Consider the following 230686-nt stretch of genomic DNA (forward strand, 5'->3'; position numbering starts at 1 on the left):
TGCCGCGCACGAGCACGAGCTCGCCCGTCTCGCCCTCGAGGCTCGTCGAGTCGGCGAGCTGCTCGGCGGCGTCGACGCCGACGCCCGAGAAGTAGTCGGCGTACGCCTCCGCGACGCGGCGCGGGGTCTCGGCGAGCCCCTGCCGCGTCGGGTCGTCGCCGATCGCGGCGAGCAGCTCGCCCACCGCCGCGGCGACGCGTGCCCGATCCACCGTCATGGTCAGGCTCCGCTCGCGCCTTCCGCGCCCGGCTCGTCGGCATCCACCTCGACGGCGGCGTCGACCTGCTGCGAGACCGGCAGCGAGATCGGCGGCTGGTCGCTCACGGGGCGGCCGGTGCTCGAGAGCCACTGCTCGCGCGGCGTGAGCTTCTGCACGTCGGCGAAGATCTCGGCGAGCTGCAGGTGGTCGAGCGTCTCCTTCTCCATGAGGTCGGTCGCGAGGCGGTCGAGCACGACGCGGTTGGCGTTGAGCACCGTCCACGCCTCGTCGTGCGCCTGCTCGATGAGCGCGCGCACGGCCGAGTCGACCTCGCGGGCGACGTCCTCGGAGTAGTCGCGACCGTGTCCCATGTCGCGGCCCATGAAGACCTCGCCGCTGCCGCCGCCGAGCTTCACGGCGCCCAGCATCGACGTCATGCCGTACTCGGTCACCATCTTGCGCGCGATGCCCGTGGCCTTCTCGATGTCGTTCGACGCCCCCGTCGTGGGGTCGTGGAAGACGATCTCCTCGGCGACGCGGCCGCCCATGGCGTAGGTGAGCTGGTCGAGCAGCTCGTTGCGCGTGACGGAGTACTTGTCGTTGACGGGCATGACCATCGTGTAGCCCAGAGCGCGGCCACGCGGCAGGATCGTGACCTTCGTGACGGGGTCGGAGTGATTCATCGCCGCCGCCGCGAGCGCGTGTCCCCCCTCGTGGTACGCCGTGATGAGGCGCTCCTTGTCGTTCATGACGCGCGTGCGGCGCTGCGGGCCGGCCATGACGCGGTCGACGGCCTCGTCGAGCGACTCGTTCGTGAGGTGCTTCTGGTTCGTGCGCGCCGTGAGCAGCGCGGCCTCGTTGAGCACGTTCGCGAGGTCGGCGCCCGTGAAGCCGGGCGTCTTGCGCGCCAGCACGGCGAGGTCGACGTCGTCGGCCATCGGCTTGCCCTTGGCGTGCACGCGCAGGATCGTCTCGCGGCCCGCCATGTCGGGCGCATCGACGCCGATCTGCCGGTCGAAGCGGCCGGGGCGCAGCAGCGCGGGGTCGAGGATGTCGGGGCGGTTCGTCGCGGCGATGAGGATGACGTTCGTCTTCACGTCGAAGCCGTCCATCTCGACGAGCATCTGGTTGAGCGTCTGCTCGCGCTCGTCGTGGCCGCCGCCCATGCCGGCGCCGCGGTGACGACCGACGGCGTCGATCTCGTCGACGAAGATGATCGCCGGCGCGTTCTGCTTCGCCTGCTCGAACAGGTCGCGCACGCGGCTCGCGCCGACGCCCACGAACATCTCGACGAAGTCCGAGCCCGAGATGGAGTAGAACGGCACGCCCGCCTCGCCGGCGACCGCGCGCGCGAGCAGGGTCTTGCCGGTGCCGGGAGGGCCGTACAGCAGCACGCCCTTCGGGATGCGGGCGCCGACGGCCTGGAACTTCGCCGGGTCCTGCAGGAACTCCTTGATCTCCGCCAGCTCCTCGACGGCCTCGTCGGCGCCGGCCACGTCGGAGAACTTCACCTGCGGCATGTCCTTCGAGACCATCTGGGCCTTCGACTTGCCGAACTGCATGACGCCTCGGCCGCCGCCGGCCATGCGGGTCATGATGAAGTAGAAGAGCGCGCCCAGCAGCAGCACGGGCAGCAGGATGCTCAGCAGGCTCACGAGCCAGCTGGACTGCGGCACGCTGTCGTCGAAGCCGTCCGACGGGTCGGCGTCGGTGATCGCCTGCACGATCGCCTCGCCGCGCTGCGTCACGTAGTAGAACTGCACGCGGTCGGTGCCGAGGTCGTCGTCGACGTCGGACAGCACGAGCGTGACGCGCTGCTCGCCGTCGATGATCTCGGCCTGCTGCACGGCACCCGACTCGATGAGGTCGATGCCCTGGTCGGTGCGGATCTCGCGGAACGTCGGCGTCGTGATCAGCGTGAAGGCGAACACGCCGATGATGAGGGCGAGCACGACCCACGGGATGGGGCCGCGCAGCAGCTTCTTGATGTTCAACACACGTCCTTGCGTCGCGTCGGTGCTGCTCAGGCTACCCGGGCGGCGCTGGGCATCCTGCCGCTGTTCGCTGCGGGCGCGGGAGCCTGTGGAAGCGCCCAGGCCGCACGCCTATCCGACGATCTCGAACGACATGACGATGGCGCGGATGACGGCGTACTCGCTCGTGCCCACGTACGCCTGCGCGTCGCCGAGCGAGCCGACCACCCATGCGCTCCCGGCGTCGGCGCCCTGCACGGTCGCCTCGCTGCCGAAGCTCACCACGGCATCGCCCGCCTGGAAGCCGTGCACGATCGGGCAGCGCGGCGACTGCGCCGCCGCCGACGGCAGCAGGCCGACGCTCACGATCCATGCGCCGTCGAGCTGCAGCGCGGCCGCCCCGTACGCCACGTCGGCGGCGCCCGCGATCGTCACGGGCTGCACGTCGAGCTGGTTCGTGCTCCACGCGACCGCGGCGCCGCTCGCGTCGAGGCAGCGTCCGTCGCTCTGCGGCGCCGCGCCCGCCGGCACGACCGTGAGCTGCAGCTGCTGCTCGCCGTCGGGGCGCAGCACCGCGAGCCCGTTCGCGATCGGCTGCGTCGACCAGTCGGCGGGGATGCGGAAGCTCGCCGACGTGCCGTCGACCGGCGCGACCTGCTGCCACGCGCTCGTGTCGATGCCGGCGATCTCGGCGGGCAGGGCCGAGTCGACCTCGACGGCCTCCGGCTGGGGCTCGCCGACCGGCGTCGGAGGGGGCGCGGTGAACTCGGTCGGGTAGGTCTCGCTCGGCGACGGCTCCGGCGATGCGCCGGCGCAGCCGACGAGCGCGAGGGTCGTTCCCAGGGTCAGCGCCGCGAAGGCTCGTGCAGGTCGGAGCATGCCAGCATCCTCCCGCGCACCCGGCGTCCACGCCCAGCGCGCGGCCGGGGTTGACGCCGCCCGCGGCTCAGGCGTCGTCGGTCGATGCGTACACGTGCGGCGCGAGCACGGCGACGCCGCGCAGGTTGCGGTAGCGCTCCGCGTAGTCGAGGCCGTACCCGATGACGAAGTCGTTGGGGATGTCGAAGCCGCAGTAGCGCACGTCGACCTCGACCTTGAGCGCATCCGGCTTGCGCAGCATCGTGCAGATCTCGACGGATGCGGCGCCGCGCGAGCGCAGGTTCGCCTGCAGCCACGAGAGCGTGAGGCCCGAGTCGATGATGTCCTCGACGATGAGCACGTCGCGACCCGTGAGGTCGGTGTCGAGGTCCTTGAGGATGCGCACGACGCCGCTCGAGGTGGTGCCCGAGCCGTACGACGACACGGCCATCCAGTCCATCTCGACGTCGCGCCTCAGCGCGCGCGAGAGGTCGGCCATGACCATGACGGCGCCGCGCAGCACGCCGACGAGCAGGATCGAGCGACCCTCGTAGTCGCGCTCGATCTCGCGAGCGAGCTCCTCGAGGCGAGCGTGCAGCTCCTCCTCGGTGTGGAGGACGCCTGCGAGGTCCTGCTCGATGTCCTTGAGGTCCATGTGCTGCGCTCCTGGCGGTGGGCTGGCGGGCTCGGGGCTCCCAACCTACCGGCGGCGGGTGCGGCGCAGCGTCACGAGCAGCACGACGAGCCCGGCGAGCGCGATGAGCGGACCGAGCACCGTCCACGTGGTCGTGCCGGTCATGGAGGAGCCGGCCACGAGGCCGATCCCCTGCAGGAAGAACAGGCCGCCGGCCGCGATGAGGATCACGCCGAGCACGATGCCGAGGATGCGGGTCATGGGCTCACCGTAGGCGCCGCGACGACGTCGCCGCAGCGCCTTGCGCGGTCAGGACGCGAGCCGCAGCGACGCGACGACCTGCAGCATCGTCTGCCCCGCGGCGGAGGCGACGAAGCTCGAGGCCTCGTCGAAGGAGCCGAAGCGCGACCAGTCCTGCGAGGCGTCGGTCGGCAGTCCGAGCCCCGACGAGAACGCCGTCGCGAACAACACGGTGCGCAGGTCGGCGTCGTAGCCGATGTTGTAGAGCAGGCAGGTGGCCTCGGCCTCGAGCATCGCGTCGGGGATGACGCCGATCGTCAGCGCGACGCTGCCATCGGCCTGCTCGACCGCGTAGGCGGCGTCGAAGAACGCCTCGTCGGCCATGGGCTGGAAGCCGGCGGCCGAGGGCGTCTGCGCCAGCACGGACATCGCGGGCGTCTCGGTGCAGCCGCCGCCGATGCCGCCGAGCCCGCCGAGGTCGTGGAAGTACGCGAGCACCGGCGTGCCGTCGGCGTCGAGCACGCGCACGTCGACGACGCGGCCGCCCTCGTTCTCGCTGCTCTCGTCGAGCGTCGTCCAGTCGGCGGGCATGCTCCAGGTCGTGCCGTCCTCGACCGTCACGGTCTGCCACGGCTCCGCGCTCGGCTCGGGCGCGAGCGTGGGCGATGCGCTCTCGCTCGGGGTCGCGGACGGCGTCGCGGAGGAGCTGGCGGACGCGTCGGGGGCATCGCCCGCCGGTGCGCATCCGACGAGACCCGCGACGGCGAGGGCGAGGAGCGGGACGTGGCGGAGACGATGCATGGGTGGTCCTCTCGGTCGGTCGGGCATCCTGTCATGTCCGGCTGACGGGATCAGTGACGGCAGTGGATGCGGATGCCCCGCAGCAGGTCGGCGAGCGTCCGGCGCTCGGCGGTGTCGAGGTACGCGAGCGCGGCGTCGCGGGTGTCGAGCTCCAGCCACCTGCCGGATCCTCGACGACGAAGATGCCCGTCGAGATGGCATCGGCCGGCGGTGCGGTGCACGGTGCCGTCCTCGATGGGTGGTCTGCTGCGGGTCAGCTCGTACGCACGGAGCGCAGGATCTCGAGGATCGTCGCGTACTCGTCGGTCTCCATGTACGCGGTCGCGTCGTCGAGCGAGTCGACGGTCCAGAGCGGGTCGTCCTCGATGGACGCCATCATGAAGTGCGTGCCGATGGACACGCCGCCATCGCTCGAGCCGTGCACGAAGTACCAGCTGCAACCGGTGGCGCCAGCCTCCGGCAGGCGATCGACCGACGTGATGCCGACGCCGAAGGTCCACCGTTCGTCGTCGGTGCCGAGGGCGACCGTCGTGATCTGCGGCGTCTCCTCGGCCCCGAGCGCCTGCACGTCCGCGGGCTCGCTCGCGAGCACCTCGACCGGGAACTGGTAGTCCTCGCCGCACGCCCCGCCGATGTCGACGTAGTCGCTCGACTGCAGCAGCTGCTGCCCGTTCGGCGCCGTCAGGATCGCGCTGTCGAACCAACGGCCGCCGGCGTCGGCGGGCGACTCCACGGACTCGCTCGTGAGCGTCCAGTCCGCCGGGTAGCGGTAGGTCATGTCGCCGTCGTGGGTCGAGTACTCGAGCCAGTCGCTCGTGTCGATGCCCTCGGCGGCGGTGGGCGTCGGCTCGGCCGACGAGCTCGGCGACGGCTGCGACGAGTCGCCGACGACCTCGTCGTCCGCCGCGGGCGCGCAGGCCGCGAGCACCAGCGGCACGGCGAGCGCCGCGACGGCGAGCGCCGTGCGCATCGGGTATGGACGATGGTCCATGCAGGCTCTCCTCACGTGCGCGGTCTGCGCATCCGACCCGTCATGTCCGGCATCGGCGTTCGGTCACGCGGATGCTGGGTCGAGCATGCGGGCGGTCTGCGACCAGCCTCGTGGCGTGCGCTCGAGGTGGGGCGCGACGCGAGGCGATCGTGATGCACCCGTGATCCTCCGAGCGCCCGCCCGCCGCGGGTCAGGCAGCGGTGAAGAGCAGCAGCGAGCCCTCGCGCGCCACGCGGATGCCCGGCAGGTGGATGGGGCCCTGGCCGTGCCAGTCGGTCACGAGGCGCGACGCCTCGAGCGTCTGCTGCCGCGTGAGCGACACGTGGAACTCGCTCTGCACCGCGAGGCGGATGATGCGCTGGCGCAGGGCGGGCGGGTTGGCGGCGAGCGCGCCGGCGTGCAGCGACAGGCCGCCCTCGGCGTGCTCGACGAGATCGCCGATCTGCTCCTGCGCGAAGTGCGCGAGCGCCTCCGCGTCCTCGCGCAGCTGGTCGGCCGTGCGCGTGAGCGCCTCGACCACGCCGCCGCCGAGCTCCTGGTCGAGGATCGGCAGCACGCGGTCACGGATGCGGGCGCGCAGGAACCGGTCGTCGTGGTTGTGCGGGTCGTTCCACGGCTGGAGGCCCTGGTCGCCGCACGCGGCCTTCGTGTCGGCGCGGCGCACCGTGAGGAACGGGCGTCGCAGGAAGCCGATCGCGGGGTGCATTCCCCACAGGCTCTCGGGGCCCGAGCCACGGGCGAGGCCGATGAGCACGGTCTCGGCCTGGTCGTCGAGCGTGTGGCCGAGCAGCACGGCGGCCGCATCGACCTCGGCGCGCGCCTTGAGCAGCGCCGCGTAGCGCGCCTGCCGAGCGGCGGCCTCGGGGCCGCCATGGCCGTCGACCGTCACGCGGCGCACGAGCACCGGCTCGAGTCCGAGGTCGCGTGCCTGCTGCGCGGCGGTCTCGGCGACCTCCGCCGATCCCTCCTGCAGGCCGTGGTCGACGACGACGCCACCGACGCGCATGCCGGCGCGAGGACCCTCGAACGCCGTCGCCGCCGCGAGGGCGAGCGAGTCGGGGCCTCCGGAGAGGGCCACGAGCACGAGCGAGCCCTCGTCGATGCCCGCGAGCGACTCCCGTACGGCGCGACGCGTGTCGGCGACCGCGGGGGTCAGCCTCGGGCGGCGGTCGTCGTGATCGGGCATGCCATGATCCTATTGCCGATCGCAACACCCGAGACAGGAGCGCCAGTGGCCGCCTACGACGTCGTCATCGAGATCCCCAAGGGGAGCCGCAACAAGTACGAGGTCGACCACGAGACCGGTCGGGTCTACCTCGACCGCGTGCTCTTCACGTCGTTCGTCTACCCCACCGACTACGGGTTCTTCGACGAGACCCTCGGCCTCGACGGCGACCCCGTCGACGCCCTCGTGCTGCTCGACTACTCCGTGCCGCCCGGCGTCTTCGTGAAGGTGCGCCCCGTCGGCCAGCTGAACATGGAGGACGACGGCGGCATCGACACGAAGGTCATCTGCGTGCTCGAGAAGGACCCGCGCTGGGCCCACATCCAGGACATCGACGACGTGCCGAAGCAGACGCGCGACGAGATCGAGCACTTCTTCGTGCACTACAAGGACCTCGAGCCCGGCAAGTGGGCGAAGGTCGGCGGCTGGGAGGGCGCGGCTGCGGCCGAGGCCACCGTGCAGGCGGGCTTCGAGGCCTTCCAGGCCTCGGACCACGACGGCGACGCGACCGTCGAGGCACCCGCGCCCGGCCGCGACTGAGCTTCGCCGAACCGACCGAGGGCGGCGCATCCGATGGATGCGCCGCCCTCGTCGTGTCCGCGGGTGCGGATCAGATGTTCGCGCCGCGTGCGCGGAGGAAGCCCAGCGGGTCCTGCGCGACGCCACCGACGCGCACCTCGAAGTGCAGGTGGCAGCCGGTCGACCAGCCGGTCGAGCCCTCATAGCCGACGACCTGGCCGGCGGCGACGGACTGGCCGTAGCCCAGCGGCGACGGCGCGGCCATGTGGTAGTACCGCGTCTGCACGCCGCCACCGTGGTCGATCCAGATCATGTTCGCGCCGTAGGAGTCCTGCCCGCGCACCGCCACGGTGCCCGCGGCTGCCGCGTAGATCGGCGTGCCGCAGCCCGCGACGATGTCGAGGCCGGCGTGGAGCTTCGAGAACGATCCCGTCACGGGGTCCGTGCGCCAGCCGAACGTCGACGAGATGCGGCCGTAGTGCGGCGACGTCCAGCCGCCGTTCGAGACGCCGGGGCCGGCGTAGCCACCGCCACCACCGCCGCCGCTGCTCGAGCCGCCGCCACCGGCTGCTGCCGCTGCCGCCGCGGCCGCCTGCTGCTGGCGGAGCAGCTCCGCCGCCGCCGCCTCGCGAGCGATGCGCTCCTGCTCCTGCCGGATGCGCTCCTGCTCGGCGAGGTAGGCGTACCACGCCTGACCGGCGTTGTAGTCGGCCTCGGTCGCTGCTCGGTTCTCCTCGAGCACGCTCAGCTGCGCCTCGAGCTCGGCCTTGTGCGCGTTCGTGCGGTCGACCGCGGCTGCCGCCTCGGCGGCTGCGGTCGTCGCGGCCTCGAGCGCGGCGTTGGCCTCGTCGCTGAGGCGCTGGCGCTCGTCGCGGGCGACGCCCGCCTGGTCCTGCAGGGACTGCGCGGTGTTCGCGTCCTGCTGCGCCTGCGTGTAGAGCGTGTCGGCCGTCGACGCCGCGCTGTCGAGCAGGCTCAGTCGGTAGAGCCACTCGTCGGCGCTGCCCGGGTTCGCGAACAGCTCGACGCTCAGGTCGCCTGCGCCGCCGGTGCGCGCGAGCTGCGCGGCGAGCTGCGACGCGGCCCGCTGCGAGTCCTCGGCGACGCGCTGCGCCGCTGCGGCCTGCTCCTCGAGCTGCGACGCCGTGAACGCGGCCTCGTCGAAGCGGTCCTGCGCCTCGGCGGCCTCGCCGGCGCGCTGGTTCGCGACCTGCTCCGCCGCGGCCTGCTCGGACTCGAGGCGCGAGATGAGGTCGCGGATCTCGGCGATCTGCGACTGCTGCGCCGCGACGTCCCCGCGAGCCGCCTCGACCTCGCTCCACGTCGGGAAGCCCCACGCGTCCTCTGCCTGCGCAGGCGCGCCCGGGGTCACGATCGTCACCGTGAGCGCCGTGACGGCGGCCGCTGCGATGAGGCCGAGACGCAGGCGCGACGGACGTCGCGACGACTGCGCGGTGCTCTGCATGTGGGATTCCTCGCCACGAGATGGGGGATGGAGCGGGCCTCGGCAGACTATCAACCTGCGGTAGAGAGTCAAGGATGCTCGCCGTGGCTCCGGTTCGGAGACGACGGCGACTGCGGATTGCGCGAGCCGGCGCGGCCATGCTCGCATGCACGGGGCGTCGACACGCAGAGGACCCTCGGGATCCGTCCAGACAGGCTCGATCCGACGCGCCGAGGAGACGCGCTCCCGGACGGATTTGGCAGGACGCGGGATGTGACGTAGAGTCTTCCCTCGGTAGCCATGAGTCCTCGACGCATGGCCCCATCGTCTAGCGGCCTAGGACATCGCCCTTTCACGGCGACAGCACGGGTTCGAATCCCGTTGGGGTCACTGGTCGATGATGCAAGGCCCTGTAGCGCAGTTTGGTTAGCGCGCCGCCCTGTCACGGCGGAGGTCGCGGGTTCAAGTCCCGTCAGGGTCGCGGTGCGACCCCTCGCGAAAGCGGGGGGTTCACGCTAGGTCCGGGAGGTTCGCCTCCCGGCCCTCAGGCTCTGTAGCTCAGTTGGTAGAGCGCACGACTGAAAATCGTGAGGTCACGGGATCGACGCCCGTCGGAGCCACGCAGCGGTCATTACGCCGCTGCTGAACCCCCGCGTAGCTTCTACATCGCGGGGGTTCGCTCATGTCCGGGGGCGCTCTCGGAGTTCGCCCGAGGTCGCACCCAGAGCGCCCAACGACCTCGCCTTGGTTCGGCCATCCCGAAGCGAGTTGTCGAGCGAGTGCAGACCGCTCATCTGCGTTTCGGCCCAGGCGACGGCCGACGCCGAGGCCTGTGCTGCGGAGAGATGCCCGACGCGGTTCCGAGTCTCCAATTGCGCCGATCATGATCGTCTGCTGTGTCCATACAGATCTCATGCGGCCCTACGCACCGCGACTGCCCCGCTCATACTCGACCGGCCAGCGCGGACGCATCGCTGCACCGCGCCTCCTGATCTGCTGCGGCTCGCACGACACTCGCCCACTGGCCAAACCTTGGTCAACCCTCGGGGCAACTAGACAGCAAGTGATGAGCAGACTTCGACTAGTTTGAATTCGCGTGCGCATTCGATGCCAGACTGCGCGGCCCGATAAACCACCGGGGGGAGCTGCTGCATTGGGTGAAGCAGACGCGCTGCTGCAAGTTGGCTCCACGGATGATGCCGGCGCTCGGACCGCAGACCTATTCTTCTGGCAAGCGGCTATGGCGGCCGCTGATGGAATCGCCGCCCTCTTGACCGAGCTAGGTGCCGACATGGACGTACCGCACGACTCTGTGTCTGCAATCGTCTGCGAGCATCACGAAGACTGGATCGTGCGCGCTGGCGATCAACTTGAGATCGTGTCCGCTAAGCATCGTGAAGCGAACGTCGGCGCATGGGCTTCGATCACAGTGCTGGTAGACGATGGCGGTCTTGGACACCTCTTTACGAGATGGATCCTGTTGGACCGCAAAGTGGCAACGCGTCTTGTGTCTTGCGCGGCACTACGAAATGGCGAAGCGTCGGAGCTCGCCGAAAGCACCGTTCTGCTCCGTCGCTCGGCTTCAGGTACGAGTCTGACAGACACCGAACTGGAACTCGTGAACAGGTGCATCGACAAGTTCAGCCGAGCGATCATGATGCACCGCAAGCGGCTTCCGCCTGACTGGCAAGCGCCGATGGACGAGCGTGCAAGGGACCTCGATCCGCCCCGCGACCTGCAAGAGGCGGTTCGCGATTTCCTCACCGTGCTGAGCTTCGACGTCGGCCGACCCAGTAGGGAGTTCGCTACCTACGCCGCGCCAGGCCTCTACGCGGAACCACTGGCGATCAGATTGAGTCAGACCGAGGCACTTGCACCTCTTATTTGGAGCGCCGTGCTTCGTTTGTTCGAGGTTCGAATGCGCGCCCGGGGCTCGCGCGAGCGCGGTGGGCTTCCGGACGTGGGAGCAACGCCCGCCCGAAAGCAGGTCGCGGAGGGCGCGATCGAGCTCGAATCACGGACCGTGACGGTTCAAGACATCCTGCTTGCTGCGCGAAGCGCGATTCAAAATCCTGGCGCGTACATGCCTCTTGCTCGACCTGCAAAGCTCACCCGACTTAGCGTGAAGATGGCTAACGGTGGGTGTTCGGACACAAGCATCGCGCGCGCCGAACGACTGAGGCTGGACTTTGCGCGCTACCGCAGGGCGAGAGAAGCCAGCGTGCCAGGGAGCTCCGCGGAACGCGCGGCCGTTGAGCGGCACCTGTTGCGGATCGCCGACGAGGAGACGGCCGGCTCGCGGAATGCTGGTGGCCGCTGGGGCGATGCCCTGTGGGGCGCGATGTCCGATCGCCTCTCCAACGCCCCGCCTCAGCATCTGTCATCCGGGCTCGACGGAGACCTTGCCCTCGGGGGCGTCGCCGATCTCGCATCGCGTTGCCAAGTGTGGTTCAGCCCGGGGTTCGACGTTGACGGTGCGATCGCCGATGAGAAGAAGCTCCGAGCCCAGCGGTGATGACGCCAAACCCAGTCGCGGAACATCTTGCCGCCTTGCAAGACGACCTTGCTTATCACCAGACGCGTGTACTACTCCTTGTCGCGGCTGTGTCCTCTAATAAAGGCCACGCCCGGAAACTCGACGGGCTCACAAAGCTCGCCAAGCTTGATTTTCTGACGCGCTACCCCGGGCTCGCCTCGGTTGTGCTTCCGAACCTGACGAACGAGAGCGCCCGTATGCATCTCACCGAAGCCGAATCGCTCAATCCCACCGACGTTGAAGATCCAATGATTCGTTACAAGTACGGCCCGTGGGATGACCGCTACTACCCCATCATCGGCTCACTGGTGGGACGAAGCCTTGTGAAGTACGTGCGGGGCCGGCAAGGCAGCGTGGCACTCACCCTGACACCGACCGGCAAGTCGCTCGCCGCCGAAGTAGCTGCCCTCCCACAATGGAGCACCGTCCACGCAAGATGCGAAGCGATCGCGGAGGCGTCTGCGGGACTGACTGGCAACGCGTTGAAGGAACAGATTTACAGGAAGCTCGCTGATCTAATGAACCGCCCGCACCGTGAGTTGATCAAGTGACCACCACGTTTCGCCTTGAATCGATCTCCGTCCGCACCGTAGCTGGGGATGTTGCTTACGCCTTTCCATCCTCGCTTACCGTCTTGGCTGGAAGCGTGGGAGTGGGCAAGAGCACGCTCTTCGAACTTGTGAAGCACGCGCTGGGTGGGGGCGCGCTGTTGGCGGAGGTTGCCCGCGCCAGCGTCCTCGAGGTATCAGTCGACATCAAGATCGGATCGGAGCGTCTCCTCCTCACAAGATCGATTGATTCCGAGACCTCAGCAGTGGTCCGCGTCAGGGATCTCAAGGAGCAGATCGATCTTGAAGACCACTACACAGATAAGCGTGAACCCAGCCTCAGTTCGCTATTGCTGGCCTCCATGGGCATCCCGGACGATATGCGTGCTGCTTCAAAGGCGTCGAACAGCACAAAGCAAGGCGCTCGCATCTCGTTCGCTGACATCTTCAGATACATGTACGTCTCTCAGGCTGATATCAACAAGGAGATAGCTGGCAGCGGAGATACTTGGTACACGCCGAAACGGAAGGCAGTATTTGAGTTGCTCTTCGGATTGACGAATCCGTCGATCCTGGACCTGCAATCCTCGATAGCTAAGCTTCGAGGTGAGCACGAGAACGCGCAGCGAGAACACGCCGTGGTACTCCAGTTTCTAGCCGATAGCGGCGCGCAGTCCCGGTTTGAAGCTGAGGCTAATCAAATCGACGCCCAAGCGAGTATTCGCGATTCGACGATCGAGCTCCACGGGCTTCGCGAAGCGATTCGACCAGTCATCGATCGGGAGACGCGCACCCTTCGGGACCTGCTCGGCGAGGCTGAGAAGAGCCTCGCACAGGCCGCCAACGTGAGGACCTTGCTGGAACAGCAGCGTGCCGACTTTGCCGATGAGCGCGCACACGTGATCCAGGACATCGCCCGACTAGAACGGATGCTGATCGCAGGGGAACGGCTGGCGCAGATCGAGTTCGCAGTGTGCCCGAGGTGCATGCAGAGCCTGAAGGCGCGTGAGGCGCCACCCGAACTGTGCCGGCTCTGCATGCAAGACGATCCACTCGTTTCCACGCAGCCGTCGGATCGAAGCTCCTACGAACTAACGCATTTGAAAGAGCAAGTAGTAGAACTGGAGACGCAGGTAAGCACTCTATCGCTTGAACTCGAATCAGCCGACGAGATGCTCCTTCACCGCTCCCGGCTAGTGGAGGATCTTTCGAAAGCGATCCAAGACCGAACCGAGAACCGGATTACCCCCCAGCTGCAGGCGTATACGGACGCTACGACCCGCCTGGCGAGTGCAGAAGGACGATCGCGTGAACTGGAGCAAGTTCTGAAGTTCTGGGATCGCGCCGGTGATCTTGAGGCACGAGCCGCAGATCTCGGCGCCGAACTGACAGACCTTCGAAAGGAACTCGACCTTCGAGGTGCCGCACTCGCGGAACGACGGCGCGAGGTGTTCGCGGAACTTGACGACGAGTTCGCAGAGAACGTTTGGTCCATTGGAGTTCCCGGTGTGCGGTCGGCAAGAATCGACCGCGAGCACTACCTACCCGTCTTGAACGACCAGGCCTTGAAAGACTTCAGCCCGGTTGGTGGTGTCCGAACGGCGACGCAGGTTGCGTACTGGGTGACCGTCCTAAACGTCGCCCTGCGAAGGCGAGACACTTTGTTCCCGGGGTTCCTTCTGATTGATAGTCCCCGCACCTCCCTCAACGACAATGACGAACTTTCGGCGGCGCTCTACCGCCGACTAGTCACGGCCGCAGACGCTGCTAATGGGCGCGTGCAACTGATCATTGGCGATAACGAGCTACCTGCGACGTACCGCCGCGACTACGCCCAGATAGACTTCGACTACCGTCATCCGACGATCGCAACGATCCCTCACCCAGGCAGGGAAGCGGTCAGGCCAATCACAGGTGAGTCTTTCGCCTGACCTCATGTAACAAAGGGGCGTGGAAGTCGTTGGAGTCGCCCGACGCCTGACAGAGTCAACAACGGAACCTCACCGCCAACGTGTGGGGCCGATGATCACCGACGGGGCCGGAGCTTGCTGCGAGGATGGCGGCATGACCGACGAGCCGACGCCCGGGCAGTACGCGCACTTCAAGGGCGCGCCCTACGAGGTGCTCGAGGTCGCGACGCACTCCGAGACCGGCGAGCGCGTCGTCGTCTACCGGCAGGGCTACGGCGACCGGGCGCTGTGGGTGCGCCCCGTGGCGATGTGGTCGGAGCGCGTGCAGCGCGACGGCTACGACGGCCCGCGCTTCCGCCGGGTCGAGCCCGACGCATCCTGATCCGCCGTCAGGCGCGGACGGGGTCCTCGCTCGCCAGGCGCGGCTCGGTGCGCAGCTCGGGACGCACGCCCGCCTTGTCGGCGTAGAACGCGCGGATGCGATCCATGTCCTTCGGCACGTCGCCCGTGAGCCGGATGGTGGGGCCGAGGCCCGCCGTCATCGTCGTCACGTCGGGGTAGCCGAGCGTGACGGGCAGGCCCGTCGCCACCGCGATGCGGTGGAAGCCCGATCGCCAGTGGGTACCGGAGCCGCGCGTGCCCTCGGGCGTGACGACGAGCACGATCTCCTCGCCGTGCTCGATGAGCGCCACGACCTCGTCGACGATGCGCGAAGGATCGCGGCGATCGACCGGGATGCCGCCGAGGCGACGCATGATCCAGCCGGCAGGACCGCGGAACAGCTGGTGCTTGCCGAGGAACCGCGGGCTGAGGCCGTGCTCCCACGCGATCGCCAGCATGAGCACGAAGTCCCAGTTCGACGTGTGCGGGGCGCCGATGACGATGCGCGAGCCGTGCACCTCGGGGTCCTCGCGCACGAGCGTCCATCGACTGAACCGCCAGTACGTCCTGGCGATCGCCCGCCGGACGGGCATGCGTCGTCGCGTCATCGTCTCCCCCGAGTCGTTCCGACCACGGTACGCGGCGGCGCATGCCGAGTCACGTCCGCGACCGGCATCCGCGCGCTCGACTCCCACTCGGGTCGCAGGCCGGCGGCGTAGCGTGCGCGCATGCGCTTCGCCTGGGTCGACGACGTGATGCTGGCCGACGGACGCGCCGCCGCGACGTTCGCGCAGGAGTGGTTCCGCGATAGCGCGACCGTCGAGGTCGGCGGCGAGACCTGGCTCTTCCGCAAGGACGGCTTCGGCGGCGACTGGGCCGCGTCGGTCGACGGGGTCGATCGCATCCACGCGCGCAGCACGTCGATGTGGCGGATGCGGTGGCAGGTGTCGGCGCCGAGCGGCACGTACGAGGTGCAGCGATCGGGCTCGTTCCCGATGGCGACGTTCTCGGTGCTCGCCGGCGGCGCGGTGGTGGGCGACATCCGGTCGACGGGGTTCTGGACGTACAAGCCCGAGATGCGGGCGCCCGACGCGATGCCCGCCGCCGAGGCCGCGTTCGTGCTGTGGGTCGTGCGCCGAGCGATCGGCCGGGCGTCGGCTGCTGCGGCGTCGGCGTCCACCTAGGGCCCTCGAGCGCTCCGACCCGTCGCGAGGTGCGGTTTGCCGTCGCGAGGTGCGGGTGTCCTGTCGAGGTGCGCGGAGAGCCGCACCTCGACGGGACGAGCGCACCTCGCAACGGATGCGCGCCGGCGTCAGCGGCGGTCGCGCTCCGCGCGCAGCACCGCGAGGCGCGAGCGGTACTCGGTCTCGTCGATGTCGCCGTTCGCGAAGCGGGTCGCGAGCGCCTGCTCCCCCGCCGCGGCGGCGTGCACGAACGGGCGTCGCCGCATCGAGCGGCGCAGCAGCAGCACGACCGTGACGACGAGCGCGACCCAGAGCAGCGGGATGAGGACGCCGAGGCCCCAGAGCGGACCGCCGCCGGGTCCCCAGCGCGTGACCTGCTCCGCGAGCATGGGTGCTGCCTGCGTGATGGTGGTGAACATGCGTGGCTCCTTCTGCCGAGCGGCCGTCCGACCGCACCCTCAGCGTTTCGCTGCGCGCCGCATCCGCGCGTCCGGCTGCGGGATGCACGTGCAGCCTCCCGCGGGAGGTGGAGCGCAGACCATCCGCTCCCCGAGGTGCGATCCTGGGAGCGGTCCCGCGGCCTCAGCCCCGCGACCACCCGGGGCGCACGAGGCCCGTCTCGTAGGCGAGCACCACGAGGCGCACGCGGTCGCGGGCGCCGAGCTTGCCCATCATGCGCGAGACGTGCGTCTTCGTCGTGAGCGGGCTGAGGAAGAGCCGGCCGGCGATCTCCTCGTTCGTGAGCCCCTCGCCCACGAGCGCCAGCACCTCGCGCTCGCGCTCCGTGAGCTCGGCGAGCGGGGCGGCGTCGACGGGACGGATGCCCTGCGCGACCCGCTCGAGCAGGCGGCGGGTGACGGATGGGCTGAGCAGCGCGTCCCCCTCGGCCGCGACGCGCACGGCGCGCAGCAGGTCGACCGGATCGGCGTCCTTCACGACGTAGCCGCTCGCGCCCGCGACGATCGCCTCGCCCACGAGCTCGTCGAGCTCGAACGTCGTGACGACGACGATGCGCGTCGCCGCCAGCGCATCGTCGGCGACGATCTGCCGCGTCGCCCACAGGCCGTCGCGGCCGGGCATGCGGATGTCCATGAGCACGACGTCGGGCCGCTCGGCGCGCACGAGCGCCACGGCGGTCTCGCCCGTCGCCGCCTCGCCCACGACGTGCATGTCGCCCTCGGACTCGACGAGCGCACGCAGGCCGGCGCGGATGAGCGCCTGGTCGTCGACGATCGCGACGCGGATCATGCGGCTCCCTCCGGGAACGTGGCGACGACCGCGAAGCCGTGGCCGCGAGGGCCGGCGTCGAGCGTGCCGCCGAGCAGGGCGGCGCGCTCGCGCATGCCGAGGATGCCCGTGCCGGCGCCCGGGCTCGGCGGGCTCGCGGTCGCGGGACCGTCGTCGACGACGGCCGCCCGCGCAGCATCCGACTCGCGGGCGAGCGACACCGTGACGTGCGTGCCGGGCGCGTGACGGGCGGCGTTCGTGAGGGCCTCGCGCACGATGCGCACGATCGCCGACTGGATCGCCGTCGACGGGCGAGGCTGCAGCGCATCCTCCAGCTCGACGCGGATGCCCATGGACGTCGCGCTCGCGACGATGGCGTCGAGCGCGTCGAGGCTCGCCTCGGGCACGAGCGGCCCGTCGGCCTCGCCGCGCAGCACGCCCAGCATGTGGCGCACGTCGTCGAGCGCCTGCCGACTCGTGTCGCGGATGGTCGCGAGGGCCTCGGTCGCGCGCGCCGGCTCGCGGTCGGCGAGGTGCAGGGCGACGCCCGCCTGCACCGAGATCGAGGAGAGCGAGTGCGCGAGCACGTCGTGCAGCTCGCGCGCCATCGCCTCGCGCTCGCGGGCGTGGCGCGTGCGCGCCTGCTCGTCGGCCTGCTCGCGGGCGATGCGCTCCTGCTCGCGGCGAGCACGACGGGCGGTCGAGATGACGAGCACGATCGTGAGCGCGACGCACGTCATGACGGTGCCGACGATCCAGCCTCGCGACAGCCCCGTGACCGCGATGGTCGCGACCGTGACGGTGAGGGAGCCGACGATGCCGGCGACCGCCCACGTCGCGGCGCCGCGGCGCACGGCGAGCACGATCGCGAAGGCGTACGGCAGCGCACCGAGCGGCGGCGGCCACGGCACGAGGATCCACGTCGCCGTCGCCGCGACCGCCACGACGACCGTCGCGGCGCGGGGCCAGCGGTCGATCGCGAGCAGGCCGAGGGATGCCACGGCCCCGGCGACGATGCTCGCGGCCGCGAGGCCGGGCACGAGGTGGGCGACGCCCGGCACGTGCCAGGTGGCGTCCGCGCGAGCGACGAGCGCGACGCGGCCGATGCCGGCGCCCGTCACGAGCACGAACGAGAGGATCGCGCCCAGGACCGCGAGTCTCGACGGGCGCGGATGCGGCATGGCGTCAGCGTAGCCAGCGCGGCGCGCAGCGGGCGTCCGCTCGCGGGAGGCGCTCGCCGCCTCCCCCGGGAGGCCCGTGGTCTCCGCCATGACGAGATGTGACGCCGGCAGCGCGTCACATGACGTCGCCTCCCTGCCATCCGTCGGGGGACGCCGCTACGGTTCCAGGCCATGGCGAACCTCCCCGTCCTCGACCTCTCCGACCTCGACCGCGGCGCGGCATCCGCCGCGTCGTTCCGCACCCGCCTGCGCGAGGCCACGCGCGACGTCGGCTTCCTCTACCTCGTCGGCCACGGCATCGACCCCGACCTGCAGAGCCGCGTGCACGGCCTCGCCCGGGCGTTCTTCGCGCTGCCCGAGGAGGAGAAGCTGAGCATCGAGAACACGTCGAGCCCGCACTTCCGCGGCTACACGCGCGTCGGCGGCGAGCGCACCGAGGGCAAGGTCGACTGGCGCGAGCAGATCGACATCGGGCCCGAGCGCGGCGCGGTCGACCGAGCGGATGCGGACTACTGGCGGCTCGAGGGCCCCAACCTGTGGCCGGAGGCGCTGCCCGAGCTCGAGGTCGTGCTGCACGAGTGGCACGACCGGCTCGCCGACGTGGGCCAGCGGCTGCTCGCCGCGTGGGCCGAGTCGCTCGGCGCGCCCGCCGACGCCTTCGACGCCGCGTTCGCCGAGCCCTTCACGCTCATCAAGGTCGTGCGCTACCCCGGCTCCGACGCCCGCCGCGCGGGCCAGGGCGTCGGCGCGCACAAGGACTCCGGCGTGCTCACGCTGCTGTGGGTCGAGCCCGGCAAGGACGGCCTGCAGGTGGAGATCGACGGCGAGTGGGTGGATGCGCCGCCCATCGAGGGCGCGTTCGTCGTGAACATCGGCGAGCTGCTCGAGCACGCCACCGGCGGCTACCTGCAGGCGACCCGGCACCGCGTGCTCTCGCCGCCCGCTGGCAGTGACCGCGTGTCGATCCCGTTCTTCTTCAACCCGGCGCTCGACGCGCAGATCCCGCTGCTCGACCTGCCGCCCGAGCTCGCCGCCGACGCTCGCGGCGTCTCGCAGGATCCCGCGAACCCCATCCACTCGACGTACGGCGAGAACGCGCTGAAGTCGCGGCTGCGCGCGCATCCCGACGTCGCGGCGATCCACCATGCCGACCTCGTCGCCAGGCGAGCGGCGGCCGTCGCCTAGGGACGCGTCGGGAGGGCGCGCAGGCCGCGCTCGATCGTCTCGGGGCGCGCGGCGAGGCAGATGCGGATCCACCCCTCGCCAGAGCGTCCGAACGCCGAGCCGGGGGCCACGGCGACGCGATCCTGCAGCAGCAGCCGCTCCGCCCACGCCGCGACGTCGCCGCCCGAGACGTGCGAGACGTCGATCCACAGGTACATGGCGCCGTCGGGGGTCAGGTGCGGGATGCCCGCCTCCGCGAGGATGCCGGCTGCGAGCTCGAGGTTCGCGCGATAGTGCTCGCGCGCGACCGCCACGGCATCCTGCGGCCCGGTGAGCGCGGCGAGCGCCGCCCGCTGGTCGGGCGACGCGACGCACGAGATGATCGCCTCCTGCAGCGTGCGCATCCGCTCCGCGAGCCCGGAGGGCACCGTGAGGAACCCGACGCGCGCGCCGGTCATGGCGTACGACTTGGACACGGAGTGCACGCCGAGCACGCGCCCGTCGCCGTCGAGCGCCTGCGGGCTCACGTGCGCGCCGGCCCACACGAGATGCTCGTACACCTCGTCGCTCACGACCCACAGATCGTGGTCGCGCGCGAGGTCGAGGATCGCCTGGATGGTCTCGCGCGGCAGCACGACGCCCAGCGGGTTCGAGGGTGTGTTGAGCACGATGGCCCGCGTGCGGTCGGTGACGAGCGCGCGGATGGCATCGACGTCGGGCAGGAACGTCGGCGGCTGCAACGCGTACGGCACGGCGCGCGCCGAGAGCATCGCGGGCGCCATCGAGAACGTCGTGTAGCCGGGGTCGGGCACGAGCACCTCGTCGCCCGGCTGCAGCACGAGCGTCATCGCGAGGTGGATCGCCTGCGTGCCGCCCACCGTGACCCACACGCGCTCGCGGTCGAGCTCGACGCCCTGCTCGCGGCGTTGCTGCTCGACGAACGCGTCGCGCAGCGCGGGCAGGCCGCCGTTGGGACCGTACGACGTGTCGTCGGCGAGCCAGGCGGCGGCGCCGGCGTCGAGGATGTGCTGGGCGACGGGCTGATCGGGCTCGCCGACGGCGAGCATGGCGACGTCGTCGAGCTGCAGCGCGATCTCGAAGATGCGACGGATGCCCGAGGCGGGCACGGCGTCGATGTGGTGGGCGATGCGGGGCACGTCGCCAGCCTAGGTTCGCGGCCTCCGCGCCGCGCAGGCGAGGTGCGCGCCTACCCTGGAGGGATGTTCACGCGACGCGAGGCCGCCATCCGGCTCGACATCCCGGTCGAGATGGCCCAGCGCCACGGCATCCCGGCGACGATGCGCGACGCCGAGCTCTCGGCGATCGAGGCCGACCCGCCCGCGTGGCTCGCGCAGTCGCGGGCCAACCGCCGCCCCGGTGCCCGGCCCGTGTGGATGCGCCTCGAGTGCGCCGTCTGCGGGCTCGAGGAGTGGGAGCGGCCGAAGAAGTGGTGGCCCGACTTCACGATGCTCGTGTGCGACCGGCACGACCCGTCGGAGGCGCCCCGCCGCGCTGCGGGCACCGTGCGCTCGGAGATCGAGGGCGTCGGCACGCGATTCGTGGGGATCGTCGACTCCCCCGCCTGATGCGCTGACCGCCGCGCTCCCATCAGCTCATCGAGGAGCGCGCGAGCCCCCACCAGCTGGTCGAGGAGCGCGCGAGCCCGAAGGGCGAGCACGCGTCACGAGACCACGCGAGCGCTGCTCCCGCCCAGCCACGCGCGAGGTCGCGTCGAGCGGGCACGTCGCGAGGTCTCGTGACGGCTGCAGCCTTCGGCTGCGGCCTCCTCGACCAGCTGCGGGGCGTCGACGGGCGGCAGCGGACGACGCGCAGGGTCGCGTCGAGCGGGCAGGTCGCGTGGTCTCGTGACGGCTCCTCGCTGCGCTCGGGGCCTCCTCGACCAGCTGGAAGGAGGGCGTCGCCGAGCGGCAGCGGACGAACCTGGCGCGTCAGCGGCCGAGCGTCTCCACGAGGCGCACGAGGTTGCGGGTCGCCATCGTCACCGTGAGCGGGCCGACGCGCGGCACGAACGCCGACGCGACCTCCATCGCGGAGTCGTCGAAGTTCCGGCGCTCGGCCACGTTGACGAGCAGCGCGCCGGGCTTCAGCTCGGCGCCCGTGATGGGCTCGAACGCCGCCGCGGGCACGGCCGACACGACGACGTCGGCCTCGGCGAGCGCCTCGGCGCGCGTCGCGGTGGAGTCGCGCACGTCGTGGGTGTGGCGTCCGATCGCGGGCTCGAGCACGAGCGAGCCATGCACGTCGAGCGAGTACACGCGCGCTCCGTCGTTCGCGAGCATCGCCGCGAGCGGGCGGCCGACGATGTCGGAGCGGTTGACGACGCACGCCGTGAGCCCCTCGAGCGGCGCCTCCGAGCCCTCGCCGCGCATCCCCGCGTGCTGCAGCAGCTTGAGGATCGCGAGCGGCGTGCATGGCAGGATCGCGCGGTGCGTGCCGGCGTCGTCGACGAAGCGGCGGTTCTCGTAGAGCAGGCGGCTCCAGAACGAGTGCATGCCCTCGATGTCCTTGCGGGGGTCGACGAGCTCGCGCAGCCACCGGTCGGCGATCGGATCGATGAGCGGGTAGTAGAGGAAGACGCCGTCGACCTCGCGGTCGCCGTTCGCGGCGGCGATCGCCGCCTCCACCTCGTCGAGGGCGACGTGCCGCACCTCCATGGCGATGCCCACGGCCTCGCATCCCTTGACCGCGTATCGCGCGTACGTCGCCGCGGGCCCGTCGTGCTGGCTGAGGATGCCGACGACGCGCAGGGTGCGGCCACGCTCGGCCAGCGCGGAGACGGAGGCGCGCACCTCGTCGCGGTAGGCGCGGGCGACCTCGGACGGGTCGACGACGATGGCGGTCATGCGGATTCCTCGCTCTGCAGGGCGGTGACGATGGCGTCCCACGCGCGCTGCCTGCGCTCGTGGAGCGCGGGCTCGCCATCGAGGCCCGCGAGGTTGACGTCGGCGGTGCGGATCGCCGCGCGTGCGGCGCCGAGCAGCAGGTCGCGGCCGGCGAGCACGTCGCTGCGCACGCCGGACCGCACGAGCGGCTCGACCGCGAGCGAGAAGGCGACGGCCTCGAGCGCCGCATCCGCGACGTCGAGCGGGGCGACGGTGGCGACGACCGTCTCGACGCGGATGGCGGCGGTGCGGTCGGCGCGCTCGGCGTCGTCGGCGCGCGGCATCCGGTACGCCTCCATGAGCGCCTCGAAGACCTCGACGTCGGCGTCGACCGCCGCATGCAGGGTCGTGAGGATGCCCTCGCCGCGCGTGCGCGCCTCGCGCAGCGTCGCGGCGGCATCCTCGTCGGTGCTCTTCGCGCCGAGCGTGACGTCGATGGCCATGAGCACGAGCCCGGCTCCGAGCGACGCGGCGTGCGCGGCGATCGAGCCGCCGCCGGGCGTCGGATCGGCGGATGCGGTGCGCCGCAGCAGCTCGTCGCCGGACGCGGCCCACAGACTCTCGCTCACGTGCTGCGACGATACCGGGCGGCGGCGGTGGTGGATGCGCGGGTCCGGTCCGGGCCGCGGGCCCGCTGCCCTCCCCAGCTGGTCGAGGAGGCCCCGAGCGCCAGCGAGGAGCCGTCACGAGACCGCCTGACGTGCCCGCTCGACGCGACCATGCGCGTGCCCGGGCGGGAGCGGCGGTCGCGTGGTCTCGTGACGCGTGCTCGGCCGTCGGCCTCGCGCGCTCCTCGACCAGCTCGGGGTCGGCAGCCGCACGGACGAGCGGGCGGGCGCATCCATCGGATGCGCCCGCCCGTCGAGCCCTGGAGCCTCAGCCCCGCTTCGCCTGCTTCTCGGGGGTGGGCAGCGTGCCGGCGGCGCGCTGCTCCTCGTAGTACGCCATCGCCTCGGCCTGGCGCAGCCCCTCGGCGCCCGACGCGATCGGCGCGCGCAGGTGCTCGTCCTCGAGGCCGAACGCGGCGACGAGGTCGAGCGCGTGCGGGCGGATCTTCACGAGCAGACGCTCGATCGTCGAGCCGACGACCTTCGCGCGGGAGCCGGACAGGCGACCGTTCGACAGGTACCACGCGAGGTGCCGCTCGAGCAGCGTGAGCGCGAACAGGTCGCGCACCCACGTCATGACGCGGGCGGTCTCGCCCGTCATGCGCTCGACGGCCTCCGTCAGCGCCTTCCACTGCTGCAGCTCGGCCCAGGCGCGCGCGGCCTCGATGAGCTCGTTCTGCACGTTGTTGAACGCCTTGGCGGTCTTGGCGGCGTCGCCGCGCGGCACGTGCCGCAGGCGGCCCGCGATCTCGGCGACCATCGTCTCGACGCGATCGGTGAGCAGCTCGCGCTGCACCGACGTCGTGCGCAGGGCGCGGGACGCCGTGGCGGGCAGGCCGAGGTCGCGCACGTCCTGCGCGACCTGGTGCAGGCCGACCTGCGCGGCCGCGCGGCCGGCGAACTCCTTCGCGGCGAACTGCGCGAGCTGCGCCGCCGAGGCGCCCTTGAACTGCTTGGCGAAGTCGCCGAGCAGGCGCTTGCCGACGAGCTGCAGCAGCACGGTGTTGTCGCCCTCGAACGTCGCGTAGATGTCCATGTCGGCGCGCAGCAGCGTGAGGCGGTTCTCTGCGAGGAAGCCGGCGCCGCCGCACGCCTCGCGGGCCTCCTGCAGCGTGTCGAGCGCCGCCCAGGTCGAGAGCGACTTGAGGCCGGCGGCGAGCGTCTCGAGGTCCTCGCGGGCCTCGGGGGTGTCGGTGCGGCCCGAGAAGACGCCGTCGAACTCCGTGAGCAGGCGCTCGTGCGCGTACGACATCGCGTACGTCTCGGCGAGGCGCGTGAACAGGCGCTTCTGGTGCCTGCGGTAGTCGAGCAGCACCTCCTCCTCGACGTCGCTCGCCGCGTTGAACTGGCGACGCTCCGAGCCGTAGCGGATCGCGATCGCGAGCGCGGCCTTCGATGCGACGGCCGAGGCGCCATCCAGCGAGACGCGGCCCTGCACGAGCGTGCCGAGCATCGTGAAGAAGCGGCGGCCGGGGCTCTCGATCGGCGACGAGTACGTGCCGTCGGCGGCGACGTCGCCGTAGCGGTTGAGGAGGTTGCGGCGGGGCACGCGCACGTGGTCGAAGTGCAGGCGGCCGTTGTCGATGCCGTTGAGCCCGCCCTTGAAGCCGTCGTCCTCGCCCCCGATGCCGGGCAGGAACTCGCCCGTCTCGGGGTCGCGGATGTCGACGTAGAAGGCGTGCACGCCGTGGTCGACGCCCTTCGTGACGAGCTTCGCGAACACGACGGCGGCGATGCCGTCGTTCGCCGCGTTGCCGAGGTAGTCCTTCCACGCGCCGCGGAACGGCGTATGGATGACGAACTCCTCGGTGGCCTCGTCGTACGTCGCCGTCGTGCCGATCGATGCGACGTCGGAGCCGTGGCCGGTCTCGGTCATCGCGAACGCGCCGGGCACGTCGAAGCGCATGATCGGGGGCAGCAGCGTCTCGTGGTGGTGCGTCGTGCCGAGGTGCAGCACCGCGGCGCCGAACAGGCCGTACTGCACGCCCGACTTGATCTGCAGCGACGGGTCGGCGAGCACGAGCTCCTCGAAGCCGGCGATGTTGCCGCCGTGGTCGTCGCCGCCACCGAGCTCCTTCGGGAACGCGACGAGCACGGCGCCGTCGTCGACGAGCAGGCGCAGCTGGCCGAACGCGCGAGCGCGGTGCTCGGCCATCGTCTGGTTCGGGATGCGCTGGTAGTCAGGGTTGGCGGCCTTCGCACGCGCGGCGAGGCGGCGCTCGGCCCATGTGCCGAGCAGGTCGCGACCGAGCCAGTCGACGTCGATCGCGGCGGTGCGCGGCTTCGGCTCGAGATCGAGGGGCGTGTGGGCCTCGTCGGCCTCGAGCGGCTCGGATGCGGACAGGGTGTCGACCACCGGTTCCTCCTGCAGAGCTTTCCATCGTCGGGCGCTGTTGGCAGCGACGGTACGCCTGGATGCTGCGGAGGTGGCGAGCGTTGCGGGGGCCGACAGTCCGACCCCGACACGCGTCGCAGCGAGTTGTGGGATGCCTACGACCAGACCGCGATTCCGTGGTACCGAACCGACAACTCGACGCGGCGCCGCGGGACGCACCCACGCGCCGTCGGGCTCGTGGTCGACGGGTCGTCGCCGCGTCGCGTGGGCGACGGTCCCGCCCGAGCCGGCCTAGAGCGTCGAGTGCAGCACGTCGCCGCCGACCATCGTGAGCGCGACGGGCATCGCGCGCAGCCGCTCGGCCTCGAGCGGGCCGTCGATCGCGACGAGGTCGGCCGGCTCCCCGACCGCGATCCTCGAGCGCACCGAGCATGCGAGCGCCGTCGCGAGGTCGATGCCCTCGTGCGGCTGCCACGGCGCGTCCCCACCTCGCGTGCGCGTCACGGCCGCCGCCATCGACACCCACGGGTCGAGCGGAGCGACCGGCGCATCCGAGCCCAGGATCACGGCGACGCCCGCATCCAGCAGCGAGCGGATGCGGTACGCCAGCCGCTCGCGCCCCGCCCAGTAGCGGGCGATGAGCTCGCGATCGTCGAGCATGTGCTCGGGCTGGATGGAAGCGGTGACGCCGAGCGCGCCCATGCGGGCGACGTCGGCATCGGTCGCGAGCTGCGCGTGCTCGATGCGGCCCGTGATGCCCGTGGCCTCGAACACGTCGAGCGCGTGCGTGAGGGCGGCGTCGCCGAGGGCGTGCACGGCAGGGCGCAGGCCCATGGCGGCGCCGCGAGCGAGCACGGCGGCGAGCTGCTCGGGCGGCACCTCGAGGAGGCCGCGCCCGCCGTCGGGATAGGGATCGTGGCAGTAGGCGGTGCGGGTGCCCAGCGAGCCGTCGGTGATGACCTTGAGCGGGCCCACGTGCACGCGGTCGTGGATGGCGCGGCCCGTGCGATCGCCGCGCGCCTCGGCGAGGTCGAGGTCGTGCGGGTAGACGCCCACCTCGACGCGCACCGGCGAGCCCGAGCGGCGCGACCAGGCGCCGACGGCGTCGTCGAGGTCGAGGTCGGTGATGCCGACGATGCCGCGCGCCGCCGCCGCGGCGAGCGCGTCGCCGATCCAGCGCTCGCGCGTCGCATCGTCGACGGTCGCCTCGAGCGTGCGCATCGCGGCGAAGCTCGGGGCCTCGCGCAGCATGCCGTCGTCCGGCAGCTCGACGCCGAGCATGCGGCCCATCGCGCTGCTCGACCACGACGCGTGCAGGTCGGCGCTGAGCGCCGTGACGGCGCGGTCGCCGGCGACGGCGTCGAGCAGGGCCCGGCTCGGCGCATCCGACCACAGCCCCTCGCGCATCCCCACGGCGACGAGCGGCTCGTCGACGGGCACGGTGCGCAGCGCGTCGCGGATGCGTGCGGCGGCCTCCGTGGCCGAGCCGACGTCGAGGATCGAGATGCGGCGACGGTGCGCCGCCCACTGACCGAGGTGCACGTGCTCGTCCCACAGGCCGGGCACGAGGATGCGGCCGTCGAGGTCGAGGTCGCCGTCGGCCGCGGTCGCACTGCCGCTCGGCACGACGGCGGCGATGCGCCCGTCGGCCACCTCCACGTCGACGAGGGAGCCGTCCTGCAGGCGTGCGCGCGTGATCCTCACCTCGTCACGCTAGCGCCGCGCCGCCGCTCCGCTCGCGCATGCCGATCGCGTTTCGCAGGCGATCGGCGGTGGCGGAGGGAAGATGCCCCCTGGCCCCGTGATCGCCTGCGAGACGCGAACGACAGGGCCGCTCAGGCGGTGCCGGGACGGGCGGCGGGGTCGACGTCGCGCTCGGCGGGCGGATCCTCGACGACCGACGCGATCGTGATGGGCGCCGTCTCCGGCTGCGGTCCGCGGCGACGGCCGCGCGCGAGGTCGCCGATGCGCGACGCGACGCCGTTCGCGACCGCGATGCCCACGAGCAGCACCCCGCCGCCGACGAGCTCGGCCACCGACGGCCGCTCGCCGCGCAGCGCCACGCTCGTGGCGATGCCGATGACGGGCACGAGCATCGCGAACGGCACGACGTCGGATGCGGGATGCCGTGCGAGCAGCGAGTTCCAGATGCCGTAGCCGACGAGGCTCGCGAGCACTGCCGTGTACACGACCGAGCCGATGCCGAGCGGGCTCACGTGCGTCAGCGCGTCCACGATCCGCTCGGGGCCGTCGACGACGAACGAGAGCGCCGCCATCGGCACGGGCACGACGAGCGCCGACCACACGGTGAGGCCGAGACCGCTCGCGGCGCCGGCCTTGCGCGTGATGACGTTGCCCGTCGCCCAGGTCGCGGCCGATGCGAGCACGAGCAGCAGGGCGACGAGGGGCACGTCGCCCGAGCGGCCGAGCGCCACGATCGCGACGCCCGCGACGGCGATGCCGATGCCGACGAGCTGCATGCGCCGCGGCCGCTCGCCGAGCACGAGCGCGGAGACGGCGATGGTCACGACCACCTGCACCTGCAGCACGAGGGATGCGAGGCCCGGCGGCATGCCGAGCGAGAGGCCGAGGTAGAGCAGCGCGAACTGGCCGAGCGACATCGTCGCGCCCACGCCGAGGATCGTGCACCACGGGAGGTCGGGCTTCGGCACCAGGAAGATCGCGGGCACGAGCACGAGCACGAAGCGCAGCGCGAGCAGCAGGAACGGCGGCAGCTCCTCGAGGCCGACGTCGATCACGACGAAGTTCGAGCCCCACAGCAGCACCACGAGCAGCGCGAGGGCGACGTGACGGGGAGGCATGCGTCCATCCTCACGCAGCAGTGGCCCGCTCGCGGCGGGCCACTGCTGTCGTCGTGGCGTCAGCGGGCGACGCGGTGGGCTCGGATGCGGGGGCGGTGGCTGGCGACGTGCGGTGCCTCGCGCCAGGCCGCGAGCTCGGGCGGCACCGCGGGGGTGTGCGCGGCCGCCGCGGCGTCACGGGCGTCGTCGAGGATGCGCTGCACCTCGTCGCGGTCGAGGAGCCGCTGGCGCAGCTCGGGGTCGACGGGGTGAGCGCGGTAGCCGTCGGTGCGCACGTCCCACACGACGGCGACCACGGCGGCGATGCCGAGGGCGATGATCAGGATCAGGAAGGCGTTCATGGCAGCAATTCGACACCTTGCAAGATCCCGCCACCAGTGGCATGATCGCCAGCATCCATCAAGATCCCGCCATCGGTCGCAGCGAGGAGCCAGCATGAAGGTCGCGTGCATCGTCGACGATCTCGTCAACCCGTTCGAGCTCGGCGTCGCCTGCGAGGTGTTCGGCGACGACCGCTCGGCGTACGGCGTGCCCCGCTTCGACTTCCGCGTCGTCGCGCCCGTGCCCGGCAGGGTCGCCGTCGACTATCAGGGCGGCTTCTCGCTCGACGTGCCCCACGACCTCGCGTTCGTCGACGAGGCAGACATCGTGGTCGTGCCCGCCTTCCGCGACTGCGCCCGCGACACGTGCGGCACCGAGGTGCTGGACGCCATCCGCCGCGCGCACGCCCGCGGGGCGTGGATCCTGTCCCTCTGCACCGGTGCCTTCGTGCTGGCGCGCGCCGGGCTGCTCGACGGCGGCCGCGCCACGACCCACTGGCGCCATGCCGACCGCATGCAGGACGAGTTCCCGGCCGTCGACGTCGCCTGCGACGCGCTGTACGTGCAGCACGGCCGCGTCATCACGAGCGCGGGCACCGCCGGCGCGATCGACGCGGCGCTGCACCTCGTGACCGTCGCGATCGGCGCGCAGTCGGCGTCGACGATCGCGCGCGGCATGGTCATGCCGCCGCAGCGCGACGGCGGGCAGAGCCAGTACGCCACCGGCCCCGTCGCCGAGCGGCACGCCGAGACGCTGGCACCGCTCGTCGCCTGGGTGTCGGCGAACCTCGAGCTCGACCACTCCATCGCCACGCTCGCCGCTCGCGCGCACATGAGCGAGCGCACCTTCGCGCGGCGCTTCAAGGACGAGCTCGGCACCACGCCGGCGGCCTGGCTCGCGAGCCACCGCGTGCGCCGCGCGCAGCAGCTGCTCGAGGCGACGGACCTGACCCTGGATGCCGTGGCCGCCGAGGCGGGGTTCGGCACGGCCGCCCTCATGCGGCATCACTTCCAGCAGCACCTGTCGACCACGCCGAGCGCCTACCGGCAGCGCTTCCAGGTGACCCGCGGGGAGCTCGCACCCGTCGCCTGACGCACCGCGCGCCGGAGCCCCGCGGCCCACCGACCGCGCACCGCACGTCCCGACTCCGGCCAGGCCCCGCGCACGCCACGTCCAGCGCGGCGTGCTGCACTCGAGGACATGCATCGCCGCTCGTCCGCCGCCGTCATCGTCGCGCTCGCCATGGTGCTCACCGGGTGCGTCATCCCGCCGCCCCAGCTCGCCTCCACCGTCGAGGTCTGGAGCGTCGACGATCGACTCGTGACGACGCCGGTCGAGGAGTCGGGCACGCTGCTGGCCTACACGACGGCGGGACCCGACTCCCTCGACGTCGTCGCCTGGGATGGCGCCGCCGGCACGGAGTCATGGCGCGTGCCGAGCGTGCCGACGTCCAACGGCGCCGTGGTCGACCTCGAACCGATGGACGACGGCTCGGGGCGCCTCGTCGTGCCGGTGCTCGTCGCCGACGGCGACGACGTGCGGTGGTCGGTGCGCGACGTCGCGACCGGCGAGGAGCAGGCGTGGTCGACGTCGTCCGCCGACGGCTCGGCGACCACGTGGGCCGGCGTCTACCACGCATGGTCCTGCGGTCCCGACGAGCCGTCGGCCAGCCTCTGCTTCTCGGTGCCGGATGGCTCCGAGACGACGGCGGAGTTCCTGCGGCTGCGGCCCGGCCACGGGGTCGACGTGCTGCCGATCCCCAACCAGGGCACGGTCTTCGCGACGGACCTCGGCCTCTACACCGACCAGTCGACGCAGACGATCGACCTCGTCGTCGACGGGCAGATCCGCTGGTCGAGGCCCTGGGCGGATGCGTTCGATCACGTGTACTCGAATGGCGCCCTCGAGGCGGTTCGCGCCGGCGCCAGCCTGCTCGTGACGTCCGGGCCCGCCTGGTGGTCGTCGACGCTGCAGCTCGAGTCGGTCGACACCGTCGCGCTCGACGTGGCATCGGGGGCCGTGCGCTGGAGGGTCGAGGGCGCATACCCGTGCGCGCTCGGCGGAGACGGCGGGGTGCTCATCCTCTGCGAGCTCGCCGGAGCCCGCACGGGCGCCGGGGCGACGTACACGGGCGTCGCGATCCTCGGCATCGACGCCGCGACCGGAGCGGAGACGTGGCGCGTGGACTACTCGGATGCGGCCGTCGCGATCGAGAACGGCGACGGCGCCTGGTCATGGTTCGGCGAGTCGAGCGCGCTCGTGCCCGACGCGTCGGGCGCGCCCGTCGTGCTCGACGCATCCACGGGTCTGCAGCGGACGGTCGCGGCCGATGCGCCGCTGCCCTGCTCGCAGGGCGTCGACGGCAGCGTCGCCTGGACCGACGGCGGACTCTCGATCCCGATGGACGAGATGGCCGAATGGTGCGGGCCGGGCGGGGCGCTGCTGACCGACCCCGAGCTCGATCCCGACGTGCTCGCGGTCGTCGGCATCCCCGTCGGCGACGTCTGGGCCGTCGCGACCACCTCGGGGCTCGCGGGCTACCGCCTCGGCTGACGCACGCCCTCGACACGAGCCCATCCGCGAGCGCATGCTCGACCCAGGACGAAGGAGACGCCATGCTGCGAGGACTCGCGAACCTCAACCTCGTCGCCGAGGACATGCCCGCCGCCGTCGCGTGGTACGCGGACGTGCTCGGCGCCGAGCCGTACTTCGTACGGCCGGAGGACGGCCCCGTCGAGTACGCCGAGTGGCGCTTCGGCGACGACGACGACGAGCTCGCCCTCATGTCGAGCGCCTACCGGCCGGCGCTCGCGAGCCCGGGCGGCGCCGTGGTGTCGCTGCACGTCGACGACGTCGCCGCCTCGCTCGCCGCGCTCGTCGAGCGCGGCGCTGCGGTCTTCGAGCCGCTCATCGACCGCGGCGGCGGCTTCGTGACGGCGTCGATCGTCGACCCGTTCGGCAACGTGCTCGGCCTCATGCGCAGCCCGCACTGGGCCGCGCAGCACGACGGCTGAGTCGGCGTCAGCCGATCGGCAGCGCCACGATCGCGCCGCTGCCCGGGGGCAGGTGCACGGCGGCATCGTCGAGCGCGACCGACGACGACGTGCCGAACAGCAGCGTCGCGCCGAGCGGCACCGGCGCCTCCCAGACGGCGTCGCCGACGTTCACGAGCACGTCGACCGGACCCGTGCCCGGTGCTGCCTCGGCATCCGACGATCCCGCGACGCGCAGCGAGCCGCCGCGCGTGAGGCGCAGCGTGCGCGCCTCCTCGTCGACGACGACGCGGTTCGCGTGGAGCGACGGATCCGTGAGCGCAGCCCAGTCGCGTCGCAGCGCCGCGAGTCGCCGATAGCCCTCGAGCACGACCGCATGGCGGCCCGAGCCGAGCTCCTCCCACCGCAGCACCGAGCGGCGGAACGTCTCGGGATCCTGCGGGTCGGGCACGACCTCGGCATCCCACCCCATCGCCGCGAACTCGGCGATGCGGCCCTCGGCGGTCAGGCGCCCGAGCTCCTCCTCGGGATGCGACGTGAAGAACTGGAACGGGCTCGACGCCGCCCACTCCTCGCCTTGGAACAGCATCGGCGTGAACGGGCCCGCGTACAGCAGCATCGCGGCGACGAGCAGCTGCGAGTCGTCGAGCACGTCGACGATGCGATCGCCGACGGCGCGGTTGCCGATCTGGTCGTGGTTCTGCGCGCTCACGACGAGCCGCCACGACGGCATCCGCTCGACGTCGATCGGATGACCGTGCTCGCGCCCGCGGAACGTCGACATGGTGCCGTCGTGGAAGAAGCCGCGCTCGAGCGCCTTGCCCAGCGCGCCGAGCGGCTCGAAGTCGCCGTAGTAGCCGCTGGTCTCGCGCGTGAGCGCGACGTGGATCGCGTGGTGGTAGTCGTCGCTCCACTGCGCGTCGAGGCCGTAGCCACCGCCCTCGCGCGGCGTGACGAGGCGCGGGTCGTTGAGATCGGACTCGGCGATGAGCGTCAGCGGGCGCCCCTGGTGCGCCGACTCCGACGCGACGGCGACCGTGAGCGCCTCGAGGATGTGGTCGTCCGGGTCGTCGACGAGCGCGTGCACCGCGTCGAGGCGCAGCGCATCCACGTGCATCTCGCGCAGCCAGTAGAGGGCGTTCTCGACGATGTAGCGCCGCACCTCGGGCTCGCGCACCTGCACGACCTCGCCCCACGTGTTGCGCTCGTCGCCGAGGTACGGCCCGTACAGCGGCAGGTAGTTGCCGCTGGGCCCGAGGTGGTTGTAGACGACGTCCTGGATGACGGCGAGGCCGGCCCGATGGCAGGCGTCGACGAAGCGCTGGTAGCCGGCAGGGCCGCCGTACTCCTCCTGCACGGCGTACCAGAGCACGCCGTCGTAGCCCCAGTTGCGCGTGCCGTTGAACGCGTTGACCGGCAGCAGCTCGACGTGCGTGACGCCGAGGGATGCGAGGTGCTCGAGCCTCGAGGCGGCGGCGTCGAACGTGCCCTCGGGCGTGAACGTGCCGACGTGCAGCTCGTAGACGACGCCGCCCGCCAGGCGACGGCCGGTCCAGTCGGCGTCCTGCCACTCGTGCTCGGTCGGGTCGAACGTCTGCGACCGGTCGTGCACGCCCCGCGGCTGCCTGCGTGATCGCGGATCGGGGCGCACGGCATCGTCGTCGCCGATCTGGAAGCCGTACTCCCCCGCCGGCCCCGACTGGCGCCACCAGCCGCCGCCGGCATCCTCCATCTCGACGGATGCGCCCTCGGTGACGAGGCGCATGCGGGTCGCGCGCGGTGCCCAGACTCGGTACTCGTGGTCGGCCATGCCTCCACCCTGTCGCACGCGCCGACGTGGCGACAGGGCGCAGGTCGACGTGCTAGGCGCCGAGCGTGGCGATCAGGCGCGGCCCTGCGCGTCGTACCACTCGTTCGACGCGGGCAGGAAGAGCAGCACGATGGCGACGATCGTGAGCACGGCGCCGACGTTGATGGAGCCGTTCGAGACGAGGCCGACGACGAGGCTCGCGACGCACACGACGGCGAGCGCCATCCGCGCCCAGCCGCGCCCCTTGCCCGCGAAGACCAGCAGGACGGCCTGCACCACGACGATCGCGAGACCGACGACGAGGAAGGTGACGGCGATGCCCATCACGGCGCCATCGCCCGCCGCGCCCGCGCCGGCGCTGGCGCCGGCGAGCAGCAGCATCGCGAGGAACGCGAGCACGACGGTGAGCACGACACCGACCCAGAGGATGCCGAGGCCCCACTGCACGGCGGCCGGCTTCGAGACGTATCGTCGTGCCGACGGCGGCCCGAGCTGCGCGGCGAGCCCGAACGGCTCCGACACGGCCTCGTCGCGGTGTACGGGCTCCTGCGGCATCGTCATGCCGCGACGCTACCTCCGGGGCGCCGGACGAGGCTGGACCCGCGGTGCGAGCCCCGTGCGACGTCCGGCGACCGGATCAGTCGGCGGGCGCCAGCAGCGCCACGGGCAGGTCGCGCAGCAGGTCGGCGAGCCGCACGGATCCGCCGTCGAACGCACGACCCGAGAGCAGCTCGACCCATCGCCCCTCGGGCACCGGCAGCAGGGTCTCGCCCCAGCCGCCGCGGCGCTCGAGGCCCAGCGGCAGTCGCGTGACGACGGCGATCGCGCCGCCGCGGTCGAACGCGAGCGCATGGTCGGACGCCTCGCCGCGTGCCATGACCTGCGCGTACGAGGCCCACAGCTCGCCCCGGTCGCGACGCAGTCGCAGCGTCTCGCGCACGAGGCGCACCTTCGCGTGCTCGAGGTCGTCGACGTGCGCAGGCTCCGTCGCGGCACGCGCACGCAGCGCATCGGCCTCGACCCAGTCGATCGCGCGACGGTTGTCGGGGTCGACGAGCGACAGCTCGCGCACCTCGGAGCCCTGGTAGACGTCGGGCACGCCCGGCATCGCGAGCGCGAGCAGCTTCGCCGAGAGCACGTTCGACCGCCAGCCGGCGTCGACCGAGTCGACGAACGCCTCGATCGCCGCCCGTCCCTCACCCTCGAGGCACGCGTCGACGAACGACGACAGCGCATCCTCGTACGACTCGTCGGGGTCGGTCCAGTGCGTGCGGGCGTCCGCCTCGCGCGCCGCCTTCTCGGCGTACGCGTGCAGGCGGTCGCGGCTCGCGGGCCACGCGCCGACGACGGCCTGCAGCAGCAGGTTCGAGAACGCGCGGTCGCGCAGCGGCGCGTGCGCGAGCATGCGCTCGAGCAGCGCATCCCACTCGTGCGGCACCTCGGCGATCGTCGAGATGCGGGCGCGCACGTCCTCGCCGCGCTTCGTGTCGTGCGTCGACAGCGTCGTCATGGCGTGCGGCCACTGCCCCTGGCGGCGCGCCATCGCGGCGTGGAAGTCGATGGGCGCCGTCGCGAACACCGACGGGTCGCCGCCGACCTCGTTGAGCGACGTCAGACGGCCGTAGCGGTAGAAGGCCGTGTCCTCGACGCCCTTCGCCATGACCATGCCGCTCGTCTGCTGGAAGCGGCGCGCGGCCTCCTCCGACGGGTCGAGCAGGATCGGCAGCAGCCACGCGACCGTCTCGGTGAGGTCGGGTCGCCAGTGCGCCGACTGGTCGGCGGCGTGCTGCAGGTGCTCGGCACCCTGCGGCAGGTACGAGCGGTACACGGGGAAGCACGCGAGCAGCTCGGCGATCGCATCCGCCGTGTCCTCGGGGGCGTCGTCGTGCGCAGCGCGCACCTCGCGCTCGAGGCGCAGCACCTCGGCGTGCAGGATCGTGTCGGCGATGCCGCGCTTCGTCTGATGGATGAGCGCATGCCAGTCGATCGGCAGTCCGCGCAGGCGGGCGTCGATCGCATCGAGCGCCTGCTCGGCCGTGGGGTCGGTGAGCACGCGGTCGACGAGCGCGAGCGCGTCGTAGCCCGTCGTGCCGGCGGTGGGCCAGGCGGGCAGCTCCTCGCCGGGCTCGAGGATCTTCTCGACGAGCACGTACGCGCCGTCCGTGAGGTCGGCGAGGTCGCGGAGGTAGCCCTCGGGATCGCGCAGGCCGTCGGGATGGTCGACGCGCAGGCCGTCGACGAGCCCCTCGTCGAACCAGCGGCGGATCTCGACGTGCGACGCGTCGAAGACCGCACGATCCTCGACGCGGATGGCGGCGAGGGTCGTGACGGCGAAGAAGCGGCGATAGGCGAGCTCGTCGTCGCCGCGCTGCCAGTGCCCGAGCAGGTAGTGCTGGCGGGCGAGCACGGCGTTGGCGTCGTCGGCCGTCGTGGCATCGTGCCGCGGCCCCGTGCCCGGCGCGATCGGCAGCGCCGTGTCCCAGTAGCGCAGCACGTCGCCGTCGATCGTGAGGTTCGCGATGCGGCCGTCGTCGCCGAGGTCGTCGTCGCCGACGATCGGCAGCAGGATGCGGCCGTCGTGCTGCGTCCAGTCGACGTCGAACGCATCCGCGTACGCCGACTCGCGTCCGTGCTGCAGCACGTCCCACCACCACGCGTTCTGCTCGGGCGTCGCGACGCCCACGTGGTTCGGCACGATGTCCACGAGCACGCCCATGCCGAGGCGTCGCGCTTCGGCCGACAGCGCCGCGAGCCCCTCGGGGCCGCCGCGCGACGCATCGACGCGGTCGTGAGCGACGACGTCGTAGCCGTGGCTCGACCCGGGCTCGGCGGCGAGGATCGGCGAGAGGTACACCCAGTCGACGCCGAGGTCGTGCAGCGCCTCGAGTCGCGCCGCCGCGTCGAACAGCGTCTGCTCGGCGGTGATCTGCAGTCGGTACGTGCTCGACGGCGCGCGCATCACTGCTCCTCGTCGTCGGACGACACGGGGCGGTGGCTCTGACCGATGGGGATGACGCCCGTCGTGACGTCGGGCTCGGGCGCCGGCACCGACTGCGACAGGCTCGCGATCGAGGCGGCGACCGACGAGTCCTCGCTCTCGGCCGGCGGGTGCGCCTCCTGCAGCAGCACGAGGCTGCGCGCCATGATCGTCGCGGCCGCGCCGGGCGCGAGCGGCTGCGCGCCGACCTCGCCACCCGTGTCGATCGCGACCGCCCAGCGGGCCGAGTACTCCTCGGACGGCAGGGTGACCTCGACGTCCTGGTCGGAGGCGTTGCAGTAGAGCAGGAAGTGGTCGTCCTCGATGCGCTCGCCGCGCATGCCGCGCCCGGCGATGCCGTGGCCGTTGAGGTACATGCCGATGGTCTTGTCGTCCGGCGACTGCCAGTCGTCCGACTCCATCGGCTGGCCGCCCGGCGAGAGCCAGACGATGTCGTTGAGGCGCTCCCCGTCGCCCGTGCGCACCGTCGAGCCCGTGAAGAAGCGCTTGCGGTGGAACGTCGGGTGCTCGTGGCGCAGTCGTGCGACGGCGGCCGTGAACTCGACGAGCGGGTGGTCGGCCGACTCCCAGTCGATCCACGACAGCTCGGAGTCCTGCGCGTACGTGTTGTTGTTGCCCTGCTGCGTGCGACCCAGCTCGTCGCCGTGCAGGATCATCGGCACGCCCTGGCTCAGCAGCAGGGTGGCGATGAGGTTGCGCTGCTGCCTGGCGCGCGTCGACAGGATGAAGGGGTCGTCGGTCGGGCCCTCGACGCCGTAGTTGTACGAGCGGTTGTGGCTCTCGCCGTCGTTCGAGTCCTCGCCGTTGGCCTCGTTGTGCTTCTCGTTGTACGAGACGAGGTCGCGCATCGTGAAGCCGTCGTGCGCCGTGACGAAGTTGATGGATGCGAACGGCCTGCGGCCCGAGTCCTCGTAGAGGTCCGCCGAGCCCGCGAGACGGCTCGCGAAGTCGCCGACCGCGCCGGGCTCGCCGCGCCAGAAGTCGCGCACGGTGTCGCGGTACTTGCCGTTCCACTCCGTCCACTGCGGCGGGAAGTTGCCCACCTGGTAGCCGCCGGGGCCGACGTCCCACGGCTCGGCGATGAGCTTGACCTGGCTGATCACCGGGTCCTGCTGCACGAGCTCGAAGAACGTCGACAGGCGGTCGACGTCGAAGAACTCGCGCGCGAGCGCCGAGGCGAGGTCGAAGCGGAAGCCGTCGACGTGCATCTCGGTGGCCCAGTACCGCAGCGAGTCCATGATGAGCTGCAGGGCGTGCGGCGTGCGCACGTTGAGCGTGTTGCCGGTGCCCGTGTAGTCCATGTAGTGCTGCAGGTCGCCCTCGACGAGGCGGTAGTAGGCCGCGTTGTCGATGCCGCGCATGCTGAGCGTCGGGCCCATGTGGTTGCCCTCGGCGGTGTGGTTGTAGACCACGTCGAGGATCACCTCGATGCCCTCGGCGTGCAGCGCCTTCACCATGCCCTTGAACTCCTGCACCTGCTGGCCGAGCGTGCCGGATGCGGCGTAGTCGGCATGCGGCGCGAAGAACGCGAGGGTGTTGTAGCCCCAGTAGTTGCGCAGGCCCTTCTCCTCGAGCGTGGAGTCGTGCACGAACTGGTGCACGGGCATGAGCTCGACGGCGGTGATGCCGAGCTTCTTGTAGTGCGCGATGAGGCTCGGATGCGCGACGGCGGCGTACGTGCCGCGCTGCGCCTCGGGCACGTCGGGGTGCAGCTGCGTGAGGCCCTTGACGTGCGCCTCGTAGATGACGGACTCGTTGTACGGCGTCTTCGGCGCGCGGTCGCCGGACCAGTCGAAGAACGGGCTGATGACGACGGACTTCGTCATGAACGCGGCGGAGTCGTCGTCGTTGCGCGTCTCGGGGTCGCCGAACTCGTACGAGAACAGCGGCTGGCCCCAGTCGATGTCGCCGCTCGTCGCCTTGGCGTACGGGTCGAGCAGCAGCTTCGACGGGTTCGCCCGCTGCCCCTGCGCGGGGTCGTACGCGCCGTGCACGCGGTAGCCGTACCGCTGACCGGGCTGCACGTTCGGCAGGTAGCCGTGCCAGACGTACGCGTCGACCTCGACGAGGTCGACCTTCGTCTCGGTGCCATCGTCGTCGAACAGGCACAGCTCCACGCGCTCCGCGACCTCGGTGAAGAGGGCGAAGTTGGTGCCGTTGCCGTCGTACGTGGCCCCCAGCGGATAGGCGGTGCCGGGCCAGACCTCGGGTGCTGTGCTCACCTCGTCGACACTACGTGTGCGCGGCGGTGCGATCGCTGGACTTGCGCGTCGGGGCGCAGCGCCCTAGCGCGCGACGGGTGACGCCTCCCGACGGTCGTCGCGGATCAGTCGCCGACGGGCATGACCGTGCCGCCCGTGATGTGCACGAGCTCGTCGAACGTCAGCAGGAAGACCGTGTCCGGGGTACCCGCCGCCGCCGAGATGCGGTCGTAGTCCGCCAGCGCCTCGTCGACGATCGTGCGCACGGGCGCCGGATGCCCGATCGGGGCGACGCCGCCGATCACCTGGCTCGTCGCCGCGCGCACCTGCTCGGGCGTCGCGCGCTGGATGGCGCCTTCGCCGAGCGCGGTCGCGAGCGCGTCGGTGTCGACGCGGTGACGACCGCTCGTCATCACGAGCAGCGGCGCATCGGCCATCCAGAAGATCAGCGAGTTCGCGATCTGCCCCACCTCGATGCCCAGCGCATCCGCCGCCGCCTTCGCCGTGTGCACGCCGCCGGGGAAGTGCACGATGTCGCGCTCGACGCCGAGGTCGCGGAGCTGCTGCTGGAGTGCGAGGGCCTTGGTGGGGATGGTCACGGCATCCATCCTGCCTCCCCACCAGGACGCGGGTGCGCCTCCCACCAGCTGGTCGAGGAGCGCCCCGACCCGAGCAGTCAGGCGGCCGCGACGCGGCGGCGCGAGCGACCCGACAGCGCGCCGTCGATGCCGAGGCGGCCACCGCCCACGACCGCGAGCGCGAGCGCGCCGGCGCCGAGCGCTGCGACGAGCTCCCAGCCGCCGTCGCCCGCGAAGACGCCGAACGGCGCGTGCACCAGCAGGGCGGCCACCAGCATGTCGACCGCCACGAGCACGCCCACGATCGGCAGCGCGGCGCCGAGCACGATGAGCACGCCGCCGAGCAGCTCGACGCCGATGACGAACGGCGCCAGCACCTCCGGCAGCGGCACGCCCATGCCCGCGAAGCCGCCGACGGTCGCCTCGAGCCCCTGGTCGAAGAGCTTCTGCGCGCCGTGCGCGACCATGACGCCGCCCACGACGAGGCGGAGCAGGAGCAGCGAGACGTCGGCGGCGAGCGGAGTGGATGCGGAGAGCGGACGCATGGGGGAGCCCTTCGGGTCGCGGGAGGGGACGGTCGGCAGTCTTCCGATCGCCCCTCTGTCGCGGCTATGCGCGGTCGGGCATCCGCCGATCCGTGCGTGCGACCCGGGGGGCCCTCCGAGGAGCGGTCCTTCGTCAGCCGACGACGCCGATGCCCAGGTGCGCCGCGAACGCTGGGGCGAGCAGCGACAGCTGCACGTCGTCGATCACGGCGCCCGCGAGCGACTCGACGGGCGTCACGACGCGCGGCTCGAGGCCGCGCAGGTCGACGTGCCGCAGCGTGGCGCGCGGCAGCTCGAGCGTGTGGACCGTGGAGCCGGGGAATGCGGCGCGGTCGAGCTCGGCGTCGCCGACGTCGAGCGTGTCGATCGTGCAGTCGCGGAAGGTGAGGTCGCGAGCGCGCGCCGCCCGCAGGTTCACGTGGCCGAGCTTGCAGCCGACGAACGCGACCGAGCGGATGCTCGCATCCGACAGGTCGATCGACCCGATGCGGCTCGCGACCACCTCGACGTCGCGCCAGACGCTGCGCCCGGCGTCGAGCTGGGCCGCGTCGAGCCGCTCGAGACGCGACTCGACGAGGTGCGCGTGCCGCAGCACCGCTCCGCTCGCCTGCCAGCGCTCGACGTGGCACTCCGACAGGGCGAGCTCGGCCAGGTCGGCACCGGCCGAGTCGACGTCGACGACGTGCACGCGGTCGAGCACCGCAGCATCGTGAAGGGCGTGGGGGCTCGCGTCGTCGAGCGGCGGCAGCACGACCCGCGGCTCGGTGGGCGCCTGCAGTCGATCGGTCGGCATCCGCATCCCCTCGTGCGCGTCGATCGCGCGCGGCCCATGGTGGCATGCGGGCGCGATGCCGCGGGTGGCATGCGCCGGGAGCACGGATCCGCGCCAGCAGCTGGTCGAGGAGGCCCCGAGCCGTAGGCGAGGAGCCGTCACGAGACCACGTGAGATGCCCGCCCGGCGCGACCAGGAGCGGCCGTCGCGTGGTCTCGTGACGCGTGCTCGCCCAGGGGCTCGCGCGCTCCTCGACCAGCTGATGGGGCGCTGGCAGCGGACGAGCAGAGGATGCGCATCGAGCGCGACCACGCCGCTCGTACGACGCACCCAGCCGCTCGACGGGTCGCGGGCCTACGCTGGCGCCGTCCGCCGGATGCACGATGCTCGGTGGCCTCGAGCTCCACGGGAGGTGTCGTGCGCGCTGCCGCGAGCTGGCTCCTCGGCCTCCCCGTCGAGCAGCCGGCGGCCTACCGCAGGCTCCTGGCGATCCGCGAGCGCATCTGGACGCGCATCGCGCCGCTCGAGGCGTCCATCCTCACGAGCGCCGAGCCCACGCCGTTCGGTGCGTGGCGTCCGCACGACTTCCGCCCCATCCGTCCCGGCACCGCGTGGGGCGACGTCTTCGAGTGCGGCTGGCTCCACCTCACGGGCCCCGCCGCGACCGACCCGCGCGCCGAGGTGCTGCTCGGCATCCGCGGCGAGAGCCTCGTGCACGACGCCGACGGCACCGTGCTCGACGCGACGACGACCGTCTACCTGCAGGGCGACCTGCCGCATCCCGGCGGCCGATTCCGCACGATCCGCGGCGTCGACACGAGCCGACCGATCGACCTCTACGCCGACGCGACCTACAACGGCCTGCTGCTCTACCCCGTCGGCAGGGCGCGGTTCCACGGCGCGCATCTCGCCGTGCGCGACGAGGAGGCCTACGGCCTCTACTTCGACGCGCTCACGCTCACGATGCTCGCGGGCCACACCGACGACGCCGCGCTGCGACGCTCGCTGCGCGCGGCGCTCGACGAGGCGTGGAGGACGTTCCGAGCCGGCGACCTCGCCGCCGCGCGCGCAGCCCTCGCCCCCGCGCTCGCGGAGCCCGCCACCGACCCGCTCGAGTACACGGCCATCGGCCACGGGCACCTCGACATGGCGTGGCTCTGGCCGCTGCGCGAGACGCACCGCAAGTCCGCCCGCACGTACGCGCGGCAGCTGCGCTCGGTCGAGCAGCATGCCGGGTACGTGTACGGCACGAGCCAGCCGCAGCAGCTGCAGTGGATGCGCGACCAGCACCCGGCGCTGTTCGACCGCCTCAGGCGCGCCGTGGCGGCGGGCGGCATCGAGGCGCAGGGCTCGTTCTGGATCGAGCCCGACACGAACCTGCCCAGCGGCGAGTCGCTCATCCGCCAGGCGATCGTCGGGCGCCGGTTCTGGCAGCGCGAGCTCGGCGTGTCCGACGAGCGGCTGCGACTGTGCTGGCTGCCCGACACGTTCGGCTACTCGGGCGCGCTGCCGCAGATCCTGCGGGGCACCGGCATGGAGTGGTTCCAGACGATCAAGCTCGCCTGGAACGAGGTCAACGACTTCCCCCACCGCACGTTCCGCTGGGCCGGCATCGACGGCTCCGAGGTGCTCGTGCACATGCCGCCCGAGGGCGACTACAACGCGCGGGCCGCCGCCGACGGCCTGCTGAAGGGCCTGCGCCAGCATCCCGAGCGCAGCATGGGCACCGCGCTGCTCGTGTACGGCGGCGGGGATGGCGGCGGCGGGCCGAGCGAGGTGCACCACGAGGTGCTCGACCGCGAGATCGGTGCCGACGGCGCCGGCATCGCAGGGCTGCCGCGCGTGCGGCGAGGCAGCGCATCCGACTTCTTCGCGCGCCTCGCCGAGCTCGAGGTGCCGCATCGCCACGAGGGCGAGCTGTACCTCGAGAAGCACCAGGGCACCTACACGACGCAGGCGGCGACGAAGCGATGGAACCGCACGCTCGAGCGGCTGCTGCACGACGTCGAGGCGCTCGCCGCCGCGCTCGGCCCCGAGGTGCGCGAGCGGGTGCGCGACGAGCTCGAGCCCGTGTGGCAGGAGGCGCTGCTGCAGCAGTTCCACGACATCCTGCCCGGGTCGTCGATCGCGCGCGTGCATCGCGAGTCGGTCGCGGCGTTCGAACGGCTCGCCGGGGTCGTCGAGGCGCGGATCGCCGCCCTGACCGAGGAGCTGCCCGCCGCCGAGGGCGTCGCGGCGCTCAACCTCGCCCCTGTCGCGCGCGACGAGCCCATCCGCGTCGACGGCGCGTGGATGCGCGCGGTCGTGCCGCCGTACGCGACCGCGGCGCTCGTGCCCGAGGCCGAGCATCCGGAGCTCGTGGCGGACGCATCCGGGCTCGCGAACGGCGTGCTCGCCCTGCGGTTCGACGACGCGACGGGCGCGATCGTCTCGATGGTCGACGCCGACGGCGTCGAGCACGCGGGCGCGGGGCTCAATCGGCTCGTGCTGCACCGGGACCCGTTCCAGATCCCGTTCGACGCGTGGGACATCTCGGCGAAGGCCGCCGCGGCGCCCGGCAGGCCGCTGCGCGTCGTCGAGCGGTCGTGGCACGTCGACGGGCCGCGCGCCGTGCGGCGGCACGTGCTCGAGGGGCCCAGGGTGCGCATCGAGCAGGACGTCGTGCTCGAGGCCGGTGCGACGCTCGTGCGGTTCGAGACCCGCGTCGACTGGCGGCAGCGCCACCGCATGCTGCGCGCCGAGCACCGGCCGTCGCGGTACGGCGACGAGGCGCTGTGCGAGATCCAGATGGGCCACATCCGCCGCGCCACGACCGAGCGCGACAGCGTCGAGCGCGCGCAGTTCGAGGTGGTGGCGCATCGCTGGCTCGCCGTCGAGGACGAGGACGGGGCGGGCTTCGCGATGCTCAACGACGGCAAGTACGGGCACCGTGCGAAGCACGGCCTGCTGTCGCTCAACCTGCTGCGCTCCCCCACGTTCCCCGACCGCACCGCGGACCGCGGCGCGCACGCCTTCACGTATGCGATCCGCCCGTACGCGCCCGGCGCGCTGCACGAGGTCATCGCCGACGGGTACCGCCTGCAGGCGCCACCGCGCGTCATGCGCGGGCGCGCGCTCGCGCCGCTCGTGCGCGCCTCGACGCCGGGCGTCGTGGTCGAGACGGTCGCGCCGGCCTACGACTCCGACGGCGTCGTCGTGCGCATCTACGAGTCGCTGGGGCGGGCGACGACCACGGCGATCGAGACGTCAATCCCGCATCGCGCGGCCTGGCGCACCGACATGCTCGAGCGGCGCGTGGATGCGGCGGGTGCGCTCGCGCCGACCGCCGAGCCCGCCGACCTGTCAGACGTCGCGCTGCGACCCTTCGAGATCGCGACGTTCGTGCTGGAGTCGGCGGCGGAGCCCTCAGCGCCCCGCTGACGTCCCGTGGGTCGAGTCGGGCGCGGCGTCGACCGCGTCGCCGTGCGCGGCCGTGCGCGGTGCGTCGTCTGCGCGCCGACGGAGCAGGCGACCGACGAGCGCGATCACCCCGACGATCACGGCGCCCACCACCAGGCCGAGCACGAGCGACACCGCGGTGTCGACCAGCCACACCACGATGGGCCCGGCAGCCGCGACGACGTCGGTCATCGCATGCACGAGCTCGTACGGCCCGTCCCACAGGTGCGCCTCATGCAGGTTCGCGATCACGAGGTGCCCGCCGACCCACAGCATCGCCACCGTGCCGATGACGCTGATGACGCGGAACACGGCCGGCATGGATCGCACGATGCGGGCACCGGTGCGTCGCGTGCCGCGGGCGTCCGACTTCATCATCCTGAGCCCGATGTCATCGAGCTTCACGAGCAACGCCACCGCGCCGTAGACGAGCACGGTCATCGCGAGCGCGATCACCGCAAGCACGGCCAGCGTCGGCCAGAACCCCAGCGCAGGATCGATCTCCGACAGGGAGATGAGCATGATCTCGGTGCTGAGGATCAGGTCGGTTCGGATGGCTCCGAACACCAGCCTCTTCTCATCACGAGGCTCGTCGTCGGCAGCCTCGTGGTGGTGGAGGCCGAACCACTCCATCACCTTCTCGGCGCCCTCGTAGCAGAGGAAGGCGCCGCCGACGATGAGCAGGTACGGGAGCACCCACGGCGCGAACGCCGACAGCAGCAACGCCAGCGGGATGATGATGACGAACTTGTTGAAGATGCTGCCCAGCGAGATGCGCCACACCACGGGCAGCTCTCGCGCGGGCGACAGCCCCTGCACGTACTGCGGCGTCACCGCGGCGTCGTCGATGACGACGCCCGCGGTCTTCGCGCTCGCCTTGAGGGCAGCCGTGAGGATGTCGTCGACGACCGCGAGCAGACCAACCGACATGCGTGCGCTCCTCCTGCCGAGATGGTCCCGGACGCGACCAGCGTAGTGAGCGCGGCCGTGCACATCCCGCATCCCCTAGCGTCGAGGGGTGCGGATGGATCGGCGTGGCGGCTCGGGCATCGCCCTCGTGCTCGCGGGCATCTGCTCGGTGCAGGCGGGCGCATCCGTGGCGAAGCTGCTCTTCGAGCACCTCGACCCCACCGCCGTGACATGGCTGCGACTCGCGTTCGCGTCGCTCATCCTGCTCGCCATCGCGCGCCCGAAGGTGCGCGAGTGGGATCGTCGCACCTGGCGGGCCGTGCTGCTGCTGGGCGTCGCCCTGGCCGGCATGAACCTCATGTTCTACGTCGCGATGGAGCGCATCCCGCTCGCGCTCGCCGTGACGCTCGAGCTGCTGGGCCCGCTCGTGCTCGCGCTCGCGCTGTCGCGCCGCTGGGTGGATGCGGCGTGGGTGCTGCTCGCGGGCGGCGGCGTCGGCATCATCGGCGCGCAGTCGCTCACGGGTGCGCTCGACGCGATCGGCGTGCTGCTCGCGCTCGCCGCGGGCGCGTGCTGGGCCGGCTACATCCTCGCGTCGCATCGGGTGGGCGAGCTCGTGCCCGGCGTCGGCGGGCTCACGGCGGCGATGTGCGTCGCGGCCGTGCTCACGACGCCGTTCGGCGCGGTCGGCGCGATCACCGGCGTGACGGCACAGCCCTGGCTGCTGCTGCCGGCGCTGGGCGTCGCGATCCTGTCGAGCGCGATCGCCTACGCGTTCGAGCTCGCGGCGCTGCGCCGCATCCCGCCGCGCGTCTTCGGGGTGCTCATGGCCCTCGAGCCCGTCGCAGCCGGCCTCTTCGCCCTCGCGATCGTGGGCGAGGGCATCGGTCCCGTGCAGATGCTCGCCCTCGGCATCGTCGTCGTGGCGGCGGCCGGCGTCGCGCTCACCGCCGCGAAGGATCCGCCGGTCACGCCCGACACGGGCGCGATCGTGCAGCAGTAGCGCACCCCGCGCCGCCGCGATTCCCGCCTCACGAGGTGCGTCTCACGTTGCGAGGTGCGCTTCTCGTTCGCGAGGTGCGCTTCTCGTTGCGAGGTGCGCTCCTCGTTCGCGAGGTGCGCTTCTCCTGCTCAGGTGCGCGGAGAGCCGCACCCCGTCAGGAGCACCGCACCCCGCAACGGGGATCGGCGCTGACGACGACGCGGGATGATGGAGGCGTGAGCGACGACCGGTGGGGCGAGCGGGGCGAGGAGATCGAGCGCCTGCGCCGCGGCGACCTGCCGCCCGTCATCCGCGTGCCGCTGCCGCAGCGCATCGAGCTCGACGACAGGTCGCAGGCGGCCGCGGATGCCGACGCCGCCACCGCCGCCGCGCACGCCGAGCGCGCGCCGTGGCCCGCGATCGTCGGCGCGGTCGTGCTCGCGGTGCTCGCGTGCATCCCGCACCTCGTCGCGCCCTCGATCGCCGTACTCGTCGCGCTCATCGCGGCGCCGCTGTCGTGGAGCATGCAGCGCATCACCGCCGGGCGACGCCGCCGCGCCTACCTGGCGCTCGCCGGCACGTTCGTGCTCGTCGCCGCGCTGGCGATCGTGGCGCCGTTCATCTGGGTCGAGCTCGGCGTCATGCGATGGCCGACGCTGCCGACCGGCTGAGCCCGGCCACTCAGGCGCGCGCGAGCAAATCGAGCACGGCGTCGCGCGCGGCGGGCAGCGTCGTCCAGCCGTCGCGGTCGAGGAAGTGGCCGCCGCCGGCGACCGTCTGCACGGGCACGCCGAGCAGCGCCGCGGCGCGGGCCGAGAGCTCGGGCGGCACGATGGGGTCGTCGTCGCTCGCGATGATCGCGACCGGCAGGTCGCCGAGGTCGGGCATGGGCGGCAGGTCGAGGAACGCGTCGAGCTCGGGCAGCGGCGGCACGCGCTCCCAGAACGGGGCGACGAGCACGACGCCGCGGATGCGCGCACGATCGACGCCGTCGAGCGCGAGCAGCGCCGCCACCGAGCCGAGCGAGTGGCCCACGAGCACGAGCTCGTCGTCGCCCGCCATCGCCTGCTGCGCCGCCGCGACCCACGCATCCCTCGTCGGCGCATCGGAGTCGGGCAGCGCGGGGATGTCGACGTCGCCGCCGATCTCGTCGCCGAGCCACGTGAACCAGTGGGACGTGGGCATGGCGCCGTAGCCGTGGAGGATGACGAGTCGCATGCCGGATGCAACCGGGCCCGCGCCGCCGGATTCCCGATAGCGTGCGATCGGATCGACGAGCGAGGAGGCTCCATGCGAGATCGGCAGTCCGCAGACGGCGAGGCGTCGGACACGGCAGCGGCGGCCGGGACGGTGGAGGAGGCCGGCGTCGCGGCCGCGGAGCAGCGACCGGGCCGCGGGTGGCGGATCGCGCCGCGCCTGCATCACGTGCAGGTCTCGATGCCGGTGGACGGCGACGACGAGGCGCGGCGCTTCTGGCGCGACACCATCGGCCTCACAGAGGTGCCGAAGCCCGAGCCGATGGCGGCACGCGGCGGATGCTGGTTCCGCGCGCACGACGAGGCCGGCGAGGTCGTGGTCGAGATCCACATGAGCCGACAGGAGCCCTTCGTGCCGGCGAGCAAGGCGCATCCCGCCCTCGTGCTCGACGCGATCGCCGAGCTCGAGACGCTCGCAGCGGCCGTCGTCGACGGCGGGTACGAGGTCGTGTGGGACGACCGCCTCACGTTCCCCGGCTACGAGCGCTTCCACTGCTTCGACGGCTTCGGCAACCGCGTCGAGGTGCTCGCGCCGGCCTGAGCGGTGTCGTCCGGCGGGCTGGCCGCCCGCGAGGTGCGCGTCTCCTGTCGAGGTGCGCGGGGCACAGCACCTCAGTTGGAGAGGCGCACCTCGCAACGGGAAGCGCACCTCGGAACGGGAGGCGCCGGGCGGTCACTCGCGTCCGCGCAGGAGCCACGGGCGGAAGAGGCGCGTGACGGCGGGCAGCACGAAGCCGACCATGATCGGCGTGAGCACGAGGCTCGTGACGAGGAGGCGCAGCACGACGGGCACGCCCGAGAAGCCGGGGATGAGGCCGAGCAGCAGGGTCACGACCACGTTGACGGGGAAGAAGCCCAGCCACACGACGACGCCCTGCTTCCACCGCGGCGGCACGGGCTCGGCCGCGCGCACCTCGACGCGATCGCCGGGCACGCCCTCGCCGGCCGCGGAGTCGAACCAGCCCTCGATGCCGCTGCGACGCTCGACGCTCGCCTCGCGCGCGAAGTCCGCACCCGCATCGAGCCACAGCCGGCGCTCGTCGCTCGCCTCCCACGCGTGCAGGCTCGCCGCATCGTCGAACCGGTACAGCATGTGCCACGTGTCGCTGCCGGGGCGCACCTGCACCCAGCCCGAGCCGAGGAATCCCGGATACGTGTGCGCGAGGTCGATGCCCTGCCGCACCCAGCTGAGCGCGTAGCGCTGCTTCGTCGGATCGACCTGCCGCTCGATGGCGACGGTGATCGGCTCGGACATGGCATCCCCCTGCTCGTCGAAGGTCGTCGACGGCGGATGCGGATCCGCGAGGAGGGTGTGCCGCGCGGCCAGCGACCGCGTCGTCAGTCGGGGCCGGATCGGATCGCGATCGCGGGCTCCACTGGAGGGGATGACGGGAATCGAACCCGCGCTGGGTGCTTGGGAAGCACCAGTTCTGCCATTGAACTACATCCCCAGCGCTGCCTTGCGGCAGCGAGAGCCATCGTACGGCACGGCGGCCCGATGCGGACCGTACGCCGGTGGATGCGGTCACCGTGTGACGCTCCGCGGGCCGCCGAGGGAGGATCGCCCTCCGCGAGCCGCTGAGCGTCACGGTGTGACCGGCGCTGCCCAGCGGCTGGTCGAGGAGCGCGTCAGCGCAGCGCGCGCAGGTAGCGGCGGAGCGCCACCACCTGCACGACGCGCAGCACGGGGAACGCCACCCGCCACGGCCCCGACGGTGCCGCCCGCGCGAGCGACCGCACCGTCAGCACCACCGCATCCGCCTCGACGTGCACGACGAACGCCTCCTCGCCCGCGACGGGGTGGCCGGCGAGCGTCGCGTACGCGAAGCCCGCGCGCGCGGGCTCGTCGACGACCTCGACGACCTCGATCGGCTCCCGCACGATCAGAGGCCCGAGCCGCGCCGTGACGAGCAGTCGCTCCCCCGCCGTCGCCCGGCCCGGCGGGATCGCGAACCCCGCGCGCCGCTTCACGACCCAATGCAGCGCGGCGTCGCGCACGCGGGGCCAGTCGCGCGCCGCAGCGACGACCGCCGAGCGCTCGATCGCCCGCCACCCCTCCGGCGGCGCCCACACGGCCGAGGCCGGCTGCGTCGACGACGCGGCCGGCCCCGTGCGCGCGAGCGCGTCGAGCGACATCCGACTCACTGCCTCGGCGTCGGCTCCGCCGTCGTGGCCTTCGACGGCGTGAGCTCCAGGGAGAGGTCGAGCATGGGTCGATCCTGGCCGAACCTCGCCCGCGCTCGCTGGGAACACGCGGGTGCGCGTGCCACGATGACGCGATGAGCTCCACGCCGCCTCCGCAGGGCCCGTTCGGCGCGCCTCCGGGCCCGCCGCATCCCGCGCATCAGGCGTGGACGCGCAGGTTCGCGCCGCCGCAGCAGTTCCAGGCGGTGCCCGACGGCATGCTCGCGTCGCAGCGGTCGACGCGCGTCGCGACGCGCGCCCTCGTGTGGGGCATCGTCGCGATCGTCGTGTCGGCGCTCCCGCTGCTCAACTGGTTCACGCTCGCACCGGGCATCGTGGCGATCCAGTACGGCGCAGCCGCGCGCGCGCAGCGGCTCGCGGGCGGCGGGCGCGCCGTGTGGGCGATCGTGCTCGGAGCGCTCGCGATCCTCGGCTCGGTCGGCTGGATCGTCGTGCACTTCGTGACGTTCGTGGGCCTGCTCGGCGCCGGCGTCTCGAGCCAGTACTAGCCCCGACGACCTCTGCCCGATCCGACCTCGCGTCGGGCAGAGGACCTCGACGCCGGGTCAGGGGACGCGGTGCAGCCAGGTCTCCGTCGAGAACTTGGAGGCGACGAGCTCGTCGGCCGCCGCGAGCTCGGCGGCCGTCAGGTCGCCGTCGGTCGCCTTCGTGACCCTGCGGAACGTCGCCTTCAGCGCCTCCTGCACGGCTTCGCGCGTCATGCCCGTCTGCGAGCGCAGCGGGTCGACGCGCTTCTTCGCGCTCGTCGTGCCCTTGTCCGACAGCTTCTCGCGGCCGATGCGGAGCACCTGCACCATCTTGTCCGCATCCATGTCGTAGGACATCGTCGCGTGGTGCAGCACGCCGCCCGAGCCGAGGCGCTTCTGCGCCGCGCCGCCGATCTTGCCCTGCGGCGAGGTGATGTCGTTGAGCGGCGCGTACGACGCGTCGATGCCGAGGCCCTGCAGCGCCTCGATGACCCAGGCGTCGAGGAAGGCGTACGAGTCGGCGAAGCTCATGCCCTGCACGAGGTCGGCGGGCACGTACATCGAGTAGGTGATGGCGTTGCCCGGCTCCGAGAACATCGCGCCGCCGCCCGAGATGCGGCGGATGATGGGGATGCCGAAGCGCTCGGCGTTCTCGGGGTCGACCTCGTTGCGGTACGACTGGAACGAGCCGATGTAGACGGCGGGGCCTGACAGGTTCCAGAAGCGCAGCGTGGGGCCACGACGGCCCTCGCCCACCTCGTTGGCGAGCACCTCGTCGAGCGCAACGTGCTGGATGGGCAGGCGCGGCTCGTCGTCGATGAGCTGCCACTCGTAGTCGGCGAACGACGTCGCCTTCGCGAGCGCACGCCGCACGGCCACGCCGACGGCCTCGGGCGTGAGGCCCAGCATCGTCACGCCCTCGGGGAGCCCCTCGCGGATGGCGGTGCCGATCTCGGCAGCCGTCGCCGTCGCGGGCAGCCCCAGCACGGCGGCGTCGATCTGCTCGAGCACGTCGTCGGGCTCGAGGAAGAAGTCGCCCGAGAGGCGGAACGCCGTGATGCGCTCACCGTCCGCCTCGACGTCGACGACCACGAGCTTGCCGCCGGGGACCTTGTACTCGCCGTGCATCCGGCGCCTCCTCACCGTGGGACCGCATCCCAGCCTAGGGCGCGTGGCGCGCGCGGACGGGGCGGGTCAGCGGTCGGCGACCGACGGGTCGTCGGAGTCGTGCGGCGTCGGGTCGACGAGGTCGCGGATGGGGTCGGTGACGTACACGGGCGCGTCGCCAGGGGGCAGCTCGCGGTGCTGCGGCTGCTCCTCGCGCCAGTGCACCTCCGACGACCGGAAGGCGAGGCCGAGCATCACGACGCCGATCACGAGGCCCACGACGACCGCGAGCGGGCGCACGCCGTCGGGCAGGATCGGCACGAGCAGCGCCGCGACCGCCACGAGCACGCACACCGCGACGCCTGCGACGATGCCGCGCACGAGCGTGCGGGTCGTGGGCCTGCGTCCGCGCGCGAGCACGAGCGTGCCGCCACCGAGCAGACCGCCGATGCCACCGAGCATCGCGGCGACGAGCACGACGAGCAGCACGACCGACGTCGAGTCGGGCACGACGGCCGACGAGCCGCCGTCCGCGGCGAGGACGACGGGCAGCACGACCGCGATCCCGCCGATCGCACCGCCGAGCACGTTCCATCCCAGCAGGGCCGGCGCCGCAATGCGCCACGCCCGTGGGTGCTGGACCTCGTCCATGCACCCCATGGTGCTCCTGCCGCGGGCGGATGCGCTGCACATCCGCTCCGCGCGTGCCGCGCTACGGCGTCGGCGCCGAGCGACGTCCGGTGCGGTCGCGCTCGAGGGCGAGATGGTCGTCGAGCCACGAGGTGACGTCGTCGAGCACCTTCGACTTCGTGATCTCGTTGAAGATCTCGTGCCGGGCACCCGGGTAGACGCGCAGCGAGACGTCGGTGAGACCCGACCGCTCCTCGTACGCGCGCACGAGCCTGCGCGCCGACGCCTCGCCGCCGAGCGTGTCGTCGGAGCCGACTGCGACGAGCAGGGGGATGTCGATGCCGAGCGAGCGAGCCGGCACGCCGAGCAGCCGCGCAGCCTCGATGGGCCCGAACAGACGCACGACGTCGGCGGGGAACGTGAGGGGGTCGGCGGCGAACGCCTCCTGCACGGCCGGGTCGCGCGAGAGCCACTCGAAGCCGGTGTCGCCGAGGTGCTTGTGGCGCACGTTGAGGTCGCCGGCCGTCATCCATCCGGGCATGCGGTAGGCCGTGCCCGACAGCACGGCGGCGTCGATGAGGGCTGCGTGGCGGTTGAGGAAGCGCTGCATCGTGAGCGAGCCCCACGAGTGGCCGATGACCGCGAGCGGCAGCTGCGGGTGCTCGCCGCGCAGGCGCTTCACGAGCGAGACGACGTCGCCGACGACGGCCATGCCGCCGCCCGGGCCGAGCCGTCCGAGGCCCGACGCGTCGCCACCCGCCTGCTCGAGGCCCGTGGCGCCGTGGCCGCGCTGGTCGAGCGCCGCGACGGCGTAGCCGGCGTTCACGAGGTGCTGGGCGACGTGCTCGTAGCGCAGCGCGTGCTCGCCCACGCCGTGCACGATGAGCACGATCCCCTTGGGCTTGCCAGGCATCCACGTGTACCAGTGGATGGTGACGCCCTGCAGGTCCACGAACGTGTGGTCCTGCCGGATCACGGCGAACTTGGGCACTGTGCGACCTCCGGATGCTCCGGCGTGCAGCGTACTCCTCGCGCGCGACCCGAATCCATCCGGTGTCCGCACGACGCCCCTGCGGGTGTGCCCCGGGCTGCTGCTGCGATCGGTCGCTCATGGCGCTCGAACGGGCAGCAGCGGCTCCCCGAGCCGGGGTGCTACGAGCCGCTGCTGCCCGATCGACGCAGGCGCGCGGTCAGGCGCGCGTGAGCTCGCGGCCCTCGTCGCGGTCACCACGATCGGCGTCGGCGGCGACGTCGATGAGGTCGAGCGGCATCGACGACAGGTCGATGCTCGGGTCGGTGTCCTGGCGCTCGACCACGGCGACCGCCTCGGCTCGCGTCTCGACCGTCGGCACCGAGCCGACGAGCGGGCGGTTCGACGACTCCTGCATGGAGAGCAGCGCGATGCCACCCGCCGCGGCGAAGAACATGATGTAGAACGCCGGCATGAACGTGTTGCCGGTGAGCTCGATGAGCGCCTGCGAGAACAGCGGCGTCGTGCCGCCGAAGAGCGACACCGAGATGTTGAACGCGATCGCCATGGCGCCGAAGCGCGTCGCGGTCGGGAACATCGCGGGCAGCGCCGACGCCGACACGGCGATGAAGAGCGCGGCGGGCACGGCGACGATGCACAGCGCGACCATCACGGCCCAGATCTCGCCGATCTGCATGATCGCGAACGCGGGCACCATGACGGCGAGGGTCGAGATGACGGCGACGAGGTAGATGGGCTTGCGGCCGACGCGGTCGCTGATGCGTCCGATCACCGGCAGCAGCGCCGACAGCGCGATGAGCACGGGCACGGTCGCGATCGCCGCGAGCAGGTTCGAGACGCCGACCTCCGTCTCGAGGTACGTCGGCATGTAGCTCGTGAGCGCGTAGCCGACCGTGTTCGTCGCCGCGGCGAGCGCGACGACGACGAGCATCGCCTTCCAGTGGTGGCGGATGGTGCCGAGGATGCCGTGCCGGGCGAGCGGGTCGTTCGGGCGCTCGGCGCCCTCGGCGTGCACGGCCTCGAACGCGGGGGTCTCGGGGATGCGCAGACGGAACCAGATCGCGACGGCGCCGAGGGGGATGGCGACGAGGAAGGGGATGCGCCAGCCGAACTCGACCATGGCGTCGGGGCCGGCGAGCCACTGGGTGACGACGGTCGTGATCGCGACGACCGAGGCGCCGGCGGCGAAGCCGACGTACGAGCCGACGTCGAGCCACGAGGCCCAGAACCCGCGCGACTTGTCGGGCGAGAACTCGGTGACGTAGGTGGAGGCGCCGGCGTACTCGCCGCCGGTCGAGAAGCCCTGCACCATCTTCAGGAGGTAGAGCGGCACGATCGCCCACAGGCCGATCTGCGACGAGGTCGGCAGCATGCCGATGAGCGCGGTGGCGCCGGCCATCATCGCCATCGTGAGGAAGAGCACCTTCTGGCGCCCGATGCGGTCGCCGAGCGGGCCGAGCACGAGACCGCCGAACGGGCGCACGAGGAACGAGATCGCGAAGCCGAGCAGCGTCACGAGCAGACCCCACGGCTCGGGCAGGTCGGCGGTGAAGACGACGGCGAGCGTCACGGCGAGGTAGCCGTAGATGCCGAAGTCGAACCACTCCATGAAGTTGCCGACGACCGTGCCCGAGATGGCCTTCTTGACCCGCTTCGTCGGCACGACGATCACGTCGTCGACCTCGAGGCGACGCCCTCCTGGTCCGACCCCCGCCTGCGGTGCATCGGGGGTCGAGGGATGGTGCGCGTCGCCGTGGGGCATGGCTCTCCTGGAGGGCAAGGGATGGGCATGACGCCCCGGACGGTCACAGGACGCTACCGAGGTCGCGGTGGTCCGACCAATCGGCCATGCGGATCGGCGCATGCATCCCGGGCGTGTCGCGATTCGCCGACTGCCCAGTCGAGACAAGGCCAGTCGCGGGATCCGCATCGTCGCGACACGCCCGGGCCGACATGCGCGTCGCTCCCAGGGCTCACCGGCATGGCCCGGCGACGTGCGCGGCCGAGGGGCTCGAGCCTCGCCGCGCGTCAGCGGATGACGCGTGCGAGCACCGCCGGGTCGGTGCGATGGCGGGCACCGAAGCCCTCGTCGGGCGCGACGAGCGAGCGCGCCGACAGGTGCACGTCGGCGATGCCCGTGCGCGCGACGAGGTCGTCGACGAGCCGAGGGCGGATGCCGCCGCCGGCCATCACCGCGAGCCGGCCGTCGGCCGCCGCGACGGCGCGCGCGATGCGGTCGACGCCGTCGTGCGCCGACGCGGCGCCGCCGGAGGTGAGGATGCGGTCGACGCCGACCTCGACGAGATCGGCGACGGCATCCTCGACGTCGGAGCGCACGTCGAACCCGCGATGCGCCGTGAGCTGCGCGTCGCCGGCGAGGTCGCGCAGGCGCGCCATCGCCGTCAGGTCGAACCGGCCGTCGGACAGCAGCGGCCCCACGACGATGCCGGCCGCGCCGGCGGCGAGCACGAGCTCGGCATCGCGCAGCGTGACGTCGAGCTCGGCGGCGTCGACGACGAAGTCGCCGGGTCGCGGGCGCAGCAGCACGTGCACGGCCATGCCCTCCGCGGCGGCGACGGCGTGCTCGACGAGTCCGAGCGACGGCGTGAGCCCGCCGACCTCGAGCGCGACGCAGAGCTCGACGCGATGCGCGCCGGCCTCACGGGCGACGCGCACGCCATCCACGTCGGACACGCAGACCTCGACCCGCAGCATGCCTCCAGCCTCCCCCATCGCATCGCCCGCACGCGACGACGCCCCGGGCATCGCGGCCCGGGGCGTCGTCGAGGAGGTCAGCCGCGCGCCGTGACCACCGGCATCTGCGACGTGTCGATGAGCGGGTCGGTGTCCTGCCGCTCGACGATCGCCTCCGCCTCCTCGCGCGTCTCGACCGCAGGCACCGATCCGATGAGCGGACGGTTCGCCGACTCGCGCATCGTGAGCATCGCGACGCCGCCGAGCGCCGCGAAGAACATGATGTAGAAGGCCGGCATGAAGGTGTTGCCCGTGAGCTCGATGAGGCCCTGCGAGAACAGCGGCGTCGTGCCGCCGAACAGCGACACCGCCACGTTGTATGCGATGCCCATGGCGCCGAAGCGCGTCGCCGTCGGGAAGAGGGCGGGCAGCGCGGATGCCGAGATCGCGACGTAGAACGCCACGGGGATCGCGACCATCGCGAGCGCGATGAACACCGCCCACTCCTCGCCGATCTGCATGATGGCGAACGCCGGCACCATGAGCACGATGGTCGCGACGACGGCGATGCCGTAGACGGGCTTGCGGCCGATGCGATCGGACAGCCGCCCGATGAGCGGCAGGCAGGCCGACATGAGCACGAGCACCGGCACCGTCGCGACGGCGGCCATGAGGTTCGAGACGCCCACCTCGGTCTCGAGGTACGTGGGCATGTAGCTCGTGAGCGCGTAGCCCGCGGAGTTCGTCGCCGCGACGAGCGCGATGGCGATGAGGATCGCGCGCCAGTGGTGGCGCAGGATGCCGCCGATGCCGTGACGGGCGAGCGGGTCGTTCGCGGCCTTCGAGGTCGAGCCCGCCTGCTCGGCGACCTCGAACGACGGCGTCTCGGGGATGCGCAGGCGGAACCAGATCGCGACGGCGCCGAGCGGGATCGCGAGCAGGAACGGGATGCGCCAGCCGTACTCGACCATGGCGTCCGGGCCCGAGACGGCCTGAGTGGCGAGCGTCGTGAGCGCCACGACCGAGGCGCCCGCCGCGAAGCCGACGTACGAGCCGACGTCGAGCCACGACGCCCAGAACCCGCGCTTGCGGTCGGGCGAGAACTCGGTCACGTACGTCGTCGCGCCGGCGTACTCGCCGCCGGTCGAGAAGCCCTGGATCATCTTCAGCAGGTACAGCGGCACGATCGCCCACAGCCCGATCTGCGCCGACGTCGGCAGCAGGCCGATGAGCGCCGTCGCGGTCGCCATCATCGCCATCGTGAGGAACAGCACCTTCTGCCGTCCGATGCGGTCGCCGAGCGGCCCGAGCACGAGGCCGCCGATCGGACGCACCATGAACGAGATCGCGAAGCCCAGCAGCGTCACGAGGATGCCCCATGGGTCGGGCAGATCGGCGGTGAAGACCGTCGTGAGCGTGACGGTGAGGTAGCCGTAGATGCCGAAGTCGAACCACTCCATGAAGTTGCCGACGACGGTGCCCGAGATGGCGGTGCGCACCTTCTTCCGCTCGACGACGATGACGTCGTCGACCTCGAGTCGACCGGGATGCGATGCGGTGCCGTCGGGCCCCGCGCTCTGCTGCGTGCTCATGCTGCGTTCCTTCCACTGGTGCGGCGCGCGCCACGCGGATGGCATCTGCGGACGGGCGCACAGGGGTACGGGACTGGCACGGTACTCGTGTTCGGGCCGTCGGCGCAGTCGCTTGCCTCGGCGCACGACCCGTGCATGCCGCGCGTCAGGGCAGCGCGGCGAACTCCGGCGGCAGCACGACGTTGGCGGGGGCATCGGCGAAGAGCGGCGCGACGTCGGCGGCCGCATGGCCCGCGATGCCGGTGCCGATGGGCGTCACGAGGAATCGCAGCTCGGGATGCTCGGCCGCGAACCGCAGGAAGGCGGCGATGCGGGATGCCATGACGGCGGCGCCGCTCATCGTGTCGATCGCGTACGACTGACCGTGCAGGCCGTCGCCCTCGCCCCACACCGCGCCGAATCGCTCGTGCGCCGCCTTCGCGGCGCCGGCGGCGTGCACGCCGCGGGCGTTCGAGCCGAAGACGAACACCTCGTCGTCGGCCAGGTGGGTGATGGGCTGCATGCGGGCGACGATGCCACCTCGCCCCGCTCGCGTCGAGGTGCGCGTCGAATCCGCACGTGACGGCGGCATCACCTGCACCCTGCGCCCGAGACGTCGCTCTCGTGCAGATTCGCCGCGCCGCCACGCCCGGGATGCGCGGGCCGGCTCGCTCTCGGGAATGGATGCGCCGCATGGTGGTTCAATTACTTCAGATTCGAAATACTTGGATCGAAGGACCCAGCAGGAGGCGGCCATGAGCAGCATGCAGTTCGGCATCTTCACGGTGAGCGACATCACCCGCGACCCCACGACCGGCACGACGCCGTCGGAGGCGAAGCGCATCCAGGACGTCGTGCGCATCGCGAAGAAGGCCGAGGAGGTGGGCCTCGACGTCTTCGCGCTCGGCGAGCACCACAACCCGCCGTTCTTCTCGTCGAGCCCCACGACGACGCTCGCGTACATCGCCGCGCAGACGACGACGCTGCAGCTCTCCACCGCCACGACGCTCATCACCACGAACGACCCGGTGAAGATCGCCGAGGACTACGCGATGCTGCAGCACCTCGCCGACGGCCGCGTCGACCTCACCCTCGGCCGCGGCAACACCGGCCCCGTCTACCCGTGGTTCGGCTACGACATCCGTGACGGCCTGTCGCTCGCGATCGAGCACTACGACCTGCTGCGCCGCCTGTGGCGCGAGACGAACGTCAACTGGACGGGCAAGCACCGCACGCCGCTCACGGGCTACACCTCGACGCCCGCGCCGCTCGACGGCGTGGCCCCGTTCGTGTGGCACGGCTCGATCCGCACGCCGCAGATCGCCGAGCAGGCCGCGTACTACGGCGACGGCTTCTTCCACAACAACATCTTCTGGAACAAGGAGCACACCCAGCAGATGGTCGAGCTGTACCGCCGGCGCTTCGAGCACCACGGCCACGGCGCGAAGGAGGAGGCGATCGTCGGCCTCGGCGGCCAGGTCTTCATGGCCGAGACGGAGGCCGAGGCGAAGCGCCGCTTCCGCCCGTACTTCGACGAGGCACCCGTGTACGGCCACGGCCCGAGCCTCGAGGACTTCACGGCGCAGACGCCCCTCACGGTCGGCACGCCCGAGCAGGTCATCGAGAAGACGCTGTCGTTCCGCGACTACGCGGGCGACTACCAGCGGCAGCTGTTCCTCATCGACCACGCGGGCCTGCCCGTGGAGATGGTGCTCGACCAGCTCGAGATGCTCGGCCGCGAGGTCGTGCCGGTGCTGCGGGCCGAGTTCGACCGCCTGCGGGCGCCGGGCGTGCCCGACGCGCCGACGCACGCATCCCTCGTCGCCGCGCGCGACGCGGCAGAGGCTGCGCCGGCGGATCCCGCGGTGCGCGACGACGTCGACACCGCCGCAGCGATCGCGCCGAACCGCGCCTAGCGGTCGGGGGCTCGGCCCGATGCGAGAAGGGCATCGGGCCGAGACCCTCGACTCCCGCGCAGCGTCGCGCAGACCGGAGCGCCGTGCCCGTCGAGCCCACCCGAGCCGACGCGCCCGAGCCCGGCACCCCATCCGCTGCTCCCGCAGCACCATGCGGATGCGGCGGGGAAGATCCCGCGCCGCATCCCGGTTGGACATCCAGGAGGATCCGATGACCGACACCACCCCGACCCGCATCGCCATCGTGAGCGCGGGCCTCGGCGACCCCTCGACCACGACCATGCTCGCCACCCGGCTCGGCGAGGCGACGCAGCGCGCGCTCGCCGACCTCGGCCGCACCGCGACCGTCGACCCCATCGAGCTGCGCCCGCTCGCCCACGACGTCGCGACGCACCTCGTGACGCGCGTCGCGCCGCCCGCGCTCGACGACGCGCACCGACGCCTCACGACCGCCGACGCCATCGTCGCCGTGACCCCGGTCTTCACGATGTCGTACTCGGGCCTGTTCAAGTCGTTCATCGACGGCATCGCCGAGCGCGAGCTCGCCGGCATCCCGACCCTGCTCGGCGCGACCGGCGGCACCGTGCGCCACTCGATGGTCGTCGACACCGCGCTGCGCCCGCTGTTCGCCTACCTCGGCGCGGTCGTCGCCCCCACGGGCGTCTTCGCCGCCACCGAGGACTGGGGCCAGGATGCGGCGCTGCAGTCGCGCATCGATCGCGCGGGCCGCGAGCTCGCCCGCCTCGTGACGCAGATGCCGCGCGCGGCGAAGGTCGACCCGTTCGACGCGGAGAGCGACGACTTCGAGGACTTCGCGTCGCTGCTCGGGCGATGACGGTCGTCGACGCGGCCCCTGCGCCCCGCGAGACGCAGCCGGCGGACAGCGGCGAGCCGTACGCTCGACGCATGACCGCAGCGTCCGAGGCGTGGCGCACCTACTTCGAGGGCAGCGCGATGCTCGCCGCCGCCCTCGAGCGGCGCCTCAAGGATGCGTGCGGCCTCGACCTCGCCGACTTCAACATCCTGCTGCTGCTGTCGGAGGCCGACGACGCACGCATGCGCATGGGCACGCTCGCGCGGCAGCTCGCGTTCGCTCCCGGCCGCCTGACGTACCGCATGCAGCAGATGGAGGCGAAGGGCTGGGTGCAGCGCGAGGCCTCGGTCGCCGACCGCCGCGGCACGGATGCCGTGCTGACCGACGCCGGCCGCCGCACGCTGCGCAAGGCCAGGCCGCTGCACGCTCGGCACGTCGAGGAGCTCTTCCTCTCCCGCATCTCCGACGCCGACGCGGCGCAGCTCGAGGGCATCTTCGCCCCGGTGCGCTCGACGCTGCTGGGCGAGTGCGAGACCGTGCAGATCGCCGACGACGAGGCCTGACGCGCCGACGTCGTCGGCGGCGCGCGCTGGCGCGTCGCCCGGACATTCGTTAGGCTAACGAATGGCATGCCTCGATCTCTCGCACTCTCGAACGACCTCCGCATCGCCGTCGCGCGCCTCTCGCGCCGCCTGCGCCGCTCCGTCGCCGACGAGACGCTCGGCTTCCCGCACATGTCGGCCCTCGGCACGATGCAGAAGTGCGGCCCGATCACGCTGCAGGAGCTCTCGACGAAGGAGCGCGTGACGCCGCCGAGCATGCTGCGCACGGTGCAGGGCCTCGTCGACCACGGCTACGTGGATCGCACGCCGCACGAGACCGACGGCCGCAAGCAGCTGCTCGTCATCACCGACGACGGCCAGCAGATGATCGAGGAGACGCGCCGCCGCCGCAACGCGTGGCTCGCCGCCCGCCTCGACGCCCTCACCCCCGACGAGCGCGCGACGCTGCAGCGGGCGGCGCAGATCATGGAGCGCATCGCCGAGGCCGACGCATGACGTCGCCCGCGCACCCGCAGACCATCCCCATCCGACCGCTTCGCGACGACGTCCGCCGCCGCCCCGCCCCTCCGGAGGCCCGCGCATGATGTTCCGCTCGCTCAAGCTCTTCAACTACCGCACCTGGTTCGTCGGCGCCCTCATCTCGAACGTGGGCGCGTGGATGCAGGCGACCGCGCTCTCGTGGATCACGCTGACGCAGCTCACCCAGTACGACGCGACCGCCGTCGGCGTCACGATGGCGCTGCAGTTCGGCCCGCAGCTGCTGCTCGTGCCGCTCTCCGGCCTCGTCGCCGACCGCTTCCCGAAGCGCAACGTGCTGCTCGTGACGCAGTCGACGCTCGGCGCGCTGTCGCTCGTGCTCGGCCTGCTCGCCATCACGGGCGTGCTCGAGCTGTGGATGGTGTGGACGTTCGCGGCCCTGTTCGGCTCGACGCAGGCGTTCGACAACCCCGCCCGCCAGGCGTTCGTCTCCGAGATCGTCGGGCAGGACCAGATCTCGAACGCCGTCGCGCTCAACTCCGCGTCGTTCCACGGCGCGCGCCTCGTCGGCCCCGCCGTCGCCGGCCTGTCGATCGCGCTCCTCGGCGCCGGGCCCGTCTTCCTGCTCAACGCGCTCACGTTCGTCGCGATGATCGTCGCGCTCCTGCGGCTGCGCCGCGGCGAGCTGCAACCCGCGCCACGCGGCGCCCGGGGATTCGGCGACATCGTGCAGGGCATGCGGTACGTGGGCAGGCGGCACGACATCGTCATCGTGATGGTCATGGCATTCACGCTCGGCACGTTCGGCCTGAACTTCCCCATCTTCATCTCGACCATGACGGTCGAGTTCGGTGCCGACGCCGACACGTTCGGCCTGCTGTCGTCGGCGATGGCGATCGGATCGGTCTCGGGCGCGCTGCTCGCCGCGCGCTCCGAGCGACCACGGTGGACGCTCGTGATCGGCGGCCTCGGCGCCTTCGCCGTCGCGTGCACCATCCTCGCGTGGGTGCCCAACCTGTGGCTCTTCGCCGTCGGGCTCGCGCTCGCGGGCTTCACGGCGCAGCTGTTCATGACGAACGCGAACTCGACGGTGCAGCTGTCGACGGCGCCCGAGATGCGCGGCCGGGTCATGGCGCTCTACTCCGCCGTGTTCCTCGGCGGCACGCCCATCGGCGCCCCGATCGTCGGCTGGGTCGCGGATGCGTACGGCCCCCGCTGGGCGATCATGGTCGCCGTCGCCACGGCCCTCGTCGCGTTCGCGATCGGTGCCGTGTGGTGGTCGCGCCAGCGCCGCGCCGACCGCATGAGCCGCACGGGCACCCTCCGCCTGGCGGAGGTCACCGAGGAGCTGCAGACGACGAAGGCGTAGCCCCACCAGCCGGTCGAGGAGCGGGCGCCCTTCGAGACGGCTGCTCGCTGCGCTCGAGGCCTCCTCAGGATCCGCTGCGCGAGCACGCGTCACGATGCTTCACATTCGAACGAATCGGGAATGTCGACGCGTTCGCAGCGTTGCAGTCCTCTGGTCAGCGTCGACCACTCCATCCGCCCATCCGAAGGAGCCGACATGACCATCGTCGACCGCACCGCCCCCACCGACCACGCCATCCTCGACGTGCTGCAGGAGCGCTGGAGCCCCCGCGCCTACGAGCCCGTCGAGATCGACGAGTCCCTGCTGTCGAAGGCGCTCGAGGCCGCCCGCTGGAGCCCCTCCGCCTACAACGCGCAGCCCTGGCGCTTCGTGGTCGCCCGCCGCGGCACCGAGGCGTTCGACCGCGTCGTCGGCGCGCTCGCCGAGTTCAACCAGCTCTGGGCGCCCAACGCATCCGTGCTCATCCTCGCGATCGCCGAGGTGACGAACGAGGAGGGTCGCGCGAACCCGACCGCCGTCTACGACCTCGGCCAGGCGGTCGCGCACCTCACCATCCAGGCGCACGCCGACGGCCTCGTCGTGCACCAGATGTCGGGCTTCGACGCCGACGCCGCCGCGCAGGCGTTCGACCTCGACGAGCGCCTGCAGCCCGTCACGGTCGTCGCCCTCGGCTCGCTCGGCGACGCCGCCGCGCTCGACGCGATGCTGCGCGAGCGCGAGCACGCGCCCCGTGCCCGCAAGCCGCTGTCGGAGATCGTGCTGGGCTCCTGACCGATCGGTCACCGCTGACGCCTGATTGGGCAGCAGTGGTTCGCGACACGCCGTGCAGCGAGCCACTACTGCCCAATCGTCGTCTTCGCATCCCATCGCCGGCACAGAGGATGCGGCCGTAGCGTTGCAGGCATGCCCTCCGACTACGTCGCCCCAGGCCAGGAGTACACGCGCGACACCGCGTACATCGAGTCGCGCATCACCGCGGACGGCGCCGACGGCTGGCCCGTCGAGCCCGGCCGCTACCGGCTGATCGTCGCGCGGGCGTGCCCATGGGCGAACCGCATGCTCATCGTGCGACGCCTGCTCGGGCTCGAGGATGCGCTGTCGGTCGGCATGTGCGGGCCGACGCACGACGCCCGTTCGTGGACGTTCGACCTCGACCCCGGCGGCGTCGATCCCGTGCTCGGCATCGAGCGCATCCAGGACGCGTACCTCGCGCGCGTGCCCGACTACCCGAAGGGCATCACGGTGCCTGCGATCGTCGACGTCCCCTCGGGTGCCGTCGTCACGAATGACTTCGCGCAGATGAGCCTCGACCTCTCCACCGAGTGGCGGCCGTACCACCGCGAGGGCGCGCCCGACCTGCTGCCGGCCGCGCAGCGCGAGGAGATGGATGCGGTGATGCGCCGCGTCTACACCGAGGTGAACAACGGCGTCTACCGCTGCGGGTTCGCCGGATCGCAGGCCGCGTACGACGACGCCTACGACCGGCTCTGGACGGCGCTCGACTGGCTCGAGGATCGCCTCGCCACCCGGCGCTTCCTCATGGGCGACGCCATCACCGAGGCCGACGTGCGCCTCTTCACGACGCTCGCGCGCTTCGATCCCGTCTACCACGGGCACTTCAAGGCGAATCGGCAGAGGCTGATCGAGCTCCCGGCGCTGTGGGGCTACGCGCGGGATCTCTTCCAGACCCCCGGCTTCGGCGACACGATCGACTTCGCGCAGATCAAGGAGCACTACTACGTCGTGCACGAGGACGTGAACCCCTCGGGCATCGTGCCGAAGGGGCCGGCGCTCGACGGCTGGCTCGAGCCGCACGGCCGCGAGGCGCTGTCGACGGGAGGGTCGCCGTTCGGCGACGGCACGCCTCCCCCGCCGCCGCGCGACGAGGAGCTCGTGCCGCAGCACGCGACGCCGCTGCCCGGCGGGGTGGCCGCCTCGCGCTGACCCTGGGAGGATCGAGGCATGGGTCGGGTGCTCGCGCGCGTCGCCGCCGTCGCGGCGGGCGTCGCCGTGCTCGCGGGCCTCGCCTGGGGCGTCGCCTCGGTCACGATCCGCATGCAGGACTCGGCGGGAGCGCCGCTCGGCGTCGCGCCGATCCAGGCGCCCGGCTCGACGACCGCGCCGACGGACCCCGCGCCCACGGAGCCCACCCAGACGCAGGCGCCCGCCCCGGTCGAGCCCGCGCCCGTGCAGCCCGCCCCGGCGCAGCCGGCCCCGCCGTCGGACGACGACGACGATGACGATGACGACGTCGGCGAGCTCGACGACGACTGACACCGGCTGACGCCCCTGCGTCTCGGCGCAGCCGTCTGCGTCGCGCAGGCGATCCGGGTGGGCGGACGGAGGATGCGCCTCCGCGACCCCTGATCGCCCGCAGGACGCGACCGCGACCGCGGCGGATGCCGCGGGTCAGGCGCGCGCGAGCCCGCGGGACGCAGCGACCGTGCCGACGGCGCCGAGCAGTCGGGCGTCGCCGATCGGTGGGCCGCCGACCTCGTCGACGAGGCAGACGGCGACGCTCGTCGCGCCGACGTCGGCGAGCGCGCGGATCTGGCCGGCGATCGTCTCGGCCGACGAGTCCGCGGGCACCGACAGGAAGACGACCGCGGCGGGCGCGCCCTCGCGGCCCGCCGCATCCCACGCCTCGCGCACCACCGCGATGCGCTCGCGCGCCGCATCGACGTCTGCGCCCTCGGTGAGGATCACGCCGTCGCCGAGCTCGCCCGCGAGCGCCAGCGTGCGCTCGCGGATCGCACCGACGAGCAGCGGCGGCACCTCGGCGGGCGGCCAGCGCAGCTGCACGGCGTCGAGCTGCACGTACCGGCCGTCGCGCGACACCTCCTCGCCCGCGAGCAGCGGCCGCAGCGCCTCGACGTGCTCGCGCAGCAGCGTGAGCGGCGACTGCGCGCGCACGCCCGCCTGCCCCATCCAGTCGAGCACGCCGTGGCCGAAGCCCGGCAGCAGCCGACCGGGGAAGAGCCTCGCGAGCGTCGCGACCTCCATGGCCTCGAGCGCGACGGTGCGCAGCGGCACGGGCATGAGACCGATGCCCACGCGGATGCGGGGCGTCCAGGCGAGGGCGGCCGCCGCGGCGGCGACGCCCGACTCGGCGAAGCAGTCCTCCCACACCCACAGCTCGTCGAGCCCCGCGGCATCGGCGGCGACGGCCACCTCGCGGTAGGCCTCGGGCGGCTGATCGGGCGGGATGATGAGGGCGACGTCGACCATGCCGGCGACGCTACCGCGCCCCTCCGACGCGCGCGCATCCCTCGCCTCGTCTCGTGCGCTGCGCAGGCGATCACGGTGGGCGGAGGGAAGATGCCCCTCTGCCACCCCTGATCGCCCGCGAAGCGCAGCCGACCGACGGCGGTCAGCGGAAGCGGTAGCCCATGCCGCGCACGGTCTCGATGCGGTCGGCGCCGAGCTTCGCCCGCAGGTAGCGCACGTACACGTCGACGACGTTCGAGCCGGGGTCGAAGTCGTAGCCCCAGACCCGCGAGAGCAGCTGCTCGCGCGAGAGCACGTTGCCGCGGTTGCGCATGAGCTCCTCGGCGAGGGCGAACTCGCGCGCCGACAGGTCGACCTCGCGCCCGTCGAGCCGCGCGCGACGCGTGCGCACGTCGAGCACGACGCCGTCGGCCTCCACCTCGCTCGGCGCCGCAGCGCCCTCGCGGCGCATGCGCAGGCGGATGCGCGCGAGCAGCTCGTCGAAGCGGAAGGGCTTGGGCACGTAGTCGTCGGCGCCGCCCTCGAGCCCCGCGACCGTGTCGGCGGCGGAGGTGCGGGCCGTGAGCATGATGACGGGCACCGTCGCGCCCGAGCCGCGCAGCCGCTCGAGCACCTCGAAGCCGTCGAGCCCCGGCAGGCCGACGTCGAGCACGACGAGGTCGAACTCGTCGCTCAGCGCGAGGTCGAGCGCCTCGGGGCCGGTCGCGGCGACGGTCGTCGCGAAGCCCGCGGCGCGCAGCCCCTTCTCGACGAACGCGCTGATGCGCACCTCGTCCTCGGCGATCAGGATCGACGGCATCCGCTCCCCCTCGCGCTCGCGGTCACGCTCGACCATCCTCGCCGACGGCCGCTGCCGACGCGCCGGGCGCGGCCCCGGCGGCCGCGACCGCCTCGTCGTCGATCGGCAGCGCCACGACGAACGCGGCGCCGCCCTCGACGGCGTCGTCGACGCGTGCCGTGCCGCCGTGCGCCTCGGCGATCCGGCGCACGATCGACAGGCCCAGGCCGCTGCCCTCGCGCCCACGGCCGGTCTCGACGCGTCGGAATCGCTCGAACACGGCCTCCTTGTGCGCGTCGGGCACGCCGGGCCCCGCATCCTGCACGACGAGCTCGACGTGGTCGCCGGCGCGCCGCGACGCGACCGTGACGTCGCCGCCCGCGTGCGTCACGGCGTTCTGCACGAGCTGCAGCATCGCCTGCGTGATGCGCTCGACGTCGACCATCGCGACGACGCGCGCCGTCGAGCCGAGCCGCACCGTCGCGCCCTCGATGCCCGACGCCGTCGTCGCGACCTGCTCCGTGAGCTCGGCGACGTCGGTCGCGCGGAAGCGGAACGCCTCGACGCGGTCGACGCTCGACGCGCGTTGGATGTCGCCGACGAGCCCCGCCATGCGGTCGAGCTCGGAGATCGCCACGTCGCGCGCCTGCTCGACGTCGGCCGGGTCGCGCGCATCCATGAGCTCGAGGTGGCCGCGCACGATCGTGACGGGCGTCTTCAGCTCGTGCCCGACGTCGTCGAGCAGGCGCTGCTGCGCGGCGAGGGATCCGTCGAGCCGGTCGAGCATGGCGTTGACGGTGACGCCGAGCTGCGAGACGTCGTCGTTGCCCGTCACGGGCACGCGCTCGGAGACGCCGGATGCGGCGATGCGCTCGGCGAGCTGCCGCAGGTCGCGGATGGGGCGCAGCAGCCGGCCGGCGATCGCGAAGCCGATCACGAGCACGGCGAGCACGCCGATGGCGGCCGCGAGCAGGAAGACGCTCGCCGCGGCGTCGAGCTCGGCGAGCTCGGCGACGAGGTCGTAGCCGGTGACGAAGATCGCGGTCGTCGCCGCGTCGCCCTCGCCCACGACGATCGGCACGGCCACGTAGCGCAGCGTGACGTCGGCGCGCGCGTCGGCGTCGGCGTCGGCGATCGTGCCGATCACGACCTGCGCGCCCTCCGTCTCGGCGGTGACGCGCGCCGCGAGCCCGTCGACGCGTGCAAGGTTCACGTCCATCTGCACGCCCGGCACGAGCGCCGCCTGGCCCGCGATGACGCCGAGCGCGCCGGTGTTGTCGTCGGGGGCGATGCGGGTGAGCGCTGCCGTGAGCAGCGCCTCGGCGCTCGACCAGCCGCCGTCCGGCGACTCCGACGCGAGGAAGCGCACCGACTCGACCGACGACAGCAGCTGCGTGTCGACCTGGTCGAGGATGCGGTTGCGCTCGACGACGTAGGCCGTGACGCCGGCCGCGAGCACCGCGAGCGTCGCCACGAGCCCGAGGGCCGCCACGATCCGCGTGCGCACGCTGACGACCGGCAGTCGACTCCGCCGCTCGCCCATGCCCCCATCCTGCCCGCCCCGGCACCGTGCGGCCTGTCACATGAGAGCAGTCTCATGCAAGGCCAGCGATCGCCCAGCGGCGCCTGGAAGGATCGGGGGCATGGAGTCGCGGCCCGCCGAGCACGTGCTGCTCGAGGAGGCGTTGGGCCGCCCCGGGCGCCTCATCTCCCGCGACCCGTTCGGCGCGGGCGTCATCGCCGGATTCGAGGTCGACGACGACGGCACGACGCTCACCTACTTCGTCGACACCTCGGGCGAGGACGTGCCCGAGGAGACGGGGCTCGTGCTGCGCTCGGGCGACGCGCTGCAGGCGCGCGTCTGGCTGCATCCCGCCGATCCGCGCCTGCCGACGCTGCCCGTCGCCGCGTTCGGCGAGTCGGCGGCGCGACTGCTCGAGCGCTTCGGCATCGCAGGCACGTTCGAGTCGGAGATCGTCGCCTATCGACCGGGCAAGCGCGCGGTGCTGCGGCTGCGCGGCGAGGAGGCGGAGCACTTCCTGAAGATCGTGCCGCCCGGCGTCACCGAGCACATCGCGAGCCTGCACTCGGCGCTCGCGAAGGCTGGCGTGCCCGTGCCGCGCATCCCTCGCTGGGCGCCGCAGGGCTGCATGCTCATCGAGCAGGCGAAGGGGCTCGCGGGACCGAAGGCCGCTCTGTCGCTCGCGCCCGATGCGCTGCTGCAGGCGGTGGACGTCGTGCGGCTGGGGCTCGAGCGCGCCGAGATCACGGGTGCCGCCCGGCCGGCGCTCGGATCCCGCATCGACTGGTACGCCGCACGCCTCGCGCAGGTCTCGCCCGAGCGGGCGGGTCTCGCGATGGCGCTGCGCGACGCCGTGCACGCCCGCCGCCGCGACGTGACGCTGCCCGTCGTCGTGCACGGCGACCTGCACCTCGGCCAGCTCTTCTTCACCGACGACGTCGTGACGGGACTCATCGACGTCGACACCGCGGGCGTCGGCGACCGCGACGAGGACTCCGCCGCGTTCATCGGCCACGCCCGCACGAGCGCGCTGCTCACCGAGGCGGCAGGCCGGTCGGAGGCGGCGCTCGCCCTGCACGTGCTCGCCGACGTCGCATCCGAGCGCTGGCTCGACGGCCCGCACTCGCGCTCGCTCACGGCGGCGCACCTCATCGCGCACGCGCTGTCGGCGATCGAGCAGGGTGCGGGCGACCGCGCCGACCGGATGCTCGACGAGGCCTCGTCGCTCGTGCACGTGGCGCCGAAGGCGGCGAGCGCGGGCTGAGGCGCTGCGGCTCGGCTCGTGCCTGGCTACGCGGTCGGTCGGTCGGCGATTGGTCACGATCGGCTCATGACTGGTCACGATCGGCGCCTGACTGGTCACGATTGGCCCATGACTGGTCAGAGTTGGCAGCCAGCTGCGACCAGTCGACGACCAACCATGACCAGTGCTCGACCGAGCCATCGGCGAGTGGTCCACTCGTCGCGGTGACTGGTCACTCGATCCGGCGATCGGTCACTCGTTGTGGCGACTGGTCACTCGTCGGGATCGACTGGTCACCGATCGTTCCCACGAGCGACCATTCCCGACCACGAGCGACCAGTCAGCACCACGTGTGACCAGTCAGGCCCACGAGCGACCGATCGACCGCCCGCATCTGCGCATGAGAGGTCTCTCATGCGGTCGTCATACCCGCCTCACGGGGTCTCGCGAGAGTGGTGCTCGCACACAGGGAGCACCGAAGAAGGAGACCATCATGGAGCAGCGCACCTGGATCACCGTCGGCGCAGCCGGCACCCTCGGCCTCGGCCTCGTCGCAGCCGGAGCCCTCGCCACCGCCAACGCCATGGACGTCGACGACGCGACGCAGGTCGCGCAGGGCGGCGTCGTGGTCGGCGACGACCTCGTCGAGCGGCCGGGCGTCACCATCCGCGTCACCGACGGGCACGCATCCGTCGTCTCGGCGCCCACCGCGTCGAGCGCCCCCGCAGCGCCGGCCCCCACGAGCTCGGCTCCGTCGGCGCCCACGGCCCCGGCACCCGCACCCACCCAGTCGGCGATCTCGGCGCCGTCGCCCGTCGCCGCCCCGGCTCCCGCCCCGGCCCCCGCCCCCGCCCCGGCGCCCGCTCCCGCATGGGACAGCGCGCCGTCGGCGGCCAGCCCCGTCTCGCCCGTCTCCGCCCCCTCGGGCGACTGACGAGGGCTGGAGGGGTCGGCGTCCGACCGTCGGACGTCGACCCCTCCGCACTCCCCCGGCGCCGCCGACGCATCCTGCGTCGACGGCGCCGCTGCGTGCGTCCGGACGAGCTGACTGGTCACGCGTGGTTGGGAATGGTCGCTCGTTGCAACCACGAGTGACCAGTCGAAGGTGACGAGTGACCAGTCGGCGCAACGAGTGACCAGCCGGTGCCGCAGCGGTCAGCGGATGCGGCGCTGGTCGCTCGCCTCGCATGGAGGACGACTGGTCGCAGTTGCACCGGACTGGTCGCAGTTGCGGTGCACCTGCGACCAGTCGAGCGTGCATCTTCGACCAGCCTGGTGCAATCGTGACCAGTCATGCCGGCGTCGGCGCGCGCCTCGTCGTCGACTGGTCGCGAATGGCTGTCGACTGGTCGGACTTGGCAGCCAACTGCGACCAGTCACGAGTCGACTGCGACCCGTCACGAGCCACGTGCGACCGGTCGTGGAGACAGGCGGATGCGGGCGGCCCTGGCCGGCCGTCCGCATCCGCCCTCCCGAGCGTCAGCCCTCGAACGTGGCCTTCGCGTCGGCGACGATCGCCGGGTCGCGGAACGCCGACAGCGCGGTCGCCGCGAGCATCACGGCACCGTCGGCGATCGCCGGCGGCGCCAGCTCGGCCGAGCCGGCCGCCGCCGCGAACTCGCGCGTGTGCGGTGCGACGTCGCGCGCGAGGCAGATCATCGGGTGGATCGACGGCACCACGTGGCTCACGTTGCCCATGTCGGTCGAGCCCGCGAGCGTCGGGTCGGGCTCGAGCTCGCGGCCCAGCACGCCGTACGCCGCCTCGGCGACGTCGACGAGCGTGACGTTCGACCGCAGCGAGAAGTACGGCGGCGTGTTCTCGGCGATCTCGACCGTCGTGCCCGTCGCGAGCGCGGCGCCGTCGAAGCAGGCGCGCACGCGCGGCACGACGTCGGAGAGCAGGTGCTCGCGGTCGCCGGCGCGCACGAAGATCCGCAGCGCCGCATGCTCGGGGATGATGTTCGGCGCCTGGCCGCCGTTCGTGATGATGGCGTGGATGCGCACGTCGTCGGTCATCTGCTGGCGCAGGAGGCCGATCGCCGTGAGCGACAGCGTCGCGGCGTCGAGCGCGTTGCGGCCGATCTCGGGGGCGCCGGCTGCGTGGGCCGCCTTGCCGTGGAAGTCGACGTCGAGCGCGACGCGCGACAGCGACGAGCCGCGCACGGCGTCCGATCCCGACGGGTGCACCATGATCGCGAGGTCGACGCCGTCGAGCACGCCGCCGTCGATCATCGGCACCTTGCCGGCTGCGCCTTCCTCGCCCGGGCTGCCGATCACCACGAGGTGCGCGGGCACGGGCGACGCCACGAGCGCGTCCTTCACGAGCATCCCCGCGCCGAGACCGGCGGCGGCGATGACGTTGTGGCCGCACGCGTGGCCGATCTCCTCGAGCGCGTCGTACTCGCAGAAGATCGCGATCGTCGGGGCGTCGGCGCCCGCACCCGGCGTCGACCAGCGGCCGACGAAGGCGGTCTCGAGACCGGCGAAGCCGCGCTCGACGGCGAAGCCCGCGAGCTCGAGCTCGGCCGTGAGGCGCGCGGCGGCGTGCGTCTCGGTGAAGCGGATCTCGGGATGCGCGTGCAGGTCGGCGGCGACGTCGACGAGCGTCGTGAGGCGCGCGGAGAGCAGCGTCTGCAGCTCGGCGATCGTCGCGGGCATCGCGGCGATGCCGGCCTCGGTGGCGGGACGCACGGTGGTGGTGATGGTGGGCACTGCAAGGACCTCCTTGGGGTCGGTCGGGGTGAGCGGAGCGGTGGCGGCGGTCACAGGGTCAGCCCGTGCCCCGGCCCGACGGGCAGGCCGAGCAGACCCCACACGAGGAACTGCAGCAGCCACACGCCCCAGATGACGAGGGTGAACGGGATGACGAGGCTGAAGAGCGTGCCGAGGCCGGCCTTGGGCGACCAGCGCTGCAGCAGGCCGAGCACGACCGGCAGCATCGGGTTCATCGGCACGAGCGTGTTCGTGGCGGAGTCGGTGATGCGGAACGCGGCCTGCACGTAGGCCGGGTCGATGCCGGCGAGCATGAACATCGGCACGAAGATCGGTGCGAGCAGGGTCCACAGCGCGGATCCGGATGCGAGCAGCAGCGCGGGCAGCGTGCAGAAGAGGCTGAACAGCAGCAGGCCGCCGATGCCGCCGAGGCCCGTCGCCTCCATGCCCTGCGCGCCGGCGGTGGCGATGAGCAGGCCGAGCTGCGACCAGTTGAACCACGCGATCGCCTGCGCGGCCGTGAAGATGACGACGATGAACGGCACGAGGTCCTTCACCGCGGCCGCCATGTGCTCGGGCACGTCGGTCGCCTTCGTCAGCGTCTTCGCGCCGAGGCCGTAGGCGACGCCGGCGACGAGGAACAGGAAGAGGATGAAGATCGGCAGCGCCGTCATGAACGGCGAGCGCAGGATCTGACCGCCCTCGCCCTGCAGCGGCGAGCCGGGCACGAGCAGCGCGGTCGCGACGAGCGCGAGGTAGGCGACCACCGAGATCGCGGCGATGCGCAGCCCGCGGCGCTCGATCGGCTCGAGCGGCTTCGACGCATCCTCGTCGGCCAGCCCGCCCTCGTACGGCGTGAGGCGCGGCTCGACGTAGCGCTGGCACACGATGGTGATGACGATGGCGAGGATGAGGGTCGACGTGGCCATGAAGAAGTAGTTGGCGACGGGCGACACCGATGCCTCGGGGTCGACGATCTGCGCCGCGGACGTCGTGATGCCCGAGAGCAGCACGTCGGTGCCTGCGGGCACGATGTTGGCGGAGAACCCGGCGACGACGGCCGCGTAGGAGGCGGCGAAGCCCGCGAGCGGGTGACGGCCGGCGGCGAGGAACGCGGCGGCCGCGAGCGGCGGCAGGATGACCATGGCCGAGTCGGAGGCCAGGTTGCCCATGAGGCTCACGAGCACGACGACGAAGGTCACGGCCCAGGCGGGCGCGGCGAGCACGGCGCCGCGCATCGCGGCCTTCAGCAGCCCGAGGCGCTCGGCGACGCCGATGCCGAGCATGACCGTGACGATGAGCCCGAGCGGCGGGAACGTGACGAAGTTCGTGATGGCGTTCGTGAGCGCGTAGACGGCGCCCTCGCCGGAGAGGATGCTGCGGATCGGCACCGTCTCCCCCGTCGCCGGGTCGGTCGTCTCGGCGCCGAGCAGCGCCGCGATGCCCGAGGCGACGGCGACGAGGCCGGCGATGATGAGGAAGAGGTAGAAGGGGTGGGGCAGCTTGTTGCCCACCCGCTCGATGCCGCGCAGGATGCGCCCGCCGACGCCCTTGGCGTCGGCGAGCGTGAGCGTCGTGGTGGTGTCGGTGGACATGTGCGTGCTCCGGGGGGATCGGTGCCGCGCCGTTGCGGCGGACGGACGTTGCGTGGCATCTTGCCGATCCCATGTCACGAACCGTGTTGCATGATCGATCCGCACCTCGGTTGCTGCGATCATGTTCGACATGCACCCCACGGTCCCCTCGCATCCGCACGACCTGTCGGATTCGGACCTGGCGCTCGTGGCCGCCCTGCAGGACGCGCCGCGGGCGTCGTGGGCGGCGATCGGACGCGTCATCGGCACGAGCGCACCCACCGCCAGGCGCCGCTGGGAGGCGATCGCCGCGTCGGGTGCGGCATGGACCACGACGTATGCGGGCTTCTCGGCGGGGCTGCTGTTCGGCCTCGCCGAGGTGCGCTGCCGCCCCGGCACCGTCGACGCCGTCGCGGCTGCCCTGCGGCAGCATCCGAAGGTCATCTCCGTCACGGGCATGACGGGCGATCGCGACCTGTCGCTCACGATCCTCGCCGACGACATGGCGCAGTTCCGCAGGCTCATCCAGTCGTGGCTCGGCACCCACGAGGCGGTGACGGGCGTGCGCACGACGATCGTGACGCGCATGATCTCCGACGGCTCGCGGTGGCGCGCCGTCGGCCCGCCGCACGACCGCCCGCCGCAGTCGACGCTCGACGAGGGCCGCACCGACGGCGACGCCGCCACGGGTGAGCAGTGGCGCGCCGTGCTCACGGAGCTCGAGCGCGACGGCCGCGCGAGCGCGCGCGACATCGCCGCGCGCATCGGCACGTCGGAGGCGCACGCGCGCCGCGTCGTGCGGCGGCTGCTCGCGAGCGGATGGATCCAGCAGCGCATCGACGTGTCCCTCGAGCAGCGCATGTGGCCGCACGCGCTCGCGCTGTGGCTCGTCGTGCCCGCCGCCCGGCTCGAGGCGACGGCCATGCAGATCGCCGACCTGCCGATGACGCGCATGTGCGCGGCCCTCGCCGGCGGCGCGTCGAACCTCTACGTCATCGTGTGGCTGCGCGAGATCGCCGACGCCGCGACCATGGAGGCCGAGCTCGCCCGCAGCCTCGAGCTGCGCGTGCTCGACCGCGCCATCCTGCTGCACTACTACAAGCGCGTCGGCCATCTCTTCGACGACGCGAACCGCCGCGAGGGCCACGTGTCGTGGCTGGCGCCGTCGCCGTAGGGGCGACCGGCTGGCCGAGGAGCGGCCTTGGTGGGCACCTCTCGAGGCTCACTTCGTTCGCACCTCGAGGAGCGGTCATGGGAACCTCGTGGCGCGCTCCCCCTCCGACCCTCGAGGTGCGAGCGCAGCGAGCCTCGCAAGGGTCTCGCCGATCAGCAGTGGTGGCAGGATGCGAGCAGCGCATCCCCGAAGAAGGAGCCCGCATGTCGTTCCAGGCCTACCTCGACGCCGTCGAGGCGAAGACCGGCAAGACCCCGCGGGCGCTCGTCGCCGAGGCGACGGAGCTCGGGTTCGGCGCCGACACGAAGGCCGGCCCCATCCTCGAATGGCTCAAGGATGCGTACGGACTCGGCCGCGGCCATGGGATGGCGATGGTGCACGTGATCACGAAGGGCCCGGGCATCGGGTCGAAGCACGTCGGCTCGACGGGCTCGCACCGCGACGAGTCGGACACCCTCTGGCTCGACGGCAAGGACGCCAAGCCCGCCGACTGGGGCCAGCAGGGCTGACGCACGGCGCTGCGAGCGTCACCGAGGCGGTCGTCCGCTCCCCGGACCTCGGTGCTGCGAGCACGCGGACGCCCACGGGCCGGTCGACCCGAAGGTCGACCGGCCCGTCGCGCGTCGGGCGTCAGCCCTCGCCGCGTCGGCGGCGCACGCCGAGCACGAGGCCGGCGCCGATCGCGAGCATCGCGGCGAGCGCGAGCCAGCCGGCGACCGCGACGCCCGTGCGCGGCAGGTCGCTGCCCGCCTGGCCGCCCTCGGCGCCCGACTCCGGGCCGCCGTCGTCGGATCCCGGACCGCTCGGAGCGGGAGCGCTGGGCTCGGGCGTGCCCGGGTCGCTCGGTGCGGGCGTGCCGGGATCGCTGGGACCGGGCGTGCCCGGGTCGCTGGGTCCGGGCGTGCCGGGGTCCTGCGCGAACTCGATGACGATCTCGCCGGTCACGATCGTGCCGTCGGCCGCGATGCCCGTCCAGCGCACCGGCGTCGGGTTGCGGGTGAAGCCGACCTCGGGGGTGAACGTGACGAGGCCGGTGGCGACGTCGACCTCCCACACGCCCTCGCCGGGCACGACGAGTCGCTGCACCTGCGCGCCGAACGCGTCGAGCAGACGCACCGAGTCGCGCTGCAGGGTCGGCGACACGGATCCCGGGTCGACCGTCACGGGGCTGCCCTCGGGAGCGCTCGCCGCGATGTCGGCGACGACCTCGGTCGAGCCGGCCGTGACCTGCGGGCGGTACGTCGCCGCGGCGGCGGTGCCGTTGGCGTCGAGGACGCGGTAGGCGACGCCCGCGCCGATGCCGACGAATCCGGCCTCGGGCGTGAACACGATGCGACCGTCGACGAGCGCGTAGGAGCCCTCGCCGGCCACGACCACGACGGCCGCCGGGGCGCCGACCGCGTCCAGCAGCGTGAGCGACTCGCGCACGAGCGGCACCCCCGGGTCGCCGGCGGCGTCGTTCGCGAGCGGATCGACCGACTGCGGTGCGCGCTGCACGCCGCTCGACGAGTCGTCGGCGGCGACGGGCGTCACGGCCGAGACCGTCGCACGCGCCGTGCCGGTCGCGGGGATGCCGTTGGCGTCGCTCACGCGGTAGCCGACCGCGGGCGTCGTGCCCACGAAGCCGGGCTCCGGGGTGAAGACGAGCACGGGCGCGTCGCCGCTGCGGTCGATCGTCCAGACGCCCTGGCCGTCGACGACGACGCGGTCGATGGGCTGACCGGCGTCGTCGAGCAGCTGCAGCGTCTGCGGGCGCAGCGGCACGTCGGGGTCGCCGGCCTCGTCGTTCGCGAGCACGTCGACGACGACGGGTGCGCCCTGGCGGCCCGTGCCGAGGTCGGGGCTCGCGATCGGCGCGACGGCGCCGATCGTCGCGCCGACCGTCGCGGTCGCCACGGTGCCGTTGGCGTCGGCGACGCGGTACGGCACGGGCGTGGCGTCGCCCGAGAACGTCGCAGCGGGCGTGAAGACCACGACGGGCGCGGCAGGCGTCGAGCGGTCGATCGTCCACACGCCCTGGCCGTCGACGACGAGGCGGTCGACGCCTGCACCGTCGGCATCCACGAGCTCGAGGGTCGCGGGTCGCAGCGGCACGCTCGGGTGACCGGCGGCGTCGTTCGCGAGCACGTCGATCGTCGCGGCGGCACCCTGGCGGGCGGCGCCGACGTCGTCCGTCGCGACGGGCAGCACGGCCGTGATGGTCACGCCGAGGGACGCGGTCGCGCGCGTGCCGTTGACGTCGGCCACGACGTAGCCCACCGGCGTCGCGTCGCCCCGGAACGTCGGCAGCGGCGTGAACACCACGCGCGGAGCGGCGGGGTCGTCGCGGTCGATCGACCAGGTGCCCTCGTCCTCGACCTCGCGGGTCGCGACGGGCTCGCCCGCGGCGTCGAGCAGCATGAGCGACGCCGGGTCGAGCGCGACGGCGGGGTCGCCGGCACGGTCGTTCGCGAGCGGGTCGATCCGCACGGGCGAACCCTGCAGAGCAGCGCCGGCGTCGTCGGCCGCCACCGGCGTCACGGCCGTGACCTCGGCGATGACGATCGCGGCCGTCGTCCAGGTGCCGTTGGCGTCGGCGACGGCGTACTGCACCGAGGCGCTGCCCGTGAAGGTCGGGTCGGTCGCGAACACGATGCGCGGCGTCGCACCGGCGCGGTCGATCGACCACGTGCCGACGCCGGGCACCGACACCTCGTCGACGCGGGCGCCGTTGGCGTCGAGCAGCGTGAGCGACGACGCGACGAGCGGCACCCCGGGTGCACCGGCGCGGTCGTTGTCGAGCGGCGAGACGGCGACGACGGCGCCCTGGCGGGCCTCGCCCTCGTCGTCGACGGCGATGGGCGTCACGGGCGTGACGCGCACGGCGACCTCGGCCGTGGCCGTCGCACCGTTGGCGTCGGCGATCCGGTAGGACACGGGCGTCGCGTCGCCTGCGAACGTCGCGAGCGGCTCGAACACGAGCCTCGGGGCCGCCGCATCCGTGCGGTCGATGCGCCAGGTGCCCTGGTCGGCCACGTCGAGCGTCGTCACGGCGTCGCCGGCCGCGTCGAGCAGCGTGAGCGTCGACGGGCGCAGCGCGATCGACGGGTGGCCCGCCTGATCGTTCGCGAGCACGAGGATCGTCGCCGAGCGCCCCTGCGTCGTCGTGGCCTCGTCGTCGGTCGCGACGGGCGTCACGGCGGTCGAGGTCGGCGTGAAGGTCGCCTCCACGGCCGTGCCGTTGGCGTCGGCGACGCGGTAGGCGACGGGCGTCGCGGCGCCGGTGTGGTCGGCCTCGGGCGTGAAGACGATGCGGGGGCCGCCCATGGCGTCGCGGTCGATGGCGTAGCGGCCCTCGCCGGCGACGACGAGCACGTCGACGGGTGCGCCGGCGGCGGTCAGCAGCGTGAGCGTCGACGGCACGAGGGGCACCTCGGTGCGACCGGGCACGTCGTTCGCGAGCGGTGCGATCGAGACGGGCGCGCCCTGCAGGCCGGACGCGACGTCGTCGACCGCCACGGGGGCGACGGCGGCGACCGCGACGACGATCTCGGCGCGCGCGAGCGTGCCGTTCGCGTCGGCGACGCGGTACTCGACGGGGGCCGCGTCGCCGCGGAACCCCGCGGCGGGCGCGAACCGCACGACCGGCAGGTCGTCATCGCCGAGCTCGATCGTCCACGTGCCCTCGTCGAGCACGAAGATGCGGTCGGTCGGCTCGCCGTCGGCGTCGAGCAGCGTGAGCGTCGACGGCACGAGCGGCACGTCGGGGTGGCCGGCGGCGTCGTTCGCGAGCACGTCGACGGTCATCGGCGCGCCCTGGTAGGTCTGGCCGCGGTCGGCCTCGGCCGTGGGCGTGACGGCGACGATCGTCGCAGCGATCGACGAGCTCGTGCGCGTGCCGTTGGCGTCGCGCACCTCGTACTCGATCGTCGCGGTGCCGCTGTAGTCGGCCTCGGGGGCGAACGTGACGGTGGGGCCTCCGGCGCCGGCGCGGTCGATCGACCAGGTGCCGACACCCGGCACCACGACGCGTGCGATGGGCTCGCCGTCCGCGTCGAGCAGCAGGAGCGAGTCGGCGTCGAGCGGCACCTCGTCGAGGCCCGCGACGTCGTTGGCGAGCGGCGAGACCGTGACGGGCGCGCCCTGGCGGGCGGTGCCTGCGTCGGCGACGGCGACGGGTGCGACGCCCGTGATCGTCGCGGCGAAGCCGGCCTCGACGGTCGTGCCGTTCTCGTCGGCGACGCGGTAGCGCACGGCGTCCGCGGTGCCCGTGAAGCCGGGCAGCGGCGTGAACACGATGCGCGGACCGCCCTCGGCGTCCAGCTCGAGCGCGTACGTGCCCGCATCCGCGATCGTCACGCTCGGCGCGTCCGCGCCGTCCGCGTCGAGCAGCGTGAGCGTCGAGGGCACGAGCGGCACGTCGGGGTGGCCGGCCGCGTCGTTCGCGAGCGGTGCGACGGATGCGCGCGCACCCTGTCGCGCGGCGGCCTCGTCGTCGTTGGCGACGGGCACGACGGGAGCGACGCGCACGCCGACGGTCGAGGCCGCCGTCGTGCTGTTCGCGTCGGCGACGCGGTACGCGACGGTCGTCGCGGGACCCGCGAAGCCGAGCTCGGGTGCGAAGCGCACGACGGGGGCGGCCTCGACGGTGCGGTCGACGGTCCACGTGCCCTCGCCCGTCACGACGAGCTCGTCGACGGCGGTCTCGCCGTCGAGCAGCGTCAGGGTCGACGGCACGAGGGGCACGTCGGGGTCGCCCGCGGCGTCGTTCGCGACGACGTCGATCGTCACGGGAGCGCCCTGGCGGGTGCCGGCGGAGTTGGGGTTCGCGACGGGCAGCACGGCGCCGATCGTGGCCGTCGCGGTCGACGTCGCGGGGGTGCCGTTGGCGTCGGCGACGCGGTAGGCGACGGTCGACTGGCCGACGAAGCCGGGCAGCGGCGCGAAGACGAGCACGGGGGCGTCGACGTCGGCGCGGTCGACGGTCCAGGTGCCCTGCCCCTCGATCTCGAGCTCGTCGACGGCGGTCTCGCCATCGAGCAGCGAGAGCGATGCGGGCGCGAGCGGCACGTCGGGGTGGCCGGCGACGTCGTTCTCGATGGCGTCGATCGTCACCGAGGCGCCCTGGCGGGCAGCGCCGCCGTCGGGAGCGGCCGTCGGGGTCACGGCGTCGATCGTCACGTCGACGACGGCGGATGCGTGCGTGCCGTTGTCGTCGGAGACGCGGTACGCGATGGGGCTGGCATCGCCCGTGAAGCCGGGCAGCGGTGCGAAGACGAGGTACGGGCCGCCCGCGGTGGTGCGGTCGATCGTCCACGTGCCCTCGTCGGCGACCTCGATGCGGTCCACGGGGGCGCCGTCGACGAGCAGCGTGAGCGTGGCGGGGTCGAGCGGCACCTCGTCGAGCCCGGCGACGTCGTTCGCGAGCACCGCGATCGACACGGGCGCGCCCTGGCGGCCGGTGGCGGCGTCGGGGTCGGCGACGGGGGTCACGGCGAGCGACGTCGGCGTGAACGTCGCGCTCGTGCGGGTGCCGTTGGCGTCGGCGACGCGGTAGGTCACCGGCGTCGCGGCGCCGACCCACGCGTCGAGCGGCGTGAAGACGATGCGGGGGCCGCCCTCGGCGTCGGCATCGATCTCGTAGGTGCCCTGGCCGTCGATCGCGACGGTCGCGGCCGGCTGGCCGTCGGCGCCGAGCAGCTCGAGCGTCTCGGGGTCGAGCGGCACGTCGTCGCGGCCCGCCGCATCGTTCGCGAGGGGTGCGACCGAGACGGGAGCGCCCTGGCGGGCGGAGGCGACGTCGGCGGTCGCGACGGGCGTCACGGCCTCGACGACCGCGGTGACGGTCGCGATCGCGACGGTGCCGTTGGCGTCGGCGACGCCGTAGCGCGCGGGCGTCGCGGTGCCCCGGAAGGACGGCTCCGGGGTGAACGCGATGCGCGGCATCGTGGCGTCGGCGACCACGGCGTACGTGCCCTGGCCCGCGACGGTCACGGTCGCGACGGGGGTGCCGGCGTCGTCGACGAGCGTGAGCGTCGTCGGGTCGAGCGGCACGTCGTCGAGGCCGGCCGCGTCGTTCGCGAGCGGTGCGACGGATGCGGTGGCACCCTGGCGCGAGGTGGCGACGTCGGGCCGCGCGATCGGCGTGACCGCGTCGATGATCGCGGTCGCGGTCGAGGTCGCGACGGTGCCGTTGGCGTCGGAGACGCGGTACGACACGGTCGAGGTGCTCGCGAACGAGGGCAGCGGTGCGAAGACGAGCACGGGGGCGTCCTCGTCGTCGCGGTCGACGCGCCACGTGCCCTGGCCGGCGATCTCGACCTCGTCGGCGGCGGCGCCCTCGGCGTCGACGAGCGTGAGGGTCGAGGCGACGATCGGCACGGCGGGGTGGCCGGCGTCGTCGTTCGCGACCGCGTCGATCGTCACGGTGGCGCCCTGACGGGCCTCGCCCGCGTCGGCGACGGCGATGGGCGTGACGGCTGCGATCGTGGCGGTGACCTGCGCGGTCGCCGTCGTGCCGTTGGCGTCGGCGACGACGTACGTCACGGCGTCGGGCGTGCCGACGTAGGTCGCGACGGGCGTGAAGACGATGCGCGGCGCCACGAGGTTGGCGCGGTCGATCGTCCAGGTGCCGACGCCGTCGACCTCGATGCTCGTGACGGGGGCGCCGTCGACGAGCAGGCGCACGGATGCGGGGTCGAGCGCGACGTCGGGGTGGCCGGCGGCGTCGTTCGTGAGCACGGCGACCGAGGCTGCGGCGCCCTGGCGGGCGGTGGCGGCATCGTCGGTCGCGGTGGGCGTGACGGCGACGAGCGTGGCGGTCGCGGTCGACGTCGCGACGGTGCCGTTGGCGTCGGCGACGCGGTAGGCGACGGTCGACGAGCCCGCGTACGTGGGCAGCGGCGTGAAGACGAGCACGGGCGCGCTCTCGGTGCGGCGGTCGACGGTCCAGGCTCCCTGGCCGTCGATCACGAGCTCGTCGACCGCAGCCTCGCCGTCGAGCAGCATGAGCGTCGGGCGGGCGAGCGGCACGTCGGCGGCGCCGGCGCGGTCGTTCGCGAGCGCGTCGATCGTGACCGTCGTGCCCTGGTGGGCCTCGCCGACGTCCGGCGTCGCGACGGGCGTGACGGCACCGATCGTCGGGGTGACGGTCGCGGTCGTTGTCGTGCCGTTGGCGTCGGCGACGCGATAGGTCACGGGCGCGGCCGTGCCGACGAACGACGGTGCGGGGGTGAACTCGACGCGCGGAGCCGCGGCCGTCGAGGCGTCGATGGCGTACGTGCCACCGACGACGCGCACGGTCGTCGCCGGTGCGCCGGTGCCGTCGAGCAGCGTGAGCGTCGAGGGCACGAGACGCACGTCGGGGTGGCCGGCGCGGTCGTTGGCGAGCACGGCGACGGAGGCCGGGGCGCCCTGTCGTGCGGAGGCGACGTCGGGGTTGGCGGTGGGCGTCACGGCGTCGATCGTCGCGGCGACGGCTGCCGTGGCCCGGGTGCCGTTGGCGTCGGCGATCGAGTAGTCGACGGGCGTGGCCTCGCCGACGAAGCCGGGCAGCGGCGTGAACACGACCCGCGGGGCGGATGCGGTGGCGCGGTCGATCGTCCAGGTGCCCTGGCCGTCGACGACGAGCTCGGTGACGAGCGCGCTGCCCGCGCCGACGAGGCGCAGGGAGGCGGGGTCGAGGGGCACGGCCCGGTCGCCGGCGACGTCGTTGGCGAGCACGGGCAGCGACACGGGCGCGCCCTGGCGTGCCGAGCCCTCGTCGGCGTTGGCGACCGGCGTGACGGCCGTCAGCGTCGGCGTGAACGTCGCGGTCGTCGCCGTGCCGTTGGCGTCGGCGACGCGGTACGCGACGCCGGTCGCGGTGCCGACGAAGGCGGGCAGCGGCGTGAAGGCGATGCGGGGGCCGCCGGCGGCGGCGCGGTCGAGCGCGTACGTGCCCTGGTCCGCGACGACGAGCACGTCGACGGCGGTCGTGCCGTCGAGCAGCGTGATCGAGCCGGGCTCGAGCGCGACGGCGGCGTCGCCGGGCACGTCGTTCGCGAGCGGTGCGACGGCGACGGTCGAGCCCTGTCGGCCGGTCGCGGCGTCGTCGGCGGCGATGGGCGTCACGGCCGTGAGGGTCGCGGCGTACGTCGCGCTCGTCGTGGTGCCGTTGGCGTCGGCGACGCGGTAGGCCACGGCGTCGGCGGTGCCGACGTACGTCGTCTCGGGCGTGAAGACGATGCGGGGTCCGCCCTCCCCTCCGCGCTCGATGGCGTAGGTGCCCTGCCCGGGCACGCGCAGCGAGTCGACGGCAGCCGTGCCGTCGAGCAGCGTGAGCGTGTCGGCGTCGAGCTGCACGTCGGCGTGGCCGGGGATGTCGTTGCGCAGCGGCTCGACGGCGACGGCTGCGCCCTGGCGACCCGTGGCGGCGTCGTCGATCGCCACGGGCGTCACGGCCGTGAGGGTCGGCGTCGCGGTCGACGTCGTGCGCGTGCCGTTGGCGTCGGCGACCGAGTAGGTGACGGACGCGGCGGTGCCGACGAAGGTCGCGTCGGGCGTGAAGACGACGCGCGGCGCGGCGGCGTTCGTCGCGTCGATCGCGTAGGAGCCTCCGGTGACCGCGACGGTCGTCGCGGGGGCGCCCTGGGCGTCGAGCAGCTGGAGCGTGCCGGGTCGCAGCGCGACGGCGGGGTCGCCGGCGAGATCGTTGGCGAGCACCGCCATCGAGACCCGCGCACCCTGGCGCGCGGTGCCGGCGTCGGGGTTGGCGACGGGCCGCACGGCCGAGAGGGTCGGGCGGAAGGTCGCGGTCGTCGTCGTGCCGTTGGCGTCGGCGACGCGGTAGGTCACGACGGTGGCGTTGCCGGTGAAGGTCGACACGGGCGTGAACACGATGCGCGGGCCGCCCTGGGCGCCGCGGTCGAGCGCGTACGTGCCCTGGCCGGCGACGACGACCTCGTCGACGACGGTCGTGCCGTCGAGCAGCGAGAGGGTCGCGGGGTCGAGCGGCACGTCGGGGTGGCCGGCGTCGTCGTTGTCCAGCGGAGCGACCGATGCGACGGCGCCCTGGCGCGCGGTGGCGAAGTCGTCGTCGGCGCTCGGCGTGACGGGGGCGATGGTCGCGGTGATGGTCGTGGTGGCGACCGTGCCGTTCTGGTCGCGCACCTCGTAGTCGATCGAGGCGTCGCCCGTGAATCCGCGCTCGGGCGCGAAGGTCACGGTGGGCGCGGCGGGGTCGGTGCGATCGACGGTCCAGCGGCCGACGCCGGCGACGACGAGCTCGGCGACGGGCTGACCGTCGTCGTCGAGCAGCGTGAACGACTCGGGGTCGAGCGGCACGTCGTCGATGCCGGGCGCGTCGTTCTCGAGGGGCGCGACCGTGACCGATGCGCCCTGGCGCGCTGCGCCGCCGTCGCGGGCGGCGACGGGCTGCACGCCCGAGATCGTGGGCGTGAAGCGCGCGGTCGTCGTGGTGCCGTTGGCGTCGGCGACGCGGTAGCGCACGGGATCGGCGGGGCCGACGAACGATGCGAGCGGCGTGAAGACGATCGTGGGCACGCCGGCGACCTGCTCGATGCGGTACGAGCCTGCGGCGACGTCGACGATCGTCGCGGGCTGGTCGTTCGCGTCGAGCAGCTCGAGCGTCTCGGGGTCGAGCGGCACGTCCGGGTGTCCGGCGGCGTCGTTCGCGAGCGGCGCGACGGATGCCTCAGCACCCTGACGCGCGGCGGCCTGGTCGTCGGCGGCGACGGGCGTGACCGCCTCGAGCATCGCGGTGGCGCGCGCGGTCGTGACGGTGCCGTTGGCGTCGGCGACGGCGTAGGTCACGCGCGAGGTCGCACCGCCGAACGACGGCAGCGGGGTGAAGACGAGCACCGGCGCGGCGGCGACGGACCGGTCGACGCGCCACGTGCCGCGATCCTGGACCACGAGCTCGTCGACGTCGTTGCCGGCGCCGTCCCGCAGCGTGAGCGTGGACTGCACGAGCGGCACGTCGGGGTGGCCGGCCTGGTCGTTGGCGACGGCGTCGATGCGCACGGGAAGGCCCTGGCGCTCCGACTGGCGGTCGTTCGTCGCCACGGGCACGACGGACGTGATCGTCGGCGTGAACGTCGACGAGGTGCGCGTGCCGTTGGCGTCGGCGACCGAGTAGGTCACGGGTGCGGCCTCGCCGGTGAACGATGCGGCAGGCGAGAAGACGATGCGCGGCGCGGTCTCGGATGCCTCGATCGCGTAGCGGCCGCCGTCGACGTCGACGGTCGTCGCCGGCTGGCCCGCGGTGTCGAGCAGCACGAGCGTCGAGGGCACGAGCGGCACGTCGGCGAGGCCCGGGCGATCGTTCGCGAGCGGCGCGACGGATGCGGGCGCACCCTGGCGCGCGGCGGCGACGTCGGGCGTCGCGGTGGGCGTGACCGCCGTGATGGTCGCGGTCGCGACCGAGGTCGCAGCGGTGCCGTTGGCGTCGAGCACGCGGTAGGCGACCGGCTCGGTGGTGCCGACGAAGGAGGGCTGCGGCGTGAAGACGAGCACGGGCGCCTCGGCGGTGGTGCGGTCGACGCGCCATGCACCGACGACGGTGACGACCTCGTCGGTCGCCGCTCCGGCGCCGTCGAGCAGCGCGAGCGTCGCGGGTGCGAGCGGCACGTCGGCGTGGCCGGCGAGGTCGTTCGCGACGGCGTCGATGCGCACCGGGGCGCCCTGGCGCGCGGAGGCCCAGTCGGCCTGGGCCGTCGGGGTCACGGCGTCGATCGTCGGGGTGACGGTCGCGGTCGTCGTCGTGCCGTTGGCGTCGGCGACGCGGTACGTCACGGGGGTCGCCTGCCCCGTGAACGACGGGATGGGCGTGAACTCGACGCGGGGGGCAGCGGCGTCGGCGCGCGTGATGGCGTAGGTGCCCTGGCCGTCGATCGTCACCGTCGCCGCGGGCTGGCCGTCGGCGCCGAGCAGCTCGAGCGTCGTGGGGCGCAGCGGCACGTCGGGGTGGCCGCTCGCGTCGTTCGCGAGCACGGCGACGGATGCGGGAGCGCCCTGACGGCCGGCGGCGACGTCGTCGGCGGCGAGCGGCGTGACCGCCGTGATCGTCGCGACGGCGGTCGAGGCGGCCTGGGTGCCGTTGGCGTCGAGCACCCGGTACGGGGCCGCGGTCGTGAGACCCGAGAAGCCGGGCAGCGGCGCGAAGACGAGCTCGGGGCCGCCGTCGGCGTCGAGGTCGACCGTCCAGGTGCCCTCGTCGGCGACGACGAGCTCGGTGACGGGCGTCGCGCCCGAGAGCAGGCGCAGCGTGGCGGGCTGGAGCGGCACGTCGGGGTCGCCGGCCTCGTCGTTGGCGAGCGCGTCGATGCGCACGGTCTCGCCCTGGCGGCCGTCGCCGGCGTCGGGGGCCGCGGTGGGCGTGACGGCCGTGAGGATGGCGCGGGCGGTGGCGTCGGCGGGCGTGCCGTTGTCGTCGCGCACGCGGTAGTCGACGGCGGCGGTGCCGACGAAGCCGGCGAGCGGCGTGAAGACGAGGCTCGCGGTGGCGCGGTCGATGGTCCAGGTGCCCTGGCCGTCGACGACGATCTCCGACACCTCGGCGTCGCCGTCGAGCAGCACGAGCGACGCGTCGTCGAGCGGCACGTCGGCGTCGCCGGGCTCGTCGTTCGCGAGCGCGTCGATCACGACGGTGGCGCCCTGGCGGGCCGTGCCCTCGTCGTCGATGGCGACGGGCGTCACGGCGCCGATCGTGGCGATGGCGGTCGAGGTGGCCTGCGTGCCGTTCTCGTCGAGCACGCGGTAGGCGACGGCAGCCGTCGCGCCGGTGAAGGTCGCGAGGGGCGTGAAGACGAGCACGGGCTCGGCGCCGTCGCGGTCGACCGTCCAGGTGCCCTCGTTCGGCACGACGATCTCGTCGACGGGGGCGCCGTCGGCGAGCAGCGCGAGGGACGTGGGCCGCAGCGGCACGTCGGCGTCGCCGGCCTCGTCGTTGGCGAGGGCGTCGATCGTCGCGGGCGCGCCCTGTCGGGCGGAGCCGGCGTCGGGTCGCGCGATCGGCGTGACGGCGCCGATCGTCGGCGTGAATCGGGCGGTGGCGGTCGTGCCGTTGGCGTCGGCGACGCGGTAGGTCACGGGCGCGGCCTCGCCGGCGAAGGCGGCGTCGGGCGTGAAGACGATGCGCGGCTGCGCGCCGTCGACGATCGCGTACGAGCCGCCGGCGACCGTCACGGTCTCGGCGGGGGCGCCGTTCGCGTCGAGCAGCTCGAGCGTGTCGGCGACGAGGGGCACGTCGGCGTCGCCTGCGAGGTCGTTGGCGAGCGGTGCGACGGATGCGGGCGCGCCCTGGCGCGCGCTGGCGACGTCGTCGACGGCGACGGGCGTCACGGCGCCGATCGTCACGGTGACGACCGCGGTCGTCGTGGTGCCGTTCGCGTCGGCGACGCGGTAGGTCACGGCGGTCGGCGTGCCCACGTACGAGGCGAGGGGCGTGAACACGACGCGCGGCGCCGACGCCGTGCGGGTGTCGAGCGCGTATGTGCCCGCGCCGTCGACGCGCACGGAGGTCGCGGGCTGCCCTGCCGCGTCGAGCAGCGTCACGGAGCCGGGTGCGAGCGGCACGTCGGGGTGGCCGGCGACGTCGTTGGCGAGCACGGCGACGGATGCGGCAGCACCCTGGCGCGCGCTGGCGACGTCGTCGACGGCGTCGGGCACGACGGCCTCGATCGTGGGGGTGACGGTCGCGGTCGTGGTGGTGCCGTTGGCGTCGGCGACGCGGTAGGTCACGGCGGTCGCGGTGCCCGCGAAGCTCGGGATCGGCGTGAAGACCACGCGCGGAGCAGCTGCGTCGGCGCGGGTGATCGCGTACGTGCCCTGGCCGGCGACGACGACCTCGGTCGTCTCGGCGCCCGTGCCGTCGAGCAGGCGCAACGTGTCGGGGCGCAGCGGCACGGCGGCGTCGCCGGCGGCGTCGTTCGCGAGCACGGCGACGGATGCCGCGGCACCCTGGCGCGCCGACGCCGTGTCGTTCGCGGCGACGGGCGTCACGGCCGTGATGGTCGGCGTGAAGGTCGAGGTCGCCGTCGTGCCGTTGGCGTCGGCGACGCGGTAGGTCGCGGGCGTCGCGGTGCCGGTGAAGGCGGGCGCCGGTGCGAAGACGAGCACGGGGCTCGCGGCGACGCTGCGGTCGACGCGGTAGCTGCCCTGACCGGGCACGAGCAGCAGGTCGACGGCGGCGTCGTTCGCGCCGACGAGCGTGAGCGACGAGCGCACGAGGGCGACGTCGACGTGGCCGCGAGCGTCGTTGGCGACGGCGTCGACCCGGACCTCGGCGCCCTGGCGCGCGGAGCCCGCGTCGGGGTTGGCGACGGGGGTCACGGCGGCGACGGTGATGCGGATGCTCGCGGTCGCGGTGGTGCCGTTGGCGTCGGCGACGCGGTAGGGCACGGGGGTCGCGACGCCCGTGAAGCCGGGCAGCGGCGTGAAGGTCACGATGGCGCGGCCGTTGGCGGCGAACGAGAGCGCGTAGGTGCCCTGGCCCGAGATGGTGCGCTCGGCGGTCGCCTGGCCCGTGGGCGTGAGCAGCGTCACCGACGAGTCGACGAGCGGCACGGCGGGGTCGCCGGCGGCGTCGTTGCCGATGGGCACGACGGCGACCGCGCCTCCCTGGCGCGTGGTGGCCGAGTCGTCGGTCGCGGTCGGCGTGACGGGCGTGATCGTGGACGTCACGGTGGCGTCGGCGGTCGTGCCGTTGGCGTCGGCGATGCGGTAGCGCTGCGCCGTGGCCTCGCCCGTGAACGCAGGCAGGGGCGTGAAGACGATGCGCGGCGCGCTCGCCGTCGACCGGTCGATCGTCCAGGTCCCCTGGGTCGCGACCGTGATCGTCGTCGCGAGCTGCCCGTTGCCGTCGACGAGGCGCAGCGACGCGGGGTCGAGCGGCACGCCGGCGTCGCCGGCGGCGTCGTTGGCGAGCACGGCGACGGATGCGGGGGCACCCTGGCGCGCCGACGTCGTGTCGTTCGCCGCGGTCGGCGTCACGGGCGTGATCGTCGGCGTGATCGTGGAGGTCGCGACGGTGCCGTTCGCGTCGGCGACGCGGTAGGTCGCCGCGTTCGCCTGGCCGGTGAACGCGGGCAGCGGCGTGAAGCGCACGACGGGCATCGACGGCGTCGAGCGGTCGACGCGGTAGGTGCCCTGGCCCGCGACGACCACCTCGTCGACGGAGGCGCCGTTCGCGCCGACGAGCGCGAGCGTCGTGGGCTGGAGCGGGCGGCGCGCGTCGCCGGCGGCGTCGTTGCCGAGCGGTGCGACGGCCACGGCGGCCCCCTGGCGCGCGGTGCCGGCGTCGGGGTTGGCGACGGGCGTCACGGCCGTGAGCGTGGGCGTGTAGGCGGCGGTCGTCGTCGTGCCGTTCGCGTCGGCGACGCGGTACGAGACGGGCGTCGCGGAGCCGACGAACGTCGGCTCGGGCGTGAAGACGATGCGCGGGCTCGACGGCGTCGAGCGGTCGACCGTGTACGTGCCCTGGCCCGCGACGACGACCTGGTCGGTCGCCTGGCCGCCCGAGAGCAGCGTGAGCGTGCCCGGGGTGAGCGGCACGGCGGCGTTGCCGGCCTGGTCGTTGGCCAGCGGTGCGACCGACAGCGCGATGCCCTGCGCGCCGGTGGCGGCGTCGTTCGCGGCGACGGGCGTCACGCGCACGAACGTGGGCGTGAACGTGGTCGTCGCGGCGGTGCCGTTGGCGTCGGCGACGCGGTACGAGACGGATGCGGGCGTGCCGATGAAGGTGCGGTCGGGCGTGAACGTGATGGTCGTGCCGCTCAGCGCGTAGGTGCCGCCGGTGACGGCGAGCGAGGTGACGGCCTGGCCGGAGCCGTTCAGCAGCGTGAGGGTCGACGGCGCGAGCGGCACGTTCGGGTTGCCCGGTGCGTCGTTGGCGAGCGGCTGCGTCGACTGCGCGACGCCCTGCGGACCCGTGGTGGTGTCCGGCTGCAGCGCGGGGTTCACCGCCGTGACGGTCACGGCGAGCGTCGTGCGGCGGTGGTTGCCCTGTCCGTCCTCGACGTCGTAGGTGACGGGCGTCGCGGCGCCGCGGAAGGCGGCGAGGGGCGTGAAGACGACCTGGCCGTTCTGCACGGCGTACGTGCCCTGGCCCGAGACCGTGATGGAGCTGGCGAGCTGACCGGTCGAGGGGTCGACGAGGCGCAGCGTCGCGGGCACGACGTCGGTCGCGTCGTTCGCGAGCACGGCCACGGTCTGCGCGAGGCCCTGCGCGCCGGTCGACGCGTCGGGGCTCACGCCCGTCTGCACCGTCGCGGTCCACGTCGCGGTCGTCGTCGTGCCGTTGGCGTCGGCGACGCGGTACGGTGCCGCGGTGGCCACGCCCGTGAAGCCGGGCAGCGGCTGGAAGGTCAGCTGGCCGTCGACGACGCGCCAGGTGCCCTGGGATCCGACGGTGAGCGCGGTGACGGCGGTGGTGCCCGAGAGCAGCGTGAGCGTGGAGCGCACGAGCGGCACGGCGGCGTTGCCGGCCTGGTCGTTCGCGAGCGGGTCGATGCGCTGCAGCGCACCCTGCGCGCCCTGCGACACGTCGTTCGCGGCGGTGGGCGTCACGGCGGTCGTCGTCGCCGTGTAGGTCGAGGTCGCCGAGGTGCCATTCGCGTTCGTCACGCGGTAGGTGGCGCTCGGCGCCGTGCCCACGAAGGTGCTCGTGGGCGTGAAGACGAGGGTCGAGCCGCTCACCGAGTAGGTGCCACCCGTGACGGCGAGCGTCGAGACCGCCTGGCCGGAGCCGTTCAGCAGCGTGAGCGCCGACGCGTTCCAGCCGATGCTCGCGTTGCCCGTGGAGTCGTTCGCGTACGGGTTCACCGACTGGGCGACGCCCTGCGGACCCGTCGTGGCATCCGCGTTCGCCGCCGGGGTGACGGGCGTGACGGTCGCGGCGATCGTCGCCTGCACGACCGTGCCCGCGGTGGTGCCGACGCGGTAGTCGATCTGGGTCGCGGCGCCCGTGAAGCTCGCGACGGGCGTGAAGACCACGGTGGTGCCGTTGACCGACCAGGTGCCCTGGCCCGAGACGGCGTACGACGTGACGGAGGCGCCCGTGGTGGGGTGCACGAGGCGCAGCGTCGAGCCGTCGAGCGTGACGCCCTGCGCGCCGTCGTTGGCGAGCACGGCGATGGTCTGGGCGACGCCCTGCGGTCCCGTCGACGCGTCGTCGACGGCGACCTGCGTCACGGTGGGCGTGTACCGGGCGGTCGCGGTGACGCCGCGCGAGTCGGCCACCTGGTAGCGCACGCCGGAGGCCTGGCCGACGAAGTCGGCGACGGGTGCGAACGCGATCGCTCCCGTCGACGTGTCGACCGTGTACGTGCCCTGGCCGGCGACGGCGAGCGACGTGACGGCGGACGTGCCGTCGAGGATGCGCACGGTCGACGGCACGAGCGGCACGGAGGCGACGCCGGGGGCGTCGTTCGAGAGCACGGCGGCGGTCTGCGTCGCGCCCTGGGCGCCGGTCGTGGCGTCGTCGCTCGCCGTGGGCGCGGCGGGCGCCGAGACGGTGACGGTGAGGGTCGCGGTCGTCGAGCGGCCCGCCTCGTCGGTGACGCGGTACGTGAGGGCGGGGGCGGTGCCGACGTAGCCGGCGGCGGGCGTGAAGGTGATGGCGCCGTCGGAGGTGCGCACGGTGAAGGTGCCCTGCGCCGTCGTGAGGGTCTGGACCCAGCTCGAGCCGGACTGCAGGCGCACGCTCGAGGGCACGAAGGCGACGCCGCCCGTCGTGTCGTTGTCGAGCACGGCCACGGTCGTGGCCGTCTCGAACGCGGTCGTGCGCGCGTCGTTCGCGGCCGACGGCTGCGGCACGGTGAGCGTGACGGCGTGGTCCTCGACCTCGCCTCGCTGCACGACGCCCGCGGGGTTCGCGACCATGGCGGCGGTCGTGCCGATGCGCAGGCGCGCGTAGGTCGGCGATGCGCTCGTCGCGCTCACGGCGTCGTCGGGCACGGTCCACGTGAGCGACGCCGAGCCGCTGGTGCATGTGGCCGTGGCGCGCTCGTCGCCGTCGAACGAGCCGTTGCCGTCGAAGTCGATCCACGCTGCGACGCTGTTCGTGCTCGACGTCGCGGCGGCGCACGACACGGGCACCGTGACGCTCTGACGCGGTGCGACCGTGAGCGCGAAGCCCGCCGACAGCGCATCCTCGTCGTCGAGCCCGTTCTGGTCGTCGCCGACGGCGCCGGCGGTCGTGAAGGGCCCGGTCTCGGCATCGACGAGGCTGCCGAGGCGCGGCGTCGACTGCTGGCGCGTCGCGAGGGCGAAGGACGACGCGCTCACGTTCGTCGCGGTCGTCGAGACGGTGCCTCCCGAGAACGTGCTCACGAGCCCGTGCGTCGCCGTGCCGTAGGACGCAGGCGCATCGCTGTGGTCGAACGACGCCACGACGCCGAACGCAGCGGCCTGGATGCCGCCACCGAACAGGCGCACGCCCGTGATCGACGTGGCGCCCTCGGCCATCGCGACGACGACGTTCGTGCCCGAGCCGCACTCGCCGTTCGACGTCAGCGTGAGCTGGTTGGCCGTCGTGCTGCGCTGCGCGGTGACGTTGAAGCTCGGGCACACGCCGGCGGGCGTGCGGTCGAGGATGCGCCACGTGGCGCCCGAGGCGATGGTGCCGCGGATGCTCTCGCCCGACGCGAGGCTCTCGGCGTCCGCCATGACGAGGCCGTCGAGCGGGTAGGCGACGCCGCCGAGCGTCGCCGAGCAGGCGACGTCGAACTGCGAGGTGGCGCCGGTCTGCGTCGCGAGGCCGATCGACCCCGTGCCGGGGTAGAGGTTGTCGAGGTAGTCGCCGCTGTAGGAGCCGGGCGTGTACGGCGAGAGGATCTGGCCGGCGGTGTTGCGCTGCGTGTCACGAGCGAGGTTCGAGAGGGTGCACGTCGTGACGAATGGCTGACCGTTGACCTGCACGGTGTTCGTCTGCGTCGCGCCCGAGTTCGCGATGGTGCCCGACCACTGGAACCAGTTGATCTCCGCGGGCAGCGCTCCGGTGCCACCCGTGGCGTACGCCGCCTGCGCCGGCGCGGGCGCGGTGACGAGCGGTGCCGCGAGGGCTCCGAGCAGCACGGCCACGAGTCCGACGAGGAGCCCATGGCGGAGCTTGCTGGGGCGCTGGCGGCGTGAGAGCACGGCGAGGAGACCTCTCGGAGGGCATGACTGCAGGGATTGCGACGAGCGCAGAGATGCTCCGGCGGCACTGATTCCGTAGCGTCACGATCCTATGCGTCCGCACCGCACATTCGTGAGGAATTGTCAACGGCATTGACGCTTCCGCCCGAGGCTCATGCGGCGTGCCCTTGTACCCCGGTGAGTCGAGGACACTTCATGTATTTCGCTCGTCCACGGAACGGGGTACAGGATCGGCGTGTCGCACGCCGACGCGCGGCCAGGTCGTTCGATCGACGTACGAGACGCCTGACGCGGCACGACGCTTCGATGGCCTCCCGACGCGAGGGGGCCACCGACGCCCGCCCTCGGCGAGGGTCAGCGGCCCCTGCCGCGTCGCGATCGCGGCCGGCTCGTCGGCGGCGGTCGGGTCGAGCACGGCATCCCCGCGGCGGTCGTCGACGACGACCGCCGCTGCGGTCATCGCGCGTCGGAGGCCTCGTGGCCCGCCGGGGGCTGCTCGCCACCCAGGATCGACGACGCAGCGGCGGCGACTCCCGAGTCGCCGGCCGACCGGCGCTGCGCACCCGCGACGGCGGAGCCCGCGGCGTTGCCCTGAGCCGTGGCGTTGATGACCTGCTGCAGGTCGATGCCCGTGGCGTCCTTCATCATCGTCGTCATGGAGGCGATGTTGCCCACCATGTCCGCCGTGAGCTTGTTCGTGCCGTCGGCCGAGACGACCGTGATGTTCGACGAGGCGTAGGCCTTCGCGAACGCCTCGGCGACCTCGGGCAGGCGCTCGAGCAGCTCCTGCGCGAGCACGAACTGGCTGTTCTCGGCGAGGGCGGCGGCGCGAGCGGCGATGGCGTCGCCCTCTGCGCGACCGCGGGCCGAGATCGCCTCGGCCTCGGCGCGACCCTTGGCGGCGACGGCCACGGCCTCGGCCTCGCCCTCTGCCTTCTGCGCCTCGGCGGCAGCGATGCGCGACGTGCGCTGGGCGTTGCCTCGCGCCTCGGTCACGCTGGCCTCGGCGACACCCTCGGCCTTCTGCGCCTCGGCACGAGCCTCGCGGGCTGCACGGTCGGCGTTCGCCTCGGTCGACTTCGCGACGGCGTTCGCCTCGGCCGTGATGCGGATGCGGTAGGCCTCGGCGTCGGCGACCTTGCGCACCTCGGCGTTCAGCGTCTGCTCCTTGAGCTCGGCTTCGCGCTGGGCGGTGATCTCCTCCTGCTGCACGATCGCCTGACGCTGCACGGCATCCTCGAGCGGCTTCGCCGCGTTCGCCTGCGCGAGCGCCTTGTCGGTCTCGGCCTGCACGGCCGCCTCCTGCAGCTGCAGCACGCGGTTGGCCTCGAGGATCTGCTTCTTCGCCTCGATCGACGCCTGCTCGGCCGCCTTCTGCGCCTCGGTGTTCGCGATCGCGGCCGCACGCTGCACGGCCGCCGACTCGGGCACGCCGAGGTTCGCGATGTAGTTCTGGGTGTCGTTGATCTCCTGGATCTGCAGGGTGTCGACGTTGAGGCCCTGCTTCGTCAGCGCATCCTCGGCCGCCTGCAGCACCGCGTCGGCGAGCGCCTTGCGGTCGTGGATGATCTCGAGCACCGTGAGCGAGCCGATGATGCCGCGGAGCGAGCCCGAGAGCACCTCCTGCGTGGACGACTCGATCTCCTCCTGCTGCGAGAGGAATCGCTGGGCCGCGTGGCGGATCATCTCCTCGGAGCCACCGACCTTGATGACGGCGACGGCCTGCGCGTGGATCGTGATGCCGTTGCGGGTCTGCGCCGTCGTGTTGAACAGCAGTCGGCGCGAGCGCAGCGACATGCGGAAGTGCTTCTGCACGAACGGCATGACGAAGATGCCGCCACCCGTGACGACCTTCTGGCCCGAGAGGTCGGTGACCTCCTCGCCCTTGGCGTCGATGTACGTGCGGCCCTTGCGGCCCGTGACGATGATCGCCTCGTCGGGCTCCGCGATGCGGTAGCGGCGGATGGCGCCGAAGACGAGCAGCAGGAGGACGATGACGCCGAGTGCGATGAGCACGACGAGGCCGAGGTCGAGACCGAGCACGAGGGTCCTTCGTTTCGAGGGAGGGGATGCTCGCCCAACCTATGGAAGTCGTCTGGACGGCTCCTGGCCGGCGGCTCGACGATGCCTCGGCCGAGGACGGTCCCCCACCAGCGAGCGCCGTCCTCACGACCGTCGCGTGACGTGCGCCCTTCGAGCCCGGGCCGCTCAGTCCGAGTGCGTCGACGCCGGCAGCATGATGCCCTCGAACGGGGCGACGCCGGTCTCGTACGCCCGCTCGTCGTCCTGCGAGATCACGGTGCCGCCGATGAAGAGGCTGACGCCCGAGTCGGTCTCCGTCCACGCACCCTCGGGGGCCGTGTCGCGACGCACGTCCCAGATCGACACCCACACCCACATGGAGTCGCGCTCGGCCATCCCCGCCCACATCCACATCGCGTCGGGGTCGAGGGAGCCGAACTGCGCCACGACCTGCTCGTCGCGGTCGGCCTCGGTCTCGTAGTCGTAGGGCTCGCGCTCGTGATCCCAGACGATCGGTCCGTAGCCGAGGTCGGCGAGCTCGGCGCCGAGCGCAGCGGCCATCGCGGACCAGTCGGCATCGGCAGCGAGGCCGTCGCCGAGGTTCGTGGGCGAGTTGTAGACGCGGTGCAGCGTCGGCCCGCCGTAGCCGTTGCCGCCGCCGGTCGGCAGGACGTCGTCGGCGTTGCCCGTAGGCACCAGCGACCACTCGAGCTCGGGGACGACCGGCTCGACCGCGGCGGCGAGCGCGACGAGCTCCGCGTCGCCCACCGCCTCGACCTCCTCGGCGCGAGGCGCGGCGAGCACGGAGGCGGGGTCCTGGGAGGCGTCGGCCGGGTAGTCGGCCCAGTCGAGCACCACCTGGCTGCCGTCGTCGGCCGTGACCGTGGCCGTGGGGCTCGGAGGGTCGACGAGACGCTCGAGCATGACGGCACCGGTCGCGAGCCCGGCGACGACGATCGCGGCGACGCCGCCGATCGCGAGGGTGAGTCGGGTGGGAGCGCGCATCGCCTCGACGGTAGCCGCGCGCCCCTGGGAGGCGCGTCGTCCGCGCGGATGATCCCTCGGCGCCGCGTCGCGGTCGCGGACGACGCGCGACGAGCCAGGGCGACCGCGCCCTTGACCCCTCAGGCCCGCGTCACGTCGCGCTCGAGCGCCTCGAGCGTGCGCCCGCGCGACTCCGGCAGGCGCCAGAGCACGAAGGCGAGCGCGCACCCGCCGAGCACGGCGAAGCCGAAGAAGGTGCCCGAGATGCCGACGGAGGCGACGAGCGTCGGGAAGGCGAGCGCGAGCGCCGCGTTCGTGATCCAGTTCGCGAACGCGCCCACGCCGACGCCGAGCCCGCGCATCCGCATGGGGAAGATCTCCGACAGCGTGACCCAGAACGCCACGTTGAGGAACGTCTGCATGGCGCCGACGAACGCGACGACGAGCACGAGGATCACGATCGGCCGCGCGGGGTCGCCGGGCTGCAGCACGAGCGAGGCGACGCCGATGAGCACCTGGCAGATCGTGGTGAGCCCGAAGCCGAGCACGAACGTCGTGCGCCGGTTCACGCGGTCCATCATCCACAGCGCCACGATGCCGCCGAGCACGGCGATGACGCCGGGCGCGACGTTGGCGACGAGCGCCGCCTGACGCTCGAAGCCGGACTCCACGAGCACGGTCTGGCCGTAGTACATGATCGCGTTGATGCCCGTGACCTGCTGGCCGATGCCGAGGCCGATGCCCGTGAGCAGGATCGCCAGCAGGCGGCGGTCGCGCACGACGTCGGCCAGCGTGACCCGGTCCGCCTGGCGGAGGCGTGCGATGGCCTCGACGTCGGCGAGCTCGGCGGCGGCGCGCTCGGGCGTGCGGATGCGCTGCAGCACCGCGAGCGCCTCGTCGCGGCGGCCGTGGTCGACGAGCCAGCGGGGCGACTCCGGCATGCGCAGCATGCCGACGAACAGGGCGGCGGCGGGCAGGGCGCAGACGGCGAACATGATGCGCCACACGCCGTCGAGGTGACCGAGCTGCGCGCCGAGGATGGCGTTGACCACGAATGCCGCGAGCTGTCCCGAGACGATCGCGAGCTCGTTGCGGCCCGAGAGGGAGCCGCGGATCTCGTGCGGTGCGAGCTCGGCGAGGTAGACGGGCACGACCGTCGAGGCGCCGCCGACGGCGAGGCCCAGCGCCACGCGGCCGACCACGAGCACCTCGAGGCTCGGCGACGCCACGACCACGAGGGCGCCGACGAAGAAGAGCACCGCGAGCGCCACGATCGTCGTGCGGCGGCCGCGCGCATCCGACACGCGCCCGCCCACGAGCGCGCCGATCGCGGCGGCGAAGACGAGCGACGACGTGGCGATGCCCTGCGTCAGCGGCGTGAGGCCGAGCTCCTGCGTCATCGGCAGCAGCGCGCCGTTGATGACGCCCGTGTCGTAGCCGAACAGCAGCCCGCCGAGGCACGCGACGACCGCGACGAGGCCGAGCCTGCGTCGATGCGGTCCGTCGCCGAGCGGGGGCAGCGTGGCGGGGGCGCTCGGCGCGGTCATGGTCCTCCTCGATCCGACCCTCCATCCTGGCAGCGGATGGATGCGCCGGGCGCCCTGCGCTACGACGTGCGTCGCATCCTGCGCACGCGTCGCGACGCTCGGGCCGCGGCGTCGCGCATCCGACCGGACGGCCACGCGCGATGCAGGGCGACGCCGTCGAGCCCGGTCACGAGCGTCGTGCGACGACCGGCGAGCAGCGGCGAGCGTCCGGCGGCGGCGACGACGGAGGGGTCGACCCGCACGGCCGCGTCGACGTCGCCTCCGGCGCGCCGCGCCCGCACGAGCAGCGGGAGGTCGGTGCCGCCCGCATCCGCGCCGAACGCGCGGATCGGGTCGATGGAGACGGACGCGACGCCGTGCGCGTCGACGACGCACGATCCGATGCGGCGATCGTGCCCCCCGTCGACGCCGCGCACGAGGAGGTCGACGCGGTCGACGGGCGACTCGCCGAGCACCTCGGCGTACAGGTCGCCGAGCCACGGCGGACCGTGCCACGCCTCGGCGGCGTCGTCGGTCAGCCGCAGGCGCAGTCGCAGCCGCAGGCCGCCGCCGCGCGACCAGCGAGCGTCGACGAGCTGCGCAGTGCCCACGGACGCTCGCACCTCCTCGGCGGCGAGGGCGAGGAGGTCCGCGCGCCTGCCGGCGCGCAGCAGCGCGACGCGCAGCCGGTTCGGCCCGGAGAGCCCCGCGTCGACGCCGAGGCCGAACCTGCGCTCGACGAGCGGCGTCACGACGTCGAGCAGGCGCTCGCGGTACGCGTCGGGGTAGCGCAGCATCTGCCGCCCCGTCAGCCGCTTGAGGATCTTGCTGCGCAACCAGTGCCCCAGCAGCCGATCGCGCAGCTCGCCGGGCTCGGTGTGCTGCTCGACCACGTCGAGCACGGTCTCGAGGTGCGGGTAGTACGTCTCGGGCTCGATGCGCGACGAGCTCGCGCTGCCCGGCTGCTTGACCCAGGCGTAGCAGGGCGTGCTGGCGAGGATCGAGATGACGTCGGCCGCGAAGTACGCCTGCATGACGAAGAGGTGGTCCTCGAGCCGCACGCGGCCCTCGGGGAAGCGGATGCCGTGCTGCCGCAGGAACGCGGTGCGGAACATCTTGTGGGGCGTGAGCATCTGCAGCAGCGGGTCGACGCCGAGGCGGGCGTCGAACACGTCGCGACGGAAGATGGCCTCGGGGATCGCGCGCCCGACGCCGACCTCGCGACCGACGACGACGTCGGAGCCGTGCTCGTCGGCGACGTCGCACAGGCGCTCGAGCGCCTCGGGGAAGAGGTGGTCGTCCTGGTCGACGAGCTGCACGAAGGTGCCGCGCGCCTCGTCGATGCCGCGGTTGCGCGGCGTCCCCGGCCATCCCGAGTGCGGCAGGGAGAGCACGCGCACGTGGGGTCGTTCGCGCGCGATCGCCTCGAGCTGCGCGGCCGTCTCGTCGCCGGATCCGTCGTCGCACAGCAGCACCTCGAAGCGGTCCTGCGCGAGCGTCTGCGCGTCGAGCGATGCGATCAGCGGATCGATCGCGGCACCTGGACGGAACACCGGCACGACGACCGACACGCGGATCGGCCCCGCCTCGTGCGCGGCCATCGTGCGTCGGTCGATCCCATCCGTGGTCATCGAAGGATGGTGACAGAGCGACGGGGCGCGCGCTCGCCGATGCGAGCGGGATGCGATCCGTGCTACCCGTCGGCCGGGCGATGGCTGCGGAGGCCACGGAGGCCGCCGATCCCCACGTCGGCGAGCGGGATGCCGCGCACGAGGCGGCGCCACGGATGCTCGGCGAGCGTCCACAGCATGCCGCCCTCGACGTCGATCGCGAGGTCCTCGCAGCCGACCGGCAGCGCCACCTCGGTGCGGCGCAGGGCGTCGCCCGGCCCCGACCAGAGCGCGCCGGGCCGCATGCCGCGCGACTGCGAGACGAGCACGGTCTCCCCGACCCGCACGACGCCCTGCATGCGCGCCACGCCCGTCGGCACGGGCGCGAGCGGCGGCCACGCGTCTCCTCCCGCGGGCACGACCGACTCGACGATGCGGCCCGCGTCGTCGGTGCGGTACTCGCCGACGAGCACGCTCGGCTGCACGGTGCCGTCGGCGTCGAACGCGCGACCGAGGAAGGAGCAGCGGATCGGCACCTCGTGCACGTGCGCGCGCACGACGGCCCGGCCGCGAGCGCCGAACGAGGGGCTCCGCGACCCGCGCAGCCGCCGCGCCTCGGCCCCCCGCACGTCGCGCACGTCGGCGAGGTCGAACTCCCACACGCCCTCGCGCGTCGCCGCGACGAGCAGCCGGTCGCCGATCCAGGCGAGGCCGCCTGCGTGGATGCGCGCGGGCGCGAGCGCTTCGGCCCCGTCGGGGATCGCGAGCGCCAGGTCGATGCTCGTGCCGCGCGCGAGGTCGACGAGCGTGATGCGCGACGCGAGGTGCTGCGTGCCCGCCGCGTCCTTGCGGAACCAGCTCACGGCGAGCGTGCGCCGACCGCGCCACGTGCCCACGTCGATGCCCTGCGGATACCACCTGCGAGCCACGGCGCGATGGCTCAGCCAGCGCAGGTCGATCGTCGAGCGGCCGGTCCGCAGCAGCGGTCGCCACGAGCGCAGGCGGGAGAGGAGCACGGCCCCATCGTCGCGCATCCGCGCACCGCGGCCGGCCGCCGCGCTGGTGCGCTACCGGTCGACGGGGTCGCCGCCGCCGCGCACGAGCTCGGCGACGTCGGCGGGGGTGGGCATGGCCTCCCAGTCGCCCTCGGCGCGGCACGCGCATGCACCGGCGGCGGATGCCGTGCGCAGGCGGGTCGCGTGGTCGGCGCCGCGCACGAGCTCGGCGAGGTAGCCGCCCACGAACGCGTCGCCGGCGCCCACGGTGTCGGCGACGGGCACGCGGTACGCGTCGACGCGCAGCACCTCGTCGCCGTCGACGCCCACGGCGCCGCGGTCGCCGAGCTTCACGACGGCCCGCGCCGGGCCGAGCGCCTGCAGCGCGAGCGCGAGCGCGTCGTCCGACTCGCCCGACACGAGGATGCGCGCCTCGTCGTCGCCCGCGAACACGACGTCGGCGAGCGCGACGAGCTCGCGATACCGGGGCGCGGCGTCGGCGTGCGACCACAGCTTCGACCGGTGGTTCACGTCGAACGACACGAGCGTGCCGACCTCGCGCGCATGGCGCACGGCGTGCAGCACGGCCTCCGCCGACGTCGCCGAGAGCGCGAGGCCGATGCCGGTGACGTGCAGCACGTCGGCCGCCGCGATCGCGTCGAGGTCGACGTCGGCGGGCGACAGCCGCGAGCCGGCGTTGCCGTCGCGGTAGTAGGTGACGCGGCTGCGGCCGAGGTGCGGCCGGTCCTTGAGCATGATCGCGGTCGGCACCTCGGCGTCGACGGCGACGTGCGCCGTCACGTGCTCGGCGCGCAGCGTGCGCAGGATGCGGCGGCCGACGGCGTCGTCGCCCACGCGGCCGATCCACGACGTCGGGATGCCGAGGCGCGCCGTCGCGATCGCGACGTTCGTCTCGGCGCCGCCGAACGACAGCTCGGCGTCGCCCACGACGTCGAAGCCGCCCGTGCGACGCGCGAGCACGAGCCCGAGGGCCTCGCCGAGCGTCACGACGCTCATGCCGGCACCGCCTCGGCGATCGCGACGGCGCGTGCGGCGATGGCCGCGACCGCATCCGCGCCCTCGCGCATCGCGGGGCCTGCGGCGAGCCACGACCCAGAGACGGCGAACACCGCCGGATGCGCGAGGTGCGTGGCGAGCGTCGACTCGCTCACGCCGCCCGAGGGCATGAAGGTCACGTCGGCGAAGACGGAGGCGTACGCGTCGAGCAGCGCGAGGCCGCCCGCGACGCCGGCGGGGAAGAGCTTGAGCCGACGCAGGCCGAGGTCGCGCGCCATCGTGACCTCGGTGGCCGTCATGACGCCGGGCAGCACGTCGACGCCCGCCGCCTGCGCGACGGCGACGACGTCGGCCGAGAGGCCGGGCGACACGAGGAACCGCGCGCCGGCATCGATCGCCGCGCGCGCCTGGTCGGCGTCGAGCACCGTGCCGGCGCCGGCAACGAGGTCGCCGCGGCTCGCGATCGTGCGCAGCGCATCCATCGCGTGCGGCGTGCGCAGCGCGACCTCGACGATGCCGATGCCGCCCGCGACGAGCCCGTCGGCGAGCGCCGCCGACTCCCCCGGCGTCGACGGTGCGGCGAGCGGCACGAGGCGGTGCCCGGCGACGGCGCTCATCGGGCCAGCCAGCCGCCGTCGACGGGCAGGATCGCGCCCGTCACGTACGCGGCCGCGGGGCTCGCGAGGAACACCGTCGCGCCGCCGAGGTCGTCCGCACGGCCCCAGCGGCCCGCCGGGATGCGCTCGAGGATGGCCGCCGAGCGGTCGGGGTCGTCGCGCAGCGCCTCGGTGTTGTCGGTCGCGATGTAGCCGGGCGCGATGCCGTTCACCGTGACGCCACGGCTGGCCCACTCGTTCGACAGCGCGTGCACGAGGCCCGCGACGCCCGACTTCGCGGCCGCGTAGCCCGGCACGTTGATGCCGCCCTGGAACGTCAGGAGGCTCGCGGTGAAGATGATGCGGCCGTGGCCGCGCTCGAGCATGCCCGCGGCGACGGCCTGCGAGAGCACGAACTGGCTCGACAGGTTCACCTGCAGCACCTCGTCCCACCACTCGAGCGGGTGCTCGGCGGCAGGCGCGCGGCGGATCGTGCCCGCGTTGTTCACGAGGATGTCGGCACCGCCGACGCGCGCGCCGAAGGCCTCGACGGCGGCGCGGTCGGAGAAGTCGACGGCGTGGCCCTCGAATGCGCGACCGAGGTCGCGCACACGGCGGCCGATCTCGCCGCCGTCGGCCTCCTGGCTCGACGAGGCGGCGACGATGTCGGCGCCGGCCTCGGCGAGCGCGAGGGCCATGGCGAAGCCGATGCCGCGGCGCGCGCCGGTGACGACGGCCGTCTGGCCCGTGAGGTCGAACGAGACGGTCATGCGCGGGCTCCCTGCACGTCGACGAGGATCTTCATGGCGTCGCCGACCGCGAGGGCCTCGAACGCGGCCTGCGTGTCGTCGAGGGGCACGACGCGCGTGATGAGCTCGTCGGCGGGCACCTGACCGGAGGCGAGCAGGTCGACGGCGCGCTCGAAGTCGGCGCGCTCGTAGACGCGAGCGCCGATGAGCTCGAGCTCGCGCCAGAAGACGCGGTGCAGGTCGATCGGCACGGGCTGCGCGTGGATGGCGACCATGACGACGCGGCCGCGCACGCGGGCGAGGTGCGGGCTCGACAGCGCGGTGGCGGCGACGCCGGCGACCTCGAACACGACGTCGGCGCCTGCGCCGCCCGTGCGCTCGTCGACCACCGCGGGCACGTCGGCGCCGATGGGGTCGAGGGTGTCGGCGCCGAGGCGCTCGGCGAGCGCGCGGCGCTCGGCGTTGGGCTCGACGACGAGCACGTGCGCACCGGTCGCGCGAGCGACGAGGGCGATGAGCTGGCCGATGGGGCCGCCGCCCACGACGACGACATGCTCGCCCGCGGCGACGCGGCCTCGGGCCACGTCGTGGCACGCGACGGCGAGGGGCTCGACGAGCGCCGCGTGGCGCAGGGAGAGGGATGCGGGCAGCGGCACGATGAGCGCCGCATCCACGTTCCACCGCTCCTGCAGCGAGCCGGGGCTGTCGATGCCGACGAAGTTGAGGCGCTGGCAGACGTGACCGTTGCCGGCCTCGCACGCGGGGCACGAGCCGCACGCGTCGAGCGGCATGACGGTGACCTGGTCGCCGACCGCGATGTCCGTCACGCCCTCGCCGACCGCGGCGATCGTGCCGCTCATCTCGTGGCCGATCGACTGCGGCGTCGTGACGCGGGAGTCCATCGAGCCGTGCAGCACGTGCAGGTCGGTGCCGCAGATGCCGGTGTAGGCGACGTCGATCTGCACCTGGCCCGCGGCGGGCTCGGTGGCGGCGACCTCGTCGACGGTGATGCGGTGCTCGCCGCGGTACTGCGCTGCCCTCATGCGCGGATGCTCCCTTGGATCCGTGAAACTTGCTTCCATCCGAAGGTCCACGTTGCGGAACTTCGTTTCGTGACGCTACCGTACCCGAAGCGGTCGTCCCACGCACCGCGGAACTTCAACGAGGAGGATCCATGCGCAGCATGAGGGTCGGCGCCATCGCCGGCATCGCGACCGTCGGACTCGCCCTGGCGGCGTGCTCGGGCGGCACGGGCGGCGAGGGCGGCTCCGCCGACCAGACCGTCTTCCGCGTCGCGTTCAACCAGGACATCGACCACCCGCAGGCGCAGGCGCTGCTCGAGGTGTCGGATGCGCTCGAGGAGGCGACCGACGGCGCCTACCGCTTCGAGCTCTTCACCGACGAGACGCTCGGCGACCAGGCCGCGACGATCGAGCAGGTCCAGTCCGGCACCCTCGACTTCGCGATCGTCGCAGGCAGCCTGCTCGAGAACTTCGAGCCCGACTTCTCGGTCGTGAACCTGCCGTACCTCTACGAGTCGCCCGAGCACCAGATGACCGTGCTCAACGACCCCGAGATCATGGGCGACCTCTACGAGACCGTCGTCGACGACAGCATCCAGGTGCTCACGGCCTACCACGGCGGCGTGCGCAACGTGTACACGACCGAGGGCCCCATCGAGACGCCCGAGGACCTCGCGGGCCTCAAGATCCGCGTCATCGGCTCGGACACGAACGTGCTCATGATGGAGCTCATGGGCGGCGTCGGCACCCCGATGGCGCAGGGCGAGGTCTACACGGCCATCCAGTCGGGCGTGCTCGACGGCGCCGAGAACAACGAGCTCATCTACTCGACGCTCAGCCACGACGAGATCGCCGGCTACTACTCGTACACGCAGCACCTCATGATGCCCGACTACCTCATCGCGAGCCCGACCGTCTGGGACGGCCTCGACGACGAGACGCGCGGCATCCTCGAGGACCTGCTCGCCGACAGCGTCGACACCGAGCTCGAGCTCTTCGCGACCGCCGTCGACGAGGCGGTCGCCGCCGCCGAGGAGGCCGGTGCGCAGTTCTCGGACGCCGACGTCGACGCCTTCCGCGAGGCCGTGCTGCCCATCCACGAGGAGCGGGTCACGAGCGACCTCACGCAGTCGATCTACGACGCGATCGACGCGGCGCGAGGCTGACGATGGCGAACGCCGTGACCACGTTCGAGACCTGGCTCACCAGGGTGCTCCGCGTCATCTGCGCCACGCTCTTCGCAGTGCTCGTGGCGCTCGTGACCTGGCAGGTCTTCACCCGGCTCGTGCTCGGGGACCCGAGCCCGTGGACGGAGGAGGCGGCTCGCTACGCCTTCGTCTGGGTGAGCCTCATCGGCATCGCGATCGCGGTCGCCGAGAAGGCCGACGTGGTCATGGAGTTCGTCGTCGAGCGCCTGCCGAGGGCGCTGCAGCGCGTCGCCGACGTGCTCGCCTACCTCTCCACCCTGTCGTTCGTCGTGTACGCCATGATCATCGGCGGCTTCGAGCTCGTCGACCTCGCGTGGGGGCAGCGCAACCCGCTGCTGCCCCTCACGCAGGGCCAGCTGTACCTCGTGATCCCCATCTCGGGCGTCCTGCTCGCGCTCTTCCTGCTCCTGCACCTCGGTCGCGTGCTCGCACCCGGCTACGCAGGGCGCGAGGGCTTCCACGAGGACCCCGCGGCGGCCGGCGCATGATCGATCCAGCGCTCATCGGCGCCATCCTCATCGGTGGCCTCGTCATCCTGCTCGCGGTCGGCGCCCCCGTGTCGATCTCCATCGCGCTGCCGTCGGCGGTGTGCATGCTCCTCATCTCCGACTTCGACCGCGGCGCCATCACGAGCGCGCAGCAGATGGTGCGCGGCGCCAACTCGTTCGCGTTGCTCGCCATCCCGTTCTTCGTGCTCGCCGGCGTCATCATGAACAACGGCGGCATCGCCGAACGGCTCATCAACCTCGCCCGCGTGCTCGTGGGCAGGATGCCGGCGCCGCTCGTGCAGTCGAACGTCATCGCGAACGCGATCTTCGGCACCGTCTCGGGCTCGGCCGTCGCCTCGGCGGCCGCCGTCGGCTCGACGATGGCGCCGATGCAGAAGCGCGAGGGCTACGACCCCGCCTTCGCGGCCGCCGCGAACGTCGCCTCGGCGCCGTCGGGCATGCTCATCCCGCCGAGCAACACGCTCATCGTCTACTCGCTCGCCGCCGGCGGCACCTCGGTCGGCGCGCTCTTCCTCGCCGGCTACGTGCCCGGCTTCCTGTGGGCGCTCGCGTGCGCGGTCGTCGTGTTCCTCTACGCCCGCAAGCACCCCGAGCTCAAGGGCAAGCCGTGGCCCGCGCCGTCGGTCTTCCTCACGACCTTCCTCAAGGCGCTGCCGTCGCTCGGCCTCATCGTCGTCGCCATCGGCGGCATCGTCGCCGGCTTCTTCACCCCCACCGAGGGCTCGGCGATCGCGGTGCTCTACGCGCTCGCGCTGTCGTTCGCCTACCGCACGATCAAGGTCCGCGACCTGCCGCGCATCCTGCTCGAGGCGTGCCGCACGTCGTCGATCGTGATCTTCCTCATCGCGGTCTCGACGATCATGGGCTTCGTCATGACGTACGCGCGGCTGCCGCAGCTCATGGCGGATGCGCTGTTCGGCTGGACGGACTCGAAGGTCGTCGTGCTGCTCATCATGATGCTGCTGCTGCTCGTCATCGGCATCCCGCTCGACCCCACGCCGGCGATCCTCATCTTCACGCCGATCTTCCTGCCCATCGCCGTCTCGTACGGGATCGACCCCGTGCACTTCGGCATCATGATGGTCTTCAACCTGTCGATCGCGGTGATCTCGCCACCATCGGCACCGGTGCTCTTCGTGGGCGCGCAGGTGGCGAAGGTGCGGCTCGAGCCCGTCATCAAGCACCTGCTGCCGTTCATGGCCGTGCTCATCGTGCTGCTGTTCGTCATCGTGTTCGTGCCCGAGATCTCGCTGTGGCTGCCGCAGCTCGCCGGCCTCCTGTGACCGAAGAAAGGACTCCCATGCCCTCCGCCTACCGTCCCGGCCGCCCCGAGGACATCCCCGGCCTCGACCAGGCCGCGCTGCGCGACCGCTACCTCGTGCAGGGGCTGCTGACGCCCGGCGAGGTGCGCACGGTCGTCACGCACTTCGACCGCGTCGTCGCGGTCGGCGCGGTGCCGACGGATGCGCCGCTGTCGCTCGAGGCCGTGCCGGAGATCCGCTCGGAGCGGTTCCTCGACCATCGCGAGATCGGCATCGCGAACGTGGGCGGCGCCGGCACGATCGTCGCCGACGGCGAGCGGTTCGCCATGGCGCCCGAGGCGCTGCTGTACCTGGGCCGCGGCACGAGGGAGGTCGTCTTCGAGTCCGACGACGCCGCGAGCCCCGCCGCGTTCTACGGCTTCTCGGCACCCGCCCACGCGACGTTCCCGAACGCGCTCGCGACGCCGGCCGACGGCACGATCCGCGAGCTGGGCGACCAGGCGACGTCGAACCGGCGCACGCTGCGCCAGGTGATCCACGAGGACGGCATCCGCTCATGCCAGGTGGTGATGGGCATCACGCGCCTGCACGAGGGCAGCATGTGGAACACGATGCCGGCGCACACGCACGACCGCCGCACCGAGCTCTACCTCTACTTCGACCTCGCGGCCGACGCCCGGGTCGTGCACCTCATGGGTGAGCCCGACGAGACGCGCCACCTCATGGCCGCGTCCGGCGACCTCATCCTGTCGCCGTCGTGGTCGCTGCACTCGGGCGTAGGCTCATCGAACTACGCGTTCGTGTGGGCCATGGCGGGCGAGAACCAGTCGTTCGACGACATGGACTCGGTGCCGATCGCCGCGATGCGGTGACGGGAGGGAGTCACGTGGTGCTGGAGCAGATCGACCGCTCGGCCGCCCCCGCTGCGGGGGCGAGCGAGAAGACCCTGCGCGTGCTGCAGGCCGCGCTCGAGCACCCGCGCTTCACCGACATCGTCGCCGAGGCCGGCCTCGCCAAGGCGACGGTGCACCGCATCCTCGCGACGCTCGTCGAGCAGGAGTTCATCGCCGGCGACGCCGACCACGGCTACCGCGCCGGCCCGAGCCTGCTGACGCTCGCGGGGCGCGCGCTCGCCTCGGTCGACATCTCGTCGATCGCCGAGCCGATCGTCGACGACCTCGTCGCCCGCGTCGACTGCACCGTGCACGTGGGCGTGCTCACCGACGCCGAGATGGTCTACGTCATCCGCAAGGACGCGTCGAAGCCCTACCGCATGCGCTCGCGCGTCGGCCTCGGCATCCCGATGCACTGCTCGGGCATGGGCAAGGCCGTGCTCGCGTCGTGGAGCCCCGAGCGCGTCGACCAGCTCGTCGCACGCGAGGGGCTGCCGGCTCGCACCGAGCTGACGATCACCACCCCCGAGGCGCTGCACGAGGAGCTCGCACGCGTCGCGGCACGCGGCTACGCGATGGACCTCGGCGAGAACGAGGTGGGCACGGTGTGCGTCTCGGCACCCATCCGCGACCACTCGGGCGCCGTCACCTACGGGCTGTCGATCTCGTCGATCGCGCTCGAGCACCCCGGCACGTCGATCGAGGCGCTCGCTCCCGCCGCGATCGAGGCGGCCGACGAGATCTCGCGACTGCTGGGCGCGCCGAGCGCCTGAGTCGGACGGCCGTCGGCTACGCCGCGACGGCGACGGCGACGGGAGCGGCTGCGACGACCGCGGCGACGACCATGCCCGCCGGTCGGTTCGCGTGGCGCATCATGTCCTCGAGGCGATCGCGGTCGAGCGCGGGCTGGGCGCCGGCGGCGAACGTGTAGCGCAGCATCGCCGAGGGATGGATCCACAGCGACTCGCGGCTCCCGCCGGCGTCGATCGAGAGCACGAACGCCTCCTGGCGTCGGAGCTTGGCGACGACGATCGCCGACACGTGCACGAGCGTCTCGTCGTCGATCGTGAACGACGCGTCGCTGCTGGTGCCGTAGTGCAGAGTGCCCATGGTTGCTCCTCGGGGTCGGTGCGGTCAGGCCGCTGCGGATTGCGCGGACTCGAGCTCGAGCCGCCGTGCGAGAGCGCCACGACGGAACGCGGCGTGGAGCCTGCGTCGCGCGCTGCGCTCGGCGTCGCGCGCGTCGAACGGCATGACGAGATCCCAGAGCGTGTCGGCGGTGAGCGCGGGATCGGGGTCGCCGCGCAGGCCGGCACGCACGCCGAGCGCCCTGGCGGTGGCCAGGTTCGCGGCGGTGAGGGACTGCATGGATCCGACTCAAGCAGAACGGCTTCCGTTTAGCAAGTTTGTCAAGATGAATGTTTGCAGACATGGCCGCTTCTCGTGGCACTATGGTCGAGAGGACAGCGATGCGAAGGAGGGGCCGTGACCGATCGCGGACCACAGGCGACGACCGGATTCACCTACGACGCCTCCGCATCCAGCGACGGACCCGAGGCCATGCTGAATCTGCTGCTCGAGTACCGCGAGGCCGAGGCCGCGCTGCGGCGCCGCGTCGCCGACGACCTCGAGATCGGCGACCTCGACCTGCTCGGCCTGCGCTACATCGCTCGCGCCGCGGAGCAGGGAGCGCCGCTGCGTCCCTCCGACCTGCGCGACCTGCTGCTCATCACGACCGGCTCCACCACCGCACTCCTCGACCGGCTCGAGACGCGCGGACTCGCGACGCGCGCGCCGCATCCGACCGACCGACGCTCCTCGGTGCTCGAGCTCGACGAGGCCGCGACCGCGATCGTGCGCGACGCGCTCGACGGCATGCAGGCGAGCATCCTCGACGTCGCAGAGCACCTCGATCCGCACGACCGCGCGACCGCCATCCGCGTGCTCCGCGACCTCATCGCCGCCACCCGCACCGCCAGCGCCTAGCGCCGCGACGAGCGCCCGCGTGCGCCGATAGCCTGCCAGCATGAGCGCCGCCGCCCGGATCCTCGCGACGACGCGACGCCCGTGCGCGCCGGCGCACGTCGACGCCGTCGCGACAGACCGGCGGGACGCCGCGTGAGGGTCGTGCGCGGACGCGTGCACCTCGCGGTCGGCGGTCCCATCGATCCGACGCTCGCCTGGCAGCGCTACGCCCGCATCGACCGGTGGACGTGGTGGTCGCGCCATCTCGACCGCGTCGACGTCGACGGCGACGAGCTGCGCATCCGCCCCGGGCTCACCGGCCGGGTCGCGTCCGGTCCGTTCGTCGCGCGCTTCACGGTGGACGCGGTCGACGAGCCCGCACGCACGTGGACCTGGACGGTGCGCGCGGGCATCGTGCGGCTGCGGCTCGAGCACGCGGTGCTGCCGGCGACGCAGATCGGCACGCAGCGCGAGGGCACGCTCACGCGGCTCGTGCTGCACGGCCCGCTGCCGATCACGATGGCGTACGCGCCGATCGCGGCGCTGGCGCTGCAGCGGCTCGTGCGCCGCTGAGCCCCCAGGGGGCGCTAGCCGCGCGCGGGTGCGTCGTCGCCGAGGTCGGCGAGCGCCACGGCGATCGCACCGGTCGCCGCGTCGATGTGCGCGTCGAACTGCAGCTGCGCGATCGGGCGCAGGATGGGGCGACGCGCGTGGTTCGCGGCTGCTTCGCGCGCCTCGTCGGTCGCCTGCGTGGCGGCGAGCAGGCACATCGCCACCGAGCGGTCGAGGTCGGTGTCGCCGAGGTGACGATTCGCGGACGCGGCGCACGCGCCGATGCGGTCGAGCTGCGCGGCGTCGCGGATGCCGATCGTCTCGTCGTCGAAGCGGCGCAGCAGGCTCTGCATCTCGAGGAGGTCGGTGGTGACGTCGTTCGGCACGCAGACGATCATGCACCCATCGGCCGTCATCGCGCGAAGCGGGGGCTGCGCGTCCGCTGGGATCGTGGTGCTCCGGCCTCCCCGTCAGCTGGTCGAGAGCCGTCCTTCCCTTGCCGCCCTCCGTCCGGGGACGCCCTCCTTCCAGCTGGTCGAGGAGGCCCCGAGCGCAGCGAGGAGCCGTCTCGAGACCACGCGACGTGCCCGCTCGGCGCGACCACGCGCGTGGCCGGGCAGGAGCAGCGCTCCCGTGGTCTCGTGACGCGGGCTCGCCCAGGGGCTCGCGCGCTCCTCGACCAGCTGGATGGGGGCCGCCCGGCCCGCCCGCCCCTTGCCGCCCTCCGTCCGGGGACGCCCTCCTCCCAGCTGGTCGAGGAGGCCCCGAGCGCAGCGAGGAGCCGTCACGAGACCACGCGACGTGCCCGCTCGACGCGACCACGCTCATGCTGGTGGGGAGCCGCCCGGCCCGCCCGCCCCTTGCCGCCCTCCCTCCGGGGACGCCCTCCTCCCCGCTGGTCGAGGAGCGCAGGCGCGAAGCGCCTCCGCGTCACGAGACCACGCGACGTGCCCGCCCGAGGCGACCACGCGCGTGGCCGGGCAGGAGCCGCGCTCGCGTGGTCTCGTGACGCGTGCTCGCCCAGGGGCTCGCGCGCTCCTCGACCAGCTGGTGGGGAGCCGAACGGCCCGTGAGGTACGAACGCAGAGCCTCGAACGGCCCCCTCAGGACACGCGAGCCCCCACCACCGCATCCGCCAGCACGCCGTCCGCCCACTCGCGGGCCACGTCGCCGACGTCGAGCGGTCCCGACGCGTCGTGCCTGCCGTACTCGCCGACGCGCGTGGCGCCGCGGGCAGCGAGCGCCTCGTCGACGCGCTCCGACCCGCGCGAGTACGTCTTCGCGTACGAACGGTCGCCCATCCCGAAGACCGCGTACCGCAGCGCGTCGAGCCGACCCGAGCCGGCGACGAGCGCCTCGTGGAAGGGCCGCGCAGCGGTCGGCACCTCGCCGTCGCCGTACGTCGAGCAGACGACGAGGTGGATGCGCGACGCGTCGAGCGCCTCGGGGTCGGCGTTGGCGAGGTCGACGACAGCCACGTCGGTGCGGCCCGCGAGGTGCTGCGCGAGGTCCTCGGCGACGAGCTCGGCGCCGCCCGACTCCGTGCCGAAGAGGATCGTCACGGGCACGCCGACGCCGCCCGCCGCATCCGCGACGGCCCCGATCTCCGGCAGCGCGATCGACGCGTCCGCCGCGACTGCCCGCAGCGCGTCGATCGTGCGCAGCTTCGCGCGCCGCCGGCCGGGCGCGGCCGCGAGCGTCTCGGCGACGTCGATGCGCCGCCAGCCGTCGAAGTCCGTCGCGCCGTCGAAGTCGGCGACGCCCGGCCGACCGATGGGCACGGCACCCGTCGACAGGTCGTCGAGCACGAGCCCCGCGAGCCCCTTCGCGTCGGTGCGCTGGTCGGGGATGGTGCCACGGGGTCCGCGGCGCAGCCAGCCGGCGACGTAGAGGCCCGGCTCGACGCGGCCATCGGCGTGCGCGCCGGGCTCGACCAGGCAGTCGTCGCCTGCCGCGAAGCCGATCGCGGTCACGACCGACGACGCCTCGAGCACCCGCTCCCCCGCGGGCGTCGCCACGCGCATGCCCGCGACGGCCTCGGCACCGAGCACCGCGACGGGCGTCGCACCGAACCACCAGTGGATGCGCACGCGCACGTCCCCGACCATCCCGGACGCGCGAGCGGCGAGCGCGCGCACGGCATCCATGCGCGCATCCTTGCCCTCGGGCACGGTGGCGAGGTCGACGTCGTGCACGACGTGCTCGACCCCGGCGAGCGTGGCGAGCTCGCGCACCATCACGGGGTCGAAGCGTGCTGCGTCGGGCGCGGAGCGACCCACGAGATGCACGTCGCGCACGTCGCCGGCGAGCGCGTGCCGCACGGCGTCGTCGACGTCGGTGCCGTCGAACTCGGCGGGGTCGCGGACGACGAGCCGCGCCACGTCCATCGCCACGTTGCCGTGGCCCACGATCACGACCGAGCGGCCGAGCGACGGCACGTCGGCCTCGTCGGGGTGGCCGTTCAGGATGCGCGTGACCGTGCCCGCTCCGACCACACCGGGCAGCGAGGCGCCCGGGATCGCGAGCGCCGCGTCGGCCGAGAGCCCCGTCGCCAGCACGACCGCGTCGTAGTCGCGACGCAGGCGGGCCAGCGCGTCGGCGTCCACGTGCACGCCGCCGACGAACCGCACGCCCTCGTGCAGGAACAGCCGGTCGAACTGCCGCGCGACCGCCTTCGTGCCCTGGTGGTCGGCGGCGACGCCGTGCCGCACGAGCCCGTACGGCACGGGCAGGCGATCCACGACGTCGAGGTGCGCGGCAGGCAGCGCGCGCCGCAGGGCCTGCGCCGAGAAGCAGCCCGCGGGCCCCGAGCCGACGATCGCGATGCGCGGCGCGAGCGCGGGCGCCGCGGCATCCCGCGCGGCGTCGACCGCGACCGACGCGCCCGCCGGGGCCACGGCATCCCACGCGATGGGCATCGAGAGCATGCCGCGGAACACCCAGCCGCCGACCTCCGCCGGTCGGTCCGGCACGAGGTCGAGGCCGCGCAGCCGATCGAAGAGCATCGGCAGCGCCACGTCGGCCACCGCCGAGCGCGCCGCCCAGTTGCCGAGGCACACGTGCACGCCCTTCGAGAAGGCGAGGTGCGGCTTGACCTCGCGGCGCACGTCGAACGCGTCCGCGCGATCCCACACCGACTCGTCGCGGTTCGCGGAGAGGATGCAGATGCCGAGCCTCGCCCCTCGCGGCAGCGTGACGCCGGCGAGCTCGACCTCGCGCGTCGTCTGCCGCGAGTACAGCCCGATGGGCGAGATCCAGCGGATCGTCTCCTCGAACGCCGTCGGCCACAGGGTTGCATCCGCCTCGATGATGCGGCGCTGCTCGGGGTGCTGCAGCACGGCCCATGCGGCGACGCCCAGCGCGTCGCGCGGCTCGTTGAGCCCGCCGCCGATCGTCATCTTTACGTTGGCTCGGATGCGCTCGATGGGCATCTCGTAGTCGGGGATGCGGATGAGCTGCGAGAGGAGCGAGTGGTCGGGGTGCTTCGCGTGCCACGCGAGCATCTCGTCGAGCGCGGCGTCGACCTCGTCGAACGAGCGCTCGCCCCTCGCCCACACGTCGGGGTCGTCGGCGTAGTTGCCGGTCGCGTCGATGAGCGTCTGCGACCACCGCTGCAGGTCGGTCTGGTGCACGTTGTGCAGGCCGAGCATCTCGCGCAGGTTCTCGGCGGCGAAGGGGGCGGCGAAGTCCCAGATGAGGTCGGCCTCGCCAGGACCCTTCGCGATCATCTCGTCGAGGTAGCGCGCGGCGTTGCGCTCGAAGACGCTGCGCCACACGCGCTTCACGACGCCGGGCCGCAGCGTCGGCTGCCACGCCTTCCGCTCGAGGTGGTGCTCGGGGTCGTCGCGTCGCAGCATCGAGTGCCCCATGGCGCGGATCTGCAGCGACCCCTCCTCGTTCGCCGAGAAGGTCGCCTGGTCGACCTCGGTCGCGTGCACGGCGTCGTAGGTCGTGACGAGGTACCGGCCGACGGCGGGCACCCAGTGCACGCCGCCCTCGGCGCGCAAGCGCTCGTAGATGGGGAAGGGGTCGCGGTACAGGTCGGCGATCTGCACCCAGTCGGCGACGGGAGGGGTCGGCATCGGTTCGCTCCGCTTCCACGCGCAGCACCGTCGCTGCACATGCATCCAGCATCCGTCGTGGTCTTCCTCGTGAAAAGCGGAGAGATGCGACCTGCAACTGCGATAGAACCGAGGAAGCGGTGATTGGTCACTTCTGTCGTTCGATTGGGCAGTAGTGGCGGACGACACGCCGCAGCACGTGCAACTACTGCCCAATCGACGATGGGAGACCGCCCGCGTGACCCCCGACTCGCCCATCCCCGACTTCACGCTGCGACAGCTCGCGTACCTCGTGGCCGCGGCCGACGACGGCACGATCGCGGCGGCGGCGGCGCGGCTGCACGTGTCGGCGTCGGCGATCTCGGATGCGATCAGCGAGCTCGAGCGCTCCCTCGGCGCGCACCTCGCCATCCGTCGCCGCGCGCACGGGCTCACGCTCACGAGCGCCGGCGCGCACGTGGTCGCGCAGGCGCGTCCGCTGCTGGCAGCGGCGCGCGAGCTCTCGACGAGCCTCCACGCCGACGGCGCGCTCGTGGGGCCGATCACGATCGCCTGCTTCCCGACGCTCGCGCCCACGATCCTGCCGCCGCTGCTCGCGGGCTTCGCCGCCGAGCATCCCGGCGTCGACCTGCACGTGGTCGAGACGACGCAGGACGGCCTCGCCGGCCGCATCGAGTCGGGCGAGATCGACGTCGCGTTCGTGTACGAGACGCTCGTGCCCGGCAACCCGCGCCGTCGTCGCCTGTACGCCCTGCCCGCGCACGTCGTGCTCGCCGCCGACGACCCGCTCGCCGCGCAGCCGACCGTGCGGCTGGAGACCCTCGTCGATCGCGACCTCATCCTGCTCGACGCGCCCCCGTCGAGCGAGCACACGCTCTCGCTGTTCGCGGCCCGCGGGCTCACCCCGCGCATCCGCCAACGCGTGCGCAGCTACGAAGCGGTGCGCACGCTCGTGGGCCGCGGGCTCGGCTACGGCATCCTCGTGCAGCGGCCGGCGAACCCGGCGAGCTACGAGGGCTTCCCGCTCGCGCTGCGCGAGATCGCGCCGGCGGTCGACCCGGTCGGCGTCGACGTCATCTGGTCGGCGGATGCGGATGCTCCGCCGCGCGTGCGCGCGCTCATCGACTTCGCGACGTCGCTGGAATGGCGTTCACCGACGACCTGACGGCTCCCCGCACATCCCACGTTCCCCTTCGACGCGCACTCCTCCCAGCTGGTCGAGGCCCGAGCGCAGCGGGGAGCCGTCACGAGACCACGCGACGTGCCCGCACGACGCGGCCACGCACGTGGCTGGGCAGGAGCTGCGGTCGCGTGGTCTCGTGACGCGTGCTCGCTGCGCTCGCGCGCTCCTCGACCAGCTGGTGGGGTCCGCCCGATGCCCCTGGCGCTCCGCTCCCCTGACCGCTCCCCGAGGTGCGAGCGAACCGAGCCTCCAGAGGCGCCCGCCGCAGACCCCACCAGGCATCCCCCACCCCGCCCGGGATACGCTGTGGCGATGCCCGACTCCGTGCCGACGCCGGCTGACGACGCCGCTGCGACCGCATCCCCGAGCCCCGCATCCATCGCGCCCGGCTCGCTCGTGTGGCGCATCAAGTCGTCGCTCATCGGCTACGTGCGCGGCATGTCCGACGGCGAGGTGCTGGTCGACGACGGCGTGCACGAGACCCCGCACGGCTTCGCGTTCCCGCCGAGGGGCGCCGACGGCGACACGCTGCGCTTCGGTGGCGTCGTGACGTTCCAGGGCCACAACGGCATGATGCACGTCGAGCTGTCGGAGCCGTCGCTCACGCCCGTCGGCGACGGCTGGCGCGTGGAGTTCTCCGACCCGGATGCGCCGACGGTGCGGCTGCACTTCGCCGACGTCGCGTCGGTCGTGACCGGCGGCGATGGCACGCAGCACGGCACGGGCACGTTCCTCGCCGCCGACGGCGCCGACCTCTTCTTCGGGCCGTACGAGCAGGGCACCCCGCTCGACGACCCGTTCGTGCAGGGCTGACGGAGCCGACCGTGGTCGACCTCGCGTGGTGGGAGGTCGAGACGCCGTGGCCCGATCGCTTCCGCGAGTTCCACGGTGCGATGTGGGGGTGGACGTTCGAGCCCGCCTTCGAGGACGCGGGGATCGGCCGCTACTGGATCGTGAAGGAGCACACGTCGGCGACGATCGGCGGGCTCTGGGAGTCGGCGGCGCTGCGCCCGCCGGTCGCCGGCGCGCGCATGTACCTCGTCGTGGAGGACCTGGAGGCGACGCTCGCGTACGCCGTCGGGCACGGCGCGAGCATCGAGCGGCAGCGCACGGGCCTCGGCGGCGACGACCGGTGGTTCGCGATCTTCCGCGATCCGGCGGGCGTCTCGTGGGGCATCTGGACGGACAACGAGGCGGCTGCCTGAGACCCGCCGGCGGCCCCATCCCCATCCGCTGGTCGAGGAGCGCGCGACCGCAGCGAGCCCGCGTCACGACACTCGAGTCACCCCGAGCACCTCGATGAGCGAACCGAGGGGCGCGGGTCAGGCGACGACGACCCCGGCTCCGATCGCCATCACGAGCAGGATGAAGCCGACGATGCCGGCGGCCGAGGCCACCACGGTGACGACCTTCGGGAAGGCGCGGTCGCGCTGGTGTGCGCGGAATCTCACGACGAGCACCACGATCGCGAGCGCCACCGCGATCGCGCCGAGCACGCCGAGCGTCTGGAAGACGGGCGTGAGGTCGGCGGTGAGCGGATCGGAGGGTCCGGCGTCGTCGCCTGCGAGGAACAGCATGGTGTCACGCTGCTCCCCTCCGGCCCCGCGTCGCGCCGCCTGGACAGCCCACGGGCTCGCCCGCTATGTGCGCCGCGCCCATCCGTGCGTCTCGCAGGCGATCCGGGCGAATGAAGGGACGATGCCCCCTCTGCCACCCCTGATCGCCTGCGATACGCAACCGACCCGTCCGAAGCGATTGCGTTTCGCAGGCGATTCCGCGAGCCAAGGGAGCATTCCCCTCGGCTCGCGGAATCGCCTGCGAAACGCAGACACGCCGCCCCGCACACGCCAGCGAGGCGGCGACCCGAAGGTCACCGCCCCGCCCGCCGTCGAGGATCCGACTACTCGACGACGATCGTGTCGAACGCGTCGGGGTTCGCCTCGAGCCACGCCTCGATGGCCTCGGCCTCGCGGCCGTCCCCGTACTCGTTGACGACCATGTCCTCCAGCGATGCGTACTGCTCGTCGGTCAGCTGGATGCCGGCGATGTACTCCGCCGCCTCGGGGAACTCGTCCGCGAAGCCGTCGGTGCCGAGGAAGTGCAGGCCCTCCGTGCCGCCCATGAGGCCGTTCGGGTCCTCGAGCGCGCGCAGGTCGTACGCCTCGTTCGCCCAGTACGGCGCCCACGAGGTCACGACGATGTCGCGCTCGGCGGCGATGGCCGTGTCGAGCTCGGCGAGCATCGCGGCGGTCGAGGAGGTGACGAGCTCGTAGTCGTCGAGGCCGGCCTCGGGCATCATCGACTCGGTCTGGGCGGTGAGGCCCGCGCCGGGCTCGATGCCGACGATCTGGCCGCCGAAGCGGTCCGCCTGGCCGACGAGCTCGTCGATCGACGTGATGTCGACGTAGTCGGGCACCGACAGGTTGAGGCTCGCGCCCTCGTAGTACGTGCCGAGGTCCTCGATGCTGTCGCCGTACTCCTCCATGTAGGAGGCGTGGGTCAGCTCGGGCCATGCCGACGGGTAGATGTCGACGTCGCCCTGGGCGAGGCCCGTATAGAGCGGGCCCGCCTCGGTGAGCTCCTGCATCTCGACGGTGTAGCCGAGCTGCTCGAGCTGGTTCTCGAGCAGGTAGGCGGTCGAGAGGCCGTCGGTCCACGAGGGCAGGAAGCCGAGCGTGATGGTGCCGAGGCTGTCGCCGGAGCCCTCGCCCGAGCCTCCCTCGGTCTGGTTGCCGGTGGCGCAGCCGGTGAGCGCGAGCGCGGCGGCGGCGCCGATCGCGGCGATGCCGGTGAGACGGGTGCGATGCATCATGTCCTCTTTCGTGTGTCGTTCGTGCGTTGCGTATGGATGGAGGGGATGGGTCAGGCGACCTGCGCGAGGCCGCGCTGCGCGTCGCTCACGACGGCGCGCTTCGAGGCCGCACGCCGGCGCTGCAGGATGCCGAGCAGCGACCAGCGGTAGTCGCGGGCGGCGCCGAGCGCAGCGGTGAGGCGGTCGAGGTAGACGGCGATGATGACGACGCTCAGGCCGGCCTCGACGCCCGTGGCGATGTCCACGGTCGACATGGCCTGCACGATCTCGGAGCCGAGCCCGGGGGCGCCGGCGATGCCGGCGATGACGGCCATCGACAGCGCGAGCATGATGACCTGGTTGATGCCGGTCATGATCGTGGGCATCGCCAGCGGCAGCTGCACGCCGCGCAAGATCTGCCCGGGCTTCGCGCCGAAGGCGTACCCGGCCTCGACGGTCTCGCCGTCGACGCCGCGGATGCCGAGCTCCGTGAGCCGCACGCCGGGCGGCAGCGAGAAGATGATCGTCGCCACGAGGCCCGGCACGACGCCGATCGAGAAGAAGACGATCGCCGGGATGAGGTAGACGAAGCCGGGCATGGCCTGCATGAGGTCGAGGATCGGCCGCAGGATGGCGCTGAACCGGTCGCTGCGCGCGGCGAGGATGCCGAGCGGCACGGCCACGAGCACGGTCACGACGGTGGCGACGAGCACGAGCGCGAGCGTCTGCATCGCGGTGATCCACTGGCCCATGCCGAGGATGAGCGCGAACGTGATGGCGGTGCCGAGGGCGAACTGCCACGAGCGCAGCAGCCAGGCGAGCAGCGCGGCGATCACGATGACGACGACGATGGGCGTCGACACGAGCAGCTCGGTGAGCGAGCGCACGAGCGTGCCCATCACCATCGAGAGCGTGCCGAGCAGCCAGTCGAGGTTGTCGCGCATCCAGCGCACGGCGTCCTCGGCCCACATGCCGATGGGGATGCGGAAGCCATCCATCAGCGCACCTCCTCTGCTGCCTGGTCGAGCACCGGGTCGGCGGCGAGCACCTCGTCGATGACGTCGTGGTCGACGGGCTGCGGCAGCACCATGAGCTCGCCGGTCGGGTTGGCGCCGGGGCCGAGGGCCGCGAGCAGCGTGACGCGCGGGATGACGCCGACGAGTCGCGCATCGTCGTCGACGACGGCGAGCGGCAGCGGCGACTCGGCCGAGGGCACGAAGAGGTTCATGAGCACCTCGTCGTGGCGCACGCTGGGCGGCGCGGGCCGCACGACGTCGGCGATCGACGTCGCGCCCTGCTGCACGAGACGCACGGCGTCGCGGTCGGTGACGAGGCCGAGCAGGCGACGCTCCTTCGACACGACGTACGCGGCGGAGGCACCAGCGTCGCGCATCTGCTTGAGCGCCGTGCGGGGCCCGGCGGTGTCGGCGACGACCGAGCGGGAGCGCTCCATGACGTTGGATGCCGTGAGCACGCGAGCGCGATCGACGTCCTGCACGAACTGCTCGACGTAGTCGTTGGCGGGGTCGGTGAGGATGTCCTCGGGCGTGCCGATCTGCACGATGCGGCCGTCGCGCATCACGGCGATGCGGTCGCCGAGGAACATCGCCTCGTTGAGGTCGTGCGTGATGAACACGATCGTCTTCTTGAGCGTGGCCTGCAGCTCGAGCAGCTGCTCCTGCATCTCTCGGCGGATGAGGGGGTCGAGGGCGCTGAACGCCTCGTCCATGAGCAGGATGTCGGTGTCGGCGGCGAGCGCGCGGGCGATGCCGACGCGCTGCTGCATGCCGCCGGAGAGCTCGGAGGGCAGCCGCTCGGCCCAGCCGTCGAGGCCGACGAGCGCGAGCACCTCGTGCGCCTTCGCGATGCGCTCGGCCTTCGGCACGCCGCGCAGCTCGAGCGGGTAGGCGACGTTGGCGGCCACCGTGCGGTGCGGCAGCAGCGCGAAGTGCTGGAACACCATGGCGATGCGGTCGCGGCGGATGCTGCGCAGGCGGGCGTCGGAGACGTCGGTGATGGCGTCGCCGTTCACGGTCACGGTGCCGCCGGAGGCGTCGTGCAGGCCGTTGAGCATGCGGATGAGCGTCGACTTGCCCGAGCCGGACAGGCCCATGATGACGAAGATCTCGCCGGGCTCGACGCTGAACGACGCGTCGATGACCGCGGCGGTGCCGGGGATGTCGTCGCGGCTCGCGCCGGCGCGCAGGCGCTCGACGAGCGAGCGCGGGTTCTTGCCGAAGACCTTGAACAGGCCTCGGGCTTCGATGGCTGGGATGGTCACGTGCACCTCACGCCGCCGCGCAGGATGGCGCGCGGCAGCATCGGTCGCGTCCGGGTCAGCGGTCCGGCGGCGCGCATCCATGACGGACGGCGCACGGCGCGGATGTCGGATCTGCGCCACGGGCCACCGACCGTACGCTCGCCGGTCTGGTGCCGCGGTGCTCACGCACCTGCAGGCATCACCAGCGACCGCGGACTGGTCGGATCGGGCCCCGAGGGACCGCATCCACCATGTCTCCGAGGATTGCTCGATGCAACCGCGCTGAGGGCTTGCGCACTGCTGGCACCGCGACTATCACGTGCGTGCGTAGCAAAGCCTCGTGCATGCTTCCCGGCCGCGATCGTGCGCCGAACGTTGCCCTTTCGTGACCTTCCCGCGCGGGTCGGCGGGCGGTCGGCGCCCCCTGCTATGCCCGCCTCGGATTGCGTTTCGCAGGCGATTCCGGGCTCCGAGGGAGCATTCCCCTCGGCTCCCGGAATCGCCTGCGAAACGCAATCGGCGGCACCTAGCCGGCGTCCTCCACGAGGTTCAGCTGGGTGCCGTCGAGGTCGACGAGGTAGCCGATGCGCAGGCCGCTCGCCTCGCGCCGCACGGGGTGCAGGCGAGGGCAGCCGGTCGTCGCCTCGGGCACGCCGGCGGCACGGATGTCGGCCACGAGCGCGTCGACGTCGGCGACGCGCAGCACGCACATCGCGGCCGTCGTCGCCGGGTCGACGTCGGGCTGGTGCGAGAACTCCAGCTGCACGGTGCCGCGCCGCAGGATGAGCCAACCGTCGTCGTCGAAGGTGCGCTCGAACCCCAGCGAGCCGTAGAACGCGGTCGTCGCCTCGAACGATCGCGACGGCAGCACGGGGATGGCGCGGTCGCTCATCCCGGGTCGACCCCGAAGTCGCCGCCGCGCGCATCCGCCACCCGGCGCTCGGCCTCGGGCACGTGCTGCTTCGCGTCCTCGTACGCGGCCGGCGTCTCGCCCTCGGCCGTCGGGCCCGGCGACGGGCGGTAGATGGTGCGCAGCATGCCGGTGGGCAGCGCCTCGGCGTGCTCGAGCGCGAAGTGCTGCATGGCGCCGTCGTCGAACAGGCGCTCGCCCGCCCGCGCCGCGACGGGGTGGATGAGCAGCCGCAGCTCGTCGAGCTCGCCCGCCGCGAGCAGCTGCCGCACGATCGAGAGCGAGCCGGCGACGAGCACCTTGTCGACGCCTTCGGCGCGGAGCGCGCGAGCGGCAGCGACGACGTCGTCGGTGCGCTCGACCGCGCGCCAGCCGAGCTCCTGGTCGCCGCGGGTGGCGACGACCTTGCGCAGGTCGCCGAGCTCCTTGGCGAAGCCGGCATCCTCGCCACCCGCCGCCTCGCGATCGGGCCAGGCGCCGGCGAACGAGTCGTAGGTGACGCGGCCGAGCAGCAGGGCGTCGGCACCCGCGTAGTCCTCGCCGACGGCGGCGCCGACCGCGTCGTCGAAGTACGGGAAGTGCCAGTCGGGGTCGATCTCGGCGACGCCGTCGAGCGAGATGAACAGGGTCGAGACGATCGTCGTCACGCCGCACCTCCGTCGGTCGGGTCCGTTCGACCCTACGCCCCCGACCGCGCCTGACCGATGCCCGCCTCCTCGAGCTCGTGACGCAGTGCGCCGCCCCCATGCCCGCTCCTCGAGGTGCGAGCGAAGCGAGCCTCGAGAGGAGCCCCACCGACGACGCCAGCCCCCGCATGCGCACGCCGCCGACCACGGGAGCGACACCGGCTGCCTATGACCTCCCCATGGCTTGCAGCCAGAAGCGTCGCTACCAGCCCACGAGCCGACCGGTGTTCCGTATCCTGAGCAGACCCATTCCCTGACCCACGAGAGAGCAACCCCCGTGAGCCATCGAAGCCCCGCCTCCGACTCGGAGTGCCACAGTCCCAGCCCCGACTCGGAGGGACGAAGTCCCGACTCCGACTCGGAGGGCCGAAGGCCCAGCCCGACCCTGATGCGCCGCCCCCGAGGGGGTGAGGACCAGTGATCGAGGCAGTGCTCACGCTGCTGCTGGGCGTGCTGCTGACGTTGGCGATCATCGCCGCGTGCGGCTTCTTCGTGGCGCAGGAGTTCGCCTACATGTCGGTCGACCGCTCGCGGATCGCAGCGAAGGCATCCGCCGGCGACGCGCAGGCGAAGCGCGTGCAGGAGATCACGAAGCGCACGTCGTTCATGCTGTCGGGCGCGCAGCTCGGCATCACCGTGACGGGCCTGCTCATCGGCTACGTCGCGGAGCCGCTCATCGGCGAGTCCCTCGGCGTGCTGCTGGGCGGCGTCGGCATCCCCACGGGTGTCAGCGTGCTCATCGGCACCACAGGCGCACTCGTGCTGGCGACGATCGTCACGATGATCTTCGGCGAGCTGTACCCGAAGAACTACGCGATCGCGAACCCCGAGCCGCTCGCTCGCGCGCTCGCCATCCCGACGCGCATCTACCTGCTGGCCTTCGGCTGGCTCATCACGGTCTTCGACCATGCGGCGAACGCGCTGCTGCGCCTCGTGCGCATCGAGCCGCTCGAGGACGTGGATGCGAGCGCCAACCGCACCGACCTCGAGGCGATCGTCGAGGAGTCGCGGATCAGCGGGCACCTGCCCGCCGACCTGTCGATGATGATCGACCGCATCCTCGACTTCCCGCAGCGCGACGTGGAGCACGCGATGGTGCCGCGGTCGCGCGTGGATGCCGTGGCGCCGGAGTCCACGATCGGCGAGGTGCGGGCGCTCATGGCGACCGGCCACACCCGCTATCCCGTGGTCGACGAGCACGACTCCCCCGTGGGCGTCGTGGCGCTCGTCGACGTGCTGCGCTCGACCGCGCCGCTGACCACGCCCGTCACCGAGGTGATGACGGAGGCCGTGGTGCTGCCCGCGACGATGCTGCTGCCCGCTGCGCTCGACCGCATGCAGCGCACCCGCAACGAGCTCGTCTGCGTCGTCGACGAGCACGGCTCGTTCGACGGCATCCTCACGATCGAGGACCTGACCGAGGAGGTCGTGGGCGAGATCGTCGACGAGCACGACGCCGACGAGATCGCCGTCGTCGCGAGCGGCGACCACGCGTGGGTGCTGCCGGGCGACGTGCACGTCGACGAGGTCGAGCGCCTCATCGGCCACGACCTGCCCGAGGGCGACGACGAGACGATCGCGGGCGTCGCCATCCGCCACCACGGCGACCTGCCGGTGGTCGGCGACCTCGTGCGGGTCGACCTGCCCGAGGAGGCCGGCGAGATGGTCGAGGGCATCGAGATCGACCGCTGGCTCGAGATCGAGGTCACCGAGGTCGAGCGGCACGTGCCGTCGCAGGTGGCGCTGCGGCTGCTGACGCTCGACCGGAACGCGGATGCCGACGAGGCCGATGCGGTCGACGCGTCGGCCGCGGACGAGGAGGTGGCCCGATGAGCTGGTGGGTCGTCGCACTGATCACGACGCTGCTCATCGTCGCGAGCGCGTTCTTCGTCATCGTCGAGTTCGCGCTGCTCGCCGCGCGCCGTCACCGGCTCGAGGAGGAGGCGCCTCGCAGCGCATCCGCTCGCGCCGCGCTGCGCGGCGTCAACGAGCTCACCGTCATGCTCGCGTTCGCGCAGCTCGGCATCACGCTGTGCACCTTCCTGCTCGGCGCGATCACGAAGCCCGCGATCGACTACGCGCTGTCGCCCGTGTTCGAGGCCTGGGGGCTGCCCTTCTGGGCGGCCGACGTGCTGGCGTTCATGCTCGCGCTCGTCGTCGTCACCTTCCTGCACCTCGTCATCGGCGAGATGGCACCGAAGTCGTGGGCGATCGCGCACCCCGAGACGGCCGCGAAGGCGACCGGCATCCTGGCGCGTGCCATGACCTGGCCGCTGCGCCCGTTCCTGCTGTGGATCAACCACATCGCGAACCGGCTGGTGCAGGCGTCGGGCGTCGAGCCCGTCGAGAAGGCTGCCGCGGGCGGGCAGGACATCGACACGATCCGCGAGCTCGTCGCGCACTCGAAGGCCGCGGGCGTGCTCGAGACGCAGTACTCGGAGCCGATCGCCAAGGCGATCTCGCTCACGACGCTCACGATCGGCGACGTCGTGCAGACGCATGCGGCGCCGACGTCGGTGCCCTCGTCGGCGTCCGCTGCGGACGTGCAGGCGGCGTCGGCCGCGTCGGGTCACCTGCGCGTGCTCGTCGGCTCGGGTGCGGGCGCACGCGTCGTGCACGTGCGCGACACCCTCGCCGTCGCGGCGTCGACCCCGGTCGAGTCGCTGGCGCGGGATGCGTTCGCGGTGACGCCGGACACGTCGGTGCACGACGCGCTCGCGCGCATGCGCCGCGAGCGCGTGCAGCTGGCGACGGTCGTCTCCGACTCATCGCTCGTCGGCGTCGTGACGCTCGACGACCTCCTGCGCGAGGTGCTCCCCGGCCCGGCCGACCCCGTCCCCGCCTAGCAGCGTCGAGGGTCTCGGCCCGATATGAGGGCACATCGGGCCGAGACCCTCGACGCCACTGCCCGCTCCTCGAGGTGCGAGCGAGGCGAGCCTCGAGAGGGGCCCCGATCGAGGCCGCTCCCCCACCAGCTGGTCGAGGAGGCCGCTCGCGCAGCGAGCAGCCGTCACGAGACCCGAGTCACGACCGGCGCACCGGCCCGCGACCACGCAGGCATGACGCCGCATGACGCCCACCCCTCGCCACCCCTGACGCGCGCCCGTACCGTCGCCGCCAGGGACAGCCACCGCATCCGAGGGAGCTCGCCATGACCACATCCACCCGCACCGTCGCCGACCAGGTGTCGGAGTTCGACGTCGGCTTCGCCGAGACCATCGGTCCCGACCTGTCGGCGGTCTTCGCCAAGGAGCAGGCCGACCTGAACGCGGCGGGCACCCCCGCGGGCGCCGTCGCCGCGGGCGATCCCCTCCCCGACGCGACCCTCACCACCGTCGACGGCCAGCAGGTGACCCTCGCATCCGTGCTCGACGGCGCCCCCGCCGTCATCGTCTTCTACCGCGGCGCGTGGTGCCCGTACTGCAACATCACGCTGCAGCACTACGAGCAGACCCTCGCGGCGACGCTGCGCGAGCAGGGCGTCGGCCTCGTCGCGATCAGCCCCCAGACCCCGGATGGGTCGCAGGCGGCGGTCGCGAACGGCGAGCTGTCGTTCACGGTGCTGTCCGACCCGGCGAACGCCCTCGCGAGCCAGCTCGGCATCGTCACCGCGCCGAGCGCCGAGGCGCAGGAGGCGCACACGACGCTCGGCTTCGCGGTGCAGGACTCGAACGCCGACGACACCCCCGGCATCCCGTTCCCGACGGTGCTCGTGGTGGATGCATCGGGCACCGTGCGCTTCGCCGACGTGCACGTCGACTACACGACGCGCACGGAGACCGAGGAGATCCTCGAGGCGGTCGCCGCGCTCTGACGATCCGGTCGGCTCCTCCTGCATCGCGACGATGCGGGAGGAGCCCATCCCGTGACTCAGCTCCAGCGCTCTCCGACATGCCCGCGGTAGCCGCGGGCGGCGATCGCCTGCAGCACCGGTCGCACGTCGAACGACGCCGGATTCACCACGACCCGGTCGCCGTCGCTGCCGCGCACCTCGAGCACGGGGACGCCACGATGCGAGCGCAGGCTCGAGGCGACGATGTCGTCGTAGACGACGCAGCGCACCCGTCCGAGCGCCGTGCGCTGGTAGACGCGGTCGTCGAGCACGGCGAGGCGCCAGTTGCGGTGCAGCACGACGATGCCCAGTCCGCCGAGCACCATCGCGACCGAGGCGATCCGCATCGGCACCGGGTCGTCGGCCTCGTCGAGTCCGAACGCGACGAGCGCCATGAGCGCGCCGGCGACGAGGATGAGCCACCCGAGCAGGGCGATCACGATCGGCAGGCGCACGCCGCCCCCGATCGCGGGCGTCGGCCTGCGCCGCATCCATCGGCTCGCCAGCCCGACGAGGGCCACGACCGCGACCGTCGCGGCTGCGACCAGCACGGGGCGCATCCACTCCATCGCTCAGCCCTTCGTGTCGCGCGTCGTCGCGATCAGCCGTCGACCCGATCCACCCACGAGTAGCGCGGCGCGAAGCCGAGCTCGCGTCGCGCCTTCGCATTGCTCAGCAGCGTCGCTCGTCCCTCGATCGGCGCGCGGCGTTCGAGGTCGGCGAGCGCACCCGTCAGCAGCTCGACGCTCGGGCGACGCATGACGGTGTCGTCGGCAGCGACGATGAACACCTCGGCGCCGCGCCGGTCGCCTGCCTCGACCGCGAGCCGCACCGCCTGCGCCGCGTCGCGGTGGTCGATGTAGCCCCACAGGTTCCAGGCGCGCGCCGACGGGTCGTCCTGCCACGAGTCGAAGCGCGCGTAGTCGTCGTCGATGAGCACGTTCGAGAAGCGCAGGCCGATGATGGATGCGTCTGGCTGCCAGCGTGCGAAGTGCCGCGCCATCTCCTCCTCGACGGCCTTGCCCAACGAGTAGGTCGACTCGGGCCGCGCCGTGTACTCCTCGTCGACGGGCAGGTACGGCGGCGGGGTCTCGAACGGCAGACCCAGCACGGTCTCGCTCGAGGCCCAGACGACCTTGTCGATGCCGAGCATGCGGGCGGCCGCGAGGACGTTGTAGCCGGAGACGGCGTTGTTGGCGAAGATCGCCGCGTTGGGCTTGCGCCCGGGTGCGGGCACGGCGCCGAGGTGCACGACGGCGTCGAAGCCGCCGAGCCGGTCGTCGACGCCGCTCATCGTCTCGACGACCTGGCCGAAGTCGCTCAGGTCGACGATGGGCCCGCCGTCGGGACCGTCGGGCGAGGGCGCCTGGTCGATGCCGAGCACGTCGTGGCCGTGCTCGCGCAGGTCGGCGACGGTGGCGCGGCCGACGCGGCCGGAGGCTCCGGTGACGAGGATCTTCATGGCGTGGGCGTCCCTTCGGCGATGGCTGGAGGGAACGCTACGGAGCACGAGCGCGTGGCGCGCGGGGTGGACACGCGTGGCGGATGCGCGCGAAGAGGGCTGCGCGGATCGAGTCAGTAGCGCGGTGCGCCGTGCTGCAGTGCGAGGCGGCGCTGGTTCTCCTCGCGGACCATGCCGGGGATCAGGAAGAGGTCGATGACCCACCAGATGCCGGCGGCGAGCAGCAGCGGCAGCCCGATGAGCAGCCAGGCGGTGAGACCGCCGAGCACGGTGAGCGACAGGATCGCGATGGCAGTGCCGACGCGGCCCAGGTAGAAGCGATGGATGCCGAGCGTGCCGAGGAAGATCGCGAGCACGTAGGCGATGCCGGCTTCCTTGAGCGGCGCGACGATCACGACCTGCGGCGGCGCGTACGCATAGGGCTGCTGCGGCACGAACTGCTGCGGCGGCTGCATCAGCGGCGCGCTCGGTGCGTGCAGCGTGATCTCGGTCGCAGCCTGCCGAGGAGCACCCCAGGCCTGGCCGTCCCACCATCGCTCGATGCCGTGGGCGTCGCGACGCCAGCCCGCGGGCGTGGCAGCAGAGGTCGTCATGGTCGGATGCTATGCGTCACCCATGACAGCCAGCATCGAGTCGCACTCACCGTTGCAAGATCGTGACGCAAGCATCGCTCCGCGTCGGCCGCCTCCTGCCAGGACCGCCTCACGCGCCGCTCCCGCTCGAGACTGCCTCGATCAAGGACCGCTCCTTGAGGTGCGAGCGAAGCGAGCCTCGAAAGGAGCCCCGCCGAAGACGCCCCTACGCGACCGCCGGCACCCCGACCAGCTCGAGGTACTCGCGGATCACCGCATCCACCGACTCCGGCGCGGTGATGCCGAGGGCGATCGCGCGCTCCGGCTCAAAGGCGCCGGGCCACGACGCGACGATCGCCTCGATCGCGGGATCGATGGCCACGTCCACGAGCGACGACAGCGGCTGCCCCGACACGCGATCCATCGCCTCGAGCATGAGCGCGGGCGTCGTCGACAGGCCGGGCAGGATGACGGCGGTCGGGCTGCCCCACTCCTCGGCCGACGCGGAGGCGGCGCGCACGAGCGCATCCACCGTCTTCACCGGCGACGACAGGCAGATGGGGGTGTCGGCCGGCACGGGCAGCGGTGCGCGCACGCCCGCGACGGGCTCGCGCACGATGCCCGAGACGAACGACGACGCAGCGGCGTTCGGGGCGCCCGGGCGCACGGCGACGGTCTGCAGGCGCACGGTGCGGGCGTGCACGAGGCCGCGGCGTCCGTAGTCGCCGACGAGCAGCTCGGCGATGTACTTCTGCGCGCCGTACGACGACTGCGGGCGCGGCAGGGTGTCGTCGCGGATGACGTCGGGCTGCCCGAGGAACGGGTCGTCGCCGAAGACGGCGAGGGAGCTCGTGAAGACGAACGTCGCAGGGCTCGCGCCCGCCTCCGTCGCCGCGCGCAGGTGGTCGAGCAGCGCACGCGTGTCGTCGACGTTCGTCTGCATCCCCAGGTCGAGGTCGGCCTCCGCGGCGCCCGACACGACGCCGGCGAGGTGGAAGACGAGGTCGAGGTCGCCCAGGTTCGCGACCTGGTCGCCGATGGGGCCGACGAGGGCGTCGACGCGCTCGTCGGCGAGCAGCTCGGGCCGCGGCTCGGCGATGTCGAGCAGGGTGAGCCGCTCGACCGGGCCGACCGGAGCCTCGGCGCCGAGGATGCGGTGAGCGAGCTGCGTGCCGACGAAGCCGGCGCCGCCGGTGATGAGGATGCGCATGGCTCCATCCTCGCGCAGCATGCCTCAGCGGAGCCCGGCGCGAGACCGCCTCAGCCCGGCACGAACGCGCGCGGCGGGGACTGCTCGAGCAGGCTGCGCACGAGGTGATCCCAGAACGTCATGCGCGCGTACGCATCGATCCGGTAGTGGTCGGCGCCGGGCCAGATGCGCATGTCGAACCGCTTGCCCGCCTGCATGAGCGCGCGGGCGAGCGCATGCGAGTGGTCGACGGTCGCGTTCTCGTCGATCTCGCCGCAGACGATGAGCAGGTCGCCCTCGAGCCGCTCGGCGAGGTGCAGGTTGCCGAGCTCGCGGTACGCGTCGCCGTCGCGGTCAACGTCGGCGCTGCCGCCGAGGTGCCAGTCCCACCGGCCGAAGGGCATCTTCGCCGGGTCGTGCACGCCGGCGCTGCTGATGCCCGCCCGGTACGCGGTCGGGAATCGCAGCAGCATGCGTGCGGCGTTGTAGCCGCCGTAGGAGTGCCCGACGACGCCGACGCGCGTCGTGTCGAGCCGAGGGTCGGCGGCGGCGAGCGCGGCGAGCGCGGTCACGTGGTCCTCGAGACCGCGGTCGGTGTGGAACTGCCGATGCGTCCATTGCCGGAACGCGCGGTCACGCCCTGGCGTGCCCCTGCCGTCGACCATGATCGCGGCGAACCCGAGTGCCGCGTACCCGGCCAGGGCGCCGTGCCGGGCCGACGTGCCGCTGCCGCCGAGGTACGCGTGCGGCGCGTGGGCGATCTGGAAGCCGGCGTAGACGTCCTCGACGATGGGGATGCGCTGCGGATCGTGCGGATGCTGCGGCATGGCCACGACGCCCCACAGGTCGGTCTCGCCGTCGTCCGCGAGCACCCGGAACGGATGCGGGGCGACGTAGCCGGCGTCGAGCAGCGCCGTCACGTCGGTGCGCTCGAGCTCGAGCACGATGCGGCCGGCGTCGGCCGCGTCGCGCAGCACGATGACGGGCGGCTCGTCGACGGTCGAGATGTGGTCGACGAGGAAGCGGCCGCTGGGGCTCAGCGCGTCGATCGGCGGCTTGCCCTTGCCGAACACGAGATGGAAGAACTGCGGCGGCGGGGCGGCGAGGTCGTGGTCGGCGGGCTCGGGGGTGAGCAGCCGCTGCGTGCCGCCGTCGAGGCCGGCGCGGTAGATGCGGCGCCACGAGGGGTTCCAGCCGTCGTCGCCGCTGCCGGCGACGAACGTGACCTCGCGGTGCTCGACGTCGACGCGCAGCAGGTCGCGCACCACGAGGTCGCCCTCGGTCACGCGGTGCAAGCACGCGCCGGTGGCGAGGTCGAAGAGGTAGAGATGACCCCAGCCGTCGCGCTGCGAGAACAGCAGCACCTCGCCCGTCTCGGGCAGCACCCGCACGAGCGGCAGGTGGTACAGGAACTGGTTCGGCTCGTAGAGCGGCCCCTCGTCGAGCACGACGGCATCGCGGCGCGCGCCCGAGGCGACGTCGACCTCGACGATCGCCGCGCGCGCCTCCCCCTGCCGGTGGTGCAGCAGGTACAGGTACCGCTCGTCGGCCGACCACGTCACCTCGGTCGCGCCGTTCACGATCACCTGCGCGCCGAGGCCGTCGGCGACGTCGACCTCGACGGCACCGCCGGCGTCGAGGTCGAGGATGCGGCACTGCGGCGGCGGGGGCGGCCCCTCGTCCTCCAGCTGCACGCGCCACTGGTGGCACTCGGGGCGTGCGCCGCCGCCCGGCGCGACGCTCTCGACCATGTGCTTCGTGCGCATCCGCCGCTCGTCGACGCGCATCGTGAGCACTCGACGACCGGAGGGCGAGTGCACGGTGCCGACGGGCGGCAGGTCGAGGCCCATGCGGCGGAAGGGCACGACCATGTTCGAGTCGGAGCGCAGGGCGCCCCACGCGAACCCCTCCTCGCCATCGGCAGTCAGCGGCGTCTCGACGTCGCCGTCGACGAGCGAGAGGTCATGGTCGCGGCGGCGCAGGCCGCGACCGTCGGGGCCCGGCAGCACGCCCGCGGGCGGCGCCGCGGATGCGGGCTCCTGCACGCCCAGGTCGGCGAGCGTCGCGCCGACCGTGCGGGTGCCGGCGACGGGGTCGACGAGCACGAGCTCGTCGCCGTCGGCCGTCTGCCTGCGGTACCAGAACGCGTCGCCGTCGCCGGTCCAGATCGGATCGATGCGGCGGTTGCGCATGAGCGTGGGCAGCCGCTCGGGCGCGAGCGCCGCGGCCCGACGGTAGCGCTCGAGCAGCGAGGGCGCAGCGTCGGTCGACGCGGTCATGCGCCGAGCTCGCGCGCCACGTGCTGCGCGACGAACGGCAGCGGCAGCCCCGCGGCGCCCAGCACGGCGTCGTGGAACGCGACCACGTCGAACGTATCGCCGAGCGCTGCACGCATGCGCTCGCGCAGGTCGAAGAGGAAGTCGTCGCCGAGCTTGTACGCGAGCGCCTGCCCGGGGATGTCGCACGAGTAGCGCAGCGTCTCGGAGTCGATCTCGACATCCCCGAGGAAGGCGTGCTCGCGCATGTACGCACGTGCCTGCTCGAGGTCCCAGCCGAGCGCGTTGAGCCCGGTGTCGACGACGAGACGCGACGTGAGGAACGCGTCCATCATCAGTCGCCCGAACCGCTCCTGCGGCGTGCGGTACATGCCGATCTCGCCAGCGAGGCGCGCGGCGTACTCGGCCCAGCCCTCGCCGTAGGCGCTCAGCGCCACGTGCTGGCCGAGCGAGTGGCGGTCGGTGGCCTCGCGTTGCGCCGTGACCGCGAGGTGATGGCCGGGCATGAGCTCGTGATAGGTCAGCGCGGGGATGTGCGGCAGGGCCGTCGTAGCGAGGTTGCGAGCGTTGAAGAGGTAGAGGCCCCTCTCGCGGCCCGGCTGCGGCGGCGCGTAGTAGCCGAAGGTCATCGAGCCGGCGACGGCGTCGGGCACGGCGTCGACGCCGTAGGGGGCGCGGGGCAGTCGGCCGAACTGGGCGGCGAGGTGCGGCTCGAGCCGCTCGATCGCGCGCTCGAAGTGGGCCGCGATGCTCGCGGCGTCGTCGCCACGCCAGGCGGGATCGGTCGCGAGCGCCGCCAGGTACTCCTGCGGCGTGCCCTCGAAGCCCTCGCCGACCATGAGCTCGCGCATGTCGTCGACGATGCGCGCCATCCGCTCGTGCCCGCGCGCGTGCACCTCCTCGGCGGTCAGATCGAGCGTCGTGTGCAGGCGCACGACCCGCTCGTAGGCGTCGCGACCGCCCGGGTACTGCCCGAGGCCCACGCGATCGGATGCGCGCGCGACGACATCGGGGTCGGCAAGCACCGCGAGCAGCGTCTCGAACGCGGCGTCGACGGCGGTGGCGGTGCGCTCCTCGATGACTGCCGCCGCGTCGTCCGTCAGCGACGGCGAGCGGTCGACGACGCCGCGCAGCACCGCCCGACCGGTGGCATGCAGGCCGCGCACGAGCGCGGTCGCGGCGGCGAGCTGCTGCGACGGCATGACGATGCCGCGCTCGGCCTGGCCGGTCGTGCGCTCGGCGAGCTGCCGCACGAGCCGGCCGTAGCCGTCGAGCAGTCGGAGGTGCTGCGCGACGCCCTCGTCGCCGTCGATGCTCGTGCGCGAGAGCGTCTCGTGCACGACGTTCAGCAGGTAGCCGCCCGCGTACGCCGACGGGGCGAACATGCTGGGGAAGCCGATGCCCATCGGGTCGAACACGAGCCAGTACACGTCGTCGTCGACGTCCCACCGCTCCGCCATCGCGGCGGCCGCGGCCAGATCGAGCGCGAGGGTGGCGGGCAGCGAGGCCGCGTCGACGCTCGCGATCCGCTCGCGCAGCAGTCGCGCGGCCCGAGCCCGCCGGGCGATGGCCTCCTGGCCGATGTCGGGGATGACGATCTCGCCGGCCCCGAGCTCGCCCGCGGCATCCGAGCCCTGCACGATGCGCCAGGCGGCGTCGACGATCGACCGCGCCTCCGTCTCGGCGGCGGATGCGGCATCCGCATCCTCACGCTCGTCGGTCGTCGCGGGTCGTGCCGTCATGCTCGCGCCTCTCGTGTCGCCGTCGCGGTGCCAGCACGGTATCGCCGGTTCGCACGGAGCCGCGTCGACAGATCGTCGAGCATCGGGGCGTGCGATCTCGACAGATGCAGCAGCGGCGTCAGTCGGCGGATGCGAGCACGCCGGTGAGGCGCGCGATCTTCAGCGTGAGGTGCGCGCGCAGGCGGTCGTCGCCGGTCGTGAGGTCGAGGCCGGTGAGCTCCTGGATGCGGCGCAGCCGGTAGTAGAGGCTGGTGCGGTGCGCGAAGAGCAGCTCGGAGGCCGCCTTCACGTCGCCCGCGGTGTCGAGGAACACCTCGAGCGTGCGCACGAGCGGCTCGCCGCGACGCTCGTCGGCGATGAGGGCGAGCAGGCGCGGAGCTGCGGCGGCGAGCAGCGCGTCGTCGGGCAGCCGGTCGAGCAGCTCGTAGACGCCGGCGTCGTCGATGGATGCGACGGGGGCCGGGTCGCCGAGGCGTCGGGCGATGCGTGCGGCGCGGCGTGCCTCGTCGAGCGCGGCCGCCGCGTCGGCGAGGTCGGTGCGCACACGGCCAATCCCGACCCTGCAGCGCGGAGCGTCGGTGCCGCGCAGCACGTCGTCGCGCAGCGCGCTCCCGGCCGCCAGCCCCGCCTCATGGGCCGCGTCGACGGCAGGCTCGGCGACCACGAGCACGACGTGGTCGCGGTGCTCGAGGGCGAGCACGTGCTGCGCGGGGCGCCGGCTGCGGGCGGCTGCCGTCGCGGCGGCGAGGGCCACGGCATCCTCGTCGGTCGCAGGCTCGCCGTCGCGGTCGATCTCGGCCACGAGCACGACGAACGCGGTGCTGGCGAAGATGCCCTCGGCGCGCAGCTCGTCGGCGGCCGCCACTCGAGCGCCGGCGTCGTCGCCGAGCAGGCGCTCCACCAGCGCGCGCTCGCGCTCGCGGGTGGCGGTGGCGCGCAGGAACTCGCCATGGATGAGCACGGTCGCCTCGGCCGCCGCGGTCTCGATCGCGCGCAGCTGGTCGTCGTCGACGGGGCCCTCGGAGTCGAGCAGCCAGACGAAGCCGAGCAGCGTGTCCTGCTGCAGGATCGGCTGGCCGATGCGGGCGTCGCGCAGGGCGAGGTCGGCGCGCGGCGTCACGAGGTAGCGGCCGGTGGCGTCGTCGCGGCAGGCGAAGACGTGGTCGACGACGTCGGGCGGCACCGCCCGACGCAGGATCGACTCGGCGCGCACCCGATCGACGTCGCCGCGATGCGAGCTGTGCGCGAGCAGCCGCAGGCGGGCGTCGTCGATGGCGACCGAGCGGTCGAGCCTCGCCGAGAGCGTCTCGACGAGCTGCTGCAGGTCGGCCGCCATGCACCGGATCCTAGCCGCGGCATCCTGCGGCATCCCGGTTCGGGGGCGGTGCAGAGCGGTCGTCACACGGTCTCGGCGCGCAGCCGGAACGCGGGCTCGAAGTCGGGGTCGACGATGGCCGGGCGGGTGAGGCGGAAGGCGTCGATGTCGTGCGGCGTCGCCCCGACCGTGAGCAGGTCGGCGAGGATGCGGCCGACGAGGCTCGCGAACTTGCCGGCGTGCCCGGCGCCGTTGAACACGGCGACGTGGCTGTGGCCGGGGAGGGTGTCGAGCACGAAGTCCCGGTCGGCGGGCATGTCGTAGACGCAGGTCTTGCTCGCGAGCAGCCGACCGGCGGCACCGGGCAGGTGGCGCTCGAGGAACGCGTGCAGGCGCCGCGGCTCCTCGGCGTCGCCGTCGAAGACCCGCTCGTCGCTCGCGATGAAGTGGCCGCGCATGTCGCGGGCGACCTTCACGGCGGCCTCGCCGTAGACGGGGAAGCCGTAGTGCACGTCGTCGTCGCCGTGGTGGATCCAGATGGGGAACCGGTCGGGCGCGAAGTCGGCGAGCCGCGGCCCCGAGAAGTACGCGACCTGCTCCTGCGACAGCGTGAGCGCGAAGCGCAGGCCGAGGTCGGGCATGAGGTCGCCGAGCCACGACGCGGCGGCGACGACGAGGTGGTCGGCGTCGATCGGTCCGTCGGGGGTCTCGACCGTGACCCCGTGGTCGTGGACGCGCACGCCCGTCGCGCGCGTGCCGGGCCGCAGCTCGACGCCGCCGGCCATCGCGAGCGACGTGTGCGCCGACACCGACCTGCGGATGTCGAGGATGCCGCCGTCTGCCTGGAAGAGGCCGACGGCGTCGTCGCCGACGCGCCACTGCGGGTAGCGCTCGCGCACGTCGTCGACGTGCAGGTGCTCGTAGCCGATGCCCGCCGCATCCATCGCGCGTGCGTAGCCGGCGATCTCGGCCTCGCCGTGCGTGCCTGCCGTGGCGAGGTCGATGCCGCCCGTGCGCAGGTAGAGGGGCAGCGCCGAGGCCTGCTCGACGTGCGCCCACGCCTCGAACATCGCATCCGTCAGGCGCGTGTACGCCTCGTGGTGGTAGGCGCGACGGATGATGCGCGAGTGATCGCCCGAGGAGCCGAGGGTGTGCACGAGGTCGAACTGCTCGAGCACGAGCACGCGCTCGGCGCCCGCCTCCGACAGCCAGTAGGCGGCGGCGGAGCCGACGGCGCCCGCGCCGATGACGATGTGCGAGTAGCCCTGCGGCATGGCATCCCTCCCGGTGGTCGCTTCACTCTCGCGACCGGGGCGGGCGGCCGCGAGCGTCGTCGGTGGGAATGTCGTCGGCGGGGTTCGACAGGTGTCGGACGGCCGGTCGGGGTCGGCTCGTCGGGCGTCGGCGCGCGTCAGGCGTCGGCGCGCGCCAGCAGGGTCTCGACGATGCGGCGGCGCGCGTCGGGGTGCGAGAAGCCGTGGTGCCCGTAGGAGAAGTGGTGGAAGCGGGCGTCGGGGTTGCGGTCGGCGAGCACGAGCGCGAATGGCGCCTGCACGTCCTGCACGCCGCAGAACAGGTCGAGCGGCACGGGGATCGCGAAGTGGTCGAAGCCCCAGGGGCGGCCGGCGAGCCGCAGCTCGGCGAGCATCGCGTCCTTCCCCGCGCGCTCCCGCTGCATCCTGCGATGGAGGGCTGCGACGTCGGGCTCGGTGCCCGGCGGCGGCCCCACGAGGTCGGGGTCGACGAACCGCGAGCCGCGGGCGGGCGGCCGCGCGTCGTCGACCGGCCCGCGCGGCGTCGCGGCGTGATCCATGGCGGCGAGCAGGCGTGGCGCGTGGCGCAGCAGCCGGTACGCGACTGCCGCAGCCCGCGACGACACGGTGCGCGCGAGCGGGTCGAACCACGGCAGCGTCGGGTTGATGGGGGCCACGCTGCGCACGCGATCCGGCAGACCCGCTGCGAGCGCCATCGTCATGAGGCCGCCGTTCGACTCGCCGAAGACCGACACCGCGTCGATGCCCAGCGCGTCGAGCAGCTGCGCCGCGTCGTCGGCGTAGGCGACCGCGGGGCGCTCGGGTGCGAGCGTCGAGCCACGCGCGCCGGGACGGTTCGTCGCGATGAGCCGCACGCCGTGCTGCACGGCCTCGCGGTGGAAGATGCCGCCCTCGATGCTCGTCGAGCCGCCGCCGTGCAGGTACAGCACGGGTCGGCCGTCGGGCACGCCGAACTCCTGCCACGTCGCGGTGCGCCCGTCGGCCAGCGTCGTCGAGCGCAGCGGCGGGTCGACGAGCGGGATGTCGACGGTCGCGCCGTCGTCGGCGGGACGCTGCTCAGGCATCGGGATCGCTCCTCGGGTCGCGGCGGAGGGAGGTATCGGCTGCGGTCGCGGCGGGTGCGCTCGCGTCCGCGCCCGCGGGCTCGGGCTGCGCATCCGCATCCGTCGCACCTGCCTCGCCGGCGTCCCGTTCGGCGAGCGCGGCCTGCACCTCGGCGATGCGGGCCCGGTCGAGGGGGTAGCGCCAGATGATCGCGGCGGCGGCGAGCAGGCCGACGGCGGGAGCGATGGCGAAGCCGAGCTTGATGCCGACGATCGCCGGCGTCGTCTGGTCGCCGCCGGTGGCGTCGAAGCCGAAGGCGCCGACGAGGGCGAGGCCGATGGCGCCCGCGACGCCGATGAGCGACTTCTGCAGGAAGGCGAACATCGAGCCGTAGAGGCCGCCGTGATCCTGCCCCGTGTGCAGTCGGCCGTAGTCGACCACGTCGGCGGACATCGTGTAGACGACGACCGAGCCCGACAGCACGAGCGTGACGATGGGGAAGAGCACGATGCAGCCGACGAACGCGCCGGGGCCGGGCTCGACGAGGGCGAACGCCGCGCAGGCGAGGCCGCCGCCGACGAGGGCGAAGGCCCACACGCGGTGGCGTTCGAAGCGGCCCGACAGCGCCGTCCAGATGGGGATGCCGACGATGCTCGTGAGCAGCGACGTCGCGAGGATCGCGGGCAGCTCGGCGCTGAGGCCCAGGTACACGTCGATGTAGAGGTAGGCGAGGCCCGTGCTCATGCCCGTGAGCAGGTTGACGGGCAGGAAGGCGGCGAGCAGGCGCAGCAGCGGCGGGTTGCTGCGCATCGCGTCGATCGTGGCACGCAGGCGCAGGCGCAGCGTCGTCGCCGAGGCATCGGCGGTCGTGGCGACGCCCGCGGGCACGACCAGCACCATGACGATCGCGGCGATGGGCAGCGCGATCAGAGCGATGACGGCGAGCACGCCGAGGCTGCGGAAGTCGATCTCGGTGGAGTCGGTGACGCCGATGCCGAGCGCGAGCGCCGGCACGAGGAAGAACAGCAGCTGTCCACCGATCTGCCCCATGCCGCGCCACCCCTGCACGCGGGCGCGCTGCGCGTAGTCGGTGGTGAGGCCGTAGCTCCACGCCTGCAGCGGGATCTCGATCGTCTTCCACCCGAGGTAGAGCACCGACATGCTCACGCCGAAGTACACGACCGTCGGATTCGAAGGCGGATGCAGCAGCGCCCACATGCCCACGACCGACACGACGGTGCCGCCGAGGATCCACCGGCGGCGGGATCCGGTGCGCGCGAAGGTGCGGTCGGAGAGGCTGCCGATGAGCGGATACGTGACCGCGTCGAACATCTTCGTGATCAGCAGCGCCACCGCGAGGCCGCCGAGCGCGAGGCCGGCGTGCTTCGCGTAGACGCCCTGGATGACGCCCTCGGGCCCGTGCATGATGCCGAGCACGATCGTGGGCAGCGTGAAGGCGATGAGGATGCGGCGCGGCAGCCGCGAAGGTGCGGCCGTCGCCCCGGGCGTCGTCGCGCTCGCCGTGGCGCTGGCGCGTCTGGCGCGCCATGCGTCGAGCGTTCTCGGCATCGCTCCCCCTCGTCGTGCGACGGTCGGCGTCGTCTCGTCAGCGTACGAGCGGGAGCGGCGGCGCTGCTGCGCGCGCGGTCGAACGATCGGTGCCGGGTCTTCGACGGGTGTCGAAGCCACGGGGACGGGGCTCACCGCTCTTCGAGGTGCGTCCTTCCAGGCTCGCTGCGCTCGCACCTCAGGAACCGCGCAGAGTCGCCCTGACGCATTCGCTTCCCCGTCGCGCAGCGCTTGCCCACCGCTCCTCGAGGTGCGAGCGAAGCGAGCCTCGAAAGGAGCCGACCTCGGTCAGCTTCGCGGCATCCGCAGCGTGAGCCCCTTGTGCACGATCGTCAGCGAGATGCCGACGATCTCGCCCACGCTGTCGCCGTCGAGCTGCAGCAGCTGCGGCTCGTCGAACCGCGCCTCGAAACGGTGGCCCTGCGTGTAGCGCAGGGCGTTGAGGTCGGGGGTTTTGCGCAGCACCCAGCGGCCGGGGCGGGTCGCCTGGAACATGCCGTTCGTCGTGAAGCGCGAGGCGATCTGCATCCATCCCCATGCGCCCTTGGGCTTGAAGACGACGACGTCGAGCAGTCCGTCGTCGACGACGGCGTCGGGCAGCAGCAGCAGGTTGGCGGTGAGGGTGCCGACGTTGCCGACGATGATCGTGTGCGCCGTGAGGGCGCGCGAGCGGCCGCGGTCGATGCGGTAGCGGAGGCCGAACTGCGCGTTGCCGAGGATGGAGCGGGCGATGGGGTCGACGTAGGCGCCCCAGCCGATCCGGCTCTTGAGGGCGGGATCGGTCTCGGCCGCCATCTTCGCGTCGAGGCCGATGCCGGCCATCACGAGGAACGCCTTGCGCGTGATCGTGTCGTCGGCGGCGCGCATGGCGGCGAAGGCGATGTCGACCTGCCGGTCGGTGCCGGTGAAGGCGCTCGCCACCGCCCTCGGCAGGTCGGTGAGCGGCAGCCGCAGGTTGCGCGCGAGCAGGTTGCCGGTGCCGGCGGGCAGCAGCGCGAGCGGGATGCCGGTCTCGTGGATCGCCTCGGCGACAGCCCGCACGGTGCCGTCGCCGCCGGCGACGAGGATGACGTCGGGGTGCTGGGCTGCGGCGTCTCGGGCGGCGTGCGCGCCCGCGTCGTGCTCGCCGGTCTCGAACCAGAGGGAGGGCGCCCAGCCGTGCTGCTGTTCGGCTTGCTCCACCGCTTGCCGCAGCTTCGCGACGGGCACCTTCACCGGGTTGTGCACGATCGCGGCGACGCGACCCTCGGGGGTCGGTTCGGTCGCGTCGTCTGCCACAGTGCTGACGCTAGAGCGTGGGATGCGGTGCCGCGTCTGATTCGCGCATGTGGGGGCGATGTGCTGTGGCGCGTGGCTAGGCTCCCGCCATGCAGGATGCGTCGGAGATCGATGTCGCGTTCGACGTGCGCACCGATGCCGGCGATGGCGACCCCGACACCACGAGTCCCACGCTGCGGCGCTATCACCAGCTGCTCTGGAGCAAGCCGCTCCCCGATGGCACGCTCTTCACGCTCGACACGTCGAGCCGTCGTCGGTACCTCCACCACTCCTCGGCGCGTGGAGACTTCTTCCTGGCGAGCGACACGTGCGTGCCGACGTATCGCTCCTGGCTCCGGATGGCACCGATCATCGAGCGGATTTCCGGCGACGATCTCAATGAGTTCCAGCGCTTGAACCACACCATCGGCGGGATGATGGTGTTCCCAGGCGAACGTCGCTCAGGCGTCCAGACGCTGAATGGCGCACGAGGGTGGTCACCGGCCATCGGCGACCGTCTCGACCTCACCCTCGAGTGCGTTCGCCTCGCCTACCGCGGCCAGCCGAACCCGCTCGGCCGCGTCCTCGAGGCGTACTGGGACTTCTTCGCGCTCTTCGAGACCTTCGAGCAGTACGTCGACTTCTTCCTGCTGCAGGACCTCGTCGACGACGGGGGCAGGGTGGTGTTCATGCGCGACTTCCGCAGCTTCGACGAGAATCCGTTGCCGGCTGACGTCGACGACTACCTGGCGTATCGCGTGCGCGCGATGGCGTTCTTGGCGGCGCGGAACACGCGAATCGAAGGCTGGGCCAACCAGACCTCTCCATCCAGCCGCGGCTGACGATCAGCTCGGATCGATCTCGTCCTCGAGCGGACGAACGCCGAGATGCCGCATGCGCTCGGCGTGGTAGCCGGGCTTGTGGTGCCGCCTTCCGTGGCGGTTGCCCGCTCGAACGCATCCCGGGTACTGCGCCACGAGCCCGTCCCACGACTTCGGCGCTGTTCGCGCTTCGACGGCAGGCATGTCCTCGGCTCGTGAGTCCGACTTGATGGTGTTGCACGCGACGTGGAGGGTCGTCAGGTTGTCGTCGTCGCCTGCGCCGCCTCCGCTATGCGCCTCGACGTGATCGGCCTCAGGCGCGACGGCCCAGTAGGCCGGGTGGACCGTGCCCTTCTTGTAGTGCGCGTAGTACGGGAACTCCTCGGGGAAGACATCGCTGATGGCGACCAGGAGGCTCCGCGGAATCACGCGACCACCGCAGTACGTGCATCGCATGCCGTCGCGAACGAAGATCCGCGCCTTCGATGCCGCTGAGACGTCCCGGGCTCCTGCGGCGGCACCACCGACGCCGGGCTTGCCTGCCAGGGCGAACCGACCCTCCCAGCGCTCACCGGCGATCGGTTGCAAGGCGAGTCGGGCGGCATCGATGTCGTCGCGGGCGAGGGCCTCCGCGACCAAGGAGAGCGCGTTCGCGTATCGATCCACGGCGTCGTCGGGGAGTTCGGTGACGGCACTCATGGCGACACGGTAGCCTTCACCGCCGACAACTCGCCGACCGCCGACACCGTCGAGGAGCCGCACGCTCGCATCGCTCGCGGTCACGTGTCTTGCGGTGCTGGTGCGCGGCGGTACCGCACGGGAGTCGACGTGTACGACGGCGCCGCCTCCTGCCGCGAGCTTCGACACTTCGATCGGCTGCAGGACCTCTCGGATCCGATCCTCGAGCGAGCCTCCGGCGGTGCGCTCGTACTTGTCGCTCACGTATCGGTGCCAGCGCGACGGGTGCCGCGGTTCACCGGCGAGCATCCACACGCGTTCGTGGCGTGAGGTCGCCAACGTGTCGCGCACCCACGCGATCTGCGCGCGAAGGTGGATGCGAGCCGGACCGGTGAGCGGGCTCGTGCCCCACGCTAGGAGCACGTCATCGCTCTCCTCGAGCAGCGAGACGATCGCGGGACGGGCCTCGAGCCAGCCGGCTTCGCTGGCTCCGACCTCGGTGATGCCCTTGCTGCACCTCGTCGGGGTGCTGAGCATGTTCGCCACGCCGACCTCGGCAGCACCGACGACCCCGGCCGCCAGTCGCACGCGCCCAATGGTGAGCGTCCCTGGACCCGTCGGCGGGTTCAGCAGCAGCGCGCCGAGTCGGCGACCGTTGCTCTGGTCAGCGTCTCGCTGATGCTCGCGCTGCGCATCCGGACCGGCCATCGCGTCCATCCTGCCGGACGCTGCATCCGACCTCAGCGGTGCATCACCGCGCCCGCCAGGAACCGCTCCAACTCTTCCACCGCATCCAACGGCAGCACCTGCGCCACGTACATGTCCGGCCGCACCAGCACCATCGCCCCATCCCGCGACACCTCGCGCGCATCGAAGATGTCCGCGTCCATGTCCGTGCCGACCGCCATCTTCGGCGCCGCCGGCTGGCAGTCGCGTGGGGCGATCGCGGCATAGACCTTCTCGTAGTCGACGAGGCCGAGCGAGCCGGTGCGCGGCAGGAAGATCGGCGGCACGGCGCCGAGGTCGACGTCCTGCCACGCATCCTGCAGCACGACCTTCACGTCGAAGACCGAGTCGACGTCGGCGTCCTCGGGCGTGAATCGCGAGATCACCGAAGGGACATCGGCGGCGAACCGAGCGAGCGCATCCCCCGACGCATCCGCGAACGCATACAGCCGCCACCGGCCATCCGCGCGGTGGTGGTGCCCGAGCTGCACGAAGTTCGCGTCCGCCACCCGCGCGACGGGATAGGACTTGAAGCGCTTGCCGATCGGGAAGCCGGCGGCGAGCGCCTGGTGCTCGGTCGTGCCGGTGATCATCGAGGGCTCGTACTGGGTGCGGAAGCCGTAGAGGAACTCGGCCTGGTCGACGTAGAAGCGGGTCATCTCGTCGGGGTCGGCGAGCTCGGCGGACTTCTTCGCCATGAGGCTCGACCACTGCTTGTCGTAGTCGATGAGGTTCTGCGCCACCACCTGCCGCTCGGCGGAGTAGGTGGCGAGCAGCGACTCGGGGCTCTGCCCGGTGAGCACGGCGCCGAGCTTCCAACCGAGGTTGAAGCCGTCTTGCATCGACACGTTCATGCCCTGCCCGGCCTTCGCCGAGTGCGTGTGGCACGCGTCGCCGGCGATGAAGACGCGCGGCTCGAGCTCGCGACCGTCGGCATCCACCCCGTCGTCGAAGCGGTCGCAGAGGCGGTGCCCGACCTCGTAGACCGAGTACCAGGCGACGTCCTGCACCTCGAGTGTGTACGGCGAGAGGATGGCGTTCGCGCGCGCGATCGTCTCGTGGATGTCGGTCGTGCGCACCTTGCCGGCGTCGTCGCTCGCGACCTCGCCGAGGTCCACGTAGAAGCGCGCCAGGTGCCCGCCCTCGCGTGGGATGAGCAGGATGCTGCCCGCCGCCGACTGGATGGCGCACTTCATGCGCACGTCGGGGAAGTCGGAGACGGTGAGCACGTCCATGACGCCCCACGCGTGGAACGCCTGGTCGCCCTGCAGCTGTCGACCCATCGAGCGCCGCACGCCGCTGCGGGCGCCGTCGCAGCCGACGACGTACTTGGCGCGGATCTGGCGCGTGTGGCGCTCCTCCACCGAGCTGGTCGAGGAGGCCCCGAGCGCCAGCGAGGAGCCGTCACGAGACCCCCTTCCTTGCTGGTCCGCCGACCCCTCATCCGCCGTCGCCTCATTCACCGCAAGCCGCGCCGCTTCAGCACCGAGCCCGGTCGCGGCCGCGAGCGCCGCATCCTCCGCCTCGCGCGTTGCCCCGGAGTCGCGGATGGTGACGAGCACGGGATTCGTCGGGTGATCATCCCGCTCCTGCGACACGAACTCGATGCCGTAGTCGGGCTCGATGCGCGCGGGCCCGTGCAGGGCGGCCTCGGCGAAGTAGTCGAGCACGCGCGCCTGGTTGACGATGAGGTGCTCGAACTCGCTGATGCCGTTGGGGTCGTCGTCGGTGCGCTTGGTGCGGTGGATCTTCGCGGGGTCGTCGTCGCGCGGCCCCCAGAAGCTCGTGGAGGTGATGCGGTATGCCTCCTGCGTGATGCGCTCCGCGAAGCCGAACGCCTGGAACGTCTCGACGCTGCGCGCCTGGATGCCGTCGGCCTGCCCCACCTTCAGCCGTCCCGCGCGCCGCTCGATGATGCGCGTCGTGACGGACGGGTACTGCGAGAGCTGGGCGGCGAGGAGCATGCCGGCGGGGCCGGAACCGACGATGAGGACGTCGACTTCGTCGGGGATGTCGCTCGAGCGGTCGCCCTGCGCGGGCTGGATGCGGGGGTCGCCGGAGACGTACCCGTCGTGATGGAACTGCATCGGTCCTCCGTCGACTGCGTTGTCGTGACACCGGTTCGCTGCTCTTTATATGAACACCGCGTTCGGCTTACGAGCAATCGTATCTCGCGCGATCCCAGCGAACAAGGCTCGGCCTCGAGGCCCCGTCAATCGGTCAGCGCGTGGGACGCGGCTCGGCGGAAGAGCTCGCGCATCTCAAACGTGCGAGGCGTCTCACCCTGCTCCACCGCACGGCGGATCGCTTCGGCGTGCGACGCGGTGAACGCGTCGAGACTTCGATACTCGGAGAGCCTCCGCATCCGAACGCGGTCCGAACTCGATCCGCGCAATGCGCCCGCCCGATCCATCGCGTGGAACCACGCTTCCATGTCCCGTGGGTCGTCGAGATCGACAGCAGCGCGTGCCGGAGGGATCGCAGGCCTGCGATGCGTCAGGCAAAGGTCGCCCGCAAGCCGCGGCGCGAGCATCACCTTGCACGCGCGCGGATCTCCCGCCCACGCCATGACGCAACCGAAGGCGCCGCTGACGATGTCCGCGATCCGGCCATCGGTGAGCACTGCGCGACGGTGCACCGTGCGATGAGGTCTCGATCGGTCTGTCATGAGGTCGCTCCTTCAGCGGGCGATCTCATCGACCGCCGAGGTGCCGCGCACGGAAGCGAGCGGCCGGCCGGCTCTTCTCCTGGGACACCCCGCTCGGGGAGGAGGGTTCCCGCGCAGCCGGCCAGGTACCGAAGGCTGCGACTCGTGACCCTTCTCCGAGGCTACGTGCCACGTCCGACAAAGGAGTTGGTCGGGAGGCTCAGGATGCACGTGGGCACCGCCCGCTACCCTGCGGTGGACACCGTGTCGCGCGGTCGCATGCTCAGGAGGAGCTCGTGGATTCGTATCAGTTCGTCCCTGTCGGCGAGTCCGGCTTCCGTTGCACGGTCGTGTCGAGCGAGAAGGGCCACAGCCGGCACATCGAGCTCTCCGTCGCCGATGTGCTCGCTGATGCCGAGCCGACGCTCACCGGCGACGGGGAGTTCATCGCGAACGACGCACTGCGCGAGAACCTCCTGAACTACGGCGTCAACGAGTACGGAGCTCGCCATACGGAGGACGACGAGCAGCGCAAGGCGTTCTCGAAGGCTGCCGAGCGGAACGCGAAGGTCGCACTTCAGCTCGCCGAGTTCATGCACTTCGGCTCGTACCAGACCCGCCAGGGCTGGTGTTCCTGCTGCTTCGTCGAGACGATCCACCGCGAGGTCGATGGGCAGTTCTCGCCCGCCGTCTTCCTCTGCTCCGGCTGCGGCGCGGCGACGACGCCGTGCTTCGCCGCCGGCTGCCGATACATGGCGCGACGGCACTACTTCTCCGTCGGCCTCGCGGCGTTCTGCGGCGAGCATCGTCACGAGATCCGCAGCTTCGAGCGCGCGAACGAGCGCTACACCGACCTCGACGCGATCGACGACATCCGCTCTTTCGACGCACCGAATCTCGCGCGTCTGACGACGACAGTGCTCGTCGCGGGCGTGGGCGTCGCCGTCGTCGCGCCGATGGTGTTCTTCGCAGCGCCGGCCGTCGGTGGAGCGTTGGGAGCGAGCGGACTCATCGGGCCGGCGTTGAGCGGCGCCGCCGCCTCGAGCCACGGCCTCGCGTTCCTCGGCGGAGGAGCCCTCGCTGCGGGAGGCATGGGGATGGCGGGCGGCACGGCCGTCGTGACGGCGTCGGGCGCCGCGCTGGGCGGGACGCTCGGAGCGGTGACTGCGACCGCCTACCTCGAGGATGACGGCTCCTTCGCGATCGAGAAGCTGAAGGATGGCGTCGGCACGCCTGTGCTCGTCGCCTCTGGATTCATGACCGAGAAGCAGACGGCGTGGCACGACTGGCAGCGCATCATCGAGCGCCGCTACCCCGGGAACCCCGTATATCGCGTGCACTGGGGAGCGAGGGAGCTCGCTGCGTTCGGGGTGCTGGTCGGACTGGCGGGCGCGAAGGTCGCGGCGAGCGCAGTGCTCAAGACGTTTGCCATGCACGCGTGGAAGCAAGGCGCGAAGATCATCCCGCCGCTCGGTGCCGCACTCGTCGCAGCAGACTTGGCGAAGAACCCTTGGACCGTCGCGAAGAGTCGCGCCGAGCAGACTGCGGCTGTGCTCGCCGACCTCCTCGCGCGCATCGACGACTCATCGTTCATCCTCGTCGGCCACAGCCTCGGAGCCCGCGTCATGCTCGCGACGGCCGAGCTGCTCGCGACGAAGTCGGGCGGGCCACGCCTCGAGGATGTGCATCTCCTCGGTGCCGCAGTCGGGGTGGGCGGTGACTGGAAGCGGTTGAACGACTCGGTGTCGGGAACGGTCTTCAACTACCACTCGGCGAAGGACCAGGTGCTGGCGAAGATCTACCCGACGGCCGAGCTCGGCAAGAAGGCCGTGGGCAAGGTCGGCTTCGGTACCTCGTTCCCGAAGATCGTGGACGTCGACGTGAGCAACGAGGTCGCGACGCACTTCATGTACCACGACCGAGTTGAGCTGCTCGGCTCCGGCGGGTGAGGACGGGCTCGTCACCGACGGTCGGTGACGAGCCCCTCCAGCATCGCCTGCGTCTCCGCGTCGGTCGAGTAGATCGACACTCCGCGCATGCCGCGTGTGAGCAGGACCTTGTAGGTGTTCAGCACAGCGCGAGCGAACTGCTCCGGCTCGGCCTTCTTCACCTGCGAGTCGTGGCTGAACTCGGCGCGAGCGACCCAGCGGTCCTCACGCCAGACGAGGTCGTCGGCGATGATGACGCCGGCGTAGTCGTACTCGAACCCCTGCGCCGTGTAGACGCAGCCAATCTGATCGAAGCCTGCCGGGTCGCTCGCCCAGAAGGGCGTGCCGGGGGCGTCGCCGACCTTCGTGTCCTTCTTGTTGTTCCAGGGCCTCTGCCAATCGCCGATCACGACGTCGTTGGGCAACGAACCGTCCTTCGCGTTGCTCCACCGCCACGCGTATCCCGCGGCGATGCGTGCGTTGTAGCCGTCGGCCAGCCGCTCACGCAGCGCGTCCTCGATCGCGCTCGGGCGGGAGTGCACGGACACGTCGAACCGATCGTCGCCCTCCCACGTCGTCGGCCCACCGGGTTCGAGTCCGAGCAGGCGAAGGACCCAGCGCTCGTAGGCGCGGCTGCCGCCGAGCCGGAACTGACCGTCGAGATCGATGTGGCGAACCCTGAGATGCTTGCGGTCCGCTGCGGCCCGGATGTCGGCGAGCGTGCCGATCTCGCCGGGACGCACCACCTGGTGCTCGTCGAGCAAGAAGACCGGCACGCGCGCGGCGTCGATCAACTCATCGACCTGCGGGCGGTCCGAGCGCAGCGCAGCACTCGTGTAGCGGTTCGCCGAGGTCTTGCGGATGCGGTGGGCCTCGTCGCAGATGAGCACGTCGATGCCGTTGGGCTCGGCTGCCATGTACGAATTGAAGTACTTGAAGAGCTCTTGCACGCGCTTGTTCTGCTTGCCTGCGACTTTGCGGAGCGTCTTCGTGAACGCGCTCGAGCCGGTCGCATGCATCGCGGTGCGTCCCTGGCGGGCGAGCTCTCCGAGCAGCGACAGTGCGACGACGCTCTTGCCGGAGCCGGGGCCGCCTGTGACGACGATGACTTCCTTGGCGTTGGCGCGCATCGCCTGCTCGACGGCCCGCATCACGAGCGAGTACGCCACCTGCTGCTCGTCGAGCAGCACGAACTGCTCGCGTTGCTGCACCTCAGCGGCAGCCACCTTCAGCAAGTGCTTGCTCGGGCGAACCGCGGAGCCGAGCAACTGATCGGCCGCGACGCCGCCGTCGGCAGCGAGAGAGGACCGCAGGTGCTGCAGCCACTCGCCTCGTCGCTGACCGGTGAACATGCGACCTTCCGCCGCTTGCGGATGCGCCCAGAGATCGCCGAGATCGAGGTCGGTGGCGTTGTGGAGGTAGGCGATGCCGGCGACCTGCGTCGCGTCGTCATCGAGCGAGGCGACGAAGTCCTGAAGGTAGCGGGTGTATCCGTCGACCTGGGCGACAGGATGCAACCGCTCGCCGCCGTCTACCACGACGACGTCGTCGGTGCCGTCGAACATCTTCGCTGACGACCACTGCTTCAGCTCGACGACGAGGTACGAGAGCTCGCCCGTGCTCGGATGCGCGCCGCACAGCACGACGTCGGCGCGCTTGCTCGTTAGGGGCAGCTGGTACTCGACCAGCACCTCGAGGTCGGCGAGGCCAGCGTCGACGAGGTCGCTCGAGAGCACGTCGAGGCTGCGCCTCCAGGACCGCTGCTCGGCCAGGCTCGGCCGCTGCTGGAGCTGGAATCGGAACCGCTCGGAGAGCACGTCAACGATCTCACCGGACTCGGCGAGAGCACGCAACGACGAGACGGACCCGCGGAAGAGCGGCACGACGACACCCCTGGAAGCACGATGACTCCCCGCACGGGTGGAGGCTTGTCAGCGAGACGCGCCTGTCGGGCCGGACGGACTTTGGTTCGAGGCTACCCGCGACGGCGCGACGCTGATTCGCGACCCGACGACTTGCTGGCCGCGCGCCCGGATGTCGATGATGCAGTCGCCGAACGTCACGCTCACTGCCGGCACGAATCGAGCTACGCCCTGCGCTGACGCCGTGAAGCTCGCGCGCACGACTCCGTCAGGTCAGGGTGAGCCGAGCCGACGTCGGAAAGGGCGGCCCGAGCAGATCTCACGCCGGCTCCACAGCCCTCTACTGGCCGATGTGGTCGCACGCCATCGCGTAGTACATGCGCGTCGCTGCGTCGTCGGTCACGTGGAAGTGCGACGTGCCTCGCGAGTGGAAGACGAGGTCGGCCCGCTGTCCGTCGAAGGGCGCGGAACCAGACAGACTCGTCATGACGCCGTCCCGAACCGTCGCCTCGGCGCTGAAGCCGTTGCCGGCCGCGTCGGTCAGGGTCTCGTACTTGCCGGACTCGTTGACATAGACCCCGGTGCATGCGTAAGTGCCATCGTTGAGGGGCGCGAACGGCGCTTGATTGAGGTACCACCACCCGCCACCGACTCCCACGACTGCGAGTACCGCGTACGGTTTCCAGGTCTTCCAGACCGACACTTCCGACATGATTGCCCCTTCTCTGTCACCAGCGGCGTTGGAACGAACTCACCAGCAGTTGACCTGCGTCAGTTGGAAGTCGCCGGTGAGGCCCGAGAAGTTCTCGAGCATGACGACCCCAGTCTCGCCCGGCCGCAGTGAGCCGAGCGTCGCGTTGGTGAACCCCACGACCGTCGAGCCGCTCACGATGTTCGCTTCGACGTAGACCATCGAGCTGCACGTGGCGTCGAAGGAGACGAGCACGAACGCCGCGCAATCCCAGTAGCCGCAGGTGAAGTCGGTGGTTGGAGCCCACTGCAGGTAGAGGCCCGGCGGTCCGGCAGGCGTGAGGCCCAGGTCCGCCGCGACCGACTCCTCGAGTGCCTGCGCCTCCGCGGCGTCCTCCGCGGCTGCCGCCGCTGAGGCGGCGGCCTGCTCCTGCGCGACGCGGTCGGCATGGTCGTCGCGAGCGATCTCGAGCCGGTCCTCCGCGTCGGCGAAGGCGACGTGCGTCGAGGCGAGGTGAAGGTGCGAGAGGTATGCGAACGCACCTGCCCCACCAGCCGCGACGACGACGACGACCGCGAGCACCACGAATGCCTTGACGGACATCCCGCGCCGGCGCGTCATCGGAGGTTCTCGATTCGCGCCTCGAGGTCTGCAATCTCCTCGCCGAGCGCGGCAGCCTGCGACGTCCAGTCGAATCCGAGCCAGAGCAAGCCGGCGGCCAAGGCGACTCCGACGATGCCGGTGGCGACTACCACGCCGACCGGTATCCGGCGGTGCGTGGCGACCTCGACGTCGTCAGCATCGGTACCGAGAGCGTCGGACCGGGCTCCCTCGACTGCCGCGGCGCTCGCGTCGGTCGGCGGCGTCAGTGCCGCGGTCGCGATTGCGGTGAGCACGGCGGCGGCTTCGGCGTCGAGGGCAGCGTCGGCCTCAGGCGACGGCGACCACCCTGCTGGCCGCTCAGGGCGACTGCCCGTGCGGATGAGCGCGCCGATCTCATCGGGCGTGAGCCGGTCGGGCCACGTCGATTCCGGCATCCGACACCTCCTGAAGTTGAGAGATCATCGCATACGCCCACAACACGAATGCTGCGAGTACCGACGGCGACGGCCGTCGGGCGATCTTCGAGTGAGAGCGGGGTACGCTGAGCGAAATTCAGTGTCGCAACTCGCGACGGCGAGAGATGGGGTGACGCATGGCGCTCGAGGTGGTGGGTGGTGGCTCCAGCGCCGTCGCCTCATCATCGCACGCTGCGTGCGCCCGCTTCCGGGGCACCGATCCGCTGATCACCGGCCTGACTCGCCGCAACCTCGCGAAGACGGTGGGCTTCGAGGACTCGTCGGGCGCGATCCCGAGCGCGCGATGGATGCGAGCGATGACCTTCGAGCGGCTCGTGCGCAACGAGGCGTTCGCGAGCCAGGTCGCGACGAGGACGGTCGGCGCGCTCGAGCTCGAGCGGCCGGCGGCGATCGCGACCGTCGACGCGCACTCCAACGTCGACACCACCGCCGCCGCATTGCGGGACGCGCACGAACGCGCCCTGCAGGACGGCACGGCGACCCTGATCTTCCAGATGGCTGTGCCGTTCGTCGGCTTCGAGCACACTCGCGCCACCGACGTGAAGCCGGACTTCGCGGTCGTCGCGCGGGCGTCGGCCGACTCGACCTGGCTCGTCATGGGCGACGCGAAGGACTACGAGCGCGTCCGGTCACGCATCGATGACGCCCGCCTGATGAAGGGGTTCCTGCAGGTCGCCGTCGGCGCCGCGTCGGCGCGAGCGTGGTCTCAGCTGCCCGACGGTCAGCAGGTGCACACCTTCGGGGTGCTCGCGGTGCCGCGCAACGCCTTCCTGCAGCCCGAGCCGATCGTCGAGAACCTCGCCGACTACGACAACGAGGTCACGCTCCGAATCAGCGAGCGCCGGCGTGAGGCCGCTGAGTCCGGCTACACGCCTGAGCAGTCGGTCGTCGATCACGTGCGCCACCTCGAGGCGACCTACGACCCCGCCGCGTGCACGACGTGCACGCTCTTCTCCTACTGCCGCGACGAGCTTCGACGGTCGTCGGTGCCGAACGACCTGCTCATCGAGCTCGGTGTTCCGAGGTCCGTGCGCCCCCAGGCCCTCGGTCTCGTCGATGGTTCCATACCGGTCGGCGCCATCCCTGCCTCGATCGCCGCGAACATCACGGCGACGCTGACCGGCCACGCGCAGTCGACTGGTCAGCGGCGCGTCGACCAGGCAGGCCAGCCGGGCACGGTCAACCTCGTGCTCGCCAAGTCCGATGGCGCGGCGCTGGGCGTGCACGGGATCGGCATCCAGCGAGTCACACGCAATGGCCGCGAGAACTGGGAGTACAGCACCTTCGACGACCCGCACGGCGCCGAGACCCGACGCAGCATCATGCGTCTGCTCGGTGGCGCCCTGACGAAGGCGATGCGCGAGCTTCGTTCGCTGCCAGAGCACGAGCCGCAGTCCGTGCACCTCGTGGTGCCAGATGCCGCTACCGCCGACCTGCTGGTCTCGATCGCCGACAATCTCGCAGGCATCGAGCTGAGTCGGCTGCGCTGGCAGCGCGACCTTGATCAGCGTCGACCCGCGCTCACCTACGATGGCGAGCCCGCGACGCTCCCGCGCGCGATCAACGAGACGGAGCGCACCGCCATCGCGCTGCTGCTCGAGGACGACCGCGCGCGAGGCTTCTCGCTGCGGACGCCGATGATCGACCTGCGCACGGTGCTCGCCCGGCACCTCGCCGTCGGCGGTCCGGCGACGAACGCCGGCCGACTCGACTATCTGGCCGGCTGGTCCGAGTCGCTCGCTGGCCCTCCACTTGCGCACCGCGACTTCGCCGACACCATCGAGGCCTCCGTGCACACGCCTGGCGCGCGCCTCACGAACGGGATGTCGGACGACATCCATGAGGCCCTCGTGGGCCGGCGCGGCAAGGCGCCCGAATCGGGCGCTGCCGACCCGGAGGGCTATGCGGCACTCGTGACGTCGGAGCTCGAGTACAAGGCGCTCACGATGGAGACGGCCCTCGACGTGCTCGATGGCTTCCAGTCGTCGGCGCTGCGCATCGCGTACCGCGCGATCGAGGCGGATGCTCAGGCGGTCTGGCGGCGGCGTCTCTCGCTGCGCGCATCCGACCTCGTGCGCTTCGGGCGTACGTATCGCACCTGGCGCAACGACCTGGTGCCGATGCTCGAGAGCGACGCGACGTGTACGACGCAGATGCTCATTGTGTCGAACCCGCAGGCAGCCGCCGACCTCGCCGGCGACCCCGGCACCCGCCAGGTGGCGTTCGCCGATGTGGTGTCGACCGTGCCGCTCGTGCTCGACGTGCAGTCGCGGCGGATCGCAGCAGGCACACGCGTGGTCATGATCGCGCATGGCGATGCCGCGTCTGTCGAGGCGGCGAGCGTCTCGCTCGACCTGTCGCTCGCCACCGCTGTCAAGATCAGCGGACTCTCGATCGGTCCGCTCGCGACGATCGACGCCGAGACCCCGCAGCGCGTGGCGTGGACGCCCGCGACCCCGCCCCAGCTCGAGGTCGGCGACCGCATCGTCATCGCCGACTTCGCGTGGTTCTCCCCGAACAAGGGCAATCAGCACCTGCCGATCTCAAAGCCGAAGGCAGACGACCGGTCTGCGCCGAAGCCCGATTGCGCGGAGGGCGCCTTCGCCGATGCCCCGCATGAGCACCAGTGGTGCTGTCGACCGCACGAGTCGCGCGAGTCGGAGTTCTCAGACGAGCTCGCGAGGCGCCGCGCACGCGGCGAGCTGAACCCGCAGGTGTGGCCCCCGGTCGTCGATGCCGACGCCTTCGAGGTGACGGCGGTCGGCGCAGCGCAGGGCGACCCGTTCGCCGAGGCTCGCGTCTCGGCGCCCGCCGACCAGACGTTGGATGACCTCGAATGAACGACGACCAGCGAGGCCCGTTCACCGCACCGATCGATTCGGCGACGAGCGACACGCATCACCACGAGGCTGCGATCCTCAACGACATCGTCGCCGACGAGGCCAGCGCCGAGCTGCAGCTGATGCTCGCAGGTGGGTCGCCGATGCAGCGGATGCTGCTGAAGGCGTCGGCGGGCGCCGGCAAGTCATACGCGTTGAAGCGCCTCGTGGTCGAGGCAGCCCAGCACGCTCGGTGCCGCCGCGTCGCGATCACCGCGTTCACCAACAAGCAGGTGCGTCCGCTCGCCATCGCGCTGGGTCAGTCGCTCGGCCGCGACCGCGTCGCCCTGCTGTCAGGCAGGGACTCCTTCGCCGACGTGCCTCAGGAGGTGCATGACGCCGCAACCGTCGTGACGCAGGCGAAGCAACTGCCGCACGACGTGCAGGTGGTGATCGCGACGGTCGCGAAGCTCGGCGCCTTCGGTGAGGCGCGGCGCATCCGAGACCAACTCGGCGCCGCGTTCGACGGCACCTCGGCATTCGACGTCTTGTTCGTCGACGAGGCTTGGCAGATCGCGCACCATCTCTTCGACAAGATCGCGAAGGTCGCGCCGCGTGTCGTGGGCGTGGGCGACGTCGGGCAGCTGCCGCCGCTTGAGATCGGCGAGAATCCCTGGCGCGGCGACCCAGGATTCAACCCGTACCGCGCGTGGCCGACCGACTTCGACGGCGACGCCGAGACATGGTCGCGTGAGCTGCCGACCGTCTGGCGCCCCGCTGCCGGCCACCTCGCGCTGTGGCGGGCCTTCTACCCCGAGTGGGCGTCGCTCGACTGCGTCGCCGCACCGGGCGACCGAACGATCGACCTTGGGACGATGGAAGAGGACGCCGCCGTCGTGTGGTCGCAGGTCGGCTCGGGCGTGCCGACGTTGCTCGAGGTCGGTGGGCTGCCCGACCCCGAGGCTCCCGACGTCGACCTGCCGCTCATGCTCTTCGCAGAGCAGCTGCTCGACCAGTTCTTCGAGCACCGAGCGGGGCTCGTGTCCGCCACATACGACATGGACGTGCCTGGACGACCGACCGGCGCGTGGGAGACGACGCACGCCCACGGCGACCACGAGAACCCGCTCGTCACCATCCTCGCCACTCGCAACCAGTCTGTCGACGACGCGACCGACGTCGTCGAGCGCCTGCGCGAACGCCACGGTCTCACCGATCGCGACGTCATCGCGTCGACGGTCGACTCGTGGCAGGGGCAGACGAACGGCATCACGATCGCGATCCACCCGCTCAATGGCGCATCGCAGCTCGATGCCTTCAACTCGGCGTTCGGCCGGCTCGCCGTCGCCTGCACCCGTGCGACCCACGGCCTGCTGATGCTGGCCCGGCCTGGCCTCGACGCGCTGCTTGAGGACGCCCCGGCACGGCCGGGCACCCCGTTCGGCGAGCCCGGCACGCGGCAGCTGCCGAGGCAGACGCACCAACGCATCCTCGCGACCTTCGCTCGCGGGGCGATCGACGTGTCGGAGAACGCGTGATCACTTCAGCCCAAGAGAATCGTGCATGCGCCACCATCTCGACGAAGGAGCCTCCGTGTCACGGTTGAACGACTTGCTGCGACGTCTCGATCAGACCGATGCGGCACTCGCAAAGGATCTTCGACGCGAGGTCGAGGCGCTCACGGATCGCCGCGCGTTTGGTCTGAACTTCGAGCGCCACGCCCCCGAGGCTGTGGAGCTACCAGGTCGCCCAGTGCGGCGTGGCGACAAAGTGCGCGTGCTGCCGCCGCGCGGGTCGAAGATCGGCTCCGGCGACCAGCGCCTCTGGCGCGTGACTGGATTCACGCGGACCGATGACGATGCACGCTCTGCAACGCTCGAGTTGCTGGGCGACGAGGCGGAGACGAGCGTTGCGCTCGTCGACGACCTCGTGGTCGTCGCGGAGTTCCGCGACCCGATCTACCCCGGCCTCGTGTCGACCGGAAAGGTCGAACGGGGCGGCGACAAGCCGTACCACGCCGTCATCAACGCCGAGAACTACCACGCTCTGCAGACGCTGCTCTTCACGCACCGCGGCAAGGTCGACGCGATCTACATCGACCCGCCGTACAACACGGGCGCGAAGGACTGGAAGTACAACAATGACTACGTCGAGGGCGAGGACCTCTACCGCCACTCGAAGTGGCTCGCCTTCATGGAGCGTCGCCTGAAGCTCGCGAGGGACCTGCTCCATCCGGCGCACGGCGCCCTGCTGGTCACCATTGATGAGAATGAGGTTGCGAGACTCACGTTGCTTCTCGAGCAGACCTTCGACGGATGGCTCATCTCTCCAATTCAAATCCGCCACAACCCGCGGGGAGTGCAGGGTGACGTCATCTCGATGACCCATGAGACTGCGCTGGTCGTGACAAGAGCCGGCCACAAAGTCCGCGATGGGCGTCGACTCTCCACTGACGAGATTGAAGCGGGATCGAGCCCGCTTCGAAACTGGGGTGCGGAATCGCTTCGGACGGACGCAGCGACATGCTTCTATCCCATCTTCGTGCGGGACGGCGAGATCGTCGGCTTTGGTGACTACCTACATCGCGACGACGAAACACACCCGGAAAAGAATGAAACGCTCGCCGATGGAACCATCGCGGTCTGGCCGATCGACAGCAAGGGCGTCGAGCGGAAGTGGCGCTATAGCCGGTCAAGTGTCGAGGCCATCCTGGGCGTGCTGCGGGTCAAGACCGCAACGAAGAACGGCCTAGACGTGGTCGATATCGAAATCGCGAAGACCCATGGTCCAGTAAAGAGCGTCTGGGTCGGGCCGCTCCTGGATGCAAACACCTACGGCTCCCAAGTGCTCGGGGCGTTGCTCCCGGACCGCAAGTTTCCATTCCCGAAATCGCTCTACGCCGTGAAGGATGCGATCGAGATGCTGACGGCCGGAATACCCGATGCCCTCGTACTCGACTTCTTCGCGGGTTCAGGGACGACCGCGCACGCGACGATGCTCTTGAACGCCGAGGATGGCGGACGCCGCCGTTCGATCTCGATCTCGAACAATGAAATTGCCGCAAGCGAGCAGAAGGGCCTCCTGGCGCGCGGCCTTCGACCCGGGCATGACGCCTGGGAAGCGCTGGGGATATGCGAGTACATCACCAAGGCTCGAGTGAAGGCGGCCATTATTGGCAAAGCGACGACCGGCGCGGCGCTAGGCGGTGAGTACCGGACCACCCCAGTGCGAGCAATGGGTGAGGGCTTTGAAGAGAACGCGATCTTCTACTCACTCACCTACGAATCCCCCCTCGCGGTGTCGTCGCATCGGGACTTCGAGCAAATCGCACCACTGCTCTGGTTGCGTGCGGGTGCGGTCGGGCCATGCATCGACAGCCTCCACTCGAGCTGGGAAGTCACCGAACGCTACGGCGTACTCGCCGACCTCAATCAGTCCGAGGCCTTCATCGAGGCGCTTGTAGCATCCGAATCCGCACGCATGGCGTTCGTCGTGACCGATGAAGACCGCCTGTTCGAGTCCGTCGTGCGCGAGCTGCCTGACGGCGTCGAGCCCGTGCGTCTCTACGAGGCCTACCTGCAGAACTTCGAGATCGAGACGAGCCGGAGCGCGCTGTGAAGTTCACGCTGAAGGACTACCAGGAGAACGCAGTCGATGCCGTCCTCCACCAGCTCGATCGCGCCAAGACGCTCTGGGAGCGTGACGGCAAGATGACCTCGCTCGCGCTGACAGCGCCGACCGGCGCCGGCAAGACTGTCATGGCCGCGGCAGCGATCGAAGCGCTCTTCTACGGATCGACGACGTTCGATGTCGAGGCCGACAAGGGTGCCGTCGTGCTCTGGTTCTCCGATGACCCGAATCTCAACGAACAGACACGCATGCGACTGCTCGACGCGTCCGATCGCATCAACCCATCCGACCTCGTCGTCATCGAGCCGCCCTTCGCAAAGCCGAAGCTCGAGCCTGGCCGTGTCTACTTCCTCAACACGCAGAAGCTGTCGAAGTCGTCGAAGCTCACGCGCGGGCATACCGAGGACGATTCGGCGCTCGACTTCGGCTCGGCAGCAACGCCAGACCTGCAAGGATTCACGATCTGGGAGACGATCGCGAACACAATTGCCGACGACGATCTCACGCTCTACCTCGTGCTCGACGAAGCCCATCGCGGCTTCAACACCAATGCGTCGAGGGACAAGACGACGCTCGTGCGCAAGCTGGTGCAGGGCCATGCCGGTTACCCGCCAGTGCCGATCGTCTGGGGCATCTCAGCGACGATCGCGCACTTCAAGGAGGCGATGGCCGCCGCTGACACCGGTGCGAGTGGCCGTAGCGCCCTTCCCGCTGTCACCGTCGATGCCTCGCTTGTGCAGGAGTCCGGCCTCGTCAAGGATGTCGTGAGCCTCAACATCCCCAACGAGACAGGCAACTTCGACACGACGCTCGTGACGCTCGCCGCCCAGCGGCTCGTCGCCACGAGTGCGCGGTGGGCCGAGTACTCGCGCGAGCAGTCTCTCACCGAGCCGGTCGTGCCGCTGCTCGTGCTGCAGGTGCCCAACACTCCCGATCCCGACGAGATCGGGCGAGCGCTCGACGCCATCGCCGCGGAGGTCGACGACCTCCGCGGCGCGCAGGTTGCACACGTGTTCGGCGACCACACGCGGCAGGAGTTCGGCGCCTGGGATGTGCCATGGATCGAGCCGCAGCGAGTGCAGGACACTCCGAGCGTGCGCGTGCTCATCGCAAAGGACGCGATCTCGACCGGTTGGGACTGCCCGCGCGCCGAGGTGATGGTGTCGTTCCGCCCGGCGAAGGACAGCACGCACATCACGCAGCTGCTCGGCCGCATGGTGCGCAGTCCGCTCGCTCGGCGCGTGCCTGGCGACGAGGCGCTCAACTCGGTCGAGTGCATCCTGCCGTTCTTCGACCGCACGACGGCCGGCAAGGTCGTGCGCTTCCTCACGGGCCAGCTCGAGGAGATGCCCGGCAGCGGCGGCTCGAAGAAGATCATCCTCGACGGCAAGTCGCTCGCCCCGAACCCGAACATACCCGCCGCCGTCTGGGATGCCTGGGATGCACTGCCGACGCAGACGCTGCCGAAGCGCGGCGCCCGCCCCGTGCAGCGGCTCGTCGCGCTCGCCCAGGCGCTGGCGTACGACAGCGTCGTACCGGGCGCGCTGAAGTCGGTCGAGACCGAGATGCACGCCGTGCTCGACGGCTTCGCCACTCGCTACGCCGCGAAGCTCGACGAGCAGATCGACGAGGTGCTGCGCGTCGACGTGCAGCAGATCGTCGGCACCTCGGGCTCGACGAAGCTCTCCTATCGCGAGTTCTCGATGCGCGCCGACGACCGCGCCATCCGCTCAGCCTTCGAGGAGGCGAAGAAGGCGTTCGGTGCCGACATCGCGCAGTCCTACGTCAACCACCTCGCCGACCGCGACGGTGCCGACGACGACCTCCGCGACGCGTACGTGAAGGCCTCGGCCCTCGCGACCGTCAAGGAGGTGCGCGCCCGCGTCGACCAGGAGGCGACCGAGCTCGCCACCCGCTGGTTCGCCGCGCACCGAGTGGCGATCAAGAGCCTGCCAGACGTGCGTCAGCAGGACTACGACGAGATCCGCGCCATGACGACCGAGCCGCAGCGCGCGTCGCTCGGGCGACCGCGATCGCGCGTCGAGGACTACAGCGTGGTCGACGAGCACGAGCAGGTGTCGAAGGCACCGGTCGTCGATCGCCACCTCATGTCTGACGAGGACGGCTTCTTCCCGCTGTCCTCACTGAACTCGTGGGAGCAGCAGGTCGTGATCGCCGAGCTCGACCAGCCCGGCGCGCTGGGTTGGTACCGCAACCCGCCGCGGTCGGCGAACGACTCGCTCGGCATCGCGTACCGCGACCCGCAGGGCGGCTGGCGCACGATGTACCCGGACTTCGTCTTCTTCCACGAGGTGCAGGGCGAGGTGAAGGCGTCGATCGTCGACCCGCACGGCACGCACCTCGACGACGCCGTCGTCAAGCTGCAGGCGCTGGCGGAGTTCGCGCAGGAGTTCGGTGCCGAGTTCCATCGCATCGAGTCGGTCGCCGCGGTCGGCAAGCAGCTGCGTGTGCTCGACATGAAGCGCGGATCCGTGCAGCAGAGCGTGCTGCACGAGCCGAAGGCCGCGGTCGACTTCTACACGTCGGACATCGCGGTCGACTACACGGTGTGAGGTGAGCGGGCCGTCCGCTTGGCGGCCCGCAGTCGGTCAGCGCGTCGCGGCCGAGCAGATCGCGCGCACGTCGCAGAGTCGACACTTGCGCCGCTCGGGCTTCGGCTCGAACTCACGTGCGCGGAGGCTCTCGACGGTCGCCACGATCTGCCGCTCGGCCGCCGCGATCGCGGTGGTGTCGACGGCGACGTCGTGCCGCTGCTCTGCGCCGAGATCGTGGATGAACGCTGCGCCGACGTCGAGACCCTCGCGGCGGCCAGCCTCCGTGTAGATCTGCAGTTGCAAGGGGTCGACCTTGCCACCGGTCGAGGTCTTGTAGTCCACGATCGCGAGGCGTCCGACCTGGCCATCGTGATTGTCGTAGATCACGTCTGCGCGGCCGGAGATCACGGCGCCCTCGAGGTACAGCTCGAACGGGCGCTCCGTCGCCCACGTGCGCAGCAGGTCCTGCGGATGCTCCCGGACGTACCGCAGGACCAGCGTGCGGGCCTTCTCGCGCATCTCGCGATGTCCGGCCTTGTTGGCGTACGGGAGGAAGAACTCCGAGTCGAGCAGTTGATCGATCTGTGCAGTCGTCGGAACCTCTCCGGTCGCCTGCGTGCGCTCGGCGAGCACGCGCATCGTGTGGTGCACGGCGTTGCCGTAGCCGAGCTCCGGCTGGATCGTGGGCGTGAACCCGAGCTCGTTGCGCAGGAGGTAGCTGCGGGGACACGACTCGTAGGCGGCGAGCTCGCTGTAGGTGACCGCGAGGTCCTCCGCCTGCAAGCCACCCTTCGACGTCGCCGACGTCGGTTCGCCAGCACCGGTGAAGGATGCAGCGACCTCGTTGAAGAACGGCGAGGCGGCGCGGTTCTTGCCGCTCGGCTGCAGCGAGTAGCTCGACAGGAGGAGGGCATCGCGAGCGCGGGTGACGGCGACGTAGAAGAGTCGTCGCTCGTCGGGGTCGGTCCCCTCGTAGCGACTGACCTCGAATCGTCCCTCGAGCTCGTTCGGCCACTCCTGTCGGCGTCCGCTCATGCTCGACGGGAACCGGGTCGTGACGAGCGACGGCAAGAAGACGACGGGCCACTCCAAGCCCTTGGACCCGTGCACCGTGCCCAGCGCGACACCGTCCGCCGCGGCGCCGTCCTCACCCTCGAAGTCGTCGTAGTGTCCGGTGGCATAGTTCACCAGCAGGATCGCGAGGTTCTTGTAGAACCACACGCCGCCGCTCTGGCCGCCGACCTGCTCGCCGGGCATCGCGGGGTCCTTGCGCGAGCGCCAGCTCACTCCCTCGTAATCGGCGAGCACGGTCGTCCAGCGCGCGATGGTGCCGAGCCGATTCCGCACGAGTGCGTCGCCGAGATCCCACTCCCGCACCCCGAGCAGCGACATGAGCGCGTAGAAGTCGCCGACGAGGCTCTCGTTGAAGGTACTCGCGAGCGCCCGGTCCTTCCACGTCTCGAGGTGCTCTCGAAGCTCACCTGCGGTGGTCGCGTCGAGATCGAACACGGCGGCGTACTCGGCGACGAGCGGAGCGAGCTCGACGCGCTCGCGCGGCGACCCACGGCCGGTCGACCATTCGACGTCGCTGATCCAGGCATACGTCTTGCCGAACACCTGCGGCTCGGGCTGCGCGAAGAGACCAGACCGTCCGCCGGCCTGCACCGGGATGCCGCCCGCCTCGAGGGCGGCGATGAGAGCCGGGTAGGCGGCGCGGCCGCGGACGAGAATGGCGATGTCGCGATAAGGAAGCCCCTGCGAGTGGAACTCGCGGATCTGCTCGGCGATCGACGCAGCGGCCGCGTGCTCGTCGCCGTCGTCGCGCGCGATCGCCACGCTGGGCCCGTCCGCCTCGCGGAACGGCAGCATCTGCTTGTCGATGCGACCTTCGATCGACTGCGCGACGCCGTTGGCCACCTCGACGATGCCCGGCCGCGAGCGCCGGTTGGTGAGCAGACGGAACTGCGTGACGTCGTCGTAGCGGTCGGCGAACGTGACGATGTTCTCGACCGAGGATCCACGCCATTGGTAGATCGCCTGATCGTCGTCGCCGACGACCACGACGTCGGCGCTGCCGTGGGGCTTGGCGAGCAGCTCGACCAGACGCTCCTGCGCCGGGTTCACGTCCTGGTACTCGTCGACGATGAGGTGCAGCAGCGGAGCGGCCACAGCTGCATGGGTCTCAGGATCGGCGAGAGCCTCGACGGCTCGCACGATCTGCGTGCCGAAGGACATGAACTGGTAGCGATCGAGGGACTCGTAGTACCCAGCGACCGCCTGCTTGAATGCCCCGGCGGGCAGCGTCTCGACGTCGATCAACTCGTTCTCGATCACGTCGATGCCGCGCTGGAACACCTCCATGCTCTTGAAGCGCCCTCGCTCGGGCCAGATGCCCGCGATCCCGATGCGGTTGCTCTCGCGGTAGATGAAGTTCGTCAGCTGGTTGGCGTCAAGCGGCGTGTAGGTCTCGTAGCGGGGCACGTACGTCTGGAGCATGCGGAAGCAGTACGCGTGGATCGTGCCGACGAAGAGGCGTCCGAGCTGATCGGTCGCCTCCACGCCCATGCGAGCCGTGACGCGCTCACGGATGCGCTCCTTGAGCTCTGCGGCAGCCTTCTCGGTGAAGGTGAACGCCACGATCGACTCGGGCGGCGCGCCATCTGCGAGCAGTGATGCGACCCGCTGCGAGACGACCTCTGTCTTGCCCGAGCCAGCGGCGGCGATGATCTGCAGGTGGCTGCCTCGGTGCGCGACCGCGTCAGCTGCATCGCCGGAGAGCGCCGGGATGTCGGCGTCGTGCGCCTTCGGACCCCTCGTGACGGGCTCGATGCGCACACCAGGCTCGAGCGGTGCTGGGGCCGGAGTGACTGGCAGCTTCGGCGAGGGGTGCGCGGGGAGCGCGGCGACGAAGGCCCGCGGCACAGCCTGCTTCGCTGGCTCCGGGGTGACCCACGTGAACTTCACCACGAGCTCCGTCCTGACATGTCGTCGCCAGAGTAGCGATCGCCCGCTCGACGCGGAGTGACGACGTCGTGCCGAGGCCTCTCTCGTTCCGAGACTTCGTGTCTCCCGTCGGGCGTAGCATTGATGCACTGCGTCGCCCGCTGTGATCGCGCGCAGCGCGTGTCGAGCCTGAGCGTCGACGCGCGACGTTCGAGAGACAGCGCAGAGGAACCCATGAGCACCGGACCCGAGTTCGCGTATGGACGGTCGATCGGGCACGACGGCCAGGAGTACTACTCGCTCGTCGATGTCGCGAGGGCGCGGTCGTTCATCGCACTCTGGAAGACTGCGACGACGGCTCGCTCGATCGCCGACTGGTACAGCATCGGCCAGACCTTCGAAGCGTTCGACATCGACCCAGAGGCGCCGATGACCATCGCGGCGTTCCATCGCGACATCGGCGACGTCGACGTCGCGTGGATCGACGCCTCGGGCTACTTCGAGGACGGCCTCGTCGAACTCATCGCATCCGACCCGGCAGTCGCAGGCCAGATCGAGTACCGGGACTCTTGGATTGCCATCACAGGTACGAAGGCGGGCTTCGACGCTGCCGCGGCCCTCCTCGATCCCGCTGACGGGGTGCTCATCCACGACGATGCGCTCCTCGCGACGTGCGACGCGATCCTGTACGGCACCGCCGAGGTCGAGCGCGCTCCGCTCGCGGCCGCGACCGATGCGGGCGTGCCCGGCCCGGACGCGGCCTCGATCGGCCAGATCCTCGACACGTTCTTCGATGCCCTCGATGACTTGCTGGCCGAGCACTTCGCGGAGCAGACCGGTGGGCGACCGTGGCCGGTCGCCATCCACGAGGGCATGACGGACGCCGAGGCGGTCGCCTACAAGGGCAATGGCTTGAACGTCCTCCGGCACGCCGTGCAGGTGCACCCGCTGACCGCGTCGCAGACGATGCTCGTCAACGAGATCTCCGCGAGCCTGCAGAGCTTGGCGACCCTCGAGGCGTCGCACCTGACGCTGCTCGCGACCCGCGTCGCTGCGCTCGCCAGCGCCTTCGGCGTCGCCGACGTCGCTCTCCCGAAGTCGTCGGCATGCACTGCAGCACGTGCGAACGTGATCGTTTCCGAGCACGTCACGCTGAGCATGGCCTCGACGGCGAGCCCCATCCGTGGCTTCGTCGAGGTATCCGCGGGGTCGACGGATCTTCGGGGCGCGATGCTCGAGGTGCAGCTTCTCGCCGGCGGTCGGCGCCTGACACGTCCGTATCGCACCGAGCTCGCGCTCTCACCTGGCGAGAGTATTCGGCTCGACACCGACGACCTGCCGATCGATGGCAACGCGATCTGGTCGGTCACGGACGTCGTCGCGGGATCGCTCGAGGCGCGAGTGATCGGTGCCGACGGAACGGAGCGAGCGAGCAACAGCCGCACGATCACGGTGCTGGGACCGCGAACTTGGCACAGGTTCGATTCCTCGTTGCTGCCGTGGGAGGTGCTCGCCGCGCACGTGCAGCCGCACTCTCCCGCCATCCAGTCCCTCCTGCCCGACGTGCAGCGACGCCTGCAGGCGAACACCGGCGACGGGTCGATCGCCGTCTATCAGTCAGACGACCCGGCCAACGCCAGTCGGGTCGACGACATCGTGCGCGCCGCGTTCGAGGTGGTGCGCGCTCGCAATTTTGGCTACTCGGAGCCGCCCGCCAGCTGGTCGGTCCCAGGACAGCTCGTTCGCACGCCTGAAGAGGTGCTCGACGCCCGACTGGCGACATGCATGGACTCGACCATCCTCTTCGCCTCCGTGCTCGAGGCGCTCGACGTCGCGCCGCTGCTCGTGGCGATGCCCGGCCACATCTTCGTTGGCTACTGGCGCAGCGACGCGTTCGCACCGAGTGCCGCGATCTGGCCGTCGAGCCTCTCGGCGCTCGGCACGAGCGAGATCGGTCTGATCGAGTCCACAAAGCTGTCGACGGCAGACGGCGAGCACTCGTTCGCTGCCGCGCAGCGCGCCGGCGAAGGGCACCTAGGCGACGCGGGGACAGCGGCACTGACGGCGATCGTCGATGTCAGGGTGGCGCGGATGCGCGGCGTACGGGCCATGCCCGCGCGGGTCGTCGCACCTGATGGGGCTGTGACCATCGTCGAGTACACCGGTCGCCCCGGTCGCTCCGCGATCGAGTTCGCCAGCGATCGCCGAGCCGTTCGTACGACAGCGCCAGCTCGCGTCGAGCGTTGGAAGTCGTCCCTCCTCGATCTGAGCCTGCGGAACCGCCTCATCAACTACGCACCGCGGTCCCAGACGCCGCTCGTCATCCCCCGAGCTGGCCTCGGGAGGCTCGAGGATGCGCTGAACTCGAGCGCGATCGTGCCCATCACGCATGACTGGGACTTCGACGCGGTCACCGTCGACCGCCTGCAGCGGAGACTCCGCGAGCGCGACATGGAGGGCTACGCGGACACCATCCAGCAGGCAGTCGCGCAGCGCTTCGACGAGCGGATGACCGTCGTCGTCAGCACACCGCGACTGGCGGAGGACGACCGTCGCGATCCGGTGACGATGTACGCGACCAAGATGCGAAAGCTCACGTCCGAGGCTCAGCGACTCGAACGTGAAGCCGGTACGAACAACCTCTACGTCAGCTTCGGCATGCTGCGATGGGACATCGGCGGCAAGCGCCTCGAGTCCCCTCTCGTGCTCGTCCCGGTCCGACTCACCTCGACGCATCGCGGCACGCGCTTCAAGATGCAGATCGACGAGTCCGGCGCCTCGACCCCGAACTTCGCGCTGCTCGAGAAGCTGAAGGTCGAGTTCGACCTCGAACTTCCCGGGCTCGCCGAGCCCACCTATGACGCCGCCGGCATCGACCTCGCCGCGACATTCGCATCCGTCCGCGCGTCCATCGCGAACCGCGGGCTCGACTTCGCCGTCGACGAGGTCGCCGCCATCGGCCTCCTCGCGTTCGGCACCTACCGGCTCTGGAAGGACGTCGCCGATCACTGGGAGCAGTTCTCGCAGACTCCCGTCGTCAAGCACCTGATCGAGACGCCTACCGAAGAATTCCGGGACCCCGTCGCCCTACGATCGGGGACCGACCTGGACGAACTCGGACTGCTGACGCCGATCCCCGCCGACGGGTCGCAACTCGAAGCGGTCGCCGACGCCGTGCACGGCACGACCTTCGTGCTCGAAGGTCCCCCAGGGACAGGGAAGTCCCAGACGATCGTGAACCTCGTCGCGCAGGCGATGACCGTCGGCAAGCGCGTGCTCTTCGTCGCGGAGAAGGCGGATGCGCTCGAGGTCGTCGATCAGCGCCTGCGAGCATCTGGACTCGACGCGCTCACGCTCAACCTCCACCACGACGACGCCAAGCCGAAGCAGGTCAAGCAGTCGTTGCTCGCGGCGCTCGAGCTCGCGCCGGAGTTCGACGCCGACGGTCTCGAGACGCGCACGGAGTCCGCGCGCGCATCGCAGCGCGTGCTGCAGCGCTATGCACGGACGCTCCACGAGCCCAACGCCGCAAGCCACTCGATGTACAGCGCTCACAATCGCGTGCTCGCTGCTCGCGAGCTCGGGACCGAGCCGATGGCGCTGCCTCGTGACATCACGGCGGTGCCAGCCGACCGGCTGCAGTCGGTGCGGGTCACCCTGGGCTCGGTCGGGGAGCGCATGCTCGCAGCTCGGCCCAGCGCGGAGCATCCTTGGTCGTTCCTGACTCGGCCCTCTTCGTCGATCGCCGACGTCGCTGCTGCCGCCATCGCACTCGACGAGGCGCTGAACGCCGCTTCGCGGTCCGCGGCACTCGCCCCGGTGCTGCCTAGCTGCGGCACGCGGGCGCAGCTCGCGATCTGGCGCGATGGAGTTGTCGGGCCTGCATGGAACCCGGACACCCTCGTGCACATCGCCGACCCTCAAGGCATCGCAGCCGTCGACGCGCTGCGCCGCGACATCGCCGCGTGGGCGGACGCGCCGCGCCCGTGGCGTGCGCAGCTGAGCGCCGAGGTCGTCGAGCAGGATCTCCTGACGTGGCAGTCCGCAGCGGCTGCAGCCCGCACGGGCAACATTTTCAGCCGCAAGCGACGTCAGCGCGAGGCGGCTGCTGTGCTGCAACCGTGGCAACTCGAGGCGACCGAACCCGACGCGGCGGGCATGCTCGACATCATCACTGCGCTGGTCGCCGATCGCGGGGTGCTCGAGGACCTTCGGCGACGGATTGCTGCACTTCCGATCGGCATCGAGCCGTCCGCCGTCAACCCGCTCCTGCCTCAGAGCCGCACGCAGCTCGACGAGGCCCTCGAGCGTCTCGGCACGCGACTGCTCATCGTGGAGTCTGCGTCCCGCGACTCGATGGCTGCCGCGGTGCTGGCCTCCGGTCGCGCTGGACGCCTCGCAGACGACGCGTCGCTCGCGAGCGCCGTCGAAGCCGCATGGCACCGTGTCGAGCACGCGACCGGTCGCGCACTCGATCCTCAGCACGAGCCGCTCCGTACCTGGGCATGGCTGCGTCTTCGTTCCGGCAGCCCGATTCGCGATGGCGCGCACGAGTGGGACGACCTGCTCGCCGCACTCGAGCCGCTCCTCGAGCCGCCGTTCGACGGGATCCGGGCGCGGATCCTGGCCGGCGAGCTCGATCCGGACACCCTGACTCTGGAGTTCGACCACGGCGTCGCTGAGGCGTCCGCACATGAGCGGTTCGAGGCGACGAGACTAGGTGCGTTCGACCGCACGACACATCACGCGGCGATCGACCGCTTCGTCGCCAACGCAACTGACATCCGAGGCATGCTCCCCCAGCGCATCCCTGCTGCTGTGGTCGAGCATCGGACCTTCCACGCCGGTGCACAGAGCGGTCGCATCGGCGAGCTGCGTCGCAAGCTGGGCAAGCAGCGCGGTGGCGAGACGATCCGCGAGCTCTTCGCGTCGCACGGTGATCTGATCACGCAGATCACCCCGTGCGTGCTGACGAGCCCCGACGGGGCTGCGCGATTCCTGCCCGCGAACGCCGATCTCTTCGACATCGTTGTGTTCGACGAGGCGTCGCAGATCAAGGTGGCGAACGCCATCGGTGCCCTCGGACGGGCGAAGGTCGCCGTGGTGGTGGGCGACAGCAAGCAGATGCCGCCGACGTCGATGTTCGACTCTGCGGTAGCGGAGGACGAGGCGGATTCGTCGGTGGTGGCAGACGAGGAGTCGATCCTTCGCGAGTGCGTGCAGGCGAACATCCCGCGGCGTTGGCTGACCTGGCACTACCGCAGCAAGGATGAGACGCTCATCGCGTTCTCGAACGAGAAGTACTACGAGTCGAAGCTCGCGTCGTTCCCGTCTCCCATCGGCGCTGAGGGTAGCGGCCTGAGTCTCCGTCGAGTCGACGGCACGTTCGACCGTTCGACGACGGGAACGGCCTCCCGAACGAACTCGGTCGAGGCTGCAGCGATCGTGGCCGAGATCGAAGCCCGCTACTCGGCCTCGCCCGACGAGGTTCCCTCGATCGGCGTCATCACACTCAACATCCAGCAACGCGAGCTCATCAGAGAGCGACTGCTCGCCGCGTCCGACGCCCGCATCGCGGCGACGTTGGAGGATCCCGACGATCAGGACCTCTGGGTGCTGAACCTCGAGAGCGTCCAGGGCAAGGAAGCTGATCTCGTGCTGTTCTCGATTGCGTTCTCACGAGACGCGAAGGGGAAGGTGCCACTCACGTTCGGCCCGATGAACCTCCCGGGAGCGGAACGCCGGCTGAACGTGGCCGTGACCAGAGCGCGGACGGAGTCGATCGTGTTCTGCTCGTTCGAACCGGCCGAGCTGCAGGCTCGTCAGCCGACGAGTCTCGCTCTGCAGCACCTCGCCGACTTCCTCGTGCGGGCCCAAGGCGGTGCGAGCGCGGCGCTGGCGAGCACACTGCGCAAGTCGACCATCGACCGTCATCGCGACGATGTCGCACAGGCGCTTCGCGACCGCGGGATGCACGCGTCGATCGACGTCGGCTTGTCGGACTTCCGCGTCGACGTGGCGATCGCCGACCCCGATGACTCGACTCGCCAACTCGTAGCAGTGCTCCTCGATGGGCCGGGCTGGCACCAGCGCAAGACCGTCAACGATCGCGATGGCCTGCCGATCTCGGTGCTACGCGGGGCAATGGGTTGGCCGGCCGTCGAGCGGGTCTGGCTCGCTGACTGGCTACGCGATCGCGATGCCGTGCTCGATCGTCTCGTCTCGACGACGAAGGACGCAGCTGCAGGAAAGGCCGCTACTCGACCGCTCGCCGCGTCTGGACCCGTCCATCGGCGCGACATCGCCATTGACCCGACCGAGAGCCCGACCGGCTCGGTGGAGGCTTATCGCGACGGAGCGCACGACGAGCCCGAGCCGCGACTTCGCGCCGGTGCGACGTCGGCCGGCAGCGTTCGAGCGAGAACAGCAGCTGAAGCGATGCTCGCTCGGCATGCGTCTGAGTTCGCTCCCTGGAATGCTGAAGCCGCGCGCCCACCGCGCTACTCGGTCGACGACCTCCCGAACGTGCGACCACACCAAGAGGTGAGCGAGTACATCGAGCAGATCGTCTCAGCAGAAGGACCCGTGTCCTACACCCGCGTCGCGCGTCTCGTCGGCGATGTCTACGGCCTGGGCCGTGTCACGGCCGGCAGGCAGGAACGCATCCTGCGCTGCGTGCCTTCACTGCTGCGTCGCTCCGGGGACACGGACTTCGCATGGCCTCGTGGAGCTGATCCCGGTGACTACACCGCCTTCCGCACCCCTGCAGATGGCGAGAGCCGCTCGGTACAGGAGATCGCCCCGGAAGAGATCGCGAACGCCATGGCTGTCGTCGCGAGCCGAAGCGGTGGCGCGACAGGCGAGGAGCTCGTAGCCGAGACGCTCGGTGTCTTCGGCGGGCGTCGGCTCACGACGCAGGCGAGGGCCGCGCTGGAACGAGGGCTCGATCGTGGCCTCTCGACCGGCAGGCTCCGTCGCGACGGAGAGCTCGTGCACGCAACCTGGCACGGCGGCGCCGACGATCGAGCACGTCGATGACGTTCACCCCCTTCGATGTCATCGGAGCGATCGTTCAGACCGCGACGCTCATCGCCGTCGGGGTCGCGGCCTGGCAGCTGCTGTTCCATAGTCGGCAGATGCATCGCGACTTCGAAGCGCTGTACGTGCAGCGCTACTGGACGTTGATGGACCAGCGGTCAGACGCGTTCGCCCTCGACGGCGTGCCGACCGACCGGGACCGGGTGATCGCGCGCGGCTACCTTCAGCTCTGCGAAGACGAGATCGACTGCCGACGAATAGGGCGTGTGACGGACAGCACCTGGGAGTACTGGCGCGGTGCCATCATCGACCAGACCTCGACGCCCGCGTATCTGGCAGAGCTCGACAGCGTGACTGAGACGCGCTACCCCCTGCTTCGCCTCGCACTTCAGCAGCGCGAGGACTTCGATCCCCTGACCTCTCGCACTCTGGCTTCGAATTGGCTCTGGAGAAAGCTCCACGGGCTGTGACCGAGGACGCGTCGCGTTGCACCATCGAGATGACGCATCAAGCGACATTACGTCCCAGCCGTTCTACGATGACTGCAACGAATCGCGAGGAGCAGCCATGAGCGGTTACACCGTCATCGACGTCGAGACCACAGGATTCTCTCCCGCGCACGGCGACCGCATCGTCGAGATCGCGTTCGTGCTCGTCTCCGAGCGTGGCGACGTCGAGGAGCAGTGGTCGACGCTCCTCGACCCGCAGCGCGACGTTGGCCCGACTCGCATCCACGGCATCTCCGCGAGCGACGTCCGCGGCGCACCACGGTTCGAGGAGATTGCCCCGTATGTGCTGCGAGCGATCGCCGGCCGCACGATCGTGGCGCACAACGCGTCGTTCGACCTTCGCTTCCTCGCCGCCGAGCTGCAGCGCGCAGGCGTGCCGCTCGAGGTCGTGCCGCTGCATGGACTCTGCACGATGCGGTGGTCGCCGACCTTCCTGAGCGCGTCGAGCCGCAAGCTCGTCGACTGCTGCGACGCGGCCGGAATCCCGCTGCGATCCGCGCACTCGGCAGCGGCCGACGCCGCTGCGACCGCAGCGTTGCTGCGCCACTACCTCGACGCAGCGCGCATGACTCCCCCGTGGACCGAGGAGCTCACTGCCACGCGCGGCTACCGCTGGCCGGCGTACAGCGGCGCATATCCCGAGCTGCGACTCGTGCGTCGCACCGATATCGCAGCACGCCGTGAGGACGAGTGGCTCGACGCGATCGTCTCGCACATGCCTCGCGCAGCCGATGCTCGGGTCGACAGCTATCTGGCCTCGCTCGAGCTCGCCTTGCTCGATGGCGTGCTCGCCGAGCACGAGAAGGAGGGGCTCGTCGAGGTCGCGCTCGAGCTCGGACTGACGCGCGGGCAGGTGCTCGATCTGCACGGCGACTACCTTCGCGCGATGGCGGAGGTAGCGCTGGCCGACCACGTGGTGACCAGCGAGGAACGAGCCGACCTCCTGCGCATCGCGAGCGCGCTCGGACTCCGCCCCTCCGACGTGGATGCCGCGCTGGCGGACGCCGCTGACCGACGCGCCGACGACGACACTGCGATGGCGCTGCTCGGTCGGGGCGGGATCCGTCTCTCCCGCGGCGACCGCGTGGTGTTCACAGGGGCGATGGTGCGCGAGCGTGGCGACTGGGAGGCCGACGCGCGGGCGCTGGGACTCGTTCCTGGTGGGATCACGAAGACGACCGCGATCGTGGTCGCAGCCGATCCGAACTCGATGAGCGGCAAGGCGGCGAAGGCGCGAGCGTTCGGGGTGCCCATCGTGACGGAGCAGGCGTTCGAGCGGCTGCTCGCGGAGATGGCAGCGTGACCGAGCTTCGGCCTGGTCGCGCTCGGCGAGATAGGGATGAGCACTACGTCATCGACCTCTGCGACGAGATCCTCGGTCACCAGGCATCCCGGCAGCACACCTTCGACTGGCTCCGTGGAGACCCTGGTCGGGCGGGCAGTCGCCGGCGCCTGCCCGTCGACGCCTTCTGGGAGGACCTCGCACTCGTCGTCGAGTTCCACGAGGTGCAGCACCGCGCAAGCGTGCCCTTCTTCGACAAGCCCGACGTCATGACCATCAGCGGCGTCTCACGTGGTGAGCAGCGTCGCATCTACGACGAGCGGCGGCGAGTCGAGGTTCCGGCTCACGGGGTCGCGCTCGTCGAGATCGGCAGCGACCAGCTGGCGACGAGGGGCACCCGACTCACCCGCGAAGTCACCGCGGACCGCGCGGTGCTCGCAACCATGCTCGCGCCCTGGTGCGCGAGTCGCTGACCCACGGCCCGCCGCGTCACCGCCAGACGACCGGGCTCGTCGCATCCCGGTCGGAGGCGATTCGCGACGAAGTATCCTGGCGGCCAGGCTTCACCGACGAGGAGACGCACGCCGATGAGCACGCTCGACCGACTCACCGCCGCCCAGGGATCCGCCAAACGCGACGTCGCCGCCATGACCACCGCGATCGCCGACCGCGACGCCGACGCACCCGTGCGCGCCGTCTTCCGCGAGGACCGCTACGGGCTCTTCGAGTACGCGGGCACGGTCGCGACCGTGTCCGACGGGTCGCGCCTGCTCGCCGCCCGCGCGTTCGACTCGGGCACCGGCAAGCCGACGACGCCGCTGCGCGCGTTCGAGGCGCTGACCGAGCTCGGCGACCTCGACGGCGACGTCGTCGCGGCGACCGACCTCGCGCACGGCGACCTCGCATCGGCCCGCCTCGAGCACCCGCTCTATGGGCAGTTCGACGTCACCGGCGTCGCCCTGCAGACGCCCGACGGCAGCCGCACGCTCATCGGCGAGTGGATCGTCGCCGACGCCGGAGCCGCCGCCCCGACGGTCGTCGAGGTGCATCGCATCGCGAGCGCCGGCGACCACGACATCGCCGTGCCGGCCCAGCTCGCGCACGTCGAGACCGACGTGCTCTGACTCGTCTCCCGCTGCGGCTCTGTGGCTCGCCCGCGTCGTCGCACGAGCGCGTCCACCTGCTCGAGTTCTCCACAGGCCGCCGCCGTCCCCGGTGGACGTCGTCCTATCCTGCGTAGAGACTCACCGACAGGGGACGCCGATGAGCACCACCCGGAGCACCACCGCCAGACCGACGCGCGCTGATCACCATCGCGAGGCCTGGAAGGCGGGTGACGATGCGCTCGCTGCGTGAGGCGAAGGGGCTCGACATCCCGCTGTCGACCGGCCCGATCCGCGTCAACAGCGACGAGCACTACGTGCTCAGCCTCTGCGAGCAGATCGTCGGCCGTCGCGCGCTGCGCGAGTTCGCATTCGACTGGCTGCGAGCGGATCCGGATGCCCGCGGCACCCGCCGCAAGCTGCCGGTCGACGCGTACTGGCCCGAGTTCGCGGCCGCCGCGCAGTACTACGCGGGCCCGATCATCCCCGACCTCGCGACCGCATCCGAGCGCACCCTGCAGCGCATCGCCTACGACCAGCGCCGCCGCACCGAGCTCGCCCGCTACCGCATCGAGCTCGTCGAGATCTCGAGCGAGCAACTCGCCCACCGCGGCACGAAGCTGCTGCGCGACGCCGAGCATGACATCTCGGTGCTGCGGCCCCTGGTCGAGGCCGCGTTGCCGTAGCGACGACCGCGGCAGGATCTCGCCGGCACCCGGCCGGAATCCATGACGTCACAGGTCCGCGCCGGGTGCGAGGATCGCTGCATGCTGGGCGTGACGGACCTCGGCGGCTACCTCGCCGGGTTGGCCGTCATCATCCTCATGCCCGGCCCGAACTCGATGTACGTGCTGTCGGTCGCGGCCCGCCGCGGCATCCGCGCCGGGTATGTCGCCGCATCGGGCGTCTTCCTTGGAGATGCGGTGCTCATCGTGCTCACGGCGCTGGGCGTCGCGTCGGTGCTGGCCGCGAACCCGATGCTGTTCACGATCGTGCAGTGGGGCGGCGCCGCGTACCTGGCGTTCCTCGCGATCACGTCGCTGCGTGCCGCGTGGAAGCAGTGGCGGCAGCGCCGACTGATGCGCGCGCCCGAGGACACCTCCTCCATCGACCTCGTCCGCCTCGAGGCCGCTGGCATCGAGGCGGGAGAGCTCGACGTGAGCCGCGAGGCCCTCGCGACGGCACCGGTGAAGGTCGAGCGACCGTTCCGCCGTGCGTTCATCGTGAGCATCCTCAACCCCAAGGCGATCCTGTTCATGTTCGCCTTCTTCGTGCAGTTCGTCGACCCAACGTACGAGGCGCCCGCGCTCACGTTCCTGCTGCTCGGCGGCCTGCTCGAGATCGCGAGCGCGCTCTACCTGACGACGCTCATCCTCGTCGGCGCGCGCCTGGCGGCTGCGGTGCGCAAGCGCCCACTCATCGCCGCCGGCGGCAACGCGGCGATCGGCACGGTGTTCCTCGGGTTCGCGGCGAAGCTCGTGACGAGCCCGCTGCATTGACGGCGGCCTCACCCGCTGTCAGGCGCCGGCCGTACGGTCGACCCATGCGGCAGGAGATCCACATCCCCCACGAGGTCGCGGCCGCGCTGCGCTACTACGTGTACGCGCTGCGCGACCCTCGCGACGGGGCGGTGTTCTACGTCGGCAAGGGCATCGGCGCGCGGATCAACGCGCACCATCGCGAGGCGGACAAGGATCCGGCGTCAGAGCGCGCGAAGCTGCGGCGCATCACCGAGGTCGAGGCGGCCGGCCGCGAGGTGGAGCTGCTATTCCTGCGCACCGGGATCGAGGATGAGGCCACCGCGTTCGCTGTCGAGCAGGCCGTTATCGACGCCTACGCCGCAACGGGCGACGAACTCACGAACCTCGTGCGCGGTCATGACTCTGGCACGCACGGGCTCGCATCGCTCGCCGCCGTCGTCGCGCGTCATCGTGCGCTGCCGTGCCCGCCCATCCCAGAGCCGGTCATCATGGTGAAGATCCAGAAGGGCTGGCGCCCCGACTGGAACGACGCGCAGATCTACGAGCAGACTCGCGGCCACTGGAAGGTCGCCGGGTGGGTGCGCGCACGAACCCGCTACTGCCTTGGCGTCGCCTACGGGGTGGTGCGCGGCGCCTACCGCGTCGACGATTGGTTCGAGTCGCAGGAGCCGTGGGATCAGGGCAAGGACCGATGGGGATTCCACGGCGCACCGGCGGAGGAACTCGCGCACGTCGTCGGGACCGAAGTGCGCGACGTCTTTCCCAACCGGCTCATGTATCGCCGATTCGTCGACGGCTACCCCGGCGCCATCGCAGCCGACTGACTCGTCTCGTCAGCGCGCGTAGGCCGTCGCCCGCTCCACCCACGCCTCGAGGTGCGCGGCCGTCGCGACTTCGCCGGGGCCGGCCCATCCATGCAGCTCGCGGCGCCACGCGTCCGAGATGTTCGACGCACCCGCCGCCGCACCCGCGAGCGCTCCGGCGATGGCCGCGACCGTGTCGGTGTCGTTGCCGCAGCGCACGGCGAGCACGAGCCGCCGCTCGAGCGACTCGGCGTGCCGTATCGCCGACCACGCCGCCTGCAGCGCATGCACGACCCAGCCGTTCTGCGGGAAGTCCCACGGCATCAACCGCTCGGCCTCGTCGAGGCGCGCGAGCCACGTCTCGCGCCGCTCGAACGGCACGTGGCGAATGCCGCGGTGCACGTCGATCTCGCCGGCGCGGATCGCGTGACGGATCGCGAGCGACCAGAGCACGCTCGCGTCGCCCGTCTCGGGGTCGAAGTGGGTGAGGTCGCTGATCGCGCGAGCTGCGGTGGCGAGCTGGTCGTCCCGGTCGTCGCCGAGGTACGCGAGCGCGACGGGACCGGTGCGCATGAGGCTGCCGTTGCCGCCGCTGCGTCCGGTGCGGTCGTGGATGGCGCGAGCGGCCGCTCGGGCGGACGCCGCCGTCGGCGCCTCGACCGAGCCCAGCACGGCGCGGATCTGGTTGCCGACGTCCTTCGCGCCCGCAGCCCATCCGGCCCACGTCGCAACGAGGAGATCGAGCGTCGACTCGTCGGTGAGCTCGCGCCCGTCTGCGAGTGCGCGCAGGATCGGCACGGCCATCGAGGTGTCGTCGGTCCACTCCCCGAGCTCCCAGTCGAACGCGCCGCCCGCGCGCATCACGACGGCGTTATCGCTCGGCAGCGGCGGCTGGAACTCGTACGGCGCTCCGAGCGCGTCGCCCGTCGCGGAGCCGAGGATGGCGCCCAGGGCGCGGTCGAGGGTCGCGTCGGCAGTCATGACCACATCATCCACGGGGCGATCCGGAGGCAGCACCGAGCCGAGGGGTCGGCGGCCACGAGGGCGCAGGCGGCGCGACGATGTAGCCCTGCTCGACGTCGCCGTACACGGTGAGCGCGGGCGACCGTCGCGCCCACAGCCACGCCAGATGCGCGCACAAGATGCCGTCGATCTCGTCTTCGACCCTCCCCAGCGCAGCCGCGCCCGTGGCGACGTCGACGACACGACGGATGACGGCCCAGTCCTCGGAGTCGCGGAGCCGGAGGCTGTCGATGCCCTCCATCGCGTGCAGCAGGCGGCGCGTCTCGCTCAGCTGCAGCTCGAAGCCCTGCTTCTTGCGCTTGTACTTGAGCGTGCGACCGAGCCGGAACAGCCCGACCATGGCCGGATGCGGATACACCTCGATGGCGACGCGCTCGCGGGGTGGCCTCGCTGGGTCGATCTCCAGGTCGAGCCGCTGAGCCAGCGTCGCCGCTCGCGGAGGGTCGAACCACGACCTAGACAGATTCGACGGATGCGTGCCCGCATCGAACCGCCCGAACGCCGCGTTCACCAGGCGCTCGCACGCACGGTTGCCCTCGGCGTTGGTGACGATGAGCGGTGCATCGATCGCCACGACGCCGATGCGCGGTGCCTGGCGCTCGACCCAGGCGACGATCTCGTCGTCGGATCTGACGGTCGCGGACGCGATGAGCGCCCCGTCCGCGTCGACGGCCGCGATGCCGGTGCGATTGCGCGTGGCCCACGCGAGGTCGAGCCCGATGTGCACCGCCGAGTCCATCCTGCCTCCCTGCGCGACTCTACGTGAGGGGTCCGAGGTCTGGTCCGTGCCTGCGCGCGCCTCACCTGTGGACAACTCCGGTCGAGTCGCCGAGGCTGCCCTTATGGTCGCGGGCATGATTCGACGTCGGTGGATGCGCTGGGGTGCGGTGGGCGCCGTGGCGTCGGTGGCGTTGACGGGGTGTGTTGCGGACGACGAGCCGAGCGTCAGCCCTACCCCTGACCCAAGCCCTTCCCTCTCCAGTGCGGAGCTCGGAGAGCTGGCGACCGCGTCGTACCAAGCTTTCCTGGACACGGAGAGCGCGATGTATGCGGAGTACGACTACGACTACACCCGTCTGACTCCGTACGTATCAAGTGACGTCGCCACTCAGGCTGTTGCAGATATGCGGGACACCCACGAAATGGGCGTGAACTTTCGCGGACTATCCGTGATTGTCGAAACCGCTTTCGCTGACGATTCGGCGACCGAGGTCGACGTCTGCGTCGACTCGCGGGGAGTCGAGGCATTCGACGTCGAGTCGGGCGCCATCTGGGAGGCAACCTCCTCCCAGATCACGCCCTGGCGTCTTTCCACGCAAGTGAACGCCCGCGGCGAGGTCATCGTGACCGCTCAAGAATCCCTCGAAGCAGAGAGCTCGTCAGTGTGCGCGGACTTCTCCTGATTACGGCGGCCGGACTCACATTCTTCCCGTCGCTGGTGACGGCCGCTGAAGAGGCCGCGATCTGCTCGGAACAGATGGTCCGTGCTGGCATCTGTCCCCAGGTTGGCGTGGTGATTGGAGGGTCCGAGACGACTCCCGGTCAGGGCGGACCGGGCGACGCGGCCATCACCCCCATCGACGAAGAAGCCGCCGACCGCGCCTGGCGCTCCTACCTGCAGATGCTCTACGACCGCTGCGTGGCCATGGCCGAGGATCAGACGCAGTGCGTGCCGCCGCCTGGCGATCCGGTCGAGCCCGCCGCCGACGACGCGATCCGGCCCATCACCATCGCCGACCTCGCCTCGTTCACGCCCGCCGTCGGCGAGCTCGTCGTGCAGCCGGAGAACTGGGGCGTGCTCAACATCCCGACGAACTTCGTCGCCACCGCGACCGACCATGTGCAGCAGGGGACGCTGCTCGGACAGCCGATCGAGGTGCGGTGGCGTCCCGTGGCGTTCACGTTCGACTACGGCGACGGCGCCGTCATGAGCACGAGCGATGCCGGCGCGATGTGGCAGTCGGGCGATGACGACTGGACGGCCACCTCGACCAGCCACGAGTACGGCGCGCGCGGCGGTTACACGGCGACCGTGACGATCACGTTCGAGGCCGACATCGCGACGGGGACGGGGTGGGCGACCGTTCCTGGGACGCTCGACCTTGCGGCGCCGGCCGAGCCGGTGCAGGTGTTCGAGGTGCAGACGGTGCTGACGCGCGGGGACTGCATCGAGTATCCGAACGATCCGGGGTGCTCGCCGTAGGGCGCGGATGCCATGGCGGAAGGATTGGGAGGAGCGGGTCGGCTCCTTTCGAGGCTCGCTTCGCTCGCACCTCAAGGAGCGGTTGAGAGAGCGGGCATCAACTGGGAAGCGTGAGGCGGCCGCGCACGACGAGACGCGCCAGACGCGGTTGCACAGGCGCCTCAGCGCGACGACGGCTCACACCTCGGGGCACATCCTCAGCAAACGTGCCGGGGCGAAACCTACGATCCGGGCATGGTGTCGCAGGCGTTCGGGTTCCTCGACGAACCGTTCACGAGCGCGTTCGAGCCGCCGGCGCCCGTCAACGTGTTCAGCGTCGCCGGGTTCCCGCGCCGCGAGACCGTCGCATCCAACGTGCTCGCCTTCCTGCTCGATCCGAACGAGCGGCACGGGTTCGGCACCACGTTCGTCGACGCCCTGCTGACGCTGCTCGGCGACGCGGACGATGCCAGCGGGCGCCCCTTCGCAGCAGACGCCTGCAAGGGATCGAGCGAGTGGTCCGTCGCCACGGAGGCCCGCACCGACGACCGCACCCGCATCGACATCCTGCTCGAGAACGACGCCCTCGACGTGGCGATCGTCATCGAGAACACGGCCGACGCCACCATCGCGAACCCGTTCGGCACGTACGTGGCGCATGCGGCGCGCAGCCACGGCACCGTCGTCGCCGCCGTGCTCGCCCCGACGCGACGCGACCTCGCGAGCGCCGCAGCACCCGGCATCCGATCGCTGCGCTACGACGACCTCTTCGACGCCGCCGACGCCGCCCTCTACGACGTCGGCCCGATGGCCGATCCGCGCAGCCTCGAGCTGTACGCACAGTTCCGCGAGACCACGAGCGAGAGGATCGCGACGATGACGATCGAGCAGGAGCAGCACCGCCTCGACGAGCTCTGGACGGCGATCGAGTATCGGCAGGATCAGGTGCTCGACTTCTTCACCGCCCTCGAGTCGGTGAACGCCGTGCTCGTCGCGCGCGGGACGCGGCTGCAGCAGTCGATCGGCGATCGGCTGAACGCGGCGGGGATCGAGCACTCGTCGTGGGTCGTCAGCGCCGGCGATCACGCGTGGGGACGCAGCCGCGGCGAGCGCGCGCTCGCCTACGTCGGCTTCACGCCGCGCACCGGCGGCTCGATCGAGCTGCTCGTCGGCTGGCTGCCGCGCACCGGCACGTTCGGCTACGCGGTGAAGGCGTACCAGAGCCGCAACCGTCCGACGCGTCCGTGGGACCACATCCCGCTCGGCCTTCCCCTCGCCGCCGACGAGGATGCGGTCGCCGACCGGTTCGCGCAGCTGGCGCTGCGATGGACGGCGGGCGAACGGCCCGACTGAGGCTCAATCGGCCGATAGGCACGCATCCACCGATCCCACAACTTGCGCGCGAACGGCCACGCCATCGGACCACTTATGGCAGGGTGGTCGGCTATGGCCGAAGCACCAACAGCACGCTCCGTCGAACCCGACGAGACCGGGACCAAGCTCAAGAAGGGCATCACCACCCTTCTCCTCTTCTTCTTCATCGTCGGCGACACCCTGGGTGCCGGCATCTACACCCTCATGGGATCGCTCGCGCAAGACGTCGGCGGCGCCCTGTGGGTGCCCCTCATCCTCGCCCTCGTGCTCGCGCTGCTCACCGCAGGCACGTACGCCGAGCTCATCACGAAGTACCCGGCTGCCGGCGGCGCAGCGCGCTTCGCCGAGCGGGCGTTCAAGAAGCCCTTCGTGACGTTCGCGATCGGCTTCCTCATGCTGTCCTCGGGCATCACGACGTCGGCCGCCCTCGCCAACGCGTTCGCGGGCGACTACCTGCAGGCGATCGTGCCGAACATCCCCGCAGTACCCGTCACGCTCGTGTTCATCGCGCTGCTGATCGTCATCAACATCCGTGGCGTGCGCGAGTCGCTCATCGCCAACGTGGGCGCGACCCTCGTCGAGATGACCGGCCTCATCATCATCATCGTCATCGCCGCGCTCGTGATCTTCGGCGGCGGCGGCGACCTGTCGCGCCCCGTCACCTTCGCCGACGGCATCTCGCCCTTCACCGGCGCGTTCGCCGCCACCATCACGGCGTTCTTCTCGTTCCTCGGCTTCGAGGCCGCGGCGAACATGGCCGAGGAGGTCAAGAACCCCTCGCGCTCGTATCCGCGCGCGCTGTTCGGCGCCATCCTCACCGCCGCCGTCGTCTACCTCGCCCTCGCGATCGGCGCATCGATCGTCGTGCCGACAGACGTGCTCGCCAGCTCCGAGGGCCCGCTGCTCGAGGTCATCACCGCATCCGGCTTCTCCTTCCCGACGTGGCTGTTCGGCATCATCGCCCTCGTCGCGATCGGCAACGGCGCGCTGCTGTTCATGGTGATGGCGTCGCGTGCGACGTACGGCCTCGCCGAGGCGAAGCTGCTGCCGAAGGTCTTCGGCTCGGTGCTGCCCGGCCGCAAGACGCCGTGGGTCGCGATCCTCGTCGTGGGCATCGTGACGATGGCGATGTCCTTCGTCGGCGACGTCGGCACCCTCGCCGACACCACCGTGCTGCTGCTCGTGCTCGTCTTCATCTCCGCGAACATCTCGGTGCTCGTGCTGAAGAAGGACGAGGTGCAGCACAAGCACTTCTCGGTGCCGCGCATCGTCCCTGTGCTGGCGCTCATCGCGTCGGTCGCGCTGCTCACGCAGCAGTCGGCCACGACGTGGCTCATCTCGCTCGGCTACGTCGTGGTCGGCACGATCCTGTTCCTCATCGCCCGCGCCGCGCGCAAGCGCGAGTACGCACGCGGCACGGCCGACCCGACGCGGTCGATCCCGCTCGAGTAGCGAGTCGACCGATGCCGATCGGATGCGGGGCGAGCCTTCGGGCTCGCCCCGCTTCCGCGTTCGGGCGAGCGGCGTGGATGCGGGCACGAGGTGACGCTGAGCGCTCCCTCGTGTGCGATGTGCGCGTCGACGCGCGCTGAGCGTCACGTCGTGCCGCTCGAGGTGATGCTGCGCGGGCTCTCGTCTGCGAAATGCGGACGACTGCGCGCTGGGCATCACTCCGTGCGCTGGTCGGCCTCCCCGGCACGCTCTTTCGAGGCTCGCGTCGCTCGCACCTCGAGGAGCGACCCTGAGGAACCCACGGCAACACGCCCTGCCGAGACGCTCCGGACGCGAGCACCAAGGACGGATGGGCACACGGCCCGCGCCGGAGCGACGCCGGGGGATCCGCAGTTGACGCGCGTTAGTGGATCGCGTACCGTGCTCAGCAACACCCTCGGTAACGCGGGTTAGTCGATGAAGACGGAGTTAGACCATGAGCGACCACGACGCACGGGCGACCAGCGCCACCACGCGCCGCCGTGCCGTGACGATGGCCGACATCGCCCGCGCCGCAGGCGTCAGCCGCACCGCCGTCTCCTTTGCCCTCAACGGCACCGACGCCGCGATCCCCGACGCCACGCGCCACCGCATCCAGGCCGTCGCCGCCGACCTCGGCTACCGCCCGAACGCCGCCGCCCGCGCGCTCGCCAACCAGCGCACCGGCTGGTTCGGCCTCGTCACCGAGATCGTCACGGCCCCCTTCGCCGTCGACATCGTGAAGGGCGCGCAGGCACGCGCCTGGGAGTCCGGCAGCTTCCTGCTCATCGCCCCCAGCGAGGAGGAGCAGGCGATGGAGACGCTCGCGATCGAGAAGCTGCTCGAGCAGCGCGTCGAGGGCATCATCATCGCCGCCACCTGGCACCGCGGCATCCGCGTGCCCGCCAACGCACACGACGTGCCGTGCGTGCTCGTGAACTGCTTCGACCTCGACGGTCGCCTGCCGAGCATCGTGCCCGACGAGCGCGCCGGCGGGCGCACCGCAGCCCGGTCGCTGCTCGAGGCCGGCCACGAGCGCATCGGCCACATCACCCTCTCCCCCGGCATCGCCGCGACCCTCGGCCGCCTCGAGGGCCTGCGCGACGCGATGCGCGATGCCGGTCTCGAGCTCGACGAGACCCTGGTCGAGCCCAGCGACGGCAACGCCGACGGCGGCTACGAGGCCGCCTGCCGCCTGCTCGACCACCCGAACCCGCCCACCGCGATCTTCTGCGGCAACGACCGCGTCGCCATGGGCGCGTACGACGCCATCAAGGAGCGCGGCCTGCGCATCCCCGAGGACATCTCGGTCGTCGGCTTCGACGACCAGGAGATCCTCGCAGGCTACCTGCGGCCGGGCCTCACGACCGTCGCCCTCCCCTTCGAGGAGATGGGCGCCGCCGGGGTGAGCATGCTCGCCTCGCTGGCAGCGGGCGAGACGATCGACGACCCACGGGTCGAGATCGCCTGCCCGCTGCGCTCGCGCTCGTCCATCGGCATGCGACGCCGGTGATCGAGCGAATCCCCACCGAAGCGAACTCCACGAACGCCAGAGAGAGAACACCATGACCCTACCCATCAGGCGGCGCGCCGTCACCGTGCTCGGCATCGGCGCCGCAGCCGCCATCGCGCTCTCGGGCTGCACCGCATCCGGCACCGGCGCCGGATCCGGCGAGGCCATGCTCACGATCCCCCGCGAGGACATGGGCACCTTCAGCCAGAACTTCAACCCGTTCTCGCCGACCGCAGCGCCCATGACGCAGCAGGCGATCTACGAGTCGATGCTCGTCTACAACCCCGCGAACGGCGAGACCGTGCCGTGGCTCGCCGAGTCGTGGGAGACGAGCGCCGACGGCCTCACCCAGACCTTCGACCTGCGTGACGACGTCAGCTGGTCCGACGGCGAGGCGTTCACGGCCGACGACGTCGTGTTCACCTTCGGTCTGCAGCGCGAGCTGCTCGGCGGCTTCGACTACCTCGCCGACGTGCAGGCGGTCGACGACGACACCGTGCAGTTCACCCTCGCGAGCGCGTTCAGCCCCGCGCTGTTCGAGCTCGGCCAGCAGATCCTCGTGCCCGAGCACGTGTGGGCGCAGCAGGACGACCCGGCCAACTTCGAGAACCCCGAGCCCGTCGGCACCGGCCCCTACACCGAGGTGTCGAACTTCCAGGCGCAGTCGTTCGACCTGCTGCCCAACCCCGACTACTGGCAGGACGACGCGCAGCACATCGCGGGCATCCGCATGCTCGCCTTCGCAGGCAACGACGGCGCGAACCTCGCCGCCATCAACGGCGACGTCGACTGGGCACCGCAGTACATCCCCAACATCCAGACCGCGTTCATCGACCGCGACCCCGAGCAGCGCCACTACTGGTTCCCGCCCACCGGCGCGATGATCAACTGGCAGCTCAACACGACGCTGCCGATGTTCTCGGATGCGCGGGTGCGGCAGGCGCTGTCGATGGCGCTCGACCGCGAGCAGATCGTCGACGTCGGCATGTCGGGCTACACGACGGCTGCCGACTGCACCGGCCTGTCGGGCGCGTACGACGCGTGGCGCGACGACGCGATCGTCGACGCCTGCGACTGGACGACGCTCGACCTCGACGCCGCCGGCGCCCTGCTCGACGAGGCCGGCTACGTCGCCGGCGCCGACGGGCAGCGCACGACCCCCGACGGGCAGCCGTTCGCGTTCGACATCTCCGTGGGCTCCACCTCGAGCGACTGGCTGTCGGTGGCGAACATCATCGCCCAGAACCTCGGCGAGCTCGGCATCGAGGCGAGCGTCGACTCCCCCGACTGGGCCTCGGTCGTCGCCGGCTACGAGACCGGCGAGTTCGAGACCGGCATCGTGTGGAGCGCCGCAGCCCCCACGCCGTACCAGTTCTATCGGAACGTCATGTCGACGGAGTCCGTGAAGCCGGTGGGCGAGCAGACCTTCGACAACTACCACCGGTTCGGCACCCCCGAGGCCGATGCGCTGCTCGCCGACTTCGCCGCCGCGAGCGACGGCGCCGGCCAGAGCGCCGCGATCGACGGCCTGCAGCAGCTGTTCGCCGACGAGGCACCCGTCGTGCCGCTGTTCTCGGGCCCCGAGTGGGGCGCGTACACGACCGAGCGCTTCACGGGCTGGCCGACCGAGGACGACCCGTACGCCACCCTCTCGACGCGCGCACCCACCACGGTGCTCGTGCTCACCACGCTGCAGCCCGTCGAGGGCTGACTCTCGCTGATCGGGCAGCAGTGGCTCGCCGCACGGCGTGTCGGGAACCACTGCTGCCCAATCGGGTCCCAATGCTGCCCAATCACCACACTCCGTGAGGAGCACGTCATGCGCTTCATCCTCCGCAGGATCGGGTTCTACCTGCTGGCCTTCTGGGTCTCGATCACGCTGAACTTCCTGCTGCCCAGGCTCATGCCCGGCGACCCCGTCACGCGCATGCTCTCCCGCTCGCAGCAGCGGCTCGAGCCGCAGCAGATCGAGGCGCTGCAGCAGATGCTCGGCGTCAACGGCGGGCCCTGGTGGCAGGAGTACCCCGACTACCTGCGGCGCGTGCTCACCGGCGACTTCGGCGTCTCCATCTCGCGCTTCCCCACGCCCGTGACCGAGGTCATCGCGCAGCAGCTGCCGTGGACGCTGCTGCTCGGCGGCGTCTCGCTCGTCATCGCCGTCGTGCTCGGCAACCTGCTGGGCATCCTCGCCGCATGGCGTCGCGGCGGCCTGCTCGACTCCGTCGCACCGCCGCTGCTCGTCTTCATCGGCTCGTTCCCCTACTTCTGGCTCGCGATGGGAGCCCTCTACCTCTTCGGCGTCATGCTCGGTTGGGCACCGCTGCGCCACGCGTTCAGCGTCGGTCTCACCCCCTCGTGGGATCCGACGTTCATCGGCGACGTCGCCGCGCACCTCGTGCTGCCCGCGCTGTCGATCGTGCTCGTCTCGATCGGCGGATGGATGCTCGGCATGCGCAACACGATGATCGCCACGAACGCCGAGGACTACATCCTCATGGCGGAGGCGAAGGGCCTCAGCCCCTCGCGCATCATGCTGCGCTACGGCGCCCGCAACGCGCTGCTGCCGAGCGTCACCTCCATCGGCATGAGCATCGGCTTCATCGTCGGCGGCGCCCTGCTCACCGAGGTCGTCTTCGCCTACCCCGGCGTCGGCTACCAGCTGCTCGCCGCCGTGCAGGGGCTCGACTACCCGCTCATGCAGGGCCTCTTCCTCACGATCACCGCCGCCGTGCTGCTGGCGAACCTGCTCGTCGACCTCGTCTACGTCCGCCTCGACCCGCGCGTGCGCGTGGCCTGAGAGGAGCCCACCCATGTCGATCCAGAGCCCCGAGTCGCTCGCCCACGCCGCCGCCGTGCGCGACGCCGCCGAGCCGCCCAGCACCCGCTCCATCGCCACGCGCCCGCCCGAGCGGCGACCGAGGGCGCGCGGTCGGCAGCTGCTGCGCCTGCTGCGCGCGCTCTCGCGCAACGGCAAGGCCGTCGCCGGCCTCGTCATCCTGCTCGTGTTCGTCGCCCTCGCGCTCGCCGCACCGTTGCTCTTCCCCGGCGACCCGTCGCGCATCGGCTCGGGCGGCGCGACGCCGCCGAGCGCCGAGCACCTGCTGGGCACGACCGCCAAGGGGCAGGACGTGCTGGCCCTCACCATCTGGGGCGCCCGGTCGAGCCTGCTCGTCGGCTTCGTCGCCGGCGTGCTCTCGACGATCGTCGGCATCGTCGTGGGCCTCACGAGCGCGTTCTTCGGCAAGCGCGTCGACGACGCCCTCTCGCTCGTCACCAACGTCTTCCTGCTCATCCCCGGCCTGCCGCTGCTCGTGCTGCTCGCCGCCTTCCTGCCCGCCGGCCTCGGCACGGTCATCGCCGTGCTCGTGATCACCGGATGGGCGGGCAGCGCCCGCGTGCTGCGCGCGCAGGGGATGTCGATCCGCGGCAAGGACTACGTCGGCGCCGCCATCACCTCCGGCGAGCGCCCACTGCGCATCATGCTGCGCGAGATGCTGCCGAACATGGCGTCGATCGTCATGACGACGCTGCTCGCCTGCGTCATCGGCGCGATCGGCGCACAGGCGGGCCTCGAGTTCCTCGGCCTCGGCGACGCGAACACGCTGTCGTGGGGCACGAACCTCTTCTGGGCCTCGAGCGACGGCGCGCTCATGATCGGCCAGTGGTGGATCTTCGTGCCGTCGGGCCTCGCCATCGCGCTCGTCGCCTTCGCGCTCGCGCTGTGCAACTACGCGGTCGACGAGGTCACGAACCCCCGCCTCCGCCGTCCGCGCACCGCGCGCTCGGCCACCGCCCCCACGACCGTCGCCAGGAAGGAGGACGCCCGATGAGCGTGCTCGAGGTGCAGGACCTGACGGTGGAGTACGTCAGCGACGAACGCTCGGTGCGCGGCGCCGACCGCGTCTCGTTCTCGATCGAGCAGGGCGAGATCCTCGGTCTGGCCGGCGAGTCCGGCTGCGGCAAGTCGACGTGCGCCAACGCCATCATGCGGCTGCTCAAGGAGCCGGCGCGCATCACCGGCGGCAGCATCCGCTTCGACGGGCACGACGTGCTCGACATGGATGCGGCCCGCCTGCGGCAGTGGCGGTGGCGCGAGGTCGCGATGGTGTTCCAGTCGGCGATGAGCTCGCTGAACCCCGTCATGCGCATCGGCGACCAGCTCGTCGACACGCTGCGCGCCCACGAGCGCATCTCGAGGGCGGATGCGTGGCGTCGCGCCGGCGAGCTGCTCGCGATGGTGCGCATCGACGCCGACCGGCTGCGCGCCTACCCGCACCAGCTCTCGGGCGGGCAGCGGCAGCGCGTCGTCATCGCGATGGCGTGCGCGCTGCGGCCGCGGCTGCTCATCCTCGACGAGCCGACGACGGCGCTCGACGTCGTCGTGCAGCAGGAGATCCTGCAGCAGATCCGCGAGCTGCAGCGCGAGCTCGACTTCGCGGTGCTGTTCATCACGCACGACATGTCGCTCATGCTCGAGCTCTCCGACCGCATCGGCATCATGGTCGCCGGCCGCATCGTCGAGCTCGCGCCCGCCGCGACGATCCGCGACGACGCGCGCCACCCGTACACGCGGGCGCTCATGGGCGCCTTCCCGCCCATCTCCGGGCCCCGCACGCGCCTGTCGGGCCTCGCGGAGGGCGTGCGCTTCACCGACGTGCCCGACCTCGTCGAGGTCGCGCCCGGCCATCTCGTCGCGCCCGGCGGCGCACCCATCCAGGAGGAGGCGGCATGAGCGCCATCGCAGACGCCCCGGTCGACGCGCAGACGCCCGCGCTGCGCATCCGCGGCCTGTCGAAGCGGTTCGGCGGATCGGGCCTCCTGGGCAGGCGCGGCGGCGTCGAGGCGCTGCGCGACGTCGACCTGGCGATCGGTCGCGGCGAGATCGTCGCGCTCGTGGGCGAGTCCGGCTCGGGCAAGTCGACGCTCGCGCGCTGCGTCGCACGGCTCGAGCAGCCCACTACCGGCGCCATCGAGCTCGACGGCGTCGACGTGCTGCGCACCGAGCGCCGCGGCGCCTCCCGCGGCTACCGCCGCCGCGTGCAGATGGTGTTCCAGGATCCGTTCGGCTCGCTGAACCCGGCGCACCGCGTCGAGGCGGTGCTCGAGCGCGTGCTGCGGCTGCACGGCACCGGCGGCGACGACGTGCACGAGCGGTGCGCGACCCTCGTCGAGTCGGTGGGCCTCGATCGGGCCGTGCTCAGCGCCTTCCCGCACGAGCTCTCGGGCGGGCAGCGGCAGCGCATCGCGATCGCGCGCGTGCTCGCGGTCGAGCCCGACGTCATCCTCGCCGACGAGCCCACGTCGATGCTCGACGTGTCGGTGCGCATCGGCGTGCTCAACCTGCTGTCGAGGCTGCGCGACGAGCGCGGCATCGCGGTGCTCTACGTCACGCACGACCTCGCGTCGGCGCGCTACCTCGCCGACCGCATCGTCGTCATGCATCGCGGGCGTCTCGTCGAGGGCGGCGAGTCGATGGCGCTGCTCGCGCAGCCCGCGCATCCCTACACGCGACTGCTCGTGGGCGCCGTGCCCGACCCCGCGCGCGCCGGCGCTCCCGACGGCGACGCCCGTGAGCGCCTGCGCGGCGAGATCGCCGCGTGGACGAGCGCACCCGACCTCGAGCGTCGCACCGTCGACGCCGAGCACGACCACTGGGTGCTCGCACCCGCCGATCACGACACGCACGCCGCGGCCTCGCCCGCGGCATCGGCGAGCTCCACGGGCTCGCCCCTGGAGGAGCAGCCATGACCGACACGACCCTTCGCGCCGACGCGCTGCTCGAGGCGGCGCGCGCCGACCGGCTGCGCCCGACCTTCCACGTCACCGCGCCTGCGGGATGGCTCAACGACCCCAACGGCGTCGCGCAGGTCGCCGGCACGCACCACCTCTTCTACCAGCACAACCCCGACGGGGCCGTGCACCACCGCATCCACTGGGCGCACGCCGTGAGCGACGACCTCGTGCACTGGCGCGACGCGCCCATCGCGCTGCGACCCGGCGACGGCGCCGACGACGACGGCTGCTGGTCGGGCGTGCTCGTCGACGACGACGGCACGCCGACCATCGTCTACTCGGGCCGGTCGGGCACGCAGGAGCTGCCGTGCGTGGCCGTCGGCTCGGCCGACCTCGAGCGGTGGACGCCGTTGCCGCAGCCGGTGATCACGGCGCCGCCCGCCGGCGACCTCACCGCCTACCGCGACCACTGCGTGTGGCGCGAGGGCGGCACGTGGCGGCAGCTCGTCGGCTCCGGCGTGCGCGGCGAGGGCGGCTGCGCCTTCCTCTACGAGTCCGACGACCTGCGCGACTGGCGGCTGCTCGGCTCCCTCGCCACCCTGCCCGCCGGCATCCCCGACCTCGACGATCCCGACTGGACCGGCACGATGTGGGAGTGCGTCGACCTCTTCCGGCTGCTGCCGGGCGACGACGCCGGCACCGCCGCGACCGGGGCCCCCGACGGCACGAGCGGCGACCTGCACGCCCTCGTCTTCTCGGCATGGCACGAGGGCGCCACGCTCCAGCCGCTCGTCGCGCTCGGCCGCTACGACGGCGCCCACCTGAGGATCGAGCGCGTGCAGCGCCTCGACCTCGGCAGGCGGCACGCGTACGCGCCGCAGACGTACCGCGACGAGGCCGGCCGTCGCATCCTCTGGTCGTGGATGCAGGAGGGCCGCACCGACGAGGCGATGCAGGAGGCCGGCTGGTCGGGCGCGATGGCCCTGCCCCGCACGCTGTGGCTCGACCACGACGGCATCGTGCGGCAGGAGCCCGTGCCCGAGCTCGCGGTGCTGCGGGGCGAGCCGCTCGCCGACTGGTCGGGCGACGCGCTCGACGTCGAGGTGGATGCGGTCGTCGGCGAGGGCGAGCGCCTGGCGCTCGACGTGCTCGCGACCGACGACGGCGCCGAGGCGACGACCGTCGTCGTCGAGCGCGTCGACGGCGCGCTGCGGCTCATCCTCGACCGATCCCGCGCATCCGCCGACGCGACGACCGATCGGTCGACGCTGCGCGGGCCCGTGCCGACGCGGGCCGGCGACGGCGACGTCGTGCGACTGCGCGTGGTCGTCGACCGCTCGTCGGTCGAGGCGTTCTGCGAGGGCATCGCGCTGACCGCGCGCGTGTACCCGACGCGCACCGACGCGACGCGCGCCCGCATCGGCGGCGACGCGAGCGTCGCGCGAGCGATCGCCTGGCCGATGGCGGGCGCCGAGCAGCCGGAGCGCGAGCTGCGGCGATGACCGGGGGCCACCGCCCCACCGAGCACGACCGACCGTCCGCAGCGTCGCGGACGCACCCCGAGGAGGAGCGATGGAGCTCGACCACCTGTCCAGACGGAGCATGCTGATGGGCGCGACGGGCGCCGTGCTCGGCGGCATCGCCACGAGCGCGTCGGGCTTGAGCGCCACCGCGGAGCAGGCGCACCGCGGCGGCCATGGGCCGCACGGCCCCCAGGGCGCCGGCGCGACCGGCGCCACGTACCGCCCCGCGTACCACCTCAGCGTGCCGCGGGCGTGGAAGAACGACCCGCAGCGGCCCATCCGCGTCGGCGACGACTACCTGTACTACTACCTCGCCAACGAGGACTACCTCGAGGGCGGCGGCGGCACCGCCTGGCGGCTCGCGACGACGCGCGACCACGTGCGCTTCGACGATCAGGGCATCGCGATCCCCAAGCTCACGAATGCCAACGGGGACTGCTGGTCGGGCTCCGTCGTCGTCGACGAGGCGAACACCGCCGGCTACGGCGCCGGCGCCGTCGTCGCCATCCTCACGCAGGCGCCGAACGGCGTGCAGGCGCAGTACCTGTGGGTCTCGACCGACGGCGGCCGCACCTTCCAGCCCGGCCCCGCCGCGCCCGTGCTGCCGAACCCCGGCGTGCACGACTTCCGCGACCCGAAGGTCGTGCGCGACGACGACCGCGACCGCTGGTGCCTGCTGAACGCCGAGGGCGACCGCATCGGCATCTACGCATCCACCGACCTGCACGCGTGGACGCGCGTCGGCGAGCACGTCGTCGCAGGCCTGGGGCTCGTGGAGTGCCCCGACCTGTTCCGCATGCGCGCGAGCGACGGGACGCGCCACTGGGTGCTCGGCACGAGCGCCAACGGCAAGGCCCGCGGGCTGCCCGCGACCTACGCGTACTGGGTCGGCCACTTCGACGGCGCGACGTTCACGACCGCGCAGGCCGAGCCGCGCTGGCTCGACCACGGCTTCGACTTCTACGGCGCCGTCACCTACGACGCCCACGACGCCTCGGGTGCCGTCGACGAGACGCTGCGGCGCGCGATCGGCTGGGCGAACTTCTGGGACTACCCGCACAACGCCCCGTCGCTCGTCACCGACGCGTACAACGGCGACGACATGATCGTGCGCGAGCTGCGCCTGCACCCCCGCGGCGGCGCATACGTCATCGCATCGCAGCCGCCCGCAGCCCTCGCAGACCACGTCGTGCGCACGCATGCGCTCGGCGACGTCGTCGTCGACGGCACGCTCGACCTCGACGTGCGCGCGGTCGCCTACGAGCTGCGCTGCCAGGTGCGGTGGGATGTCGCGAACCCGCCAGCGAACGTCGGCGTCGAGGTGCGACGCGCGCCGGGAGGCGGCCGGCACGTCGCCCTGGGCGCGACCCTCGAGCACCGCTACGCCTACGTCAACCGTCGCCCGACGTTCAACCCGACGGGCGGCGAGAGCCAGACGCCCATCGACCCCGGCTCGGGCACGCTGCCGATGCGGGTGCTCGTCGACCGTGCGAGCGTCGAGCTCTTCGTCGGCGACGGCAGCGAGGTGCACTCGCATCGCGTGTTCCCGCTGCCCGGCGACGACCGCATCCGCCTCTACGCGCACGGCGGCAGCGCGACGTTCGCGACCCTCGAGGTGGTGGAGTTGCGTGTCGACTGACCGGATGCCCGCGTTCGACGCGTGCGTCGTCGGCGAGGCGATCATGGACGTGCTCGTCGACGACGGCGTGCGCACCGAGCGACCCGGCGGCAGCCCCGCCAACGTGGCGCTCGGACTCGGACGTCTCGGGCGGCGGGTCGCGCTGCGCACGCAGCTCGGCCCCGACGCGCACGGCGGCGCCATCGCGGCGCACCTCGCGGCGAGCGACGTGCACGTGCTGCCGTCGTCGTTCGACGCCGACCGCACCTCGACCGCCATCGCGACGATCGGCGCGGATGGCAGCGCCGACTACGCGTTCGACGTGACGTGGACGGTCGATCGCATCGAGGCCGTCGCAGCGACGGTGCTGCACGTCGGCTCCGTCGGGGCGTTCCTCGCGCCGGGCGGTCGCGTCGTCGAGCAGGCGGTGCGCACCTCGGCGGCCCGCTGGATCACGCTCGACCCCAACGTGCGGCCCTCGCTGCTGCCCGACCGAGCCGCAGCATCCGCGACCTTCGCCCGGCTCGCCGCGACCGCCGACGTCGTGAAGCTCTCGGACGAGGACGCCGCATGGCTGCTGCCCGACCTCGACGCCGACGCCGTGCTCGACGCGATCGGCGCCATGGGCCCCTCGCTCGTGGTGCTGACCTGCGGTGCCGACGGCGCGAGCCTCGCGGCGGGGACCGCCCGAGCGCGGGTCGCGAGCGCCACGACGGATGCCGTCGACACCATCGGCGCCGGCGACACGTGCATGGCCGCTCTCATCGACGGGCTGCTGGCGCTCGACCGCATCCCCGACGGCGCGTCCGAGCTGCGCGACCTGGGCGAGCGAGCCATGGCGGCAGCGGCGATCACGGTCGGGCGTCGCGGCGCCGATCTGCCCTGGGCTGCCGAGCTCGTCTGACGACCACCCGTCGTCGGGCTGGCCGACGAGGACGATCGCGCGAGCTCGACCGCCGCGCCCCGGCGGACGCGGCGGCTGAATCGCACCGAGCGCCGCTCAGCGCGCCGACGAGCGACGGCGCACCGCCGCGCCGCCGAGCACGAGCGCGGCGCCGGCGAGCAGCATCGGCAGGAGCAGCAGCTCGACGCCGGTGCGCGGCAGCCCATCGGACCCGGCCGCAGCCTGCGGCGCCGATGCGACCGGTGCGGGTGCGACGGCACTGGTGGGCGGATCGACCACGGGCGGCGTGACGATCGGCGCGGCGATCGACACAGGGGTGCGGACGGTCTGCGTCTCGGCGCCCGCGGCCTCGAGGCGCACGACGATCTCGTGCGCGCCGGGCTCGACGCCCGCCGGGATCGTCACCGACATCGCGAGCACGCCGTCGGCATCCACGACGCCGCGGCCGAGCTCGATGGGCGTCGAATGCAGCTCGACGACGGCGACCGCGCCGACCGGCAGCCCGGCGGCGCGCACGTCGACGACGTCTCCCGCACGCAGCGTCGAGCCCTCCAGCGCGGAGCCATCTGGACCGAGCAGGATCGGCGCGAAGCGGAAGGGCTCGGCCACCACCGCGGCGGCAGCGCCGACGCCGTTCGCGTTCACGGCCGCGACCGACAGCGCGACGGGCACGCCGTTGGTCAGGCCCGACACGATCGCCGAGGTGCCGTCGGCACCCATCGCGACGCCGGCGGGCACGACCGCGCCATCGATCGTCGCCGTCACGACGTGGTCGACGATCGGCGAGCCGCCGTCGAAGGCCGGGGCGTCCCAGTGCAGCGTCACGACGCCGTCGCCGACGGTCGCAGCCAGCGCCTCGACCGCATCCGAGACCCTGCTCGGCGTCGCCGTGACGACGTCGCTCCATGCGCCGGCGCCCGCGACGTTGACCGCCGCGACTCGGAACTCGTAGGCGGTGCCGTCGGCGAGGTCGGAGACGAGGGCGCCGGTCGCCGACGACTGCTCGAGCCCGGCCGGCGTCGTCCACTCCTGCGTGCCCGCGATCCGATGCTCGACGGCCCACGACAGGATGCGCGCGCCGCCGTCGCTCGCCGGAGCCGACCACGTCAGCGTCACCGCACCCGCGCTCGCCGCCGCCTCGAGCGTCGCGGGTGCATCGGGCACCGACCGTGGCGTCGCAGAGGCGGTCGCGCTCCACGCACCCGCGGCGGCTGCGTTCACGGCCGCGACCCGCACCTCGTACTCGAGTCCGTCGACGAGTCCGGAGACCACCGCGGTCGTGCCATCGCGATCGACCGACGCCGGCGCGACCCAGCGCGGCTGGCCGTCGTCGTCGAGATCGCCGACGACGTGGAGCTCGAGCGCGTAGTCGGTGATCTCGGCACCGCCGTCCCAGGCGGGCGCATCCCACTCGACGGCGATCGCCTGGGATGCCGGCACGGCCACGACACCCGTCGGCGCATCCGGCACCGTGCGCGGCACGACGGTGACTGCCTCCGACGAGAGACCGCGACCGGCCTCGGTGACCGCGGCGACGCGCACCTCGTACGCGGTGCCGTTCTCGAGCGACGCGATGCTCGCCGACGTGGACGCGACCGGCTCGAGCGCCGTCCACTCCGTGGTGCCGACCTCGCGGTGCTCGACGACGTAGCCGGTGATCGCAGCGCCGCCGTCGAACGCGGGAGCCGACCACGTCACGCCGACGCTGCCCGAACCGGGCGTCGCGACGATGGACGTCGGAGCGTCAGGCGCACGACGCGGCGTGAACGTCTCGACGGCGCTGAAGGCACCGTCGCCTCCGCCGGTCACGGCGTGGACGCGCACCTCGTACGTCACGCCGTCGACGAGGTTGGACAGGAACGCCAACCTCTGCGACCCCGGCACCCGGTCCATGATCGACCAGTCGCCGCCCGGCGCGCGGAGCTCGACGACGTACCAGTCGATCGGCAGGCCGCCGCCATCGGGCGCGGTCCACGTCAGCACCGCGCCGCCCGCATGCGGAGCGACGGACTGCCAGGTGGGCGCCGCCGCGAGCGTGTGCGGGATCGCCGTGACGACCGTGCTCCACGGGCCGGTGCCGACCTCGTTGGTCGCCGCGACCCGCAGCTCGACCCTCGTGCCGTTGGCGATGTCGCCGAGCACGAGCTCCGTGCCCGCGACGCTCGAGACATCCGTCCACTCGCCGCCTGCGATGCGCTGCTGCACGAGGTAGCCGATCACGTCGACGCCGCCGTCGTCGGTCGGCGCCGCCCACGTCAGGGCGATGGATCGGTCGCCGCCCACCGCGACGACGTCGATGGGCTGGCCGGGCACGGCAAGGGGCGTCGCCGTCACGGTGGCGAACGCGCCGAGGCCGAGGTCGTTGCGGGCGGCGACGCGCACTTGCACCTCGACGCCGTTGGCGAGGTCCGTGATCCACGCGTACGTGCCGTCGATCGCTTCCTCGGGCAGGTCGATCCACGCGCCCGCGCCGACGCGGTATTGCACGAGGTACGAGGTGATCGCCGAGCCACCGTCCTCCGCCGGCGCCATCCACGCGACGTCGATGGTGCCGTCGCCCGGGTTGGTCTCGAGCCCGGTCGGCGCATCCGGCTGGCGCATCGGCTGCACCGACACGGAGGTCGACGGCTGGCCGAGCCCCGAGATGTTCTGCGCGCGCACACGCAGCTGCGAGACCTCGCCGAGCGGCAGCCCGGTGACGTACGTGCCGACCCGGCTGCCCGGAACGGTGGCGTGCTGCACCCAGACGCCGCCGACGAGGCGCTCGACGACGTACTGCTGCACGGGCGTGCCGTATGCGTCGAACGGAGCGACCCAGTCGAGCCGCACGGTGTCGAGGGTCGTGGAGGCCACGAGCCCGGTGGGCGCGCCCGGTGTCGCCGGCACGTAGACGCTGCCGTACTGGCTGAACGGACCCTGTCCCGCGGCGTTCACCGCCGCGACGCGGAACTGGTGGGTCATGCCGAGCGAGACGGGGACGAGGATCGACGTCCCAGCGGCGGGGGCGACGGTGATCGTCCCGCCCTGCATGGGCTGGACCACGTAGTGCTGCAGCGGGGCGCCGTTGAGCGCGGGCTGCTGCCAGGTTACGCGCACCACGCCCGACGACTCCATGACCACGGTGGGCGCGGCAGGCGCGGACGGCGCCGTGACCCGAGTGGCGTCGACGCTCGTCTCGGGTCCCTGGCCGTACTGGTTGACCGCGGCGACCCAGATGCGTACCGTCTCGCCCGGCGCGAGCGGGAAGGCGAACGACGTCGAGTTCCTCGGCTGCGAGGGTCCGTTACCGGCGCGCACGACATAGGTGACGGGTGCGCCACCGGACTGGATCGGCGGCGACCAGGTGGCCACCACGCTGGTGCCCTCCTGTCGAACCGCGAGGTCGCGCACGCTGCCCGGTGCCGTGCCGTCGACCACGATGCTCGCGGCGAAGGTCGCGATGCCGTTCTGGTTCGAGGCCTCGACCGTGAAGTCGTAGCGGCCCACCACCGACGGCTGGCCGGCGATGATGCCGTCGGACGACAGGCTGACGCCCGGCGGCAGCGAGCCGGACGCCACGCGGACGGTAGGCCTCGGCGTGCCCCCGAGACCGAGCATCGCCGTGTAGTACTGACCGACGATCGCCCGCGGCAGCGTGCCTGAGACCCCGGGCGGGGTGCCCGGATCGACGTAGGTGCGGAAGACGAGATCGTCGCCCCCGCCGGAGATCCCGCCCGGATAGTTCTCGTTCGTCGAGAACCGGACGATGCCGGACCCGGAGCCGGTGAACGTGACCATGTAGGTCGAGCCGGCCCGGACGGTCGGCGGCTGCGAGATCGGGATGTGCAGCCAGCCGGTGCTCAGCACCTGCGCGGATCCCGACCCTGCGATCGGCGCCGAGCCACCGACGGCCGAGAGCGTGGCCGTGATGGTGGTGCCCGGTGCGGCGATCTCGTAGACGTCGAAGTCGACGGCGTCGAGCAGGCCCGTGCGGCCGGCGGTGAAGGTCTGCGTCTCCTCGAACGGGACCTCGGCGTCGAAGACGAAGTCGACGGCGGACCGTGGGTTCTGCTGATCGATCGTGCTCGCCGCCTGCGCGGCGGGCGCTGGCGCGAGCACCAGGCCGCCGAGCGCGACCGCGACGGCGGAAGCGCCGGCCAGCAGGCTGCGGAGGGTGCGGACGGATGCGGTGCGGGCTGCGTGTGCCATGGGTCGCCTTCGGCATGGAGCGCCGACCGGGCCGCTGCGGCAGATGAATCTCGCTCAGGATAGGTCGAGGGATCCTCGTTCGCCTAGCCACGCCGAGGAGATGGCTCGAGCTGGGTGCCTCGCAGCGGCATCCCGACCCGGCCGGCGGCCCCGTCGGACGACGTCGCGTCGGGCGGACGCCTGCGTCTGCAGTCGTGCCGCACCCGCCGGATCGAGGGATCGGGCGGGCGCGGCACGCATCACCGTCGCGCGGACCGCCTGCGCGCAGCGGCGCCCACGAGGAGCAGCGCGGCGCCCAGCAGCAGCATCGGCAGCAGCGTGTCGAGGCCGGTGCGCGGCAGCTGCCCCGCACCGCCTGCCGAGGGAGCCGCTGCTGCGGGCGCGACGGCGACCGGCGCGGGCGCGACGGGCGCGATCGCCGGGGGCTGCACGACGGGCGGCTCGACCACGGGCGGCGTCACGATCGGAGCGGCGATCGTGACGGGCACGCGGATGGGCGCGACCTCGGCTCCGGCGTCGAGGAGGCGCACGACGATCTCGTGCTCCCCCGGCGTCACGCCCTCCGGGATCGTCACGGTCACCGCGAGGTCGCCGTTCGCGTCGACGATGCCCCGACCGAGCACGATGGGCGTCGAGTGCAGCTCGACGACGGCCTCGGCGCCGGCCGGCAGATCCGACGCGCGGACCACGAGCTCGTCGCCTGCGCGCAGCGTGGAGCCGTCGACCTCCGAGCCGTCCGGCCCGAGGATCGTCGGCACGAACGCGAACGGCGTCGTGGAGACTCCCGCGGCAGTGCCCCAGCCGTTCGCGTTCACGGCGACCACCGTGAGCACGATCGGCGTGCCGTTCTCGAGCCCCGTGACGACCGCGGTGGTGCCGTCGACGACGACCTGCGGCAGCACCGGCGTCCCCAGCTCGGTCGAGACCAGGACGCGGTACTCGAGCACCGGCGTGCCGCCGTCCCACTGCGGCGCATCCCACGACAGCTCCACCCGACGATCGCCGGGCGTCGCAGCCAGGCCCTGCACGGCGTCCGCGAGCCCTGTCGGCGTTGCCGACGCCACTGCGCTCCACGGTCCCGTGCCCGCGGCGTTGATGGCCGCGACGCGGAACTCGTACGCGGTGCCGTCGTCGAGCCCGAGCACGGTGACGAGGTTCTGCGTGCCCTCGGTGTCGGTCGGCGTGGTCCACGCGTCGTCGCCGACGACGCGGTGCTCGATCGCCCAGCCCTCGATCGCCGCGCCGCCGTCGGAGACGGGCGGCGCCCACGTCAGCTGCACGCGGCCGCTGCTCGGGAAGGCCAGGAGATCGACGGGCGCTCCGGGCAGCGAGCGCGGCGTCGTGCTGGCCGGCTCGCTCCAGGCGCCCTGCCCGGCGACGGTGACCGCGGCGATGCGCACGCTGTACGCCGCGCCGTCGACGAGCCCGTCGACGATCGCGGATGCGCCGTCGAACGTCACCGACTCGGGCGCGATCCAGACCGGCTCCTCGAGCTCGGTGCGGTCGCCCCAGCGGTGGATCTCCAGCACGTACCCGCCGAGGGCGGCGCCGCCGTCGAACCCGGGCGCCTCCCACGTCACGGCCATGCCGCCGGAGCGCGGCGACGCGGTCACGGCCGTCGGCGCGTCGGGCACGGTACGCGGCGTCGAGGATGCCTGCACCCACGGGCCGCGTCCGGCCGGGTTGATGGCAGCGACGCGCAGCTCGTAGGCGACGCCGTTCTCGAGCCCCCCGACGCTCGCCGTCGTGCCGTCGAGCGAGACCGCGTTCGACACGATCCACTCGTCGGTGCCCTCGGGTCGCAGCTCGACCGCGTACGACGTGACGTCGGCGCCACCGTCGAAGGTCGGCGCAGACCAGGCGAGCTGCACGGAGGCGTCGCCCGGCGTCGCTGCGAGGGCCGTGGGCGCTTCCGGCAGCGTGAACGGCGTCGCGGAGACGACGTCGCTCGGCGCGCCGAAGCCGGCCGCATTGCCCACGGAGACCCGCACCTCGTACGCCACGCCGTTCGACAGCCCGTCGACGAGCGCACGCCTCCCGCCGTACACGACCACGGGGATCGTGCGCCACGCGCCACCGTCGGCGCGCATCTCGACGCGCCAGGCGTCGATGGCGGCGCCGCCGTCGAATGCGGGCGGTGCCCAGGTGATCCACACGGCAGCATCGCGAGCCTCGACCGAGAGGCCGGTCGGCGCGTCCGGAACGGTCCGCGGCGTCACCGAGACGACCGTGCTCCACGCGCCGACGCCTGCCGCGTTCTGCGCAGCGACGCGCAGCTCGACCGCGACGCCGTTCGCGAGGCCCGAGACCACGACCGAGGCGTCGTCGAACGCGACCTCCACCGGCGCGGCCCACGCGCCGCCTGCGATGCGCTGCTGCACGACGTAGCCCGTCACGGGGTCACCACCGTCGCTCGCGGGTGCTTCGACGTCGAGGGTCACGGCGCCGTCGCCGGGCGTCGCGGATGCGACCGCGGGCGCGTCGGGCACCGTGCGGGGCGTCGCGGAGATCGACGACCACGGGCCGGTGCCACGAGCGTTGATCGCCGCCACGCGCACCGCGACCGACGTGCCGTTCACGAGGCCATCGACGGATGCCGTGGTGCCGACGATGCGGGAGGGCGCCACCGGCGACCACGCGCCGCCCGCGACCTGCACCTCGACGACGTAGCCGGTGATGGCGGCGCCGCCGTCGGCGGGCGCCGTCCACGAGACGTCGACACGACCGTCGCCGGGCACGATCGCGAGCGAGCCCGGCGCATCCGCGACGCGGCTGGGCACGATCGAGGCCTGCGCGGAGGGCGCACCCGTGCCCGCGGCGTTCACGGCGACGACGCGCAGCGTGTGCACCTCGCCGTTCACGAGACCCTCGATGCGCACGGTGGCGCCCGAGACCTGTCCCGGTGCCTCCTGCAGGGTCACCCAGGAGCCGGCCACGAGCCGCTCGACGCGGTAGGCCGTGATGGGCGAGCCGCCGTCGGACGAGGGCGCCGTGAACGCGAGCTGCACGGCGCCGTCGCCGGAGGTCACCGTGCCGAGGGTGGGCGCGGAGGGCAGCGTGATGGGGCGGGCGTAGGCGAGGGCACTGAAGGCGCCCTGGCCCCCCGCGGTGACCGCCGCGACGCGGAACTGGTGGAAGAAGCTGGGCGAGAGCCCGGTGATGAGGGCGCTCGTGCCCGAGACGGCGCTCGCGGGCGCGGTCGTCCACGTGGTGCTGTTGCCGCGGTACTGCACGACGTACGACTGCACGGGCGAGCCTCCCGACTCCGCAGGCGCATGCCATCGCACGGCGATCGCCTGATCGCCCTGCGGCTGGGCGGTGATGCCGAGCGGCTCGGACGGCGGCACGATGTACGTCGCCGTGGCGGTCGCTGCCGGCCCCGTGCCCTCGCTCGTCACGACCGTGACCGAGAACTGCGCGCTCTCACCGAGCCCCAGCTCGTACGCGAGGCTCGTGTCGGTCGTGCGGGAGCTCGGGATGGGCAGGCTCGTCGAGATCTCGTAGTGCTGGAAGGTGCCCGTGCCCATCGATGCGGGCGGGCTCCAGCTCACGACCACCGCGCCGCCGCGATACTCGAATCGCAGGTCCTGCGGTGGAGTCGGCAGCGGGTCGCGCACGGACATCGCCCCCTGGAGGGTGGCCGAGCCACCGACGTTCGTCGCCTCGACGGTGAACGCGAAGTCGCCGACCTGCGTGGGTCGGCCGGAGAGCACGCCCGTCGTCGACAGCGTGATGCCCGGCGGCAGGGCGCCTGCCGAGACGCGCACGGCGGGGGTCGGCGAGCCGGAGACCTGCAGGGTGCTGGCGTAGTCGCGACCGAGGAGCGCATCCGGGGTCGCGCCCTCGATGTGCGGCGCCACGGCCGGCACGAGGTACGTGCGGAAGGAGATGTCGAACGCAGCGGGGTGCAGCGAGCTCGCCGGCCCGTAGCCGTCGTTGTTCGGCACGGTGATGCCCGAGTTCGACGGCCCCACGGAGCGCACCACGATGCGACCCACGGCGCCTGCAGCGATGGGCGACGCCGACGGCAGCTCGACGTGGTTCCATGCCGACGGGGTCGGAGTGATCGTCACGGTGGGTCCGCGCACTCCCGCGACCTCGACCGCGACCGTGACCGTGAGCTGCGATGCAGAGGGGCCGAAGAATGCGCCGAGGTAGACGTCGACCGCGTCGACGGAGCCCGCCGCACCGGCGACGAACTGCTGGGTGATCCCCGAGCCACCCCACATCGAGTAGGTGCCGCGCCCGCCGATCTGCTCGTTGGACTGGTCGACCGCGCCCGCGGCCTGCGCAGGCGCGGCGGGCGCCACGAGCGTCACGCCGGCGAGTGCCGTGGCTGCGGCTGCGACGAGCGCGACGGCTGCGCGGATCCTGCGACGGGGGCGGGCGGGGAGGACGGCGGATGCGGGGGCCATCGGGTGCCTTCGGCTCGTGCGCGAGACCGAGATGCCACGCAAGGAAGTTGAGTCAGGCTCAGCATAGGGGTGCGCATGCGCAGTGCGAGCATGTTCGTCGAGGAATCTTCGACGCATGGCTCGGGCCGCTCCGGCGATCGGTGGCCGACCTGTCGGATGCCTCGCTCTGGGCAGCCGACGAGCCCACTTGCCCGGGCCTCCGGCTTCAGCGGGGCCGGCGGGCGATCACGTGGTCCGTCAGACGAGCCCGTGCCGCACGAACGCGTTCCAGATGCCGTCGTCGAGCACGCCCGTCGTCGACTCCGACGCCCGATCGCGCACCTCGACGACCGCATCCGCCATCGCGATGCCGACCCCGACGACGTCGAACATCTCGACGTCGTTCGACGAGTCGCCGATGCCGATCGCGTCGTCGGCCGTGAAGCCGAGCAGCGGCAGCACCGCCTCGATCGCCGCGCCCTTCGTGACGCCGGCGCGCGACACCTCGCCCGACGCCGAGCCCAGGTGCGGCATCGTGCCCGTGATCACGTGGAAGTCGGGCCCGAGCGCCTTGGAGATGCGGGCGAAGAGACCGAGGTCCTCGCCGATGAACATCGCCTTCGCGATGCCCTCGAGCGGCAGTGGCTCCGTCTGCACGAGCGGACGCACGCGCGGATGCTCGTGCGGCTCGATGCCGTCGAACGTCTCGCCCGCGTGCTCGCGCAGGTAGTCGGCGTAGCGCAGGTGCACGTGCTCGGTCGGGTAGACGCCGTCGTACGCCTGCAGGTAGTAGTCGACGCCGGCATCCTCGAACACCGCGACCATGCGCGCCGTGAGCTCGGCATCCATCGTGCGCTCGAGCACCTGCTCGTCGCCGATCGCCGCGTAGCCGCCGCCCGCCGTGATCGCGCCGTCGAAGCCGATCGCCGCGACGTGCTCGGGCACCTCGCCCGGCGCGCGCCCCGTGGCGAGCAGCACCGTGTGGCCGTTCGCCCGCGCGCGCCGCACCGCCTCGACCGTGGACTCGGCCATGCGCGCCGTGTGGTCCATGATCGTGCCGTCGACGTCGAGGAAGACGACGCGGGCGCCGGATGCGTGCGGCATGGATGCCTCTCGGCTCGTCGGTCGGGTGGGGCGGGCGCAGCCCACCGCATCCATCCCACCACTCGCGGGTGGACGGCGGCGAATCGGCGGGCGTCGCGGGGCGCGCCGCCTCGCGACTCAGAGGAACAGCGCCGGGTCGAACTCGTCGATCGGGATGATGCGCACGCGCGGCAGGCGGCTCTTGAACGCGAGCACGTCGTACTCGAGGTCGAACGACTCGACGCCGGGCACCGCGCGCAGGCTCGACGCCATGAACTCCGCGAAGCCGACGATGCCGACGCGGCGCGAGCCGTCGGCGAGGGCCGTCATCTGCGGGGCGAAGTCGCTGTCGTGGCTCACGAGCATGACGTCGGCGTCGCGATCGCGCAGCGCATCCGCCGTGCGCTGGATGGCGATGTCGACGACCTTGCCCTCGCCCTGCAGCGGCACGGGCGTGTAGCCCATCGCGAGCAGCGCCTGCACGAACGACATCGGCAGGGTCTCCTGCACGGCGAGGAAGAAGAGGCCCTTCACGGGCTGCTGCCACTCCTGCTCGGCGTGGTCGAGCAGCACGTTCCAGCGCGGTCGCTCGTGCGGCTCGGGTCGGCGACCGAGCACCGACTGGCCGAGCGTCGCATCGATGTTCTCGCCGTCGACGAGGAGGTAGGTGGTGCGCTCGGTCATGGCTCGACCGTACTGCGCCGCGAGCGGGGTGGGCTGCATGCGGGGGTCTGGGCCGGGCCTGGATGCGTTTCGCAGGCGATCCCGGGTCTGGAGGGAGCATTCCCCTCGAGAGGCGGAATCGCCTGCGAAACGCAGCCCGCCGCCGAACGGGTCAGCCGAGCAGTGCCGTGAGGACGAGGGGGAAGGCGATCGCGAGCGCGTTGTGCACGACGTGCGTGAGCACGCCGGGCCAGATGGATCCGGTGCGCCGGAACAGCAGCGCCGTCGCGATGCCGACGATGAACGCGGTGAGCAGCACGGCGTTGATGCCGTGCACGAGCGCGAAGATCGCGGCGCTCACCGGCACCGACACCCATGCCGAGAAGCGGCCGAGCGCGTTCGCGACGACGCCGCGGAAGAAGGCCTCCTCGCCCAGCGGCGTCAGCACGGCGCCGAGCAGCAGCGTCGCGACGAGGGCGAGCGCGCCGCCCGCGGCAGCCGACTGGTAGTCGGCCTGGATGTTCTCGGGCGCCGGCATGAACAGGCTCAGCACGAGGCTCGCGAGCAGCCCGAGCGCGAAGGTGCCGAGGCCGGAGACGGCGCCGATCGCGAGCCAGCGGCCGGAGGCGCGGCGCACGCCGAGCACATCCAGCCGGCGGATGCGCACGACCCACGCGGCCGCGAAGCCGAGGAGGCCGAGCGAACCCGACAGGGCGTACTGCACGAGTCCGGCGGCGACGCCGTCGAGCTCGAACGTCGAGAAGAGCCAGACCGTGGCGGCCAGGCCGATCGCGAAGGCGACGGCGCCGGCGAGCAGCTCGGGAACGCCGGGGCGCTGGATCGCGGGGGCGGGGGCGGGGGCGAGGGTCGTGTCGCGCATGGCATCCACTCGACACCGTGCCCCTGGGGCCGGGTCAAGCGGGTGGGTGGGGCACCCTTCGAGGCTCGCTGCGCTCGCACCTCAGGGAGCGGATGGGCGGGAGCGGGGCGGAGCGCCTGCCCGCCCGGTCCGGTCAGTCCGCCGCGGGCGGCGAGACGGCGGCGTCGCCGGCGACCACTCGGCGCGCGACGTCGGTGATCGGCTGTCGCGTCGCGCGCGCGTGCGCGCGCATCAGCGAGAACGCCGCCTCGACGTCGATGCCGTGCCGGAAGGCCAGCACGCCCTTCGCCTGCTCGACGACGACGCGACTGTCGAGCGCGTAGGTGAGCTGCGTGCGCACGGCGTCGGCCTCGACGATCGCCCACTGGTGCAGCACGCCGATCGTCGCGACGTCGGCGAACGCGCGCACGACCGCGAGGTCGTCGACGTCGAACTCGCCGGGTCGCGCTCGGAACAGGTTCAGCGCCCCGATGGTCGTGCCGCGCAGCCGCATCGGCACGGCGCACGCCGCATGGATGCCGAGCGCGAGCGCCTGATCGCGGAAGCCCGACCACTCCTCGCGCACCTCGCGCACGTCGGGCACCGCGACGACCTCGCCGGTCGCGAGCGCCTCGAGGCACGGCCCCGCGCCACGCTCGAGCTGCATGAGCTCGATGAGCCGCGCATCCTCGTCGGTCGATGCGAGCACCTCGACGCGGCCCTGGGCATCCGACAGCAGCACGCCCGACGACACGGCGTCGAACAGCGCCGCGCTGCGATCGACGAGCAGCTGCATGAGCTCGACGACGTCGTAGTCGACGACGAGCGTGTCCGACAGGGCCACGAAGGTCTCGAGCAGCTCTCGTTCTCGTGTGGTCGCCCTCATGGTCGCTCCTCACCCAGACCGTCGGTCGCCGCCGGCTCGGGATCGAGGAACCGCGACCGCCCCTCCACGATATCCGCGGCCACCTGTGCGACGGGGAGGCCGACCGTGTACGCGTGCGCCTGCAGCAGCGCCAGCGCGTCGGGCGCCGAGACGCCGAACCGTGCGAGCACCATGCCCGTCGCCTGATGCACCGTGCGCCGGGAGCGAGGATTGCGGCTCGTGTCCCGATCCGCCTCGCGCACCGTGTCGAGCAGCAGCAGCATCGACGCCGACCGCGTGCGCTCGGTCAGTCGCGCGAGCACGTCGTCGTCCAGCGTGCGCGGCTCGGCCGCGTAGGTCGTGACGGCACCGATGCGCATGCCGCCGAACGCCAGGGGGAAGGCGAAGAGCGCCCTCGATCCGAGGGCGAGGCATGCGTCGCGCAGCGCGGGCCATCGCTCGTCGCGCGCGAGGTCGGACGCGAGCACCGACGCCTGCGTCGCGTGCGCATCCCAGCCCGGGCCGATGCCGAGGTCGAGCTGCAGCTCGTCGATGCGCGCAGAGGTGGCATCGGACGCGTCCATCGTCTCTGCGCCGGGGCCGGAGGCGAACGTCGTGATGGCAGCACCATCGAGGCCCGTCGACGCCACGAACGCCGCGCTCAGGTCACCAGGGGTCATCGCCGCACTCGACATCGCTCGCCTTCCGGCGCGATGCAGGGGTCGGACGGGTTCCGTCATGGATCGCTCCCCCCCACACTACGCACCTCGCGATCCTGCGTGCGCGCTGCGAGTCGCCCCGCACCTGTTGACCGCGCGAACCATGCGTCGCATGCTGGGAGCGACATCGCCACCCGGACCCCGTGGCCCCACGCGGCGGAGCTCTCGATCGCATCGAGCATCCGCCCGCTGGAACGGGGGTGTCGCTCGATTGGGCAGCAGTGGCTGACGACACGCCGCTGCGCGAACCACTACTGCCCAATCGATCCGAAGGCGGCGGGCGGCGCGGGCGGCTCGTGCGCGCCGACGAGGTCGATCACCTGGCCGATGCCGCCCGCGAGCCCCGCCGACGGGAATGCCTTGCCGGGGTTCAGCAGGCCGCGCGGGTCGAAGGCGTGCTTCACGGCGACGTGCAGGTCGAGCTCGACGCCCGTGATCTCCGCCGCGGCGGCGGGCAGCTTCAGCAGGCCGACGCCGTGCTCGCCCGTCGCGGTGCCGCCGAGATCCTGGCACTCGTCGACGATGCGGTCGAACGCGACCTTCGCGCGGGCCCGCGCATCCGCGTCGTCCGCCGCGACGACGATGAGCGGATGCAGGTTGCCGTCGCCCGCGTGCGCGATGTTCGCGATCGTCACGTCGGCCTCGTCGGCGATCGCCTCGATGCGCGCGAGCATCGCGGGCACCTGCATGCGCGGCACGCAGATGTCCTCGGTGAGCACGGGGCCGAGTCGCTCGAGCGCCGGGTACGCGAGGCGTCGCGCCAGGAAGAGGCGGTCGATCTCGTCGGGGTCGGAGGCGCGCTCGATGCCGGATGCGTTCGCTGCAGCGAGGTGCGCTGCCACACGCTCGGCGAGCCGCTCGCCCGCCTGCCCCACCTCGTCCACGCGCACGAGCAGCATGGCCGCGGCGTCGTCGGGGATGCCGAGCCCCTGCCAGGCGTTCACGGCGGCGAGGCACGTGCGGTCGACGAGCTCGAGCGCGGCAGGCACGATGCCGTCGCGCGCGATCGACGCGACCGCGTCGCCCGCATCCGACAGCGCCGAGAACGTGCCCACGACGACGCGATCCTCGCGGCCGGCGAGCGGCAGCAGCTTCACGCGGGCCTCGACGACGATGGCGAGCGTGCCCTCGCTGCCCACGAGGAGCGACGTGAGGTCGTAGCCCGTCACGCCCTTCGCCGTCGCGCGGCCGACGCGCGCGACGCGGCCGTCGGCGAGCACGACCGTGAGGCCCAGCACGTAGTCGGTGGTGACGCCGTACTTCACGCAGCAGATGCCGCCGGCGTTCGTGGCGACGTTGCCGCCGATCGTCGAGATCGCCTGGCTCGCCGGATCCGGCGGGTACCAGAGGCCGTGGGTCGCGACGTGGCGGCGCAGGTCGTCGTTGAGCACGCCCGCCTCGACGACGGCGAAGCGCTCGTCGACGTCGACCTCGACGATGCGCGTCATGCGCTCGAGGCTCAGCAGGATGCAGCCCGCGATCGCGTTCGCGCCGCCCGACAAGCCCGTGCCCGCGCCGCGCGGCACGATCGGCGTGCCCGTGGCGTTCGCGACCTCGACCGTCGCGACGACGTCGTCGAGCGACTCCGCGAAGACGACCGCGGCCGGCGGCGCGTACGGCGCCCACTCGGCGTCGTCGTGCGCGTACGCCTCGCGGGTCGCGTCGTCGGTCACCACCTGCTCTGCTCGCAACCGCATCCGCAGCTCGTCGACGACCGCCATGTGCACCCCTCCTCGCGCGTCCTTCGACACTACGCCCGGGGTCGCGACCGACCGCTCGGGATGCGGCCCGTTGCGTTTCGCAGGCGATTCGGCGAGCCAAGGGAGCATTCCCCTCGGATCGCGGCATCGCCTGCGATACGCAGCCGGGAGGGGTCAGGCGGGGAGGCCCAGGCCCGTCCGCAGCGCCTCGCGCATCCGGCGCTCGAACGCCTGCACGCCCGGCGCCGCCGGTCGCAGGGCGTCGAACCCGTGGTACGCGCCGGGCACCTCCACGAGCTCGACGGCGACGCCGTCGGCGCGCAGACGGTCGGCGTAGGCGACGTCCTCCGCGTGGAACAGGTCGAGCGCGCCCACGCCGATCCACGCGGGCGGCAGCCCCGTCAGGTCGGCCCTGCGCGCACCTGCCGCGTACGGCGTCCCCGGGTCGGCGTCGCCCAGGTACGAGCGCCAGCCGTACCGGTTCGACGCGGCCGACCACACGTAGCGGCCGCGATCGTCGACGCGAGCGCGCGTGCGATCGTCGAGCATCGGGTAGACGAGCAGCTGGAAGGCGAGCGGCAGCCTCAGATCGGTCGCCGCCTGGGCCGTGCAGGCCGCGAGCCCGCCGCCGGCGCTCTCGCCCCCGACCGCGATGCGCGACGCGTCGATGCCCTCGGCGTCGGCGGTCTCGGCCATCCAGCGCAGCACGTCGACGCAGTCGTGGAGCGCGGCCGGGAACGGATGCTCGGGCGCGAGCCGGTAGTCGACGCTCACGACGCGGATGCCCAGCTCGGCGGCGATCGTCGAGCAGCGCTCGTGCGAGGACACGGGATCGCCGAGCACGAATCCACCGCCGTGGATGTGCAGGTACGCGGGCGTCGGCTCGTCGCCGGCGCGCGTCGCGTCGTGGATCCACACGCGGATCGGCCCGTCGCGGCCCGGCACCATGCGATCGGTGACGACGACGCCGTCGGCGATGCGTCCGGGACGCGCGGGCACCGAGCGCGACAGCGCGGCGAGCGGATGCACCAGCGGCAGGTCGGGCAGCAGGAGCACGGGCGAGCGGTACTGCGGATCGACCCGCAGCGCGGCCGCGTGCCGGCGGGCGGCGACGCCTCCGAGCACCGCGCCGACGCCCAGGATCGCTGCGGTGGAGAGCCTCATGTGCGTCCTTCCGGGTCGCGGCGGCGCGACCGTGCGCCCGACGATACGCGGCGGCGGCCCCGGCGCGCCCGAGCGTCAGCTGCGCGCCGGCAGCACCCTCGTGGCGAAGCCCTGGTAGTCGACCACGACGCCGTCGGCGTCGACGAGCAGCGTGAAGCCGCCGTGATCGAGGTCCTCGTAGCGCCACGCATCCATGCCGTCGACGGGCTCGAGCCGCGTGTACGTCTGCTGCACGCGGCGCACGACGAGCGTCGGCACGTCGATCCACGCGACCGCCATCACCGCCTCCTCCCCCACGCCGAGATGGCCGAGGCGACGGATGGGGATGGTGTTCGTGAGCGGGGTCGCGGCGACGTCGACGTCGGTGACGCCGTCGAGGATCGGCCGGTGCGTGCCGTCGACCGTCCATCGCCACCCGTCGGTCCCGAGCTCGACGACGCGCGAACCCGCGGTCGAGAACGCGCGCACGATCGCCCGCACGGGACGCGACTCGTGCGTGACGTCGATCGTGAACGAGCACGACACCGCCGCGGGCGTCGCGAGCACCTCGGTGCCCTGGTATCGGCGGCCGCCGTCGATCGCCGAGACGCGGGCGACGCCGTATCCCGTCGACTCGTCGGATCGCTGCCAGGCGTACATGCGCATCCCGACCTCCTCACGCCAGGTCCCTGGCGCGACGGTACGCCCGCGACCTGGACGCGTGCACCCCTTGCGTGCGTCATCCGCACGACTTCGGGGCACGTACGGACGGCCCGCACGCGTGCAGCGTGCGGGCCGTCGAGTCTGCGTAGATCAGCGCACGCGACGCGCGCCCTCGCCGAGCGACGCGAGCTTCGCCCACGCGATCTGCTGGTGCACGCGGCCGCCGAGGCCGCAGTCGGTCGACGCGACGACGCGGTCGCGGCCCACGACGTCGACGAAGCGCTGGATGCGCTGCGCCACCAGGTCGGGATGCTCGACGACGTTCGTCGCGTGGCTCACGATGCCCGGAGCGAGCACGAGGTCGTCGGGCACGGCGTCGCCCAGCTCGCTCCACACGGTCCACTCGTGCTCGTGGCGCACGTTCGCAGCCTCGAACGACAGCGAGCCGACGTTCGCGTCGAGCACGACGGGCAGGATGTGACGCAGCTCGATGTCGGTCGTGTGCGGGCCGTGCCACGATCCCCAGCAGAGGTGCAGGCGCACGAGCTCCTTGGGCAGGTCGCGGATGGCGTGGTTGAGCGCCTCGATGCGGATGCGCGTGAAGCGCTGGTAGTCCTCGACGCTCGGCTCGGGACGGATCTGGTCGAAGTTCTCGGCGAGCGACGGGTCGTCGATCTGCACGACGAGGCCCGCATCGGTGATGGCCTTGTACTCCTCGCGCACTGCATCCGCCCACGCGAAGATGTGCTCCTCCTCCGACGCGTAGTGCTGGTTGCCGACGCGCGCGGCGCTGCCGGGCGAGATCGCCGTGAGGAAGCCCTGCTCGCCGGGCTGCAGCGCCGCCTGCAGGTTGCGGATGTCGGCGGCGACCTGCTCCTGCCCCGTGAACGCGATGGCGCTCGTCGTGGTCGGGAACGCCGTCGCCTGCTCGCCCGTGCCGATGCCCGCCGACGGGTCGGCGTACGCCTCGGCGAACGCCGTGAAGTCGCGACGGTCGAGGAAGGCCGTGAGGCGCACGTCGCCCGGGCTCGACAGCACGGGCTCGGGCGTGAAGAAGTCGGTGTCGGTGAGCGACAGGCCCGAGTAGCGCTGGAACGAGTACGTCCACCAGGCGCCGTAGTCGATGGCCGCCCGCATCGTGTGCCCGTACTCGCCATCGCCGACGAGCGTGATCCCGGCCTCCCGCTGCTTCGCGACGACGTCGGCGACGGCCGCGCCGACCGCGGCCTCGTGCTCGCCCGACGGCTGGAACGTGAAGCCGTCGTCCGAGAGCGCGCGCGAGCGGTTGGCCTCGAGCAGTGCGGCGGTGCGCGGCAGGCTGCCCGCGGTGGTGGTCTGGATGGGGGCGGTCATGCTCCCGACGCTAGGTCGCGCGGGCATGCGGTCGCGAGGCGGGGCGACGCGGGGCGTCATGCGTGCGGCGCGGGAGATGTGCACGGGAGCGGAGCGGCAGGGCCGCATGCGGGGATGCCGACTCGCTCGCGTGCACATCGCTGCGCGTGACCGGCTCAGCGGGGCGGGTTCGGCGGCGACGGCTGCTGCGGAGGTGGAGCCGGGTGCGGTCCGGGCGCTGGCGGCGGCGCCGGCGCCGTGCCCGGCCCCGGGCGTCCACCCCACGGCTGCGGCACGTGCCCCGTCGGCGCCCCACCCCATCCGCCCGCGGCCACGACCGGACCGGGCGCCCGGTCGCGCCGCATCGTCTGCAGGTCGACCGTCGACGCCCGGTGCGTCCAGGCATCCGACGCGTCCTCGATGCGGCAGCAGAGCACGGCCGAGAGCGGGATCGTGAGGTACAGCACCGAGATCGTCGTCGTCTCGTCGTCGGTGAGCGCACCCATCGTGCGCGCGACGATCACCGAGCCGAGCACGGCGACCTGCGCCGCGAACGGGATGACGATCGCCCGCGCGTTCCCCTCCTTCGTGCCCGTGCGGGGAGCGCCGAGCAGGAAGAGTCCGGCGAGGCTCAGCGCGACGACGAGCGCCTGCTCGAGGTCGTCCTTCCACACGCCCGGCAGCAGCTGCCCCGCGTGCAGGGTCAGCACCGGCACGAGCGCGAGACGCAGCAGCAGGTGGCGGTCGACGACGTCGCGGCCTCGCACCGCACCGACGATCGCGAGCGCCAGCACCGCCGCGAGGATCGCGAAGGCCATCTGCGAGGGCGAGGCCGTGAACCGGGGGATGCGCAGGTCGAGGTCGATCGACGCGACGAGCCACAGCTGCAGCGGCAGCGCGACGGCGAGCCCCACGATCGCGCCGACGCGCCCGGTCGAGCGCCGGAAGTACGGCACGAGGATGGGCACGAGCAGCAGGATCGGCAGCAGCGCGAGCCCGGGGATGTTGCCGGGCGGGATGATGCTCGCGGTGATGGCAGCCGCCTCGTCGCCATCGGCGGTGACGAACGTGAGCAGCAGGTACGCGAGCACGAACGACACGAGCGCCCAGCCGGCGACCACCGCGAGGGTGCCGATCGCGAGCAGGTGCCCGCGGGGCCGCAGCGGCCGCCGCCCCGAGCGCGCGACGAGCCACACGACCAGCGCACCGACGAACGCCGCGTGCGGCCACGACTGCCACGGGCCGATGCCCCACAGGTTCGCATCCAGCTCGCCGAAGAGGCGCGAGAGCGGCCCCATCCGCACCACGACGACCGCCAGCGCGACGGCTGCGGCGACGATCGGCACCCAGCTGGCCAGCAGGATGCGCCGGCCGATGCGATCGGCACGACCGTGCACCTGCTGCGCGTAGAGCGCCACCGCGAAGATCGCGACGAAGCCGACGACGACGACCACGGGGAACGCGAGGTCGGTCCACGCCTTCAGGAACACCCACTGCGTCGGCTCGACCGCTCCGACCCACGTGACGAGCCCCCATTGGATCGCGAGCGCGACGCCCGAGGCCACCGCCAGGTGCACGCGGGGCCGCGCGAGGAAGACGGCGAGCGCCGCGAGCGACGAGGCTGCGAGGCCGGCGGCCCCGATGCCAGCGATCCACGGCAGTCCCTGGCCGGGCCCGGAGACGACCACCTCGAGCGTGATCGCGCTCGAGAGCACCGTCGCCGCCACCGCGACCCATCGGTGCCACGGCTTGCCCGTGAGCAGCAGCATCGTCACCGACGCGAAGCCGAGCCCGAAGGTGATCTGCAGGGCGATCCAGCCGACGACGTCGTGTCCCCAGTCGCGGCTCGGCGTCTCGCCGGGGTACTCCATGACGACCCCGGGCGTGATGAGGATGTCGGCGAGCAGCACCCACGCGGCGAGCAGCACGACGGCGAAGGCCACGGCGGTCCAGGGCACGCCGCGAGGCACGAGGCGGCGGATGCGGCCGGCCCACCATGCGCGCAGCACGCGAGCGAGGGTGGTGCGTCCGTCGGGCGCTCGCCGCGACGGGCGCGGCGCCGAGGGGCTCGGCGGCTGTCGGGGCTGCTGCTGCTGCTGCTGCGGGATCGTGCCGGTCGGCATCCCGTAGGCGGGCGAGGGTGGCGGCGGCTGGTGCAGCGGCTGGGGCGGAGGCCCATAGGGAGGATGCTGGGGCGGAGCGCCGGAGGGCGCGGGCTGGGGCGGAGCGCCGTAGGCCGGCGACGGCGGTGGCTGCTGCGGCTGGCCGGGCCATGCGCCGGGCGGTCCCTGCGGCTGCGCGGCACGGTGCGGCCACGGCGACTGCTCGCCGGGCGGCCCCTGCGGGGGCCTGCCACGCGCATCCATGGTGCGAGCATGCACCGCCCGGGTGCGAGGTGGCAGGGAGCCGTGCGCCGCATCCGATCGGCGCAGGGCGGCGAGACCTAGGCCGCGTCGCCCTTGGGCGTGCGCGCCTTCCATGCCTCGATCGCCGTCTTCACGAGCACGGCGAGCAAGAAGATCGCGAAGAGGATGGTGGCGGCACGCGGGTCGAGCGCTGCAGCGGTGAGCGCGCCGAGGGCGGTCGTGAGGCACGCGGAGAGCCCGACGATCGCTGCGGCGACGAGGTCGACGTTCTTGCGCACGAGGTTGCCGATCGTGCCCGAGATGGCGGTGGGCACCATCATGAGCATCGACGTGCCCTTGGCGACGAGGTCGCTCGACTCGAACAGGAGGATGAGCGCCGGCACCACCACGACGCCGCCACCGATGCCGATGATGCCGGCGAGCACGCCGGTGAAGAGCCCGACGACCACGAGGCCCGCGATGGTCCAGCCATCCAGCTCGATGCCGTCGCCGCGCTCGGGCACCGTGAGGAACAGCTGCACCGCGACCGCGAGCGCGAAGACCATGAAGATGATGCGCACGACCGACGTCGGCAGGCGCGACAGCAGCAGCGCGCCGATCTGCGCGCCGACGACCGAGCCGGCGGCGAGCAGGAGGGCGGCGAGCACGTCGACGTTGCCGGGGATCGCGTAGGCGACGACGCCGACGGCGCTCGTCGGCACGATCGCCGCGAGGCTCGTGCCGCTCGCGAGCTTGCGCTCGAGGCCGCCGAAGGCGAGCAGCAGCGGCACGATCACGATGCCGCCGCCGACGCCGAAGAGCCCCGACATGAAGCCGGCGATGAGGCCGATGGCGATGAACGCCAGGTATCGGCGCTTCGGGCGGGACTGGATCGGCATCCTCACCATCCTGGCACCGCGCGCATCCGCCGCCATCCCTCATCGATTGGGCAGTAGTGGCGGACGACACGCCGTACGGACAGCAACTACTGCCCAATCGGGTGCAACAAGTGACCAATGACGTTCAGGCGGAGGCGGCGGGGGCAGGCGCGGGCACCTCCGCGCGCGGGCGCACCGCGGCGCAGACGATGCCGACGGCGACCATCGCGACGGCGCAGATGGCGATGAGGATGCGGAAGTCCATGACCGCGAGCAGCGCTGCGCCGAGCGCGAGGAAGCCCAGCTGCGGCACGTTGATCGCCGCGTTGAGCGCCGCCGACGTGCGGCCCTGCAGCCGCGGCGGCGTCACGCGCTGGCGGTAGGTGACGACGCCCACGATCGCCCACGGCACGCTGAAGCCGATGAGCAGCTGCGCGAGGCTCATGCCGCCCCACCGCATCCACGCCGCGTCGGGCTGGAGGTAGAGGAACGCGAGGCCCACGACGAGGCCGCCGCCGAGCAGCGCGAGCCCCCATGCGACGAGGTGCCGCTCGCCGATGCGGCGCAGCACCGCTGCGGCCGTGAGCCCGCCGACGACGGCGCCCGCGCCTTGCACCGCCTGCAGCGGTCCGAGCGCCTCGGGACCGGCGCCCGTGCCGACCTCGACGAACGGGAAGACCGTCGCGTTGAGGAGGCCGTTCGCGGCGAAGGCCAGCGTCATGACGATCGTGAGCAGGCGCAGCGTCGGCTCCGACAGCAGCTGGCGGAATCCCGCCGTGACCTGCCGGATCCACGGCTCGTGCGCATCCTCGAGCACGGCGGGCGACTCGTCGACGCGCGTCGTCGCGAGCACGATCGCCGTCGCGAGGAAGCACGCCGTGGTGAGCAGCGCCACGGCGCCCGGACCGACGGCGACGTAGAGCACGGTGCCGAGCGGCGGGCTCACGATGCGCATGGCGTTGTCGATCGACGAGAGGGTGCCGTTCGCGGCGCCGAGCTCCTCGTCGGGCAGCAGATCGCGCAGCAGGCCCGACTGCGCCGCACCGGACACGTTGCCCACGAGCCCGTAGCCCACCGTGACGACGAAGATGAGCCACACCTGCTCGGCCCCCTGCACGAGCAGCAGGGATGCGACGAGCGCCGCGCCGCCGAGGTTCGCGCCGATGAGCAGACGCCGCCGCGAGACGCGGTCGACGACGTGGCCGACGAACGGCGCGAGCAGCGTCGGCGCGCCGAGCGCGAGGAACACGAGCGCGCCCGCCGCATCCGATCCCGTGAGCTGTCGCACCCACACCGCGAGCATGATGTACAGCGCGCTGTCGCCGAGGTTCGTCGCGACCCAGCCCACCGTGAGGCGGCGGAACGCAGGCCTGCGAAAGGGCGAGGCGGGCGTCGTGACCGCCGTGGCGGATGCCGGTGGGGTCGTCGGTGTCGGCGGTGCGAGGTCGGGGGTGGCGTCGCTCATGTGGCTCCTGGCTGGAGGGCGTCGCGCGGGCGCGACGGGATGGCGCGTCGCCGAGATGGGCGCGCGCTGCGAGGTCGAGGCGTCAGGCCTCGGGAGTCGGCTCGGCCGTCGGATCGGGGTTGAGCGTGACGAGCATGCGCGCGCGGCGACTGCCTGGTGGGCGCTTCGACGGGTCGTGCGAACGACCCTGCAGGTGGTCGGCCAGCGTGGCGATGCGCTCGACCATCTCGCGCATCTCCTCCTGCGTCGCCCAGAACTCGGTGGTGTTCACCGTCATCGTCTCGAGCCACTCGGGCGACTCGGTCGCGGCCGACGATGTCAGGTAGTCGACGACGCGGCTGGCCTCACGCTGCACGTAGAGGGCGCCGATCGTCGCCGACGCCCGCACCGATGCTGGGTCCTCGACGTCGGGCGACAGGTTGCGGCCGTGGTGCGCGGGTCGCCACGGCTTCGCAGTGCCGCGCTGCTCGCCGCGCACGATGAAGCCGGCCTTCTCGAGCTGGCGAAGATGGAACGAGCAGTTCGACGGGCTCTCTCCCACGCGCTCGGCGATCTCGGTGGCCGTGGCCTCCTGCAGGTCGTCGAGCACGGCCATGATCTCGACGCGCAGGGGGTGCGCGAGGGCGCGCAGCACGGCCGGGTCGCTCGAGACGAGACTGCGCTCCTCTGCCGAGGCGACCTCGGCCGGCAGCCCGACGGCGACGTCGGGGGTGCCCTCGGCCGCCGTCATCGCAGGATGCCCTGCGTGGCGATCGCCGTCTGGCGTGCCTGCGCGTGGCGCTGCTCGGCTGCTGCCGCGATGCGACGAGTGCGGTGGATCTCCTCGTCGCGTCGGGGGCGGATGCCGTCGATGATGCGTCGCATGCCCTGCTCCTCTCGTGCGGTCCTCGGGTGAGGTGGTGTCTGAAAGAGTACTTTCAAAGCATTCGCTTCGCAAGGCTTCTTTCACAAAGGTGTGGATTCGCGATATATCGCGTCTCTGCCCAGTCACGATATATCGCGTCTTGTCGTGACGCAAGACCCGTCTCGTCGTGGATGCCGACCGTGCGGTTGGATGGAGGCATGACCGACCTGACCCGTCCCGAGATCGACGCCCCCACCGGCCCCGCCCCCTCCGAGCTCGTCATCCGCGACATCGTCGTGGGCGAGGGCGCCGAGGCGACGCCCGGCGCCACCGTCGAGGTGCACTACCTCGGCGTCGAGCACGACTCGGGCGAGGAGTTCGACGCGTCGTGGAACCGCGGCCAGTCGATCGAGTTCCCGCTGCGCGGCCTCATCGCCGGCTGGCAGGAGGGCATCCCGGGCATGAAGGTCGGCGGTCGTCGCGAGCTCACGATCCCGCCGCACCTCGCCTACGGCCCCGCCGGCGGCGGCCACCGCCTCTCGGGCAAGACCCTGATCTTCGTCATCGACCTGCTCGGCGTCGCCTGACCCATCCATCGCGCGCACCCGCGCGCTCTCGAGGCCCCCGCCATCCGGCGGGGGCCTCGCTGCGTCCCCCAGAAGATTGAGGTTCTCGGCCGCTTGTGATGTCACAAGCGGCCGAAAACCCCAATTCCCTAGGGGCGGTCGGGGTGACGGGGGCGCAGTGTTGACAGTCGGCGAAGAGTGGGCGTATCGTCGCGGATTGGTTAGACCAATGTGGTCAGACCAATGCTCGACTCGATGGAGAGGCTCATGGACGACGCGCTCGACGCCCTGGTGGCTCGCCTCGTCGATCTCTCCGCCGTCGAGCGCGACGGCACGCGTCGCCTCCCGCCCGAGCGCGAGCTCGTCGCGCAGCTCGACATGAGCCGTGGCACGCTGCGCGAGCGCCTCTCGCAGCTCGAGTCGCTGGGCATCCTCGACCGCCGCCAGGGCCACGGCACCTACCTGCGCTCCCCCGGCGCCTCCGTCGTGCGCACGACGTTCACCCTCATGGGCGCGCTCGGCGGCCTGCGCCCCGACCAGGTCGACCAGGCGCGCGAGATGCTCGAGATCGTCACGACCGTCGAGGCCGCGAAGCTCGCCACCACGGGCGACGTCGCCGAGCTCGGCCGCCTCACCGACGCCATGATCGTCGCGACCGCCGCCGGCGACCATGAGGCGGGCCTCGAGGCCGACCTCGCCTTCCACCGCCATCTCGTGACGATCGTCGGCAACCCCATCCTCGACGTGCTGCAGGACGGCCTCGCAGGCATGCTGCGCGACACCCTCGCCGCCCGCCGCGCCAAGGCGCTGCGCACCGAGACGCCCGCAGCCGACGGCACCTACCGCACCGACACCGTGCACCGGCAGATCGTCGCCGCCCTCGCGGCGAACGACGCCGACGCCGCCCGCATCGCCATCCGCCTGCACTTCGACCACCACGACGCCGTCGTCGGCAGCACCGACGACGACGCCTGAAGGGACACCATGACCACCGCCACGTTCGTCGGCCTCGGCGCCATCGGCACCCCCATGTCGCAGCGCATCGCAGGCGCCGGCTTCGCCGTCACGGGCGTCGACCCGTTCGAGGCCGCTCGCGACCGCGCACGAGCCGCGGGCATCGACGCCGTCGCCTCCATCGCCGAGGCCCCCGCCGCCGGGCCGGTCGTCGTCATGGTCGCCACGGGCGAGCAGCTGGATGCCCTCGTCGACCAGGCCGAGGCCGCGGGCGTCGCCGCCGACCGCCTCTGGGTCGTCATGTCGACCGTCGGCCCCGCCGCCGTCGCGGCATCCGGCGCCCGCCTCCGCGCCCTCGGCGGTCGCGTCGTCGACGCCCCGGTCACGGGCGGCGTCGCTCGCGCCACCACCGGCGAGCTCATCATCTTCGCCTCGGGCGCGCAGGCCGACCTCGACGAGGCCACCGCCGTGCTCGCCCCGCTCGGCACCGTGCGCACCGTCGGCACCGAGCTCGGCCAGGGCCAGGGCATCAAGGTCGTCAACCAGCACCTCTGCTCCGTCCACATCGTCGCGGCCGCCGAGGCCCTGCACCTCGGCGAGCAGCTCGGCCTCGACCAGGCGGCCGTGCTCGACCTCGTCGCCGGCGGCGCCGCAGGCTCGTGGATGCTGTCGGATCGCGGGCCGCGGATGCTCGAGGACGACCCGCAGGTCACCTCCACGATCGGCATCTTCGTGAAGGACTCCGGACTCGTCGCCGACGCCGCTGCCGCCGCGGGCGCCGAGGTGCCCGTGCTCGCTGCAGCACGCGACCGCTACCTCGCCGCGGCGGCCGCCGGCCTCGACCGGGCCGACGACAGCCAGGTCATCCGCACCTACCAGCAGTAGATCCCGCACCCGGGCGACGCAGTCGCCGCCCGGCATCACCACCAGGAGCATCCATGTCCGCACCCACCGTCTCCGGCACGCCGCCGAAGAAGGACAACGCCGTGAAGGTGTCGCTCGCCTCGATGATCGGCACGGTCGTCGAGTCGTACGACTTCTTCATCTACGCCACGGCGGCCGCCACCTACTTCGGCACCGTGTTCTTCGCCACCGACGACTCCATCGTCGGCGCGCTCGCCTCGTTCGCGACGCTCGCGATCGGCTTCCTCTTCCGCCCCATCGGCGGCTACCTCGCGGGCCACTTCGGCGACCGCATCGGGCGCAAGCGCGTGCTCATCTGGTCGCTCGTCGTCATGGGCGTCGTCACGACGCTCATCGGCGTGCTGCCGACCTTCGCGACCGTCGGCATCGCCGCACCGATCATGCTCATCGTGCTGCGCATCATCCAGGGCGTCGCGTACGGCGCCGAGTGGGGCGGCGCGGTGCTCATGGCCGTCGAGCACGCCCCCGAGCGTCGCCGCGGCTTCTTCGGTGCGCTGCCGCAGATCGGCATCCCCGGCGGCCTGCTGCTCGCCAACGGCGTCATCCTGCTCACGAGCGACCTGCCGGGCGACTGGGCGTGGCGCGTGCCGTTCCTCCTCGCCTCCGTCATGGTCATCGTCGGCATCTTCATCCGCCTCAAGGTCGCCGAGAGCCCCGCGTTCGAGGCCGTCAAGGAGTCGGGCGAGGTGCTGAAGGCTCCCGCGCTCGAGGCCATCAAGCAGGACTGGCGCTCGATCCTGCGCGTCATCGGCCTGCGGCTCGCCGAGACGGGTGGCTACTACGTCACCACCTCGTTCGTCGTCTCGTACGTCGGCCTCGCCGCCATCACCGACTCGCGCAACGTGCTCGTCGGCACCCTCGTGGGCTCGGCGATCGGCCTCGCGAGCCACCTGCTGTACGGGGCGTGGAGCGACCGCATCGGCCGCAAGAAGGTGTACCTCATCGGCTCGATCTTCACGATCCTCTTCGGCGTGCCGATGTTCCTGCTCATCAACACGGGCTCGCTCGTCATGATCGTCGTCGCGGTCGCCTTGTCGCTCGTGCTGAGCCACGACCCGATCTTCGCCGTCGAGTCGAGCTGGTTCTCGGAGCTGTTCCCCGCGAACCGTCGCACGTCGGGCATCTCGCTCGGCTACAACGGCGCCGCGATCGTCGCCGGCTTCCTGCCCTTCATCGCCACGGCCGTCTACGGTGCCGTCGGCTGGATCGGCCCGGCCCTGCTGTTCTCGCTGCTCGGCGTCATCTCGACCGCCGTCGCCATCACCGCGCGGGAGACCGCGCCCGCGATCGTCGGCACGAAGGCCGAGCAGCCCACCCTGGAAGGAGTCCGATGACCACCGTCGCACCCACCACCGCGCACGCGGAGCGCCTGGAGCGCCTCGCCGAGCACGCGTACAACGTGCGGATGCACGCCCTCCAGATGGGAGAGGTGCAGGGCCAGGGCTACGTCGGCCAGGCGCTCGGCGCCGCCGACATGCTCACGGTCGCGTACATGGACCAGCTGCGCTACGACGTGGCCGACGAGCACTGGGAGGGCCGCGACCGCTTCCTGCTCTCGACGGGCCACTACGCCATCGGGCTCTACGCGGCGCTCGCCGAGGCGGGCATCGTGCCGCTCGAGGAGCTCGAGACGTACGGCTCCGACGACTCGCGTCTGCCGATGTCGGGCATGGCGTCGTACACGCCCGGCATGGAGATCTCGGGCGGCTCGCTCGGCCACGGCCTCACGGTCGCGGTCGGCATGGCCCTCGGCCTGCGCCACCGCGGCCTCGCCGAGCAGCGCGTGTTCAACTTCCTCTCCGATGGCGAGCTCGACGAGGGCTCGACGTGGGAGGCCGCCATGGGTGCGGCGCACCACCGCCTCGGCAACCTCACCGCCATGGTCGACATGAACGCGCTGCAGGCCGACGGCCCCGCGCAGGGCGTGCTGCGCACCGAGCCCGTGCTCGAGAAGTGGCAGGCGTTCGGCTGGCACGCGATCCGCGTCGACGGCAACGACCTCCCCGCGCTCGTGGATGCGTTCGACGAGGCGCGCTCGGTCGCGCAGCCCGAGGGGAAGCCGCAGGTCATCATCTGCGACACGAAGGTCGGCTCGGGAGTCACGATGCTCGAGGAGCGCGAGAAGGCGCACTTCATGCGCATCGAGGAGCACGAGTGGGCGATCTGCCGCGAGCAGCTCACCGCCCGCTACGAGGCAGCCAAGGAGGCAGCACGATGAGCACGACGGCAGCGCCCAAGCTGAAGACGAGCGCGATGATCGCGTCGTTCGCCGACCCCGGTCAGAAGACGGCGCCCGCGCCGTTCGGCCACGCGCTCGCGAAGGCTGCGGAGCAGGACGAGCGCATCGTCGGCCTCACCGCCGACCTCGGCAAGTACACCGACATGCACATCTTCGCCCAGGCGCACCCGGACCGGTACTTCCAGATGGGCATGAGCGAGCAGCTGCTCTTCGGCGCCGCCGCGGGCATGGCGGAGGCGGGCCTCACGCCGTTCGCCTCCACCTACTCGGTGTTCGCCGCGCGACGCGCGTACGACTTCATCTGCCTCGACATCGCCGAGCCGAACCTCAACGTCAACGTCGTCGGCGGCCTCCCGGGCCTCACGACCGGCTACGGTCCGAGCCACCAGGCGACGGAGGACATGGCGATCTTCCGCGGCATGCCGAACCTCACGATCGTCGACCCGTGCGACTCGATCGACATCGAGCAGGCCGTGCCGCAGCTCGCCGCATCCGAGGGACCCACCTACCTGCGCCTGCTGCGCGGCAAGGTGCCGACGGTGCTCGACGAGTACGACTACACGTTCGAGCTCGGCAAGGCGAAGGTGCTGCGCGGCGGCGCCGACGTCGTCTTCGTGTCGTCGGGGCTCATGACGATGCGTGCGCTGCAGGCGGCCGAGCTGCTCGCAGCGCACAAGGTCGACGTCGCGGTCGTGCACGCGCCGACGATCAAGCCGCTCGACGTCGACACGATCGTCGCCGAGCTCGACACCCCGCGCCTCGCGGTCACGCTCGAGAACCACTCCGTCGTGGGCGGGCTCTTCGAGTCGGTCGCGTCGGCGCTCGTGCGTCGCGGCGTCTCGCGCCGCGTCGTGCCCGTGGGCCTGCCGGATGCGTTCCTGGATGCGGGAGCCCTGCCGACGCTCCACGACCGGTACGGTCTGTCGAAGGAGAAGATCGTGGAGACGGTGCTCGCAGAGCTCGGCTGACGCCTCCTCCCCCAGACCGCGGCACGGCGGCGATCCCCAAGGTCGCCGCCGTGCCGCCTCTGCGTTCGCGGCCCGCGCCCTGCGGTGCCGCCGATGGAGCCGTGTCCCCCACCCCGCTCGTCGAGGAGCGGTCCCCCACCAGCTGGTCGAGGAGCGCGCGAGCGCAGCGAGCACGCGTCACGAGACCCCGCGACCGCCGCTCCTGCCCAGCCACGCGCGTGGTCGCGTCGAGCAAGCACGTCACGAGGTCTCGTGACGGCACCTCGCTGCGCTCGGGGCCTCCTCGACCAGCTGCTGGGACGCGACCCCGAACGCGACATGCCCCGCAGCCGGTCGAGGAGCGCGCGAGCGCAGCGAGCACGCGTCACGAGACCACGCGACCGCCGCTCCTGCCAAGCCACGCGCGTGGTCGCGTCGAACGAGCACGTCACGAGGTCTCGTGACGGCTCCTCGCTGCGCTCGGGGCCTCCTCGACCAACTGCTGGGAGGCGACCCCGAGCGCGACATGCCCCGCAGCTGGTCGAGGAGCCCGCGAGCCCGAAGGGCGAGCACGCATCACGAGACCCGCCGTCCCCGCGAACGGCCCCGCGGATCGCCCCGAATCGAGGACGTGCAGCCGTCGCGGCTACGACGTCAACGTCGCCGCCGCCTCCATGTGGTGCGCGCGGATGACGGTGACGGCGTGCTCCTCGTCGCCGGTCTCGATCGCGTCGAGCATGTCGACGTGCCGATCCGTGTCCATGTTCGCCGTGGCCCGCTCGGGGCCCGCGTACATGATCGACATGCGGATGGAGCCCTCGAGCTGCTGCCACTGATGCACGAGCGTGGTGTTGCCAGGGAACGAGACCAGGGCGCGGTGGAAGTCGAGGTCGGCCTCGATGAGCGCCGTCACCGAGCCGTCCTCCGCCGCACGCATGCGATCGATCGCCGCGCGCAACGCCGGCACGGCCTCCGCGATCCTGCCGGTCGAGATGATGATCCGGGCCGCGAGCGCCTCGAGGGCGCCGCGCACGAGGAAGATGTCCTCGATCTCGCGGGCGTCGAGGTTGCGCACGCTGAGCCGGCCGCGAGCGCCCGACTCGAGCAGGCCCTCCTGCTGCAGCTGTCGCATGGCCTCGCGCAGCGTGCCGCGGGAGATGCCGAGGCGCTCGGACAGGTCGGTCTCGACCATGTGCGTGCCGGGCACGATCTCGCCGCTCGTGATCGCACGTCGCAGGGAGCCCACCGCGAGCTCGCGGAGGTTCGTGCGGTCGAGCCCGACGAGTGCGCTCATGCGGTCCCCCTGGTTCCCCTCGTGGAGAAGGATACGGGGCGGATGCTGTGCGCATCCGCCCCGTGGTGCTCGGCGCCCGGCCGAGGTGTCGCTGGCAGCGACCGGGCGCCTGTCGGTTCCGGTGCCCGGCCGAAGTGTCGCTGGCAGCGACCGGGCACCGAGTCGGTGGCTCGCGTCAGGAGACGCGAGCGAGCCGGTCCTCGCCGTCGGCGGCCTCGGCCTCGGCGGCGAGGGAGCGCTCGCGCGGACCCCACGTCTCGCGGGTGAGGAGCGCGGCGGTGAGGCCGATCGCGGCGTAGAGCGCGAAGAGCAGCGCCGGGCCGAGCCATCCGAGCGCCACGAACAGCAGCGTCGTGATGAAGGGCGTGAAGCCCGACACCATCGCCGAGATCTGATACGCGAGCGATGCGCCCGACGATCGGGTCTTCGCCTGGAACAGCTCGGGGAACCATGCGCCCTGCGCACCCGCGAGGGCGTTCTGGCACACGGAGTACGCCAGCACCATCGTCAGCACGATGAGGATGAACACGCCCGTGTTCACGAGCAGGAACATCGGCACGGCGAACAGCACGGCGAAGATCGTCACGCCGATGTACAGCGGCCGGCGACCGATGCGGTCGGTGAGGTTCGCCCACGCCCAGGTGCCGACGACGCCGATGCCCGCGCCGATGCAGAGGGCCGTGAGGGTCTGCGACGGCTCCGCGAGGCCGTTCGTGTTGATGTAGCTGATCATGTACGTCACCGACACGGCGTAGCCGGCGGTCTCGGCGACGCGCAGGCCGATGCCGCGCAGGATGTTGCGCCAGTCGGTCTTGATGACCTCGACGATGGGCGACTTCACGATGATGCCCTGCGTCTTGACGTCCTCGAAGACGGGCGACTCGGGCACCTTGGCGCGGATGATGAGGCCGACGGCGACGAGCACGATGCTCGCGAGGAACGGCACGCGCCACGCCCAGTCGCCGGGCAGGTGCACCGAGACGAGGAAGGTGAGGTTCGCGAGCAGGAGGCCGACGGGGAAGCCCGCCTGCACGATGCCGGTGTAGGCGCCCTTGCGCTTCCATGGCGCGTGCTCGTAGCTCATGAGGATCGCGCCGCCCCACTCGGCGCCGAAGGCGACGCCCTGGATGATGCGCACGGTCACGAGCAGGATCGGGGCGATGATGCCCACCTGCGCGTACGTGGGGAGCAGGCCGATGACGAACGTCGCGAGGCCCATGGCGATGAGGGAGGCGACGAGCACGGGCTTGCGGCCGATCTTGTCGCCGAGGTGACCACCGATCACGCCGCCGAGCGGGCGGGCGAGGAAGCCGACGCCGAGGGTCGCGAACGACAGCAGCGTGCCGACGAGCGGGTCGTCGGAGGGGTAGAAGACGGTGCCGAAGTACAGGGCGGCGGCGGTGCCGTAGCCGATGAAGTCGTACGTCTCGATCACGGCGCCGACGCCGGATCCGACGGCGACCCGCTTCGCCTCGGGAGTGCCGCGGACGGGTCCGCGCATCGCAAGAGCCTCGGTGCTCATGGGTTCCTCTCCTGGTCAAGGATGCCTCGGCGAGGAGCGGCTCACGAGCCACACGACGCTGTCGGCTTGGGACAGCATGCACGCATTCCTGTTGACTGTCAACAGTCGACTTGCTACCGTCGCTCACGGCGCGGATCTGCCGCGTCGCTCGGTGCGGAGCGGATCTCGCACCACGCGAGGATGACGACGATGACGTTCCCCGAGAGGCTCGGCTGCTCGACGATCTCGTTCCAGCACCTCGCGCTGCCCGACGCGCTGCGCGACGTGCGCGCCCTCGGGTTCCAGGAGATCGACCTCGGCGCCCTCCCCGGCGTCTGCGACCACGTGCCGTTCGAGCTCGACGACCGCGCGATCGACGACGTCGCGTCCGCGATCGCGGATGCCGGCATCCGCGTGCGCTCGGTGAACGGCGACGTCGGCGACCTCAACGTGCCCGCCGCCGACCGCGCCGCGCGTCGCGAGCACGTCGAGCGCCTCCTGCGTCTCACGGCCGCGATCGGCGCGGATGCGCTCGTGCTGCCGTGCGGCGCCCTCGACCACGAGCCCGCCGCGGCGCTCGACCTCGACGTCGCGCGCGTCGCCCACGAGCTCGCCGTCGCCGGCACGCTCGCCGAGCAGCTCGGCACGCAGGTGTGGGTCGAGTCCATCCACTTCCTGCGACTGTGCTGGAACGCCGAGCGCGCGGCCATGCTGCACGAGCGCACGCCCGAGTCGGTGCGGGCCGTGCTCGACCTCGCGCACGTCGTCGCCGCGGGCGACGACGTCGCCGACGTCGTCGAGACGTGGGGCGATCGCACCGCGCACGTGCACCTGCGCGACGCCGTGCTGGGCGACTTCGCCAAGCCCATCGGCGGCGGCGACGTCGACTTCGAGGCCGCGTTCGCGGCCCTCGCCGCGTCGGGCTACGCGGGCGGCTTCACCCTCGAGCTGCCCGCCCGCGCCTACACCGACGACGCGACCTCGACGTCGACGCCCGAGTTCCGCGCCGAGCGCCGCACGGCGATCGACGACGCCGCGCGCCACGTCGCCCCCATGCTCGAGGCCGCCGGCCTCGCCCACCGTGGCGTGCAGACCGTCTGACGCCTCCCACGCATCCGAAGAAGGAGCAGCCATGACCACCACCAGGACCGCCATCGTGACCGGCGCCGCCAGCGAGCGGGGCATCGGCATGGCCGTCGCCGACCGCTACGCGGCCGACGGCTGGGCCATCGTCATCCTCGACCTCGACGGGGAGCGCGCCGCGCAGGTCGCCGCCGAGATCGGCGAGCGCCACGGCGTCGCCCACTTCGGCGCCACGGCGAACGTCGCCGACGAGGCATCGGTCGAGGCCGCACGCGCCGCCGTGTCCGCCGAGGTCGAGGCGGGTCGTCTGCCCGTCGTCGGCGCCCTCGCGAACATCGCGGGCATCACGTCGCCCGTGCCCTTCCTCGAGACCGACCTCGCGCTGTGGAACACCGTCATGGCGGTCAACGCCACCGGCACGTACCTCGTGACGAAGGCCTTCCTGCCGCCGATGCTCGAGGCCGGCTTCGGCCGCATCGTCAACATGTCGTCGGTCTCGGCCCAGCGCGGCGGCGGCGTGTTCGGCAAGGTGCCCTACTCGGCCGCGAAGGCTGCGATCCTCGGCTTCACCAAGGCGCTCGCCCGTGAGATCGCCGACTCGGGCGTCACCGTGAACTCCGTCACGCCCGGCGCGGTCGACACGAACATCCGCGTCGGCACGACGCCCGAGCTGGAGGCGCGGATCGCCGCCGACATCCCGATCGGCCGCACGGCGTCGACCGACGAGGTGTCGGCCGTCTTCGCATTCCTCTCGAGCGAGGGCGCCTCGTACCTGCAGGGCACGAACATCGACATCAACGGTGGCAGCCACATGCACTGAGCCTCGGCTCGGCTCGGCGAACGGGCGTCCTCCTGCAGGAGGGCGCCCGTTCGGCGTTCCCCGGGGGCTGGTCCGCGATCCCCCACCAGCTGGTCGAGGAGCGCGCGAGCCCCTGGGCGAGCCCGCGTCACGAGACCACGTGACCCGCCGCTCCCGCTCAGCCATGCGCGTGGTCACGTCGAGCGCGCACGTCGCGTGGTCTCGTGACGGCTGCAGCCTGCGGCTGCGGCCTCCTCGACCAGCTGGTGAGTGCGACCCCGCCGGACGTCAGTGCGGCAGGTGGTGGTGCCGCAGCAGCGTCGACCAGGCCGGCTCCTCCGGCTCGGGCTCCGGCGCCGCCGGTCGCGTGAGGTGCGCGACGAACCACCAGGTGAGCATGCCGGTCGCCGACGCGATCGCCACGTTCATCGCGCAGGCGACGAGCAGGCCCACGACGGTGCCGATCGCGGCGGCGCCGCCCTCGGCGAGCCCGGCGAAGCCCCGCTCGAGCAGCGGCGAGAGCAGGCTCGAGAAGGGTGCGGTGAAGATGTTGAGCACGAGGCGAGCGGCCAGCGCGAGTCCGAACGCCGCGAACGTGATGCGCACGGGATGCTCGAAGCCCGCCGCGCGCAGCACGCGCACGCTGATCGAGGCGCCCGCGATCGCGAGGCCGACTCCGACGAGCGCGAGGAGCCCCGTGAGCCACGGCCACGGGCCCGCGTACAGCTGCTCGACGCTCGTCGCGGCCGCGCCGGGATCGACGTCGGGCAGCAGCGAGGCCAACGAGCGCACGAACGACTCGAGCACGAGGGGCACGAGCAGCAGCAGCAGTCCGAGGGCTGCGAGGTCGGCGCCGACGAGCATCATGGCGCCGCCCACGCCGCCGGCGAACCGGGCTCGGCCCGTCATCGCCTGCGGCAGCCGCGGCTTGGGAGGGGGTGCGATCGACGCGGCATAGGCTCGCTGCGCCTCCGGGTTGGGGGCGAGCCGGGGTGCCGAGGTGGCATAGCCCATTCGCTCGTCGGTCGTCACCGCCCCATGGTGCCGGCCGTGCCTGTGCCGCAGGTGGGAGCCGTCCCTCGACGCGGTGCGCGACCGGTGGCGACGACGGCCGCGTCGGCGTCAGGAGGCGACTGCCTGCTCCGCACCGCCCACCTCGTCGGCGCTGACCGCACGCACGCCGTGCGTCACGTGGTGCCGCCCCAGCGGCAGCACGAGGGGCTTGCCGCACGTCGGGTCGGGGATGACTCGGCTCGAGAGCCCGAACACCTCGCGCACCATCGTCTCGGTGAGCACCGTCGAGGGCTCGCCTGCTGCGTAGAGCGCGCCGGAGCGCACGGCGACGAGATGGTCCGCGTAGCGCGCCGCGAGGTTGAGCTCGTGCAGCACCATGACGATCGTCGTGCCGAGCTCCCGGTTGAGGTCGGTGAGCAGGTCGAGCACCTCGACCTGGTGCGTGACGTCGAGGAAGGTCGTCGGCTCGTCGAGCAGCAGCAGCTCCGTCTGCTGGGCGAGCACCATCGCGATCCAGACCCGCTGCCGCTGGCCTCCCGACAGCTCGTCCACCGCGCGGTCGGCGAGCGCCGCCGTGCCGGTCGCGTCGAGCGCGCGCGCGACCGCTGCATCGTCCTCGGCGGTCCACCTCGCGAGCACGCCCTGATGCGGATGGCGCCCGCGACCGACGAGGTCGGCGACGGCGATGCCCTCGGGAGCCACCGGCGACTGCGGCAGCAGCGCGAGCGTGCGCGCCACCTCCTTCGTCGGCATCGAGTGGATGCTGCGGCCGTCGAGCAGGACCGCGCCCGACTGCACGGGCAGCAGGCGCGACATCGCCTTGAGCACCGTCGACTTGCCGCACGCGTTCGCGCCGACGATCGCCGTGATCCGGCCGGGCGGCACGGCGAGGTCGAGGTCGTCGACGACGACGCGATCGCCGTAGCCGAGCCGCAGCGACTCGGCGACGAGCGCATGCTCCTGCGTCATCGCGCACCTCCCACCGTGTGGGCGGCGGATGCCGCGTCGCGATGCGCACGGCGCAGGACGGTCTCGATGATGCTCACGCGGAGCCTCCACGGTTGGTGCGGACGAGCAGGGCGATGAGGAACGGGGCGCCGAGCGCACCCGTGATCACGCCGACGGGGAACTTCGTGCCGAGCGCGTACTGCGCGAACAGGTCGGCGACGAGCACGAGCAGCGCGCCGAACAGCCCGGAGGCGAGCACCGGGGATCCGACGGGCCCGAGGATGCGGCTCGCGATCGGCCCGGAGAGGAACGCCACGAACGCGATGGGACCCGCAGCGGCCGTGGCGAAGGCCATGAGCATGACGGCGACGACGATGAGGGAGATGCGGCGGAGCTCCACGGGCACGCCGAGCGCTGCCGCCGTCTGCTCGCCCAGCCGCATGATCTCGAGGTCGCGGAGCAGCCACAGCAGCACGGGCGCGAGCACGACCGTCGCGATCACGACGGGCAGCAGGCGATCCACGGTCGCTCCGTTGAGGTTGCCCGTCAGCCAGCGCATCGCCACCTGCATGTCCCAGGCCGCCGCGCCGCTCAGCACGTACGACACGACGCTGCCGAGCATCGCGGAGAGCCCGATGCCGACGAGGATGAGCCGGGTGTTGGCGACGCCGCCGCCCCGATAGGCCAGCAGGTACACGAGCAGCGCGGTCGCGAGGGCGGCGACCGTCGCGAGCACCGAGACCGCCGTCGGCTCGAGCCCCAGCACGAGGATGCCGATGACCGCGGCGGCGCTCGCACCGGAGCCGATGCCGATGATGTCGGGGCTCGCGAGCGGATTGCGCAGCATCGTCTGGAAGGTCGAGCCGGCGAGGCCGAAGGCGAAGCCGACGACGACGCCGGTCGTCGCGCGCGGGATGCGCAGCGTGCCGATCGTGAACGTGCCCTCGCCGTCCTGCCCGAGGAGCACGCGGACGACGTCGAGGCTCGAGTAGGTCGTGCGGCCGACCGTGAGCGAGATCCAGAACGTCGCGAGCACGGCGAGCGCGAGCAGCACGTGCACGAGCAGCCGACGACGAGCGCGTCTGCGGCGGCCGGCGGCGACGGCGAGCAGGGTGGGCGACGGCGCGCCGGTCGCGGCGTCGATGCAGGTCGTGGTCACAGCTCGCGCACCTTCTGCCTGCGGACGATCCAGATGAAGAACGGGGCCCCGACGATCGACGTGACGATGCCGACCTGGATCTCCTCCGTGCCGCCGACGAGCCGTCCGACGACGTCGGCGGCGGTGAGCAGCACCGCGCCGCCGATCGCCGACAGCGGTACGAGCCAGCGGTGGTCGACGCCCGAGAGCAGCCGCACGACGTGCGGCACGACGAGGCCGACGAAGCCGATGGGGCCGGCGATCGCGGTCGACGCGCCGCAGAGGATGACGCCGCCGAGCGCTGCGACGATGCGAGCGCGCAGCACGTGCTCGCCGAGGCCGCGCGCGAGCTCGTCGCCGAGGGCGAGCGAGTTGAGCGCTCGCGCCGAGGCCCAGGAGACGAGCAGGCCGACGAGCAGGAACGGCCCGATCAGGGCGATCTTGTCCCACGAGCCGCCGCCGACGCCGCCGATCGACCAGTGGCGGAACTCCTCCATGGCGTCGACGCGCGGCAGCAGCACGGCGCCCACGAGCGATGTGAGGGCGACGGACGTCGCAGCGCCCGCCAGCGCCAGCTTGAGCGGCGTCGCGCCGCCACGGCCGAGCGATCCGACCGCGTAGACGAAGACCGCGGCGACGGATGCGCCGAGCATCGCGGTCCAGATGTACGCGCCGTCGGTCGACATGCCCACGGCGACGATGCCGATGACCACCGCGAGCGACGCCCCCGCGTTGACGCCGAGGATCTCGGGGTCGGCGAGCGGGTTGCGGGTGACGCCCTGCATGACGGCGCCGGCCACGCCCAGCGCGGCACCGACGACGATCGCCAGCACGGTGCGGGGCATGCGCTTGACGACGGCGGCCTGCGCCGTCGTGTCCTGCTGACCGAGCACGCCCGCCACGATGTCGTCCCATCCGACGTCGAGCACGCCGAAGGTCACCGAGGCGATCGCAGCGAGGGCGAGGGCGAGCAGCAGGCCCAGGGCGACGAGCAGACGCACCCGCACCGGGCGTCGACGACGGTCGATGCCCGGTGCGGGTGCGGTGGTGGTGCTGGTCATGCTGCGCGACGACCGAGGGTCGTCATCGAGGCGTCAGGCGATCAGGAGGCCGTCGCCGCGGCCTCGTCGAGCAGCGGCAGGTAGTGCTCGATGAGGTGGTCGATGGCGAGCGGGCTCGGGTTCGCTGCGGCGGTCGTGCTCGGGTCGGTGTCGACGTCGAGGAACACGACCGCGCCGCTCGCGATCGCCGGGATGCGCGAGAGCAGCGGGTCGGCCTGCAGCGCGGCGAGCTCCTCGCCCGTGCCGTAGGTGACGATGACGTCGAGGTCGCTGAGGGTGTCGACGGCCTCTGCGCTCACCGAGAAGTAGAACTCGTCGGTGCCGGGATCGGCGACGGCCTGCGGCACCTCGAACCCAGCGAACTCGCTCAGGAACGCCGTGCGCGGGTCGGCCGTCGAGTAGAAGCCGACGCTCGAGAGGTCGGTGACGTCGAAGAACGCGAACGCAGCACCCTGGCCTGCGCCGAGGTGCTCGTAGCCGGCGACGGCCTCGGTGATCGCGGCCTCCTCCTCGGCGACCAGCTCCTCGGCCTCCGCCTCGAAGCCCAGGCCCGCGCCATCCATCAGGATCGTGTCCTGCCACGACGTGCCCCACGCGACGCCGGGGAACGCCACGACGGGGGCGATCTCGCTGAGCGTCGCGTAGTCGTCCTCCGACAGGCCCGAGTAGGCCGAGAGGATCACGTCGGGGTCGGCGTCGGCGATCGCCTCGAAGTCGATGCCGTCGGTGCCGTCGTAGAGCGCGGGCGTCTCGGCGCCGAGGTCCTCGAGCTTCGCCTCGACCCACGGCAGCACGCCGTCGCCGTCGTCGTCACCCCACGTGGCCTCCTCCATGACGACGGGGACGATGTCGAACGCGAGTGCCACCTCCTGGTTGCTCCAGCCGACGGTGGCGACGCGCTCGGGCGCGGCCTCGATCGTCGTCTCGCCGAAGGCGTGCTCGATCACCACGGGGAACGATGCCGAGGAGGCGTTCGACGAGCCGGACTCCTGCGCGGCGTCGTCGCCGCTGCTGGCGCAGGCGGCGAGGGCGAGCGCCGACAGGCCGGCGAACGTGGCTGCGGCGGGACGGGACAGGCGCATCGAGGGCTCCATTCAGTGATTGGCAAGGTAAGGCTACACTTACTTGGAGGTGATGCTGCCAGCGTCGACGGGGTCGCGGCCGCCGAGCGCGCACCATGACGACGACCGGGGTGCACGCACCGTCGACCGACGATCGAGGACGCCGCCGCCGACGGCAGTCGACCGGCTGCGGGCGAGCGCTCGCGTCGCAGGACGCCGCGGACGGGTCGCGTCAGCGCAGCGTGCGGCGCGAGGTGATCTGCCCCGTGTCGAAGCCCAGCAGGTGCAGGCCGCCGTGGAAGCGCGCGTGCTCGACCTTGATGCAACGGTCCATCACGACCGTCAGCCCCTTGGCCTCCGCGTCGTACGCCGCCTGCTCGTTCCAGATGCCCAGTTGCACCCAGATGGTCTTCGCGCCGATCGCGACGACCTCGTCGACGACCGAGGGGATGTCCGACGCCTTGCGGAACACCACGACGACGTCGGGCACGCCCGGCAGCGACTGCAGGTCGGGGTAGACGGGCTGGCCGAGGATCTCGGTCGCGTTCGGGTTCACGAACCACAGCTCGAAGTCGCTCGACTGCTGCAGGTACGTGCCCACGAAGTACGACGAGCGCGTGACGTTCGGCGAGGCTCCGACGATCGCGACCGTCTTCGCGGCGCGCAGGATCGCGAGGCGCTCCTTCGCATCCGGCCCGACCCACGTGCGCTGGCTCTTCAGCAGGCGCGCGAGCGGCGACGACGCCGGGATCGAGCAGGTGAGGCCGTTCTGCAGCGTGACGAGCTCCGTGTCGGGCTGCGCGGTCGTGTCGGTCATCGCTCCTCCGTCGCGGCGGCGAGCGCCTGGTCGAGGTCGTGGATGATGTCGTCGACGTCCTCGAGGCCCACCGAGATGCGCACGAGGCCGGGACCGACGCCCGCATCCACCAGCTGCTGCTCGGAGAGCTGCGCATGCGTCGTGGATCCGGGATGGATGATGAGCGTCTTCGTGTCGCCGATGTTCGCGACGTGGCTCGCGAGGTTCACCGACTCGATGAGGCGCTGGCCGACGGCGCGGCCGCCCTTGACGTCGAACGAGAAGACCGAGCCCGGGCCCTTCGGCAGGTACTTCGCCGCGCGCTCGTGGTGCGGATGCGACGGGAGGCCCGCCCATGACACCTGCTCGATGCGCGCATCCTGCTCGAGCCACTCGGCGACGACGCGGGCGTTGTCGACGTGGGACTGCATCCGCAGCGGCAGCGTCTCGACGCCCTGCGCGAGCTGGAACGCCGACTGCGCCGAGAGCACGGGGCCGATGTCGCGCAGCTGCTCGCCGCGCAGACGCGTGAGGAAGGCGTACTCGCCGAAGTTGCCGTTCCACGTGAGCCCGCCGTAGTGCGGCACGGGCTCGTCGAGCAGCGGGAAGCGGCCGTTGTCCCACGGGAAGCGGCCCGACTCCACGACGACGCCGCCGAGGGTCGTGCCGTGGCCGCCGAGGAACTTCGTCGCCGAGTGCGTGACGATGTCGGCGCCCCACTCGATGGGGCGGTTGAGGTACGGGGTGGCGATGGTGGCGTCGACGACCAGCGGGATGCCCGCGGCGTGCGCGACGTCGGCGAGGCCCTCGAGGTCGGCGACCTCGCCCGACGGGTTCGCGACGGTCTCGACGAAGACGAGCCTCGTGCGGTCCGTGATCGCGGCCGCGTAGTCGGCCGGGTCGGAGCCCGCGACGAACGTGGTCTCGACGCCGAAGCGGCGCAGCGTGACGTCGAGCTGCGTCACGGTGCCGCCGTACAGGCTCGACGAGGCGACGATGTGGTCGCCCGCGCCCGCGAGCGCAGCGAACACGAGGAACTCGGCGCCGAGGCCCGAGGCCGTCGCGACGGCGCCGAGGCCGCCCTCGAGGCTCGCGATGCGCTCCTCGAACGACGCGACCGTCGGGTTCGAGACGCGCGAGTAGATGTTGCCGTACTTCTGCAGGGCGAAGCGCGCTGCGGCGTCGGCGGTGTCGTCGAAGACGAACGCGGTGGACTGGTGGATGGGGAGCGCGCGGGATCCGTGCACGGCATCGGGGATGTTGCCTGCGTGGATCGCGCGCGTACGGAATCCGTACTCGCGATCGGCCATGCAC

At 72.1% G+C, this 230686-nt stretch carries 186 protein-coding genes, 4 tRNA genes and 1 riboswitch (1 of these 191 cut by a window edge); of the genes, 79 read left to right on the top strand and 111 right to left on the bottom strand.

Going from position 1 to position 230686, the window contains the following annotated elements:
* The 9 genes from folE to tilS all read right to left on the bottom strand — a co-directional run.
* On the bottom strand, nt 1–217 hold the 5' portion of the coding sequence (gene folE, locus FS793_RS08260; protein WP_144720030.1) for a GTP cyclohydrolase I FolE. The gene continues 353 nt to the left of window position 1, outside the view; only the first 217 of its 570 coding nucleotides appear in the window; the start codon lies at nt 215–217; its stop codon lies beyond the left edge, outside the window.
* 2 nt (nt 218–219) lie between these two features.
* Nucleotides 220–2193, bottom strand: coding sequence for an ATP-dependent zinc metalloprotease FtsH (ftsH, locus tag FS793_RS08265; RefSeq protein WP_144720031.1), 1974 nt, complete (start codon nt 2191–2193; stop codon nt 220–222).
* Between the two features lie 111 nt (nt 2194–2304).
* On the bottom strand, nt 2305–3051 hold the full coding sequence (locus FS793_RS08270) for a hypothetical protein (RefSeq protein WP_144720032.1): 747 nt from the start codon (nt 3049–3051) through the stop codon (nt 2305–2307).
* Between the two features lie 67 nt (nt 3052–3118).
* The gene (hpt, locus tag FS793_RS08275; RefSeq protein ID WP_144720033.1) at nt 3119–3685 is read right to left on the bottom strand and encodes a hypoxanthine phosphoribosyltransferase; all 567 of its coding nucleotides are present in this window, start codon (nt 3683–3685) and stop codon (nt 3119–3121) included.
* A gap of 45 nt (nt 3686–3730) precedes the next feature.
* A complete protein-coding gene (locus tag FS793_RS08280) occupies nt 3731–3925 on the bottom strand; it encodes a hypothetical protein (protein ID WP_144720034.1) in 195 nt (64 codons plus the stop codon).
* 48 nt (nt 3926–3973) lie between these two features.
* On the bottom strand, nt 3974–4705 hold the full coding sequence (locus FS793_RS08285; protein ID WP_144720035.1) for a hypothetical protein: 732 nt from the start codon (nt 4703–4705) through the stop codon (nt 3974–3976).
* A 50-nt stretch (nt 4706–4755) separates the two neighbouring features.
* The gene (locus tag FS793_RS16190) at nt 4756–4926 is read right to left on the bottom strand and encodes a hypothetical protein (RefSeq protein ID WP_186329399.1); all 171 of its coding nucleotides are present in this window, start codon (nt 4924–4926) and stop codon (nt 4756–4758) included.
* Between the two features lie 32 nt (nt 4927–4958).
* The gene (locus FS793_RS08290; protein WP_144720036.1) at nt 4959–5696 is read right to left on the bottom strand and encodes a hypothetical protein; all 738 of its coding nucleotides are present in this window, start codon (nt 5694–5696) and stop codon (nt 4959–4961) included.
* A 190-nt stretch (nt 5697–5886) separates the two neighbouring features.
* Nucleotides 5887–6882: a tRNA lysidine(34) synthetase TilS gene (tilS, locus tag FS793_RS08295; protein WP_144720037.1), complete on the bottom strand. Its 996-nt coding sequence runs from the start codon at nt 6880–6882 to the stop codon at nt 5887–5889.
* A gap of 45 nt (nt 6883–6927) precedes the next feature.
* On the opposite strand from tilS, the gene FS793_RS08300 reads away from it, so the two are divergent.
* Nucleotides 6928–7461, top strand: coding sequence for an inorganic diphosphatase (locus FS793_RS08300; RefSeq protein WP_144720038.1), 534 nt, complete (start codon nt 6928–6930; stop codon nt 7459–7461).
* Between the two features lie 70 nt (nt 7462–7531).
* Here FS793_RS08300 and FS793_RS16195 read toward each other — a convergent pair whose 3' ends face one another.
* Nucleotides 7532–8905, bottom strand: a complete 1374-nt coding sequence (locus tag FS793_RS16195) for a M23 family metallopeptidase (protein WP_186329401.1) — start codon at nt 8903–8905, stop codon at nt 7532–7534.
* Nucleotides 8906–9201: 296 nt separating this feature from the next.
* Here FS793_RS16195 and FS793_RS08315 point away from each other — a divergent pair.
* The 7 genes from FS793_RS08315 (at nt 9202) to FS793_RS08345 (ending at nt 14260) form a co-directional block, all read left to right on the top strand.
* A tRNA-Glu gene (locus FS793_RS08315) sits at nt 9202–9274 on the top strand.
* Between the two features lie 16 nt (nt 9275–9290).
* Nucleotides 9291–9365: transfer RNA gene (locus FS793_RS08320), tRNA-Asp, on the top strand.
* Between the two features lie 66 nt (nt 9366–9431).
* Nucleotides 9432–9504: transfer RNA gene (locus FS793_RS08325), tRNA-Phe, on the top strand.
* A 671-nt stretch (nt 9505–10175) separates the two neighbouring features.
* On the top strand, nt 10176–11399 hold the full coding sequence (locus tag FS793_RS08330) for a hypothetical protein (RefSeq protein ID WP_222123718.1): 1224 nt from the start codon (nt 10176–10178) through the stop codon (nt 11397–11399).
* On the top strand, nt 11399–11971 hold the full coding sequence (locus FS793_RS08335) for a hypothetical protein (RefSeq protein WP_144720040.1): 573 nt from the start codon (nt 11399–11401) through the stop codon (nt 11969–11971). Before FS793_RS08330 ends, FS793_RS08335 begins: the two co-directional genes overlap by 1 nt.
* A complete protein-coding gene (locus tag FS793_RS08340) occupies nt 11968–13899 on the top strand; it encodes a hypothetical protein (protein WP_144720041.1) in 1932 nt (643 codons plus the stop codon). The genes FS793_RS08335 and FS793_RS08340 overlap by 4 nt, the downstream gene beginning before the upstream one ends.
* 133 nt (nt 13900–14032) lie before the next feature.
* A complete protein-coding gene (locus FS793_RS08345) occupies nt 14033–14260 on the top strand; it encodes a DUF1653 domain-containing protein (RefSeq protein ID WP_092503247.1) in 228 nt (75 codons plus the stop codon).
* 7 nt (nt 14261–14267) lie between these two features.
* On the opposite strand, the gene FS793_RS08350 is transcribed toward FS793_RS08345, so the two are convergent.
* Nucleotides 14268–14852 carry a 1-acyl-sn-glycerol-3-phosphate acyltransferase gene (locus tag FS793_RS08350; RefSeq protein ID WP_144720042.1) on the bottom strand — a complete coding sequence of 195 codons (585 nt, stop codon included), beginning with the start codon at nt 14850–14852 and terminating at the stop codon, nt 14268–14270.
* A 135-nt stretch (nt 14853–14987) separates the two neighbouring features.
* Here FS793_RS08350 and FS793_RS08355 point away from each other — a divergent pair, with 135 nt between their 5' ends.
* The gene (locus FS793_RS08355) at nt 14988–15443 is read left to right on the top strand and encodes a hypothetical protein (RefSeq protein WP_144720043.1); all 456 of its coding nucleotides are present in this window, start codon (nt 14988–14990) and stop codon (nt 15441–15443) included.
* A 128-nt stretch (nt 15444–15571) separates the two neighbouring features.
* Here FS793_RS08355 and FS793_RS08360 read toward each other — a convergent pair whose 3' ends face one another.
* The 3 genes from FS793_RS08360 to FS793_RS08370 form a co-directional block, all read right to left on the bottom strand.
* Nucleotides 15572–15862: a hypothetical protein gene (locus FS793_RS08360; RefSeq protein WP_222123739.1), complete on the bottom strand. Its 291-nt coding sequence runs from the start codon at nt 15860–15862 to the stop codon at nt 15572–15574.
* Between the two features lie 163 nt (nt 15863–16025).
* On the bottom strand, nt 16026–16691 hold the full coding sequence (locus FS793_RS08365; protein ID WP_144720044.1) for a response regulator: 666 nt from the start codon (nt 16689–16691) through the stop codon (nt 16026–16028).
* Nucleotides 16688–17851, bottom strand: coding sequence for a sensor histidine kinase (locus tag FS793_RS08370; protein WP_144720045.1), 1164 nt, complete (start codon nt 17849–17851; stop codon nt 16688–16690). The genes FS793_RS08365 and FS793_RS08370 overlap by 4 nt, the downstream gene beginning before the upstream one ends.
* A 171-nt stretch (nt 17852–18022) precedes the next feature.
* On the opposite strand from FS793_RS08370, the gene FS793_RS08375 reads away from it, so the two are divergent.
* Nucleotides 18023–19036, top strand: a complete 1014-nt coding sequence (locus FS793_RS08375) for an isopenicillin N synthase family dioxygenase (protein ID WP_144720046.1) — start codon at nt 18023–18025, stop codon at nt 19034–19036.
* Here FS793_RS08375 and FS793_RS08380 read toward each other — a convergent pair.
* Nucleotides 19033–20172, bottom strand: coding sequence for a pyridoxal phosphate-dependent aminotransferase (locus tag FS793_RS08380; RefSeq protein WP_144720047.1), 1140 nt, complete (start codon nt 20170–20172; stop codon nt 19033–19035). The genes FS793_RS08375 and FS793_RS08380 overlap by 4 nt on opposite strands.
* 63 nt (nt 20173–20235) lie before the next feature.
* Between FS793_RS08380 and FS793_RS08385 the strand changes: the two genes are divergently transcribed.
* The gene (locus FS793_RS08385; RefSeq protein ID WP_144720048.1) at nt 20236–20601 is read left to right on the top strand and encodes a hypothetical protein; all 366 of its coding nucleotides are present in this window, start codon (nt 20236–20238) and stop codon (nt 20599–20601) included.
* Nucleotides 20602–20964: 363 nt separating this feature from the next.
* Here the strand turns inward: FS793_RS08385 and FS793_RS08390 are convergent, their stop codons facing one another.
* The 6 genes from FS793_RS08390 to FS793_RS08415 all read right to left on the bottom strand — a co-directional run bounded on the left by FS793_RS08390 (nt 20965) and on the right by FS793_RS08415 (nt 28024).
* Nucleotides 20965–21879, bottom strand: a complete 915-nt coding sequence (locus FS793_RS08390; protein ID WP_144720049.1) for a tetrahydrofolate dehydrogenase/cyclohydrolase catalytic domain-containing protein — start codon at nt 21877–21879, stop codon at nt 20965–20967.
* Nucleotides 21876–22487: a cyclodeaminase/cyclohydrolase family protein gene (locus FS793_RS08395; protein WP_186329402.1), complete on the bottom strand. Its 612-nt coding sequence runs from the start codon at nt 22485–22487 to the stop codon at nt 21876–21878. The genes FS793_RS08390 and FS793_RS08395 overlap by 4 nt, the downstream gene beginning before the upstream one ends.
* Nucleotides 22488–22794: 307 nt before the next feature.
* Nucleotides 22795–24882 (bottom strand): acyl-CoA dehydrogenase family protein, encoded by a 2088-nt coding sequence (locus FS793_RS08400; RefSeq protein WP_260980086.1) that lies wholly within the window; start codon nt 24880–24882, stop codon nt 22795–22797.
* Nucleotides 24883–25152: 270 nt separating this feature from the next.
* Complete coding sequence (locus tag FS793_RS08405; protein ID WP_144720051.1) at nt 25153–26565, bottom strand: amidohydrolase; 1413 nt, start codon at nt 26563–26565, stop codon at nt 25153–25155.
* Between the two features lie 131 nt (nt 26566–26696).
* A complete protein-coding gene (locus FS793_RS08410) occupies nt 26697–27683 on the bottom strand; it encodes an EamA family transporter (RefSeq protein WP_144720052.1) in 987 nt (328 codons plus the stop codon).
* A 59-nt stretch (nt 27684–27742) separates the two neighbouring features.
* The gene (locus FS793_RS08415) at nt 27743–28024 is read right to left on the bottom strand and encodes a hypothetical protein (protein WP_144720053.1); all 282 of its coding nucleotides are present in this window, start codon (nt 28022–28024) and stop codon (nt 27743–27745) included.
* 94 nt (nt 28025–28118) lie between these two features.
* Here FS793_RS08415 and FS793_RS08420 point away from each other — a divergent pair, with 94 nt between their 5' ends.
* The 3 genes from FS793_RS08420 to FS793_RS08430 all read left to right on the top strand — a co-directional run bounded on the left by FS793_RS08420 (nt 28119) and on the right by FS793_RS08430 (nt 31018).
* Nucleotides 28119–29096 carry a GlxA family transcriptional regulator gene (locus FS793_RS08420; protein WP_144720054.1) on the top strand — a complete coding sequence of 326 codons (978 nt, stop codon included), beginning with the start codon at nt 28119–28121 and terminating at the stop codon, nt 29094–29096.
* Nucleotides 29097–29204: 108 nt separating this feature from the next.
* Nucleotides 29205–30557, top strand: coding sequence for a hypothetical protein (locus FS793_RS08425; RefSeq protein WP_144720055.1), 1353 nt, complete (start codon nt 29205–29207; stop codon nt 30555–30557).
* A 62-nt stretch (nt 30558–30619) separates the two neighbouring features.
* Complete coding sequence (locus FS793_RS08430; RefSeq protein ID WP_144720056.1) at nt 30620–31018, top strand: VOC family protein; 399 nt, start codon at nt 30620–30622, stop codon at nt 31016–31018.
* Between the two features lie 7 nt (nt 31019–31025).
* Here the strand turns inward: FS793_RS08430 and treZ are convergent, their stop codons facing one another.
* The 7 genes from treZ to FS793_RS08465 form a co-directional block, all read right to left on the bottom strand.
* Nucleotides 31026–32807: a malto-oligosyltrehalose trehalohydrolase gene (gene treZ / locus FS793_RS08435; RefSeq protein WP_144720057.1), complete on the bottom strand. Its 1782-nt coding sequence runs from the start codon at nt 32805–32807 to the stop codon at nt 31026–31028.
* A gap of 72 nt (nt 32808–32879) precedes the next feature.
* A complete protein-coding gene (locus tag FS793_RS08440) occupies nt 32880–33368 on the bottom strand; it encodes a hypothetical protein (RefSeq protein WP_144720058.1) in 489 nt (162 codons plus the stop codon).
* A gap of 76 nt (nt 33369–33444) precedes the next feature.
* Entirely contained in the window at nt 33445–35766 is a 2322-nt protein-coding gene (gene treY, locus FS793_RS08445; RefSeq protein WP_144720059.1) for a malto-oligosyltrehalose synthase, read from the bottom strand.
* Nucleotides 35766–38027 carry a glycogen debranching protein GlgX gene (gene glgX, locus FS793_RS08450; RefSeq protein ID WP_144720060.1) on the bottom strand — a complete coding sequence of 754 codons (2262 nt, stop codon included), beginning with the start codon at nt 38025–38027 and terminating at the stop codon, nt 35766–35768. Before glgX ends, treY begins: the two co-directional genes overlap by 1 nt.
* Nucleotides 38028–38131: 104 nt before the next feature.
* Nucleotides 38132–38614 (bottom strand): YbaK/EbsC family protein, encoded by a 483-nt coding sequence (locus tag FS793_RS08455; protein WP_144720061.1) that lies wholly within the window; start codon nt 38612–38614, stop codon nt 38132–38134.
* 68 nt (nt 38615–38682) lie between these two features.
* The gene (locus FS793_RS08460; RefSeq protein WP_144720062.1) at nt 38683–39129 is read right to left on the bottom strand and encodes a DoxX family protein; all 447 of its coding nucleotides are present in this window, start codon (nt 39127–39129) and stop codon (nt 38683–38685) included.
* A 133-nt stretch (nt 39130–39262) separates the two neighbouring features.
* On the bottom strand, nt 39263–39922 hold the full coding sequence (locus FS793_RS08465; RefSeq protein ID WP_144720063.1) for a pentapeptide repeat-containing protein: 660 nt from the start codon (nt 39920–39922) through the stop codon (nt 39263–39265).
* Between the two features lie 396 nt (nt 39923–40318).
* Here FS793_RS08465 and FS793_RS08470 point away from each other — a divergent pair, with 396 nt between their 5' ends.
* Complete coding sequence (locus FS793_RS08470) at nt 40319–43321, top strand: alpha-mannosidase (protein WP_186329403.1); 3003 nt, start codon at nt 40319–40321, stop codon at nt 43319–43321.
* On the opposite strand, the gene FS793_RS08475 is transcribed toward FS793_RS08470, so the two are convergent.
* Nucleotides 43307–44269, bottom strand: a complete 963-nt coding sequence (locus FS793_RS08475) for a DUF808 domain-containing protein (protein WP_144720065.1) — start codon at nt 44267–44269, stop codon at nt 43307–43309. The genes FS793_RS08470 and FS793_RS08475 overlap by 15 nt on opposite strands.
* A 94-nt stretch (nt 44270–44363) precedes the next feature.
* Here FS793_RS08475 and FS793_RS08480 point away from each other — a divergent pair, with 94 nt between their 5' ends.
* Complete coding sequence (locus FS793_RS08480) at nt 44364–45251, top strand: EamA family transporter (protein WP_144720066.1); 888 nt, start codon at nt 44364–44366, stop codon at nt 45249–45251.
* A 215-nt stretch (nt 45252–45466) separates the two neighbouring features.
* Complete coding sequence (locus tag FS793_RS08485) at nt 45467–45901, top strand: hypothetical protein (RefSeq protein ID WP_144720067.1); 435 nt, start codon at nt 45467–45469, stop codon at nt 45899–45901.
* 10 nt (nt 45902–45911) lie between these two features.
* Here FS793_RS08485 and FS793_RS08490 read toward each other — a convergent pair whose 3' ends face one another.
* Entirely contained in the window at nt 45912–46448 is a 537-nt protein-coding gene (locus FS793_RS08490) for an RBBP9/YdeN family alpha/beta hydrolase (RefSeq protein WP_186329404.1), read from the bottom strand.
* A gap of 72 nt (nt 46449–46520) precedes the next feature.
* Between FS793_RS08490 and FS793_RS08495 the strand changes: the two genes are divergently transcribed.
* Nucleotides 46521–47027 (top strand): VOC family protein, encoded by a 507-nt coding sequence (locus tag FS793_RS08495; protein ID WP_313959371.1) that lies wholly within the window; start codon nt 46521–46523, stop codon nt 47025–47027.
* A gap of 132 nt (nt 47028–47159) precedes the next feature.
* Here FS793_RS08495 and FS793_RS08500 read toward each other — a convergent pair whose 3' ends face one another.
* The 3 genes from FS793_RS08500 to FS793_RS08510 form a co-directional block, all read right to left on the bottom strand.
* Nucleotides 47160–47741: an antibiotic biosynthesis monooxygenase gene (locus FS793_RS08500; RefSeq protein ID WP_144720070.1), complete on the bottom strand. Its 582-nt coding sequence runs from the start codon at nt 47739–47741 to the stop codon at nt 47160–47162.
* A 122-nt stretch (nt 47742–47863) separates the two neighbouring features.
* Nucleotides 47864–47937: transfer RNA gene (locus FS793_RS08505), tRNA-Gly, on the bottom strand.
* Between the two features lie 178 nt (nt 47938–48115).
* Entirely contained in the window at nt 48116–48622 is a 507-nt protein-coding gene (locus FS793_RS08510) for a DUF1990 family protein (RefSeq protein WP_144720071.1), read from the bottom strand.
* Nucleotides 48623–48765: 143 nt separating this feature from the next.
* On the opposite strand from FS793_RS08510, the gene FS793_RS08515 reads away from it, so the two are divergent.
* Nucleotides 48766–49179: a hypothetical protein gene (locus FS793_RS08515; protein ID WP_144720072.1), complete on the top strand. Its 414-nt coding sequence runs from the start codon at nt 48766–48768 to the stop codon at nt 49177–49179.
* A 57-nt stretch (nt 49180–49236) separates the two neighbouring features.
* On the opposite strand, the gene FS793_RS08520 is transcribed toward FS793_RS08515, so the two are convergent.
* From FS793_RS08520 to FS793_RS08550, 7 genes are all read right to left on the bottom strand, one after another.
* Nucleotides 49237–50286 carry a lipoate--protein ligase family protein gene (locus tag FS793_RS08520; RefSeq protein WP_144720073.1) on the bottom strand — a complete coding sequence of 350 codons (1050 nt, stop codon included), beginning with the start codon at nt 50284–50286 and terminating at the stop codon, nt 49237–49239.
* 66 nt (nt 50287–50352) lie between these two features.
* Nucleotides 50353–50916 (bottom strand): hypothetical protein, encoded by a 564-nt coding sequence (locus FS793_RS08525; protein ID WP_144720074.1) that lies wholly within the window; start codon nt 50914–50916, stop codon nt 50353–50355.
* Nucleotides 50917–50977: 61 nt separating this feature from the next.
* Complete coding sequence (locus FS793_RS08530; RefSeq protein ID WP_260980088.1) at nt 50978–51886, bottom strand: alpha/beta fold hydrolase; 909 nt, start codon at nt 51884–51886, stop codon at nt 50978–50980.
* 199 nt (nt 51887–52085) lie between these two features.
* Nucleotides 52086–53648 (bottom strand): MFS transporter, encoded by a 1563-nt coding sequence (locus tag FS793_RS08535; protein ID WP_144720075.1) that lies wholly within the window; start codon nt 53646–53648, stop codon nt 52086–52088.
* Nucleotides 53649–53914: 266 nt separating this feature from the next.
* On the bottom strand, nt 53915–54601 hold the full coding sequence (locus FS793_RS08540; protein WP_186329405.1) for a copper homeostasis protein CutC: 687 nt from the start codon (nt 54599–54601) through the stop codon (nt 53915–53917).
* A gap of 77 nt (nt 54602–54678) precedes the next feature.
* Nucleotides 54679–56172 carry an MFS transporter gene (locus FS793_RS08545; protein ID WP_144720077.1) on the bottom strand — a complete coding sequence of 498 codons (1494 nt, stop codon included), beginning with the start codon at nt 56170–56172 and terminating at the stop codon, nt 54679–54681.
* A gap of 145 nt (nt 56173–56317) precedes the next feature.
* Nucleotides 56318–56674: an A1S_2505 family phage non-structural protein gene (locus tag FS793_RS08550; protein WP_144720078.1), complete on the bottom strand. Its 357-nt coding sequence runs from the start codon at nt 56672–56674 to the stop codon at nt 56318–56320.
* Nucleotides 56675–56915: 241 nt separating this feature from the next.
* Between FS793_RS08550 and FS793_RS08555 the strand changes: the two genes are divergently transcribed.
* The 8 genes from FS793_RS08555 to FS793_RS08590 all read left to right on the top strand — a co-directional run bounded on the left by FS793_RS08555 (nt 56916) and on the right by FS793_RS08590 (nt 63564).
* Nucleotides 56916–58067 carry an LLM class flavin-dependent oxidoreductase gene (locus FS793_RS08555; RefSeq protein WP_144720423.1) on the top strand — a complete coding sequence of 384 codons (1152 nt, stop codon included), beginning with the start codon at nt 56916–56918 and terminating at the stop codon, nt 58065–58067.
* 211 nt (nt 58068–58278) lie between these two features.
* Nucleotides 58279–58902, top strand: a complete 624-nt coding sequence (locus tag FS793_RS08560) for a CE1759 family FMN reductase (protein WP_144720079.1) — start codon at nt 58279–58281, stop codon at nt 58900–58902.
* A gap of 71 nt (nt 58903–58973) precedes the next feature.
* A complete protein-coding gene (locus tag FS793_RS08565; protein WP_144720080.1) occupies nt 58974–59444 on the top strand; it encodes a MarR family winged helix-turn-helix transcriptional regulator in 471 nt (156 codons plus the stop codon).
* Between the two features lie 66 nt (nt 59445–59510).
* Nucleotides 59511–59939 carry a MarR family winged helix-turn-helix transcriptional regulator gene (locus FS793_RS08570; protein WP_144720081.1) on the top strand — a complete coding sequence of 143 codons (429 nt, stop codon included), beginning with the start codon at nt 59511–59513 and terminating at the stop codon, nt 59937–59939.
* Nucleotides 59940–60024: 85 nt separating this feature from the next.
* Nucleotides 60025–61290, top strand: a complete 1266-nt coding sequence (locus FS793_RS08575; RefSeq protein ID WP_260980089.1) for an MFS transporter — start codon at nt 60025–60027, stop codon at nt 61288–61290.
* A 195-nt stretch (nt 61291–61485) separates the two neighbouring features.
* A complete protein-coding gene (locus FS793_RS08580; protein WP_144720082.1) occupies nt 61486–62061 on the top strand; it encodes a nitroreductase family protein in 576 nt (191 codons plus the stop codon).
* A 132-nt stretch (nt 62062–62193) separates the two neighbouring features.
* Complete coding sequence (locus FS793_RS08585; RefSeq protein ID WP_144720083.1) at nt 62194–63234, top strand: glutathione S-transferase family protein; 1041 nt, start codon at nt 62194–62196, stop codon at nt 63232–63234.
* Between the two features lie 18 nt (nt 63235–63252).
* Nucleotides 63253–63564 carry a hypothetical protein gene (locus FS793_RS08590; protein ID WP_144720084.1) on the top strand — a complete coding sequence of 104 codons (312 nt, stop codon included), beginning with the start codon at nt 63253–63255 and terminating at the stop codon, nt 63562–63564.
* 135 nt (nt 63565–63699) lie between these two features.
* Here FS793_RS08590 and FS793_RS08595 read toward each other — a convergent pair whose 3' ends face one another.
* The 3 genes from FS793_RS08595 to FS793_RS08605 form a co-directional block, all read right to left on the bottom strand.
* Nucleotides 63700–64518: an LLM class flavin-dependent oxidoreductase gene (locus FS793_RS08595; RefSeq protein WP_144720085.1), complete on the bottom strand. Its 819-nt coding sequence runs from the start codon at nt 64516–64518 to the stop codon at nt 63700–63702.
* Nucleotides 64519–64660: 142 nt separating this feature from the next.
* Nucleotides 64661–65317 (bottom strand): response regulator transcription factor, encoded by a 657-nt coding sequence (locus FS793_RS08600; protein ID WP_144720086.1) that lies wholly within the window; start codon nt 65315–65317, stop codon nt 64661–64663.
* A gap of 22 nt (nt 65318–65339) precedes the next feature.
* Nucleotides 65340–66839, bottom strand: a complete 1500-nt coding sequence (locus FS793_RS08605) for a sensor histidine kinase (RefSeq protein WP_144720087.1) — start codon at nt 66837–66839, stop codon at nt 65340–65342.
* A 100-nt stretch (nt 66840–66939) separates the two neighbouring features.
* Here FS793_RS08605 and FS793_RS08610 point away from each other — a divergent pair, with 100 nt between their 5' ends.
* Complete coding sequence (locus FS793_RS08610) at nt 66940–68082, top strand: phosphotransferase (protein ID WP_186329407.1); 1143 nt, start codon at nt 66940–66942, stop codon at nt 68080–68082.
* Between the two features lie 472 nt (nt 68083–68554).
* A complete protein-coding gene (locus FS793_RS16200) occupies nt 68555–68995 on the top strand; it encodes a hypothetical protein (protein WP_186329408.1) in 441 nt (146 codons plus the stop codon).
* A gap of 545 nt (nt 68996–69540) precedes the next feature.
* Here FS793_RS16200 and FS793_RS08620 read toward each other — a convergent pair.
* Together FS793_RS08620 and FS793_RS08625 are read right to left on the bottom strand one after the other, a co-directional pair.
* Entirely contained in the window at nt 69541–70773 is a 1233-nt protein-coding gene (locus FS793_RS08620; protein ID WP_144720090.1) for an amidohydrolase, read from the bottom strand.
* A gap of 50 nt (nt 70774–70823) precedes the next feature.
* The gene (locus tag FS793_RS08625) at nt 70824–72368 is read right to left on the bottom strand and encodes an AbgT family transporter (RefSeq protein ID WP_144720091.1); all 1545 of its coding nucleotides are present in this window, start codon (nt 72366–72368) and stop codon (nt 70824–70826) included.
* A 130-nt stretch (nt 72369–72498) separates the two neighbouring features.
* Here FS793_RS08625 and FS793_RS08630 point away from each other — a divergent pair, with 130 nt between their 5' ends.
* Nucleotides 72499–73521, top strand: a complete 1023-nt coding sequence (locus FS793_RS08630) for an Lrp/AsnC family transcriptional regulator (RefSeq protein ID WP_186329409.1) — start codon at nt 72499–72501, stop codon at nt 73519–73521.
* Nucleotides 73522–73724: 203 nt separating this feature from the next.
* The gene (locus tag FS793_RS08635; protein WP_144720093.1) at nt 73725–74030 is read left to right on the top strand and encodes a DUF4287 domain-containing protein; all 306 of its coding nucleotides are present in this window, start codon (nt 73725–73727) and stop codon (nt 74028–74030) included.
* A 121-nt stretch (nt 74031–74151) separates the two neighbouring features.
* Here the strand turns inward: FS793_RS08635 and FS793_RS08640 are convergent, their stop codons facing one another.
* From FS793_RS08640 to FS793_RS08685, 10 genes are all read right to left on the bottom strand, one after another.
* Entirely contained in the window at nt 74152–91581 is a 17430-nt protein-coding gene (locus FS793_RS08640; protein ID WP_144720094.1) for a CshA/CshB family fibrillar adhesin-related protein, read from the bottom strand.
* Nucleotides 91582–92094: 513 nt separating this feature from the next.
* Nucleotides 92095–93681, bottom strand: a complete 1587-nt coding sequence (locus tag FS793_RS08645) for an SPFH domain-containing protein (protein WP_260980090.1) — start codon at nt 93679–93681, stop codon at nt 92095–92097.
* A gap of 165 nt (nt 93682–93846) precedes the next feature.
* A complete protein-coding gene (locus FS793_RS08650) occupies nt 93847–94665 on the bottom strand; it encodes a hypothetical protein (RefSeq protein WP_144720095.1) in 819 nt (272 codons plus the stop codon).
* 119 nt (nt 94666–94784) lie between these two features.
* A complete protein-coding gene (locus FS793_RS08655) occupies nt 94785–96191 on the bottom strand; it encodes a sugar porter family MFS transporter (protein WP_144720096.1) in 1407 nt (468 codons plus the stop codon).
* 59 nt (nt 96192–96250) lie between these two features.
* Nucleotides 96251–97801 (bottom strand): glycosyltransferase family A protein, encoded by a 1551-nt coding sequence (locus FS793_RS08660; protein WP_144720097.1) that lies wholly within the window; start codon nt 97799–97801, stop codon nt 96251–96253.
* A gap of 62 nt (nt 97802–97863) precedes the next feature.
* Nucleotides 97864–98796, bottom strand: a complete 933-nt coding sequence (locus tag FS793_RS08665; protein WP_144720098.1) for a hypothetical protein — start codon at nt 98794–98796, stop codon at nt 97864–97866.
* 51 nt (nt 98797–98847) lie between these two features.
* Nucleotides 98848–99792: a sugar kinase gene (locus FS793_RS08670; RefSeq protein WP_144720099.1), complete on the bottom strand. Its 945-nt coding sequence runs from the start codon at nt 99790–99792 to the stop codon at nt 98848–98850.
* A complete protein-coding gene (eda, locus tag FS793_RS08675) occupies nt 99789–100409 on the bottom strand; it encodes a bifunctional 4-hydroxy-2-oxoglutarate aldolase/2-dehydro-3-deoxy-phosphogluconate aldolase (RefSeq protein WP_144720100.1) in 621 nt (206 codons plus the stop codon). The genes FS793_RS08670 and eda overlap by 4 nt, the downstream gene beginning before the upstream one ends.
* A complete protein-coding gene (locus FS793_RS08680) occupies nt 100406–101158 on the bottom strand; it encodes an SDR family oxidoreductase (RefSeq protein WP_144720101.1) in 753 nt (250 codons plus the stop codon). Before FS793_RS08680 ends, eda begins: the two co-directional genes overlap by 4 nt.
* Nucleotides 101155–102180: a zinc-dependent alcohol dehydrogenase gene (locus tag FS793_RS08685; protein WP_144720102.1), complete on the bottom strand. Its 1026-nt coding sequence runs from the start codon at nt 102178–102180 to the stop codon at nt 101155–101157. The genes FS793_RS08680 and FS793_RS08685 overlap by 4 nt, the downstream gene beginning before the upstream one ends.
* A 131-nt stretch (nt 102181–102311) precedes the next feature.
* On the opposite strand from FS793_RS08685, the gene FS793_RS08690 reads away from it, so the two are divergent.
* From FS793_RS08690 to FS793_RS08710, 5 genes are read left to right on the top strand one after another with little or no spacing between them, the layout of a single operon-like run.
* On the top strand, nt 102312–103325 hold the full coding sequence (locus FS793_RS08690; protein WP_144720103.1) for a TRAP transporter substrate-binding protein: 1014 nt from the start codon (nt 102312–102314) through the stop codon (nt 103323–103325).
* A gap of 14 nt (nt 103326–103339) precedes the next feature.
* Nucleotides 103340–103855 (top strand): TRAP transporter small permease, encoded by a 516-nt coding sequence (locus FS793_RS08695; protein WP_222123719.1) that lies wholly within the window; start codon nt 103340–103342, stop codon nt 103853–103855.
* On the top strand, nt 103852–105159 hold the full coding sequence (locus tag FS793_RS08700; RefSeq protein ID WP_144720105.1) for a TRAP transporter large permease: 1308 nt from the start codon (nt 103852–103854) through the stop codon (nt 105157–105159). Before FS793_RS08695 ends, FS793_RS08700 begins: the two co-directional genes overlap by 4 nt.
* A 17-nt stretch (nt 105160–105176) precedes the next feature.
* Nucleotides 105177–106010: a 5-dehydro-4-deoxy-D-glucuronate isomerase gene (kduI, locus tag FS793_RS08705; RefSeq protein WP_144720106.1), complete on the top strand. Its 834-nt coding sequence runs from the start codon at nt 105177–105179 to the stop codon at nt 106008–106010.
* A 14-nt stretch (nt 106011–106024) separates the two neighbouring features.
* Complete coding sequence (locus FS793_RS08710) at nt 106025–106804, top strand: IclR family transcriptional regulator (RefSeq protein ID WP_222123720.1); 780 nt, start codon at nt 106025–106027, stop codon at nt 106802–106804.
* 16 nt (nt 106805–106820) lie between these two features.
* Here the strand turns inward: FS793_RS08710 and FS793_RS08715 are convergent, their stop codons facing one another.
* Both FS793_RS08715 and FS793_RS08720 read right to left on the bottom strand, forming a co-directional pair.
* Nucleotides 106821–107141, bottom strand: a complete 321-nt coding sequence (locus tag FS793_RS08715) for a DUF7882 family protein (protein WP_144720107.1) — start codon at nt 107139–107141, stop codon at nt 106821–106823.
* Between the two features lie 24 nt (nt 107142–107165).
* Nucleotides 107166–107399 (bottom strand): hypothetical protein, encoded by a 234-nt coding sequence (locus FS793_RS08720; RefSeq protein ID WP_144720108.1) that lies wholly within the window; start codon nt 107397–107399, stop codon nt 107166–107168.
* Nucleotides 107400–107516: 117 nt separating this feature from the next.
* On the opposite strand from FS793_RS08720, the gene FS793_RS08725 reads away from it, so the two are divergent.
* Both FS793_RS08725 and FS793_RS08730 read left to right on the top strand, forming a co-directional pair.
* Nucleotides 107517–108017, top strand: a complete 501-nt coding sequence (locus FS793_RS08725; RefSeq protein WP_144720109.1) for a MarR family winged helix-turn-helix transcriptional regulator — start codon at nt 107517–107519, stop codon at nt 108015–108017.
* A gap of 132 nt (nt 108018–108149) precedes the next feature.
* Entirely contained in the window at nt 108150–108569 is a 420-nt protein-coding gene (locus tag FS793_RS08730) for a hypothetical protein (protein ID WP_222123721.1), read from the top strand.
* Between the two features lie 14 nt (nt 108570–108583).
* On the opposite strand, the gene FS793_RS08735 is transcribed toward FS793_RS08730, so the two are convergent.
* Nucleotides 108584–108934: a hypothetical protein gene (locus tag FS793_RS08735; RefSeq protein WP_144720110.1), complete on the bottom strand. Its 351-nt coding sequence runs from the start codon at nt 108932–108934 to the stop codon at nt 108584–108586.
* A 717-nt stretch (nt 108935–109651) separates the two neighbouring features.
* A complete protein-coding gene (locus tag FS793_RS08740; protein WP_144720111.1) occupies nt 109652–112630 on the bottom strand; it encodes a cytochrome P450 in 2979 nt (992 codons plus the stop codon).
* 217 nt (nt 112631–112847) lie between these two features.
* Here FS793_RS08740 and FS793_RS08745 point away from each other — a divergent pair, with 217 nt between their 5' ends.
* From FS793_RS08745 to FS793_RS08755, 3 genes are all read left to right on the top strand, one after another.
* Nucleotides 112848–113774, top strand: coding sequence for a LysR family transcriptional regulator (locus FS793_RS08745; RefSeq protein ID WP_144720112.1), 927 nt, complete (start codon nt 112848–112850; stop codon nt 113772–113774).
* Nucleotides 113775–114104: 330 nt separating this feature from the next.
* Nucleotides 114105–114605, top strand: a complete 501-nt coding sequence (locus FS793_RS08750; RefSeq protein ID WP_186329410.1) for an HtaA domain-containing protein — start codon at nt 114105–114107, stop codon at nt 114603–114605.
* An 11-nt stretch (nt 114606–114616) separates the two neighbouring features.
* Nucleotides 114617–114997 carry a hypothetical protein gene (locus tag FS793_RS08755; protein WP_144720114.1) on the top strand — a complete coding sequence of 127 codons (381 nt, stop codon included), beginning with the start codon at nt 114617–114619 and terminating at the stop codon, nt 114995–114997.
* Nucleotides 114998–115114: 117 nt separating this feature from the next.
* Here FS793_RS08755 and FS793_RS08760 read toward each other — a convergent pair whose 3' ends face one another.
* The 6 genes from FS793_RS08760 to FS793_RS08785 all read right to left on the bottom strand — a co-directional run bounded on the left by FS793_RS08760 (nt 115115) and on the right by FS793_RS08785 (nt 120400).
* Nucleotides 115115–115369 (bottom strand): hypothetical protein, encoded by a 255-nt coding sequence (locus FS793_RS08760; RefSeq protein WP_144720115.1) that lies wholly within the window; start codon nt 115367–115369, stop codon nt 115115–115117.
* A 323-nt stretch (nt 115370–115692) separates the two neighbouring features.
* Nucleotides 115693–116601 (bottom strand): glycine betaine ABC transporter substrate-binding protein, encoded by a 909-nt coding sequence (locus tag FS793_RS08765; RefSeq protein ID WP_144720428.1) that lies wholly within the window; start codon nt 116599–116601, stop codon nt 115693–115695.
* Between the two features lie 53 nt (nt 116602–116654).
* Complete coding sequence (locus tag FS793_RS08770; RefSeq protein WP_144720116.1) at nt 116655–117581, bottom strand: ABC transporter permease; 927 nt, start codon at nt 117579–117581, stop codon at nt 116655–116657.
* Complete coding sequence (locus FS793_RS08775) at nt 117581–118864, bottom strand: quaternary amine ABC transporter ATP-binding protein (RefSeq protein WP_144720117.1); 1284 nt, start codon at nt 118862–118864, stop codon at nt 117581–117583. Before FS793_RS08775 ends, FS793_RS08770 begins: the two co-directional genes overlap by 1 nt.
* Before the next feature lie 505 nt (nt 118865–119369).
* Nucleotides 119370–119735 carry a VOC family protein gene (locus tag FS793_RS08780; RefSeq protein ID WP_144720118.1) on the bottom strand — a complete coding sequence of 122 codons (366 nt, stop codon included), beginning with the start codon at nt 119733–119735 and terminating at the stop codon, nt 119370–119372.
* The gene (locus tag FS793_RS08785; protein ID WP_144720119.1) at nt 119732–120400 is read right to left on the bottom strand and encodes a dihydrofolate reductase family protein; all 669 of its coding nucleotides are present in this window, start codon (nt 120398–120400) and stop codon (nt 119732–119734) included. The genes FS793_RS08780 and FS793_RS08785 overlap by 4 nt, the downstream gene beginning before the upstream one ends.
* A gap of 456 nt (nt 120401–120856) precedes the next feature.
* Between FS793_RS08785 and FS793_RS08790 the strand changes: the two genes are divergently transcribed.
* From FS793_RS08790 to FS793_RS08800, 3 genes are all read left to right on the top strand, one after another.
* On the top strand, nt 120857–122272 hold the full coding sequence (locus FS793_RS08790) for a hemolysin family protein (protein WP_144720120.1): 1416 nt from the start codon (nt 120857–120859) through the stop codon (nt 122270–122272).
* Nucleotides 122269–123285, top strand: a complete 1017-nt coding sequence (locus FS793_RS08795) for a CNNM domain-containing protein (protein WP_144720121.1) — start codon at nt 122269–122271, stop codon at nt 123283–123285. The genes FS793_RS08790 and FS793_RS08795 overlap by 4 nt, the downstream gene beginning before the upstream one ends.
* A 305-nt stretch (nt 123286–123590) precedes the next feature.
* The gene (locus tag FS793_RS08800) at nt 123591–124253 is read left to right on the top strand and encodes a peroxiredoxin-like family protein (RefSeq protein WP_144720122.1); all 663 of its coding nucleotides are present in this window, start codon (nt 123591–123593) and stop codon (nt 124251–124253) included.
* A gap of 56 nt (nt 124254–124309) precedes the next feature.
* Here the strand turns inward: FS793_RS08800 and FS793_RS08805 are convergent, their stop codons facing one another.
* From FS793_RS08805 to FS793_RS08855, 11 genes are all read right to left on the bottom strand, one after another.
* The gene (locus tag FS793_RS08805) at nt 124310–124840 is read right to left on the bottom strand and encodes a hypothetical protein (protein ID WP_144720123.1); all 531 of its coding nucleotides are present in this window, start codon (nt 124838–124840) and stop codon (nt 124310–124312) included.
* Between the two features lie 32 nt (nt 124841–124872).
* A complete protein-coding gene (locus tag FS793_RS08810; protein WP_144720124.1) occupies nt 124873–125733 on the bottom strand; it encodes an NAD-dependent epimerase/dehydratase family protein in 861 nt (286 codons plus the stop codon).
* Nucleotides 125734–125846: 113 nt separating this feature from the next.
* The gene (locus tag FS793_RS08815; RefSeq protein ID WP_260980091.1) at nt 125847–126326 is read right to left on the bottom strand and encodes a TM2 domain-containing protein; all 480 of its coding nucleotides are present in this window, start codon (nt 126324–126326) and stop codon (nt 125847–125849) included.
* A 205-nt stretch (nt 126327–126531) separates the two neighbouring features.
* The gene (denD, locus tag FS793_RS08820) at nt 126532–127515 is read right to left on the bottom strand and encodes a D-erythronate dehydrogenase (RefSeq protein ID WP_144720125.1); all 984 of its coding nucleotides are present in this window, start codon (nt 127513–127515) and stop codon (nt 126532–126534) included.
* A 50-nt stretch (nt 127516–127565) separates the two neighbouring features.
* Nucleotides 127566–129773, bottom strand: a complete 2208-nt coding sequence (locus FS793_RS08825) for a S9 family peptidase (RefSeq protein WP_144720126.1) — start codon at nt 129771–129773, stop codon at nt 127566–127568.
* Complete coding sequence (locus tag FS793_RS08830) at nt 129770–131512, bottom strand: DUF885 domain-containing protein (RefSeq protein WP_144720127.1); 1743 nt, start codon at nt 131510–131512, stop codon at nt 129770–129772. Before FS793_RS08830 ends, FS793_RS08825 begins: the two co-directional genes overlap by 4 nt.
* 118 nt (nt 131513–131630) lie before the next feature.
* Nucleotides 131631–132848 carry a PucR family transcriptional regulator gene (locus FS793_RS08835; RefSeq protein WP_186329411.1) on the bottom strand — a complete coding sequence of 406 codons (1218 nt, stop codon included), beginning with the start codon at nt 132846–132848 and terminating at the stop codon, nt 131631–131633.
* 62 nt (nt 132849–132910) lie between these two features.
* A complete protein-coding gene (gene solA, locus FS793_RS08840) occupies nt 132911–134101 on the bottom strand; it encodes an N-methyl-L-tryptophan oxidase (protein WP_144720129.1) in 1191 nt (396 codons plus the stop codon).
* 137 nt (nt 134102–134238) lie between these two features.
* Entirely contained in the window at nt 134239–135165 is a 927-nt protein-coding gene (locus tag FS793_RS08845) for an alpha/beta fold hydrolase (protein WP_186329412.1), read from the bottom strand.
* A complete protein-coding gene (locus tag FS793_RS08850; RefSeq protein WP_144720131.1) occupies nt 135158–136714 on the bottom strand; it encodes an MFS transporter in 1557 nt (518 codons plus the stop codon). The genes FS793_RS08845 and FS793_RS08850 overlap by 8 nt, the downstream gene beginning before the upstream one ends.
* A gap of 288 nt (nt 136715–137002) precedes the next feature.
* Nucleotides 137003–137992 (bottom strand): diacylglycerol/lipid kinase family protein, encoded by a 990-nt coding sequence (locus tag FS793_RS08855; protein WP_260980092.1) that lies wholly within the window; start codon nt 137990–137992, stop codon nt 137003–137005.
* 89 nt (nt 137993–138081) lie between these two features.
* On the opposite strand from FS793_RS08855, the gene FS793_RS08860 reads away from it, so the two are divergent.
* The gene (locus FS793_RS08860) at nt 138082–138813 is read left to right on the top strand and encodes a DUF6994 family protein (protein WP_144720132.1); all 732 of its coding nucleotides are present in this window, start codon (nt 138082–138084) and stop codon (nt 138811–138813) included.
* 3 nt (nt 138814–138816) lie between these two features.
* On the opposite strand, the gene FS793_RS08865 is transcribed toward FS793_RS08860, so the two are convergent.
* The 3 genes from FS793_RS08865 to FS793_RS08875 all read right to left on the bottom strand — a co-directional run bounded on the left by FS793_RS08865 (nt 138817) and on the right by FS793_RS08875 (nt 142819).
* Nucleotides 138817–140178, bottom strand: a complete 1362-nt coding sequence (locus FS793_RS08865; RefSeq protein WP_144720133.1) for an HNH endonuclease — start codon at nt 140176–140178, stop codon at nt 138817–138819.
* Nucleotides 140179–140210: 32 nt separating this feature from the next.
* Entirely contained in the window at nt 140211–142283 is a 2073-nt protein-coding gene (locus FS793_RS08870) for an FAD-dependent monooxygenase (RefSeq protein WP_260980093.1), read from the bottom strand.
* Between the two features lie 125 nt (nt 142284–142408).
* The gene (locus FS793_RS08875; RefSeq protein WP_144720134.1) at nt 142409–142819 is read right to left on the bottom strand and encodes a hypothetical protein; all 411 of its coding nucleotides are present in this window, start codon (nt 142817–142819) and stop codon (nt 142409–142411) included.
* Nucleotides 142820–142916: 97 nt separating this feature from the next.
* Nucleotides 142917–143014, bottom strand: a riboswitch (SAM riboswitch).
* 125 nt (nt 143015–143139) lie between these two features.
* Here FS793_RS08875 and FS793_RS08880 point away from each other — a divergent pair.
* Nucleotides 143140–144792: a DUF726 domain-containing protein gene (locus FS793_RS08880; protein WP_144720135.1), complete on the top strand. Its 1653-nt coding sequence runs from the start codon at nt 143140–143142 to the stop codon at nt 144790–144792.
* An 11-nt stretch (nt 144793–144803) separates the two neighbouring features.
* Here FS793_RS08880 and FS793_RS08885 read toward each other — a convergent pair whose 3' ends face one another.
* The 4 genes from FS793_RS08885 to FS793_RS08900 form a co-directional block, all read right to left on the bottom strand.
* Entirely contained in the window at nt 144804–146654 is a 1851-nt protein-coding gene (locus FS793_RS08885; protein ID WP_144720136.1) for a DUF2075 domain-containing protein, read from the bottom strand.
* 319 nt (nt 146655–146973) lie between these two features.
* Complete coding sequence (locus FS793_RS08890; protein ID WP_144720137.1) at nt 146974–147345, bottom strand: hypothetical protein; 372 nt, start codon at nt 147343–147345, stop codon at nt 146974–146976.
* A 39-nt stretch (nt 147346–147384) separates the two neighbouring features.
* A complete protein-coding gene (locus tag FS793_RS08895) occupies nt 147385–147927 on the bottom strand; it encodes a hypothetical protein (protein WP_144720138.1) in 543 nt (180 codons plus the stop codon).
* Between the two features lie 14 nt (nt 147928–147941).
* Entirely contained in the window at nt 147942–148361 is a 420-nt protein-coding gene (locus FS793_RS08900) for a hypothetical protein (RefSeq protein WP_144720139.1), read from the bottom strand.
* A gap of 338 nt (nt 148362–148699) precedes the next feature.
* Here FS793_RS08900 and FS793_RS08905 point away from each other — a divergent pair, with 338 nt between their 5' ends.
* The 4 genes from FS793_RS08905 to FS793_RS08920 are packed head-to-tail and all read left to right on the top strand — an operon-like array spanning nt 148700 to nt 157425.
* Nucleotides 148700–151243: a hypothetical protein gene (locus FS793_RS08905; RefSeq protein WP_222123722.1), complete on the top strand. Its 2544-nt coding sequence runs from the start codon at nt 148700–148702 to the stop codon at nt 151241–151243.
* Nucleotides 151240–152760 carry an AAA family ATPase gene (locus FS793_RS08910; RefSeq protein ID WP_144720141.1) on the top strand — a complete coding sequence of 507 codons (1521 nt, stop codon included), beginning with the start codon at nt 151240–151242 and terminating at the stop codon, nt 152758–152760. The genes FS793_RS08905 and FS793_RS08910 overlap by 4 nt, the downstream gene beginning before the upstream one ends.
* Nucleotides 152761–152785: 25 nt before the next feature.
* Nucleotides 152786–154840: a site-specific DNA-methyltransferase gene (locus tag FS793_RS08915; protein ID WP_260980094.1), complete on the top strand. Its 2055-nt coding sequence runs from the start codon at nt 152786–152788 to the stop codon at nt 154838–154840.
* Nucleotides 154837–157425: a DEAD/DEAH box helicase gene (locus FS793_RS08920; RefSeq protein ID WP_144720142.1), complete on the top strand. Its 2589-nt coding sequence runs from the start codon at nt 154837–154839 to the stop codon at nt 157423–157425. The genes FS793_RS08915 and FS793_RS08920 overlap by 4 nt, the downstream gene beginning before the upstream one ends.
* Nucleotides 157426–157461: 36 nt before the next feature.
* On the opposite strand, the gene FS793_RS16585 is transcribed toward FS793_RS08920, so the two are convergent.
* On the bottom strand, nt 157462–160800 hold the full coding sequence (locus FS793_RS16585; protein ID WP_144720433.1) for an ATP-dependent helicase: 3339 nt from the start codon (nt 160798–160800) through the stop codon (nt 157462–157464).
* Here FS793_RS16585 and FS793_RS08930 point away from each other — a divergent pair.
* From FS793_RS08930 to FS793_RS08965, 8 genes are all read left to right on the top strand, one after another.
* Nucleotides 160780–167388 (top strand): DUF3320 domain-containing protein, encoded by a 6609-nt coding sequence (locus FS793_RS08930; protein WP_186329414.1) that lies wholly within the window; start codon nt 160780–160782, stop codon nt 167386–167388. The two genes, FS793_RS16585 and FS793_RS08930, sit on opposite strands and share 21 nt — an antisense overlap.
* Nucleotides 167385–167858 carry a hypothetical protein gene (locus FS793_RS08935; RefSeq protein WP_144720144.1) on the top strand — a complete coding sequence of 158 codons (474 nt, stop codon included), beginning with the start codon at nt 167385–167387 and terminating at the stop codon, nt 167856–167858. The genes FS793_RS08930 and FS793_RS08935 overlap by 4 nt, the downstream gene beginning before the upstream one ends.
* Before the next feature lie 97 nt (nt 167859–167955).
* Nucleotides 167956–169200, top strand: coding sequence for an exonuclease domain-containing protein (locus FS793_RS08940; RefSeq protein WP_144720145.1), 1245 nt, complete (start codon nt 167956–167958; stop codon nt 169198–169200).
* Nucleotides 169197–169652, top strand: a complete 456-nt coding sequence (locus FS793_RS08945; protein WP_144720146.1) for a hypothetical protein — start codon at nt 169197–169199, stop codon at nt 169650–169652. The genes FS793_RS08940 and FS793_RS08945 overlap by 4 nt, the downstream gene beginning before the upstream one ends.
* A gap of 114 nt (nt 169653–169766) precedes the next feature.
* A complete protein-coding gene (locus FS793_RS08950; RefSeq protein ID WP_144720147.1) occupies nt 169767–170303 on the top strand; it encodes a hypothetical protein in 537 nt (178 codons plus the stop codon).
* A gap of 215 nt (nt 170304–170518) precedes the next feature.
* Complete coding sequence (locus FS793_RS08955; RefSeq protein ID WP_144720148.1) at nt 170519–170968, top strand: hypothetical protein; 450 nt, start codon at nt 170519–170521, stop codon at nt 170966–170968.
* 81 nt (nt 170969–171049) lie between these two features.
* The gene (leuE, locus tag FS793_RS08960) at nt 171050–171781 is read left to right on the top strand and encodes a leucine efflux protein LeuE (RefSeq protein WP_144720149.1); all 732 of its coding nucleotides are present in this window, start codon (nt 171050–171052) and stop codon (nt 171779–171781) included.
* Nucleotides 171782–171825: 44 nt separating this feature from the next.
* Nucleotides 171826–172587 (top strand): LEM-3-like GIY-YIG domain-containing protein, encoded by a 762-nt coding sequence (locus FS793_RS08965; RefSeq protein WP_144720150.1) that lies wholly within the window; start codon nt 171826–171828, stop codon nt 172585–172587.
* 9 nt (nt 172588–172596) lie between these two features.
* On the opposite strand, the gene FS793_RS08970 is transcribed toward FS793_RS08965, so the two are convergent.
* On the bottom strand, nt 172597–173547 hold the full coding sequence (locus tag FS793_RS08970) for an ADP-ribosylglycohydrolase family protein (RefSeq protein ID WP_144720151.1): 951 nt from the start codon (nt 173545–173547) through the stop codon (nt 172597–172599).
* A 7-nt stretch (nt 173548–173554) separates the two neighbouring features.
* The gene (locus tag FS793_RS08975; protein WP_144720152.1) at nt 173555–174622 is read right to left on the bottom strand and encodes a DUF429 domain-containing protein; all 1068 of its coding nucleotides are present in this window, start codon (nt 174620–174622) and stop codon (nt 173555–173557) included.
* Nucleotides 174623–174632: 10 nt separating this feature from the next.
* Between FS793_RS08975 and FS793_RS08980 the strand changes: the two genes are divergently transcribed.
* The 13 genes from FS793_RS08980 (at nt 174633) to FS793_RS09040 (ending at nt 189906) form a co-directional block, all read left to right on the top strand.
* A complete protein-coding gene (locus FS793_RS08980; RefSeq protein WP_144720153.1) occupies nt 174633–174992 on the top strand; it encodes a hypothetical protein in 360 nt (119 codons plus the stop codon).
* Entirely contained in the window at nt 174974–175792 is an 819-nt protein-coding gene (locus FS793_RS08985; RefSeq protein ID WP_144720154.1) for a hypothetical protein, read from the top strand. Before FS793_RS08980 ends, FS793_RS08985 begins: the two co-directional genes overlap by 19 nt.
* 234 nt (nt 175793–176026) lie before the next feature.
* On the top strand, nt 176027–177124 hold the full coding sequence (locus FS793_RS08990) for a PD-(D/E)XK nuclease family protein (protein WP_144720155.1): 1098 nt from the start codon (nt 176027–176029) through the stop codon (nt 177122–177124).
* Between the two features lie 93 nt (nt 177125–177217).
* A complete protein-coding gene (locus tag FS793_RS08995) occupies nt 177218–178597 on the top strand; it encodes an APC family permease (RefSeq protein WP_144720156.1) in 1380 nt (459 codons plus the stop codon).
* A gap of 475 nt (nt 178598–179072) precedes the next feature.
* Complete coding sequence (locus FS793_RS09000; protein ID WP_144720157.1) at nt 179073–180128, top strand: LacI family DNA-binding transcriptional regulator; 1056 nt, start codon at nt 179073–179075, stop codon at nt 180126–180128.
* Between the two features lie 52 nt (nt 180129–180180).
* Nucleotides 180181–181839: an ABC transporter substrate-binding protein gene (locus tag FS793_RS09005; protein WP_144720158.1), complete on the top strand. Its 1659-nt coding sequence runs from the start codon at nt 180181–180183 to the stop codon at nt 181837–181839.
* A gap of 108 nt (nt 181840–181947) precedes the next feature.
* Nucleotides 181948–182925: an ABC transporter permease gene (locus tag FS793_RS09010; RefSeq protein ID WP_144720159.1), complete on the top strand. Its 978-nt coding sequence runs from the start codon at nt 181948–181950 to the stop codon at nt 182923–182925.
* Nucleotides 182926–182938: 13 nt separating this feature from the next.
* A complete protein-coding gene (locus FS793_RS09015) occupies nt 182939–183958 on the top strand; it encodes an ABC transporter permease (protein ID WP_144720160.1) in 1020 nt (339 codons plus the stop codon).
* Nucleotides 183955–184860, top strand: a complete 906-nt coding sequence (locus FS793_RS09020; RefSeq protein WP_144720161.1) for an ABC transporter ATP-binding protein — start codon at nt 183955–183957, stop codon at nt 184858–184860. Before FS793_RS09015 ends, FS793_RS09020 begins: the two co-directional genes overlap by 4 nt.
* A complete protein-coding gene (locus tag FS793_RS09025; RefSeq protein ID WP_144720162.1) occupies nt 184857–185876 on the top strand; it encodes an ABC transporter ATP-binding protein in 1020 nt (339 codons plus the stop codon). The genes FS793_RS09020 and FS793_RS09025 overlap by 4 nt, the downstream gene beginning before the upstream one ends.
* A complete protein-coding gene (locus tag FS793_RS09030) occupies nt 185873–187363 on the top strand; it encodes a glycoside hydrolase family 32 protein (RefSeq protein WP_144720163.1) in 1491 nt (496 codons plus the stop codon). The genes FS793_RS09025 and FS793_RS09030 overlap by 4 nt, the downstream gene beginning before the upstream one ends.
* A 106-nt stretch (nt 187364–187469) precedes the next feature.
* Nucleotides 187470–189023: a glycoside hydrolase family 32 protein gene (locus FS793_RS09035; RefSeq protein ID WP_260980095.1), complete on the top strand. Its 1554-nt coding sequence runs from the start codon at nt 187470–187472 to the stop codon at nt 189021–189023.
* 4 nt (nt 189024–189027) lie between these two features.
* Nucleotides 189028–189906, top strand: coding sequence for a carbohydrate kinase family protein (locus tag FS793_RS09040; RefSeq protein WP_144720165.1), 879 nt, complete (start codon nt 189028–189030; stop codon nt 189904–189906).
* Between the two features lie 96 nt (nt 189907–190002).
* Here FS793_RS09040 and FS793_RS09045 read toward each other — a convergent pair whose 3' ends face one another.
* From FS793_RS09045 to FS793_RS16205, 16 genes are all read right to left on the bottom strand, one after another.
* Nucleotides 190003–194094: a fibronectin type III domain-containing protein gene (locus FS793_RS09045; protein ID WP_144720166.1), complete on the bottom strand. Its 4092-nt coding sequence runs from the start codon at nt 194092–194094 to the stop codon at nt 190003–190005.
* 239 nt (nt 194095–194333) lie between these two features.
* On the bottom strand, nt 194334–198509 hold the full coding sequence (locus tag FS793_RS09050) for a fibronectin type III domain-containing protein (RefSeq protein WP_186329415.1): 4176 nt from the start codon (nt 198507–198509) through the stop codon (nt 194334–194336).
* Between the two features lie 237 nt (nt 198510–198746).
* Nucleotides 198747–199592 carry a Cof-type HAD-IIB family hydrolase gene (locus FS793_RS09055; RefSeq protein ID WP_186329416.1) on the bottom strand — a complete coding sequence of 282 codons (846 nt, stop codon included), beginning with the start codon at nt 199590–199592 and terminating at the stop codon, nt 198747–198749.
* 117 nt (nt 199593–199709) lie between these two features.
* Entirely contained in the window at nt 199710–200255 is a 546-nt protein-coding gene (locus tag FS793_RS09060; protein WP_144720169.1) for an NYN domain-containing protein, read from the bottom strand.
* A 151-nt stretch (nt 200256–200406) separates the two neighbouring features.
* Entirely contained in the window at nt 200407–201114 is a 708-nt protein-coding gene (locus tag FS793_RS09065; RefSeq protein WP_144720170.1) for a CPBP family intramembrane glutamic endopeptidase, read from the bottom strand.
* Between the two features lie 133 nt (nt 201115–201247).
* Nucleotides 201248–201979 (bottom strand): GAF and ANTAR domain-containing protein, encoded by a 732-nt coding sequence (locus FS793_RS09070; RefSeq protein ID WP_144720171.1) that lies wholly within the window; start codon nt 201977–201979, stop codon nt 201248–201250.
* Nucleotides 201976–202638: a GAF and ANTAR domain-containing protein gene (locus FS793_RS09075; RefSeq protein WP_186329417.1), complete on the bottom strand. Its 663-nt coding sequence runs from the start codon at nt 202636–202638 to the stop codon at nt 201976–201978. The genes FS793_RS09070 and FS793_RS09075 overlap by 4 nt, the downstream gene beginning before the upstream one ends.
* A 290-nt stretch (nt 202639–202928) precedes the next feature.
* Nucleotides 202929–204398 (bottom strand): FAD-binding oxidoreductase, encoded by a 1470-nt coding sequence (locus tag FS793_RS09080; protein ID WP_144720173.1) that lies wholly within the window; start codon nt 204396–204398, stop codon nt 202929–202931.
* A 153-nt stretch (nt 204399–204551) separates the two neighbouring features.
* Nucleotides 204552–205541 (bottom strand): alpha/beta hydrolase, encoded by a 990-nt coding sequence (locus FS793_RS09085; protein WP_144720174.1) that lies wholly within the window; start codon nt 205539–205541, stop codon nt 204552–204554.
* A gap of 75 nt (nt 205542–205616) precedes the next feature.
* The gene (locus FS793_RS09090; protein ID WP_144720175.1) at nt 205617–206186 is read right to left on the bottom strand and encodes a putative glycolipid-binding domain-containing protein; all 570 of its coding nucleotides are present in this window, start codon (nt 206184–206186) and stop codon (nt 205617–205619) included.
* 147 nt (nt 206187–206333) lie between these two features.
* Nucleotides 206334–207536, bottom strand: coding sequence for a methionine synthase (locus FS793_RS09095; protein WP_144720176.1), 1203 nt, complete (start codon nt 207534–207536; stop codon nt 206334–206336).
* A gap of 155 nt (nt 207537–207691) precedes the next feature.
* Complete coding sequence (locus tag FS793_RS09100; RefSeq protein WP_144720177.1) at nt 207692–209638, bottom strand: hypothetical protein; 1947 nt, start codon at nt 209636–209638, stop codon at nt 207692–207694.
* A gap of 320 nt (nt 209639–209958) precedes the next feature.
* On the bottom strand, nt 209959–210759 hold the full coding sequence (locus tag FS793_RS09105; RefSeq protein WP_313959372.1) for a sulfite exporter TauE/SafE family protein: 801 nt from the start codon (nt 210757–210759) through the stop codon (nt 209959–209961).
* A gap of 124 nt (nt 210760–210883) precedes the next feature.
* Complete coding sequence (locus tag FS793_RS09110; RefSeq protein ID WP_144720179.1) at nt 210884–212203, bottom strand: MFS transporter; 1320 nt, start codon at nt 212201–212203, stop codon at nt 210884–210886.
* 82 nt (nt 212204–212285) lie between these two features.
* Nucleotides 212286–212933 (bottom strand): ArsR/SmtB family transcription factor, encoded by a 648-nt coding sequence (locus tag FS793_RS09115; RefSeq protein WP_144720180.1) that lies wholly within the window; start codon nt 212931–212933, stop codon nt 212286–212288.
* Nucleotides 212930–213067 carry a hypothetical protein gene (locus tag FS793_RS16205; RefSeq protein WP_186329418.1) on the bottom strand — a complete coding sequence of 46 codons (138 nt, stop codon included), beginning with the start codon at nt 213065–213067 and terminating at the stop codon, nt 212930–212932. Before FS793_RS16205 ends, FS793_RS09115 begins: the two co-directional genes overlap by 4 nt.
* 198 nt (nt 213068–213265) lie before the next feature.
* Here FS793_RS16205 and FS793_RS09120 point away from each other — a divergent pair, with 198 nt between their 5' ends.
* The 6 genes from FS793_RS09120 (at nt 213266) to FS793_RS09145 (ending at nt 218698) form a co-directional block, all read left to right on the top strand.
* Entirely contained in the window at nt 213266–213634 is a 369-nt protein-coding gene (locus tag FS793_RS09120; protein ID WP_144720181.1) for an FKBP-type peptidyl-prolyl cis-trans isomerase, read from the top strand.
* A 246-nt stretch (nt 213635–213880) separates the two neighbouring features.
* The gene (locus FS793_RS09125) at nt 213881–214588 is read left to right on the top strand and encodes a FadR/GntR family transcriptional regulator (protein ID WP_222123723.1); all 708 of its coding nucleotides are present in this window, start codon (nt 213881–213883) and stop codon (nt 214586–214588) included.
* 9 nt (nt 214589–214597) lie between these two features.
* A complete protein-coding gene (locus FS793_RS09130; protein ID WP_144720183.1) occupies nt 214598–215452 on the top strand; it encodes an NAD(P)-dependent oxidoreductase in 855 nt (284 codons plus the stop codon).
* Nucleotides 215453–215505: 53 nt separating this feature from the next.
* Nucleotides 215506–216825 carry an MFS transporter gene (locus FS793_RS09135; RefSeq protein ID WP_144720184.1) on the top strand — a complete coding sequence of 440 codons (1320 nt, stop codon included), beginning with the start codon at nt 215506–215508 and terminating at the stop codon, nt 216823–216825.
* Nucleotides 216822–217709 (top strand): transketolase, encoded by an 888-nt coding sequence (locus FS793_RS09140; RefSeq protein ID WP_144720185.1) that lies wholly within the window; start codon nt 216822–216824, stop codon nt 217707–217709. Before FS793_RS09135 ends, FS793_RS09140 begins: the two co-directional genes overlap by 4 nt.
* Nucleotides 217706–218698, top strand: a complete 993-nt coding sequence (locus FS793_RS09145; protein WP_144720186.1) for a transketolase family protein — start codon at nt 217706–217708, stop codon at nt 218696–218698. Before FS793_RS09140 ends, FS793_RS09145 begins: the two co-directional genes overlap by 4 nt.
* Nucleotides 218699–219323: 625 nt before the next feature.
* Here FS793_RS09145 and FS793_RS09150 read toward each other — a convergent pair.
* Entirely contained in the window at nt 219324–219971 is a 648-nt protein-coding gene (locus FS793_RS09150) for a GntR family transcriptional regulator (RefSeq protein ID WP_144720187.1), read from the bottom strand.
* 175 nt (nt 219972–220146) lie between these two features.
* Nucleotides 220147–221493 carry an MFS transporter gene (locus FS793_RS09155; protein WP_144720188.1) on the bottom strand — a complete coding sequence of 449 codons (1347 nt, stop codon included), beginning with the start codon at nt 221491–221493 and terminating at the stop codon, nt 220147–220149.
* Nucleotides 221494–221682: 189 nt separating this feature from the next.
* Here FS793_RS09155 and FS793_RS09160 point away from each other — a divergent pair, with 189 nt between their 5' ends.
* Nucleotides 221683–222573 (top strand): sugar phosphate isomerase/epimerase family protein, encoded by an 891-nt coding sequence (locus FS793_RS09160; protein WP_144720189.1) that lies wholly within the window; start codon nt 221683–221685, stop codon nt 222571–222573.
* A gap of 31 nt (nt 222574–222604) precedes the next feature.
* Nucleotides 222605–223375, top strand: a complete 771-nt coding sequence (locus FS793_RS09165; protein WP_144720190.1) for an SDR family NAD(P)-dependent oxidoreductase — start codon at nt 222605–222607, stop codon at nt 223373–223375.
* A gap of 267 nt (nt 223376–223642) precedes the next feature.
* Here FS793_RS09165 and FS793_RS09170 read toward each other — a convergent pair whose 3' ends face one another.
* The 7 genes from FS793_RS09170 to FS793_RS09200 all read right to left on the bottom strand — a co-directional run bounded on the left by FS793_RS09170 (nt 223643) and on the right by FS793_RS09200 (nt 230682).
* Nucleotides 223643–224386 (bottom strand): hypothetical protein, encoded by a 744-nt coding sequence (locus tag FS793_RS09170; RefSeq protein ID WP_144720191.1) that lies wholly within the window; start codon nt 224384–224386, stop codon nt 223643–223645.
* 90 nt (nt 224387–224476) lie between these two features.
* A complete protein-coding gene (locus FS793_RS09175) occupies nt 224477–225337 on the bottom strand; it encodes an ABC transporter ATP-binding protein (protein WP_144720192.1) in 861 nt (286 codons plus the stop codon).
* Nucleotides 225338–225410: 73 nt separating this feature from the next.
* The gene (locus tag FS793_RS09180) at nt 225411–226475 is read right to left on the bottom strand and encodes a FecCD family ABC transporter permease (RefSeq protein ID WP_144720193.1); all 1065 of its coding nucleotides are present in this window, start codon (nt 226473–226475) and stop codon (nt 225411–225413) included.
* The gene (locus FS793_RS09185; RefSeq protein WP_144720194.1) at nt 226472–227515 is read right to left on the bottom strand and encodes a FecCD family ABC transporter permease; all 1044 of its coding nucleotides are present in this window, start codon (nt 227513–227515) and stop codon (nt 226472–226474) included. Before FS793_RS09185 ends, FS793_RS09180 begins: the two co-directional genes overlap by 4 nt.
* A gap of 41 nt (nt 227516–227556) precedes the next feature.
* Nucleotides 227557–228597: an ABC transporter substrate-binding protein gene (locus FS793_RS09190; protein ID WP_144720195.1), complete on the bottom strand. Its 1041-nt coding sequence runs from the start codon at nt 228595–228597 to the stop codon at nt 227557–227559.
* 211 nt (nt 228598–228808) lie between these two features.
* Nucleotides 228809–229393: a CoA-binding protein gene (locus tag FS793_RS09195; protein WP_144720196.1), complete on the bottom strand. Its 585-nt coding sequence runs from the start codon at nt 229391–229393 to the stop codon at nt 228809–228811.
* The gene (locus tag FS793_RS09200) at nt 229390–230682 is read right to left on the bottom strand and encodes an O-acetylhomoserine aminocarboxypropyltransferase/cysteine synthase family protein (protein ID WP_144720197.1); all 1293 of its coding nucleotides are present in this window, start codon (nt 230680–230682) and stop codon (nt 229390–229392) included. The genes FS793_RS09195 and FS793_RS09200 overlap by 4 nt, the downstream gene beginning before the upstream one ends.
* Nucleotides 230683–230686: the final 4 nt, after the last annotated feature.

Source organism: Agrococcus jejuensis, assembly GCF_007679035.1.
GTDB classification, from domain to species: domain Bacteria; phylum Actinomycetota; class Actinomycetes; order Actinomycetales; family Microbacteriaceae; genus Agrococcus; species Agrococcus jejuensis_A.

Excerpts from the sequence above, each read along its gene's own strand:
- FS793_RS08270 (WP_144720032.1), bottom strand. The coding sequence starts at position 3,051 with ATGCTCCGACCTGCACGAGCCTTCGCGGCGCTGACCCTGGGAACGACC.
- hpt (WP_144720033.1), bottom strand. The coding sequence starts at position 3,685 with ATGGACCTCAAGGACATCGAGCAGGACCTCGCAGGCGTCCTCCACACC.
- FS793_RS08280 (WP_144720034.1), bottom strand. The coding sequence starts at position 3,925 with ATGACCCGCATCCTCGGCATCGTGCTCGGCGTGATCCTCATCGCGGCC.
- FS793_RS08285 (WP_144720035.1), bottom strand. The coding sequence starts at position 4,705 with ATGCATCGTCTCCGCCACGTCCCGCTCCTCGCCCTCGCCGTCGCGGGT.
- FS793_RS08290 (WP_144720036.1), bottom strand. The coding sequence starts at position 5,696 with ATGGACCATCGTCCATACCCGATGCGCACGGCGCTCGCCGTCGCGGCG.
- tilS (WP_144720037.1), bottom strand. The coding sequence starts at position 6,882 with ATGCCCGATCACGACGACCGCCGCCCGAGGCTGACCCCCGCGGTCGCC.
- FS793_RS16195 (WP_186329401.1), bottom strand. The coding sequence starts at position 8,905 with ATGCAGAGCACCGCGCAGTCGTCGCGACGTCCGTCGCGCCTGCGTCTC.
- FS793_RS08330 (WP_222123718.1), top strand. The coding sequence starts at position 10,176 with ATGGACGTACCGCACGACTCTGTGTCTGCAATCGTCTGCGAGCATCAC.
- FS793_RS08335 (WP_144720040.1), top strand. The coding sequence starts at position 11,399 with ATGACGCCAAACCCAGTCGCGGAACATCTTGCCGCCTTGCAAGACGAC.
- FS793_RS08345 (WP_092503247.1), top strand. The coding sequence starts at position 14,033 with ATGACCGACGAGCCGACGCCCGGGCAGTACGCGCACTTCAAGGGCGCG.
- FS793_RS08350 (WP_144720042.1), bottom strand. The coding sequence starts at position 14,852 with ATGCCCGTCCGGCGGGCGATCGCCAGGACGTACTGGCGGTTCAGTCGA.
- FS793_RS08355 (WP_144720043.1), top strand. The coding sequence starts at position 14,988 with ATGCGCTTCGCCTGGGTCGACGACGTGATGCTGGCCGACGGACGCGCC.
- FS793_RS08360 (WP_222123739.1), bottom strand. The coding sequence starts at position 15,862 with ATGTTCACCACCATCACGCAGGCAGCACCCATGCTCGCGGAGCAGGTC.
- FS793_RS08365 (WP_144720044.1), bottom strand. The coding sequence starts at position 16,691 with ATGATCCGCGTCGCGATCGTCGACGACCAGGCGCTCATCCGCGCCGGC.
- FS793_RS08370 (WP_144720045.1), bottom strand. The coding sequence starts at position 17,851 with ATGCCGCATCCGCGCCCGTCGAGACTCGCGGTCCTGGGCGCGATCCTC.
- FS793_RS08375 (WP_144720046.1), top strand. The coding sequence starts at position 18,023 with ATGGCGAACCTCCCCGTCCTCGACCTCTCCGACCTCGACCGCGGCGCG.
- FS793_RS08385 (WP_144720048.1), top strand. The coding sequence starts at position 20,236 with ATGTTCACGCGACGCGAGGCCGCCATCCGGCTCGACATCCCGGTCGAG.
- FS793_RS08390 (WP_144720049.1), bottom strand. The coding sequence starts at position 21,879 with ATGACCGCCATCGTCGTCGACCCGTCCGAGGTCGCCCGCGCCTACCGC.
- FS793_RS08410 (WP_144720052.1), bottom strand. The coding sequence starts at position 27,683 with ATGCCTCCCCGTCACGTCGCCCTCGCGCTGCTCGTGGTGCTGCTGTGG.
- FS793_RS08415 (WP_144720053.1), bottom strand. The coding sequence starts at position 28,024 with ATGAACGCCTTCCTGATCCTGATCATCGCCCTCGGCATCGCCGCCGTG.
- FS793_RS08420 (WP_144720054.1), top strand. The coding sequence starts at position 28,119 with ATGAAGGTCGCGTGCATCGTCGACGATCTCGTCAACCCGTTCGAGCTC.
- FS793_RS08425 (WP_144720055.1), top strand. The coding sequence starts at position 29,205 with ATGCATCGCCGCTCGTCCGCCGCCGTCATCGTCGCGCTCGCCATGGTG.
- FS793_RS08430 (WP_144720056.1), top strand. The coding sequence starts at position 30,620 with ATGCTGCGAGGACTCGCGAACCTCAACCTCGTCGCCGAGGACATGCCC.
- treZ (WP_144720057.1), bottom strand. The coding sequence starts at position 32,807 with ATGGCCGACCACGAGTACCGAGTCTGGGCACCGCGCGCGACCCGCATG.
- FS793_RS08440 (WP_144720058.1), bottom strand. The coding sequence starts at position 33,368 with ATGACGATGCCGCAGGAGCCCGTACACCGCGACGAGGCCGTGTCGGAG.
- treY (WP_144720059.1), bottom strand. The coding sequence starts at position 35,766 with ATGCGCGCGCCGTCGAGCACGTACCGACTGCAGATCACCGCCGAGCAG.
- FS793_RS08455 (WP_144720061.1), bottom strand. The coding sequence starts at position 38,614 with ATGGATGCCGTGACCATCCCCACCAAGGCCCTCGCACTCCAGCAGCAG.
- FS793_RS08460 (WP_144720062.1), bottom strand. The coding sequence starts at position 39,129 with ATGCGTCCGCTCTCCGCATCCACTCCGCTCGCCGCCGACGTCTCGCTG.
- FS793_RS08465 (WP_144720063.1), bottom strand. The coding sequence starts at position 39,922 with ATGCCGACCGATCGACTGCAGGCGCCCACCGAGCCGCGGGTCGTGCTG.
- FS793_RS08475 (WP_144720065.1), bottom strand. The coding sequence starts at position 44,269 with ATGTCGGTTGGTCTGCTCGCGGTCGTCGACGACATCCTCACGGCTGCC.
- FS793_RS08480 (WP_144720066.1), top strand. The coding sequence starts at position 44,364 with ATGGATCGGCGTGGCGGCTCGGGCATCGCCCTCGTGCTCGCGGGCATC.
- FS793_RS08490 (WP_186329404.1), bottom strand. The coding sequence starts at position 46,448 with ATGCGACTCGTCATCCTCCACGGCTACGGCGCCATGCCCACGTCCCAC.
- FS793_RS08495 (WP_313959371.1), top strand. The coding sequence starts at position 46,521 with ATGCGAGATCGGCAGTCCGCAGACGGCGAGGCGTCGGACACGGCAGCG.
- FS793_RS08500 (WP_144720070.1), bottom strand. The coding sequence starts at position 47,741 with ATGTCCGAGCCGATCACCGTCGCCATCGAGCGGCAGGTCGATCCGACG.
- FS793_RS08510 (WP_144720071.1), bottom strand. The coding sequence starts at position 48,622 with ATGTCGCTCGACGCGCTCGCGCGCACGGGGCCGGCCGCGTCGTCGACG.
- FS793_RS08515 (WP_144720072.1), top strand. The coding sequence starts at position 48,766 with ATGAGCTCCACGCCGCCTCCGCAGGGCCCGTTCGGCGCGCCTCCGGGC.
- FS793_RS08520 (WP_144720073.1), bottom strand. The coding sequence starts at position 50,286 with ATGCACGGCGAGTACAAGGTCCCCGGCGGCAAGCTCGTGGTCGTCGAC.
- FS793_RS08525 (WP_144720074.1), bottom strand. The coding sequence starts at position 50,916 with ATGGACGAGGTCCAGCACCCACGGGCGTGGCGCATTGCGGCGCCGGCC.
- FS793_RS08535 (WP_144720075.1), bottom strand. The coding sequence starts at position 53,648 with ATGCCCCACGGCGACGCGCACCATCCCTCGACCCCCGATGCACCGCAG.
- FS793_RS08540 (WP_186329405.1), bottom strand. The coding sequence starts at position 54,601 with ATGCTGCGGGTCGAGGTCTGCGTGTCCGACGTGGATGGCGTGCGCGTC.
- FS793_RS08545 (WP_144720077.1), bottom strand. The coding sequence starts at position 56,172 with ATGAGCACGCAGCAGAGCGCGGGGCCCGACGGCACCGCATCGCATCCC.
- FS793_RS08550 (WP_144720078.1), bottom strand. The coding sequence starts at position 56,674 with ATGCAGCCCATCACCCACCTGGCCGACGACGAGGTGTTCGTCTTCGGC.
- FS793_RS08555 (WP_144720423.1), top strand. The coding sequence starts at position 56,916 with ATGCAGTTCGGCATCTTCACGGTGAGCGACATCACCCGCGACCCCACG.
- FS793_RS08560 (WP_144720079.1), top strand. The coding sequence starts at position 58,279 with ATGACCGACACCACCCCGACCCGCATCGCCATCGTGAGCGCGGGCCTC.
- FS793_RS08565 (WP_144720080.1), top strand. The coding sequence starts at position 58,974 with ATGACCGCAGCGTCCGAGGCGTGGCGCACCTACTTCGAGGGCAGCGCG.
- FS793_RS08570 (WP_144720081.1), top strand. The coding sequence starts at position 59,511 with ATGCCTCGATCTCTCGCACTCTCGAACGACCTCCGCATCGCCGTCGCG.
- FS793_RS08575 (WP_260980089.1), top strand. The coding sequence starts at position 60,025 with ATGATGTTCCGCTCGCTCAAGCTCTTCAACTACCGCACCTGGTTCGTC.
- FS793_RS08580 (WP_144720082.1), top strand. The coding sequence starts at position 61,486 with ATGACCATCGTCGACCGCACCGCCCCCACCGACCACGCCATCCTCGAC.
- FS793_RS08585 (WP_144720083.1), top strand. The coding sequence starts at position 62,194 with ATGCCCTCCGACTACGTCGCCCCAGGCCAGGAGTACACGCGCGACACC.
- FS793_RS08590 (WP_144720084.1), top strand. The coding sequence starts at position 63,253 with ATGGGTCGGGTGCTCGCGCGCGTCGCCGCCGTCGCGGCGGGCGTCGCC.
- FS793_RS08595 (WP_144720085.1), bottom strand. The coding sequence starts at position 64,518 with ATGGTCGACGTCGCCCTCATCATCCCGCCCGATCAGCCGCCCGAGGCC.
- FS793_RS08600 (WP_144720086.1), bottom strand. The coding sequence starts at position 65,317 with ATGCCGTCGATCCTGATCGCCGAGGACGAGGTGCGCATCAGCGCGTTC.
- FS793_RS08605 (WP_144720087.1), bottom strand. The coding sequence starts at position 66,839 with ATGGGCGAGCGGCGGAGTCGACTGCCGGTCGTCAGCGTGCGCACGCGG.
- FS793_RS08610 (WP_186329407.1), top strand. The coding sequence starts at position 66,940 with ATGGAGTCGCGGCCCGCCGAGCACGTGCTGCTCGAGGAGGCGTTGGGC.
- FS793_RS16200 (WP_186329408.1), top strand. The coding sequence starts at position 68,555 with ATGGAGCAGCGCACCTGGATCACCGTCGGCGCAGCCGGCACCCTCGGC.
- FS793_RS08625 (WP_144720091.1), bottom strand. The coding sequence starts at position 72,368 with ATGTCCACCGACACCACCACGACGCTCACGCTCGCCGACGCCAAGGGC.
- FS793_RS08630 (WP_186329409.1), top strand. The coding sequence starts at position 72,499 with ATGCACCCCACGGTCCCCTCGCATCCGCACGACCTGTCGGATTCGGAC.
- FS793_RS08635 (WP_144720093.1), top strand. The coding sequence starts at position 73,725 with ATGTCGTTCCAGGCCTACCTCGACGCCGTCGAGGCGAAGACCGGCAAG.
- FS793_RS08650 (WP_144720095.1), bottom strand. The coding sequence starts at position 94,665 with ATGCGCGCTCCCACCCGACTCACCCTCGCGATCGGCGGCGTCGCCGCG.
- FS793_RS08655 (WP_144720096.1), bottom strand. The coding sequence starts at position 96,191 with ATGACCGCGCCGAGCGCCCCCGCCACGCTGCCCCCGCTCGGCGACGGA.
- FS793_RS08660 (WP_144720097.1), bottom strand. The coding sequence starts at position 97,801 with ATGACCACGGATGGGATCGACCGACGCACGATGGCCGCGCACGAGGCG.
- FS793_RS08670 (WP_144720099.1), bottom strand. The coding sequence starts at position 99,792 with ATGAGCGTCGTGACGCTCGGCGAGGCCCTCGGGCTCGTGCTCGCGCGT.
- eda (WP_144720100.1), bottom strand. The coding sequence starts at position 100,409 with ATGAGCGCCGTCGCCGGGCACCGCCTCGTGCCGCTCGCCGCACCGTCG.
- FS793_RS08680 (WP_144720101.1), bottom strand. The coding sequence starts at position 101,158 with ATGACCGTCTCGTTCGACCTCACGGGCCAGACGGCCGTCGTCACCGGC.
- FS793_RS08685 (WP_144720102.1), bottom strand. The coding sequence starts at position 102,180 with ATGAGGGCAGCGCAGTACCGCGGCGAGCACCGCATCACCGTCGACGAG.
- FS793_RS08690 (WP_144720103.1), top strand. The coding sequence starts at position 102,312 with ATGCGCAGCATGAGGGTCGGCGCCATCGCCGGCATCGCGACCGTCGGA.
- FS793_RS08700 (WP_144720105.1), top strand. The coding sequence starts at position 103,852 with ATGATCGATCCAGCGCTCATCGGCGCCATCCTCATCGGTGGCCTCGTC.
- kduI (WP_144720106.1), top strand. The coding sequence starts at position 105,177 with ATGCCCTCCGCCTACCGTCCCGGCCGCCCCGAGGACATCCCCGGCCTC.
- FS793_RS08715 (WP_144720107.1), bottom strand. The coding sequence starts at position 107,141 with ATGGGCACTCTGCACTACGGCACCAGCAGCGACGCGTCGTTCACGATC.
- FS793_RS08720 (WP_144720108.1), bottom strand. The coding sequence starts at position 107,399 with ATGCAGTCCCTCACCGCCGCGAACCTGGCCACCGCCAGGGCGCTCGGC.
- FS793_RS08740 (WP_144720111.1), bottom strand. The coding sequence starts at position 112,630 with ATGCCGACCCCTCCCGTCGCCGACTGGGTGCAGATCGCCGACCTGTAC.
- FS793_RS08750 (WP_186329410.1), top strand. The coding sequence starts at position 114,105 with ATGCCCGACTCCGTGCCGACGCCGGCTGACGACGCCGCTGCGACCGCA.
- FS793_RS08760 (WP_144720115.1), bottom strand. The coding sequence starts at position 115,369 with ATGCTGTTCCTCGCAGGCGACGACGCCGGACCCTCCGATCCGCTCACC.
- FS793_RS08765 (WP_144720428.1), bottom strand. The coding sequence starts at position 116,601 with ATGCATCGCACCCGTCTCACCGGCATCGCCGCGATCGGCGCCGCCGCC.
- FS793_RS08770 (WP_144720116.1), bottom strand. The coding sequence starts at position 117,581 with ATGGATGGCTTCCGCATCCCCATCGGCATGTGGGCCGAGGACGCCGTG.
- FS793_RS08780 (WP_144720118.1), bottom strand. The coding sequence starts at position 119,735 with ATGAGCGACCGCGCCATCCCCGTGCTGCCGTCGCGATCGTTCGAGGCG.
- FS793_RS08795 (WP_144720121.1), top strand. The coding sequence starts at position 122,269 with ATGAGCTGGTGGGTCGTCGCACTGATCACGACGCTGCTCATCGTCGCG.
- FS793_RS08800 (WP_144720122.1), top strand. The coding sequence starts at position 123,591 with ATGACCACATCCACCCGCACCGTCGCCGACCAGGTGTCGGAGTTCGAC.
- FS793_RS08805 (WP_144720123.1), bottom strand. The coding sequence starts at position 124,840 with ATGGAGTGGATGCGCCCCGTGCTGGTCGCAGCCGCGACGGTCGCGGTC.
- FS793_RS08810 (WP_144720124.1), bottom strand. The coding sequence starts at position 125,733 with ATGAAGATCCTCGTCACCGGAGCCTCCGGCCGCGTCGGCCGCGCCACC.
- FS793_RS08815 (WP_260980091.1), bottom strand. The coding sequence starts at position 126,326 with ATGACGACCTCTGCTGCCACGCCCGCGGGCTGGCGTCGCGACGCCCAC.
- denD (WP_144720125.1), bottom strand. The coding sequence starts at position 127,515 with ATGCGCATCCTCATCACCGGCGGCGCCGGCTTCGTCGGCACGCAGCTC.
- FS793_RS08825 (WP_144720126.1), bottom strand. The coding sequence starts at position 129,773 with ATGACCGCGTCGACCGACGCTGCGCCCTCGCTGCTCGAGCGCTACCGT.
- FS793_RS08830 (WP_144720127.1), bottom strand. The coding sequence starts at position 131,512 with ATGACGGCACGACCCGCGACGACCGACGAGCGTGAGGATGCGGATGCC.
- FS793_RS08835 (WP_186329411.1), bottom strand. The coding sequence starts at position 132,848 with ATGGCGGCCGACCTGCAGCAGCTCGTCGAGACGCTCTCGGCGAGGCTC.
- solA (WP_144720129.1), bottom strand. The coding sequence starts at position 134,101 with ATGCCGCAGGGCTACTCGCACATCGTCATCGGCGCGGGCGCCGTCGGC.
- FS793_RS08845 (WP_186329412.1), bottom strand. The coding sequence starts at position 135,165 with ATGCCTGAGCAGCGTCCCGCCGACGACGGCGCGACCGTCGACATCCCG.
- FS793_RS08850 (WP_144720131.1), bottom strand. The coding sequence starts at position 136,714 with ATGCCGAGAACGCTCGACGCATGGCGCGCCAGACGCGCCAGCGCCACG.
- FS793_RS08860 (WP_144720132.1), top strand. The coding sequence starts at position 138,082 with ATGCAGGATGCGTCGGAGATCGATGTCGCGTTCGACGTGCGCACCGAT.
- FS793_RS08865 (WP_144720133.1), bottom strand. The coding sequence starts at position 140,178 with ATGGCCGGTCCGGATGCGCAGCGCGAGCATCAGCGAGACGCTGACCAG.
- FS793_RS08870 (WP_260980093.1), bottom strand. The coding sequence starts at position 142,283 with ATGCAGTTCCATCACGACGGGTACGTCTCCGGCGACCCCCGCATCCAG.
- FS793_RS08890 (WP_144720137.1), bottom strand. The coding sequence starts at position 147,345 with ATGTCGGAAGTGTCGGTCTGGAAGACCTGGAAACCGTACGCGGTACTC.
- FS793_RS08895 (WP_144720138.1), bottom strand. The coding sequence starts at position 147,927 with ATGTCCGTCAAGGCATTCGTGGTGCTCGCGGTCGTCGTCGTCGTCGCG.
- FS793_RS08900 (WP_144720139.1), bottom strand. The coding sequence starts at position 148,361 with ATGCCGGAATCGACGTGGCCCGACCGGCTCACGCCCGATGAGATCGGC.
- FS793_RS08905 (WP_222123722.1), top strand. The coding sequence starts at position 148,700 with ATGACCTTCGAGCGGCTCGTGCGCAACGAGGCGTTCGCGAGCCAGGTC.
- FS793_RS08910 (WP_144720141.1), top strand. The coding sequence starts at position 151,240 with ATGAACGACGACCAGCGAGGCCCGTTCACCGCACCGATCGATTCGGCG.
- FS793_RS08915 (WP_260980094.1), top strand. The coding sequence starts at position 152,786 with ATGCGCCACCATCTCGACGAAGGAGCCTCCGTGTCACGGTTGAACGAC.
- FS793_RS08930 (WP_186329414.1), top strand. The coding sequence starts at position 160,780 with ATGACCATCGCGGCGTTCCATCGCGACATCGGCGACGTCGACGTCGCG.
- FS793_RS16585 (WP_144720433.1), bottom strand. The coding sequence starts at position 160,800 with ATGGAACGCCGCGATGGTCATCGGCGCCTCTGGGTCGATGTCGAACGC.
- FS793_RS08935 (WP_144720144.1), top strand. The coding sequence starts at position 167,385 with ATGACGTTCACCCCCTTCGATGTCATCGGAGCGATCGTTCAGACCGCG.
- FS793_RS08940 (WP_144720145.1), top strand. The coding sequence starts at position 167,956 with ATGAGCGGTTACACCGTCATCGACGTCGAGACCACAGGATTCTCTCCC.
- FS793_RS08950 (WP_144720147.1), top strand. The coding sequence starts at position 169,767 with ATGAGCACGCTCGACCGACTCACCGCCGCCCAGGGATCCGCCAAACGC.
- FS793_RS08955 (WP_144720148.1), top strand. The coding sequence starts at position 170,519 with ATGCGCTCGCTGCGTGAGGCGAAGGGGCTCGACATCCCGCTGTCGACC.
- leuE (WP_144720149.1), top strand. The coding sequence starts at position 171,050 with ATGCTGGGCGTGACGGACCTCGGCGGCTACCTCGCCGGGTTGGCCGTC.
- FS793_RS08965 (WP_144720150.1), top strand. The coding sequence starts at position 171,826 with ATGCGGCAGGAGATCCACATCCCCCACGAGGTCGCGGCCGCGCTGCGC.
- FS793_RS08970 (WP_144720151.1), bottom strand. The coding sequence starts at position 173,547 with ATGACTGCCGACGCGACCCTCGACCGCGCCCTGGGCGCCATCCTCGGC.
- FS793_RS08980 (WP_144720153.1), top strand. The coding sequence starts at position 174,633 with ATGTATGCGGAGTACGACTACGACTACACCCGTCTGACTCCGTACGTA.
- FS793_RS08990 (WP_144720155.1), top strand. The coding sequence starts at position 176,027 with ATGGTGTCGCAGGCGTTCGGGTTCCTCGACGAACCGTTCACGAGCGCG.
- FS793_RS08995 (WP_144720156.1), top strand. The coding sequence starts at position 177,218 with ATGGCCGAAGCACCAACAGCACGCTCCGTCGAACCCGACGAGACCGGG.
- FS793_RS09000 (WP_144720157.1), top strand. The coding sequence starts at position 179,073 with ATGAGCGACCACGACGCACGGGCGACCAGCGCCACCACGCGCCGCCGT.
- FS793_RS09005 (WP_144720158.1), top strand. The coding sequence starts at position 180,181 with ATGACCCTACCCATCAGGCGGCGCGCCGTCACCGTGCTCGGCATCGGC.
- FS793_RS09010 (WP_144720159.1), top strand. The coding sequence starts at position 181,948 with ATGCGCTTCATCCTCCGCAGGATCGGGTTCTACCTGCTGGCCTTCTGG.
- FS793_RS09015 (WP_144720160.1), top strand. The coding sequence starts at position 182,939 with ATGTCGATCCAGAGCCCCGAGTCGCTCGCCCACGCCGCCGCCGTGCGC.
- FS793_RS09020 (WP_144720161.1), top strand. The coding sequence starts at position 183,955 with ATGAGCGTGCTCGAGGTGCAGGACCTGACGGTGGAGTACGTCAGCGAC.
- FS793_RS09025 (WP_144720162.1), top strand. The coding sequence starts at position 184,857 with ATGAGCGCCATCGCAGACGCCCCGGTCGACGCGCAGACGCCCGCGCTG.
- FS793_RS09030 (WP_144720163.1), top strand. The coding sequence starts at position 185,873 with ATGACCGACACGACCCTTCGCGCCGACGCGCTGCTCGAGGCGGCGCGC.
- FS793_RS09035 (WP_260980095.1), top strand. The coding sequence starts at position 187,470 with ATGGGCGCGACGGGCGCCGTGCTCGGCGGCATCGCCACGAGCGCGTCG.
- FS793_RS09040 (WP_144720165.1), top strand. The coding sequence starts at position 189,028 with ATGCCCGCGTTCGACGCGTGCGTCGTCGGCGAGGCGATCATGGACGTG.
- FS793_RS09045 (WP_144720166.1), bottom strand. The coding sequence starts at position 194,094 with ATGGCACACGCAGCCCGCACCGCATCCGTCCGCACCCTCCGCAGCCTG.
- FS793_RS09050 (WP_186329415.1), bottom strand. The coding sequence starts at position 198,509 with ATGGCCCCCGCATCCGCCGTCCTCCCCGCCCGCCCCCGTCGCAGGATC.
- FS793_RS09055 (WP_186329416.1), bottom strand. The coding sequence starts at position 199,592 with ATGCCGCACGCATCCGGCGCCCGCGTCGTCTTCCTCGACGTCGACGGC.
- FS793_RS09060 (WP_144720169.1), bottom strand. The coding sequence starts at position 200,255 with ATGACCGAGCGCACCACCTACCTCCTCGTCGACGGCGAGAACATCGAT.
- FS793_RS09065 (WP_144720170.1), bottom strand. The coding sequence starts at position 201,114 with ATGCGCGACACGACCCTCGCCCCCGCCCCCGCCCCCGCGATCCAGCGC.
- FS793_RS09070 (WP_144720171.1), bottom strand. The coding sequence starts at position 201,979 with ATGAGGGCGACCACACGAGAACGAGAGCTGCTCGAGACCTTCGTGGCC.
- FS793_RS09075 (WP_186329417.1), bottom strand. The coding sequence starts at position 202,638 with ATGACCCCTGGTGACCTGAGCGCGGCGTTCGTGGCGTCGACGGGCCTC.
- FS793_RS09080 (WP_144720173.1), bottom strand. The coding sequence starts at position 204,398 with ATGGCGGTCGTCGACGAGCTGCGGATGCGGTTGCGAGCAGAGCAGGTG.
- FS793_RS09085 (WP_144720174.1), bottom strand. The coding sequence starts at position 205,541 with ATGAGGCTCTCCACCGCAGCGATCCTGGGCGTCGGCGCGGTGCTCGGA.
- FS793_RS09090 (WP_144720175.1), bottom strand. The coding sequence starts at position 206,186 with ATGCGCATGTACGCCTGGCAGCGATCCGACGAGTCGACGGGATACGGC.
- FS793_RS09095 (WP_144720176.1), bottom strand. The coding sequence starts at position 207,536 with ATGACCGCCCCCATCCAGACCACCACCGCGGGCAGCCTGCCGCGCACC.
- FS793_RS09100 (WP_144720177.1), bottom strand. The coding sequence starts at position 209,638 with ATGCCGACCGGCACGATCCCGCAGCAGCAGCAGCAGCAGCCCCGACAG.
- FS793_RS09105 (WP_313959372.1), bottom strand. The coding sequence starts at position 210,759 with ATGCCGATCCAGTCCCGCCCGAAGCGCCGATACCTGGCGTTCATCGCC.
- FS793_RS09110 (WP_144720179.1), bottom strand. The coding sequence starts at position 212,203 with ATGAGCGACGCCACCCCCGACCTCGCACCGCCGACACCGACGACCCCA.
- FS793_RS09115 (WP_144720180.1), bottom strand. The coding sequence starts at position 212,933 with ATGACGGCGGCCGAGGGCACCCCCGACGTCGCCGTCGGGCTGCCGGCC.
- FS793_RS16205 (WP_186329418.1), bottom strand. The coding sequence starts at position 213,067 with ATGCGACGCATCATCGACGGCATCCGCCCCCGACGCGACGAGGAGATC.
- FS793_RS09120 (WP_144720181.1), top strand. The coding sequence starts at position 213,266 with ATGACCGACCTGACCCGTCCCGAGATCGACGCCCCCACCGGCCCCGCC.
- FS793_RS09125 (WP_222123723.1), top strand. The coding sequence starts at position 213,881 with ATGGACGACGCGCTCGACGCCCTGGTGGCTCGCCTCGTCGATCTCTCC.
- FS793_RS09130 (WP_144720183.1), top strand. The coding sequence starts at position 214,598 with ATGACCACCGCCACGTTCGTCGGCCTCGGCGCCATCGGCACCCCCATG.
- FS793_RS09135 (WP_144720184.1), top strand. The coding sequence starts at position 215,506 with ATGTCCGCACCCACCGTCTCCGGCACGCCGCCGAAGAAGGACAACGCC.
- FS793_RS09140 (WP_144720185.1), top strand. The coding sequence starts at position 216,822 with ATGACCACCGTCGCACCCACCACCGCGCACGCGGAGCGCCTGGAGCGC.
- FS793_RS09145 (WP_144720186.1), top strand. The coding sequence starts at position 217,706 with ATGAGCACGACGGCAGCGCCCAAGCTGAAGACGAGCGCGATGATCGCG.
- FS793_RS09150 (WP_144720187.1), bottom strand. The coding sequence starts at position 219,971 with ATGAGCGCACTCGTCGGGCTCGACCGCACGAACCTCCGCGAGCTCGCG.
- FS793_RS09155 (WP_144720188.1), bottom strand. The coding sequence starts at position 221,493 with ATGAGCACCGAGGCTCTTGCGATGCGCGGACCCGTCCGCGGCACTCCC.
- FS793_RS09160 (WP_144720189.1), top strand. The coding sequence starts at position 221,683 with ATGACGTTCCCCGAGAGGCTCGGCTGCTCGACGATCTCGTTCCAGCAC.
- FS793_RS09165 (WP_144720190.1), top strand. The coding sequence starts at position 222,605 with ATGACCACCACCAGGACCGCCATCGTGACCGGCGCCGCCAGCGAGCGG.
- FS793_RS09175 (WP_144720192.1), bottom strand. The coding sequence starts at position 225,337 with ATGACGCAGGAGCATGCGCTCGTCGCCGAGTCGCTGCGGCTCGGCTAC.
- FS793_RS09185 (WP_144720194.1), bottom strand. The coding sequence starts at position 227,515 with ATGACCAGCACCACCACCGCACCCGCACCGGGCATCGACCGTCGTCGA.
- FS793_RS09190 (WP_144720195.1), bottom strand. The coding sequence starts at position 228,597 with ATGCGCCTGTCCCGTCCCGCCGCAGCCACGTTCGCCGGCCTGTCGGCG.
- FS793_RS09195 (WP_144720196.1), bottom strand. The coding sequence starts at position 229,393 with ATGACCGACACGACCGCGCAGCCCGACACGGAGCTCGTCACGCTGCAG.
- FS793_RS09200 (WP_144720197.1), bottom strand. The coding sequence starts at position 230,682 with ATGGCCGATCGCGAGTACGGATTCCGTACGCGCGCGATCCACGCAGGC.